The organism is Maricaulis virginensis (genome assembly GCF_027922185.1).
Classification (GTDB): domain Bacteria; phylum Pseudomonadota; class Alphaproteobacteria; order Caulobacterales; family Maricaulaceae; genus Maricaulis; species Maricaulis virginensis.
Window position 1 is genome coordinate 57672 of the sequence record NZ_BSFE01000005.1, and the last position, 223107, is coordinate 280778.

A 223107-nucleotide genomic window follows, 5' to 3' on the forward strand; every position below is an offset into this window, starting at 1 on the left:
GATATTGTCCGGCCGGGCGCGTTGGCTGCGAACGTGGACGGGGGGCGCTACAATCTCTCCATGTCCACTTCGCTGTCCGGCATGCGCAATGCTGCCAAGGCCGACGAGCCGGATGCGCCGGGCGTGCGCTCCTGGGAGCGCGAACCGGATGACCGGCTGGATGTCTGGATGTCTGCGGAAATGTCCGGTGTGTCCGATGATCGTGCCGGTGAACGGGCCGAAAGCGATTTCGGCGTGTTCCAGCTCGGTGCCGACTGGGCCGTGTCCGAGGACATGCTGATCGGCGCCATGCTCCAGTATGACTGGATGGACGAGGAAGCGCGCGAGGTCTTTGTCGAGGCGGGCGCCGTTGCCGGTGCCGTGGTCGGCGGTGAAGGCTGGATGGCCGGGCCCTACCTGGTCTGGCGCTTTGCCGACGGCATCACCTTCGACGGCCTGGCGCTCTACGGCACCAGCGCGAACACGGTCAATCCGCTCGGCCTTTACGAGGACGATTTCGACACCGATCGCTGGATGCTGCGCGCCAATCTGACCGGCGAGTACAGCGATGGCGGGCCGTGGACCCTGCGCCCGCAGGCAACGCTGACCCATTTCGAGGAAAGCCAGGACGCCTATACCGACGCTCTCGGCATCGCCATTCCCGGGCAGAGCATCACGCTGGGCCGGTTTGCGGCGGGACCGGAGGTGATCTGGCGCCGTCCGCGGCCCAATGGCGGTCATTTCGAGCTGAGCACGCGGATGCGGGCCGTCTGGGACTACCATCCTGCCGAGCTGCTCGGCGAGGCGGGGCTGCTGACTGGCGGTGAGAGCGATCTGCGCGCCGATGGCCGCTTCGGCGCCGGCGCGGTCTTCGCCAATGGCGCCATGCTCGGCCTGGAAGTCAGCCTCGCCGGCATCGGAGACGGAGACTTCGAAGCCAGTTCGGCGCGGATCAATTTCCGCGTCCCGCTGTCCCTGGGCCGCTAATCCGGCAAGACGGCGAAGAAAAAGGAGCGGGCCCTGCCGGGTCCGCTCCTTGCTGTTTCGGGGCGTCTTTGCACCTGTGCTAGTGGATGTCGAACCGGTCGAGGTCCATCACCTTGGTCCAAGCCGCCACAAAGTCCTTCACGAACTTCTCCTGGGCGTCGTCCTGGGCATAGACCTCGGCATAGGCCCGCAGGACGGAATTGGATCCGAACACCAGGTCGAGCCGGGTCGCCGTCCATTTCGTCTGGCCGGACTTGCGGTCGCGGACCTCGTAGATCCCGTCGCCTGCCGGTTTCCAGGCATTTGCCATATCGGTGAGGTTGACGAAGAAGTCGGTTGTCAGCGCGCCTTCGCGGTCGGTGAAGACGCCATGCTTGGTACCGCCGTGATTGGTACCGAGCACCCGCATCCCGCCGACCAGCACCGTCATCTCCGGCGCCGTCAGTGTCATCAGCTGGGTCCGGTCAAGCATCAGCTCTTCCGGGCTGACCGCATAGTCCTTCTTCAGCCAGTTCCGGTAGCCGTCATGAATGGGCTCGAGAACGTCAAAGCTGTCGGCGTCGGTCATTTCATCGGTGGCGTCGCCGCGGCCCGGTGCGAAGGGCACGGTTATGCCGACACCCGCGGCAGCGGCCGCACGCTCGACACCGACATTGCCGCCCAGCACGATCACGTCGGCCAGGCTGGCTCCGTATTCCTTGGCGATGGGTTCGAGAACACCCAGCACCTTGGCGAGGCGCTGCGGCTCATTGCCTTCCCAGTCCTTCTGGGGTGCCAGACGGATGCGGGCGCCGTTTGCGCCGCCGCGCATGTCCGACCCGCGATAGGTGCGGGCGCTGTCCCAGGCCGTGGCGACGAGTTCGGCCGTCGACAGGCCGCTCGCGGCGATCTTCGACTTGATGGCGCCGATATCGTAATTCGTCGGGCCGGCCGGAACCGGGTCCTGCCAGATCAGATCCTCCGCCGGCACGTCCGGGCCGACATAGCGGGCCTTGGGCCCCATGTCCCGGTGCGTCAGCTTGAACCAGGCCCGGGCGAAGGTGTCGCGGAAATAGGCCGGATCGGCCATGAATTTCTCGCAGATCGCCCGGTAGGCCGGGTCCATTTTCATCGCCATGTCGGCATCGGTCATCATGGGGTTGTGACGGATGGACGGGTCGCTCGCATCGACCGGCTTGTCCTCTTCCTTGATGTCGACCGGTTCCCATTGCCAGGCACCGGCAGGGCTCTTCTTCAGTTCCCACTCATAGCCGAACAGCAGGTCGAAATAGCCCATGTCGAACGTGGTCGGATGGGTCGTCCAGGCACCTTCCAGGCCCGAGGTGACAGCATTGGCCGCCTTGCCGCCCATATTGGGATTGCTCCAGCCGAAACCCTGTTCCTCTACACCGGCGGATTCCGGATCGGGGCCGAGCGCGCCGGCATCGCCATTGCCATGGGTCTTGCCGACGGTGTGACCACCGGCGGTCAGGGCGGCGGTCTCCTCGTCGTCCATCGCCATGCGGGCGAAAGTCTCGCGTACCTGCGCAGCCGTTTTCAGCGGGTCCGGCTGTCCGTTTACGCCTTCCGGATTGACGTAGATCAGGCCCATCTGCACGGCAGCGAGCGGGTTTTCCATCGTCGACGGGTCGTCGACATTTTCATATCGGCCATCGCTCGGGGCGAGCCATTCCTTTTCGGCGCCCCAATAGGTGTCCTTTTCCGGATGCCAGATGTCTTCCCGGCCGAAGGCGAAGCCGAATGTCTTCAGGCCCATGGATTCATAGGCGATATTGCCGGCGAGGATGATCAGGTCGGCCCAGGAGACGGCATTGCCGTACTTCTTCTTGATCGGCCAGAGCAGGCGGCGGGCCTTGTCGAGGCTGACATTGTCCGGCCAGGAGTTCAGCGGAGCGAAGCGCTGATTGCCGGTGCCGCCGCCGCCGCGGCCGTCAGCCAGCCGGTAGGAGCCGGCTGCGTGCCATGCCATGCGGATCATCAGGCCGCCATAATGACCCCAGTCGGCCGGCCACCAGTCCTGGCTGTCGGTCATGAGGTCCGTGACGTCCTTCTTGAGGGCCTCGACGTCGAGGGTTTTCAGGGCTTCGCGATAGTTGAAGTCCTTGCCCAGCGGATTTGTCTTGGTGTCGTGCTGGTGAAGGATGTCGAGGTTCAGCGCGTTGGGCCACCAATCCATCACCGATGCGCGGCCAGATGTCATTCCTCCGTGCATCACCGGGCATTTGCCGAGTGATTGCGTATCATTGCCGTCCATGATGTCTCCGATCATGTCTTGAATGCGTGGATGCCGATTTACTCATCAATACTGCGGCAAGGATGACGGGCGGGGCCTTATGAATCAAATCGATTTTATCAGGCGGAGCCATAGATTGTTTCACTGTCATGGCCGCTCGCGACCTTGTGACGGTCATTTGCGCCTGCTGCGGCGTCCGGGTTTGCCAGGCCACTTGTGCTGGTGGCAGAACAGGCCCACTTCGATGGTGATGGAACAAGGGAGCGGGTGAATGGGTGTCATTCCGGACCAGGTCGGTTTTGCCGTCATGACAGTGTCCGATACGCGCGATGCGGCAACGGACAAGACGGGTCCCTGGTTGCGCGAGGCCATCTCGGCCGATGGTCACCGCGTCGTGGACCATGCCATCGTGCCGGACGATGTGACGGCGATCCGCACGCAGCTGGACGTCTGGATCGCCAACCCCGACATTCACGCTGTGATTGCTACGGGCGGAACCGGTCTGACCGGGCGTGACGTCACGCCGGAGGCCTTTCGCGGTGTCTATGACAAGGAGATGGACGGGTTCGCGGCGGTCTTTCACCAGGTCAGCTATGCCTCGGTCGGCGTTTCGACCATCCAGTCGCGGGCAACGGCCGGCATCGCCGGCGGCACCTATCTGTTTGCCGTGCCGGGCTCGAGCGGCGGCTGCCGGGACGCCTGGGAGAAAGTGCTGCGGATCGAATTCGACCGGACGCACCGGCCCTGCAACCTGGTCGAGCTCATCCCCCGGCTGACAGAGCGTTGAGATGCCAGACACCGCCATGCTGACCGTCGATGCAGCCCTGGACGCGATGCTGTCCGCTCTGTCGCCGCTGGCTCCGGTAAGGCGACCGCTCGCGGACTGCGGGGGCGCTATTCTGGCCGAGCCGCTGGTCGCGCAATGGACACAGCCGCCTTTCGCCGCGTCAGCCATGGACGGTTATGCCGTCCGCTCGGCGGATCTCGCTTCAGGATCCGAAGCGCTGCGCCTGGTTGGCGAGGCGGCTGCCGGACATGCCTTCGACGGCCTGGTCGGGCCGGGAAAGGCCGTGCGGATCTCCACCGGAGCGCCGGTGCCGGACGGGGCCGACCAGGTCGTGATGCAGGAAAAGGCGTCGCGCGAGGGTGACGCCGTCCGTCTCACCGACACAGCGCGCCCGATGGCGAACATCCGGCCGGCTGGTACGGACTTTTCCCACGGAGATCGTCTGCTAGAGGCCGGGCGGTGCCTGTCGCCGGAAGCTGTCGCGCTGGCAGCCGCAGCCCGCGTTGCGGCCCTCCATATTCACCCGCGCCCCCGCGTGGCGATCGTGGCGACGGGTGACGAGCTGGTCGAGCCCGGTGAACCCGCCGGCCCTTCGCAGATCGTCAACTCGGTCGCGCCCGGGCTCGTGGAACTGGTCCGTATCTGGGGCGGGGAACCGGTCTATCTGGGTATCGCCCGAGACCGGCCCGGTGCGGTACGGGACGCGCTTCGCCCCGGGCGTGACTGCGACCTGACGGTGACGGTCGGCGGCGCGTCGGTCGGCGGGCATGATCATCTGCGCGCGGTCTTCCAGGCCGATGGCGGCCGCTTTGCATTCGAGCGGATTGCGGCGAGGCCGGGCAAGCCGACCTGGTTCGGTACGTTGGAGGGGCATCCGCTGCTCGGCTTGCCGGGCAATCCGGTTTCGGCCCTGGTCATGGCGCGCCTTTTTCTCCGTCCGGCTCTGGCGCGACTGGGCGGCAGCGTTGCCAATGCCGTCTTCGCACAGGCCCCCCTTGCCGTCGCGCTTGAAGCCAATGACTGGCGGGAAACCTATCTGCGTGCCACGCGCGACGAAGCCGGCCGTGCCGCGCCATTGTCCAACCAGGATTCCTCGGCACTTTCGGCGCTCGTGCAGGCCGATTGCCTGATCCGGCGGCCGGCGGGCGCTTCCGCGCTAGCCGCCGGCGAGCCGGTCGAGATACTTCCGCTCCTCGACCGCATTTGAACGCACCTCTGTCGCATTTGTAATGCCCTGTGGGCCTTGTCAAAGGCTGCTTGTGCCGCTATTTACATTAACGTCAATGTAAATAGCGGCACAAGAGAGACACCCATGGCATCCAATTCCGGAACTCCCAGCGATCTGGTTATCCAGCGGCGCGACATGCGGTTTGGCCGCGACACGCCCAACCCGCGCTGGTGGCACGGGGGGGATCCGGGACGTACGGCCTTTTTCAATGCGCTGTCCTCGACCTTCCCGCTTGGCGAGAAGTTCTTCATGCAGTCGATCAAGCGCTATCGCGATCGCACCGAGGAGCCGCTGCGCAGCCAGATCGACGACTTCATGTACCAGGAATCCATGCATTCGCGGGAACATGCCGTCTTCAACCGGCAGGCCGAGGATGCCGGTTACGACATCCGGCCGCTGGAAGAGCGCACGCGGGTCACAGTGAGTTGGGCCAAGTCGCGACCGCACCAGATTCAGCTGGCCGCGACGTGCGCGCTTGAGCACTTCACGGCCGTGCTGGCCCATGGCGTGCTGGCCGACCCGAAATATCTCGACGGGGTCAGCCCGGAGGCGCTGCGTCTGTGGCGCTGGCATGCAATAGAGGAGATCGAGCACAAGGCTGTGGCTTTCGATACGTGGAACAGCGTAACCCGCAACCTGCCCGGCATTCGCCGCTGGGCCCGGCGCTGTGTCGTGATGGCGACGGCGACCGTCCGGTTCCACTGGGTTATCTTTCGCAACACCGCCGATCTGCTCAAGCAGGACGGGCTCAACAATTTTGGAACCTGGATGCGTCTGCTCGGTTTCCTGTATGGTCGTCCCGGTCCGATGCGGGTGCTGGTGCAGGGTGCTTTCGGATATATGCGCCCCGGCTTTCACCCCTGGCACACGGACGATCGCGAACTGGTCGAAGGCGCCCTGGAGTCACTGAACATGTTCAATGAGCAGGAGAGTCCTGCATGATATCCGGATACCTGTCTCTGCTGGCCGGTCTGCTGATGGCTGCACCGGCCGCCGATGCTGACAACATGCCGGACATCACCGGCGTCTGGGCCACCGGCTCGGAAGGCGGCAAGGTTGAAATCTATCGCTGCGACGAGGCGTTGTGCGGCCGGCTTGTCGATGCCGACGCGCTGCGGGACAATCCTGACCAGCGGGATGTGCGCAACTCCGATCGCAGCCTGCGCGACCGGCCTCTGGACGGGCTGGTCGTGCTGCAGGACTTCTCCGGTGGGCCGCGCGAGTGGGAAGGCGGTCCTGTCTACGATCCCCAGTCCGGCGACGGTGCCCGCAATGGCGAGCTGCGCCTGCGCGAAGACGGAAGTCTGGAAGTAAAGGGCTGTGTTGCCTTCTTCTGCCGGACCCGGGTCTGGACAAGGGTCGACTGAGGGTCAGCCCGTACCTTTCGGGCGCTCCAGGAAGGCCGGCAGCAAGTCGGCCATGATCCGGCGGCTGGCCTTGTCATCCTGGCCAAGAATGTCGCGCAGCGGTGGACCGATCAGGGCATCGCCGAAGGCGGTCAGCGCAATGAAGAGAACCGCTGCCTTGATCCGCTCGCGGGGCAGCTGCGGATCGTGTCCGGCCATCTCGTCGACCGCATCGACCACGCCCAGTACAGCCTGCCGGACTGGCTCGAGCCGGGATGTGTCACCGGTCATCACGATCCAGGACGCAAGCCGGCCTGCGCCGCCTTCGCCGAAGGCGTCGAATACGGCATCGACAAGTTCGCGGGGCGCGCTCTGGTCCGTGCGAAGCCGTGCGACGGCTGCGTCGAGCGCATCGCGCAGATCGTCCACCATCGACCCCATCAGAGCGGCCTGCAGGTCGGAAGCCGATCCGAAATGGTGGATCAGGTTGGCGTGGGTCACGCCGATCTTCTTGGCCACAGCCGACAGTGTGACGGCATCCGGTCCGGCCTGGAGCAGCAGGGAGCGCGCCGCGGCGAGGGCTTCGCTTCGTGCCTCGTCCGGCGTTCGCCGCCGGCGTTTCTGAACGGTCTTTTCTTTTGGCATGTCGGTTGGTTACTTCGATGTAGATAGCGGCTGTCTCCTAGACTGAACACCGGGTTAACACAAGCGGCGAGGGGCTGAAGCCTTGCCAGGAAGCCTTGCGCGCAGCGGAACCTTTTCGCGAGGTGTGGTCTTGAGCACGTAGCGATAGAAAAAATCTTACTGACATTGGTATCAATAGTATTGACACTGCCGTGAATAACTGCACCGATATGCACGCGAGGCAGAGCCGCCGCTGTCTGCGAGGAAAAGAACCGGCGGATCGCCGTGTACCCGCCAAGGCCGCCTGAAGAGTGGCTGCCGGGAATCGGCAAGAGGGAGGAAGATAAATGCGAGCTATCGCAACCGGGCGCGCCTGTCTGAAGGCCGGCGTATCGACTGCTGTTCTTGTTCTGGCGGGGGGTGCTGCCTTCGCGCAGTCCGCGGACGAGACGGAAACCGAGAATGAGCGCCGCTTTTCCGGTGACGTCATCACCGTAACGGCGCAGAAGCGCGAGGAAGTGATCCAGGATGTACCGATTGCGGTGTCGGCCTTCACGGCCGAGGATCTCAACCTGCGCGGCATCGAGGGCGGGTCGGAACTGCTTCGGGCCATCCCGAACGTCGCCTTCTCGAAGAACAACTTTTCGATGTTCAACTTCTCGATCCGCGGGATCGGGACCAAGGCCATTTCCGCGGCCAGCGATCCGGCCGTCGCGATCAGCTTCAACAATACGCCGCTGATCCGTAACCGGCTGTTCGAGCAGGAGTATTTCGACGTGCAGCGCGTTGAGGTGCTGCGCGGGCCGCAAGGCACGCTCTACGGCCGCAACGCGACGGGCGGTGTGGTCAACATGCTCCCCAACCTGCCAGAAACCGGTGTGTTCGGTGGCTCGATCGAGGCAGAGGTCGGCGGGTATGACAGCCGCCGCCTGCGCGGATACATCAACATTCCGGTCGGCGACACGTTCGCGATCCGGGTGGCCGGCGCCTCAACCCAGCGCGAGGGTTTCGACTACAACAGTTTCACGGACCGGCATGTGAATGACCGCGACCTGTGGTCCACGCGGTTTTCTGCCCTGTGGGAGCCGACGGAACGCTTCAGCGCCAGCCTGATCTGGGAGCATTTCGAGGAGGACGACAACCGGTCGCGCACGGGCAAACAGTTGTGCACGACCGATCCGGGTCCGACCCAGGTGGGTAGCACGACGGTACCCAGTGGGCTTCTCGGCGGGGCCGACATGGGCGACCTGTTCCAGAACCAGTTGAGCCAGGGCTGCTTGCCAGGTTCCTTGTTCGATGATGCCTCATACGACGCACCGAACGGTGGTTCTCTGACAATCGTGCGGGCCTCCAGCCTCCTGAATGGTCAGGGGGTTACGGCTGACGGAACGCGTCTCGATATTCCTCAAGTCGGAACGGATCCATTCGCGGGAGCGGTCGTGTCTCGTGACTTGCGCGAGATCGAGGCTGCAATCGACCCGCGCTTCCGGGCGGAAAATGATGTGTTCCAGCTGAATCTCGCTTTCGAACTGAACGACGGGCTGACGCTGTACTCGCAAACCGCGTATGCAAAAGATGACTTCTGGTCGACCCAGGATTATGGGCGGTTCCTCTCCGACCCCGTTTTTCCCGACACAAGCTTGCGCGTTGACGCCGGGGGCAACCCGGCACCGACCCCGATGTCGCCGGGGGGAATCTATACCGATCCGCAACTCGGGGCCTCGTCCCGAATGCTGTCAGCCGATCTGAGCCGGTCGGACAATTCTCAATGGTACCAGGAATTCCGGCTGCAGTCCGACTTTGATGGAGGCTTCAATTTTAGCGTCGGTGCCAACTATCTGGAATTCGAATCGCAAGACGATTACTTCGTTTTCAACAACCTTTTCACGTCATTGGCAGAGTACTACTACAATCAGGAAGGCGGTATCGGCTTTTCGAGTCCCTGTGACGAAAACTACAAGGCCGGGTCTCCTCCAAGTGCGACGGAATGTGTTTATATCGACCCGACACCGATAGATAATCTGGCTGGCGACGGTCACAATTATTTCCGCAGCCGGAATGTTGTGGAGACCCGGTCCTGGGCCGTGTTCGGCGAGGGGTATTGGGAACTCAGCCCCGAGCTGCGCCTGACGCTCGGTCTGCGCTACACGGACGACCAGAAAATCTCGACCCCCTATCCCAGCCAGCTTCTGCTGGGTGCACAGTCGGATGGCGGTCCGGGGCTGTCGTCCGGCGGTTATACCCGTCGCGGCTATCAGGCCGACCCCGATGTCGAACTGGGCTGGGAGGCCCTGACCGGCCGGGCCGTGATCGACTGGATGCCGGACCTGTCCTTCACCGAGGATACGCTGATCTACGCATCGTATTCGCGGGGCTATAAGGGCGGCGGCACCAATCCGCCGCGGGCCGAGATCAACCCCGAGGTCATCCAGTACCAGCCGCTCGAAGGCACGTTCGAGCCGGAATATGTCAATGCCTTCGAAATCGGCACCAAAAACACCTTCGCCAACGGGCGCGGCATGCTGAACCTCACGGGATTCTGGTACGACTACGAAGATTACCAGGTGTCGCAGATCGTCGACCGTATTTCGCTCAACGAAAACTTCGACGCCCGGATCTGGGGGCTGGAGCTGGAGGCGATGTACCGTCCGACGCCCGATTTCCAGATCGACGGCAATCTCGGTTACCTCAACACCCGCATTGCCGATGGCGAAGGGTCTATCGACGTCATGAACCGGACGGCCGGGAATGAGGACTGGACCCTCGTCAGGCCGTGGGTTCAGGTCCCGTCGAACTGTATTGCGCCGACCGACCATGTCGAGACTGTGCTGCAGATGGCGCCCGCGTTCGGCATTCTGTCATCCTGGGCGCTGTCGGCTCTGTGTGGCGGTGCGTCGCGGTTCGGTGCGTTTGATCCGGACTTCGACACGTCCTTTCCGTACTGGCAGTTCTTTGGCTTCACCTACAATCCGCTGGAAGATGCACCGAATGGTGGGCGTGGTTTCGAAACCGACCTGAGCGGCAATGAGCTGCCCAATGCGCCCAACTGGACGCTGAATGTCGGTGCCCAGTACACCTTCCATCTCGGTGAATGGGAGCTGACCCCGCGGGCCGACTACTACTGGCAGGGTGAAAGCTACTTCCGGGTCTACAACACCGAATACGACCAGCTGGAGTCTTGGGAGAATCTCAACGTCTCGGTGACCTTGATGCGGCCGCGCGACGGTTTTGTCATCGAGGGCTATATCAAGAACGTGTTCGACGATGCGCCGATCGTCGACGCCTTTACCAACAGCGACGATACGGGTCTTTCGACCAATGTGTTCACGCTCGATCCCCAGATCTGGGGTGTCAGCGTACGGGCTGCCTTTTAGCCGTCAGGTGAGGGGCGGGCACCTCGGGTGCCCGCCCTGCACTGTGTCCGGCCCAGCTTCCTTCAAACGATGCCGGGCCTGAGTCCGCCAGACGGTCCGCGACGAAAGCGGGAGAGGGACGCTCCTGCGGCCTTGCGGTCGCCATGCAAGAGCAGCGGACCCGTTCCGGGGCCCGCAGACAGTTAGCCGATAGGGGGGCGAGCCTGCCGCAAGGCATGGGCTCGCGTAGTGGTGATGCCCGGATCCGACGGATCTGGCGTGTGAACCAGTGCTGCTCCGGCCGCCATCTGCGGTGCGGGCCTTCACTTCCTTCGGGGCGTCTCCGTGGGGCAGGAATCTATATACAAATTTACATAAGAGTTTGTTTTCAAATAATAATTTGACTCCGGCGCGCTGTGTTGGCATGCTACCCAAAGTTTCGCCAACGGGCAGATGAAGGCTAGCCGGACGGGTGCATTCGTCCTGCGTCATCAGCGACTGAGGTCGCGAACCCCATCTGCGTGAATTGCTCCGGAGCGTGTGTCTGGAGCTGTCCGTATCGCCCGTGCCGTGAGGCGCGTGCGACCGTGAGAGGCAGGTCTGCCTCTCCTCCTGCACCTCGTGCCGGGCGCGCCCCTCTGCGCCCGGCGCCTTTCCCGGGCCCGGAAGGCGCGGTGCCGGATCTGTTCAAGCGTTCAGTGAAATCAATCGTCAGACGGGCCCGCGCTGACCGCATCTCAAATGGAGGAAATACGATGAAAATCAAGACCACGCTCATGGCAGCCGTATTCGGCATGGCCGCCACCGCCGCTCCGGCTCTGGCTGCTTGGCCGCCGAATACCAACCAGACGATTTCCGGCACGCTCAGCCTGGAGCAGAGCATTCAGATCGACTGCGTTGTCACCGTCAATCTGAGCATCGATGGATCCGGCGACCCGACGATTACCGGCCGCAGCTTTGCGCCGGGCAGCTTCCTGTGCGGCGGCGTGGTTTCGCCGTCTGGTACCTGGACGGCCGCTTGGGGCCCCGGAGCCAATGAAGTGACGCTCTCGATCGGTGCGTCCTCTGTCCTTGGCTCCTGCTTCGATACGGTGGTGGCCGACTTCAACCACACCACCAATACGCTCACCTTCAACAATGTGACCGTGTCGGGAACGCCGAGCGATTGCTACGTTGATGGCTCGCTGAGCTGAATTCGGCCTCCGCTACTGGTGGAACACGACGGGAGCCGGGCACGTATCGCGTGCCCGGCTCCTTCGTCGTTCGTACTTGGGCTTGATGTGGAGCACAGTGGAGGTAGCATCTGTGATGGAGGACACGGTTTGCTGGCGTTGACAGGTGTCACGAAAACTTATGGCGACGGCGCAGGCCGTGTGACCGCGCTCGACGATGTGTCGCTCCATGTGGAAGCCGGTGGATTCGTGGCCGTGCGCGGACCGTCCGGGTCCGGCAAGAGTACTTTGCTCAACATCATCGGCTTGCTGGACAAGCCGGATGCCGGGGATGTGTCGCTCGGTGGCGAGCGGGTCGTGCTTGCCGGCCGGGCAGAGGCCGCCCGCCTTCGCAACCGGCTCATCGGCTTCGTCTTCCAGTCCTTCCAGCTTCTGCCCCGCCTGACAGCCTGGGAGAATGTCGCGCTGCCGCTGTTTCATCGCGGCGTCGGGAGGGACGAGCGCCGGGCAAAGGCACTCGCTGCGCTCGACAAGGTCGGTTTGTCGGACCGGGCCGCGCATCGGCCGGATGCCCTGTCCGGCGGGCAGCGTCAGCGCGTTGCGCTGGCGCGCGCGCTGGTCGGCGAGCCCGCACTGGTACTGGCAGACGAGCCGACCGGCAGCCTGGACAGTGTCAGTGCCGCCGCCGCGCTCAATCTCCTGCGCGATGTGAATGTGCGTCTGGGTGTCACTATCGTCATGGTCACGCATGACCGTGAAGCGGCCGCCCGCTGCGACCGCACGATCAACATCCGGGACGGCCGGGTGGCCGGGGAGGCGGCATGAGGGCGGGGCCGCCACCGGCAGCGCTTGCCCTCGAAGCGCTGACCAATCTGCGGGGTCAGGGTGCGCGCTCGCTGCTGGCGCTGCTCGGCATCGTCATCGGTGCCGCTGCGATCGTGGCGCTGACCAATCTCGGACATGTCGCCCAGGCCGAGACGCTGAAGCGGTTCGAGCAGATGGGGGTCGACATGCTGGTCCTGCGCGGCATTCCGGCCGGCGAAGGCCCGGTCCGTCTCGATCGTGAAACGATCGAGCGGCTTCCTGCGAGCGATCCCGATGTGGTTGAAGCCACACCGCTGGCCATCGGGCGGGACGGGGTGCGGCCGTTGAACAGGCGGCAGGTCGCGGAAGAAGACGCCATGATCGTTGCCGTTACCCCGGCCATCTTCCAGGTTGCCGGGCTGGACGTCGCGCGCGGCCGCGCGCTGGGTCCGTTCGATGCCTGTGTCCCTGTCGCCGTTGCCGGCTCAGTCGTCGCACGTGATCTGACGGCCGGTCAGGCCGTCCTCGAACCGGGCGAACGGCTCAGCCTGGCGAGTTATGTCTTCACGCTTGTCGGCGTGCTTGAACCGGCGCCGCTGGAGGCGCTCAGCCCCGTCGATTATGACCGGTCGATCCTGATCCCCCTCTCCTGCGCCCGGCGCGCCCTGGCTGCCGGGGACCCCACCGTGGCACTCGTCAGGTTGCAGCCAGAAGCCGATCCTGACCGGTCAGGGCCGCGTCTCGCGGCGGCGCTGGGCAATGCCACCGCGACGGTGACCGTGCGCAGTGCGCGCGAGATGATCGCGGCCATGAAGCGCCAAACGGGCCTCATTGCGCGCTTGCTGGCGGGGATCGGAGGGATATCGCTGGTTGTCGGCGGGATTGGAGTACTGAACGTCATGCTGATGAGTGTGATGGAACGCCGCCGCGAAATCGGTCTGCGGGCAGCGCTTGGCGCCACCCCGGCCGATATACGCACCCTGTTCGCGATCGAGGCCGCGATCCTGTCACTCGGTGGCGGGATGTTGGGGGCGGCACTGGGAATGAGCGTTACAGTATTGTTTTCCTTGCTGTCCGGTTGGGACTATGTGGCGGCGTGGTGGATACCCGTGCTCGGCCCTGCGGTGGCCGTTCTGGTCGGTGGTGCCTTTGGTCTTTATCCCGCCTTCGCTGCTGCCCGGGTCGATCCGATCGAGGCCTTGCGTGCGGAATAGTCTTGCCCTTCTCCTTGCGGTAGCCGCCCTGGCGGTGCACTGGGTTCCGGCGGAGGCCCGGCAAGGATTGCCTCAACCGGACCCGCTCGCCGGTGTGCCGTCGCCGCCGGACAATCCCGTTCCGGGCGGACAGGTCATCGAGATCACGCTCGACGAGGCTGTCGCGCTGGGGCTTCGCCGGAACCGGACGGTGCAGGCTGCCCATCTGCAGCGCGCGGCCGAACGGTTCGATCTCTATGTCGCCGAGCGGGCCTTTGCGCCGCGCGGTGAATTGCGTGCGGAAGTCGTTCGCCGGGTTTCCAGGGGTGTAACCCGGTCCGAGGCATCGGTCTCGCCGGGGATAGGCCTTGTGACGCCACTGGGCACGCAGATCGATTTTACCTGGCAGCTCACCGAACGGCTCGGCGGTGCCGGTGGCGGTCTGTCCCAATCGGCGACCGTGAGTGTCAGCCAGCCGCTGGTCCGCGGTGCCGGGCCCGAAGTCAATCTTGCCCCGGTCCGGATTGCGCGGCTGCAGGAGCGGATCAACCGTCTCCGGCTGGAGGGCACGGTTTCGGATACGATTACCGCTATCGTTTTTGCTTATCGCAGCTTGATGCAGGCGCAGGAACAGGTACGGCTGGCCGACATATCGCTGGAGCGTGCGCGGGCCCTGCTGGAGACCAATCGCCGCCTCGTCGAGGCGGGCCGGATGGCGGCTGCCGATATCGTGCAGACCGAGTCAGCCGTCGCAGCCCAGGATGTTGCCCGCCTGCAGGCCGAGCAGACCCTCAACAGTGCCCAGCTTGCATTGACCCGCCTTCTTGCACTCGATCCGCGAACGAACATCCAGGCCGCCGGACCTGTCGATGCGGAATATGTCGCCGTCGACACTGTTCGCGCGATCCAACTGGCCCTGGATAATCGCGTGGATGTGCTGGCGCAGGACATTGCCGTCCAGCAGGCCCGCCAATCCCTTGTGCTGGCGCGGGATCGCCGGCGCTGGGATGTCTCGCTGTTCGGTGCGGTTACGCAGCGGGGCGCCGAACAGGGACTGGCGGAAGTCTATGAGGATGAGACGGATGTAACGGCTGGCCTGCGCGTCGAGATTCCCTTGGGCGACGTGTCGGCCGAACAGGGCGTGGTGCGTGCCCGCACCAGTCTCGATCTGGCGGAATTGCGATCGGCGGATCTGGCCCAGGCCGTCGAGGTCCAGGTGCGCGACGCGGTGCAGCAGGTCGAGGCGCGATGGCGTCAGGTGGAGACCGCACGCCGGGCACGGGATCTCGCCGAACGTGCCCTGGAACTGGAGCAGGAAAAGCTGCAGGCCGGCCGGACCTCGAACTTCGAGATCCTCTCGCTGCAGGCCGGGCTGCGCACGGCCGACATCCAGGCGCTTGCAGCCGAGATCGCCTACCTCAACGCGCTGACCGCGCTGGACCAGCAAATCGGGAGTACGCTTGAAACATGGCGCATCACGCTCGAACCCTGATTGCAGCTGCGGCGCTGCTCATGCTGTCCCCCGGGTGCGGCCCGGGAGCGGGTGCACCTGTGACCGGTGCGACGCAAAGCCTGGTCCTGGAACCCCGTCCCGTCGAGATCGTGCTGGGTTTCACCGGCCGCATCAGTCCCGGTGACCGTGCAGATCTGCTCGCACCCTATGAAGGCGTGATCGAGACCTTGCACGTGCATGTCGGCGACCGCGTTGCTGCGGGAGACCCGCTTGTCACGCTCAATCCGGCAGACCTGCAGCGCGAACGTGCCCAGGCCGAAGCGGCGCTTCTCCGCGCCGAGGCCGACGCCGCGGAGCTGGAGGATTGGGAGAACGGTCCGGAAATGTCCCGGGCTCGCCGTGATGTGGCAGGCGCCCGGGCAGACCTGTCGGATCTTGAGCGGCGTCTCGAGGAAACCGCGGCCTTGCTGGAGCGTGGGCTGGTCCCCCGCGGGGAGTATGACGGGCTGGTTCAGCAGCGCCGCGATCTGGGCATGCAGCTGGACCAGGCGCTTGAGCAGCTGGACGCGACGCGTGAGCGAGGTACGGGAAACCAGCGCCGGATCGCGTTGCTCGAGCGCGATCTGGCTCGAGAGCGTCTTGAGCGGATCGAGGCCGAGCTGGCCAATTCAACCCTTCGCGCGCCGGTCGCCGGTCTTGTGGTGCGGCCGCCTGATGCCGACGGTGAGCTGGGCGAGCCGCTGCGTGCCGGGAGCCGGGTCAGCCGCGGCCGGCCATTGCTGATTATTGCGCGTCCGGATGCGCTTGATGTGAGTTTCCGGCTCGACGAGGGCGATGTGACGGCGCTCCGCCCCGGTGCTCCCGTGCGGGTCGCGGGGCCCGGCTTTCCGGGGGTGGAGCTCACCGGCACGCTCACGGCGGTTGCCGGTCAGGCGGAGGTGTCGGCCGCGGGGCAGCTGGCCGAGTTCACGGCTACGGCCCGTCTGGATCCCCTGCCGGACTCAGCCGCTGAGTCGGTAAGGATCGGCATGACGGCCGACATTGATGTGGTGGTGTTTGCCGATGATGCGGCTCTCCTGGTGCCGGCACAGGCCGTCGAGGGCACGCCGGGGGATGCCTGGGTTCATGTCAGGGACGCGCCCGGCGCGCCGCCGCGCCGCGTACAGGTGGAGATCCGGGCAACCGGTCCGGCCGGTGTCGTATTGGGGGAGGGTGTTGCGCCGGGAGACACGATCGTCTGGCAGAACTGACCCGGCGCCTGCTGGCGGCCCGCATTAAACCCGTTCGACCACCATGGCGCTGCCAACGCCCGAACCGCCGTGCACCACAACCAGTCCAAGACTGCCCCCCTGGCGCTCCATACCGTCAACAATGGTGCCCAGCAGGATGGCACCTGATGCCCCCATCGGGTGACCCATTGCCAGGTGTCCGCCATCGGGATTGACCCTGTCGGGATCGGGTGCGTATTCGCGCTCGAAGCGGACCGGCGTGGCGGCGAAGGCTTCCATGAATTCGATCCGGTCGAAATCGCCGATCGCCAGTCCGGTCTGTGCGAGAACGCTGTCCATCGCGGCGAAACCGGCGGTGAGTTGCAGGACGGGGTCGGCGGTGGCTTCGGCAAAGCCGCGGATCCGTGCGCGCGGGGTGAGGCCGGCCGCCTCGCCGGCCGCCCGCGACCCGATCAGCACCAGTCCGGCGCCGTCGCAGGTGGGCGGGCAGTTGGCCACGGAATGCACGTGCCGGATGGCATCAAGTTCCGGACGCGCCGCGAGCATGATGGCGTCGAACCCTTTGGCGCCCAGCCCGGCGAAGGCCGGTTCCATCGCGGCGAGGCTTTCCGCCGTCGTGTCGGGGCGTATGCCTTCATCATGGGCGAGGGCGACCGATCCATCCGCGCGGACAATCGGCACAACCCCGTCCATCTCGCCGCGTGCCCAGGCGGCAGCGGCGCGCTGGTGCGAGCGCAGCGTCACGGCGTCGAGGGCCGCCTTGTCATAGCCGTTCATCGTGGCCATCAGATCGGCGGACAGGACGACCGGTACATAGCGCAGGCGTGCGGCGGTTTCCGGGTCGTCGTAATAGAAGGCGTGATCGCCCATGAAGGGCACGCGCGACATCATCTCGATGCCGCCGGCGATGCGCAGCCGGTCGTCGCCAAGCGCAAGGGCGTCGCTGGCGGCGAGGCCGACGGCCGTCAGGCCGGAAACGCAGAAATTGTTAAGCGAAAGCGCCCGCATCTGCGGCGGCAGATTGGCGTGCAGCCGGCTGACCAGCGCGATATGTCCGCCCTGGGCGCCGATCTGGCCAACACAGCCCAGCGTCAGCCCGGCCGCCCGTTCGATCGCGTCTTCGCCACTCCGGGTCTTGAGTGCACCGATCAGCTGGCCGACCAGTTCCTGCGGTGTGAATTCGGCAAGCCCGCCGCTCGCCTTCGACTTGCCGCGCGGTGTCCGCACCGCGTCGTAAACATAGACTTCCATGCCCGATCAGACCCCGATCACCAGACTGACACTGGCGGTCGTCGATCCGCCGACATTATAGGTCGCCGCTGTCCGGGCGCCCTCGACCTGGCAGTCGCCGGCCTTGCCCGAGGTCTGGCGGGCCGCGTCCAGCGCCATGCGCACCCCGGTTGCGCCGACGGGGTGACCGAGGCCGATCAGGCCGCCCGACGGGTTGAAGGGAAGCTTGCCGCCCGGCGCAATGACGCCGTCCTCGACCGGTTTCCAGGCCTCGCCCGGAGCCGACAGGCCGAAATGCTCGATCGCCATGTATTCGGTGACCGAGAAGCAGTCATGGGTCTCCACCAGGTCCAGATCGTCCGGCCCTGACAGGCCGGCCCGGGCGTAGGCGTCGGTGATCGCCTTGCGCACCCAGGGGAAGATATAGCCGTCGCTGCCGGCGCTCTCCGCCAGCTTTGACTCAAGCAGAAGCGGCGCCGTGGTGTGGCCCCAGCCTTTAAGTCGCGGAATGTCTTCCAGATCGAGGCCGCGGGCGTCGGCATACTCGCGGGCAACCGCCTCGGAGGCGAGGAAGATCACGGCCGCACCGTCGGTAACCTGACCGCAATCGCTCTTGCGCATCCAGCCCTCGATAACCGGATTGGCTTCATCGTCCTGGGCAAAGCTGCGCTCGGTGAACTCCCAGTTCCGGGTCTGGGCATTCGGATTGCGGCGTCCGTTGGCAAAGTTGATCTTCGAAATTTCCGCGAGATGTTCCGGGTTCAGCCCGTAGCGGCGGTCATATTCGGCGGCGAGGCTGGAGAACATGGCCGGCCAGAGATAACGGGCGCCGACAGCCTCGCGTCCTGCCCAGGCCGCGGCGCCGAGATTCTCCGCTGCGGTTTGCCCCGGCACATTGCGCATCATCTCGACGCCGATGACGCCGGCCAGGCCGTAGCGGCCGGCTTCGATATCCGCCATGGCCGCCAGGATCGCCATCGAACCGGACGCGCAGGCCGCTTCGTGCCGGCTGGTCGGCAGACCGGCAAAGGCGGGATTGGCGTGGACGGCCATCCCGCCCAGCAGCCCCTGGCCGCAGAAGAGTTCCGCCGCGAAATTGCCGACATGGAGCACTTCGACATCGCCGGCATCGATCCGCGCATCCTCGAGTGCGGCAGCCGTGGTCTCGGCGATCATGTCGAACAGGCCCTTGTTCTCGCGCGTCCAGTTGCGCGCAAAATCGCTCTGGGCGCCGCCGAGAATGAAGACGGGCGGGGCGCTGGTCCGGGCGGTCGATCGATAGGTCATGGCGTCCCCTTTTCGGTGTTCGGCGGCTTTTGGCACTCTGGCCGTCAGGCGATGATGATCTCGACGGGCAATCTGACAATGAATTAACTTGCGTAGTCAAACCCACTTTATCGATGCTACGATCATGGAGCAAGTGGAGAGCTGTGAGCCTGCTGCTGGTGGCCTGTGCAAGTCTGTCTGCAGGCGCGATAAAGGCGAAGCCGTGCGGCCTGTTGCGGCGTCTGCGCAGGACCACCCCGGTTTGGATTCGCAAGTTCGTTCCGGGTGCGGGACGTCCAGCGTGCACGGTCAGACAGCCGATCTTCTGGTTTCAGTGCGCAAGTGCATATTCGCCGAACAATGGCGGCAAGTCCCTTATATATCGCGATTTATCGCCCCGTTAGAAGAATCCGTACTAACTTGCATTGACGAACCTAACTCGCTGCGTGTAGCGTTCCCTCCGGTGCGGCCCTCAAACCAATAGCGCTGGCAAGGCAGCTTCGGGTGCACCGAAGGGGAGGAATACCGTGAATAAGTTCAAACAAATGACGGCGCTGGCTCTGATACTCGGAATGACCGGGGCGGCCGGAGCCTATGCCCAGACCCCCGAGCCGGAAGACACCGGTTCGGGCCCGCAGCTCGACGTGATCCAGATCACGGCGCAACGCCGTGCGGCAAGCGTCCAGGATTCCGCGATCGCAGTTTCGGCGATCAGCGGGGAAAATCTCGAAAAGGACCGGATCCTCAGCTTCGAGGACCTGGCGGGCAGCGTGACATCGCTGTCCTTCACCGCATTGTCGCCGCTGGATCAGGAATTCAACGTCCGCGGCATCACCAATACCCGCCTCGACTCACCGTCGGCCGACCAGTCGATCGGCATCTTCCTGGACGACGTCTATGTCGGCCGGTCAGGGCTGTTCAATGCCGACATGTACGACATCGAACGGGTCGAGGTTGTGCGCGGCCCCCAGGGTGTGCTTCTGGGGCGCAATGTGGTTGGCGGTGCCATCAGCATCGTGACGGCCAGCCCGGAGTTCGAAACCGGCGGTGCCCTGTCGGTGTCCCTGGGCAATTACAATGAAACGCTCGTGCGGGGCCATGTGACCGGCCCGATCAACGAGGTGCTCGCAGGCCGGATTTCCTTCTCGTCCCGCGATCGGGGCGGTTTCAACCACGATCTGCTGCATGACCGCGAGCTGGACGATCTGCGCTCCTTGCAGGCCCGGGCACAGCTGCTGTTCCAGCCGATCGACGGCAATGTCTCGGCCCGCCTCGTCATCGACTATATGGACGACGAGTCGAACGGCTTCCATTCCGTGGCGATCGACGGCCCCGATCCGGCGACGCAAGGGCCGTGGAGCGCCATGCGCGAGCTGATCGGTACCGCCCGTGGCCGGCCGCTGGACATCCGCGAGAGCTTCCCGGAACACCCGATCTATGCGGGCGACACGGTGGAGTCCCCGCAGGCACTGCGGCGTGAAGCCTGGGGTGTCTCGCTCGACATCGACCGGGATATCGGCGATCTCGCCACCCTGACCAGCATCACCGGCTATCGCCAGGGGCACGCCTACAATCTCTATGACCAGACCGGCATGGGGCCGAACAGCGGCTATGGCATCGTTTCGCCGCTCCTGTTCCGTTTCCCGGTCAACGAACGCGAAGAGATCAGCCAGTTCACCCAGGAATTCCGGCTTGTCTCCGATCTGGGCGACAGCAATTTCGACTGGATCGTCGGTGCCTATTACCAGCATGACGAAGTCGAGAAGTACGACCGGTTCTGGGCGGAAGTTCCCTTCCCGGCCTTGGCGACCCTCTCCGGTGAATCGCACTGGGACAACTTCGCGGAAACCACATCTGCCGCGGTCTTCGGTCAGCTGGGCTACCAGTTCACCGAGAATTTCCGGGTCGTGGCGGGTATCCGTTACACGCGGGATGAAAAGTCCGGCACCGTGTTTGCGCGGGCTGTGGAAGGTGGCGACGCCTTCAACCCGACCGACCAGGTGGCCCTGACGCCGCTCGCCGGCACCTATGTGGAAGGCGACACCTTCTCGGCGAATTACGGCATGGAATGGGAAGAAGTAACGCCGCAGGTGACGGCGGAATACGAGCCCAATGACAATGCCCTGTTCTACCTGACCTGGTCGCGCGGCTACAAGGGTGGCGGTTTCGAGGACGATCCCGCCAATCCGGCGGCCGCCCAGGCCGGCTATGATCCGGAGACGGTCGAGAACATCGAGTTCGGCGCCAAGCTGGACTTCTTCGACCGGCGCGCCCGGCTCAATATCGCCGCCTTCATGATGGACTATCAGGACCTGCAGGTGACGCAGACCGATGACGGTTGCCTGTGCAACATCACCGACAATGCGGCCGACGCCGAGATCATGGGTATCGAGGCCGAGTTCCAGTTTGCCGCCACCGACCGCCTCATGATGTGGGCGGGCGCCACGGTGCTGGAAACCGAATATGTCGACTTTGTCGACAGCAACGGTCTGGACACGTCCGGCAACACGCTTCAGCGGACCCCGGAGACCCAGTTCAATGTCGGTGCCGAGCTGACGCTCGATGTCGGTGCCTGGCGGGACGCGCTCTCCATCCGTGGCAATTACAGCTATCAGGGCGAGATGTTCTGGGCACCGGACAACGCCCAGACGGAAGACGCATACGGCCTGCTTGACGGCCGTGTCACTCTGACGCCGCCGGATCGGGACTGGACCGTCTCGGTGTGGGGCAAGAATCTGACCGACGAGATCTATCGCACCAATATCATCGCCTTCTTCGGCGATGAGGTGTCCCGCCTGGGCGCGCCGCGCACCTACGGGATCGAGCTCTCGACGACCTTCTAGACATGCAAAAGCCCCGGCGCCATGGCGCCGGGGCTGCACTCCCGCCTGAGCCGGCCGTCAATGACGGGCCGGCTCGTTTTTTGCCCGGCTCAGGTCTTCGGCGCCATCCGGTCGGCCATCGACTTGGCCAGGCCATGGGGATCGCGCGCCAGATGCGCGCGCACGGCGATGGAATGCGGATCGGTGTCGTGCTCGGCGACGCCGTTCGCGATGGCCCAGAGACCGGCCTTGCCGATATCGCGCGGCTGCGACTTCTTCACCTTCACATGCGCGGCCATGCGTGTGTCGACCGAGCCGACGATCAGGGCCGTCACGCCCACGCCCAGCGGCGCCAGTTCCGCGCGCAAACAGTCTGACGCTGCGCGGGCGGCAAACTTGGACGGGCTGTAGCCGCCCATGTCGGGAACGGCGACGATACCGCCGGCGGAGAGCACATTGATGATGCCGCCACCGCCGTTCGCGGCGATGACCGGCGCGAAGGCCCGGCTCATCGACAGGACGCCGAAATAATTGACCTCCATCTCGCGCCGGGCCGCATCGGGGTCGTCAGTGCCGTAGAGGCGCTGCATCTCGAACGCGCCGGCATTGTTGACCACGAGCGTGACATCGCGCGCCTTGTCCGCGGCAGCGGCAACTTGGTCGGGACGGGTGACGTCGAGCTCGACGGGCACAATCCGGGCGGGATCCGTCTTCGCGACGTCTTCAGCATCGGCGAGCTTGCGGGCGCCGACATAGACGCGTGCCGCGCCATGGTCGAGCAATTCCTCGACAAAGCCGAGGCCGATGCCCCGGTTGCCGCCGGTAACGATCGCTGTGCAGCCTTCGATCTTCATGTCAGCTCCAGTCCTGGCTGTAGAGAATGTCGTCGGGTTTCTTGGCGCCGCGAACGAGAGCCGCCGGGTCTGGCGCGATGGCGCCGCGGCCCCAGCTCTCATGCAGCGGCATTTCGTGGTTCCACTCCCAGGCGAGGCGGCGATGGGCGATCGCCCAGCGGCCGTCGCGGCGCTCGAACCGGTCGATGACGCGCGCCATGGTAAGGCTGTCGAACGGATCGTCGACGCCGGTGTCGCGGCGGGAGAAGGTCATGATGTAGCACTCGGTCAGGGCGCGATCGCCGTCGAGCTCGATCATGATGTTGGTAATTGCGTGAGTCATGCGCGGCGCCTTGGGCAGGACTTTGCGCATGGTGGCCACATAGTCCGCGGCCGGGCCCTTGAACGTGCCGCCATGATCCTCGATGGCGTCGTCGTGATAGGCCGCAGCGATCAGGTCGGCATCGCCCCGGTCGGCTCCGCGGCAATAGCTGACAAGGACCTCGTAGATGGCCTGCTTGTCCAGCAGGGCGCGGAGCTCGGTCATCAGGGTACTGTCGTCATCGGGCATCGTGTCGGACATGGTCAATTCCTTGTCTTGCGGGACGGTTCGAGTACTGCCGGACGAGCCGTCAGCGCTCTGGTGTAGTCAGGCAGCGGCATTCCGGCCGCACTGCGATCGGCAGAGCCGCGGTCGAAATAGTCGCGCCAGCCGGTGATCAGATCGCCGTCGAATTCCAGGATGCCCATATAGGGAACGACCGCATGGTGACCGTCTGCCGTGTCGAAGGCATCGACACCTTCGACGAACAGGGCGTCCTCGGTCTCGGCGATCCTGAAGATGCGCCAGTGCGGATTGCGGACCTTCGCCTTGTAGGCCTCCAGGAATTCCCGGGCGCCGGCCTTGCCATGCTTGGGTGGCTGCGAGATCGCGGAGTAGTGCCACACCAGGTCATCGCTGAGATGGGTCAGCACGGCGTCGATATCCTGATCGCGACACCAGACATCGATGATGGACTGGAGAATCTCGGTTTTTCGGCTCATTTGCGGGCCTTCCTTTCGGCGCCCGGTGCCTGCCAGGCCAGGGTGAGCGGCGTTTGTGAAATGCCGGGTTCAGCGGCGACCGCGTGGCGAAGCGTATTGAGGACGGCGCCGGCGACGCCGAGCATTTCCGGCGTGGTGCGATCGGTCCAGCCCGCCGGCGGTTCCAGACCGAAGCTCAATGCAACGCTGGGCGTGCCGTCGACCCGGATCGACCACAGACCCGGCTCGGCTTCGGCCGGATCGGGCGGTTCCATGGTCCAGGACACGCCAAGTTCGACGCGTACGGCGCCGTCGGCTTCGGCTTGCCACAGCCAGTCGATACGCGCCGCGCGTCCCGGTTCGATCCGTCCCGCTGCGATCTCGAGGGCTACCCGCGCCGGCCGCAGGCTGTGCGCCTTGATGACGCGTTCGGCGGTCCAGCCCAGCCGCTGCGCGACGCAGGCCGTCACTTCCTCGAACAGGGCATTCATCATGCCGGCGGGTGCCCAGTCCGGTGAATTGGGATCGACGGTGTCGACCTCGGCGCCGAAGCCGATCACGTCGAAGACGTATTCCGGGCTCTTGACCGCACGGCAGTCGACAATCTCGTGGATCGAGACGCGTTTGACATCGCTGCACACACCGGTCGCCAGAACGGCCAGTTTTTCCGCGGCAAAGCCCGGATTCAGACCGGCGCCCATGAAGGTGGCATTGCCCTCACGGCCGGCGGCCTCGAACGCGTCCCGGCGGGCCTTGGGCCAGTAGTCGGGATTGGTGCCACCATTGATGCTCACGACATTCTTGCCCGAGCGCAGCAGGCGCTGGATGTCTTCGTCATGGCGCTCGAAAGGCGGGTCCAGCCGGGCCGCGTGTATGACGACATCGGCGTCCAGTTTCAGGATGTCCTCGATGTCGCGGGTGGCCACCACGCCCACCGGATCCCGGCGCGCGATATCGCCGGCATCGCGGCCGGCCTTGCGGTCGCCATAGACATAAAGTCCGACGAGTTCGGTTTCCGGACTGTCGATGACCGCCTGGAGGCAGGTCCGCCCCATGGCGCCGGTGGCCCACTGGATCACACGCAGGGTCATTTGCCCGGCTCCGAATTGTGCCGCGCCATGGTCTTGTAGAGGTCGGCAAAGGCCGGCTCCGCACCGGGGAAGCCCCGCGCGGTTTCCAGGCCGGACTGGGTCTCGGCAAAGGCGTCGAACGCGTCGAGGGTCTGTGGCATCGGCCCGCCTTCGGTTTCGACGATCCTGATCTTGCGCAGCCAGCCGGCCCCGCCAAGCCAGATCTCGCCCGTGCGGGTGAGGTCGGGCGAGACCAGCCAGGCCGCCGCGGGGGCGATATGCTCGGGCAGAAGGCGCGGATCGATCTCGTCCGGGCGGCTGACATCCGCTGTCATCTGGGTGGCCGCATAGGGGCACAGCACGTTCACAAGGATGCCCGGCTTGCGCCATTCGTCGGCCAGGGTCAGCGCGAAGGCATTCATGGCGCCCTTGGAGGCCGCATAGGCAGCACGGCCGCGCACGCCATAGAGCCCGGCCGAGGACGAGACCATCAGCACGCGCGCAGCAGACGAGGCTTCCAGAGCAGGCTGGCATGCTGCCAGGATATCGGCCGTGGCGAAGAGGTTGGTGTTCATGACCGCGCGGATCGTTGCCGGCCCTTCGGGTGAGAATTTGGCGGCCGGTCCGGTGATGCCCGCATTGCAGACGACGATGTCCAGCTGTCCGAACGCATCGAGCGCGGCCTTGGCGAGGCGTTCGCCGGCCTGGGGATCGGTGATGTCGGAGTGTTCGGCAACGGCCTCGCCGCCGGCATCGCGGATTTCCGCAGCGACGGCTGCGGCTTCGTCGGCGCGGCCGGGCTTGAGGCGGTTGTTGACGATGATGCGGGCGCCCTGGCGGGCGAGCTCGCGGGCGAATGCCGCCCCCAGCCCCTTGCCGGCGCCGGTGACGATTGCGACCCGGCCTTCGAGCGGCCGTCGAGAGGGATTTGAAGCTTGCATAAGCAAACTATAAAACGATGGTTTTATAGTGCAAGTCAGTTTCGGCGCGGTGACCGTTTTTGGTCAGGCCCTGCCGGTCGCGTCCGGGGCGCGGCCCGGACTTTCCGCGATCTCGAAGGTCACCTCTTCCGGGGCGACAGGCTGGCGGCAATGCGAGCAGACGACGACCGGGGTCAGCTCATGGCCGCAGGGTTTGTGCGTCAACAGCAACGGCGGGCCCTCCGGAGAGACGTAATAGGTGTCGCCCCATTGCAGCAGCATCAGCAGGATCGGGTAATAGTCGATCGCCTTTTCCGTGAGCCGGTATTCATAGCGGTTGGGTCGCGTTGAATAGGGGTGCATCTCCAGCATCCCGATCTGGCAGAGCCAGTTCAGGCGCTCGGACAGGATATTGGTCGCGATCGCGGTGTCTTCGCAGATCTCGTCGAACTTGCGCAGGCCGGTGAAGATCGACCGCAGGACCAGGCTCGCCCAGCGGTCGCCGGTGATCTGGGCGACATGGTCCAGCAGGATGGAGTCGGCCTCGCGGTTCGTTGCCGTGTCGCGGTGGCGGCGCCGGCGTGAATAGGTCGGCGTCATCCAGCCCAGGCCCGGGCCTTCGCTCCAGGCCATCTCGCGCGCATGGATCTCGCCGCCGCAATCGCCGCACGCGGGCACGGGCTCGAACTCGTGGCCGCAGCCTGTGTGGCGCAGGGTGATCGAGATCTTGCCCTCGCTCGGGCCCCAGCGGCGCTCCCAGCGCAGCATCATCAGTGCCGTCCAGTAGAGACCACGGCCCTTCTCGGTCAGTCGGTACTCGAACCGTTTGGGCGAGGTGCTGTAGGGCGTCTTCTCCAGCACGCCGGCCGCCATGAGGCGTTTCAGGCGGTCGGACAGGAGCGGCTTGAGCAGGCCGGTCCGGTTGCGCAGCTCCTCGAACCGGCGGGCACCGAGCCAGTTTGCCTCGAGGATCAGCAGGATCGAGGTGTCGCCGACGACTTCGAGGGCACGCCAGATCGAGCAGGTACGAATGAATTTGCGGTCGGACATGTCGTGAGGCGCGATGGGTTCCTGTTGATCTGATGCGGAGCCCGAATCCGCGCTCCGCTTGCGCAGTGATACCTGTTAAGCGCCATGGCCCGCCATCGCAAGGCTGCCGGCCGGTCTGCGACAATCAGACCGGCCGGACAGACCTCAGACGTTGACCTCCCGCCGGGCATAGCCGGCCGACAGGAAGAAGAGGCCGGTGGCAATCGCAAAGCCGATCGGCGACACGATCGCGATGGCATAACGCACCCCGTCATCGAACGGGAAGAAGGTGTCGCCCACCAGCGCGGTGGCGGTCGGTCCGGCACCCAGGCCGATCAGGTTCACCACGAAGAGGTAGATCGCCGACAGGGTGGCCCGCATCCGGTTGGGTGTGAGCTGCTGAAGTGCGCTCGCGGCGGCGCCGATGGGCACGGCTGCTGCCGAGAAGAAGACCACGAAGGCGATGGCCGACAGCGCGGGCGATCCGGCCAGCGGGAAGATCACGGCAAACACGGTCCCCGCAAGGCCCGCAAAGCCGCAGAAGGCGAGGCGCCCTGCCGCCGTCCCGCCGCCGAAACGGTCTGTCGCCCAGCCACCGCCCACCAGGCCGATCAGTCCGCCGATGATCAGCGCGCCGCCGGCGAGGTGACCGGCTGATGCCAGGTCCATGCCGTGTACGCGGATCAGGAAGACCGGGAACCAGGAAACCGCGGCAAACACGGCGAAATTCACCATGCCGACCGCGAAGCACAGTCCCAGCACGGCGCCGGCGCGTTTGCGGATAAAGCTCATCACCTCGCGCATCGGCACGGCTTCGCGCACAGTCCCGGCGGCGACGCCGTGACGGGGCGGTTCGGGCAGGATTATGAACAGGCCCGCAATCAGCAGGCCGGGCATTCCGACGATGATGAAGGTGGCCTGCCAGGCGCTGAGTTCGCCGAACAGGGGCAGGGAAATCGACCCCGCATTGGCGACCATCTCGATCACGACGGCGCCGATCAGGAAGGCCAGGCCCGCGCCGACGGCCGATCCCAGGCCGTAAACGCCCATGGCAAGGCCCAGGCGTTTCTGCGGAAAGGAATCCGAGATGATCGAATAGGCGGCCGGCGACAGGGTCGCCTCACCGACCCCCACGCCCATGCGTGCCAGGAAGAGCTGCCAGTAGTGTACGGCCAGGCCGCAGGACGCGGTCATCACGCTCCACAGCGCCACACCGGCGGCAACGATGGGCAGGCGTGTCGAGCGGTCGATCAGCCGGCCCAGCGGCAGGCCCATCACGGTATAGAAGATCGCAAAGGCGAAGCCCTGCAGCAGGCTGACCTGCGTATCCGTCAGATCCAGGTCGGCTTTGAGGGGCTCAACCAGAAGACCGATGATCATGCGGTCGATGAAGGAAAAGATGTAGGCGATGAAGAGTACGGCCACCATCGCCCAGGCCACGGCCGGCGCGGGGTAACCGTCCTCGCTGGCGGCGGCCCCGCCCGGGCCGCCGGCCGTCGCGTCACTCACCGGGCTTCTGCGTCGAAGTCGGTGTGAATGCCCATGGCTTCGAGAAGCTCGGCGCGGTCATAGTATTCCCGCCACTCCTGGATCGAGCCGTCATCATTGATCTCGATGACGCCGACCACCGGTACGGCACCCGCATGACCGTTATAGACAAACTCGTCGACCCGCTCGATGAAGACAACATCGCCGACCTGGCCGATATTCCGGACATTCAGCGTGATCTCCTCGATACCGGCGCCGATATGGCCGATCCGGGCCGCCAGGGCTTCATGGCCCACGATCGGGTCGACCATCATGGAATGCAGCGAACCGTCCTCGGCAAACATCGAGACGACGCGGTCCCAGTCCTGCGTATTCCAGGCATCGACCATGTCCAGAACGACCTGGACTTTCGGATTGTCAGAGGTCTGCTGCGTGCCGGTGTCGGCAAGCGCGGCCCCGGTAGGCATGGCTACGCTCAGCGCGAGAGCGACGACAAGATTGCGCATGAATTCCTCCCATAGGTTTTATTGTGCAAGTCATAAGAGCGGGAGAAGTCCGGCGCGTCAAGCAGAACCGGACTCGCCGGCCAGCAGGGGCTCGACCCAGGCCGGCACAGGCTCGCCCGCGCGCGCCGCAGCAATCGCGGCGCTGTCGACATAGTCCCGCCAGCGCCAGATGCGGCCGTCGCGGAATTCGAAAACGCCGGCATAGGGGGTGCGGATACGCACACCATCGGCATTCACATAATCATCGACCCCTTCGACCATCAGCAGGTCGCCGGTTTCGCTGTGCCGGGTGATCGACCAGGCGATCTCCGTCTGCCCGGCCCCGAATTTTTCGAGAAAGCGGCGGATGGCGTCGCGGCCCTCCAGCGGGCGGGAGCCGACATGATAGTGATAGACAACATCCTCGCAGACAGCGTCCAGCACGGCTTCGATATCGCCGCGCTTCCAGGCTTCGATGATGCGATGAACGGTGTCGATATGCGCCATGCCGCCGCCTTTCGGTGAGTTGCGAGCGCAGCCTAGCCATTTAAGGTAATGTAATGCAAGTCATAACACGGGACGGGATTCCGGGTTTGTCCGTTCATCGATTGACAGTGCCGCGAAGAGCGCTCTAACGTGACATGAATTGCATAATAATACCTGGATATCGTCATGCCCGCAGACTACCGCGCCGTGGAATTCCCGCCGGTTGACCTTGAAATAGACCGCCGCCCCGACGGGGCGATGGTGATGACGCCGCGCGAGCCGCTTGATGTCAGGGATGCCTCCGTCCCGGCGGGTCTGGCGCGTCAGGCGCGGCTGCAGCCGGACAAGGTGCATCTGGCGGCCCGTCCCGGGCGGGGCGAGCCCTGGGTGACGGCGAGTTTTGCCGAGGTGAAGGCACGCGCCGATGCGCTGACCCGTTTCCTGCTCGACAGGGGCGTGGACCCCACGCGGCCGCTGATGATTGTCTCGGGCAATTCGATCGATCACGCTGTCGTGCGCTACGGCGCAATGGGGGCGGGTGTGCCGGTGTGTCCGGTCAGTGCGAATTATGCCCTGCTGGGCGCAGCCGGCGGGTTCGAGCGTCTGCGCCACGTGATGGACATGGTCGATCCGGGCTTCGTTTTCGCGGAAACGGCGGCCTATGCCCCCGCAGTCGACGCGACCGCGCCGGCCGATGCGGTGGTGTTGAGCCGTGCCCCCGAAGCTTTCAGGGTGCCGGCGGTTGATCTTGCGGATGTGCTGTCCACGCCCGCGGGCGACGACATCGAAGACCGGATCGCTGCGCTCGATCCCGATGCGCCGGCCGCCTACATGCTGACGTCGGGCTCGACCGGAAAACCCAAGGCCGTGATCCACACCCAGCGCATGATCACCTCCAATCTCTACCAGGGCTGGCAGGTGCTCGGGCGTGCCGCCGGCTGGGACGATGTGCTGCTGGAATGGCTGCCCTGGAGCCATGTCTCCGGTGCGTTTTCCTCGATGGCGGCCGCGATTTTCGGCGGCACTTTCTATATCGACAACGGCAAGCCGCTGCCCGGCCTGTTTGACGAAACGATCGAGAATCTGCGCGAAGTCCCGCTGACCTACTTCACCAATGTGCCCGCAGGCTATGCAATGCTCACCGAGGCGCTCGAGAAGGATGTGGCGCTGCGCAAGACCTTCTTCGAGAAGCTTCGCCTGATGCTTTATGGCGGAGCGGGTCTGCCGCAGCCCGTCTATGACCGGCTCCAGGCGATTGCCGAAAAAGAGACCGGAAAACGCGTCTTCATGACGACCGGTTACGGCGCTACCGAGACGACATCGGGCTGTATGTCGATCTATTTCCACTCGGAAAAAGTCGGGATCGGCCTGCCGATGCCGGGCCTTGAGGTGAAGCTTGTCCCGCTGGACGAGACCCGTTTCGAGCTGCGCATGAAGGGGCCGATGGTGACGCCCGGATATCTCGGGCGGCCTGACCTGGAAAGCCAGATCCGTGACGAGGACGGCTTCTACAGGATCGGCGACACCGCCCGCTTTCACGATCCGGCCGATCCCAACCAGGGCCTCGCCTTTGCCGGCCGGCTGGCCGAGGAATTCAAGCTCGACACCGGCACATTTGTCAGCGGCGGCGAGCTGCGGGCCGAACTGGTGCGTGTCGGGGCTCCGCTGATCACCGATCTCGTACTGTGTGGTGAAAACCGGCCCTACCTGTCCGCCCTGATCTGGCCTAACGCGGGGGCCCTGGCGGCCGAGGCCGGACTGCCGGACATGCCGCCCGCCGAGCTGGTGCGCGATCCGCGTGCCCTGGCCGCCATCGAAGCGCGTCTTGCAGCACACAATGCCGCGTGTTCCGGCTCGAGCGAACGCATTCGCCGGTTTGCGCTGCTGTCGGACCCGCCGAATGCCGAGCGGCACGAAGTATCTGACAAGGGAACGATCAATCAGGAGGCGGCCCGGCGGCATCGCGCCGCCGATGTGGAGCGTCTTTATGCCGACACGCCCGATGCGGGCGTGGTGGAAGTCGCACGCTGACGACCTGCCTGACCAACGGAGCAAGACATGCCTGAATTTGTGTTTGTGATCGGCGTCAATTTCGCCGTCCTGATCGGTACCATGCTGGCCCTCTGGCTGATCAGCGTCGCCATCGGCGATGTCAGCTTCATCGACTCATTCTGGGCAGCAGGCTTTGTGCTGGTCGCCTTTGTGACCCATTTCCTGACGCCGGACGGCGACGCCCAGCGCAAGCTCCTGCTGCTGGCGATCACGACGGTCTGGGGGCTGCGGCTGGCCGGCTACCTCCTCTGGCGCTGGCGCAAGGAGGGGCCGGACAAGCGCTATGTCGCACTGCTCGGCAAGGCCAAGGGCAATCCGCACATCACCAGCCTGACCAAGGTCTTCCTGCTGCAGGGCGTCCTCTTGTGGATCGTCTCCCTGCCGGTCCAGCTGGGCCAGGTGCCGGCGCAGCCGGCCGGCGTCAGCTGGCTGGCCTGGGCCGGCGCTGCGCTGGCGATCATCGGTATCTTCTTCGAGAGCGTCGGCGACTGGCAGATGGCGCGGTTCAAGGGCAATCCGGACAATGCCGGCAAGGTGATGGACCAGGGCCTGTGGCGCTATACGCGGCATCCCAACTATTTCGGCGATGCCTGTGTGTGGTGGGGCCTGTTCCTGATCGCGGCGGAGACCACGCTGGGCCTGTTCGCGATCGCCGGTCCGATCCTGCTGACCTTCCTGCTCGTCCAGTGGAGCGGTGCCGCGCTTCTGGAGCGCCGCCTCAAGCGGTCGCGCCCCGAATACGAGGCCTATATCCGCCGCACCAGTTCCTTCATTCCGATGCCGCCGCGCCGCGATACCGGCGAAACGGCCTGATCACAGGAGTCCCCGATGTCTGTTGTGAAGCTCGGCACGGTCCCGCACCGAGATCCCGATCCGACCCATCCCTATACGTCCGGTGCCTGGACGCCGGTGTTCGACGAGTATGACGCCGACGGTCTCGAAGTGATCGGCGAGATCCCGAAGGATATCGACGGGATCTACGTGCGGAACAGCGAGAACCCGGCCTTCGGATCGATCGGTCTCTATCACCCGTTCGACGGCGACGGCATGATCCACACCATGTCCTTCCGCGACGGCAAGGCGAGCTACAAGAACCGCTTTGTGCGCACCAAGGGCCTGATGGCCGAGATCGAGGCGGGCAAGCCGCTCTGGGCGGGCATCGCCGAGGATCCGCGCCTGTCGACCCGGCCGGGCTGGGGCGCGCATGGTGGCATCAAGGACTCCTCATCGACCGATGTCGTGGTGCATGCCGGCAAGATCCTGTCGACCTTCTACCAATGCGGGGAGGGCTACCGGCTTGATCCTTACACGATGGAACAGTTCGGGACCGAAGGCTGGGTGCCGCTCGACGGCATTTCGGCGCACCCCAAGCTGGACGAGAACACGGGCGAGCTGCTCTTCTTCAACTACTCCACCCATGCGCCCTACATGCACTATGGCGTGGTCGGGCCGGACAACAAGCTGAAGCACTATATCCCGATCCCCGTGCCGGGCCCGCGCCTGCCGCACGACATGGCCTTCACCAAGAACTATTCCATCATCGCGGATCTGCCGCTGTTCTGGGACGCCGACATCCTGGCCAAGGGGCGGCACGCGGCGCGTTTCCACCGCGACATCCCGACCCGTTTCGCCATCGTGCCGCGCTATGGTCAGCCGGAAGACATCCGCTGGTTCGAGGCCGAGCCGACCTATGTGCTGCACTGGATGAATGCCTGGGAAGAGGGCGACGAGATCGTGCTCGACGGCTATTTCCAGGAGGATCCGGCGCCCAAGCCGCTCGAGGCGCCCGGTGGCGATCCGCGGCTGGGCCAGCTGATGGCCTATCTGGACGAGAACTCGTTCAAGCCGAAGCTTCACCGCTGGCGCTTCAACCTGAAGACCGGCGCCGTCAGCGAAAGCCATCTCGACGACCGGCTGCTCGAATTCGGCAGTTTCAACCAGATGTATGGCGGCGAGAAGTCGCGCTATCTCTACTCCACCTTCACCAAGCCGGGCTGGTTCCTGTTCGAGGGTCTCGTGAAGCACGACTTCGAGACCGGCAAGAGCGAGACCCTGAATTTCGGCGAGGGCCGCTTCGGCAGCGAGGCGCCGTTTGCACCGCGCGTCGGCGCCAGGTCGGAGGATGACGGCTATATCGTCTCCTTCATCACGGACATGGTCGAAAACCGCTCGGAATGCGTGCTGATCGACGCGCAGAACATCGCCGACGGCCCGGTGTGCCGGATCATCCTGCCCCACCGGATTTCCAGCGGTACGCACGCATGCTGGGCCGACGGCCCGACCGTGCGTGCAGCCCAGTCAGCAGCCTGAACGGAGATTGGACATGAGCTATCCGCCGAACACGCTTGAGACCCTGATCGCAAAGCAGGACATCCAGGACGTCCTCGCGCGCTATGCCCGGGGTGTGGACCGGGCCGACGCCGACCTGCTCCTGTCCTGCTATCACGCCGATGCGATCGAGGAGCATGGCAGCACCTACAAGGGACCCGCGCACGAATACGTGCTGGGCGCGGTCGAGCGTCTGGCAAAGCTGAGCCATCCGATGGCGCACTATGTCAGCAATGTCCATGTCGAGTTCTCGGACGATGGCGAGACGGCCTGGGTCGAAAGCTATGTGCTGACCTTTGCGCGTTTCGACGACAAGTCGGGCCAGGCGCACGATACACTGACCGGTGGCCGGCTGGCCGACCGCTTCGAGCGCCGCGGCGGGATCTGGCGGATCGCCCACCGCAAGATGGCCTTCGACTGGAACCGCGACGCCCCCGCCAACGAGACCTGGTGCCTGGGCCTGTTCAATCCCGACGACCCCAAAATGGTGATGGGCAAGCGCGGCAGGGAAGACCTGTCTTACAGCCGGTTCTAGCGACGGGAGCGCGGAGCTTGAGGTCTCCGCGCTATCCACGCCTTACCCTCCGAATACGACCGGCGAGAGCCAGAGGGCGGCCATGGCCAGGACGGCGATGGCGACGATGTTCAGCAGGAAGCCGGCCCGGGCCATGTGCGGGATCGAGACCAGGCCCGAGCTGAACACGATGGCATTCGGCGGTGTTGCGACCGGCAGCATGAAGGCGCAGCTGGCCGCCAGCGTCACCGGAATGACGAAGACCAGCGGGTCCTGACCGGTTTCAACGGCGATCGCGGCAATGACCGGCAGGAAGGTCGCGGTGGTCGCGAGATTGCTGGTCAGCTCGGTCAGGAAGATGACGAGCGCCGTCGCGGCGATCACCAGCAGGGCGAGGTTGAGGGCGCCGAGCGGGGCCAGCTGTTCACCCAGCCAGAGCGCAAGGCCCGAGCTGGCGACGGCAGAAGCCAGCGCCAGGCCGCCGCCGAACAGGATCAGCACGCCCCAGGGCAGCTTGCCCATATCCTCCCAGACCATGAGCGCCTGCCCGTCCTTGCCGGAGGGAATGAGGAAGGCTGCAACCGCGGCGATCATGGCGATGCCCGTATCCGAGATCGAGCCGATCACCGGCACGCCCGACAGGACGCCGCGTCCGACCCAGCCGATCACCAGAAAGGCGAACAGCATGGCCGTGCGGGCCTCGGCCGTGCTCATCGGGCCAAGGGCCGTGCGCATCTGGCCGATATGCTTCATGGCGTCTGCGGAGGCGGTGAAGCTGACAGGGAAGATGATACGGGTCAGCGTCAACCAGGCGATCGGAAGAAGCACGGCGCTTACCGGAACACCGACCAGCATCCAGCGCGCGAAATCGACCTCGACGCCATAGCTGTCGGACATGAAGCCGACCATGAACGCATTCGGCGGCGTGCCGACGAGGGTGGCGACACCGCCCAGCGTGGCCCCGTAGGCGAGGCCCAGCAGCAGCGCGATCGAGAAATTGCTCCGCTGGCGAACGTCGAGATCGGGCATGGTCTCGCCGATCACGGTCACTACGGAAACCGCGATGGGCAGCAGCATCAGCGTCGTCGAAGTGTTGGAAATCCACATGCTGACGATTGCCGCGGCGAGCATGAATCCGCCGACGAGTGCGCGCGCATTCGTGCCCACCATGCGGAAGACGCCGAGGGCGATGCGCCGGTGCAGGCCGCACCGCTCGATGGCCAGCGCCACGACGAAGCCGCCAAAGAAGAGATAGATGATCGGGTGGGCGTAGGGTGACGAGATCTCGCCGATCGTCGAGACGCCCAGGATGGGAAAGAGGACCAGCGGCAGGAAGGCGGTGATGGCAACCGGAATCGCTTCCGTTGCCCACCAGATCGCCATCCAGGCACCGATTGCGGCGACGAACACGCCTTCGTTCGACAGGCCTTCCGGGCGCAGGAAGAGCCCGATCAGGATTGCAGCCAGCGGGCCGGCGGCCAGTCCGATGCGCTGATAGAGGGCGGGCGCGTCGTCATGCGTCGCGTCAGTCATGTCAGTCTCCGTTCGTGGCAAGCTGGCAGGCGGCTGTATTGTAGATGTGTTCGGGAACAAGATGGCGGACGGCGGCGGGCGCCATCCGGGTGTTGTCGTGGGCTATGCCGGGCACGGTCGCGACGGCCCAGCCGTGTTCCAGTCCGGCATCGGCGGCCAATCGATCCACCAGGGCGGCAGTATTCAGGCCGCGCTCGAACCGGTGTGCGCCCTGGGCCCGGGCCTCGGGGGTCTGGCGCAGATTGGATGCATTCGGATCATTGTCGGCTTCGCCCAGAAGCAATGTGACCGGCAGGGCGGCAATAACGCCCGGATCGAGCGGCGTGCGCGGCGCGCCGGCAAAGCCGTACGGCCATTCGACCGAGGTATCGGGCCAGGTGTACCAGCCGGCATTGGCGACGACCGCGGCCTCGACATGCGTGTCCGGCGTCAGCATCAGGAAACGATGGACGAACTGCGCGCCGGCCGAATGCCCGAATATCGAGTAGCCGCTGCGCGTCGAGCCCAGTCCGGCGCGCATGGTGGCGAACAGGGGCTCGATGGCGTCGAACGCGGACACCGCATCCGTGCCCGGCAGCGGCTCGCCCAGATTATACCCGGAAGATCCCGGAAAGCCGTTCCGGTCGAAACCGGGAGCGATGATTGCCAGCCCGCAGGCGTCGGCCAGTTCGATCCAGGCGTCGCGATAATCGTCGGGATTTCGGTTCACGCCGTGCATGACAAAGATGACGGGAGCGTCTGCGGGCAGGTTCTCCGGACGATAGGTCTCGACCGTGAGGTCGGGTCCGCCCCATCCGGAATAGATCAGCGAGGCGCGGCCCGAAGGGATGGCAAAACTCGCGTCCGTGCCTTGCGCAAGGGCGGTGCCTGTCATCATGGACAGGGCGGCGAGCGTGACAATGTGGGTAAATCGCATGTGAGACGGTCCGGATTCGGGCCGGGAGGGCAGGCTGGATGGACGGTGTGCTAGATCGCCCGGTTGCTGTGCATGCGGGCGAACTGGTCACACTTCGAGCGTGCCCTGGAATTCATGCTACCCTCCCCGCATTTTGCGTTTCCGTGACAGTGACGGGGAAGTTCCGACGGTGTCAATAAAAAACGTACACGCTGTTCAAATTGCCTTCCTTCGGGCTTGTCAGCGATGCCGGGCTGGGCTTGTATGGGGAGGAGCAAGGCGGGCTGCCGGTACGGTGGCGTGTCGCAAATGCCCGCGGGATCGATCTTTTCCGGTCCCGTACTCAAAGGAAAGAGGCACGATCTATGAGCGTACTCCGTCCGGACTTCCCCGATCATTCTTCGCCATTTTCGCGCGAACAGGAGCGTCAGCGCAAGGAGGCGGCCATCCTGTCCGCGGCCGCGCGGCGTTTCGACGCTGAAGGCGTCCACGCGACGCGGCTTGAGGATATCGCCGCGGATCTGGGCCTGACGAAAACCGGGATCAGCTATTATTTTGCGTCCAAGGAAGACCTGGCCGGTGAGGTCTACCGCGCATCGGCGCGGGCCCTGGCCGAGGCGGTCGAGATTGCCCGTACGGCGGACGGTGCCGCCGCCCAGCTGCGCAGATTGTTCGAGGTTTTCGCCGATCACATGCGGGCTGTGTCGGAAGGCCGGCGGCACAATCTTGCGGCGATCAATGATCTTGACGCGCTGGGGGACGAACTTCACGCCAGTATAGCGGCGGAGTTGTCGCGCTGCGTTTCGGACGTCAACGGCATGATCGCCCGCTGGGCCCGCGAAAGCGGTGCGCCGCTCGGACGGCCCGAACCGGCGACCTTCCTCGTTTTCGAGCTTCTCGACTGGATGGGATCCTGGCCGCGGCGCAAGCGCGACTGGAATATCGACACGGCGGCAGACACGCTCCTCGATATCCTCGCAGGAGGGCTCACGGCGGGTGGCGACTGGCAGCCGGCGCCTCTTCAGCCGGGAATACCGGATGTCGGCGTGCCGCAGGTCTTTGACCGCGAAGCGCGCAACCGCATGAAGCGGGAAGCCTTCCTCAAGGCAGGCACGCGCTTCTTCAACAAGAAGGGTTTCGGCGGTGTCGCCCTGTCGGAAGTGGCTGCCTCGCTCGGGGTCACCCGCGGCGCTTTCTACTACCACATCCCTGACAAGGAGCAGCTGCTGGAGCAATGTCTTGAGCGGTCCTTCACCACGGTCGAGCAGGCGCTGGACCGGGCCGAGGGCGGTGGCCGTTCCGGTCTGGGCGTGATCGAGCACGCCATTCGCGACCTGATCTACCAGCAGGCCAGTGGCGTCACGCCGCTGTTGCGGCCTTCGCTGGCCGCAGCCCTGCCGGAGGCGCGGCAGCGCCGGCACGCGGCCAGACTGCGCAACATCGCCCGCCGCTTCGGTGATGCGCTCGAGCATGCCGTCGAGGCCGGTGAGGCGCGGCCGGTGGACATCCAGGCGGCCGAGCGCATTCTTACGCATGCCGTGTTCCTGAACGGCGGCTACACGATCGCGGCGGCGAACAGTTTCACCGACTGGCGGATATCCGAAGATCCGCTCACCGCGACCATCGACTATGTCTACATTCTCATGCGTGGTCTGGGAGCCGGGCAGTGAGCCGTCTGCGGCAGGCGGTTTGCGCAGCCGTCATCCTGTTTGCGGGACTGGCCCCCGGCGCCGCGGGCGCACAGTCCGAGAGTATCGAGGACGTCTTCTCGGATGCACGACTGAACGCCTATGTGCTGGAGATCGAGGCCGCCCTGGCGCGCGCCCAGGCGGCGGAAGGCGTGATCCCGCAATCGGCGGCCGACGCGATCACGGCTGCAGCGCGGCCGGAAGCGGTTCCGGCAGACGCGCTGGCGGCGGAATACGCGATTGTCCGGCACCGCATGGTCGCTTTCCTCAATGTGTTTTCGCGCTCGCTCGACGCCGACGCGGCCAACTATCTCCACTACGGTGCGACCACGGTCGACATCTACGATACGGCGGCGATCCTGCAGGTGCGCCGGTCGATCCTGCTTCTGATCGAGGATTTGCGGGCGATCGAGCTGCAATTGATCGATCTTGCCGAGACGCACCGTGACACGCCGATGATCGGCCGCACGCTGGGCCAGCACGCCCTGCCGATCACGTTCGGCAAGAAGGTATCCGGCTGGATTGGCGAAAACCGACGCCATATCGAGCGCCTGACAGACCTGCTCGACCGGGTCGAACGGTCGGCCATCATGAAAGGCGCGGTCGGCAGCTATGTCGGTCTGGGCGACCGGGCGCAGGCGGTCGAGCGCCGGTTCGGGCAAGAGCTGGGCCTGTCCGAGCCTTATGCCGATGACTGGCACGCCTCGCGCGACGTGTTTGCCGAATATGCGGTCAACCTCGGTCTGCTCGCGCGCTTTTACGGTCGGGTCGGGCAGGAGGTCTTCCTGTTGCAGATGACGGATGTCGCGGAGGTTATCGAACAGCGCAGCAGCACGGCTGTCGGGTCGAGCACCATGCCGCACAAGAATAATCCATCCCTGTCCGAGGCGCTGATCCACTATTCCCGGACCATTCCCGCCCTGTCGGATATCGTCGCCGACGACATGATCAATTTCTTCGAGCGCGACAACACTTCGCGGCCCAATGACGCCATCGGCGAACTGTCGATCGAGGCCGGGGACATGCTGTCTGCGGCAAACCGCCTTGTGGGGCGGCTGCATGTCGATGCCGAGGCGATGCGCCGCAATCTCGACCGGTCGGGCGGCTGGATCCTGTCACAGCGTTTCGTGTTCGCACTGGCACCCCATATCGGCCGGACCGAGGCGGAGGAGCTGATCCGCGACCTGGCCGCCGAGGCGCATGAAAGCGGTGCCGGCCTTCGGGAAGCGGTGATGGAAAATGCCGTTATCCGCGAAGCGCTTGGCGAGGCGGAAATCGATGCCCTGCTGGACCCGGAAACCTATCTCGGCCTGGCGGGCGAGCAGGTCGATGCCGTGGTCGCCGCAGCGCGGGCAGCGCGCGAGACGGACCCGTCCGTCGACTGACAGACTCCACCGCATTCGATATGAGACACTTGAAGCTCCGGATCGGGTACCTTGCGCCTTCATCGGCTCTGGGAGAGCATGCCGGACTGTCCTGGGACAGGGCGCCAGAGGGGGCGGCCGGCTGCGGGGAAGCGTAAGAATGGTGGCGGCCGTCAGTGATGCCGTAGATGTGGAAGAGTTGTATCGCGTGCACGGGCGGCGCGTGCGCTGGATCGTGTGGCGCATTGTCGGCAATGCCCAGGACGCGGACGATATCACCCACGCTGCATTCGAGCGGCTGCTCCAGGTTGATGGCGATTCCGGTCCGGTGCGGAACGAGGGTGCCTTCGTCACGACGATCGCGACCAATCTTGCGCGAAATCATCTGCGGCACTGCAATACGGTGCGGCGCCATTCTGCTGCGGTGGCGCATCATTACAGTGACGTTGTTGCCCCATTTGCCTCACCTGCGGACACCATAACGGATGAAGAGCGTGACACAGCCCGGCGCGCGGCCCTGTCCGAGGCGATCGGGCAGCTGCCGCCGAAATGCCGGCACGCCTTCGTGCTTTGCAAGCTGAAGGGGATGACCTATCAGCAGGCCGCAGAGCGGATGGGTATTTCGATCCACATGGTCAAGAAACACGTTCAGCGCGGCATGGCGCGTCTGGCCGAGCATCTGCACGGGATGCCGGACGGGAACGGGGATACAGCAAGGGCGGCGAACGATGCCGGCTGATCGCGACATGAACATCTTCGACACCGCCTCTGTCTGGGCCGAACGCCTGCTCGCCGAGCGCGCGCTGGATGCGGCCGCGGAAGCCGAGCTTGAGGCCTGGCTGCAGGCCGATCCGCAGCACCAGGCGGCACTCAATGCCTGTCTCGAGCTCGAGGGCATGATCGATGCCGCGCATGGCAGCGACTGGGCCGACGGTCTGATCGCCGCCACCGAGGCGGAACTGGCAGCAGAAGAGGCGCCCGGCCGGCCGGCCTGGATCGTGCCGGCCGTGATCGGCATGGCGGCGATGCTCGCCCTGGCGATCGCCCTGCCTGTGTGGACAGGCATGCTGGGCGGGGACCGGGCGACGGACAGCGATGCGCCGGTGCAGCTGGCGGCTCTGGAGACCTTTTCCACGGCGCGGGGTGACCGCCAGGAGATCGCCCTGCCGGACGGGTCGGTGATGACGCTGAACACCGGCTCCCGGGTGACCACCGCTTTCGCCGCCGATGAGCGCCGGGTCGTGCTGGAAGCGGGCGAAGCCCTGTTCGAGGTTTCCCACGATCCCTCGCGGCCCTTCATCGTCGAGGCGGGCGGGCATGAGGTGCGGGCCGTGGGGACTGCGTTCAATGTCTATTCGCGCGATGATGGCCGCACCGTTGTGACGGTGGTCGAGGGTCTGGTGCAGACGCGGGTCGAAAGCGGCCCGGCCTCGGCGGCGCTGCTGCGCGCCGGCGACCAGGTAGAGCTGGTGCCGGGTGAGCCGGCGCCCGAACCGGCGCGGGTCGATGTTGTTGCTGCGACGGCGTGGCGTCAGGGGCGGCTTGTGTTCGACGGACGCCGTCTGAGCGAAGTGGTCAGCGAATTCCGGCGCTACAACGATCTCGACATCGCCTTCGCCGACGGGCAGCTGGGCGAATTGCAGATCTCAGGCTCCTTCGACCCGTCCGACAGCGAGGCTTTCCTGGCGGCCCTGTCGGCGACCGAGTCGGTGCGGATCGAGCGGGTCGGCGACGGCATCCGGATCCACGCGTCCGAGGGAAATATACAACCCTGACTGGCCTGCGCGTGCATCTTCCGGCAGCAATGCGACATTTCGGTAACAGCGATGTCACACGGCTTCTGGCAAGTTGTCACATGAGGGGGATCGGGCGTCCCCGTATCGAGGTGCGGGGATGCGTTTCAGCGGCAGGACATCGGTCAGGATGAAAGGCGTCCGGGCAGCCCTCCTCGGTGCGCTGCTTCCGGTGATGACGCCGCACGCCTGCGCTGTGGCCCAGGAGACGCAAACCGCCGCGCCTGACGCTTTCAGCTTCGATATTCCGTCCGGACCGCTGGGGCCGGCCCTGTCGCGTTTTGCGCTGGTGACGGACCATCAATTGCTGGCGGAGTCGCATCTGGTCGCCGGCGTGCGGACCCGCGGCGTCGAGGGCCGTTATGCGGCGGAAGAGGGGCTGCGTTTGCTGCTGGCCGGCACGGGGCTGGAATTCAGCACGGTCGATACCCGGACCCATGTCCTCGCACGGCGGGCCGATGCGGCCGGGCCGGATGCGGCAAGCGAGGCGCGCCCCGGCGTCATCCGCCTGTCCGGGCATCGCGTGGGCGATGAACCCGCCGAAACGCCGGTGGCGTCGGCCTATATCGATCCGCAGGAAGTCATCCTGGTAACCGGTTCGCGCTTCGAGCGGGCCGGGCGGGCGGCGGTGCTGCCGGTACAGGTGATCGGCCGCGCGGCGCTGGAAACCTCGGGCGCCATCGAGATCGGCGAGATGATCGCCAGCCAGTCGCCGGCAACCCTGGAATTCTCCAACGCCTCGACGCATCTCAGCGCCCAGAATGCCGGCCTGTCCTCGATCGGGCTGCGTGGTCTGGGCACGACGCGCACGCTGGTGCTGATCGACGGGCGGCGCACGGTGGCAAACAGCGGCAATGCCAGCCGCTTCGGCTCGGACACGATCCCGGCGGAGTTTGTCGAGCGGGTGGAAATCTCCACCGGCGGTGCCTCCGCGGTCTATGGCTCGGATGCGATTGCGGGCGTGGTCAATTTCGTCCTGATCGATGATCTGGAAGGCGGCCGCCTGCTTGCCCAGGCCGGCATGACCCAGGATGGCGGCGGCCAGTATCACGTGCTCGGCGCCACGCAGGGCTGGCGCTTCGGCGAGGGCCGGGGGCACCTCCTGTTCAACGTCACCCGTGACCACACGCGCCGTATCGGTGCCGGGGATCGCGACTGGGCGCAGGTTCCGGTCAGCCTGTCCAGCGATGGCGAGACGCTGGAAGCGGACCTGTCGAGCTACACGCCGGGCGGCCGCTTCATCGGCTATGACTTCTGGTATGACGAGGCCGGGCTGCAGACGGATTTCGATATCGCCGTCGATGGTTATGACACCCGCTCCTTCGCCACGATCTCGGTGCCGCGCGAGCGCGACCTGTTCGCGCTGAAGCTCGATTATGATTTCGACGGCGGCGTGTCGGCCTATTTCACGGGCCTGCTTTCGCACAGCGAGAGCCTGTCCTCGCGGGAAGCCCAGACCGCCTATTACAATGAGCGTTTCGGACTGGAGAACGAGCGGATCGGCGCGATTCCGGTGGACCATCCGTTCGTGCCGGAACCGATCCGGCAGGCCGCGCTGGCCGAGGGCCTGACCGGCATCACCTGGCGCCGCCGCTTCAGCGAGCTGGGTGAGGAATACCGTCGGAACGACCGGACGACGCAGCGCTTCTGGGCCGGGCTGCAGGGCGAGGCCGGGATCTGGAGCTGGGATGTCGCCCTGGGCCATGGCCGCTACGACCAGGACCAGCTGCGCAGCGGCGAGGTGAATTACGCCCGCATCCGCAACGCCCTGGACATCGAGGCCGACCCGGCGACCCCCGGCGGATATCGCTGTGTCAGCGCCGCTGCGCGCGCGGCCGGGTGCGCGCCCCTGGACATGTTCGGCGTGAATGCGATCTCGGCAGAGGCCGCTGACTATATCCGCGCCACCGACCGGCTGGAGGTGGAGGTCGAGCAATGGACGCTGGGCGGTTCGGCGGTGGGCGATCTGGCACTGCCGGACGGACGTGCGATGTCGCTCGCCTGGGGGCTTGAGCACCGTGTCGACAGCCAGCGCACGCGTGGCGATGCGGCGGCTCTCAACCGCGAGACCGGCTATGTCGGGGTGCCCGATCTGGACGCAGTCGGCCATGCCAGCGAAGTCTTTGCAGAGGCGCTGGTGCCGGTCGTCCCGGATCGGTTCGATGTGACCGCAGCGCTGCGTCTGGCCCATTACGATATCGACCGGGTGGGCCTTGTCGGCAGCTATCGTCTCGGCGGTGTCTGGTCGCCCAGCGATGCGCTGGCCTTCCGTGGGCAGGTCTCCCGGGCCCAGCGCGCGCCCAGCCTGACCGAGCTCTATTCCGGTCCGCGCGGCGATTACGACACCGTCAGCGATCCCTGTCACGGCGTCACCGGCACGAGCGTCGGCCAGCTTGCCGAGAACTGCCGGTCCGAGCCGGGTATCGCCCGGGCGATCGCGGAAGACGGCGTCTACGAGCAGACGATCACCAGCGTCTATGCGCCCAATTCGGGCAATCCGGATCTCGAGGAAGAGCGCTCCGATGCCGTGACGCTGGGGCTGGTCTACACGCCTGTGCGGGCCGAAGGGCTCAGCCTGTCGGTCGATCTTTACGACATCCGGGTGTCCGGTGCGATCTCGTCCCTGTCCAGCCGGGCCCTGTTGTCCGAATGTTATGGCGCGCCGGTCGCGATATCCGCCAACCGCTACTGTGATGACATCCAGCGTGGCGAGACCGGCCAGCTGCTCGAGATGCGGAACCGGGTCGCCAATCTCAACGAGATCCGGTCTGCCGGGGCGGACGTGACGCTGGACTATGCCTGGCAGGTGTCACCGGCCTCGATCTGGGCCGGTGACTGGGACTTGCGGATTCTCTACGCCTATACCGACCGTCTCGAGCAGGTGTTCGAAGGCTCGGACGGCGAGGTCAGCCGATCGGTCTGGGATGGCGAGGTCGGCGCGCCGCACCATCGCTGGACAGCCCGGCTGGGTGTGACGCGGGGCCCTTGGCTGGTGCAGTGGCGGGTGCGCTATGAAGGCGCCGCGATCGACGGGCATGACCGCGCCGCAAAGGCCAATGCCGAAGACATGCTCTTTCTGGAGATCGACCCGTGGATGCAGCACGACCTGCATGTGCGTTATCTCGCCGGTGCCGAGGGCCGGCTGCAGATTTTCGGCGGCATCAACAATGTCTTCCACGATTACGGCCCCTTCCTTCCAAGCGGCACGGAAAGCGGCGGGCGGCGCAATTTCAGCCCGGGTTATGACGCCGCCGGGCGGCGTGTCTATGCCGGTATCCGGGCGCGCTGGTAGGCCGCCGGCATCTTTTTCTCAAAATTTGTGACAGCCCGGGTACCCGATGCGGTCCCTTGCGTGTCTCCCCTCTACCAACGCTACGCGCGGTCGAGGGGACGGTGCGAAAAACAAGGGGACTTCGAATGAGTTTGGGTAATCGAACCGCATGGACCACGGGCCGGGCCATGCTGATGGGCGGTGTGTCCGCCGCCGCCATGCTGCTCGGCGGCGCCGCTGTCGCGCAGGACGCCCCGGCCGATCCGCAAGCGTCCAGCGAAGACACGATCGTGGTCACCGGCTCGCGCATCCGCCGCTCCAACGCGACCACGGCGATCCCGACACAGATCTTCACGACCGACGATATCGACGAGTCCGGCACGGTGGATGTCGGTGAAATCCTGGTTGATATTCCGGGCGTCGATTCCAGCCTGTCGCCGGAAAGCACCGATCTGAGCATCCAGAATTCCGGTCTCTCGACCATCAACCTGCGTGGCCTCGGCTCCGAGCGGACGCTGGTCCTGATCGATGGCCGCCGCGCCGTGTCGAACTCCGGCAATGGCGAACGCGTCAGCCTGCAGACCATTCCGGCCGGCTTCGTCGACAGTATCGAAGTGACCACCGGCGGCGCCTCGGCGATCTACGGTTCCGACGCCATTGCCGGCGTCGCCAACATCATCCTCGAACGCAACATGGAAGGCGTCGAGGTCGATGCCCGCTATGGCTGGGCCGATGCGAGCGGTGAACGGGAAACCACGCTCGAGCTGACCATGGGCCGCAATTTTGACAATGACCGCGGCAACATCATGGTGGCACTGAGCTATGACCATGAGACAGCGGTCTATGCCGACGAGACCCGTCCGGACTCGCTGCGCACCGACGACTGGTCGGGCAATGGCGAGTACAATGACTACTCGCTGACCTCCTACATTCCGGGCGGCCGTTTCGAGAGCGACGATGCCTGGAACGTGGATGGCGTCTGGTACAATGACAAATCCTTGGCGCCGGACGATGGCCGCAATCCATCGGTCGGCTTCGAAACCGCGCTGGATGGCTGGAATTACCGTCCCGGCCGGACCCTGTCCCCGGAAGTCACGGCCTACACCGCCGCTGCCCGTGGCCGTTACGAGCTGACGCCGCGGATCGAGGTGTTCGCCGATCTGCTCTGGTCGCGCGTGGACAGCCTGTATGAAGGCTCCTACGAGTCCGCCATCTACTCGACGGACATCGGCCCGATCGGCAATACGTTCGATATCGGCCAGATCTCCAGCAGCAACCCCTTTATCCCGGCAGCCGTCGAAGAGACGCGTTCCGGTTCGGTCAGCTGGTATCGCCGTTTTGTCGAAGTGGGTCAGGAAACCCGTGACAACGAGCGCGAGACGATGCGCCTTGCCACCGGTCTGACGGGCGAGCTGGGTGAAACCTGGCAGTGGAACGCCTTTGCCACCTATGGCCGGTTCGAGCAGAACCAGATCCAGGGCAACAACCTGAATTATCTCAACATCCACTACGCGCTGGATGTCGAGTCCGATGGCGCCGGCGGCTATCAATGTGCCGATGCCGGTGCCCGTGCGGATGGCTGTATCCCGCTGAATATTTTCGGTGAGGGCTCGATCACGCCGGAAATGGCCGACTACATCCGCATCGACGGTCACGTGCAGCAGATCCGCGAGCAGACCGTGATCGGCGGCTCGATGGATGGCGAGCTGTTCGATGCGCCGGCCGGTGCGGTTTCAGCCGCCTTCGGTCTGGAATGGCGGGAAGAAACCCAGGACACGAATGTTGACGCCATCATCCTGGAAGAGACCACCAGCCTGTCGGTGATCCCGGAAATCGAAGCCAGTTTCGATGTGGTGGAAGCGTTTGCCGAGGTCGAGATCCCGCTGCTGGAAACCGTCACCGCACAGCTTGCCGCGCGGGTGGCCGACTATTCCACGATCGGCACGATCTCGTCCTACAATGTGGGCGGCTACTGGGAGCCGACCGACACGCTGCGTTTCCGTACGCAGTATTCGCGCTCGCAACGCGCCCCCACGATCACCGAATTCTACTCGGCGCCGCGTCAGGACGCCGACGATCTGCGCGATCCGTGTGACGGCCTGAGGCCGGACGGTTCGGGTGTCACCGCCCCGCCGGGTACCGGTTTCGATCCGGCCGTGATCGCTGCCAATTGTCTCAGCAATCCTGGCATCCAGGCCTTCTTCGCCGATCCCAACAATGTCGGACAGCCCTTCGAGTTCGACGGTTCGGTGAATGCGCCGAACGCCGGCAACAACACGCTGACCGAGGAAACCGCCGACACCTTCACCATCGGTGCGGTGTGGGCGCCGTCCTTTGCCGAAGATCTCGTCTTCATCGTCGATTATTACAATATCAAGGTCGAGGACGCGATCGGCTCGGTTTCGACGCAGACCACGGTCGACCTGTGCTATGGCTCGCCGAACTTCCCGGACAACCGTTTCTGCGACGTCGTCACGCGCGACACGTCGAACGGCCGGGTGATCGAGGTGATCAACCGCCAGGAAAACCTCAACGAGCTGCTGTCCGAAGGCATCGACGTGTCGGTGCTGTGGGACTTTGAAGTGCAGTCCGTGCCGGGCGAGTTCGGCCTGGACCTGCGCTATTCGCGCTCGCTGGCCGACGAGTACGAGTTCATCGGTGAAGCCGGCACGCCGGTGCGCGAGGACTCCAACGGCTCGATGTACGATCCGACCCACGAAGCCCGGGCACGCCTGTCCTGGAGCCGCGGCGACTTCTACGCCAGCTATACACTGAAGTACGAGTCCGGCGGCATCGACGATCTCGATGTGGATCCGAGCGATCCCTACTACTTCGAGGCCGACGACCGCTTCGTGTCGAACATCTATGCCCGCTACCGTTTCGGCGACGATTACCGCACCACGGTCTATGCCGGCATCAACAATCTGTTCGACGATTACGGCACCTTCCTGCCGAGCAATTTCAACTCGGGCAGCACGGCCAACCTGAAGGGGCCGCAGAACGATCCGATCGGACGCCAGTTCTACGTCGGCCTCCGCTCACGCTTCTAAGTCTCTTCCTCCGAGACGATTGGGTCCGGCACCCTGTCCTGTCTTTATGGCAGGGCAGGGTGCCGGGCACTCTTCCAACGCTTTGACTGGACGGCGCCGGCGCGGCGCTGCGAGGATAACATGTTCCGCCAATTCGCTTTTTCCGCCGTGGCTGCGATGCTGGCCGCGAGCGCATCCCTGCACCCTGCCTTCGCCGAAGACCCGCTGCCTGCAAGGCTTGCCGCCCGGCCGGACATCCCGGCGGCCGACCGGTATATGACGCCGGTCGATATGGTCGAGCTTCGCAGTATCGGCGAAGTCTCGCTGGCCGATGACGGTCAGCGCGCCATTGTCACAATGACCCATGCCGACTGGGCCGAGGACGAACGCGCCGACCGTTACTGGGTGCTCGATATCGCCTCCGGCCAGCTGAGCTACCTGTCCGGCTTCGACGAGGCCGATACGGTGGCCTTCTCGCCCGACGGCCGGATGCTGGCGGCGGACCAGCCGCCGGAGGGGCGCAAGGAAGACGAGGTCTTCCTGGCCAATGCCGATGGCAGCGATCTGCGCCGGCTGACCCGCCACCCCACCGCTGTGCAGAGCATGTCCTGGTCGCCGGACGGGCAGTTCATCTACTACCTGGCGACCGACGATCTCAGCGACGAGCAGCGCGACCGGCGTGACCGGGTCGAGCTGATCGAGCCCTATTTCGAGACCACGCGTCACCGTCATCTCTGGCGGGTCGATGTGGACAGCGGCGCACGCCAGCGCATGACGCAGGGCGACTGGTCGGTGCGCAGCTATGATGTCGCCGCCAGCGGTGCCGTGCTGATCCGGATCGCGCCGGCCGCCGATCTGGACTCCGCCTATGACAGCGAGCTCTGGATCAGCGAGACGCCCGAGCCGGGCGGCCAGTTCCGCCGCATCACCGCCAACAACTGGATGGAAAGCAATGCCCGCCTGTCGCCCGATGGCCGGCGGATTGCCTACAAGGCCCGGGTCAGCGGTGACGGGCTCGACTATGTACAGAACAATCTCGTCGTTATCGATCTGGAGACCGATGAGAGCCGGATCCTGACCGAGGGGTTCGATTTCGAGGTCGACGGCATGGCCTGGCTGCCCGATGGCGAGACGCTGGTCGTGGCGGTGCAGGCCGGTGTGCGCTCCGGCCTGGTGCGTATCGATGCGGAAACCGGCGAGGTGACGGCGCTGTCGCTGCACGACCGGCACCTGGCCGACTGGTCACTGGATGCGGCGGGCAATGCCGTTGCCCTCTTCGAGACACCGGCGACGAATGGCGATCTCTGGCGTATCACCGCCGACGGCGCGGAAACCCGCCTGACGACGATCGGTGCGGCCACCGTCGCGCCCTATCACCTGCCCGAACAGCAGCTGATCCGCTGGAACAGCCATGACGGCCAGGTGATCGAGGGGTTCTACTTCCCGCCCCTGGTCCACACCGGCGACGGTCCGCCGCCGCTGGTGGTGCAGGCCCATGGCGGGCCGCGCTCGGCGGACGAGTTCGGCATGTGGAAATGGGGGCGCTATGTGCCGGTCATGACCGCACAGGGCTATGGCGTGCTGTGGGTGAATTATCGCGGTGGCACCGGCTATGGCGACGCCTTCATGCAGGCCATGCACGGTACTTATTTCGCCCATGCCGACCGCGATGTGATGAGCGGGGTCGACTATCTCGTGGAAACCGGCCGTGCCGATCCGGATCAGCTGATCATGTCGGGCTGGAGCGCCGGCGGCCACATGACCAACCGGCTGATCACCACGACCGACCGCTTCCGCGCGGCCTCGTCCGGGGCCGGGGCCGTCGACTGGGCGGTGCACCATCTGACCAGCGATACCCGCCAGGCGCGCCGTCTGCTGTTCGGCGCCGACGCCTGGGCCGAGGGGGCGCTGGAGTCCGTGTTCCAGCCGCAATCCCTCTTGCGGGACCTCTACCGCGTGACCACGCCGACGCTGATCTTTGCCGGCGAGGATGACGAGCGGGTGCACCCGTCACAATCCATCATGCTGTATCAGGCGCTGCGCAATCTGGGTGTCGAGACGCGGCTCTACCTGGCGCCGGGCGAGGGGCATTCCTTCTCGGACCTGTCGCACCGCCTGTTCCGCATCAATGCCGAACTGGACTGGTATGCCCGGCATCTGGGGCGGGAAGCCTATGAATGGCAGCCCCTGCCCGTCGATCCGGAGGATGAGGAGGATTGACCGGTCGCGTGTCCGGAGCATTTTCAGCAAAAGTGGGAACCGGTTTTGCGGTTCGAAAATGCGACCGCTGAAAACTAGCGCGTGCCGATCTGGCGCGGGGTGAAGGTGGGGGCCGGCAGTTCGACCGCTCCCGCCGCCCTGGCCGCGTCGAGGAAGGCCACCAGCTCCGGTACCGGCAGCGGCCTGGACAGGCCGAAGCCCTGCGCCCAGTCGCAGCCCAGCAGTTTCACGATCGCCAGGCCCGCATCGTCCTCGACACCTTCGGCGACGAGGTCGAGGCCGAGATTGTGCGCGAGGTCGACGGTCGACTTCACCACCATGCGGTCGCGTTCCGACGTCGCCACATGCTGCACGAAGGCGCGGTCGAGCTTGAGTTCGCGCGCGGGCAGTGTGCGCAGATAGGCCAGTGACGAGAGACCCGAACCATAATCGTCGATCGACAGGCGCACGCCCGCCTCGTTGATGCGGTTCAGGTTGGCGATGGCCAGTTCCGGATCGTCCATCACGGCGGTTTCCGTGATCTCGAACGTGATCCGGCCCGCGGCGGTCCTGATCAGGTCGAGGGCGATATCGACGAAATCCGTATCGCAGACGAGCGCGCCGGAGATATTGGTCGCAACGCAGATATCGTGACCGGCTTCGGCAAGCCGCCGCTGGTCGTCGATCACCCGCTGGATCGCCCATTCGGTGAGCGCGCGGATATGCCCCATCTCTTCGGCCTGATGGATAAAGGCCGCCGGCGGAATGAAGCCCTGCTGCGGGTCGAACCAGCGGCACAGCGCTTCGGCAGACTGGTAGCGGCCGGTGCGCAGGTTCAGCTTGGGCTGGTAATGCATGCTCATATCGCCCGACCGGGTCGCCTGGAGCATGCGGGTCATCAGGGTCAGATTGCGCGACGGATCGCCATACTGGCCGGCGTCGAACAGGGCTGCGGCCTCGCGATGTTGCTGCGCCTGGTGAACGGCAATCGTGGCGTGGCGGATGCACAATTCCGGATCGTCGCCGATCCCGACGCCGCCGCGGACGGAGACATCGATATCCAGATCTGCAATCCGGACGGGCTCGGCCAGCCGCTCCACGCAGGTCCGGGCCAGCGCCAGGGCGTCGTCGGCGGTGCGGCAGGTCGCCAGAATGCCCAGCATGCCGGGCGAGATGCTGTAGACCGTGTCGACCAGCTCGATCTCGCGCAGGCGGGCGGCCATGCGGGCCTGGATCTCGGCGAACTTGGTGAAGCCCAGAACGCTCTCCAGATGCTTGCGGCGATTGAGCTGCAGCGCGATCACATTGGGCGGTACGTCCGAACGCACGGCCCGCTCCTCAAGGCTGCGCTCGAGCGCGGCGCGTGACGGCAGGCCGGTCTGGGAGTCCTCATACAGCGTGCGGGCCAGGATGCGGGCACGTTCCTTGGCCGAGCGCTGGCGCACGACGGCGACGATCAGCAGCATCAACACCAGGGCCAGCGCCGCGGTCGCGACGATCACACGCTGGCTGGCCCGCGAGCTCTGCAGGGCGAGCTCGCGCTGCAGGCCCTCGATCCGCAGCCGGTCGATCTCCATTTCCTGGATGGCGAAGTCGAACTGGGCATTGATCAGGGCCGTATTGGCCGAGGCAGCGAATTCCGCGCGGTCGTCATCGAGGCGCTTGAAAGCGCGCAGATGCGCCATCGCCTGGCGCCAGTCGCCTTCGGACTCGTAGAGCTGCGCCGCCATCTCGTGATAGGTGATGTAGGCCTGCGTGGTCGTGGTCAGGTCGCGTCCTTCGAAGACGCGTTCCATATGGCTGATCGCGGTCGAGATATCGCCGCGCGCATAGGCAATCTCGGAGCGCACGCCCCAGAAGAAACGCGTCCACTCCAGATCCGGCATGTCGCTGACACGTTCGAAGGCCAGGTCGATACTGGCGGTGGCGTTGTCATAGCGTCCGGCCTCGACCTGCATGATCGCCAGGTTTTCGAGGATGCGGGCCTCCAGCGACGCGCTCTCCATGTCGCGCGCGAGGGTCAGCGCCGCCTCGAAGGCCAGTTCCGCCTCGTCATAGCGTTCCAGCTGGGTCAGCGCATTGGCGATATTGTTGTTGGCCGACAGGCCGAGCGCCGGGTCCTGATAGCGTTCCAGAGCATGACGGAAATACTCGACCGCGCGCTCGTACTGGCGTGCATCGGTATAGAGCGAGGCAATGCCCTGCAGGGTAATGGATTCGCTGCGCGGCTCGCCGATGTCGCGGTAGATGTCGTAGGCATTCTGGTAGTTTTCCAGCGCCTCGCCATGGCCGCCCAGCATCTTGTTGATGCGGCCCAGCGCGGTGAGAATATCTGCGTGAAGCTTGCTGTTCGGCGGGGTCTCGCCCAGCGCCTCGAGCGCGCGTTCGGCGACGGGCAGGGCGTCCTCGAACCGGGCCAGGCGCAGAAGGGCTTCCGCCTGCAGCCACCAGACCGTTGCCTGGGCCGTGGCCGGATCGGTGAAATCGGTGATGGTCGGGATCAGGGCTTCGGCCGTGCGGGCGCGTTCGAGCGCTTCCTGCGGCGAGGCCATCATGACCGCCTGGGCCGATTCAACGGCCTGACGATAGCTGTTTGCGGGCGGCACATCGTCCGTGCGGACATGACCGGACGCAGGTCCGCACACTGCACCGAGCAGCAGACACGCGCCTGCGATCGCCAGGATTAGCCGCTGCATTGACTTACTTGCCTCCCCAACTCGGCAGGTCCACCGCGCGGGAGGTTAGGGCATGCAAGTTAATATAAACCAAAACCCCTTCGCGATTGCGAAAGGGCCTTGATTTAGCTGGCGAATAAGGCTCGCCCGAGCGGGAGGAGCACGGGCTAGAAGCGCATGCGGAAGCTGGCACCGGCGGCCAGATCGTTTCGGGCCCGGTCGAAGGCATTGCCGGCGACCTGCTGGCGGGCGAACAGGCTGGCTTCGCCCTGGATGCCGGGCAGCGGCGTGGAATAGAGGAATTCGGTGTAGAGCGGACGTTCCCCACCCAGTTCCCAGACCTGGCTGTCAAAGCCCAGCGCTCCGGTCTCCCGGTCGGTCACACGGGCTGCCGTGTAACGCAGGGAGCCCGTCTCCACGTGCAGCGGCTGCATCAGGCTGACGCGGATGGCGTCGGCCTCACCGGCGATGCCGGAATACTGGATGCTCATTTGCGCGGCGGTCGAGACGATATTGTCGTCGAGGTCCAGAAGGCCGCTGTCGAACGCGGTCTGACGGGTCACGGCGGCCGTGGTCGAGGCGCTCAGCCGCAGGCGCGGCGTAAGCTCGGTGTCCACACCCATCGAGAAGGCGCTGGTATCGGCGCCGCCGGAGAAGTCGAGCGGTCCGGTGCCCTGGGCACCCAGCAGGCCGGTGCTCTCGTGCAGCTGTGTCACGGCGCCGTGCAGGGTGGTGGTATCCGTCAGCCGGTGTTCGATCGCCACGTTCAGCGCCATCGCCTGGTAGGCGGCGAGACCGTCATGCAGCGGCCGCTCCTCGCCCGTACCGGGGATGAGATAGGTCCGCTCTTCGTGATTCATCGTCGAGCCGACTGTCAGGCGTGCCCGCTCGGAGAGCTGGAAGCCGCTGGCGGCAAAGACGCCGCCCGATGCGAAGCCGAGGACGGGGTTCACGCCGCCGGTCTCCGGGCGGTGATCCGAGAACAGGCCGAACCCGTCATTCCCCGTCAGGGCGAGCGCCCCTTCGCCGACACCCAGCATGACATCGCGACCCGTGCTGCGGTCGGCAAAGCGAAGCCCGGTCTGGAAGCCCAGCTCGCGCGACAGGCCGCGGCCCTGCAGATCGGTGGCGCCGGCAAAGGCGGTGACTTCCAGATTGCCGCGGCGCAGGACCGGACGGTCCATCAGGCCGGCATCGGTGAAGCTCGCACCCGAGCTGCCTGTGGTGCGCTCGTAGATATAGGTCTCGGCATAGATGCTGGAAACATTGTCGGAGAGGCTGGAGCCCGCCGTCAGCGCGTCCACCGAGATCTCGAAATCGCGGAAGGTGTCGTTGACGTTCTCGAACAGCACGACCGTATCGCTGGAACCGTAGCGGAAGCGCAGGCGGCCGCCATCGATCATCACGTCGCTGGCCGAAACCTGGCGGCCGCGGCGGTCGACGACGTAGAGATCGCCGGCGTCGATGGGCGCCATGGCGCCGGCCACGTTCAGAAGCCCGTGGCCGTAGACGGCGTCCACACCCTCATCGCCCAGATCGGTGGCGGATTGCAGCAGGACATCGGCAAGATCGGCACCCTCCAGCCAGCCCCAATGACCCTTGACCAGCGCGGCGGCGCCGGAAACGAGCGGTGCGGCAAAGGACGTGCCGGACACGCGGACCACACCGCCATCGCCATCATCGACCAGGATCAGCTCGCCCGGAGCGACCAGGAAACGGTCCATCAGGCGATGGCCGGGCTGGCAGCTGCCCCGCACCGTCAGGCAGGCCTCGCCCGGACGGTTGGAGAAGCTGGAGATGTGGCCGCCCGGATCGACGGAGCCGACAATCAGGAGGTTCTCGACGGTGTTGACGCCGGTCCAGTCCACATCGACCGTCTGGGCGGCGCCGTCATTGCCGGCGGCCAGAACGAAAAGCGTGTCGTCGCCGAACAGCCGCACGAAGGGGCTCGTGAAGATACGCTCCCATTCCGGCGCCAGCGTCCAGCCGGACACGCCCATCGACAGGTTCACGATGTCCGTCTGCATCAGGGCGAGATAGCTCATCCCCAGCTCGACCGTGCCCCAGTCAGTGGTCTGGGTGTCGTCATAGGGGTCGAAGGAGACGAGGTCGGCATTCTGGGCCACCCCCATCACGCCGCTACCGTCGAGCGGTGCGTTGATCAGGCTGCGGACCGCGGCGCCGTGATGGAAGTCACGCGAACCGAAATCGCCCTGGCTGAGCTGGAAATAGCCGTCGCCGGACCGTGTGGAGAAATCCATCAGGCCGATGCGGACGCGATCGCCGCCGCCATACATCTGCGACAGGGCCGGGTACCAGTTCGCCGCGGCCATCCAGTGATCGACATGGTCGATGCCGGTATAGGACATCAGATTGTCGTAGAAGGTCAGGAAAAACTCGGAACGGTCGGCGGCATCCATGCTCGCCAGAGACGCCGGATCGGCCGGATCGATGCCGAAGTCGTCGAGGAGCGCGTTGAGGAAAGCGTCGTTCATCGACTTTCCGGTCGCGCTCTGGATGGCCTCGCCGAAGACGTTTTCCGCCTCGTCGAAGATCAGGTTGAGGCCATCGGCGATCGGCTGGTAGTCGCCGGTTTCCGGATCGATCTGGTCCCAGCCGAGATTCATCACACCCCAGACACCGCCGGCGGTTTCCCAGAACGGATTGATGTCGCCGCCGAACGGGTTGATGTCCCCGCCGAAGGGATTGATGTCGCCGCCCACGGTCGAGAGATCGCCCCAGAACGGATTGATGTCGCCACCGAACGGGTTGATGTCGCCGCCAAAGGGATTGATGTCCCCGCCGAACGGATTGATGTCGCCGCCAAAGGGATTGATGTCACCCCAATAGGGTTCGACATTGCCCCAGAACGGGCTGACGAAACCGTAGAACGGGCTCTGCGACGCCTGGAACGGATTGATGTCCCCGCCGAACGGGTTGATGTCGCCACCAAAGGGATTGATGTCCCCGCCGAACGGATTGATGTCGCCGCCAAAGGGATTGATGTCCCCGCCGAACGGATTGATGTCGCCGCCAAAGGGATTGATGTCCCCTCCGAACGGGTTGATGTCGCCGCCAAAGGGATTGATGTCCCCGCCGAACGGATTGATGTCGCCGCCAAAGGGATTGATGTCCCCGCCGAACGGATTGATGTCGCCACCAAAGGGATTGATGTCCCCGCCGAACGGATTGATGTCGCCACCCATGGCCCGGACAGGACCCTGGCTGGCCGTTTCCTGGGCCAGGGCACCCTGGCTGAAGATGGCGGAAGACATGACGAGCGCGGTTGCGGCCGCGCCGCTCAACAACTGACGTTTCATGGACATCCCGTTCGCTTGACCCTGTTAAGAGAATATTAACAGAGCTTTCAGTGGCTCGGCTAGGGGCGAGGCGCAATTTGTGCTCGATATTTTATACGTCGGGCCCGTCAGCGTGTGCCATCATCCGGTGCGAGCGGGGCTGTGCGGCGTCCGGGCGCACGTCCTGCCTGCCGCGTCGTGGTATAGAGGGCCGGTGAAGGGTGGATGGAGCCCATGCAGGACACGCGGGGCCAGAGCAGTCGAGACACGGCGTGTTTTCGCACGCGCGGCCTGACGAAAGTCTATGGCAGCGGTGCGTCTGCCGTGCATGCCTTGCGCGGGGTCGATCTGGAGATTCCCGAGGGTGATCTGGTGGTCCTGCTGGGGCCGTCCGGGTCGGGAAAGTCCACGCTGCTCAACATACTGGGCGGCCTGGACCGCCCGACCGGCGGCGAATTCCTGTTCCGCGGCGAAGATCTCACCCGGGCCTCGACCCGGGCGCTGACCCTTTATCGGCGCCGGCATGTCGGTTTCGTCTTCCAGTTCTACAATCTCATGCCCTCCCTGACGGCCCGGGAAAATGTCGAACTGGTGACGGAGATCGCGCAGAACGGTCTGTCCGCCGGCGAGGCGCTCGAACTGGTCGGGCTGGAAAAGCGCGCGGATCATTTCCCGGCCGAACTGTCCGGCGGTGAGCAGCAGCGTGTCGCGATCGCGCGGGCGATCGCCAAGCGGCCCGAGGTCATGCTGTGCGACGAGCCGACCGGCGCGCTGGACAGTGCGACCGGCATCCGCGTGCTGCAGGCGCTCAAGACGGTCAACGAGACGCTGGGGGCGACGACGATCATCATCACCCACAATGCCGGCGTCGCGGACATGGCGCATCGCGTCATCACCTTTTCCGACGGGCAGGTCGGCAATGTCCGCGTCAACACCGAACGGGCCAATCCGGAGGATCTGGCATGGTAGGCGGCGGGCGGTTCGACATGGCGCGCCTCGTGCCGCGCAAGCTCGACCGCAAACTCCTGCGTGACCTCTGGGCAACCAAGATGCAGGCCATCGCGATCGCCTTTGTCGTCGCCGCCGGCATCGCGGTTCACGTCGTGGCGGCCGGCATGCTCGACTCGCTGCAGGAAACCCGGCGCGCCTATTACGACCGCTACCGGTTTGCCGATGTCTGGGCGCCGGTGGTGCGGGCGCCCGACCGGCTCCTGGCCGATATCCGCGACATTCCCGGCGTGGCTGCGGCCGAGACGCGGGTGACCTCGCATGTCCTGTTCGACATTCCCGGCATGGACGCCCCGGCCAGCGGCCAGGCGATTTCCCTGCCGGACAGCGGCCGCCCCGCCGTCAATCACATCCATCTGTCGGAGGGCCGCCTGCCGCGCCGCGGCCAGCGGGACGAGGCCGTTCTGCTCGATGCCTTCGCCCGGGCACACGGCATTGCAGTCGGGGACACAGTCTCCCTGACGCTGCATGGCGGACGGGAGTCGCTGCGGATTGTCGGGATCGCCCTGTCGCCGGAGCATGTCTATGCCGTGGCGCCGGGGCAGCTTGTGCCGGATGCCCGCCTGTTCGGCGTTGTCTGGATGGGGCGCGAGGCCCTTGCCCAGGCCGTCGACCGCGACGGCGCCTTTACCGAGGCCGTCGTGACGCTCGAACCGGGCTATCCCGAGGCCGCAGTGACCGGCGCCCTGGACCGGCTGCTGGCGCCCTATGGTGCGCCGGGTGCCTACGGGCGGGAGCAGCAGATCTCGGACGCCTTCATCTCCAGCGAGATCACCCAATTATCGACCATGGCGCGGGTGCTGCCGCCGATCTTTCTCGCCGTGGCCGCCTTTCTGGTGAATGTCGTCCTCACCCGGCTCGTGGCGATGGAGCGCACCGAGATCGGCCTGCTCAAGGCGTTCGGCTATCACGATGGCGACGTGGTCTGGCACTATGTGAAGTTCGCCGGTGCGATCGGGGTGCTGGGCCTGGCGATCGGGCTCGGCCTGGGCACCTGGCTCGGCCGGCAGATGGCGGTGCTCTATACCGAATACTACCACTTCCCCTTCCTGATCTTCCGTCTCGAGGCGGGGGTCTACCTGTCGGCCTGCCTCGTGACGGCGCTCGCCGTGGGCGGCGGTGGCGCCCTGGCCGCCTGGCGGGCGGCCCGGCTCGATCCGGCCGTGGCGATGCGGGCCCCGCCGCCGCCGGACTATTCCAAGTCCATCGGCGCCGGCCTGACGCGCTGGCGGATGCTCGATCGCCAGACCCGGATGGTGTTCCGGCAGATCCTGCGCTGGCCGGGACGCTCGGCTTTCACCCTGGCCGGCGTGTCCGTGTCCGGCGGTCTGCTGATCGGAACACTCTTCTTCCTCGACAGTGTCGATGTGATGATCGACGTCTATTTCAACAGCGCCAACCGGCAGGACGTCTCCGTGTCCTTTGTCGAGCCGCGCTCCCGGGAGGCCTTTCATTCGCTGCGCCGCATGCCGGGCGTGATCGAGGCCGAGCCTGTGCGGCAGGTGGCGGTGCGGCTGCGGCACGGTGCCGCCGAGGAGCGCACGGCGCTGTCCGGTGTGCCGCGCGGGGCGCGCCTGTCGCGCATGGTCGATCTGGACAATCGCAGCGTCGAGGCCCCGCCGGGCGCCCTGGTCATGTCGCAGGACCTGGCCGACAAGCTGTCCATAGCCGCCGGCGACCGGATCGAGGTCGAGGTCACAGAAGGGCGGCGCCCGGTTTTCGAACTGCCGGTCTCGGCCGTCACCACCACCCTCGTCGGTTCCGGACTGCAGATGGAGATCGGCGACCTGAACCGCCTGCTGGGCGAAGGGCGCGTGCTGTCGGGCGCGTCCCTGCGGGTCGATGCCCATGAAACCCGCGCCCTCTACGCCCGGCTCAAGGATACGCCGGGCATTGCCGGCGTCTCGCTGCAGAGCGAGGCCGAGGACCGCTTCGTCGAACTGCTGGACCAGAGCCTGGGCACCTCGATCATCATCTATACGGGGTTCGCGGCCCTGATCGCGATCGGCGTGGTCTACAACAGTGTGCGGATCTCGTTTTCCGAACGCGAGCATGAACTCGCCGTGCTGCGCGTTCTGGGCTTCACGCGCGGCGAGGTCGCCTATGTGCTGCTTGGCGAGATTGCCATCCTGACGCTGCTGGCCCTGCCGGTCGGTGCACTTCTGGGAACAGGGCTGGCCTGGGGCTTTTCCCAGGCGATGAGCTCGGACCTGTTCCGCCTGCCCTTCGTGATCAGCCCGCGCACCTACGGCTATGCGGCCGGTGTCGTGCTGGTGATCGCGATATCATCTGCCCTCATGATCCGCTCCCGGCTGGACAAGCTGGACATGGTCGCCGTGCTCAAGTCCGGCGAATAGGAGATCGCTCGCATGAAACTCAGCTTCCGGACCGTGTTCTGGGGATCGGCCGCCCTGATCGTCATCGTCCTTCTGGTCCTGGCCTTCCGCCCGCGGCCGGTGCCGGTCGATATGGGCGAGGTGATGAGCGGGCCCATGTCGGTCACGGTGAGCGATGAGGGGCGGACGCGGATCCGCGATGTCTATGCCGTCGCAGCCCCGGTCGGTGGCCGCTTGCTGCGGGTGGCGGCCGAAGCCGGCGATGCCGTTGCGGCGGGCGATGTGGTCGCCCGTCTCCTGCCCAGCGAACCGGCCTTCCTGGACGCCCGCACCGAAGCCGAGGCGCGCGCTGCGGTCGATCTCGCCGAGGCCGGCCTGGCCGCATCCCGCGCCGATGCCGAGAGTACCGCCGCCACGCTGGAGCTTGCACGGTCGGAACATGCGCGTATCCGCGCGCTGTTCGACAGCGGCATCGCCTCCCAGGCACAACTCGATCGCGTGGCCAGCGAGCTGCGCGCGGCCCGGGCAGCGGACAACCGGGCGCGGGCGTCGGTCAATATGCGGCAGGCGGAAGTGGAAGCCGCGCGTGTCCGGCTGCTCGGGCCGGACGGCGCGCCGGGCGGCAATGGCAGTGTGCTGGATATCCGGGCTCCCGTCGGCGGTGTCGTGCTGCGTGTGCTGCAGGAAAGCGAGACGCCGCTCGCACCTGGGGCTGTCGTGATGGAGATCGGCGATCCGGCGGATCTGGAGGTCGTGGCGGAATTTCTCTCCACCGAAGCCGTGCAGGTTGAAGCGGGTGCCGCCGCCCGGATCACCGACTGGGGTGCGGGAGACGATCCGTTACCGGCGCGCGTGCGCCGGGTCGAGCCCTATGGCTTCCTCAAGGTCTCGGCGCTGGGGGTCGAGGAACAGCGGGTCAATGTGATCCTCGATTTCGACGCGCCGGCCGACAGCTGGCGGCGGCTGGGCCATGGCTACCGGATCGAGGCGGCGATCACGGTGTGGGAAACGGGCGAGGCGGTTCAGGTGCCCGTCGCGGCGTTGTTCCGCGAGGATGGCAGCTGGGCCGTCTACCGGGTCGAGGACGGCCGGGCCCGTCTGACGCCGGTCGAGATCGGCCACGACAATGGCGAGACCGCAGAGGTGCTGTCGGGGATCGAGCCGGGCCGCCGCATCATCCTCTATCCCGGCGCGGGCCTGTCCGACGGCGTCCGTGTTGAGCTGCGCGATCCGGAATAAAAAGAACGGCGGCCCGAAAGACCGGGCCGCCGCACAGGGATGTGGCGGCTGGTCGGGGCCTAGAAGTTGACCGTCACACCCACCGTGTAGACCCGGCCCAGCACGTCATAGAGGCTGGGGAAGGTGTTGCCGGAGTTGAACGAGGTTGTCCCCGTCGAGTTGCCGATGACCGGCGGATCCTCGTCGAAGATGTTGGTGACCGTCGCGTTGAAACGGACATTGTCGCTCAGCCGGTAGGACCCGGCGAGATCGAAATAGTCGTAGGCTTCGATCGAACGGAAGGCCGGGAACAGGTTTGCGGCCTCGCCTGTCTGCGCGTCCATGCCGGACAGGTGACGCCACAGGTAGGACAGTTCGACATCATCGAAGCGCCACGTCGTGCGCTGCACGATACGCAGTTGCGGCACCGGATCGCAGGTCGTGCCGTAATATCCGTTGCAGTCGACCACCGCCGAGAAGGGCGCCGATTGCAGCTCGTTGGTCAGGTAGTAGTTGGCGTTGACGTTGATATCGAGATTGCCCCAGTTGCCCAGGTCGTAGCCCGTATTGGCGCTGATCTCGATCCCTTCGGCCCGGCGGAAGGACAGATTGGTGTTGTAGCCGGGAAGGCCGGCCCCCGACGTTGCCAGCGATCCATTGATCCGCACGATCCCGGCACAGCCGGCCGGATCCGCCAGGACGTAGCACGCATCCATCGCCTCCTGTCCCGAGAACGTTCCGATGAAGTCGTCGATCTGGATATCGTAGTAGTCGATCGAGATCAGCGGATCGGTGAGGCGGGGCAGGTTGAGGCTGGGCGACCAGACCAGGCCCAGCGTCAGGGTCTCGGCCGTTTCCGGACCGGGCAGTGCATTCGGCTGGGTACCGCCGAACTGGTTGACCTGTCCCGACACGATATCGCCGACGACACCGACCAGCGCCGGCGGCACGCCGGTCGCTTCGCACAGCGCGCGCAGATTGGCGTCGATCGGGTTGGGATTGCCGGCCGAGCAGGGGTCGAACGTCGCGTTGGACAGGCCCGTGGTGATCGGGCTGAACAGCTCGCCGATGTTCGGGGCCCGGTTGGCCTGCTGCAGCATGGCCCGCAGACGCAGGCTTTCGACCGGAGACCAGTTGATACCGGCCTTCCAGGTCGCCGACTGGCCGGAGATGGAATAATCCGAAAGACGATAGCCCAGCTCGACATTGAGGTCCTCGAACAGGGGCCGCCCCTCGGCCAGCGGGATGAACATCTCGCCGAAGGCCTCGTAGACGTCATAGGAACCGGAGACCGGCAGCACATTGCCGCCGGCGCCGCCCTGACAGCTGGTCGGCGGGGTTTGCAGGCAGTTGTCGGGCAGGGTCGATGCCGTTTCCTGGCGGTATTCGATCCCGAACGCCGCGTCGACCGGATGGTCTGCCCAGGGCATCTGCCAGCCGGACACCGGCCCGCTTGCCGAAGCGGACAGGATGTCCTGCGTCGTCTTCTCCTGCAGCAAGGCGGTGACCGAGGCATAACCCGCCATGGCGTCGGTGATGGTCCCGAAACCGCCGGAGAACAGATCCAGCGGCACGCAGGTCGATGGGCCGACCTGTCCGTTCGGCGTGATACAGGTCGTCGCGTCGACCGTGTTCAGCGCCGTCGCGATATTGGTCACATTCGTGTAGCCGGCGCGCACCCGGGTCCGGTCGGACTCGCCGTGCTGGTAGGACAGGTCATAGCTCCAGTCGCCCCACAGATCACCGCGCAGGCCGGCAACGAGATGGAACTGGTTGGCATCGAAGGCTTCCGAGCGTGTGCCCAGTTCCAGCGTGCGGCGGCGGATCGGCACCGAAATGGAGTCGCTGAGATCGAAAACGCCGTTGGAATTATTGTCGATCGCGCCGGTCGTCGGATCGAACACGCCGACGCCCGCATTCGTTGCAAAGCTGTTGATCTGGTCCAGGATCGACTGGCGGGCCGAGGCCGACAGGAAGGGATTCATCAGCGGCACAGTGAACACATTGCCGAACACGCCGGAGGGCGCGATCTGCTGGGTCACATTCGTCGCGGTGAAATTGCCGCGGCCGTAGAGCTCGAAATGCCGGTTGATCTCGTAGCGGCCGACGAAATCGAGATTAAACCGCTCCTGGGGTGTCTGGTAGTAGTTGAACGGATTGAAGTTGAAGCGGGAACAGCGCGGTCCCAGCGTTCCGTCATTGCGGAATTGCAGGGTCTGTCCCGGCAGGTCCAGCGCGGTCGGAATGGCGGTGGTGGAGCCGGAGGCCGTGTTGTCGACCCCGTTCGGTGACTGGCAGTCCGCCTCTTCGGGCAGCAACGGGGCGCCGCCCAGACCGGAGCCGTTGGTCGACGAGACGCCGACAAGCCCGAACGGGCGATCGCCGAACTGCACGCCCATGCGCTGGGTATAGCCCAGGCTGGCCATGACATTGCCGCGACCGTTGTCGAGATTGGTGCCCAGAAGGACGGACAGATTGTGCTGTTCGCCGTCCGACTGTTCCGACGCGCGGCCCTCATAGCTCAACTCCACGCCTTCAAAATCATTCTTCAGGATGAAGTTGATCGCGCCGGACATGGCATCGGAGCCGTAGACCGCGGACGCCCCGCCGGTGACCACGTCGACCCGTTCGAGCATGTTCACGGGAATGGTCTGGGTATCGACGGTGCCGGCCAGCGAGAACGGCGTCAGGCGTTTGCCGTCGACCAGAACCAGGCTTCGATTGGTCCCGAGGCCTCGCAGGTTGATCGATGCGGCGCCGGAGGTGCCATTGTTGACGTTCTGGCCATCGCCGGGGATCGTCGATGGAAGATTGCGGAATATCCGCTCGATATTCGCCTCTTGCTGGAATTCCAGTTCGACTTCGCTGACCGATGTCACCGGGCTGCTGGAGACCACGTTGGGCGACTGGATACGCGTGCCGGTGACCACGACAATATCATTGCCGGAGTTCGGCTCGTCCTGCGCCAGTGCAGGCGCGCCGGCGGCGGCAAGGCTCAGCGCAACGCCGCCCAGCAGCGCTTTGCGCAATCTGGGCAAGTATCGGTAATGTCCGCTCATTTTTCCCTCTTAGGCATGGATTGAGACAGGCGCGTTCGCGCCCCGACGTGCGGTCCCCCCGCTCGTCTCCATCCACGCTGTCATGGGGGCGTGCGACACTTCGCCGGCAAAGCGTCGATCATCGTGTAAAACGCGATTAGCGGGCTTGGTCGCGGCGAAAAGTCCGGAATTCTTCGGTGAACGGTCTGAAAAGCGCGATCAATGACGTTGACGGGCGTTTCCAGTGTGGCCGCGGTCCTGCATATACTGGCGCGATGCAGAGGGATATCGAGACCGCGTTTGTTCCAGAGAGGCACCACAGGGCACCGAGTACGGCGCTGGGCTTCCGCGGACTGCTTGTCTTCACGGGAATCTTCTGGGGCTGTTTCAGCCTCGTGACGCTGGCCTATGGCTGGGACGCCTTTGGCGGGTCGGCCGTGACGGCCTGGCGCCCCTTGCTCAGCGATACGGTCGGGGCCGGCCTGTCGATCGGCATGGCGCTGGCTTTGTCCGAGGTGCGCCGCTGGGGGCCCGCCGCGCGCCTTGCCCTCGCCGCGGCTCTCGCCCTGGTGGGCGTGGCGATCTATTCGGCTGTGGTGCTGGTGCTTGTCGGACCGCTTATGCCGCCCCCCGAAACGCCGGACGGCGGCACCGAAGGCATGTTGCGCATTATGCTGGTGCATTACTGGGTGTTCGCGGCCTATGGCGGCTTCTACCTGCTGCTCGACCAGGGGCGTGCCGCACCCGGCGGGGTGTCGGAAGACGATGATGCACAGGAATGGCTGCGTACGCGGCTGTTCGGGCGGACCGAGGTCTGGGACGGGCTGAATGCCCGCTGGTTCTGGACGTTCCAGGGCGTGTTCTGGACCGCCATGGTCGTGTTCTCGACGGCCAATCTGATCAATGGCGGCGACAGCATCAGCACGGCCTGGCGTGTCGTTCTTGGCGAGGGGATCGGCATGACCGCCTCGTCCGTGGCGCACTTCCTCGTCCTCAAGCCGACCCGGCTCTGGCCGCTATACCGGCGCGCCGCCCTGGCGCTGGGGGTCGCGATCATTCTGACGATGATCTATGTCTGTGCCATCTGGTTTTCCTACTTCCAGGTTCTGCCGGGTGAGCCGCCGATGCGGAATGGCGAACCTGTCGATACCGGTCTGCCGCTATTGCTCTATCTGGCGCCGCGCTGGATGTTCCTGAACTTCCCGGTCTTTGTCGGCTGGATCGGCTTCTATCTGGCACTGGACGCAGCAAAGCGGCTGCGTTCGCAGGAGCGCCAGCTCTACAATTCGATCATGCTGGCCCAGGAATCACAGCTGAAAATGCTGCGCTTCCAGCTCAACCCGCATTTCCTGTTCAACACGCTCAATGCGATTTCCTCGCTCTTGCTCGATGCCCGGGCCAACGAAGCGGACAAGATGCTCACGCAATTGTCCAAATTCCTGCGCTTTACCCTGGATGCCGCGCCCGACGACCGGGTTCCGCTGCGCCGGGAGATTGATGCTCAGCGCCTGTATCTGGAGATCGAGCAGACGCGCTTTGCCGACCGTCTGAAAATCGCGGTCGATATCGATCCCGTGGTGGAGGATGCACTGGTGCCGACCATGATCCTGCAGCCCTTGCTGGAGAATGCCGTCAAATACGCGGTGTCCCAGACAACCCGTGCGGTCCGCGTGACTGTCGAGGCAAAGGCACTGTCGGACGATACCCTGGAGCTTCGGGTGACGGATACAGGGTCGGGCGGGGTCTCCACGCGCGCCTACAGCGGTGGAGGCGTGGGTCTGAGCAATATCCGCGCCCGTCTGGCCGTGTTGTACGGCGATACCGGGCGACTGGAGGCCGGGCCGCAGCCGGAGGGCGGGTTTGCAGCGGTGATCACGATGCCGCTGGAGCGATCGAGAGCGCCGAAAATCACGGAACGGGAGGAGGAGAGCGATGCGCGTACTTCTGGTCGATGACGAACCGCTGGCCCTGCGCCGGCTGGAAATCCTGCTGTCGCGGCGGCCCTGGGTCGATGTGGTGGCCGCCGTCCGGGACGGTCACGCTGCCGCGAAAGCCGCGCGGGAACTCAACCCGGATGTCGTCTTCCTCGATATCCAGATGCCGCAGCTCGACGGGTTCGAGATCGCGTCCATCCTGTCACAGACCGTGCGGCCGGAGATCATCTTCGTGACTGCCTACGAGGCTCACGCGGTAAAGGCGTTCGAGGCCGCGGCCATCGACTATCTGCTCAAGCCTGTCGAGATGGAGCGTCTGGACGAGGCGCTGGGCCGGGCCCGCACGCAACTGGCCAGCCGCGATGCGACGGCGCGGGCGGACGAGCTGGAAGCGCTGGTCCACACACTGCGCGGTCATGACGGGGAGGGGCATCCGGATCTGTGGATCCGCGATCGCAATGGCCGCATGCGTCTGGAAAAGAACCGCATCGACTGGATCGAGGCCGAGGGCGATTATGTGCGCATCCACGCCGGAGCGCGGTCCTGGCTGATGCGGGCGACGATGACGGCGATGGAGAAAAATCTCGACGATCACCAGTTCGCGCGGGTGCACCGGTCGGCGATCGTCAATCTGCGCCGGGTCGCCCGGACCGCCGCGACGCCGACGGGCAGCAAGACGCTGCGCCTGAACGATGGTACCGAAATACGGGTCGGCCGGGCGTTCGAAGGGCGTGTGAACACCCTTCTGGCCCGGCCGATCTCCTAGTTCATCGATCCCAACTGCGATGGGATTGATCTAGAAGCGTTGCGGTTCGTCGTCCACGTCTTCGGTGGCTTCGTCGACGTTCTCGCCGGCTTCCTCGAACGCGTCGGTATCCTCGCCCGTCACGTCCTCGATGGCGGAATCGACGTCCTCACCGGTGTTTTCGGCCGGCCCGTCGGAACAGGCAGCCAGGATGCCGGCGGCGGACAGCAGAACAAGCCAATGACTCGATTTCATACCCAACTCTCCTTCTGATTGGTCCACTAAACCAACGCGCGCAATGCGAAGGCGTTCCATCCGTCATCAGTCAGGTGCCGGGCGGCGCGTCAGAGCGTCTGTCCGTCGTCGATGGTGATGGCGGTTCCGGTCATGAAGCGCGACCCGTCGCCGGCGAGCATCATGAAGGTCGCGTCGAGGGATGAGGCGTCCATCAGCCGGCGGCGCGGGAAGCCCTGGATCTGGCGTTGTCCGCCCTCGGTCTTGAACCAGTCCGAATTGATCTCGGTCTCGATATAGCCCGGGCAGATCGCATTCACGCCGATGCGGTATTTCGCCCACTCGCGCGCGAGATTCTTGGTCATCGCCACGACGGCCGCCTTGGAGGCACAATAGACGGACAGGCCGGGCAGGGTCGCGAAGGCGGCCATGGAGGCGATATTGATGATCCGCGCCTCTTCGCGTTCGGCAACGCCGCTGTTGATCATGCGGCTGGCAGCCTCGCGCGCGCCATAGAAAACGCCGCGCACATTGACGTCGAACGTGTTGTCGAAGCGCTCCACCGGCATGGTCAGGGCGGCACCGTCGCCGCCGACGCCGGCATTGTTCACCATGATCGAGATCGGACCGAGTGCATCCTGGGCCTTGTCGAGAGCCGGACCGATGGCCTCGGCATCCACGACATCGAGGGGCAGCGCGATGGCCTTGCCGCCCTTTTCCTTGATGGCTTCGACTTCGCTTGCAAGGCGATCCTCGCGGCGGGCCATCAGCGCAACCGAGGCACCTGCATCGCTGAGAAGATGGGCAAACCGGCGGCCGAGGCCGCTCGATGCGCCGGTGACAACGGCCACGCGTCCGGTCAGTGAACTCATGGGAGGCTCCTGCTTTTCCTTATCAACTTTGTGAGCGATACCGGCTGCCGTCGCGCAAATCCAGCATGCGGTATCGCTGTCATGACGATTTCCGCGAAATTTCGCATCCGGCGATGGATCGAAGTCGAGACCGGTGCGTTGATGAAGTGCACGGGCCACAAGATCCCCCCGGTTCAGGCCCGCAGCACCGGTCAACAATGGAGAGACCTAGATGAAAAAGACTGTTCTGATCGCTTCCGTCGCTGCCTTTGGTCTGGCCGCTCCGGTTTTTGCCCAGGATACCACCTTTGCTGATGCCGACACGGACATGAGCGGTGGCCTGAGCCTCGCCGAAGTCCAGGCGATCGCTCCGGACGTGACGTCCGAGGGCTTCGATGCCTACGACGCCGACGCCGATGGCGAACTCAATGAGGACGAGTTCGACACCTGGAAGATGGCGAACCCGGAAGAGAGCAGCGAAGATGCGTCGACCGACGAGGACGACACGGAAACCGAGACCGAGCCGTACAACGGCTGATCCGGTTCCCGGTACGTTGCGAAGCGCCCGCCTCGAAAGAGGCGGGCGTTTTCATTTGTGCGGGGCAGGGGGTGTTGAGAAAAATCCCCGGATCGCCTGCAACACAAGGGGAATCCGAGCAGTGACGGGGAACAGAAGCCGGAGCGGCGCGTTGCTTTACTGCCTTGATAAGACAAACACTACGGAGGCAAGGATGAAGCCCGGAGAAACACCGTCACGGGTCGTGATCTATCTGACCCTGTTCAGCCTTTCGGTGATCCTGCTGCTCGTTCAGCTCAGCTGAACGCAGCAGCAGGAGGCCCGGGACGAGCCTCCCGCAAGTCGAGTTCAAATGCGCTGCGATTATTGTGCCGGCGCGGGTTCGGCCGGCTCGAAGAAGAACAGGACCTGGCCGATCGTTGCGGCAACCGTTTCCGGCATGAAGGGCTTGGTGATGAGATAGGTCGGTTCCGGCCGCTCACCCGTCAGCAGGCGCTCCGGATAGGCGGTGATGAAGATCACCGGCACGTCCGACTCGGCGAGAATGTCATTGACCGCGTCGATGCCGGAGGAGCCGTCCGCCAGCTGGATATCGGCCAGGATCAGTTCCACGTCATTGGTGCGATACAGATCGACGGCTTCCTGGCGGGTGCGGGCAATGCCGACGATTTCGTGGCCGCCCTCGGCAATGATCGCCTCGATATCCAGCGCCACAACCGGCTCGTCCTCGATGATCAGGACGCGCGTGCGCAGACCGTCCTCGATCGCGCCCTGCGCCTCGACCGTCAGCCGGTCGATATCGTCGGTGGAAACCGAAAGTATGATCGCCGCATCGCGCACGGAAAAGCCCTCGACCGCTGTCAGCAGAAGCGCCTGGCGGGCCTTGGTCGGAATGCGCGTCAGGCGTTCCTGGGCGGCGCTTCCGCCGGCCGGCGCAGCCGCGTCCTGTTTCCAGTTGTCGTGAAGCAGCTTGTAGAGCGAAACCCGCGGCGGCAGGTCCCGGTCGATCGGCGTGACGCCGGCGACCGCTGCTTCCAGAGCGGCCCGCACAATCGCGTCGCCCGACCCTTGATCACCCGTCAGCAGGCGCGCATAGCGCCGCAGATAGGGAATGTGGGGTTTTACGTTTTCCGAGAACGGCATCTGGCCCTCGTCCCTCCGATAATCAACAGTCCAGCCCTCAGCATAACGCATTCCCGCGCGAGCGGTTCCAGCGTCCCTGAAAAAAGATGGAACCCATTGCAGCTTGGGGCGTTTCATGCGCCGAGACGGTGTTTTTCCGCCGGTTCGTGTTAGGCTTGTGAAAGCGTGCGGCATAGAAAACATGGAAATCATGAGAGACGATTCTTCAGATTCCCGTCCGCCCAGGTCCGTCGACGCCGATACGGCGCGGGCGCGGCAGCAGCTCATCGGGCGCCGGTTGCGGGACATGTATGACAGCGTCCTGGACGAAGGCGTTCCGGACGATTTCGCAGCACTCCTCAGCGCGTTGGACGAGACCGGCGACGATGCGGCCGAGCCTGCCGGAAAGACGGCAGGCAAGGCGGAAGAGGGGGTGTCGGATGGCTGACGGCAGTCCGGTCGAGCAGGTGCCCGAGACCGAGTTCAAGGCCCTGCTCCACGACATGATTCCGCATATGCGTGCGTTTGCGCGCGGCCTTACCGGCGATGCGACGGCCGCTGACGATCTGGCCCAGGATGCCATGCTGCGTGCCTGGCACCGGCGGCACCAGTTCCGCGCCAACACGAATTTCAAGGCCTGGGTGCTGACCATCGTGCGCAACCAGTTCTATTCCGACAAACGCCGCTCCTGGCGCCAGGTCCAGCTGGACGAGGAAACCGCGCGCGAGACGCTGCCGGCGGCGGTCGACCAGGACAATGTGCTGGCGCTGGACGATGTGCGCCGCGCGCTCGACGAGCTGTCGGCCGAGCATCGCGAAGCGCTGCTGCTGGTCGGTGCGGGCGGGTATGCCTATCAGGAGGCGGCCGATATCTGCGGCTGCGCAGTGGGCACGATGAAGAGCCGTGTCAACCGCGCCCGGGCTCGATTGCTTGAAGTGCTCGAGAAAGGTCCGGCTTTGGCTGCGGGCGGGGACGGCGTTTCGGCGTCCGACGCGCTGGACACCATTCTCAACGAGCTTGAGCATATATCCGAATGCCCGTCGGCCGGCTGAGCGGGTCTTCCAGATCAAACGGGGGGCGGGAGCAGGGACGGGGCCTGCGGCTGCAGCTGCTGGCGATTCTGACGCTCAGCCTGAGCCCGCTCCTTGTTCTCTCCGTCGCCCAGGGTGTGATCGAATTCCGCGAGGAAAGTGCCCGCCAGCGCGACAGCCTGCATTCCGCGCTGGTCGAGGCGTCTGCCGATCTGGCCGGTGAACTGGACCGTGTGTCCGGCGTGGTCACCGCGCTGGCGAATTATCCCGATATCGGCAGTCTGAGCGGTCGCCGCTGCGTCGACACGCTGGCCGCCGTGCGGGCGGCCCAGCCGATCTATTCCAATATCAAGCTGATCGACCGGGATGGCGTCATTGTCTGCGCCGCGGTGGAAACGGTCGATTCCAACAGCGTCCAGCTGGCGGGACTCGACTGGTTCGTGCGTCTCAGAGAGGGCGAGGAAGAGGTTTTCAGCGACGTCTATCTGGACTGGTGGACGGTGCAGCGGCCGGTGATGACGGTGGCGCGCCGGCTCGTCGCCGATGGCGAATTCGCCGGCGCGGTCGCGGTCGATATCGACACCCGCCCGGCCCGCAGCCTGCTGCAGATGCAGGCCCTGCCGCCGGAGGCCAGCCTGGCGCTGAGCGATGCCGACGGCAATCTCGCCTATATTCCCGACGGTCCGCGCGAGGAGCGCATTTCCCGCCTGCCCGACGGTGTTCTCGCCCGGGTGCGCGAAACCGGTGAACCGGTCATGCTGGAGAATGTCAGCGGTCTGGCTGGCCGGGCACTCCTGGTGGCGCCGCTGGCCGGCCGCGATATCCAGCTGGTGCTGATCGCGCCGTCGCTGATACTCGGCAGCTGGGCGGGCTTCGACATTGTGGGAACGGTGCTGGTGCCGTCGCTGATGTGGCTGCTGGCGCTGCTGTGTGTCTCGCTGGCGGTCGATTTCTTCGTGCTGCGCTGGCTTTCCTATCTCGGCCGCATGGCCCGTCTCTACGGCAGCGGACGGCTGGGCCTGCAGCCTGTGCGGGCCAGCCGCGCGCCGGCGGAAATCCGCACCCTGGCGGAGACGATGGCCTCGATGGCCAATGATCTGGAAGCCCGGACGGCGGAGCTGGAAAACGAGGCCGAACAACGCGGCGCCCTGCTGCGGGAAATCCATCACCGGGTGAAGAACAATCTCCAGGTGACGATGAGCTTCCTGAATATCCAGGCCCGCCGGACCAGCGACGCCGAGGCCCGGCGCGTTCTTTCCGAGGCCGGCGGCCGGATCAATGCGCTCGCCCTCGTCCACCGGACGCTCTACGAGAATGACGATCTACGGGTCGTCGAGATGGCCCCCTTCCTCGAACAGCTGCTCTACCATCTGCGCCAGGCCAGCACGGTCTATGGCTGTGATGTCGATACCCGCGTCGAGGCCGACAATGTCGAGCTTGACCCCGACATCGCCATTCCGGCCGCCCTGTTCATCACCGAGGCCGTGACCAATGCCTACAAGCACGCCTTCGAACCGGGCATGTCCGAGCCGGGCCTGGTGACGGTCAGCCTTGAACGGATCAGCGAGGGCGAGGCGACCGTCTCGGTGAGCGATAATGGCAAGGGTTATGCGGAAGGGGCCGGCAAGGGCATGGGCTCCTCGCTGATGGAAGCGCTGGCCCAGCGCCTGGGCGGCGAGCTCGCCCGGTCGGTTTCGCCGGAGGGCGGAGCCTGCGTGACCATCCGCTTTCCCGCCTGATCGGCATTGTCATCGGAATGAAAACGGCCGGCGGATCGCTCCGCCGGCCGTTGCCGTTTGTTGGGCCCGAAGGGTCTATTCCTTGCCGGGCAGTTCGCCCTTTTTCAGGATACCGGTCATCTCGTCGAAATAATCGGTGACCTGGCTTTCCGGATCCTTCGACACCATCGAGACCACGATGATGGCGATCGTCGCGGCGATGAAGCCCGGCACGATCTCGTACATCACACCCGACAGGTTGAAGACGTAGATCCAGGCCAGCACCGTCACGGCGCCGGTCACCATGCCGGCAATCGCGCCCAGCCTGGTCATGCCGCGCCAGAACAGGCTGATCAGGACGACCGGGCCGAAGGCGGCACCGAAACCGGCCCAGGCGTTGGAGACCAGGTTGAGGATGTTGGAATCGGGGTCGAAAGCCAGGGCGATCGCCACCAGCGACACCGCCAGCACGGACAGGCGTCCGACCAGCACCAGCTCCTTCTGGCTGGCCCCCCGCCTCAGGAAGATCTTGTAGAAATCCTCCGTCAGCGAACTCGACGAGACCAGCAGCTGGGACGAGATCGTACTCATGATCGCCGCCAGGATCGCGGCCAGCAGGAAGCCGGCGATATAGGGGTGGAAGATCACCTGCGAGAGCAGGATGAAGATCGTCTCCTGGTCACCCAGAACCACATCGCCGTCCGAGAAGGCGCCGGTGGTGTCGATATTGTCCAGCTCGCTGAACGTCGTCGCATCGGTCGGTGCCTCGATCACGCGGGCGATCGGAACGCCGTCGGCAACGTCGATATTCTGGCTCTTCACATAGGCCAGGCCGGCGGCACCGGTCAGCACGGCACCCAGCACGGTGATCAGCATCCAGCTCATGCCGATGCGGCGCATGACGGCGACGTCCTTGAGCGAACGCACTGCCATGAAACGCACGATGATGTGCGGCTGGCCGAAATAGCCCAGGCCCCAGGACATGGTGGAGATGATGCCGATGGCCGCGAGGCCGAGACTCTCCTGCGGGATCATGGAGAGATAGGATTTCTCCCATCCGCCGACATCGACGCTCAGCGTGCTCAGCGCATCCACCGTCGGGCCGAACCCGCCGAGCTGCATGATCGTCACCACCGGCACCAGGACCAGCGCGACGAACATGATGCAGCCCTGCACGAAGTCGGTCAGCGACACCGCCAGGAAGCCGCCGAACAGGGTATAGGCGACGACGACCCCCGCCGTCAGGAACAGACCGAGGCGGTAGTCCAGGCCGAAGGAGGCCTCGAACAGCTTGCCGCCCGACACGACGCCGGCCGAGGTATAGAGGGTGAAGAAGATGATGATCACCACGGCGGAGATGACGCGCAGCATGCGCGAATGGTCCGCGAAACGCTTCTCGAAGAAGTCCGGAATGGTGATCGCGTCGTCGGCAATCTCGGTGTAGACGCGCAGCCGCGGCGCCACCAGGCGGTAGTTGAAATAGGCCCCGATCATCAGACCGATGGCGATCCAGGCCTCTGACATGCCGGTGGCGAAGATCGCGCCGGGCAAGCCCATGAGCATCCAGCCGCTCATGTCCGAGGCGCCCGCCGACAGCGAGGCCACGGCGGGGTTCAGCTGGCGCCCGCCGAGCATGTAGCCCGACACGTCGTCCGTTGACTTGCGATAGGCGTAGAGGCCGATCGCCATCATCAGGACGAAATAGAGCGCAAGGGAGATCAGAGCTTCAATATCCATGAGCTTGCCTTGGGTTGATGGTCAGGAAGGGGCGGCCGGACACGGGTGCGTCAGGCGCGGGTCTGGCCGTCCCCGTGAACGAGGTATTTGAAGGAGGTGAGCTGCTCCAGCCCGACCGGGCCGCGGGCATGCATCTTGCCGGTCGCGATACCGATTTCCGCACCCATGCCGAACTCGCCCCCGTCGGAGAATTGCGTCGAAGCATTGTGCATCACGACGGCGCTGTCGATGGCTGTCAGGAAGGCGGCGGCGGCATCGGGATCCTCGGTGACGATGGCATCGGTGTGGGCCGAGGAGTGATCGGACACCCAGTTCATTGCCTCTTCCAGCCCGTCGACCAGTTTCACCGACAGGCAGCTGTCGAGATATTCGGTGTCCCAGTCTTCCTCGCTGGCCGGCTTGATGCGGCTGTCGATGGCGACAGCATCGGCATCGCCGCGGAATTCGCAACCCGCCATGCTATCGACCAGGCCGGGCAGGAAATCGCCGGCGACCGCGCGGTCGACGACCAGGCTCTCGGTCGCACCGCAGATGCCGGTGCGGCGCAGCTTGGCATTCTTCACGATGGCGGCCGCCTTGGTCAGGTCGGCACGCTGGTGGACATAGGTGTGGCAATTGCCGTCCAGGTGCAGCAGCGTCGGCACCTTGGCCTGGTCGCGCACCAGCGAGACAAGGCCCTTGCCGCCGCGCGGAATCACCAGATCGACATAATCGGTGCACTGCAGCAGGTGCTGCACGGCGGCGCGATTGGTGGTGTCGACCATCTGGATCGCGTTTTCCGGAAGGTCCGCCTCGCGCAGGCCTTCCTTCATGCACTCCACGATGATGCGGGTGGAGTTGAGGCTCTCCGAACCGCCGCGCAGGATGACGGCATTGCCGGATTTCAGGCACAGGGCGCCGGCATCGGCGCCGACATTCGGGCGCGACTCATAGATCATCCCGATCACGCCCAGCGGCACGGCGACGCGTTCGATGCGCAGCCCGTTGGGGCGTTCCGTGGACATCAGCTGGCGGCCGACCGGGTCGGGCAGGGTCGCGATGGCCTCGATGGCCTGGGCGACGCCCTCGATGCGCGCCTCGTCCAGCATCAGCCGGTCGATGAAGGAGTCCGGCTTGCCGGCTTCGCGCACGCTCTCGACGTCCTTGCGATTGGCCTCGATGAGGTCGTTGGCGTGAAGGCGCAGGGAGGCGGCCGCGGCGTTCAGCGCGGCATTCTTGCGCTCGGTGGAGGCTGTCGCGAGCTGGCGCGCCGCCTCCTTGGCCTGGCGTCCCAATTGTTCGATATAGGCTTGCATACGATCTGACATGTCTCGTTCGCTCGGGGTCTGGAGTGTCGGTGAGTTTCGGAGGCGCGGCAACTAGCGCAATTCGCAGGCGCGTGCGTACGCCGCCTCCGTGGTTTCGACGAGCAATTGCTCGAGCAGCCCGTCGCGGCGCAGCGCATGGATGCCCGCCTCGGTCGTGCCCTTCTTGCTCATCACGGAATTGCGCAGATCTTCCAGGCTCGTCTCGCTCTGCGCCGCCATTTCCACCGCACCTGCCAGGGTCTCGAGGACCAGGGTGCGGGCGGTGTCCGGGGCGAAGCCCAGGCGTTCGGCGGCCGCAACATAGGCGCGGGCGATCTCGAAGACATAGCCGGTGCCGGAGCCGGCAACCGCCGTGATCCGGTCGATCTCGTCCTCGGTGTCCAGCCAGATGGCCGAGCCGGTGGCCTTCGCCAGCCGGTCGGCCAGGTCGCGATGGGCCGGAGAGCAGGACGGATCGGCATAGAGCCCGTTCACGCCGCGGCCGATCTGGGCCGGCAGGTTGGGCATGATGCGGATCGCCGGCCGGTCGCCGAGGGTGGCCTTCATCGAGGCGATCGAGAAGCCCGCAGCGATGGAGATGACGCAGCCATCATCCTTCAGGAAAGGCATGTAGGCCGGCACGATATCGGCGATCTGCTGCGGTTTGACGGCAATGACGATGGCGTCGAATGTCCGCCCTGACAGGTCGTCCGGAGACCCTGCATGACCGGCGCCGGCGGGTATCGCGGACGGTGTCCGGTTGACGGCCGTATAGCTGGCCGGAACCGCATCCACCCAGCGGCGCAGCATGGCACCGCCCATATTCCCGCAACCGATCATCAGAATGTCCATCGCCAATCCTTCTGCGCTGTCGAGGCCCGGCGCCAGAATACGCACGTGTTGACGCGATTGCGACAGGCTCACAACAAATGCGCTCGACGCGCCGGAAAGCGCATCGAGCCGCTGATGACCGGATACATAGCAAAATATATTTCGAATTCAAATTATATTTCCGAAGGCGTAGAAAACCGGGATGGCAAGCAATCGTTCAGCTTTGCGCTATAAGTTATGACGCGGACGCGGCGATATTGCATGGCCGTGTCCGGGTTTTGGGGTTGAAAAAATTTGAACGCAAAATATTTTGCGCACAGTCTTTTTGCGGAGCAGCATCGTTCCGCGCCACCGAGGAGCCTCTTGTGAGTGTTCGAAACCGCATCGTCGTGAAAATCGGGTCCAGCCTGTTGGCCAATGATGGCCGGCTGACCCTGAAATACGCCTTCATGCATGGCCTTCTGGCCGACATCGCGCAGCTGCGCGAGGAAGGATATGATGTGGTGCTGGCCTCCTCGGGCTCGGTGGCCCTGGGGCTGAACTCGATCAAGAAGTCGCCGGAAGAGGCCGGCGTGCTGGACAAGCAGGCCGCTGCCGCCTGCGGCCAGCCGCTGCTGCTCAATGCCTACAAGCAGGTCGCCCACGAGCACGGCTTCGACATCGCCCAGATTCTCGTCACGCTGGAAGATCTGGAGGAGCGCCGCCGCTTCCTCAACACCAAGAACACGATCCAGCGCCTGTTCGAGCACGGCATCATGCCGATCGTGAACGAGAACGACACGATCACGACCGAGGAAATCCGCGTCGGCGACAATGACCGCCTGGCGGCCAAGGTGGCGCAGATGATCCAGGCCGACCATCTGATCCTGCTGACCAATATCGACGGGCTCTATGACCGCAATCCGGAGGATCCGGAGGCCCGGTTCATCGAGACGGTCGAGGATGTCAGCGAGTATCTCGAGGTCACCACCGGTACCAGCTCGCTGGGCTCGGGCGGCATGCTGACCAAGATGCGCGCCGCCAACATGGCGCAGAATGCCGGCGTCAACACGCTGATCGGCGAGGGCGTCATCGATCGCCCCGTGTCCGGCATCCTCAAGGGCGAGCGCCGTCACACGCGCTGCATCGCCAAGGGCACGCCGGCCTCGTCCTGGGCGGTCTGGCTGACCAACCGCCTGCACCGTGCCGGCGGTCTGGTGATCCGCCAGGACGCCGCAGCCAAGCTGCGCGAGAGCAAGGCGGGCGTCGGCCACGAGGATATCGTCAAGATCCATGGCGACTTCCAGAAGGGCGATGTGCTGCACGTCTATGACGAGGACGGTGAGGAGCTGGCCCGCGGCCTGACGAATTTCTCGTCCGACGAGACCATGGTGCTTGCCCGCCATGCCGACCAGGATGTCGAGGAATTGCTGGGCTATCACGCGCGCCCGGAAATCATCAATCGCGACAACATGGTGATGCTCGAAGACAATCACCTGCCCTGGGATGCGCCGACCAAGTCGCTGAAGCTCGTCGCCTCCTAGACGGTCTGCCTCCTGCATTGCGGCGTACCGGAAGCTGGAAATTTGCGTCCGGACGGTCCAGACTTGCCGCAGTGCAACACGCAATCGTGAAAGAGGCCGCATGATGGACGGGGATGAACACCCGCACGGCGAAGCGAAGAAACGCCGCCGCCCGACGCCGCAGGAACTGGCCGAAGGCCTCGTCACCCTGCTCGATGTCGAGGAGATCGATGTCGACCTCTATCGCGGTCCCCGTAACCCCGGCGGTCGGGGGCGTGTCTTCGGCGGCCAGGTCATTGCCCAGGCACTGATGTCGGCGGTCGGTTCGGTCGAACCCGAACGGGTCGTCCACTCCCTGCACGCCTATTTCATGCGGCCCGGCGACGAGGATTTCCCCATCATCTATCGCGTCGAGCGCGACTATGACGGCGGCAGCTTCTCCAACCGCCGCGTCATCGCCATGCAGCGCGGCAAGCCGATCCTGAACATGACGGCCTCCTTCCAGCGCAAGGAAAAAGGGCTGGAGCACCAGGCGGAGATGCCGGATGTGCCGGCGCCGGACGACCTGCCCTCGGAAGCGGAAATCTTCCAGCGCTACAAGGACGAGATCCCGGAACCGCTCTACAAGTTTCTCACCCGTTCGCGGCCGATCGAGATCCGCCCGGTCGAGATCTGGAACCCGGTCAATCCGGACAAGCGCGCCCCGGTGCGCAATCTGTGGATCCGCGCCTCCGGCTCGATCGGCGAGAACCAGCTGATGCACCGGGCCGTGCTCGCCTTCGCGTCGGACATGGGCCTCCTGTCGACCTGCATGCAGCCGCACGGGGTCAGCTGGATGACGCGCAAGATGCAGTCCGCCAGCCTCGATCACGCCCTGTGGTTCCATGACGATGTGCGCATGGATGACTGGCTGCTCTACGCCACCGACGCCCCCTGGTCCGGCGGTGCCCGCGGCTTCAACCGCGGCCAGATCTTCACCCGCGACGGCAAGCTGGTCGCCTCGGCGGCCCAGGAAGGTCTGATAAGGGTCCGGGACTGATTTTGCCGGGGTGGTCCGGAAAAGTTAATAAAATCAAATGGGTTAAGGCATATTTGCCCGGCCTTTGATGTGCCGGACCTGTCGCATGCCTGCCCCATAGCACCATCATAACGGCCCCATCGGTGCGACATTGCGGTGCCACGGGGTGACAAGGCTGCACCAGAGCCCGGAAGGCGGGGCGCGAAAGCGGAAAACCGGCAATGAGAAACAGCCCCGCCAGTCTAACCCGGCCCGGCCGGGCGGGGATAAGTTTTCTCCAGCCCTTCCTCTCCCCTCTTGGGGAGAGGGCAGGGTGAGGGGCGGCCGCGGAGCGGCCAATCAAGACTCTTGGCGGCGCTGCCGCGCGCCCCTCATCCGCCGCTTCGCGGCACCTTCTCCCCGGAAGGGGAGAAGAACGTGCTATCTTCCATACCGCCCCCTCGACAGGTTTGCTCCCACCCGCTAACTCTTCCCGCAACACAATAATCCAAAGCGGGAGGTCCCCATGCTCGATACTCTGTTTTCCCTTGAAGGGCGCACGGCGCTGATTACCGGCGGGTCGCGCGGGATCGGCGAGATGATTGCCGAGGGCTATGTGCGGGCCGGGGCGAAGGTCTATATCTCCTCGCGCAAGGCGCCGGACTGCCTGGCGACGGCGGAACGCCTGTCGGAACTGGGCACGTGTATCGCCCTGCCGGCCGATGTGTCGGGCGCCGATGGGGCGCAGGCGCTGGCCAAACAGTATCTCGAGCATGAGAACTCGCTGGATATCCTGGTCAATAATGCCGGCGCTGCCTGGGGCGCACCCTTCGAGGAATTCCCCGAGAGCGGCTGGGACAAGGTGATGGATCTCAACGTGAAATCCCCCTTCTTCCTGACCCAGGCCCTGTTCGGCGCGCTGAAGGCCAAGGCCTCGCCGGAGCGCCCCTCCAAGGTGATCAATATCGCCTCGATCGACGGCCTGTCGGTCAACATGATGGAGACCTATTCCTACGCCGCCTCCAAGTCCGGCCTGATCCATCTGACCAAGCGCATGGCGCTGGAACTGGTGAAGTCGAACGTGGTGGTGACGGCGATCGCGCCGGGCGCCTTTGCCTCGTCGATGAACAAGGCGGCGCGCGACCATGCCGACCTCGTTTCCAACTATGTACCGTCTGGCCGGATCGGCACGCCGGAGGACATGGCGGGCGCGGCGATCTTCCTGGCGTCGCGGGCGGGCGATTATGTCGTCGGCTCGACCCTGATCGTCGATGGCGGCGTCGCCCATACGCGCGGCGGCTCGTAGGGCTCCGGGTTCCGCTCAGAGCCAGGAAAATGCCCGGCGGAGGAGGCCGGCGGCGTCTTCGGTGACGGGGGCGCCGTGGGCCATCACCAGCCGTTCGGCCGGCCAGGCCAGAAGGCGGTCGCGCGCGGCGCGGGCCGCCTTGCGGTTGGTGAAGGCGAGGCGGAATTTGCGCGGCACGGCAGGCTCGGGCCCGGTCATCCGGTCCCATTTCGCGATCAGCCTGCGCCAGCCGGAAAACCAGTCATCGGGCAGATGCTGGATCAGATCCGTCACGATCACCGTGCCGCTGGGCCGGTGAAAGAACACCGTCTCGGTGGTGATCGCATTGCCGCGCATGACGACCTGGTCGAGCGTGCCGGCCCAGGCCGGATCGGGCGTGTCGCCCAGCGTGGCGTGAAAGGTGAGGCCGGGCCGGGTTTTCGCCAGGCCCGGCGCCGCATGCACCCGGGCTTCCGGCCAGGCGGCGGCCCAGTCAGCAATGAAAAGATGGTGCAGGGAATTCGGCGCCACGATGTGCGTCACCGGGCCGAGCGCGTCCACTTCGGCCCGCAGCGTGTCGTCGAGCGCGACCGGCGACCAGACGAATAATCCGCCATCGGCCAGCCGGACCAGCGCCATGCGTGTGGGATAGCGGAACCCGCCGGCCCCGGTTACCGTCGGGCCGCCGGCAATCCAGATATCGTCCGCAAGGGTTTCAAGCACGAGAGGCGCTCCGCACAGCCTTGTCTGCAGGACAAGGTTGGCTGAAGCCTAGGCGTGTGTCCCGGTGCTGGCAACTGCGCCGGGCCGGGGTGAACGCAAAAAGAAACGGGCGCCGGAGATAGCTCCGGCGCCCGGTCCTGTTTCGCCTGTGGCCTTGCGGCCGGCGGGCCGGGGCTTACTGGCCCAGCTGGCGGATCTCGATTTCACCCATGTCGAGGGCGCGGATGCTTTCCTCGATCTGGGCGGCATCGCCCACGATCAGCCAGACCAGCTGTTCGGGGTGAACCACTTCGCGCGCCGCGGCCCGGACCTCTTCGAGGTCGAGCGAGCGATAGCGCTCGGTCAGGCTCGCCGGATAGTCCCAGTCGCGGCCGTAATTCTGGCTCGAGACGAGGCTGCCGCGGACGGCGGCGGCGGTCTCGAACTGACCGGGCAGGGAGCGGGTGGAGTTGTTGATCGAGCGCTCCAGCTCCTCGGCCGTGGCCGGGTTGGTGGAGGTGAACTCGTTGAACTCCCGCAGCAGTTCGGCAAGGCTGTCCGCCGTGCGGTCGGTCTGGACCGGCGCATAGACGATCCACGGACGCTGTCCGCGGGCGCCCCAGAGCAGGGTCTGGGCACCGTAGGACCAGCCCTTGTCTTCACGCAGGTTCATGTTGACCCGGGCGGTGAAGGAGCCGCCGATGGCGTCATTCATCGCGGAATAGACTTCCGGATTCTCCACCGTGCCTTCCGGACCGATCAGACCGGCCAGGATGAGCGATTGCGGCGAGTTCGGACGGTCCACGATGATCACGCGGGCACTGTCGGCATTTTCCGCGCGGGCCATGTTCTTCTGCGGCAGCGGGGTGCTCGGCGCATCCCAGCGGCGGAAGGCACGCTCCAGCATCGGCGTGATCTCGTCCAGCGTCGTGTCGCCGACGATGAACAGCGTCGCATTGTCCGGACGCATCCAGGTGCGGTGGTGCGCGACGAGATCGTCACGGGTGAAGCCCGTCACATTCTCCATCGTGCCCGAACCGGTGAACGGCACCGAATAGGCATGGCCTTCGCCATACATTTCCGGCGGCAGCATGCGCAGGGCGATGGCAATCGGATTGGCCATTTCCTGGCGGATGCCGTTCAGCGTCTGCTCGCGGATCCGCTCGATATCGTCATCGGCGAAAGTCGGATCGGTGATCACGGTCGCCATCAGATCGAGCGAGTCACGCAGGTTGGAGCGCAGGGCCGAAAGCGTCACCGTGGACTGGTCGAGACCGGCACCGGTGGACAGGTTGGCACCCAGGCGTTCGGCCTCGGCGGCAATCTCCAGCGCGTCCATGCGGCCGGCACCTTCGTCCAGCATGTTCATGGTGAAGCTGGCCAGACCCGTCTGGCCGCCTTCGACGCTGTCGGCGGCATAGCCGGCATCGAACACCATCTGCATTTCCACGACCGGAACGGCGTCGCGGCGCACGAAGACGATATCCATGCCGTTGGACAGCTCGGCCGTCTCGACGGCCGGCCAGACCAGTTCCGGCGTTTCCGTGACCGACGGCAGGGCCGAACGGTCGGCGTCGGTGGCGACGCTCTGGAATTCGCCGAAGGGCAGGACGGTGATCTCGTGATAGCCGGTGGACAGCCACTCGTTCGCCGTGGCGGTGATCGCCTCGGCGCTGGCCGTGTTCAGACGGTCCAGCAGGGTGCGCCAGAACGCCGGATCGCCGGCATAGAGCTGGCCTTCGGCAAGCGTGACGGCCTTGCCGCCGAACCCGCCGATCTGTTCCAGACCGCGAATGGTGGAGGCGTTGATGCGCGTGCGCGCAGCGGCCAGCTCGTCATCGGTCGGACCTTCGGCGAGCAGTTCGGCGACGATCTCGTCGATACGGGCCGAGGCGGCTTCAGGGTCTTCACCCGGATTGAGGGTCACCTCGATGTGGAACTGGCTGGCGAGCTGGTGTTCCTCGACATAGGCCACGGCGCGGGTCGCGACCTGGCGGTCGAAGACGAAGTCGCGATAGAGGCGCGAGGTGCGGCCGCCGCCCAGGACGGTGGCGAACAGTTCGAGCTGGGCGCGTTCCTCGGTGATGCGGCCCGGCACGACCCAGGTGCGGTAGATGCGCGCCTGCGGCACGTCGTCATACATGGTCTCGGTCGTGTCGCGCTCGCGCTCCGGGATCCACTGGTCCATGCGGGTGACCGGCGGGCCGACCGGCGCGTCGCCGAAATAGCGCTGCACCAGCGGGCGGGCCTCTTCGGCGTCAATGTCGCCGGCGAGCACCAGAACCGCGTTGGAGGCGCCGTAATACTGGCGGAACCAGTCCTGCACGTCTTCCAGCGAGGCGGCATCGAGGTCTTCCATCGAACCGATCGTGGAGTGGGCGTAAGGATGGCCTTCCGGGAAGAGCGCGCGCAGCTGGGAGTATTCCACCATGCCGTAAGGCTGGTTGTCGCCCTGGCGCTTCTCGTTCTGCACAACGCCGCGCTGCTCGTCGAGGCGTTCCTGGTCGATGGCGCCCAGGAGGTGGGTCATCCGGTCGGATTCCATCCACAGCGCCATTTCCAGGGCCGGTGTCGGCACGGTCTGGAAGTAGTTGGTGCGGTCGAACCAGGTCGTGCCGTTCATGCCGGTCGCGCCGACCTGTTCGAACGGACCGAAATAATCGTCATTGTAATTTTCCGACCCGTTGAACATCAGGTGTTCGAACAGGTGGGCGAAGCCCGTGCGGCCGGCCGGTTCGTCGGCCGAGCCGACGCCGTACCAGATGGACACGGCGACGATCGGCGCCTTGCGGTCCTCGTGGACAACGACCGTCAGGCCGTTCTCGAGCTCGAAGCTCTCGTAAGGAATGTCGATCTCGGGCGTCTGTGCGCTCGCGAGACCTCCAAGCGAGACGGCCGCAGCGAGCGCAGCCGTGAGTAGTCGTTTCATGGTGTACCCCTAACCTGTGATGCAGGATTTATGGTCGCAAAGTGCAACGCCGGACACCACCCGGTTAAGTAAAATTCCCGTAATGTTAGGTTTCCGGCGCCGCCGGAGGCCGTCTGGCGCTAGCTCGAAGGCTGTTTCCGGGCCGCATGACGGCGGGCTTTCGAGACATTGCCGCAGGTCGCCATGTCGCACCAGCGGCGGCGTCCGGCCTTGGAGGTGTCGAGGAAGAGCCAGCCGCAGCGTTCGCCGTCGCACTGTTTCAGCCGCACGGCATTGTCTTCGGCCAGCAACGCCACCGCATCCATCACGATGGGCGCGAGAAAGCGGGTCGCCGCATCCGCGCCGGACCAGTCCGGCTGTGTCTGGCCATTCGCCCGGGTGACGAGGGCGGCCCGCCCGGCCATCGCGCGATAGTGCGTGGCGAGGCGGTCGAGCGCCTGCGCGGCGGGCTGACCGTCATGCATGCGGGTGGTCAGGGCGGCATAGATCGCTTCGCGCAGATCATGGGCGGTTGCGTGGAAGCGTTCCCAGGCGCCGGTATCGGCCAGATGCGCGTCCAGGGCTGCAGCGTCGCCGTCGTGCCATGCGCCTGACACCGTCATCCAGCGCACGGCGTCCGCCGGTTCGGTGAGCGCGTCGACGAAGGCGGTCTCGCGGCCGTCTGCGGTGTTGCAGAAATCGACGCACAGCCGGCCGCCGATGAAGTGTTCCGGCCCGAAATCCGTCACGGCAGGGCCCGGCTAACCGGTAAAATGCATTTTACAAGTTGACTCATCGATAACCTCCAAACTAGTTTTTACCAGTTAGCCGCGTTTGCCGCCAGACCGGTGACAGTGCGGCGGGGGATGGAGACGGGAGAGGATGATGAAACTCTATGCACGTGCAGGCTGGGGATCGGTGATCGCCGAGGCACAGCTGGCCTGGTACGGGCTGGCGCACACGCTCGAGCCGGTCGGCGACCTGTTTGCCGACGACAGTGCGCGCGACGCGCTGGAGGGCATCAACCCGCTGGCCCAGATCCCGACGCTGGTGCTCGATGACGGCACGGTGATGACCGAGAGCGCGGCGATCACGCTGCACCTGGCAGACCTGGCCGCCGAGACCTCGCTCGTGCCCGGTCCCGACGCGCACGAAAGGGCGGACTTCCTCAACGCGCTCGTCTTTCTGGTGGCCAATGTCTACCCGACCTACACCTATGGCGATGTGCCGGCGCGCTTCGTGCCCGCTCCGGAAGGCCGGGCCGGCTTCCGCGAGACGGTCGATGCCCATGGCAAGCGGCTCTACCGCATCCTCGAGCAACAGGCCTCCGGCAGCCGCGCCGCCGGACCCTGGTTCCTGGGCGGACGTCTGACCGCGGTCGACATCTATCTCGGCGCGATGACGTTCTGGCGGCCTGGCCGTGACTGGTTCGACGCCGAAACACCGCGCCTCGCCGCGATCGGCCGTGCCGTGCGGGCGCATGACCGTTTCGGCGATGTCTGGACCCGCAACTTTCCGGACGAGATGGCCGGCTGATTATCCCGCCGGGGCCAGGTCGAACGTGCCGCTTGCCTCGCCATTGAACGTTACCGAGCATTCTTCGGGGGTGATGCCCGGCTCGAACGGGCAGGCGAACTGTCCCGCTTCCATGATGCGGACATGCAGCTCGCGGTTCTCCGGAACGCTGTAGATGCACTGGCCCGACAGCACGTCGCTCGCGCGGACGGTCTCGAAACTGCCGGACCGGCGCGCCCGCTGCTGCCGCCTGACTTCGCCGTCCGCCGTCTGGAAAGTGCATTCCAGCGTGCCCGAACCGATGATGCGGATGCTGACGTCCGACGGTTCGACCCCTGTCTGGACTGCAGCGGCAAGCGCCGCCGCCAGAATGCCGTTCAGTGTTGCAATGCTCATGATGACCTCCCGGTTGTGTGTCCGGGGAGTATGATCCTGTCAGCCAAATGATACAATAGTTCATGTATTATTGAATCAACAGGCACGTTCCATGCCGGGAGACAGGGCTTCGCACACTTCGGGATGGCCCTGGCAGCAGTCGGATACGAGATAGCCGATCGTGGCGGCGATCGTGTCGAGGTCGACGGCATAGATGCGGGACCGGCCTGACGGCCTCATGACGATCAGCCCACCCTGCCGCAGCACGTTGAGATGCGAGGACAGATTGTTCTTCGCTACCCCGACGCGCGCGGCCAGTTCGCCGGCGGGCATGCCGTCGGGGCCCGCCGTGATCAGCGTGCGGAAGACGCGAAGCCGGGTCGGATGACCGAGTGCGGAGAGGCGGGCGGCGGCTTCGTCATCGGCCGGGCTGTCATTCATTTCAACAGTCATTGAACAATTGAACCGTATCGTATAGGCGGAGCGGGCATCGTTTCGGAGACCTATCATGCATGCGCCGCGCTGCCATGGCCAATCCTGCCTTCCGCGTTCTGCCTCTTTCAGTGCCGCCCTTGTGTCGGCCACGATCGTCAGCGCCGGTACACTGGCCCAGGATGCACAACCGTCGCGCCTGTCCGTGTCGGGGGAAACGCGCCTGCGCTATGAAACGCTGGACGGCCAGTTCCGCGCCGGCGGTTCCGGCGGCGACCAGGCGCTGTTCATGCGCAATCTGCTGCTCGCCGAATACGAGATACAGCCGGTCACTTTCGGTCTGGAACTGCAGGACAGCCGCGCCTGGCTGGACGACAGCGGCACGCCGCTGAGCACGAGTTATGTCAATCCGCTGGACGTGCTGCAGCTCTACGCCCGCGCCGATCTGCCCTCGCTTCTCGGCGCCGACGGATCGGCAACGCTGACAGTCGGCCGGCAGACGGTGAGCATCGGCTCGAAACGGCAGATCGAGCGCATCAGCTATGCCAATGTGATCAAGAGCTATACCGGTCTTCACTATCGCGCTGACAATGCCCGCGGCGACGAGCTGCACCTGGTTGCGGTGGTCCCGGTCTCCCGGCGGCCCGGCAACCGGGCCGAGATCGCGGACAACCGCATGTCCGGCGATGAGGAGGAGTGGAACCGGCGCATCTGGGCCGTCCACTACCGGCGCAAGGATGTGGCGCCGGCACTCGCCGATGGCCTGACCGGCGAGGTCTTCGTCTACGGGCTGACGGAGCGCGATACCGCCGGCACACCCACGCCGAACCGGCAGTATGTGACCTCCGGCGTGCGGGCCTATCGTGCACCGCAGGCCGGCCGCTGGGATGTCGATGTGGAAGGCGCCTGGCGTCTCGGCCGCCGCCGGGCCAGCCGGGCGGCTACCGACACGGAAAACCTGGATGTCAGCGCCACCATGCTGTTTGCCGCCGTCGGATACACATTCGACCTGCCCTGGCAGCCCCGCCTGGCGGCGGAATACTACTGGGCGAGCGGCGACGAGAAACCCGATGACGGGCGGTTCGACCAGTATGAGCGGCTGTTCGGTTCGCGGCGCACGGATCTGAACAATACCAGCCTGCACGGACCGCTGACCCCGGCCAATCTCAGCGCGCCGGGCCTGCGTCTGGAGGTCGAGCCGGGGCCGCGCTGGGATGCGCGCATCGCCTGGTCGGCGGCGTCGCTGGCCAGTGCGACCGACAGCTGGGTGATTGCCGGACTGCGGGACCCGTCCGGCCGGTCCGGCCGCTTTCTCGGACACGCGATCGACGGGCGCGCCCGCTACCGGCCCGGCCCTGAAGGGCTGGAATTCGAGATCGGCGCGTCGGCTTTCCTGGCGGGCGAGTTTCCGGACAATGTTCCCGGCGGGCCGGGCACCGGAACGACCCTGCTCGGCTACGGGCAGGTGACGCTGAGCTTCTAGACCTTCTTCACGAACTCGCTTTTCAGGCCCATCTGGCCGACGCCGTCGATGCGGCAGTCGATATCGTGATCGCCCTCGACGAGCCGGATATTCTTCACCTTGGTGCCGACCTTCACGACCTGGGACGTGCCCTTGATCTTGAGATCCTTGATCACGGTGACCGTGTCGCCATCGGCCAGCTCGGTGCCGTTGGCGTCGCGCCAGACCGGGCCGCTTGCCGCTGCCGGTGCTGCGCCGGCCGTCCATTCATGGGCGCATTCCGGACAGACGAGCAGCGCACCGTCCTCATAGGTGAAGGCCGAGCCGCATTCGGGACAGGGCGGGAGCTCGCTCATGACAGGGTTTCCTTGTTTTTCAGCGGAGCTCAGAGCCCGCGCACAGCCTGGATGATATTGAGGATAACGGCGGCGTTGAACAGCAGGCCGAGCACGGTCATCACGGCGGCAAAGCCTGCGACGCCGGCCAGCATGAGCGCGCGCAGCGGGATCATCATCACGGCGCGGGCCCGCTCCGGACCGGCATAGCGCGGGCGGCTGAGGCGTTCGGTGAGGTCGGTGAAGCCGCCGCGCCAGAGATTGACGGTGATGAAGATCCACACCACGACAGCAACCAGCGGCGCGAGGCGCAAGGCCAGCGGCATGCCCGGGACGGACAGCAGGAACTCGATTTCCTCCACGCGCGGCGCCTTCCGCTGAACTCGATACGTCCTGTCATAGCCTTTCCCCTGCCCGTGAGCTACATGCGATGACCTGCATCTGCCGCGACGGATTATCCGCCGTGCCGCGTTGCACCGTCCGCAGGGGTGGCGGGGCCGCAAGGGCCGGATCGTGAAGGGGATACGGAATGCTCGACAACAGGCGTTGGATTGCCGGGGCGGTTGCACTTGTCGTCATCGCCGGCGGCGGCTGGTGGATGTTCGGCCGCGGCGAAGGCGGCAGCGGCGAGGTGACGATCGAGACCGAGGCTGCGGCCCCGGCCGATGTGCGCCGCATCGTGGCGGCGTCCGGGGCGGTCAGCGCGCTGGTAACGGTCGAGGTCGGCTCGCAATTGTCCGGCCAGATCGCCGAACTGCATGTCGATTTCAACGATGAGGTCGAGGAGGGCCAGGTCATCGCCCGGCTCGATCCGCAGACCTACGAGACCCGTGTCACCGAAGCCGAGGCTGCGCGTGCGACGGCGGCGGCGAGCCTGCAATTGCAGCGCGCCTCGCTGGCGCGGGCCCAGGCCACGCTGCGCGAGGCCCAGCTGGAATTCGACCGCATGGCGACGCTGCGCGAACGCGGCACGGTCGCCCAGACCTCGCTCGATACCGCCCAGACCGCGCTCGACGCGGCCCAGGCCGATGTCGAGGTGGCGCGCGCCCAGATCGCCAATGCCCAGGCCGTGCTGGCCCAGCGCGATGCCTCGCTGGCGAGTGCCCGGATCGATCTCGAGCGCACGACGATCCGTGCGCCGATCAACGGTATTGTCGTCGACCGGGCCGTCGATGTCGGCCAGACCGTCGCGGCAAGCATGACGGCGCCCGTGCTGTTCACCATCGCCCAGGATCTCGGCCAGGTGCAGATCGACGCCCAGATCGATGAGGCCGATATCGGCCAGATCCGCGCCGGCCAGCCGGTGCGCTTCACGGTGGACGCGCATCCGGACACCGAGATGGAAGGCGTGGTCGACCAGATCCGCCTGGCGCCGGAGACGCTGAACAATGTCGTCACCTACACGGTGGTCGTGCTGGCCGCGAACCCGGACGAGCTGCTGCTGCCCGGCATGACGGCGAACATGGATATCATCACCGGCGAGCGGACCGGCGTTCTCACCGTGTCCAATGCGGCCCTGCGCTTCCGGCCCTCACCGGCGCTGGAGGGGCGGACACAGCCGCTGGCCGAAGGCGGCGGTGGTCCGCAAGGCGGCGGCCGGGGCGTTCCCGGCGGGCCGGGCGGCGGCAATGATCCCATGACGCGTCTCAGCGAGGCTGTCGGTCTCGATGCCGCCCAGCAGGACCAGATTCGCGGCATTTTCCGCGCCGCCATGGGACGGGCGATGAGCCAGGCCCAGGCCGGCGGCGAGTTCGACCGCGAGGCCCTGCAGGCCGAGATCGACCGCGAGATCCGCCCGCTGCTCGACGAGGACCAGCTGGAACGCTATCGCACCTTCCAGCGCCAGATGCGCGAGACCCGCTCGGCCACGGTCTGGGTGGAGGAGGCGGACGGCACGCTGGTCGAGCGGCCGATCCGTGTCGGTATTTCCGACAGCCAGAAAAGTGAAGTGGTCGGCGGCCGACTGGAAGCCGGCGAGGCCGTGGTGACCCGCGCCCGCGAGGTGCGCGAATGAGCGCACTGATCGCCTGCCGCGACCTTGTCCGCGTCTACACGATGGGCGACCAGACCGTGCGGGCGCTGGACGGGGTCAGTGTCGATATCGCCGCAGGCGAATATGTCGCCGTCACGGGGGCATCGGGATCCGGCAAGTCGACCTTCATGAACATGCTGGGCGCGCTGGACCGGCCGGACTCCGGCTCGCTGCATATTGCGGGCGAGGATCTTCTGGCGCTGGATGCCGACCGGCTCGCCGCTTTCCGCAACCGCACGATCGGCTTCGTCTTCCAGCAGTTCAACCTGCTCTCGCGCACCTCGGCGCTGGAAAATGCCGCGCTGCCGCTGGTCTATGCCGGTGTGCCGGCTGCGGAACGGCGCAAGCGGGCCATGGCGCGGCTGGAACAGGTGGGGCTGGGCGATCGCTCGGACCACCAGCCCAACCAGCTGTCCGGCGGCCAGCAGCAGCGCGTGGCGATTGCCCGCGGCCTCGTCAACGATCCGAAAATCCTGCTGGCCGACGAACCCACGGGCGCGCTCGACTCGCGGACCTCGGCCGACATCATGGCGATCTTCGACCAGCTCAATCGCGAGGGGATCACCATCATCATCGTGACCCACGAACAGGAAGTCGCCGATCATGCGCGGCGCCAGATCGTGTTCCGGGACGGCCGGATCGTGGAGGACCGCCAATGAATCTCGCCGCCTCCCTGCGCATCGCCCTGATCGCGCTCCGCGTGAACGCCCTGCGCAGCGCGCTGGCCATGCTGGGCGTCGTGATCGGCGTCGCTTCGGTCATCGTGCTGGTCTCGATCAGCGAAGGCACCAAGCAGGCCGTCGAGGAACAGATCGCCAGTTTCGGCGCCAACCTGCTGATCATCCGGCCCGGCTCCAGCATGTTCGGCGGACGGCGCGGCGGGGCCGGTACGGCCGATCCGCTGACCGATGGCGATGTGGAAGCCCTGCGCACGCAGATTGCCGGTGTGGCCGGGGCGTCCGGCGAAGTGACGACATCCTCTGCCGTGGTGTTCGGCGGCGCCAACTGGACGACCCGCATTGTCGGCATCAATCCCGACTACCTGTCGGCCCGCGGCTGGGAGATCGATCAGGGGCGCAGCTTCTCGGCCGCCGAGGAAGCGGCCGGCCGGCGCTATGCGATCGTCGGCCAGACCATCATTTCCGAACTGTTCGACGGCGCCAGTCCGATCGGCCAGTCCCTGCGCATCGGCGGCCAGCCCTTCGAGGTGATCGGCACGGTGATGGAGCGCGGCGACAATAATTGGGGCCAGGACCAGGACGATGTGATCTTTGCGCCGCTGAACACGATCCGCCAGCGCTTCGGCGCCGGCGTGCGTGTCACCCAGCGCGACGGCGTGCAGACGGTGTTCGTCGATATCGCCCCGGGCGAGAACAATGCGCGCGTCATCGAGGACATCCAGGACCTCTTGCGGATCCGGCGGGATATCCAGCCCGGTGCGGAAGACAATTTCTTCGTCGGCAATCTGGCCGAATTCATCCGCGCCCAGAACGAGACGGAGAGCCAGCTGGGCCTGCTGCTCGCCGTGGGGGCGGGGATCGTGCTGCTGGTCGGCGGTATCGGCATCATGAACATCATGCTGGTCTCGGTGACCGAGCGCACGCGCGAGATCGGCCTGCGCCTGGCCGTCGGTGCGCGGCGGCGCGACGTGCGCAACCAGTTCCTGATCGAGAGTATCGTTCTGTGCCTGATCGGCGGTCTGGCGGGGCTCGTGGTCGGTGTCGGCGGCACGCTCGTCTATGCCGAGGTCGGCGAGCTGGAGATTGCCATCAACCCGCTGATCGTGGCGATTGCCATCGGCGCATCGGCGCTCGTCGGGGTTTTCTTCGGCTTCTACCCGGCGCACCGGGCCTCGCGTCTCGATCCGATCGAGGCGCTGCGCTTCGAATAGCGGGCCTGGCTCGCGCCATCTCTTTCTTTGTTCCCGCTCCGCCCGACCCGGGCCTGTCATCGCTTTCGGTGCCGAGGTCGATGCTCGCATGGAACGCGCTCAAGGCTGCGGGGTTTGAACCTGATCCCGCGAGGCGCGCTTTTTTCTTTGTTCCCGCTCCGCCCGACCCGGGCCTGTCATCGCTTTCGGTGCCGGGGTCGATGCTCGCATGGAACGCGCTCAGGGCTGCGGGGTTTGAACCTGATCCCGCAAGGCGCGCCATTTTTCTGATCTCACGACAGTTCGCTTCGCGAACGTCTCCGATGGGGCGGCCTGACCGGCCGGCGCGCGGTCGCGCTTGCGAACCCTTTGGGTTCGAAATGGCTCCTTCAAGGCGCGCTATTTGGCGGCGTTGTCGAGACTGACCGGTTCGGGTGCCGGCATGGACCGGTCGGCGGGCAGGGTGAAATAGAAGGTCGCGCCGCTGCCCGGCGCGCTCTTCACCCAGATCTCGCCGCCATGGCGTTCCACGGCCTGGCGCACCATGGCCAGCCCGATCCCGGTGCCCGGATAGGCTTCGTGCGAATGCAGGCGCTGGAAGGGGGCGAAGATCTTCTCCGCAAACTTGATATCGAGACCGATGCCGTTATCGCTGACGGCAATGATCCAGCGATCGCCGTCCCGCCGCGCGCTGATATCGACTTCCGGCGTGGCAAAGCTGCGGTATTTCAGCGCGTTGCCGATCAGATTCTGGAATATCTGTGTCAGGATCACGGGATCCGCGCGCACGGTCGGCATGTCGCCGATCTCGATACGGGCCTGGTTCTCCGACACCGAGGCGTCGAGGTTTTCCAGGGCTTGCGCTACAGGGCCGGCCAGGTCGACGGGCTGGTATTCGAAGGGCTGGCTGGCGAGACGGGAATAGGTCAGGAGATCGTCGATCAGGCGCTGCATCCGGTGCGCGGCATCGACCAGGAATTCCAGATTGCGGCGCCCGTCCTCGTCGAGACGCTCGCCATAGCGGCGGCGGACCAGGCTGGAAAAGGCGGCGATCTTGCGCAGCGGTTCCTGCAGGTCGTGCGAGGCGACCGTGGCGAACTGGTCAAGCTCGCGGTTGGACCGTTCCAGAAGCAGGTTGGCCTCGCGCAGCGCCGTCACATCGGTCAGCGTGGCATAGCTGCGCAGCGGCTGCCCTTCGCCGTCGCGCTCCAGGAAGGATGAGAGCAGCACGTCGATCGCACTGCCGTCAGACCGCAGGAAGCGATAGGGGATATTGGTATTGGCGCCAGTGCGGAAGAGGTTGGGCAGGTTGGTTTCCACGGCCCGTTTGCGCGACTCGGCATCCAGGAAGTCGATCGACTTGCGGCCGATCACGTCTTCCCGGCGATAGCCCAGATGGGCGAGCCAGTAATCGCTGACCTCGACGATATAGCCGTTGCTGTCGATCGTGTGCATCATCGCCGGCGTGGCGCGGAAGATGCGTTCGAACCGCGTCTGGCGTTCGGCGAGTTCCGCCTCGGCCCGCTGCGCGGCATCGATATTCCAGATCACGCCGCTGATGATTTTGGGCAGCCCGTCCTCATCGCGTTCGACGACGCTGCCGGTCGAGCGGTACCAGATCCAGTCGCCATTGCGGTCACGCACGCGGTGCTCGGCATCGACCGGACCGTGTGACGGGTCCCGGAAGGCCTGGCGGGCCATCTCGGCGGCCGGAAGATCGTCCGGGTGCAGCCGGGAGAACCAGTCCTCCAGAGCGATCGTGGTCTCGGTTCCATCGGCGATGAGTTCCGCGACGATGGTGCCCTGGAGCGAGACGGTCTGGCTCCCGGTCTCGATCCGCCACAGCCCGACCGATGCCGCGTCCACCGCTTCGGCGAGCTGCTGTTCGCGCTGGCTGAGCCGGCGCTCGGTGCGCACGCGTTCGGAAATGTCGGTGATGAAACCGTCGGCGACGCGCGGCGCGCCGCGCTCGTCATGCCGGGAGACGCGCCCGCGGATGTGGATATGGATCCAGCCGTCGGCCTCGGACCGGTAGCGCACGACCGTGTCGATGGACGTGGTCTCGCCGTCTGCCATCGAATCGACGATGCGCCGGGCATCGGCCATGTCGTCGGGGTGAATCCGGGCCGCCCAGTCGTCATAGGTGATGCGGGCATCGCGCGGCGGCAGGCCCATCATTTCCGAAATGATCCCGGTGACCTCGCCGACCCGTGTCTGGAGATCGAAATGCCAGGCGCCTTCGCGCGCGCCGGCGAGTGCCTCGCGCAGGCGGGCCTCGCTCTGGTCGAGCTCGTCGCGCAGGCGGCGCTCCTCGGTGATGTTGATCACGGTGCCGGCGATACGGGCCGGGCTGCCTTCGGCGGTCCAGCCGACGATCTGTCCGCCAGCCCGCAGCCAGAGAACCTCGCCGTCGCGGCCCCGCATCCGGAACTCCCAGATCCGCGAACTCGGCGGTCCGGACGGCGACTGCCGGCGAACCTGCAAGAGGCGGCGATAGCGTTTGCGGCCATCTTCCAGATCGTCTTCCAGAATGGCATCGGCCCAGCGCCGGGCCGGCACGGCCTCGTCGCTGCCGGTTGTGCCCAGAAGGCTCGCCAGCAGGCCGGAGGCCCTGAGCGTTCCGGCCTCGATATCGAGGCTCCAGACCCCTTCATTGGCCGAGTCGACCGCCTCGCGCAGCATGCGTTCATTGGCGGCGAGCCGGGATTGCAGGGCCTTGCGTTCGTTGATGTCGGTCAGGATGCCGGCTGCGAGGCGCCCGCCGGACTCCTCGCTGAGCCGCCGGCCGCGCGAGCGCAGCCAGGTCCAGCTGTCGGTGCGGGCGTCGCGCAGCTGGTATTCCACATCCATCCGGTCGGACTCCCCCGCCGCCAGCGCATCGATCCGGGCGATCACGCTGTCGCGCTGATCGGCATGGATCCGCTCGAGCCAGTAGGCGGTATCGATCTGCGTCTGGCCGGGCTCGAGGCCGAGCATGTCGCGAATGGGGCCGATCAGCGTGACGCGCCCCGTCTCGGTATCCAGCTCCCAGACGCCGCAGGACCCGGCATCGATGGCGTTGGCCAGCTGGCGCTCGCGTTCGGCCAGCTGTTCCTCCAGCGACTGGCGTTCGGTGACATCGGCGATCACACCGGACAGGCGCAGCGGGGACCCGTCGCGCGCGAACTCGGATACCCGGCCGCGCATCTCCAGCCAGCGGGTCTCGCCATCGGCCCGTTCGGCGCGGAAGGTGACATGCAGGGCCTCGCCCGGCGCGCGGGACAGCCGGTTGATCGCGCCGGCGACCGTGTCGCGCATGTCGGCAGCGATCACATCCAGGAGGCGCTCCAGCCGGATCGTGGCATCGGACGTCTGGATGCCCAGGAACTCGTTGATGAAGCCGCGCGACGAGCCGAGACCGGTCGCAAGATTGAGGGAAAACGCCCCCTCATTGGCCGAAGCCAGGGCAGCGCGGAGCTGGATGTCGCTGGCTTCCAGCCGCGCCTGGAGCGAACGCTCCGCTGAAACATCACGAATGATTAGCAGCGTGCCCAGCAAGGCTTCGTCATCGCCGGCGATGCGGCTGGCAACGGTCTCGCCATCGAGAACGCGCCCGCCGCGCGCCCGGTAGCGGGCGGTGAATTCGTGCGTCTCGCGGTCTGTATCCAGCCCGAAGCCGGTTTCGGCCAGGGCGTCGAAATCACGGGGCGAGGCGAACAGCACATCGCCGCGCTGGCCCAGAAGACTTGCCTCGGTCTGTCCGAAAAGGCGCGTCGCGGCGGGATTGGCGCTGTCGATCCGGCCCCTGGTATCGAGCATGATGACGGCGACCGGCGCAGCGCTGTAGAGCGCGCGCAGCATTTCCGCAGCGTTCGCAGTCATCCTGTCATCCGGTCAGATCTTCGTCCCAAATGCCCGATCGTGCCATGCATCGGTCTCAGTTTGCATCAATCGCGTATATCATGGGAAGGCTTTCCGTCGCGGGCGTCGAAAGGCAGCAAGTTCCGCCGCAGGATCGCTGCATTCGACAATGATGCGGGTACTGGTCAAGGCGAATTCCGTCGATATGCTCCCCCGTTTCGAGTGTGTGTTTGAGGAGTTGTGCTTTGTCCGACACAGGAGGCGTCCACAAGGATACTGCGCCTATACTGCAGGTTTCCGACCTGACGGTGGCCTTCGATACGCCGGATGGAACTGTGAATGCGGTCAAGGGCGTGTCGCTGAAGATCGACCCCGGCGAGTGCCTGGCGGTGGTCGGCGAGTCGGGCTCGGGCAAGAGCCAGACCTTCCTCGCCGCGATGGGGCTTCTGGCCTCGAATGGCCAGGCCAGGGGCTCGATCAAGTATCGCGACAAGGAAATCCTCGGCCTGCGGCCGCACCAGCTCAACAGTGTGCGCGGCCGTCACATGACGATGATCTTCCAGGACCCGCTCACCTCGCTCACGCCGCACATGCGTATCGGCGCCCAGATGCAGGAAGTGCTGGGCATTCACATGAAGATGAACGGCGCAGACGCCGAAAGACGCGCGCTGGAATGGCTCGACCGGGTGCGCATCCCGGAGGCGGCGCGCCGCCTGAAACAATACCCGCACGAACTCTCGGGCGGCATGCGCCAGCGCGTCATGATCGCGATGTCGATGCTGTGCGAACCGGACCTTCTGATCTGCGACGAACCGACCACCGCGCTCGACGTGACGGTCCAGGCCGAAGTGCTGGACATCATGGACGAGCTGAAGCGCGATACCGGTGCGGCGCTGGCCCTGATCACCCACGATATGGGCGTGGTGGCGCGCATGGCCGACCGCGTCCAGGTGATGAAGGACGGCGTCTATGTCGAGGAAGGCACGGCGGAGGCGATTTTCGACGCGCCGCAGAATGCCTATACGCGCATGCTGCTCGATGCGATGCCGCGTCTCGACCAGCCTAACCGGCCCGGTCACACACCGCTGGCGCCGGTCGCCGCGGGGGCCGATGCCGAGCCGCTGCTGTCGGTGTCCGACGTCAAGGTGCAGTTCCCGATCCGCGTCTCCGGCGGGCTGCAGCCGCAATACAAGACGCTGCGTGCCGTCGACGGTATCAGCTTCGACCTGAAACCCGGCGAGACGCTGGGCGTGGTGGGCGAATCCGGTTGCGGCAAGTCGACACTCGCGCGCGCCGTCCTGCGTCTGGTGCCCGCGACGGACGGCGCGGTATCGTGGATCGGCCGTGACCTGCTTGGGCTCAAGAAGAACGACATGCGCAAGGCGCGCGAAGACCTGCAGATCGTTTTCCAGGATCCGCTCGCCTCGCTCGACCCGCGCATGACCATCGGTGCCTCGATCGAGGAGCCGATGCTGATCTTCCGCAAGTCGATGAAGAAGAAGGCCCGGACCGAGGCCGTGCGCGAGATGATGAAGCGCGTCGGGCTCGACCCGAACATGATCAACCGCTATCCGCACGAACTGTCCGGCGGCCAGAACCAGCGCGTGGGTATCGCGCGGGCGATGATCCTGAAACCCAAACTGGTGATCTGCGACGAGGCGGTGTCCGCGCTCGATGTGTCCATCCAGGCCCAGATTGTCGAACTGCTGATCAAGCTGCAGCAGGAGATGGATCTGTCGATGATCTTCATCTCGCACGACCTGTCTGTCGTCCGCGAAATCTCGCACCGCGTGATGGTGCTGTATCTGGGCCGCGTGGTGGAGATGGCCGATCGCGACCAGATCTACGAGGATGCGCGCCACCCCTATACCCAGGCGCTGATCTCTGCCGTGCCGGTGCCCGATCCCAAGGTCGAGAAGAACAAGGTCCGCATCAAGCTGGACGGCGAACTGCCCTCGCCGATGGATACCCGGGCCCAGCTGCGCTTCATGAAATCGAAGCTGGTAGACGATCCGGATGCGGAGCAATACCGCCCCGAGCTGGTCGAGGTCGTGCCGGGTCACTGGGTCGCCGAACACGATCCCGTCGAGGCGTGACCGGCATCACGTGACTGCAGTCTGACGGGGCTTTCACTCGACTTGCGGCTGCAGATCGCTAGGCTCGGTCGGCTGCAAACAGGGGGAGCCTCATGTCGCAAGGTCCGGTGTCCGGAGTATTCAAGCGCGTATCGCTGATCGCGATGGCCGCATTTCTTGTGGCCTGCCAGCCGTCTGCCGAGACGCCGCAGGAGCAGGAATACACCTGGGTCCACGAGGTCTCCGACCTGCCGGCCGATCCGGATGTGCGCTACGGTCAGCTCGACAACGGGCTGCGCTATGCCATCCGCCAGAACGACACGCCGCCGAATGTCGCTTCCGTCCGTCTGGTTTTCAACGCCGGTTCGCTTGCCGAGGCGGAGGACCAGCGCGGTCTCGCCCACTTCATCGAACACATGGCCTTCAACGGCTCCGCCGAAGTGCCCGAGGGCGAGATGGTGCCGCTGCTCGAGCGCCATGGCCTGCAGTTCGGCCCCGATACCAATGCCTTCACCGGCTATGAGACGGTTGGTTATCAGCTCGACATCCCCGAGGTGGACGAGGAAACGCTGGATACGGCGCTCTTCCTGATGCGCCAGACCGCCAGCGAACTCCTGATGGACAGCGAGGCGATCGATCGCGAGCGCGGCGTCATCCTGTCCGAGGAGCGTTTCCGCAACACGCCGATCCGCCGCTGGAACACGGCGCTGTGGCGCTTCCGCCTGCCGGATTCGCTGGTGCCCGACCGCGATGCCATCGGCACGGTCGATGTGATCGAGACGGCCCAGCGCGAGCGCTTTGTCGACTATTACGAGAATTTCTACGTGCCGCAGCGCGGCATGCTGGTCGTCGTCGGCGATGTCGATCCGGACGCGATCGAGGCCAAGATCCGCGATGAATTCGCCGACTGGCAGTCCATCGAGGACCCGCGCGGCGATCCGGATATCGGATCCGTCACCGAGGGCCGCCCGCTTTCGGTGGGCTATTTCCACGACCCGGAAATCTACACCATCTTTACGGTCGACGCCGTGCGTCCCCACGAGGACGAGCTGGACACCACCCAGGCCCGTTTCGAGAACAATCTGGCCAATCTGGGCGATGCCATCCTGTCGCGCCGCTTTGCGACGCTGACCAGTTCCGGCACTTCGCCGCTGATCCAGGCCTCGGCCAATCACGGTTCCGATTTCGAGATTGCCGACCGGGCCACGGTGCTGGCCATCATGCGGCCGGACCAGTGGCAGGACGGGATTGCCGTGGTCGAGCAGGAGCTGCGGCGTGCCGTCGAGCATGGCTTCACCGAAGCCGAGCTCGCCGAGCAGATCGCCAATATGCGCACCGCGCTGCGCGATGCGGCCGACCAGGCCGGCACGCGCACCAGCGCCAATCTCGCCGACCAGACCTGGTCGATGTGGCGCCAGGAGCAGGTGCTGACCACGCCGGCCTCCATGCTGGAGCGGTTCGAGGCTTCGCTGGACGATGTCACCGTCGAGGCCGTCAATGCGGCCTTCCGCGAGCAGTGGGAGGGCGTGGAGCCGTTGCTGTTCCTCGCATCGCCGATGGAGCTGGAAAATCCCGAAGACGAGATCCGCCAGACCTGGACGGAAAGCCGCGAACAGCCGGTTGAAGCGCCTGAGGACAGCGGTGCGAGCGAGTTTGCCTATGGCGATTTCGGCCCGGCCGGCGAGGTGGTCTCGCGCGAGGAGATCGAGGATCTCGGCCTGGTGCGCTTCCAGTTCGAAAACGGCGTTGCCGTGACCTTCAAGCAGACCGATTTCGAGGATGGCTCGATCCGGTTGCGCCTGGATTTCGGCCGCGGCGAGCTCGAGCCGCGGGCCCTGGACGGTGTCGACATCGTTTCCGGTTCGGTCTTCACCTCCGCCGGTCTGGGCGCGCACAGCGAGGACGAGCTCGGCCGTGTTCTGGCCGGCCGCAATATCGGCTATGGCTTCGGCGTGGGCGATGACAGCTTCTCCTTCCAGGCCACCACAACCCCGTCGGACCTGCGGGTGCAGTTCGATCTTCTCACCGCCTTCCTGACCGATCCGGGCTGGCGCCAGGAAGGTCTGGACCAGTTCCGCGCCGTCATTCCGGAAATCCGCCGCAATCTCTATTCCTCGCCGTCCGGCGTGCTGCAGGCGGATGTCACGCGGATGATCCGGGGCGGCGATCCGCGCTATGGCCTGCCCGATCCCGAGCAGGTTGCCGCCATCGACATGGCCGCCGTCCAGGCCTTCCTGGAGCCGGCCCTGGAGGCGGCACCGATCGAGGTGACTGTCGTTGGCGATGTGTCCGAGGCGGATCTCGTCGCGGCGCTCGCCCCGACGCTGGGGGCGCTGCCCGAACGGGCGGCGAGCTGGCCGGATTATGACGAAGCCCGGACCATCCGCTTCCCGGACCCGGTCGAGGAGCCCGTCGTGCTCTATCACAACGGCCCGGATTACCAGGCGATGGCGAATGTCTACTGGCCGACCTTCGACGACAGCGATCCGCGCCGCACGCGAGCCCTGTCGCTGCTGCGGGCCGTGTTCGATCTCAAGCTGACCGAGCGCCTGCGCGAGCAGGAGGGCTTCACCTATTCGGCCTTCAACAATACCAACACGTCCGATGTCTATCCCGATTACGGCTATCTCTATGTCGGGGCCGATGTCCGCGTCGAGAATGTCGACGCGACCTATGCCGCGATCGAGGAGCTGGCGGCGGATCTCGCCGCGGGCGAGATCACCGAGGACGAAGTGCTGCGGGCCCGCCGTCCGCTGCTCGAACAGATCGAGAATGCGTTCGAGAACAACGGCGCCTGGATGAGCTGGCTGGCGCAGTCCTGGTCGCACCCGGACCGGCTGGAGCGGATCCGGGCCCTGACCGCCGACTATGAGAGCATCACGCGCGAGGATCTCGTCGCCCTGGCGGAAACCTATCTGCAACCGCAGGACAGCTGGCGCGTTACTATCCTGCCGCGTGACGGCGAGTGAGTACCCGGAGGGTTTGAGACATGAAGACATTCAGCTGGTTGACGACTGTTGCCGTTCTGGGCCTCGTTGCAGGCTGCACGGCGGCACCGCCCGCAACGGACGCGGAAGCCATTGCCCGGGCCCGCAGCTGCAACACGCCGGACGACACGGCCATCCTGACAGTGGACGCGCCGGAAAGCCGGCCGAACGCGCAGGAAAATGCCGACGCGGCGACGGCCTATCTCGACAGCGTCCGCGAGGAACGCTGCGTGTTCGAGCTCGACAATGGTCTTGTCTTCCGTATCCGCCAGTCGGCCGGTGAGGATGCCCTCTCGCCCGAGCGCGGCGATCTGGTGACGGTCCACTATCGCGGCCTGTTCCCGCACGGCGAGGAGTTCGACTCCTCCTATTCGCGCGGCCAGCCGGCAACCTTCCCGTCCGACCGCCTGATCCGCGGCTGGGTCGAGGCCCTGCCGCTGATGCGGGTCGGCGAGACCTGGGAACTCTATATTCCGCCGGATCTGGGCTATGGCGTGCGCGGCACGCCCGGCGGCCCGATCGGTCCCAACCAGGCGCTGGTCTTCCAGCTCGAGCTGGTGGGGCTGCCTGAAGCGGAAAACAGCGAGGCCGGTCCCGCGGACGATGCCGGCTAGAGCATTTTCAGCAAAAGTGGGAACCGGTTTTGCGGTTCGAAAATGCGATCGCTCAACAAAAAAGCTGGAGCAATTTCATTGGCATCGATCGCCGTGAAATTGCTTTAGCGCGACAGGCGCAGATTGGTCAGGTCGCCGGCGATCATCTCGAATGTGTCCCGCAGGGCCTGGTTCGACGGCGAGTCGAAATACAGGCTGGGATGCGAGGCACAGTCGCGCATCATGTTCCGGGTCGAGCTTGAATTGACCTGGAATGTGATGGTGTAGACGCGGATGCCCTGGGCCTTGGCATAGTCGCAGGCCGCTTCGGTGCGCTCGTCGAGTTCGTTCGACAGCACGCCGCCGCTGGATGTGCGAATCCCCAGACGGCCGTCGCGGGCATAGCCATAGGCCTCGTAGTCCGACATCAGATTGGTGTTTCGGCCCGACATGACATTGTCGCCATCGGTCAGGATCACCATGGCCTTGATGACTTCGTCGTCGTCATACCCCGTGCCTTCGGTGAAGGGTTCGCCGGGCGAGATGACGCGGATGCCCCAGCCGATGCCGTTGGGAATATTGGTATTGCCGCTGGCTTCCATGTCGCCGATGGCATTCTCGACCGTGCGCCGGTTCGAGGTCAGCGGCGTGATCGGTGTCGTGGTGCAGGACCGGTTGGGATAGCCGGACCAGACCGAGGCATTCTCATATTTGGCAATGTTCTCCAGCCGCTCCTCGACACCGCCACCGGTGCCGTCATTGAGATAGCTGTTCGAGAAATAGCCATTGTCCGGTTCGTCCGGCGCGAAATAGGGCACGAAAAGCGTTGCCGGATTGCCGGCGCTGGGCGGCGTATCCTCGATGTCGTGCGGCAGGGCGCGCGCCTCGACACAGCCCGCCCAGTCGGCATTGCGAAGTTCATCAAACAGGTCCCAGTGATTGACCTCGATGGTCTCGGTCTCGCAGCGCCGCCGCCAGCCCCAGCCGGTGCAGGTCTCGATCTCGACTTCGCCATCGGGGCCGGCCCATTCGGCGTGCTGCGGGGAGAGGGCGTCCGGATCGAGCCACCAGGCGCGTTCATACTGGGTGCCGACATTCACCGTCGCCGCGAAGGGCACGAGGCCGATCTTCACGTCGGAGGGGTCGTCGGCCGCCTCGAACAGGATCTCGGTCAGCAGTTCGGCGCTGTCGCGCAGCGAGCGGATCTTCGAGCCGCCCATCGAGCCGGTATTGTCGAGCACCATGACGAGTTCCAGCCGCTGGCGGGCCCGCTGGACCTCGCTCTCCCAGCCGACCGTGAGATGATCGATGCCGGCCAGGCCGAGCATGATCGTGTCCACCGTGGCCTCGCCGGTCACGGTCACCGTGTCGGTGTCGTCATCGATCACCACCGTGATGCTGGTCACCGTCCCGACGCGGTTGTTCGGATAGTTCGCGGCGATGAAGTCGTTCGCGATCCGCAGGGCATCGGCATCGGACAGGCTGGTATTCACACCCACGGCCAGCGCGGCGGCGTCGAGCGCCTGCGACAGGCGGGTCCGTGCAGTCATGGCTTGGTTCAGATCGACAGCCCCGCCCGCCAGCAGCGTGATCGGCATCAGCGACAGCGCGAAGATCATGGCCACATTGCCCCGCCGGTCGGCGAGCAATGCGCCCAGATTTTTCAACAGCCTGGCAAGCGGCATGACGGAATCCCGTTCGAACTCGCTAAAATGCTAGCGGTTCTGAATTAAGGGCACGTTATCCCGCAGGGTTTCCGGAGGGTTAAGCGCCTACCGGGAGAGCCGCAGATTGGTCAGATCGCCGGCAATCATCTCGAAGGCGCTGCGCAGCGCCGATTCCGACGGTGAGTCGAAATAGAGATAGGGGTTGCTGGCGCAGTCGCGCATCATGTTCCGGGTCGAGGTCGAACTGACCTGGAAAGTGATCGTATAGACCCGGATGCCCAGCGACTTGGCGTATTCGCAGGCCGCCAGCGTACGCGCGTCGAGCGCGTTGGACAGCGTGCCTGAACTTGAAGACACGACCCCGACCCGGCCGTCGCGCGCATAGCCATAGCCGGAATAGTCGGAATAGTTCTGGTTGGAGCGGCCATTGATGACGTTCTCGCCATCGGTCAGCACCACCATGGCCTTGATCGTGTCGTCCTGGTCAAAAGGCGCGCCGCCGGTAAAGGGTTCGCCGGGTGACAGCACGCGCACCCCCCAGCCGATACCGTTGGGGATGTTGGTGGTGCCGCTGGCGATCATGTCGTCGATCGCATCGTCGATCGTGCCGCGATGGCTTGTGAGCGGCGTGATCGGGCGGGCGGTGCAGCCCCAGCCCGGACCGGCACCGGAGATCCAGGCATTGGTGTATTTCGACGTGTTGCGCATGCGCGCCCGCTCGTCATATCCGCCCATATCGTCGTCGAGATAATCGTTGGAATAGGAGCCGCGGTCGGATTCGTCCGGTGCGAAATAGGGCACGAACAGGGTTTCCGGATCGCCGGCCGAGGGCGGGGTGTCCTCGATATCGTGCGGGATCGGCCGCGCTTCCACACAGCCCGTCCAGTCGCGATTGCGGATCGTGTCATAGATGTCCCAGCGATTGGCGGCCGGGCTGAAATTCTCCGAATGCACCGGCGACAGCCCGTCCGGATCCATCCACCAGGCGCGCTCGAACCGGGTGCCGACATTCACCGTCGAGGAGAAGGGCACCAGGCCGATCCGCAGCATGCCGGCATCGGCGCCGTCGAACAGGATATCGGTCAGCAGCAGGCCGGCCGAGCGCAGGCTGGAGATCTTGGAACCGCCCATCGAGCCGGTATTGTCGAGCACCATGACGAGTTCCAGCTCGCTGCGCGCCCGCTGGACCTCGGTCTCCCAGGCGACCGTGAGATAGGGGATGCCGATCAGGCCCAGCACGATGGTCTCGATCTTCGATTCCGCGCTGACCCGCACCCGGTCATTCACGGTATCGAGCGACACCACGAGATTCTGCACGCTGCCGATCTCGCGGTTCTGGTAGTTGGCGCTGAGGAAATCGCGGGCGAGCGTGGCGGCATCCGTCTCGCTGATCGAGGTCTGCACGCCAACGGCCAGTGCGGCTGCGTCCAGCGCCTGGGACAGGCGGGTGCGCGCATTGAGCGCCTGGTTGAGATCGACGGCGCCGCCCGACAGCACCGTCAGGGGCGTCAGCACCAGCGCGAAGATCATCGCGACATTGCCGCGCGTCGCCCGCGCGAACATCATCATCCGGTTTGCCAGGTTCACGATCATCGCCCACATGTCCCAGTCGAACCGGGCGACTGTGCCCAAGATCGCGCCCGGGGCGGACTCGCATTTGTCTTTGCCGTAAAAACCCGGCTAACACGTTGGCGACAATATAAATCGGATTGCTCTCATGGCCGTTGCCTCCTCCCGTCTCGACACTGCCATCGCCGAACTGCGCGACCTCGTCGCCTTCGACACCACCTCGCGCAATTCCAACCTGCCGCTGATCGATCATGTCGAGGCGAAGCTGGTGGCGCTTGGGGCGGTGTGCGAGCGCATTCCCAATGCCGACGGCACGAAGGCCAATCTGCATGCACGCTTCGGCCCGGCGGTGGATGGCGGCGTGATCCTGTCCGGCCATACCGATGTCGTGCCGGTGGACGGCCAGCCCTGGTCCACCGATCCCTGGTCGCTGACCGAAAAGGACGGGCTGCTCTACGGCCGCGGCACCTGTGACATGAAGGGGTTCTCGGCCTGCATCCTCGCCCTGGCTCCGGCCTTTGCGGCGGCGGATCTGAAAAAGCCGCTCCATATTGCGCTCTCCTATGACGAGGAGGTGGGCTGCCTGGGCGCGCCGGCCCTGATCGACCGGATCATGGAGGGTCCGGTAAAGCCCGCTATCGTGGTCGTCGGCGAGCCGACCGGCATGAAGGTCGTCACCGCCCACAAGGGCCTGTTCTCGCTGACCGTGAAACTGCGCGGCCGCGAGGCGCATTCCTCGCTGGTCAAGGACGGTGCCTGCGCCGTCACCCACGCCGTGCCGCTGATGCAATACCTGGTCGACGCGGCCGCGAAGATGGAGGCTGCGGCGCCGGCCGACAGCCCGTTCAACCCGCCCTATGGCACGCTGACCATCGGCCAGATGCACGGCGGCACCGCGCTGAACATCCTGGCGCTGGAAGCCGAGTTTGCCTCGCTGATGCGCCCCGCGCCCTGGGATGATGTGAAGGCGATCGAAAAAGGCCTGCGCGAGCGCGCGGCCGCGATCGAGGCGAAGATGCGCGAGGGCGCGCCGGAGGCAAGGATCGAGATCAAGGTGCGCTCGGACGTGCCGGCTTTTGCCCCGGAAGTCGACGGTGCCGCGGAACGCCTGGCACGCCAGCTCACCGGCGACAATTCCACCCGCGTCGTCTCCTACGGCACAGAGGCCGGCCAGTTCCAGGCCGCGGGCCTCTCCGTCGTCGTCTGCGGCCCCGGCTCGATCACCCAGGCCCACCAGCCGGACGAGTTTGTGGCGATCGACCAGCTCGACCAGTGCTGCGTCTTCATGGAAAAGCTGGTGCGGGTGCTGGAGGGATAGGGGGATGTCTCTGACGTCATCCTGACACCCGCTTTCGCGGGCGCAGGCTTCAGTCAGGACCCAGACCGGCTGCCCGACTGGGTTCCGGCGTTCGCCGGAATGACGTTGGAGTCCGGTCTGGCAAGTTCTTCCGGCTGAGCGATCACTTGTCTCAAACGGTTTTCCTCCCACAGACCGTCATCCTGACGAAAGTCAGGACCCAGAGCGACCGTTCGACTGGGTTCCGGCTTTCGCCGGAATGACGGCGAAGTTTGGTCTGTCCAATTTCTGATCAAGGCCTGCCTTCAGGCAGTTACCCACGCAAACACCGTCATCCTGCCCCCGCTTTCGCGCGCGCTGGCTTCAGTCAGGACCCAGAGCGACCGTCCGACTGGGTTCCGGCTTTCGCCGGAATGACGGTGAAGTTTGGTTTGGCAAGTTCTTCCGGCTGAGCGATCGCTTGTCTCAAACGGCTTTCCCCCCACAGACCGTCATCCTGACGAAAGTCAGGACCCAGACCTTCCGCGCGACTGGGTTCCGGCGTTCGCCGGAATGACGATCAAGTTTGGTCTGTCCAATTTCTGATCAAGGCCTGCCTTCAGGCAGTTACCCACGCAAACACCGTCATCCTGCCCCCGCTTTCGCGCGCGCTGGCTTCAGTCAGGACCTGGACCTTCCGCTCGACTGGGTTCCGGCGTTCGCCGGAATGACGTTGGAGTTCGGTCTGGCAAGTTCTTCCGGCTGAGCGATCGCTTGTCTCAAACGGCTTCAAACCCACAGACCGTCATCCTGACGAAAGTCAGGACCCAGACCGGCAGCCCGACTGGGTTCCGGCTTTCGCCGGAATGACGGCGAAGTTTGGTCTGTCCAATTTCTGGTCAAGGCCTGCCTTCAGGCAGTTCCCCACGCAAACGCCGTCATCCTGACACCCGCTTTCGCGGGCGCTGGCTTCAGTCAGGACCCAGACCGGCTGCCCGACTGGGTTCCGGCTTTCGCCGGAATGACGGTAGAGGATGGGGAGGGTTGAGAGTGTGATGGCCGGCACACGAAAAAAAGGGCGCCGCATCGGGCGCCCCTTCTGATTCCGGTAAGCGGAAACCTACTCCGCCGCCGTCTCCGCGGCCGGCTTGGCGCCTTCGGCGGCTTCCTCGCGGCCCTTGCCCCAGTAGGAGATGCAGGGGATTTTCGTGCGGTCGCAGCGGTCGGCATATTTGCGGGCGATGTCGGTGACCTCTTCCATCAGGCCGTCGGCCAGCGTGGTGGGCTTCAGGCCCATCCGCAGGAAGGTGTCGTTTTCGACGTGAAGCTCGTTCTCGTCGGCTTCGTTGCGCGGGTTCGGGACCAGCTGCATCTCGGCGCCGGCGAGATCGGCGATCATCTTCGCCAGATCGCGCACGCGGTGCGTCTCGGTCATCTGGTTCATGATGCGCACTTTCTCGCCGTGCTGGGGCGGGTTCTCGACCGCCAGCTGCACGCAGCGCACCGTGTCCTGGATGTGGATGAAGGCGCGGGTCTGGCCGCCCGTGCCGTGCACGGTCATCGGATAGCCCACGGCCGCCTGCATCAGGAAACGGTTCAGCACGGTGCCGTAATCGCCGTCATAGTCGAACCGGTTGATCAGGCGCTCGTCGCGCTTGGTCTCTTCGGTCTGGGTGCCCCAGACGATGCCCTGGTGGAGATCGGTGATCTTCACCTTGTCGTTCTTGTTGTAGAAATGGAAGAAGAGCTGATCCTGGGTCTTGGTCATGTGATAGATCGAGCCCGGATTGGCCGGATACAGGATTTCCTGGTCCTGCAGGCCGTGCTCCGTCTCCACCTTCACCTTGAGATAGCCCTCGGGGATCTTCATCCCGGCCGTGCCATAGCCATAGACGCCCATCGTGCCGAGGTGGACGAGATGGATGTCGCGGCCACTGTCGACGATCGCGGCGAGCACGTCATTGGTGGCGTTGAGATTATTGTCGACGGTGTAGCGCTTGTGACGGGCCGACTTCATCGAGTACGGCGCCGCGCGCTGTTCGGCGAAATGGATGATCGTGTCCGGCGCTTCCGCCTCGATCAGGTCCACCAGTTCCTGGTAGTCCTTGCCGACATTCATGTTCACGAACCGGATTTCACGGCCGGAGACTTCCTTCCAGGCCGCCAGACGTTCCGACATCGGACGGATCGGCGTCAGGCTGTCGACCTCCAGCTCGATGTCGATCATGCGCCGGGACAGATTGTCCACGATGACGACATCGTGACCGAGATTGGAGAGATGAAGCGCTGTCGGCCATCCGCAGAAGCCGTCTCCGCCCAGAACGATTACTTTCATGTGTTACGCGCCTGCCCTTGACGTGTTGATCAACTGTTGAAAAGGGTTCTCGCAGGGGGGCGGCAGCATTTCAAGTCCTCGCCTGCGGGAGCTGCTGCGCACCGCGGACGGGCGATGCGGGCGCCCGGCCGGAGGTCAAGCCTGCAGGCGGTAACGTTACCACGAAAAATTATTTCAGCTTTACGGGGGTTTGCCGAAGGGGCTTTTGCGGCTCACGCTGCGTCCGGCAATTGTGATTGCTCCGGGGGCAGAATGAAAAATTTCCCGTCCGGACCCATTTGCCGCACCGCATCGGTGGACGCAGGCGCGAAAGGCCGCTAAATCCGCGCCAAAATCTGGCCGGGAATCTGCCTTCCGGCGTGCTGCATGGAGAATTGTGAGCATGGCTCTTCGCGTTGCGATTACCGGCTTCGGCCGTATCGGCCGCCTGGCACTGCGTGCCGTCCTGGAAGAGAAGCGCTGGGGCGAGATCGAGGTTGTGGCGATCAATGACAGCTCGACGCCGGAAACCAATGCACACCTCCTGAAGTATGACAGCGTGCACGGCCGCTATCCCGGCGAGATCAAGGTCGGCGACGACTGGATCGATGCCGGTTTCGGCAAGATCCGGAAAGTCTCCAATCGCGATCCGGGACAATTGCCCTGGAAGGATCTGGGCATCGATATCGTCCTGGAATGCACCGGCAAGTTCAATTCGAAAGAAGCCTCGATGGCGCATATCGAGAGCTCCGGCGCGAAGAAGGTGCTGTGCTCGGCGCCGGCCAAGAATGCCGACAAGACGATCGTCTATGGCGTGAACCACGACCAGCTGTCGGCCGACGATCTCGTCGTCTCCAACGCGTCCTGCACCACGAACGGCCTGGCGCCGGTCGCCAAGGTGCTCAACGATGCCGTCGGCATCGAGCGCGGTCACATGACGACGATCCACGCCTATACCGGCGACCAGCCGACGCTGGACCGCAATCACAAGGACCTGCACCGCGCCCGCGCGGCCGCCATGTCGATGATCCCGACCACGACCGGTGCCGCCAAGGCCGTCGGTCTGGTGCTGCCGGAACTCGCCGGCAAGCTCGACGGCGCCTCGGTGCGCGTGCCGACCCCGAATGTGTCGCTGATCGACCTGGTCTTCACGCCGGGCCGCGCCACGACCGCGGAAGAACTGGCCGAAGCCGTCAAGGCTGCGGCCGATGGTCCGATGAAGGGTGTGCTGGGCTATGACAGCATCCCGCTCGTCTCCATCGACTACAATCACGACAGCCGCTCCTCCATCGTCGCGATCGACAAGATCAACGTGGTCGACGAACGCCTCGCGCGTGTCATGACCTGGTACGACAATGAGTGGGGTTTCGCCTGCCGCATGATCGACACCGCTGTCGCCATGGGCAAGTATCTCTAGATCGCGCTCGGGGCCTTTGATCATGACGCAGATCCGCCGGATCCAGGACGCGGAGGTCGCCGGCAAGCGCGTTCTCGTGCGTGTCGACTTCAACGTGCCGATGAAGGACGGGCAGGTGACCGACGCCACGCGTCTGGTCTCGGCCATCCCGACCATCGAACATCTCACCGGTGCCGGCGCGAAGGTGATCCTGCTGGCGCATTTCGGCCGCCCGAAGGGGCAGCGCGTAGCGGAGATGTCGCTGGAACCGGTGGCCCAGCCGCTGGCCGACCTGTTGGGCGTGGCGGTGGATTTCTGCACCGAGACTACCGGCGACGAGGCGCTGTCGGCCGTGGCCGACATGCAGCCGGGCGATGTTCTCCTGCTGGAAAACACCCGCTTTCACGCCGGCGAGGAAGCCAATGATCCGGCGTTTGCAAAGGATCTCGCCGATCTGGGCGACATCTATGTCAACGACGCCTTCTCTGCCGCGCACCGTGCGCATGCCTCGACCGAGGGTGTGGCGCGCCTGCTGCCGGCCTATGCGGGCCTGGCCATGCAGCGCGAGATCGACCATCTGGTCGCTGCGCTGGAAGCGCCGGAACGCCCGGTCATCGCCCTGGTGGGCGGCGCCAAGGTCTCGACCAAGCTGGATCTCCTGAAGAACCTGGTGAAGAAGGTCGACATCCTGTTTGTCGGCGGCGGCATGGCCAACACGCTGCTGCACGCCCAGGGTATCCGTGTCGGCGCCAGCCTGTGCGAAAGGGATCTGGTCGATACGGCCCGCGCCATTCTCGCAACGGCCGAGGAATCCGGCTGCCGCATCATGCTGCCCTCCGACGTCGTGGTGGCAAAGGAATTCAAGCCGAACCCGGAAACCCGTCTGGCCGCGGTCAATGATGTCGCCGATGACGAGATGATCCTCGATTGCGGTCCGGCCACCGTCGTGGCGCTCGCCATGGCGATGGAAGAGGCAAAGACGCTGATCTGGAACGGTCCGCTGGGCGCGTTCGAGACGCCGCCCTTCGAGACCGCGACCGTGGCGGCGGCACAGCAGGCGGCAACGGCCGTCAGGGAACGCGGCCTCGTGGCCGTCGCCGGCGGCGGCGACACGGTGGCGGCGCTGAACCAGGCCGGTGTGTCGAATGATTTCTCCTTCATCTCCACGGCGGGCGGGGCCTTCCTGGAGTGGATGGAGGGCAAGGCGCTGCCGGGCGTGGGCGTTCTCAAGGACGAGACCGGCGTCGCGGCCTGAGCCGCGGGACCGGCTTGCCGCGCCACGACTGGTAACGATAACATCGGGCGGCCCGCGGGGCGCCAGGCCTGTCGCCGGAGGGCGGTGGGCAAGCGGCGCCCGGCGTATTAAAAGGGCTCTGCGGTAGAAAACGGGCGGACCGCGGCGGTCCGCCAATCGGTATTTGAAGCTGGGGTAGACGCGATGGATCTCGATCAACTCAATGAAACCGCCTGTGCCATGGTGGCGCCGGGCAAGGGCATTCTCGCGGCGGACGAGTCGACGGGCACGATCGGCAAGCGCTTTGCCTCGATCGGTCTGGAGAACACGCCGGACAATCGCCGCGACTGGCGCGAAATGCTGTTCCGCACCGAAATGGCGATGAATGAGCACGTCTCCGGCGTCATCCTGTACGACGAGACCATCCGTCAGAGCGCCAGGGACGGCACCACGCTGGTCCAGCTGATCCGCAATGCCGGCGCGATCCCGGGCATCAAGGTCGATACCGGCGCCAAGGCACTGGCCGGCGCCGAGGGCGAGACCGTGACCGAGGGCCTGGACGGCCTGCGCGACCGTCTGGCCGACTATTACGAGCTCGGTGCCCGCTTCGCGAAATGGCGTGCCGTGATCAATATCGGCCAGAACGGCGATGACAGCGTGCCCAGCCAGTACTGCATCAATGTGAACATGCACGCCCTGGCCCGCTATGCAGCGCTGTGCCAGGAAGCCAATATCGTTCCGATCGTCGAGCCGGAAGTCATCATGGACGGCAACCACTCGATCGAGCGCTGCTATGAAGTCACCGAATTCGCGCTGAAAACGCTCTACCGCGAACTGTTCGACCAGGGCGTCGTGCTGGAAGGCACGGTCCTCAAGCCGAACATGGTGATCTCCGGCACCACGGCCGATGACCGTGCGGGCATCGAGGAAGTCGCCGACATGACCGTGCAGTGCCTGGCCAATTGCGTGCCGGCCGCCGTTCCGGGCATCGCCTTCCTGTCGGGCGGGCAGAGCGACGAGGAGGCCACGGCCCACCTCAACGCCATGAATGCCAGCTATGACCTGCCCTGGCCGCTCACCTTCTCCTATGGCCGCGCCCTGCAGGCCGCGCCGCTGAAGGCCTGGGCCGGAAAGCCGGAAAATGTCGCCGCCGGCCAGGCCGCCTTCAACCACCGCGCCCGCATGAACGGCCTCGCTTCGCTCGGCGAATGGGACGCGGCGATGGAGAAGGAAACGGCGTAAACCGCCGGACCTTCGACATCTGCGCAATAAAAAACGGGGCCCCGCGGGGCCCCGTTCTCGTTTCGGATATCGCCGGTGGACTAGTTGCCCAGCTCGGAGATGGTCAGCGTGGCCGAGGCCATGCCGCTGCCGGAACCATAGGTGCCGATCCAGATGTCGTACTGGCCAGACGGCGGGTTCGACCAGGACACCATCGGGTTCAGGCCATTGCTGTCGTCATTGCAGTACCAGGAGCCGTCCGGCGCGTTGACGACGATGGTCGTGTCGGCGTTCGAGCGGGCACCGATATAGAGCGGCAGGCTGCCGGCATTGTAGTGCAGGCGGTAGTCCGGTGCGTTGGCGATCATGCCGCGGCAGGAGCCGCCGAGCGAGGAGCTGGCGTCGATATTGCCGCCCGCGGTGATGGAGACCGTGTACGGGTCCGGCGCGAAGCCTGCCGTCAGCGTGGTCTGGCCGAAGGTCGGGCTTTGCGACCAGTCCTGGGCGGCGGCAACGCCGGCAACCGCAGCAGCGGCGATCGTGGCGGCGAAAATGGTCTTGATGGACATGAAATCCCCCTGCGAGAAAACAATCGGGAGGCCCACGGCCATCCCGGACGCGTGCTTCTCACATAATGCAGATGAAGGGAAGCTGAACGTAGTCCGGGCGGCGATTTGCCTCGTGCACAACAAGGGGCGCTGAAAACGGTTGTCGGCTGCAGGGCGAGCTGCCAGAAGAGCCGGCATGACGACCGCGCTCTACCTGATCACCCCGCCCCGTATCGACGAGACATTCGCTGCCCGCCTGGCCGAAGCCCTGGATGGCGGCGAGGTGGCGGCGCTGCAGATCCGCCTGAAGGATCATTCCCGCGACGAGGTCCGGGCCCTGGCGCCGGCCCTGATCGAGGCCGCCCATGCCCGCGACGTCGCCGTGATCCTCAATGACGATCCGGAACTGGCCGCCGAACTGGGCTGCGACGGGGTCCATATCGGCCAGCAGGACGGGACGGTGAAGGCCGCGCGCGCGATCATGGGCAAGGACCGCACGATCGGCGTGACCTGTCACGACAGCCGCCACCTGGCGATGGTCGCCGGCGAGGCCGGGGCGGACTATGTCGCCTTCGGTGCCTTCTACCCGACCGCGACCAAGGACGCCCCGACGCAGGCCGAGCCGGGCCTCCTGACCTGGTGGACCGAATTGTTCGAACTGCCCTGTGTCGCGATCGGCGGGATCACGGCCGGCAATGCCGCGCCGCTGGTCGAGGCGGGGGCCGACTTCCTCGCCGTGTCCGGCGGTGTCTGGAACCATCCCGACGGACCCGCCGCCGCGGTGCAGGCGTTCAACGCGCTGTGCCGCTGAGCGGGCGCTTATGAGGGCCGCATGTGACCGCTATGTCACTTGACCGGCACCCCTGCGTCACGCTGAAAGAGACGCCATGATCCGATCCGTTCTGACTGCCGCCTGCCTTGCCGTCCTCTCCGCCGCTCACGCGCAGGAGGACCCGGGTGCGGCATTTCCCGACGAGCTGATCCTGCTGCCCGAAGACGTGCAGCGTGACGCGCAGGCCGGCGATTTCGATGCCGAGACGGCCGAAGTCCCCACCGGCATGACCGCCGCCCAGGAAGCCTGGTATCGCGCGCAGATGGCCTTTGTCAGCGAGGACTGGTACCTCGCCCGCCGCTATGCCGAGACCGCTGCCGTGTCGGGCATCACCGACGCCGCAGCGCTGGCAGGCCTGATGGCCCGCGACGGACGCGGCGGTGAGGCCGACATGGCTGCTGCCGCAGGCTGGTTCCGCCGGGCAGCCGAGCAGGATCACCCCGTCGCGCTCTACCAGCTCGGCCTGCTGGCCCGGCTGGGCGATGACAGTCTCGATCTGGGCGATCCGCGCCGCTGGTTCGAGCGCGCCGCCCGGGCCGGTCATATCGACGCCATGGTCGCCTACGCGCTGGCGCTGAAAGCCTCGTCGGTGCCGCAGGACGGTCAGTCGGCCCGGCGCTGGGCGGAACGGGCAGCGCAGCAGGGATCGGCCGAAGGCATGTATCAGCTGGCCCAGATGCTCGATGCCGGCGTTGGCGGCGAGCGCGACGCCGAAGGCGCGCGTATCTGGTACGAGCGGGCGGCCGAGGCCAATCTGGCCGAAGGTGCTTTCCAGGCCGGCATGATGTGGGCCGATGGCGAGGGCGGCGAGCAGGACGATGCCGAAGCAAGGCGCTGGCTGCGCATTGCCGCGGAAAGCAATTATCCGCCGGCCCAGGGCCAGTACGGGCTGATGCTCTACCAGGGCCGCGGCGGCGAGGCCGATGCCGCGCTGGCGGCCCACTGGTTCGGCCAGGGCGCGCGCGGTGGCGACGCGGAAAGCCAGTTCCTCTATGCCTTCGTGCTGGCCCAGGGTGACGGTGTCGAGCAGGATCTCGAGGCGGCCTATCGCTGGGTCGTCGCGGCCGGTGCCGATGCGCTGGGCGCACCGGTCCACAATCGCGACCGCGACCGTTTGCAGGCTGCACTCGAACGTGCGCTGCCGCTGGAAGTCCAGGCGCGTGTCCGCGAGGCCGGCGCGGGCGACTGAGCCGATTGCGGCACCGCGCTTGCCGTTCCCTGTCCTCGCTGATAGGAGAGCGCCACCTCGCGGCCATCCGGCCGCTGTTCCGCTTATTGCCCCAAGGTGACGGCATGAAGATCAACGGCAATGAAATCCGGCCCGGCAACGTCCTGATGCACCAGGATACGCTGTGGGTTGCGGTGAAGACCGACCACGTGAAACCGGGCAAGGGCGGCGCTTTCGCCCAGGTCGAGCTGAAGAACCTGCTCGATGGCCGCAAGCTGAACGAACGCTTCCGCGCCGCCGACAAGGTCGAGCGCGTGCGTCTGGAACAGAAGGATCACACCTTCCTGTTCGATACCGGCGACATGCTCACCTTCATGGACTCCGAAAGCTATGAGCAGATCGAGCTGCAGAAGGATTTCGTCGGCGAAGACCGCGCGGCCTACCTGCAGGAAGGCATGACGGTCGTTGTGGAATTCCACGAAGATCGTCCGATCGGCATTTCCCTGCCGCAGCACGTGACGCTGGAAGTGGCCGAGACCGAGCCGGTCGTGAAGGGCCAGACGGCGGCCAACTCCTACAAGCCGGCCATCCTGTCCAACGGTGTGCGCTCCTCCGTGCCGCCCTTCGTCGGTATCGGCGAAAAGATCATCGTGGCCACCGAGGACGGTTCCTACGTCCGCCGCGCGGACTGATCCGGCATGGGTGCCCTCTCTCCTCTCCTGACCGTGATGACCGAAGTGGCCGCCCGTGCCGGGCGGTCGCTGAATCGCGATTTCCGTGATGTCGAGCACCTGCAGGTGTCCCGCAAGGGGCCGGCCGACTTCGTCTCGATTGCGGACAAGAAGGCCGAGGACATCATCTATGATCGCCTGACCCAGGCTCGGCCGGGCTATGGCTTCCTGATGGAAGAGCGCGGCGTGGTCGAGGGCACCGACCGTTCCCACCGCTGGATCGTCGATCCGCTGGACGGGACGCTGAACTTCCTGCACGGCATGCCGCACTTTGCCGTCTCCATCGCGCTGGAGCGCGAGGGCGAGCTGGTCGCCGGCGTGATCTACAATCCCGCCACCGACGAGATGTTCCACGCCGAGAAGGGCCGTGGTGCCTGGCTGTCGGACCGCCGTCTGCGCGTGGCCAGTCGCAAGCATTTCGACGAGGCCGTGATCGCCACCGGCATGCCCTTCATGGGCAAGACCGGCCATGCCCGCTTTCTCAAGGAACTGCACCAGATCATGCCCCACACGGCGGGTGTCCGGCGCATGGGCTCCGCGGCGCTCGACCTCGCCTGGGTCGCGGCCGGCCGTTATGACGGTTTCTGGGAGCGCAATCTGAAACCCTGGGACATCGCGGCCGGTATCGTGCTGGTGAAAGAGGCCGGCGGTTTCGTCTCCGAGGCCGATGGCGGCGAGGACATCCTGCGCACCGGCAATATCGCTGCCGGAAACGAGGACATGCTCGCCGAACTCACCGCACGCCTGAAGAAGGCGTCAGCCTAGGGCAGGATCGCTTCCTGCGGAACCGGTTCTGCTCCAGACTCTTGAGTGGTCGCGTGATCGAACCGGTGAACCGGTCCCCACTTCACCTGATCACGCTCTACTTGAGTGGTCGCGTGATCGAACCGGTGAACCGGTGCCCACTTCACCTGATCACGCTTCAGGCGGCCAGCGTCTCGATCCGCGCGTGCGCGGCTTCGAGCTTCTCGGCTTCCGCAAACATCAGCTGTCCGGCGTCGATGATCTCGACATCGGTGATGCCGATGAATTTCAGCACATGCTTCATGTAGTCCGTGGCGAAGTCGGTCTCGCTGCCGGCGGCCACGCCGCCGGAGACATAGACCAGGATGGCGCGCTTGCCGGTCAGCAGGCCTTCCGGCCCGGCTTCGGTATAGCGGAAGGTTTCCCGGGCCCGGGCGACCAGATCGATCCAGGCCTTCAGCGAGGCCGGAATGGTGAAATTGTAGATCGGCATCGTGATCACGATCGTGTCGGCGGCGCGCAGTTCCGCGACCAGCCGGTCGGAGAAGGCCAGTGCGGCCTTCTGGTCGTCCGAGCGCTGGGCGGGATCGGTGAAATTCGCGCCGATCCAGGTCTCGTCGACGAGGCGCATCGACCCGTCCGCAAGATCGCGGACCGTGACGCGCGTGTCCGGGCGCTGTGCGGTGAGGCGGTCGACTACACGGTCGGCCAGGCCGCGGCTGTGCGAGCCCTCCCGGCGCATGCTGGCATCGACGCGGAGGATGTGGCGGGGCGAGGTATCGGTCATCGGAAGACTCCATCGGCTTGTCAGGTCCGGCGGCGGGTCTGCCGCGCGATGACCGACAGTTAGGTTCCCTCCCGTCCGGATTTAATGCGCCTTTTGGAATTCCATTAATTCCGATCTGGAATAAGGTGCTGCAGGACGCCCGCGCACCCGGCGGAAGGCAGGCTTTGACCTCGCCTCCAAAATGTCCCAATCCGGGGTAAGGAAGGGCTGGAGCTGACACGAGGGGAAGGCATGCCTGTTCTCGACCGGAACGACCGCACGCATTCCGCACCGGCGGTGCGCTTTACCGGACCCTGGCGCTATATCGTCTGGATGGCGCTGTTCACGGCGGCCGTGGCGGCCATCTCGCTGTTCCTGATCGAGCCGCTGGGAGCGGCGTTCCGGGCCAATCCGGCAATCAATGGACTGATCCTGGCCGTGCTCGTCATCGGCGTCCTCTACACCTATGCCCAGGCGCTGGGGATCGGGCCGGCAGCCCGCTGGCTCGTGCGTTTCCGCTCGTCGGAAGACCCGTCCAGCCTGCCGCGGCCGCCTGCACTCATCGCGCCGATGGCCTCGATGATCGGCCAGGCCGATGGCCGGGTCTCGCTGTCGGCCGGCTCGGTGCGCACCGTGCTCGACTCGGTCGGGGCCCGCATGTCGGAAGCCGGCGCCTTCACCCGCTATTTCGGCCGTCTGCTGATCTTTCTCGGCTTGCTGGGCACATTCTGGGGCCTCCTGCAGGTCGTCTCCGATGTCGGCGACGCCGTGCGGGCGGTGACGGAAAGCGCGACCGGCGCGGAAGCGGACGTGCTGCGTCTGATGTCGGCCATCGAGGATCCGATCCAGGGCATGGGTACGGCCTTCGCCTCCTCCCTGTTCGGTCTGGCCGGTTCGCTGGTCATCGGCTTTCTCGATCTGCAGGCCAGCCGCGCGCAGAACCGCTTCTACAACGAGATCGAGGAATGGCTGTCCTCGATCTCGCGCCTGGCGGCCGCCGGTCCGGCATCGGCAGGCGATGGCGAGGTTTCCTCGGCCTATGTCGGCGCGCTGCTGGAGCAGACGGCCGAAACGCTCGACCGGCTGGCTCATACGCTGGAGCGCCACACCCGCCAGCTCGACACCACGCTGCAGCGCTTTGCCGAAGACAGCCGCGCGTCGAACGAGGAGGGGGTGCGGGCCCTGCGCGACGAGTTGCGGGTCTTCATCCGTGCCCTGCAATCGCGGGAGCGGGGAGGGGAATAAGCCATGGCTTCGCCCCGGTTTGCGCGTTTCCAGGAAGCCGATAACGGCGATCACTGGCCCGGCTTCGTCGATGCACTGGCGACATTGCTGCTGGTCATTGTCTTCCTGCTGTCGATCTTCGTCGCGGGCCAGTTTGCCCTGTCGCGCGCGCTGACCAGCCGGGACGACCAGCTGGCCGATCTCAATGCCCGCCTCTCGCAACTCGCCGACGAGCTCAATCTGGCCCGCGACGAAAACGCGGCGCTGGAAGTGCGCATTACCGGCCTGCGCGAAGAGCGCGATGCTCTTGAAGACGCACTGACCCTGGCGACGGGCCGGGTGGAAAGCCTGCAGTCCGATCTCGCTGCCGAAGAGGAAATGTCCGAGGAGAGCCGGCGTGCGCTCGCCCTGCTGAACCAGCAGATGCAAGTGCTGCGCGACCAGATCGCCTCGCTTAATGCTGCCCTGGAAGCCTCGGAACAACGCGCCGAGGAGGCCGAGGCCCAGGTCATCAATCTGGGTGAGCGTCTCAACGCCGCCCTCGCCGAGCGCGCGGCCGAACTGGCCGTCTACCGGTCCGATTTCTTCGGTCGCCTGCGCGAGATTCTCGGCAACCGCACCGGCGTGCGCGTCGTCGGCGACCGCTTCGTGTTCGAGACCGATGTTCTTTTCCCGTCCGGCTCGGCGGCGCTGTCGAGCGAGGGGCGCGAAAGCCTGCGGCCCATCGCCGACGCCATCATCCAGCTGACCGACGAGATCCCGGACGATATTGAATGGGTGATCCGCATCGACGGGCATACCGACCCGGTGCCGATCCGCACGACCTATCCGTCGAACTGGCATCTCTCGGCGGCGCGCGCGATCTCGGTCGTGCAATGGTTCGAGGATCTCGGCGTGCCGTCCGAGCGGCTGGTCGCCGCCGGCTTCGGAGAAAACCATCCGATCGCTGAGGGCCGGTCGGCCGAGGCCAATGCCCGCAATCGCCGCATCGAGCTGAAACTGACTTCGCGTTAGGTGATGCGGGATCAATAGCCCTGAAACAGGAAATCCATCGCGGCGGTGATGGTGTCGCGGTGTTCGGTTTCGATATTCGTGATCGGGCGTCCCAGAAGACGGTTCGGTACCATGGCGATATCGGTCGTCACGAGCAGGTAGTCCTGACCTTCGATACCGAGCACGGGCATCAGCCTGTACACGGCTTCTCCCGTTGACGGGTCGAACGCGCGAAGCGGGATGACGACACGACTGTCGAGATCGCTCAGCACATCCGATTGCACATCCACGGCCAGCCGTGCTGGCAGACCGGTCGGGCGGTAGACATCGAAGCGCGCCACCTAGTCGTCCCGGGGCTGGGCCCACCACGGTGTGCCGAGCAAGGGGCCTTCCCGCTCGATCCGGCGATTGTGTGCCTCGATCGCCTCGCGGTTTTCCTCGCGCCAGCGGCGGCCCTTCTCCTCGCGGACGGCCGCTTCGATGCCGGCTTCCGCCGCGCGGGAGGTGTTCAGGCCCAGCGCGCGTGCTTCTGCCATGATGTCTTCGCGAACCGTCAGATTGACGCGTTTGCGAGGTGCGGGTTGCTCATACTTCATCGTCGGCCAGTCCAGATGGTGTGGTTTAATGATGTGTATGATTTATGTGTATGTCAATGCGCACGGTGGCGCGCGGGTCAGCCGGCAGTCTTGCGCATATGCAGGATCGGATAGGGCCGGCCGGCATCGTCCAACGGCGAGCGTTCGAACTGTTTGAAGCCGAGGCGCTCGTAGAATCCGACCGCCTGCGGATTCTGCTCGTTCACATCGACGGTCAGCGGCAGGCCGGCCGTTTTCCGGGCATGATCCATGAGGGCGGTCCCCAGGCCTGTCCCGCGCCGCTCGGGCGCGATGAAGAGCGAGTCGACATGGCTGCCGGTCATGCCCATGAAGCCGAGCGGGCGGCCGGCCGCATCGACGGCCACCCATAGGGACGCGTTGGGGATATAGTGTTCCGCAACAAGCGTTTCGATCTCGCGGAAATCGCTTTCGCTGATAAAATCATGCGTTGCCTTCACGGCGGCGCGCCAGATATCGGTCAGGGCCTCGCTGTCGGCCGCGGCCGACCGGCGGATTGCGGACATGGTCTGTCTTCCGGTCTCGTTCATGGGCGCAGGGAGCAGGGCCGTCCGGCCACTACTCGTTCCCCTCGTTCGCCGCTTGGTCCGGCTGACCGCCCTCGATCAGATACCAGGGCGTAGCGCCATAATCGTAGGGCGGGTAAGGATAGAGCCAGCGCAGGGCATCGAGCGCGGCGCCGTGATAGATGGTCGAGTGGGTCTCGGTTTCGCGGCGGTCGACATAGCGGTATTCCGGCGCGCCTTCGACGGCGTCGAGGGCCGCAAGCAGCGTATCGAGCCCGGCCTGCATCGTGCCGCCCTCATCGCCCATCGTCAGGTAGACGCGCGTGTCCGAATGGCCGGCGGCGGCCAGACGTTCGGCGGCCCGTCCGGCAACGGCCTGATCGTCCCACCACAGGCTGGGCGAGACCGAGATATAGTCGTCGAACAGGTCCGGCTGTTCGAGCAGGGTGTCGACGATGAACAGGCCGGCCAGGCTCTCCCCGATCACGGCCCGGCGCTCGCCGACGCGATAGGTCGCCTCGATGAAGGGGATGACGTCCTGCGCGATATAGGCCCGGAAGGCTTCGGCTCCGCCGGAGGTGTCGAACTGCGTGCGATAGCGCGCGTCCTCGGGCGCGGGCGTCAGCTCGTGGATGCGCTCGGTGGTTTCGATGCCGACCACGATCAGGGGCTCGTACTGCCAGGAGATCACGCCGAGCTGGGCGAGGCCGGCGATATGGGGGAAGTCCTGCTCCACCCCGCCATCGATCAGATAGAGCACGGTGTAGGGCATTTCGGCCGTGTCGTGCTCCGGCGGCAGCCAGACATTCACCGTTCGCGTTTCGCCGAGGACGGAAGAGGTTATCTCGTGGGATGTGCCGAAATGGATGGGCGTTGCGCTGTTGCTGTCGCTGCCGGCGGTGGTGCCCCGGGCTGTGGCGGGTGCGGTCGCGGCAACCAGCAGGGCGAGGCCGCAGATCAGATTTTTCAAGCTCTTCTCCCCTCGTGGCGATGTGGCGGGAGGATCGTGTCAATCGGCCGGGCAGGCAAGCCCGGGGACCTTGTCCCGGCAACACATGGCGGTGGTTGCTCTGGCGCTGGCCTTCCTGTATAGACCCGCGCTCCTGAGTTTATATGAGCTGCGTGCCCGGCAACGTAATCGGGTGGCGCGGCGGATCAAAAGAAAGCCGGACCGATGAAAAAGGATACCCATCCCGAGTACCACCTCATCACTGTGAAGATGACGGACGGTACCGAGTTCCAGACGAAGTCGACCTGGGGCAAGGAAGGTGACGTGCTCACCCTGGACATCGATCCGACGTCCCACCCGGCCTGGACCGGCGGCAATCAGCAGCTGATGGACCGCGGCGGCCGTGTTTCGCGCTTCAAGGACAAGTTCAAGGGCTTCGTGTAAGCCGTCCTTTGACGATGCCAAGAGAAAAGGCGCGCTCCGCAAAGGAGCGCGCCTTTTTCCTTGCCTGCCGGCATGGATGGACGTGGTGTCAGCGCTCGCCGAAGGCGCCGCGCAGCATGGCGATCTGGTCGGCCACCGGATTGGTGTCCATTTCCAGCGGCCCATCGACATAAAGATTGTCGTCGATGCGCTTGAGGCGGTCATAGAGCGAGCGCGAGCGGCGCACGAGATCCATCAGGACCGCCGGAGGCGTTTCGCCCTCCGGCCACAGCCCGTCGGTCGGCCGGTCGCGGGACAGACGGTATTTGCCGTCCGTGGCATCCTGGGCCGACATCTCGCCCTCGGACACGGCGCGCTGGGCCAGCAGCCAGGAGGCGGCCTGCATCAGGCGCGTGGTCAGCTTCATGCTCTCGGTGGCGTAGGACAGGGCGCCGGCGCGGTCGAGCGACTTGGAGTCGTCGCGACCCGGCCCGTCCAGATAGGCTGCCGTCTCCTCGACCAGGTCCATGCCTTCCCGGAAGAGTTTCTGGAACATCTCCGAATTGGCGAAGTCCTGGGCCCGGGCGGCCGGCGCACCGCCGGCGGGAAAGAGGTTCGGCGTATTGTCAGTCATCACGTGTCCAGTTTCGGTCCGCAAACATCTGGTCCGATTCGTAGCAAGGCTCGGGCCAATCTGCCCGAAACTCTTGATCAAAACTTAAACACGGCGTCCGCAGCGCTGCGTCCGGCCTGTTTCTTGTCCGTGATGTCGTCGATGCGGCGCAACTCGGCCTCGAGCAGGGCGCGGCGCTCGGCAAGATCTTCCAGGGAAAGGGCACTGAGATCCTCGCCGGGGATGATGGCATTCTTTGCCCGGGCGCTTGCAGGCATATCGTCATCGTGAAACATGGGGGCCTCCACACTGCGATGCGCGAGCATAGCGCGAAGCCGGATAAAGGCCCATGACCCAGTCCACGCAAACTGCCGACACCACCCGTATCGTGATCGCCCGCGAGCCGGGCGGGCCGGATGTGCTGGACGTGGTGACACGTCCTGTGGCGCCGCCCGGACCCGGTCAGGTGCTGATCCGCAATACCGCCTGCGGCATCAACCGGCCCGACCAGATCGAGCGCCTCGGCTTCTACCCCGCACCGGCCGGCGCGCCTGAAGGACTGGGCCTGGAAGTCTCCGGCCATGTCGCGGCGCTGGGCTCCGGCGTCGAGGGGCTCGCCGTGGGCGATCCTGTCTGTGCGCTGGTCGCAGGGGGCGGCTATTCCGACTATGTCATCGCGCCGGCCGGTTCGGTCCTGCCGGCACCGGCGGGGATCGATCTCGCCGACGCTGCAGGACTGCCCGAGACCGTGCTGACCGTGTGGACGAATGTGTTCGAGATCGGGGCATTGTCGCCGGACGAGACATTGCTGGTTCATGGCGGGACGAGCGGGATTGGCACGACGGCCATCCAGATGGCCAAGGCCCATGGTGCGCGCGTGATCGCGACGGCCGGCACGGCAGAGAAGGTCGCGCTGTGCGAGCGCCTGGGGGCGGATATCGCGATCAACTACCGCGAGGCTGACTTCGAGACCGTTGTCACGGATGCCGGCGGGGCCGATGTCATTCTGGACATGGTGGGCGGCGACTACGTCCAGAAGAACATCAATTGCGCCAATGCCGGTGCCCGCATTGTCTCGATCGCCTTCCTGAAGGGCAGCCGGGTCGAGGTCGATCTGATGCGGATGATGCTGAAGCGGATCGTACTGACCGGTTCGACGCTGAGGGCCCGTCCGGATGCGGAGAAGGCGCGGTTGACCCGGGCCGTTCGCGAAACGGTGTGGCCCTGGATCGCTGCAGGCCGCCTGGCACCTGTCATCGACAGTCGCTTCGCGCTCGACGATGTGCGGGCCGCCCACACCCGGCTGGACAGTGGCGGACACGCCGGAAAAATACTGCTCTCCTGCTGACAATTGGCCGGGGCAACCGCTTTGCAGAGGCGCCCGATTGCGGTATAAATCCCCTAAATCGCTTCGTGTACGGGCTATCCTGAACCGGAGCGTCGGAAGCCCAAGCCCGGCCGCCGCGTCGGGCTTTTTTTGTTTCTCCCAGGGAGATTGAATCCATGACCGAGATCCTGATGCCGAAAGCCACGGCGGTCTGGCTCGTCGACAATACCTCGCTCACCTTCGACCAGATTGCCGGCTTCTGCGGCCTGCACCCGCTGGAAGTGAAGGGCATCGCCGATGGCGACGTGGCCGTGGGTGTGCGCGGCGCCGACCCGATCTCCAACGGGCAGCTGACCCGGGAAGAAATCGAGAAGGCGGAAAACAACAGCGATTACCGCATGACGGTGGTGAAGCCGAAATACGCCGACCTGCACACGCCGGCCAAGCGCCGCGGTCCGCGCTATACACCGCTGTCGCGCCGCCAGAACCGTCCGGACGCGATCGCCTGGCTGGTGCGCAATCACCCGGAACTGTCCGACGCCCAGATCTCCAAGCTGATCGGCACGACCAAGACGACGATCCAGGCGGTGCGCGAGCGCACGCACTGGAATTCGGCCAATATCAAGCCGACCGATCCGGTCTCGCTGGGCCTGTGCACCCAGATCGATCTCGACGATCAGGTCAAGAAAGCCTCGGCCCGCCGCCGCAAGCTGGAAGAAGAAAATCCGGAAATGCTCAGCGATACGCTCAAGGCCCAGGAAGAGCTGGAAAAGCCGAGCGACGAGTTCAATCCGGACGATGTCGACCTGGAAACCCTGTTCGGCGGTTCCAAGCAGGACTGACGGCCATCGTCAGGAAGATACAAAAGGCCGGTCCCGTCGGGGCCGGCCTTGCTGTATCAGCTCACCGTGTAGTTCAGGGCCAGGCGGCCGCCATCGACATAGAGTGTGGTGCCGGTGATATAGCTGGCATCGCGCGAAGCGAGGAATGAGGCGACCGAGGCGACTTCGTCCGGGTCGCCGATCCGCTGCAGCGGCGTGCGCGACATGATCTTCGCCATGGCTTCGGGATTGTCGTTCACGGATTTGAGCACATCGGTATTGATACTGCCCGGGCCGATCGCGTTGACGCGGATGCCGTGTTTCGCGAGCGCCAGCGCCATCGACTTGGTCAGCTGATCGATCGCGCCCTTGGTGACGCAATAGGCCAGCTGGTCGGGAATGGCCACGACGCCATTGACCGAGGACATGTTGATGATGGCATAGCGGCGGCGGGCGTCCTCGACGCGTTCGCCGCCTTCCTCGATCTGGTCGACCATCTGGCGCGCCGCTTCGCGCGCGACGAGGAAGGCGCCCCTCAGGTTGACGCCCATGACGCGGTCGAAATCGCCGTCGGACAGGTCGAGAATGTCACCCTTGGCGACGATGCCGGCATTGTTCACCAGCACGTCCAGCCGGTCGAAGGTCGCCCGCGTCTCGGACAGGAGATTGTTGACCGACAGCCGGTCCGACACGTCGCAGGAGACGAACAGGGCCTTGCCCTTCTCGGCGCCCAGCTCGTCGGCCAGCGCCTCGCCGGCCTGCTGGTCGATATCGGCGATGACGACCTGGCAGCCATCCTCGCTCAGACGGCGCGCACAGGCCTTGCCGATGCCGTTGGCTCCACCGGTTACGATGGCGACGCGGTCACCCATGATGTGATCCTCTTGTTCCAAACGGGCGCGTCGCGCCCAGACGGGGTCGCTGACCTTGCACGAGCAGCGGCATGTTGCAATGGCTCCTGGCCGGATGCCGCGGTGGCAGGACTGTCAGGGATTGTGCGTGCGCTGATAGTCCTGGGCAATCTCCGGATCGTCCGGTGCCAACTGCCAGGCCCGCCGGTAGAGCGGCAGGGCCTCGTCCATCCGGCCGAGTGCCTCCAGCGCCGAGGCGTGGGAATGCACGATCGCTCCGGACTCGGGTTCCAGGGTCACGGCCTGTTCGCACAGCGGCAGCGCCGTGCGGGCGCGGCCGTCCTGGATCAGGGTCCAGCACAGCATGTTCAGCGTCGTGCCGCTTTCCGGCTCCAGCTCGACCGCCCGGCGCGCATCGTCGACGGCCGCGCCGGTCATGCCGGCATCCAGCAGGGCGCTCGACCGGTTGATCCACGCGCCGGTCCAGGACGGTTCCAGCCGGACGACGTGATCATAGGCGACCACGGCGTCAGCGGCGCGGTCCATGTCCTGGTAGACGATCCCCAGTGTCAGCTGGGTCATCACATCGTCCGGCATCTCGGCGGCGGCACGCCGCAGATCGGACAGCGCTTCCTCGAGCTGGCCAAGTTCGGTCCGGGCGATCCCGCGATTGCGCCACAGCGTCGGCTCGATCACTTCGGCGCGCTGGGTTTCGGCAATCGCAAAGGCGAAATTATAGGCGTTCAGCGCGTCTTCGTATCGCTGCTCTGCGAGAAACGCGGCGCCCAGGCCGGCATAGACACTGACCTCGCGATCCGGGTCCAGGTCCTCGCTGGACAGGCAGGCCTCCAGATCCTCGATCGCCTGCGCGCTTTCGCCGGCATCCAGCGCCAGCCGGCCGGCCTGGCAGGGCGAAACGTCCTTTTGCGCCAGCGCTGGCGGAGCCGCGACAAGGAAGAGGGGCAGGAGGGCTGCAAAGGCACGCATGATGGTCTCCGTTTCAGGACACGCAGTCTAACCTGCAAAAAGGGCGGCTCGAAAGCCGCCCCCTGCTTCGCGTGTCAGTCGGGTTCGCATCAGTTCGTCCGGATCATCCGGCCAGAGACTGATGCGTGGTCGTTCGGAGGGACTGGATCTGCTCCTTGAGCAGAAGTTTCTCCTTCTTCAGCCGGGCGACTTCCAGCGAGTCCGCCGACGAATGCTTTTTCAGTTCGTCGATCTGAGAATCCAGACGCGTGTGACGGGCGTCGAGCTCACGAATGCGGGCTTCGATGGACATGGAGACGTCTCCTCTTCTGAAGTGGAACACTCGATTGAAACACGTCCACGCATTATGTCTATTCACGAAACGTTTCGAGGTTAGGGGATGGTGAAGCCGGACCGGATGATCGTGGGTGTCTCGGGCGCCTCCGGAGTTATCTATGGAATCAGGGCGTTGGATGCGCTCCGCACAATGGGAATCGAGAGCCATCTGGTGGCCTCGAAGGCGGCCGAAATGACTCTCGGCTACGAGACGGATTTGTCGATCCGCGATTTCCGGGCCCGGGCGGACCATGTCTACAAGATGCCCGATGTCGGCGCGCCGATCGCGTCCGGCTCCTTCCAGACGCGCGGCATGCTGATCGCGCCATGCTCGGTGCGCACCATGTCCGAGATCGCCACCGGTGTGACATCCAGCCTGCTCACACGGGCCGCCGATGTCGTTCTCAAGGAGCGGCGGCGGCTGGTGCTGATGGTGCGGGAGACGCCCTTCCACCTTGGCCATATCCGCACGATGGAGACCCTGACCGAGATGGGCGCGGTGATCTGTCCGCCGTTGCCGGCCTTCTATGCCAAGCCGGAAACCATCGACGATCTGGTCGACCAGTCGGTCGGCCGGGCCCTCGACCTGTTCGGGCTGGACTGGGACTCAACCCGCCGCTGGGGCGAGGATCTGGAGGGCGGGCGCCGTTGAGCATGTCTTCGCGTCCGCAGCGCCCTTTGCGGATTTATCTGCCGGTCGAAAGCCGCTAGTATCCCGCTTTCCCGCATCGCACCGGCGCGACACCTGCAGGTGTCGCCGGCGGTCCGGCAGATCCTGTTTCGACAAGCGGAAAGAGACGGCTCAGGAATGGACGGAGATTCCCAGGAGCAACAGGCCCTTCTTGAACAGCTCACGGCGCTGCGCGAGCAGCATGATGCGCTGAACAGGGAGGTCGACATGCTGTCCGACAATGGTGTCGTCGACCAGCTCAAGATTGCCCGTCTCAAGAAGGAAAAACTCAGGCTGAAGGACGAGATCGCCCGGCTTGAGGATCAGATCACGCCCGACATCATCGCCTGAGCCCCGTCAGGGCCTGGCGCTCAGGCCTGGCGGCGGTCCGCCCGGGATTTCTGGGCCTGCTTGCGCGCATACATGGCGGCATCGGCCTGGGCCATCGCCTCTTCGGCCTTGTGACCCGCCTGCAGCGGATGGCAGCCCCAGGCTGCGCCCACGTTCAGCTCGTGGCCCTTGTGCACGAAGGGGGTCGTTTCGATGATGTCGACGAGTTCCTGGGCCTTGGCCTGCGCGCCTTCATGACCGGTCAGGGTCAGTACGAGGCCGAACTCATCCCCGCCCAGGCGGCCGACCGCATCGGTCTCGCGCACATGGGCGGCCAGCAGGCCGGCCACATGATGCAGCGCAGCGTCGCCGGCGGCATGACCGAAGCGGTCATTGATGTCCTTGAAGCCGTTCAGGTCCATATAGACCAGCGAGGACGGCGCTTCGTGACGTTCGGCCAGGGCCAGGGCTTTCGAGACCTCGCGCAGGAAGGCGCGGCGGTTCAGCACCGGCAGCAGGACATCGTGGTCGGCCAGCGATTCCAGCTCGCGCACGCGGCCGCGCAGACGCTCGGTTTCCTTGCGCAGCTGATCGACCTCGCCCATCAGCGACAGCAGGGCGCGCTGGACGTTCGGCGTCAGTTCGCTTTCGGGCACGCCCATGATCGAGGCGGAATCCCGCGGCGCTGCAGCAGAGCTTGCCGCGTCGCCTTTCCGGGCCGGATCTGACCGCCCGCTGCGGGAGACATTGCCGGTCGTGTTCAAGGGGCCGATGCGCATGCGCCGATCCACTCCGATTCCAATCCTCCCGAAACGTGAACAAGTGTGGTTAAGAAACCCTCAAGCGCCGAAAGATTTGCCCTGTCTCGAAAGGCGCCTTGACCTTCCTCGCGCGAAGGTTAAGGTCCCGCGCTTCCTTTTCTTCGTTCAGGAAGCGTCATGAGCGATCTTTCGCCGTCCTCACCCGATATGGCTGCCACCGCCAGCCTTGCCGATGTCGCCATCGTCATGGGCTCGCGTTCCGACTGGCCGACCATGAAGAAGGCGGCCGGCCTGCTGCGCGATCTCGGCGTGAACTACGAGGCCCAGGTCGTCTCGGCGCACCGCACGCCGGACCGGCTGGTCGCGTTTGCCAGGGGCGCCCGCGAGCGCGGCATCAAGGTGATCATCGCCGGTGCCGGCGGTGCGGCCCACCTGCCCGGCATGATCGCGTCCATGACAACCCTTCCGGTGCTGGGCGTGCCGGTGAAGTCCAAGGCACTCAGTGGCCAGGACAGCCTCCTGTCCATCGTCCAGATGCCGGCCGGCGTTCCGGTGGGCACGCTCGCGATCGGCGATGCAGGGGCCACCAATGCCGGCCTGCTCGCGGCTTCCATTCTCTCCCTGTCCGATGACGGGATTGCCGGCCGGCTGGCGCACTGGCGCCAGGCCCAGACCGACAGCGTGCCGGTGACGGTCGAGGACTGATCTTCCATGACGACAGCTCCGCTCTCGCCCGGTTCGGTGATCGGTATTCTCGGCGGCGGACAGCTCGGCCGCATGCTGGCCACGGCCGGCGCAGCGCTGGGCTTCGACGTCCACGTCTACGAGCCCGAGCCGGACTGTCCGGCCTCGCGGGTGGCGGCCCGGTCCTTCTGCGCACCCTGGGACGATGAGGGCGCCGTCCAGGCCTTCGCCGAGCGCTGCGATGCGGTCACCTATGAATTCGAGAACGTGCCCGTCGCGACGGTCGGGATCGCCGCGCGCGTCTCGCATCTGCGCCCGGGCGCCCGCTCGCTGGAGCTGACCCAGGACCGGCTGGTCGAGAAGAGCTTCATCAACGAGGCCGGCGTGGCCACCGTGCCCTTCGCCGCCGTCGACGACATTCAGAGCCTCGAGGCGGCCATTGCGCAGATCGGCCTGCCGGCCGTTCTGAAGACCCGGCGTTTCGGCTATGACGGCAAGGGCCAGGCCTGGATCCGCGAGCCCGGCGATGCCGCGAAAGCCTGGCAGGCGATCGGCGAGAAGCCGGCCATCCTGGAAGGCGCTGCCGCCTTCACGCGCGAGCTGTCCGTCGTGGCGGCCCGCTCGGTCGACGGCATGGTGAAGGCCTGGCCGCTGGGCGAGAACATCCATGGCGACGGCATTCTCAAGCAGACCCTGGCGCCCGCGACCGGCGTCGATGCCGCGACCCAGGCCCGCGCGCTCGAGATCGCCCGCGCCATCGGCGGCGGGCTGCAGCATGTCGGTGTCTTCGCGGTCGAGCTGTTCGACCTCGGCTCCGGCGGGCTGGTGGTCAACGAGATCGCGCCGCGTGTCCACAATACCGGTCACTGGACCATGGATGCCTGCGGCTGCGGCCAGTTCGAACAGCATATGCGCGCTGTGGCCGGCTGGCCGCTGGGCGATCCGTCGCCGCACTCGGCCTGTGTGATGACGAATCTGATCGGCGAGGATGCCAATGACTGGGCGGCGCTGGCCGCTGATCCGCAGGCCCGCCTGCACCTTTACGGCAAGCGCGCCGTGCGCGCCGGCCGCAAGATGGGCCATGTGAACCGCCTCTCCCCGCTTTAGGGGTTCGCACACGGCTGTCCCGCGCCCCATATTGGGGGTATGGACATGATGACAAATCCCACCGCACCCGACCGCTTCATCGATGACAGCGGCCCGTTCGACCTGATCGGGGATGTGCATGGCTGCGCCGGCGAGCTGGAGCGGCTGCTGCACCGGCTGGGCTATGAGGTGCGCTATGAGGGCGTCGCCGGCTCACGCGACTATCGCATCCGCCATCCCGAGGGCCGCAAGGCGGTCCTGCTGGGCGATCTGGTCGATCGCGGACCGCGCACGCCGGACGTGATGCGCCTGGCCATGCATCTGGTGGAGACCGGGGCGGGCTACTGCGTGGTCGGCAATCATGACGACAAGTTCCGCCGCTGGCTGGCCGGGCGCGATGTGAAGGTGAGCCACGGGCTCGACGCCACGATCGCCCAGTTCCGCCGCGAGAGCGACGATTTCCGCCGTCAGGTCGCGACCTTTATCGACAGCCTGCCGCACCATCTCCTGCTGGATGGTGGTGAGCTGGTGGTCGCCCATGCCGGCGTTCATGCCGACATGCATGGCGAGGACACGACCCGCGTGCGGGCCTTTGCCATGTTCGGTGAGGTGACGGGCGAACGGGACCTGCACGGCCTGCCCGTCCGCCGCAATTGGGCGCGCAAGTATTCCGGCACGGCGACTGTCGTGCACGGCCATGTCGCGGAGCCAGAGGTGCGCGAGCACAATAATGTCGTCTGTGTGGACACTGGCTGCGTCTTCGGCGGTCATCTCACCGCTCTGCGCTGGCCGGAGCGCGACCTGGTCCAGGTGCCCGCCGAACAGGCCTGGTACGCTTCTCCGCGGTGGGAGGGTTAGCCGGAGCATTTTCAGCAAAAGTGGGCACCGGTTTTGCGGTTCGAAAATGCGACCATCAAAGACCAGCATTTTCAGCAAAAGTGGGCACCGGTTTTGCGGTTCGAAAATGCGACCATCAAAGACCTGCATTTTCAGCAAAAGTGGGCACCGGTTTTGCGGTTCGAAAATGCGACCACTCAAGAAGTCACAGTATTCTCATCGACGGCAATTGCGATGAAGATGCCCTAAACCCGCGGTCCCGGGCCGTAGCGCAGCTTGCCGAGCAGGCCGGCGAGGTCGGGCAGGTCGGCGGTCATCTTGGTCAGCTGGGCCTTGGTCTTCTCGAAATCCATCACATTCTGGATGCGGCGGTCGAGAAAGGCGCGGGCCTCGGGCTTTGCGGCATCGCTCTCATTGAGCCAGGCGGCCAGGGTCGTGCCGAAGACGCCGGAGAGAATCGTCCGCTTGGAGTAGAAATTGACGTCGGTCGAGGTGTCGCCGATGGCGCGCCAGATCGTGTCTGCCGTCGCCCACAGCAATTGCGGACCGTCTGCGGCGGCATCCGGCAGCATCAGGCGGGCGCGGGCCCGGCGGGCGGCCTCTTCATGCCCCGAGAGCGCCTCGAGGCGCGCCGTGACGCCGAAGCGCACACGCTCGCGGATCTTCATTTCGGCCAGGTTTGCCGCCTTCACCGCGTCCAGCACGGCTTCGTCCAGGCGCCTTGACCAGTGCACCAGCATGTCCAGCTCGCCACGCGGGCAGGCCAGGCGGGCCTGGCCCTCATCGATCCCGGCATCGGTACAGGCGGCGCGGAAACTGTCAGCCGTCCAGCCGTCGAAGGCCGCATGCGCCAGCATGGGCTGCAGCAGGGCCTCGCGTGTGGTAGACTTGCGGAATCGGGTGTCAGAAGCGGCATCGGTCATGCGTCATTCCTAGACCAGACGCGCCTGCGCGTCACTACGCCCGTGTGCGCTGACAGAGTGGACACGGCGTCGCAGCTCTGGTAGTAGCCCCGCCTCTGGCGAACTAGCGGCGTGAGGATGGTCCTTGCGTCCAGATAATGGAGAGAGAGCCATCGTACAGATCGTTGTGCGCGACAATAATGTGGAGCAAGCGCTCCGCGCGCTGAAAAAGAAGATGCAGCGGGAAGGTACTTTCCGCGAGATGAAGCGCCGCAATCATTATGAAAAGCCGTCGGAGAAGAAGGCTCGCCAAAAGGCTGAAGCCATTCGCCGTGCGCGCAAGCTGGCCCGCAAGCGGGCTCAGCGCGAGGGTCTCATCGCGAAGCGTGGCGGTCGCCGCTAGGGTCGCCAGACCTTATTACAGGTTTCGCGAAAACGCCGCGTCCCGGATCCGGGGCGCGGCGTTTTCCTTTTGGGCATTGCGGTCTGGGGGGCGGGCCGGGCGGCGGCGTCCTAGGACGCCGCCTTCTTCTTGCCGCCGAACTGGAACCAGCTCTTCACCGTGTCCTGGTTGGCCTGGTTGAGGGCGCCCATGCGGAACAGCACACCCGCGCCCCAGATCACGATCAGGGCGGTGACCACCATGCCCAGGGTCGAGCCGATGATCTCGATCATGCCGATATCCTGGGGCAGGCGGACCAGCATGATGAAGGGGGTCCACAACGGGATCCAGCTGGCGATCGCGACGATGGGCGAGTCGGGCGCATCGATGGCCATCATCACCAGGAAGAGCGGCATCATCATCACCAGCATCATCGGGCTCATCAGCGTCTGGGCGTCCTGGATCGTCTCGCACAGCGAACCGATCGCCAGGAAGACCGCGCCATACATCAGATAGCCGACGATGAAATAGCCGATCGCCGGGCCCAGCAGCGCCGGATCGAACAGGGCGGCCAGGATTTCCGCAGCCGGAATATCGGCCGCGGCCATCAATTGCTGGATCGCCAGACCGCCGATCGAGGCGAGACCGCCCCAGAAGATCAGCAGGGTGGCGGACACGGCCGCGACGCCGAGCAGTTTCCCGGTCAGGATTTCGTGATGCCGGGCCGAGGCCAGCATCATTTCCAGCACCTTGTTGCCCTTCTCCTCGATCATCGCGGTGAGCAGCATGTTCACCACCGAGAAGATCACGATCCACAGGCCGAAGGCGGTGGCCACGCCCATCACGATGGGCAGGCGTTCGCTTTCTGTGACTTCCGCAGCCTCGTCGGTGCGTTCCGGATTGAGCTCGCGCACCACGGGCTCAAGGTCTTCGGCGGCCTCGATCAGCGCCGGGTCGACGCCATTCTCCACCAGATGACGCAGCTGCATGTAGTCGCGCAGGGCGTCGCGGATATCGCGGCGCAGGTCGCGATCGGTCAGATTGGTGCTCCAGTAGGCCATCTCGACACGGCCCGGCACGGGCTCGCTGAGGAAGATGGCAGCAAAGAGCGGCTGCGGGCCGTCGGCGGTTTCCAGCTCGGCATCGCCGGTCAGATAGGGCCGCAGCTCATTGAGGTCGGTCGTGCCGGCCTCGACGCGGATATAGCCGTCATTGTCCAGCTGCATCGAATTGTCGATGGCCGCGCCGAGTTGGGGATTGTCGCCGAGGATTTCGCGTGGGGCCTCGCGCACCTGTTCGGCCTGGTCCTCGCGGGACCGGTCGATCTGCTCGAACACGGCCTCTTCCAGACGGCCGCCGGTCTCGTCGACCAGCACGTAGTAGCGGGTCGGCTGGGAGTTCTCGATCAGGATCGGCATGCCGAAGCCCAGCGCCATGAAGAGCGGCACGGAGAGCAGCGACAGCCAGAAGCCCCAGGTCGCGACATAGGACAGGAATTCGCGGCGGGCGATGAGATAGATATTGCGCATCAGACGGTCTCCGCTTCCGGGGCGGCGGCTTCGCGGCCGACGAGATGGACAAAGGCATCGTGCAGATGGGCGCGCACCGGTTCGAACCGGGTCAGCTTCACATCGGCATCGACACAGGCCTTGAGAATGTCCTGGGCATCGACACCGGGACCCAGATCGACGATCCAGACCTCGTGTTCGCCCCGGGTCTCGCGGTGAACCTCGCCCTTGCCGGCCAGCACCCGGGAAAGGTCATGATCGGAGACGATTTCCAGCGTCACGCGCCGCGGCACTTGGCCCAGCGCTTCGGCGACGGTACCGTCGAAGGCCTTCCGGCCCTTGGCGATCAGCACGATCTTGTCGCACAGGCGTTCGGCGTGCTCCATCACATGGGTCGAGAACAGCACGGTGCGCCCGGCCTCGGCCTGACGGCGTACCACCTGTTCCAGCGCATTCTGGTTCACCGGGTCGAGGCCCGAGAAAGGCTCGTCCAGAATGATGAATTCCGGCTCGTGCACCAGGGTCGAGATGATCTGGACTTTCTGGGCCATGCCCTTGGACAGGGTCTTCACCTTGCTTTCGGCAACTTCGGCGAGGCCGAATTCCTCGAGCATCTGCAGGCCGCGGCGGCGCGCTTCGGCCGGGGCGACGCCCTTCAGCCGGGCGAAGAAGACGATCACATCGATCACCTTCATCTTGCGATAGATGCCCCGTTCTTCCGGTAGGAAGCCGACGCGGTCGAGCGCTGCGGGCCGCGGCGGGCCGCCGAACAGCGAAACCGTGCCGCGATCGGGCGTGAGAATGCCCAGCGACATGCGCAGGCTGGTGGTCTTGCCGGCGCCGTTCGGCCCCAGGAAACCGGTGATCTGGCCGCGCTCCACGGAAAAACTGACATCGCGGACGGCAGGCTTGCCGTTGAACGTCTTTGAAACGCCGTCCAAGGCGAGAATGGTCTCTGACATGATGCCCCTCAGTGTCGTGTCCTGCGAAACTAGAGGTGCGCCGCCCGGTGATCCACCGGTATTGAACAGCAAGGCGTCCCTCCCGGCCCGGTCCGCCGCCGGGCGGGCGGCTGCAGCGCGGCCTTGGGGGTCATCGCCTGCGGGGCGATAGTGAGCGCGGCCAGACAGTCGGGGAGATCATGTCCATCGAGCCGGAAACTGCGAGATCGCGGCTTGTCGCGCTGCGCGAGGAGTTGCGGGATCTGTCCGCGGCTGCGCGCGAGGACCGGCAGCCCGTGGCGCTCGACCAGCAGTCGGGCGGCCGGCTGTCGCGCCAGGATTCCCTGCAGGTGCAGGCGATGGCCAAGGCGGCCGAGGCGCGGCGGGCGCAGGAAATTCGTCGCATCGACGCCGCGCTCGAACGGCTGGAGAATGACGAATACGGCTGGTGCGTGGAATGCGGTGAAACGATCGAGGCGCGGCGGCTGGAGATTGATCCCGCAACGCCGCGCTGCGCCGGTTGTGCTTAGAGCATTTTCAGCAAAAGTGGGGACCGGTTTTGCGGTTCGAAAATGCGACCACTCAAAAATCAGAGCTATGCCGCACGGCCCGGAACGAGGAAGACATGTCAGCACTTTCGCCCACCCTGGATATCGAAACGCCGCGCCAGGCGATGGCCGGTACCACGCGCTGCCAGGTGGAAAGCCTGCTGGACGATGACACGCTGGCGGCGGCGCGTGCGGCTATCGACACGGTGCCGCGCTGGACGCTGGTGACCAAGCTCAATGGCCGCCATCTCGACCTCGATTCCGCGGCGATGGGGCAACAGTCTCCGGCCCAGAAGGCCGAGTTCCAGCGTCATGTCGATGCCGAAGCCAGGCGCGGCTTCGGCTATCTCTACGACACCTATTCGATCTACGACAAATGGCACCGCGGCGAACTGCGCCGCGAAGTGCCGGCATTGTGCGACCTGTTCGAGCTGATCAATTCCGACCGCTTTCTCGATCCGATGCGCACCATCCTCGACGCGCCGGACATTGCCTTCGCCGATGCCCAGCTGACCCGCTATACGCGCGGCCATTTCCTGACCACGCATGATGATGGCGTGGCCGGCAAGAACCGGGTCGCGGCCTATGTGCTGACCCTGTCCGATGGCTGGAAAAAGGGCTGGGGCGGGTTGCTGGAATTCTACGGCCCCGGCGGCAGTGTCGAGACTGCCTTCGTGCCGCGCGGCAATACACTGTCGATGTTCAGGGTGCCGCAGCCGCACGCCGTGACGCGTGTCGGCGACAAGGTGCGTGGCGCGCGGGTCTCGATCACCGGCTGGCTGCGCACGGGCACCGACCCGGGACCCGGCGGCAGTTAGGACGCCGTGCCCTTCGTGGCATAGCCGGCGCCGCGGATCAGCGTTCGCAGGGCGTCGTCGCCGGGTGAGGCGAGCTTGAGGAGTTCGGCAAAGGGGTCGCCACCCAGGCCAAGCACCCGGGCAAAGGCCGGTTCGGTCTTCAGCCCGCCGGCCTTGGCGGCGCGGATATCGTCGCGAAACCGGTCTTCGGCCAGGTTCAGAAGGCGATCCTCGGCCAGCCAGTGGATATAGCTCTCATGGGTTTCCACCGGGCGGCAACGGCCGAAAATCTCCACCGGCATGCCCTCCAGCGTCAGCCGGGCGATCACCGAGGCTTCGCCGGCATGTTCATTGTCGGCAACTGCCGCACCGGGAAAGGCCTCGATCAGGGCCTTTCGGAAGACAGCGAGGTCGGGGCCGGCCGTGCAGGCGATATCGGCGTCGGCATCGGGCCCGTGCACGTCCAGCGGGATCGAGCCGACCCATCGCGGATCGAAGGGCGCAAGGCGGCCGAACACGTCCGCGCGGTCCAGTATGGCGCGCGCATCGCGCACCGGCAGAATGTCGCAAGGCATGGCACGCCTTTCTCCCGATTATGTCCTAGTGTCAACGCCATTGCTGCCGGGCGGGCGGTCCGGGGTGCGGGAGGGCTTCAAATGCGTGCTTTTCTGATTGCTGTTGTCTGGCTGGGGGCAGGGCTTGGCCTGCTTCCGGCGCCGTCGCAGGCCAGCGAGCCGGACGAGGTTCTTGCTGCGCTCGGCTGGCTGGAAGGGTGCTGGGCCGGGCCAGGCTTCGATGGCGAGATGTCGGAATGCTGGATGCGCACGGCATCGGGCGAGCTGGTCGGGGCCTTCCAGTACAGCGCCGACGGCGCGCTGCAATTCTCCGAAATGCTGATGATCGGGCACAATCCCGACGGGGCGTTCGGCTATCACGTCAAGCACTTCAATCGCGACTTCACCGGCTGGGAGGAAAACGGCGAGCAGGTGAGTTTCGAGTTTCTTGCGCTGGACGGCGATCGCGTGATCTTCTCGGGCCTGGTGCTGGAGCGCGATGGCGAGACGGGGCTGAAAGCCTTTCTCGACATGCGCCGCTCGGACGGGCGCGTGGAAACCGTGCCCTTCCATTTTCACAGGATGGAGTGATGGGGTTTTACGACGAACGGATCCTGCCCAACCTGATTGCCTGTGCCTGCGGGGCGCGGCCGATCGAGAAGCATCGCCGCGCCATCGTGCCGCAGGCCGAAGGCGTGGTGCTGGAAGTCGGGCTGGGGTCGGGCACGAACCTGCCCTTCTACGATGCCGCCCGCGTTGAACGGGTGATCGGTGTCGAGCCGTCGGCGGGCATGCGGGTGAAGGCGCGCCGGGCCATTGCGCGGCAGGCTGTGCCGGTGGAATTGCTCGACGCGTCCGGCGAGGCCCTGCCGCTGGACGATAACAGTGTCGACACCGTGCTGTTGACCTTCACCCTGTGCACCATTCCCGACGCTCCGGCCGCGCTCGCCGAGATGCGGCGTGTGCTCCGGCCGGACGGGAAGCTGGTGTTCCTGGAACACGGTCTGGCACCGGATGCCGGGGTCGCGCGCTGGCAAAGACGCGTCGAACCGGTCTGGAAGCGGATTGGCGGCGGCTGTCATCTCGCCCGTCCGATGGACCGGCTGATCGCGCAGGGCGGGTTTCACATCGATACGATGGATGCGGCCTATACGCCGCGCACGCCCCGGATATCGGGTTTTGTCTATCGCGGCGTCGCTAGTGTGGGTTAGGTGTGTTGCAGATAATATGCACATTGTGATATTTTGCACAAATGATGCAAAATAATATTATCCTTATGGGCGATGTGACGGCGAGTTCTCGGCGCGAGGCGGGGCGGGTTCGAGACTGGCTGGCCGGCGTTGTCGCCACGATCAACGACACGCAGGCCGACGATATCCGTTCTCCGCTCACGGTCACGCTGGGCGACGAATTCCAGGGCGTCGTCGCTTCGGCGGAAGCTGCCATGCGCATCGTTTTTGCTCTTGATGCGCTGTGCCTTGAGGCCGATCCGCCGATCGACCTGCATTATGTCATACTGGAGGGCGGTATCGAAACGCCGATAAACCCGGACATCGCCCATGGCATGCTCGGGCCGGGCCTGACGCGGGCACGCCAGCTACTGACCGAAAAGCCGACCCAGAAGCGCCGCAGGACACGCTGCACGATTGAGCTGGGAGATGTGACGCTCACGGCTGCCGCCGCAGACATTCTGCTGGCACTGGAAGGTCTGCGGGCGCGCTGGAACGACGTTGAGCGACCCTATGCGGCGGTTCTGCTGGAAGAGCCGGACGACAGCGTAGCCGCCGACCGGCTCGACCGCGATCGCACCAGCGTCTACCGTCGCCGCAGGACGCTGCTCGTCGAAGAGTACCGGGCGCTGCAATCGGCGCTGCTGACGATTCTGGATCGGGGACTGGCCTCCCCGTCGGAGGAGGGATGATGATCGCTGAAAGCGCAGCTGCGGCCGGCATCTTCCTGGTGATGGAGGTCGCCGGCCTTTTCCTCTTCCGCTGGCTGCGGCTGGCGTTGCCCGGCGAGCGGGAGACGGGACGCTGGTTCGATATCGAGACGGTGAAGGGGGTGCTGGAGAGGTTGATGCTCTATGCCGGTCTGCTGATGGGCTATCCGCACGTGTTGACCCTGTTCGCCGCGGTCAAGCTGGCCAACCGGATGAGCGATGAGAGCCCGGACCATGACGAGATGAAGAACTACTTCCTCGTCGGCAATCTGGTATCGGTGCTGATGGTGTTATTCGCGGTCTTCCTGGTGCGAAGCGTGGTCCCCGCACTGCTCTAGAACCAGCGTCCGACCCTATTGCCGAGGCGACAGGGCCAGCGCGGCGAAGGCGGCGCCCAGCGCCAGGATGAGCGGCGAGAAATAGACCGCGTTGAGGTGGGCGAAGGGTTCGGCAGCCCGTGAGAACGGGCCGGGCATATAGCTCACCGCGCCGCGCAGCAGGAAAATCAGGGCCAGTCCGGCCAGCGGCACCCGCAGCAGGATCAGCGAGTCCCAGGCCAGGACGCCGCGCGCGAAGGCGAAACTGCCGGCGGCAAAGATCAGGGCTGCGACGACGAGCGTCACTCCGGCTGGCGGCATGACACCGCTGTGCGTGCCGATCACGGTGCGCGACAGGGCCGCTGCATTATCGGCCGGCCAGAGGCCGCCCAGTCCCCAATAGACATGCAGACCGGCCGTGGCCGACAGGACGAGAAAGCAGAACCAGCCCAGAACCGTATGCATGACATGCCCCCTTCCGATCCGGCGCGCAGGCATCATGCGTGACGGGGGCTAAGCGGGAAGCGGTCACATCGTCGCGCCGCTCCCCGGGATCCGTCAGTCGAGCGCCTTGACGATGCTCTCGACCATTTTCTTGGCGTCGCCCAGCAGCATCATCGTGTTGTCGCGGAAGAAGAGCGGGTTCTCCACCCCGGCATAGCCGGAGCCCAGCGAGCGCTTCACGAAGAAGACCGTGCGGGCCTTCCAGACCTGCAGGACGGGCATGCCGTAGATCGGCGAGCCGGGATCGTCCTCGGCGGCCGGATTGGTGACGTCATTGGCGCCGATCACGAAGGCGACGTCGGCATTGGAGAAGGAGGAGTTGATGTCCTCCAGCTCGAACACCTCGTCATAGGGCACCTGGGCCTCGGCCAGGAGGACGTTCATATGGCCCGGCATGCGGCCGGCGACCGGGTGGATGGCGTAGGAGACCTCGACGCCCTCCTCCTTGAGCATGTCGGCCATTTCCTTCAGTGCGTGCTGCGCCTGGGCGACGGCCATGCCATAGCCCGGCACGATGATGACCTTGCCGGCATTCTTCATCACGAAGGCGGCGTCGTCGGCCGAGCCCATCTTGGCATTGCCCTGCGGACCGGCATCGCCGGCTGCGGCGCTGTCGGCGCCGAACCCGCCCAGGATCACCGAGATGAAGGAGCGGTTCATGCCCTTGCACATGATGTAGGACAGGATCGCACCGGACGAGCCGACCAGCGCACCGGTGACCAGCAGTGCCGTGTTCTCCAGCGTGAAGCCCAGCGCGGCCGCGGCCCAGCCGGAATAGGAATTCAGCATCGACACCACGACCGGCATGTCGGCGCCGCCGATCGGGATGATCAGCGTGATGCCCAGCACGAGGGCTGCGATGGTGATCAGCCAGAAGGCGAGTTTCGCATCGCCGCCCGAGGCCATCAGGAAGGCGATCATCAGGGCGATGAACACACCGATGGCGATGTTCAGTATGTGCCGGGCGGGCAGGATGATCGGCGCGCCGGACATGTTGCCGTTCAGCTTGGCAAAGGCGATCACCGAACCGGAGAAGGTGATGGCGCCGATCGCGGTGCCCAGCGACAGTTCGAACAGGGAAAGCTGTTTCAGATTGCCCAGCGCATCGGCGATGTGGAAGGCGTTCGGCGCGTAGAGCGCGGCCGCGGCGACCAGGACGGCCGCCATGCCGACCAGCGAGTGGAAGGCGGCGACCAGTTGCGGCATCGCCGTCATCGGCACGCGCCGTGCGATCACCGCACCGACACCGCCGCCGATGGCGATACCGGCCACGATCAGCACCAGCGACAGCGCGTCGAGGTCGACGGCGAGCAGGGTGGTGACGATCGCCAGCGCCATGCCGGCCATGCCGAACAGATTGCCGCGGCGGGCGGTTTCCGGGCTCGACAGGCCGCGCAGGGCCAGGATGAAGAGAATGCCGGAGACGAGATAGAGGAGGGCAGCCAGATTGACGGACATGTCTAGCGCTCCTTCTTCTTGTACATGGCCAGCATGCGCCGGGTGACCAGGAAGCCCCCGAAGATGTTCACGCTCGCCAGGATGATGGCGACGAAGCCCAGCCCGCGCGAGAAGCCCGCACCGCCGCCGGACGCGGCCTGGCCCGCGACCTCGCTGCCGGCCGTGGCTGTGGCCGCCAGAAGCGCGCCGACAATGATGACCGAGGAAATGGCATTGGTGACGGCCATCAGCGGCGTGTGCAGGGCCGGGGTCACCGACCAGACGACGTAATAGCCCACGAAGACCGCCAGGACGAAGATCGCCAGGCGGAAGATGACGGGATCAACGGCTTCCATTGAAACCTCCAATTTGGCTCCGGCCGGAGAGCAGAACAGCGCCCGTCAGAAGGGCTGCAATGCCTGCGGCATACGTAACAAGTCGGGCGTCGGCGCTGAGGCCGGCCTGGCGGCCGTATTCGTCAAGGGGTTCGGCCGCCAGCAAAGTTCCGGAGAACGCGCCCAGGAACAACAGCATCACTCCAAACACGATGACAATGGCCGCCAGCCACGCCATCACATTGCGGAAGAATGCGAAAATCACGCGCCTTCCTTCACCAGGCTGGGATGCACGACGGCACCGTCCTTGGTCAGCGCCATGCCCTGGATGACCTCGTCGTCCCAGTGCGGCGCCTTCTTGCCGTCATCGTCGACGAGCAGCGGCAGCAGGTTGGCGAGGTTCTTGGCATAGAGCGCGGAACTGTCGGCGGCGAGCCGGGCGGGCAGATTGGCGAAGCCGGCGATCTTCACGCCCTTGTGCTCGACCACCTCGTCGGCCCTGGTCAGCTCGCAATTGCCGCCCGTGGGCGCAGCCAGGTCGATGATCACCGAACCGGGCTTCATGCTCTCCACCATCGCCTTGGAGACGAGTTTCGGTGCCGGGCGTCCGGGGATCAGGGCGGTGGTGACGACCACGTCCTGCTTGGCGATATGGCTGGCGATGAGCTCGGCCTGTTTCGCCTGGTATTCCTTGGACATTTCCTTGGCATAGCCGCCGGCCGTCTCGGCCTGCTTGAATTCCTCGTCCTCGACCGCGATGAATTTCGCACCCAGCGAGGCGACCTGTTCCTTCACCGCCGGACGCACATCTGTCGCGGTGACAATGGCGCCGAGGCGGCGGGCCGTGGCGATGGCCTGCAGGCCGGCAACACCGACCCCCATGACGAAGGCCTTGGCCGGGGCGACCGTGCCGGCCGCCGTCATCATCATCGGGAAGGCGCGTCCGTAGAGCTGCGCCGCCTCGATCACCGAGCGATAGCCGGCGAGATTGGCCTGGGAGGACAGGGCATCCATCGCCTGGGCGCGGGTGATGCGCGGCACGAATTCCATCGCCAGCGCGTCGATCCCGGCCTTGGCCAGGGCCTCGGCTTTCGCGGTGTTCCCGTGTGGTTCGAGATGGCAGACGAGCAGCACGCCCTTCAGCTTGGCGAGCGTGGCCTCGTCCGGTGTGCGCACACCGAACAGCGCCTCGGCGCCCTTCAGCGTTGCCGCAGCCGTGCCGATCTTGGCACCGGCCTCGGCGAAGGCGTCGTCCGGAATGGCCGCAGCCACGCCGGCGCCTTTCTCGATGGCGACCTCATGGCCGGCACCGACGAATTTCTTGACAGTTTCGGGGGTCGCGGCCACGCGGGTCTCGCCCGCATGTCGCTCCTTCAGAATGGCAATTCGCATGGTCTCCCGCCGCTTTATGGCTTGTTTGCGGCGAGCATGGTCGAATTCTTCCCGAAGGGGAAGGCCTGCAGAAAAATTTCTTTGTGCAGTGCAGTATAGCGCTGCCGGCGGGGCAGATTTAACCGCCGAGCGCGAGGCTGAAGAGCTGCACCACGCCGCCGCAGACCAGTCCGAACACGAACAGGCCGCCCACGGTCACATACCAGCTCATCTTCATCTGCAGGACGAGGCCGGCGATGACACCGACAATGGCCACGCCGATCAGCGAGGCGAGCCAGTCCATGCCGACTGCAAAGGCGAGCGTGAGGTAGAGCACCGTCACGCCGGTGAGCAGGGAGCCCCAGGTGCTGACGGCCATGAAACCGTCGAACGTGGATTTGTGCTGGGAAATGTCCATCTCGCCGCGAACGTGATCAGCCGCCATTGCTGCAACCCCTGTCAAAAAGATGCCATGTGACCGAGCGGATAGCACGCGTTGCGCGCCCCGCCAAGATGCGGTGCTGCCGCCGGGGGCGGGTGCCATGCCCGGCGTGACACCTGTCATGTCCGATCGGTGAGACCTGTTTCTGCCGCAAGGGCGGCTGCAGCGCGAGAGTGGCTCCGGATACGAACACCGGAGCCCTCTCATGACCGACGATTTCAAAACCCAGCTGCAGAACGTCAAGGACCAGTATTATCTCGATGCCGGCGGCGGCATTTCCCTGCCCGTGGCCGGCGCCATCTACTGGATCGCCCTGGCGGCGCTCAGCCGCTACCTGCCGCCGGCAGACTGGGCCCTGACCGCCGCGGCCCTGTCCGGCATGATCTTCCCGCTGGGCCTCCTGTTGCAGAAACCCCTCGCCTCGCCCTTCATGAAGTCGAAATCGCCGATCGCCGGGGTTGGCCTCCTCTCGGTGATGTCGATCAACATGCTCTGGCCGGTCCATTTCATCGTTCTGGACATCTCGCCGGACGCCGCCCCGCTCAGCCTCGCCATCGGCATGACGCTGCACTGGCCGGTCATCGGCTGGACCTATGGCAGCCGCGTCTGCCTGATCCACGCCATCGCACGCGTCGCCGCGGTGAGCGTGCTCTGGTACGCCTTCCCGGAAGGCCGCTTCGACGTGCTGCCGCTGACCGTCGCCGCCCTCTACCTGCTGGCTGCGGGCGGGATGCGCTGGGAACTGGGCCGTTTGCGCCGTAAGAAGGGCCTTCAGGCCACGGCGATGACGGAGCAGCCCGCGTGAAGGCACGCCTGCAGAATGTGAAGACGCAAGGCCGGTGGTGGCGGCATCTCTCGCCCCACCGGCCCTGGATCTATCTGGTCTATCTGGTGCTGCCGTTTGCGCCCTGGTTTTACGGCGTTCCGGCCGGCGAGACCCTCGCCGTCACCATCGTGGCGACGGCGCTTTTCCTGTGCCTCTTCGTCTTCGCCATGATCCGGCGCGACTGGACGAGCCTGCCGGCAGCCCTGGCCGTCCAGCTGCTGGGTTTCTGGCTGCTGGGGGTCAATCCGGGTGCCGCGGTCTATCTCATCTTTGCCGTCGCCATGATGGCGCGCATCCGCGACCGGCAATGGCAGCGCATCGGCCTTGCCGCCTGGCTGGCCGCCCTGGTAGCGGGCTGTCTGGCAACCGGCGTACCCTGGCTCTACAGCCTGGCCTATCTGGTGTTCGGCGCCATCATTGCGGCGGCGACGGCCTGGTCGGCCCGCAGCGAGGAGCGCGAAGCCGTGCGCGAGGAGATGGAGGCCGATGCCGCCGCCCGCGCCGTCGAGGCCGAGCGCCAGCGCATCGCCCGCGACCTGCACGACCTGCTCGGTCACACGCTCTCGGTGGTCACGCTGAAAGCCGACCTCGCCAATCGTCTCTTCGATGCCGATCCCGGGCGGGCAAAGGCCGAGCTGGCCGCGATCCAGCAGATCGGCCGCGATGCCCTGGCCGAGGTGCGCGAGGCGGTCACGGGGTTGCGGGTACGGCCGCTGGCCGAGGTCGCCGGCGAGATCGCCGGCCGTCTGCGCGATGCCGGGCTGGAGGTCAGCCTCGATCTGCCTGCCGACGCAAACCTGTCCGACATGGCCGCAGGAGCTTTCGGCATGGTGGTGCGCGAGGGCGCGACCAATGTGCTGCGCCATGCCGGTGCGCGCCGTGTCGCCATCTCCCTGCACACGGACGCGGCAGGCCTGGTGCTGACCCTGGCCGATGATGGCCGCGGCGGTGCACGTTTCGCCGGCCGGGGGCTGGACGGGCTGCGCCAGCGGCTGGCCGAGGCAGGCATGACGCTTCACACCGCACGCGGGCTGGACGGACGCGGCAGCGCCCTGCGTGCGGTCTGGCCGGCGGGCACAGGGGACACGGCCTCATGATCGAAATCGTCATCGCCGAAGACCAGACCATGCTGCGCGATGCGCTGGCGACGCTTCTGTCGCTGGAAAGCGATATCGCCGTGGCGGGCACGGCGGCGACCGGCCGCGAGGCGCTGGACCTGGTCCGCCGCCACACGCCGGCCGTTCTCGTCAACGATATCGAAATGCCCGGTCTTACCGGTCTGGAACTGGCCGCCCAGCTGCGCCGCGACGGCGCAAGGACGCGTGTGCTGATCGTCACCACATTCGACCGGCCCGGCTATCTGCGACGGGCGCTGGAGGCCGGCGTGAGCGGTTATCTGCTCAAGGACACGCCCTCGGCCGAGCTCGCCGAGGCCGTGCGCCGCGTTGCTGCCGGCGAGCGGGTCATCGCGCCCGGGCTGGCCGAACAGGCCTGGAGCGAGGCCGATCCGCTGACCGATACCGAGCGGCGGCTTTTGCGTCTGGCCGAAGCCGGCATGGACAGCCCCGCCATCGCCGAGGCCGAGGGGCTGGCGCGGGGCACGGTGCGCAATTACCTGCACAGCGCAATTTCCAAACTGGGCGCAGCCAACCGGATCGAGGCGGCCCGGCTCGCCCGCGAGCGCGGCTGGTTGTGAGCTGGCACCCCGCTTGCTAGCTTTCCCGTCGAGGGAGGGCGCCGCCATGAAGATACCGTTTGCCGTCTGGTCAGCCGTGATTGCCCTTTGCGTCTATGGCGCGCTGGTGGCGCTGGCCTATCGCGATTTCGGCTATCTCGATCCGCTGCCGCAGCGGGCGTTGCAGATCGGCGGCGTCTGGCTGGCGCTCGTCGTTCTGGCGGCCATCTTCGGTGCCTTGAAAAAGACCTTCACCTCCCGCCCCGCCGACATCCCCACAGACGTCGCCAAAGAACTGGACTCGCATCCGGAATAGGGTGGGGCATGCACATCAGGCTTCCCCTGCGAAGCGGGGGAAGTGCCGAGCGCAGTGAGGCGATGGGGGTGAGTGAATGCGCGCTACGCGCTCTGCGCCGCTTCGCACCGCCCCCTCAGTCCGCTTCGCGGACAGCTCCCCCGCAAGCGGGGCGAGCCCTGGGGCCGGCACTTATTCTTCACACACGCTCAACCCGATTTCCCCGGACGAGTTCCGGGGTCTGTCGAACGTGCCGGTTTCGCGCTGCCAGCTCTGTCTTGCTCCTCAACCTGACCCCGGAACGGGGCCGGGGGAAACAGGAGCGGTGTCAGCTCCCCCCTCTCCCCCGCCGGGGAGAGGAATCAAAGGTGAGGGGCGGCCGCGGAGCGGCCACTCAGAGACTTTCTGCGGCGCTGGCGCGCGCCCCTCATCCGGGCTTCGCCCACCTTCTCCCCCGGAAGGGGAGAAGGGAGTTCTAAACCCCCCAGCCTGGGCCGGTCAGGACTTCCAGTGCGGCGGCCACGGCGATGGGCTGGTCGAGGATGAGGTGGTGCTGGGCGTCGGGGATGGAAATCATCGAGGTTTCCGGACCGAAGGTCTCGCGCATGAAGGCCCAGATCTCGTCGGTGACGAGACGGCTGTCCTGGCCGCGGAACAGGGCGACACGCGTGTTCAGCCGGTCGGCCAGCTGGGCCGGCGGCGGGCGGTCATAGTGCAGCTTGTCCCAGAGTTTCGGATCGAATTTCCACGTCCAGCCGGGCGAACCGTCGGGCCGCGTCGCCTCTTTCAGGCTCTGGCGCGCGATATGGTCCAGCAGGAAGGCATTGGCACAGGGCTGTTCCGGCAGCAGGCGGAAGCGCTCCATGGCGGCCTGGAAACTGGGATAGACCGTGCCGCCGCGGCTGGGCGGCGAGGAGCGGCGCTGTTCCTCGGCGGGCCGGATCGGGCTGTCCAGCACGGCCACGCCGCGCAGTTTTTCGCCATGATCGGTGGCCGTTGCCAGCGACACGAAGCCGCCGAAGGAGTGGCCCACCAGGAAGGGCTTGCCTGCGTCGAAGGCGCCACCGGTCTCACCGGCGGCAATGACCTCGCGGGCATAGGTGTCCATCGAGTAGCGCTCGCGGTGATCGCTGTCACCCATGCCGGTAAGGTCGAGCGCCACGACGCGGCGCGTGTCGGCCAGGAAGGGCGCGATACTGTCCCACCAGTCCTTGTGGGCCACGCCGCCGTGCACGAGGATCAGCCCGGGCATGCCGCGCCGGCCCCAGGCCTTCCAGCACACCGTCGCGCCCTCGACCGTCACCGTTCCCGCTTCGGTCGGCTTGGCCAGGGCATTGGCAAACCAGTCCGGGGCCGGCGGCTTTTCTCCGGCGAACTGGATCAGCGGTGCGGGCGGGCGCGGGGAGGCCGCGGTGTTCTTCTTGTTCATGACCTAGCGCTAGCCCTCCGCTCCGGGAAGGTCAATCTCATGCGGCGATCCGCTCGAGAATGGCAGGGACGGCGAAGACCGCCCAGGCATTGTTGGCGGCATGGCCCAGAAACGGTGCGGTCACCCGGCCGGTCGCCATGCGGGCAATGCCCAGCGCGATACCCAGAAGGAAGGTCGAGGTCATCACCATCAGGCCCTGCGGTGTATGCAGCAGGCCGAAGGCGAGGGCGGAAATCGCGATGGCAAACACCGCCGGCACGCCGCGGGCGACCAGCATGGGCAGCATCCATCCCCGGAACAGGATCTCCTCGGCCAGCGGCGCAGCGACCAGGGTCAGCAGGATGATCGACCAGAGCGCCGCATTCGAGTGGATGAAATTGTCGACATTGGAGACCTCGTCGCGCGTGGCACCGCCCGACAGGGTCATGCCGGGATCCAGCATGGCGAATTCGTGGAAGGCGATGGTCAGGCGGCCGGCGGCGAAGATCATGAAGAGCATGACGAGAACTGTTGCCAGAAGGTCCGAGGCCCGCAGCGGCCGGAATGCGAACGCGCCGCGATGGGCGCCGTCGCGCTGCAGCCAGCGCCACATCACGGCGGCAAAGGCGAAATAGGCCAGCGCCATGGCGGCAAAGGCGACCGTGTCGAGATGGATGATGGCCTTTGGGCCACCGGCCAGGGCCCACAGGAAGCCGCCGGCGAACTGGAAGGCAAAGGCGAGGGCCATCATCACCAGCGGCCAGACCACCATGCCGGGCAGGGAGTGGATCAGTGCCTGACGGTGATCTTCTGCACGCAGCTGCGCGAAGGCATCACCGGGGCCGAAAGGCCAGTGTACGGCGTCCGCTGCAGGACGGCCTGCAGGCGTGTTGCTGTCCGGCGGCATTCTGCCTCCCTCGCATCCCCGCAATCGGACGGGGTCCCCGCCTTATGCTTAACCGGTCGTTGCCGCGTCTTAAACGTGAAATTTAGAAGACTGTCCCATAACGGTTCGCATCAACGCCCTGTCCAGAACGGACAGCGAGGCCAGAGGCCCGGCGATAACAAGGCGACCGAAAAGGCGTGGGTGAGATGGTGAAAACAGTTCTGATCGTGGACGACGATCCGACACAGCGCCGCCTTTTGCAGGCGGTGATCGAGAAGCAGGGCTACAAGGCCGAAACCGCCGAAAGCGGCGAGGCTGCCCTGGATCGCGTGGCGTCCCCGGGGATCGATGTCATGCTGCTGGACCTGATCATGCCGGGCATGGACGGGATGGAGACCCTGGAAGCCCTGCAGCGCAAGCAGATCGACCTGCCGGTCATCGTGCTGACGGCATCCGGCGGGATCGAGACGGTGGTCGCGGCCATGCGGGCCGGGGCCTCCGACTTCTTCGTCAAGCCGGCCAGCCCGGAACGCATCGCGGTGTCGATCCGCAATGCCCTGAAGGTGCAGAACCTGTCGGGCGAGGTGCAGCGTCTGTCGCGCAAGGCGACGAACAAGCTGGGCTTTGCCGACATGATTGCCGGCGCGCCGGCGATGAAACAGGTCGTGCGTCTGGGCGAGCGTGCGGCGCAATCCGATATTCCGATCCTGATCACCGGGGAAAGCGGCGTCGGCAAGGAGCTGGTGGCCGGATCCATCATGGCCGCCTCCAAGCGCGCCAACGGTCCCTTCGTGGCCGTGAACTGCGGCGCGATCCCGGAAAACCTGGTGGAATCCACCCTGTTCGGTCACGAAAAGGGGGCCTTCACCGGCGCTGTCGGCAAGCATATGGGCAAGTTCCAGGAAGCCGATGGCGGAACGCTCTTCCTCGACGAGATCGGCGAGCTGCCGCTGGACATGCAGGTCAAGCTGCTGCGCGCCCTGCAGGAAGGCGAGGTCGATCCGGTCGGCTCCAAGCGTCCGGTCAAGGTGAATGTGCGGATTGTCTCCGCCACCAATCGCGACCTGGCCGAACAGGTCGCCGCGGGCCATTTCCGCGAGGACCTGTTCTACCGTCTCAACGTCTTCCCGATCGAGGTGCCCTCACTGCGCGCCCGCAAGGACGACATTCCCGCGCTGGTGCGCCATTTCATCGGCCGCTTCAACGCCCAGGAAAACAAGTCGATCATCGATGCCGCGCCGGAAACGCATGCGCTGCTGGCCGCCTATGACTGGCCGGGCAATGTGCGTCAGCTGGAAAATGCGGTGTTCCGCGCCGTCGTCCTGTCGGATGGCGACATGCTCAAGCCCGAGGACTTCCCGCAGATCTCCGGCCTGACACCCGATCTCGAGGCCAATGCGCCGGCCTCGACGGCCGAGACGCTGGCGGGCGATATCGTGCAGATGGCGGCGAATGCGCCGGATCTGGGCCCGGTCGAGATCATGGACGAAGGCGGTCACCTGCGTTCGCTCGAGGAGATCGAGCGCGACCTGATCGAGTTCGCCATCGAGACCTATGCCGGCCGGATGAGCGAAGTCGCCCGCCGCCTCGGCGTTGGCCGCTCGACGCTCTACCGCAAGGTTCGCGAATACGATCTCGATGTCGACGGGGTCCGCGCCGCGGGCTGAACCGGACACACGGAACTCGCCTGCCAACGGGACTTCAACGGGCAGGCCGGGTGGGGGCACAAGCGCCGGGCCGGAAGGATATGACCTTCCGGCCCGGTTTTTTGGGTCCTGGGAAAATGCCGAAACAGGACCGGGCCGGACATGGCTGCCCGGCCCGGTCCGTCGTCTGCGGGACGGAATCAGGCGCTGGCGAGCGCGTCGCCGGGGTGGCGGTCGCACCAGCCGAAATAGACGGGGATGAGGGCGGACTCGCGACTGAAGCGGACTTTCAGCTGCCGCGCCAGCCGGCTCAGCGAGGCGTCGAGCCGGGCGATTTCCCGGCTGCCGGTTTCCAGTCCCAGCTCGATGTGAGCCCGCAGGACATCGATCCGGGTTGTCAGCCCGTTCAGCTGGCCGTCGAGATGGGAGACATAGTCCCGGGTCAGCGGATCGGAAGCGAGCGGCGCGTAAAGATGCTCGGTGCGGCTTTCCACCGTCGTGTCGAGCGAGGCCATGGCCCGGCGGAAGGCGTCACGACCGGCTTCGGTGCCGAGACCGGCGGCTTCGGCCTCGTCGAGTGCGTCGAAAAGGGCGGCTTCGAGCTGGCCGAGAAGGGCGATGTTGTGGGGCATGGGCGATACCGTTTTCTTGATCGCCACACGATACCCGCGCCCCCGCGCCGGCGCGCCCGGAAACCGGTTTCAGATTTAACGGGAAGCTAAGACGCGCTACGCCGGCGCGCTATGTCTCCGGGTCCCCGGAGGTGTCGACAATCCGGAAGCGGGCGCGGCGGGTCTCCGGCGTTTCCGCCGGATCCGGTGAAGTGTCACCGCGCGTCGCACTCATGTCACCGTTATCGGGCTCCAGATCATCATGAATGTCACGGCTACGGGGCACAAATGAAGCAGTCTTGCGCCGGAAACCGTTGCCGCGTGACATCGGCTTGCGCGCCTTGCCCTTCGCCTTTTTCTCGATCTCGCGGAGCTTCAGCGCCTGGCGGGCCGACAGCGCGTCTTCGGTATTACCCTTGTCCGGATCGTTGAAGGCAGAGCCATAGGTCTCAAGCCGTTCCTCGAGCGATCCGAGGAACTCGCCTTCCCATTCAGACAGCTCGCGATCCGGCGTCCCCGCCTCTTCCGCGGCCTTGCGGGCACGGTCGAGACGGCGCAGGGCGCGCTTCGTCTTCTTCTCGTCGATCTTGCGAGACATGGGGCCTCCTTTGCAGGGAGGCGGCCAGTTTAGCCTTCCACGGCACCCAGATACAATTCCAGAAGCGCGTCGGCTTCCTGGCGCTCCCGGCGGTCGATCTTGCGCAGCGATACGACCTTGCGGAGGATCTTGGTGTCGAAGCCCATCGACTTGGCTTCGGCATAGACCTCTTTCATGTCCGCCATGACATTGGCCTTGTCTTCCTCGAGGCGCTCGATCCGGGCGACAAAGGCCTTGATCTGTTCGCGCGCGGCGCCGCCGATGGCGTCGGACTGGTCGATGGGGCCGGAGTCTTCAAGCGCGTTGTCGGTGAAAGCCATGTCGCAAACCTCTTCTCGGGACGGGCGGGGAGACTAAATCCGCGAGCGGGCAGCCTCAAGCCGCTCCGCCAGCCGAGTGCACGCTTTCGCGCAGTTGCCGGCGCACATCGTGGATGGCCTGCAGCACGGCCTGCGGGTGATGGTGGTGCAGGTTGTGGCCGGCACCGGCAATCCAGCGCATCTCGCCACGCGGCATGCGCGCCGCGACCTGTCCGCCATGCCGGTGCGACCAGACGACGGTATCGGCCTTGCCGGCGAGTATCACGGCCGGTGTCCCGATGGTGCTGTAGGCGGTTTCCTGGTCTTCCAGATGCGAATTGACCATCGCCATGTCGCGCGCATTGGCCTTCCAGACCGGCGGACGAAGCAGGAGCAGAAGCGCCGACCGGTCGAGATAGGCATCCGGGACCGGTTCGGGGCGAAAGGCCGAGATGGCTCCCGACACTGCCTGGCTGCGGCCGACAAGCGGGACGGCGATGCGGGACAGGAACGGGCCGATCACCGGCCAGAAACTGGCTGAATTGAACCAGGCGGCAGTGCCGATCCAGGCCGACAGTGCCGGCGCCAGCAGGACCAGCCCGTCCACGCGTGCCGGATGGTCGATCGCCATGCGCATCGCGATGGCCCCGCCCCAGGAATGCCCGATCACCGTGGCGGCCGGAATGTCGAGATGGTCGAGAAAGGCCGCAATCAACTCGGCCTCGCGACGGGGCGACCAGGCCCCGCCGGGACGCTGCGACCAGCCCAGGCCCGGCCGGTCGAGCCAGATCACATGTTCGCCGTCGAAGGCATCGGCCAGGGCCATGTGCGGCTCTTCCAGATTGGAGGCCGCACCGTGCAGGACCAGGATGGCCGGGCGTTCCGGATCGCCGCTGCGGCGATAGTGGAGCCGGGTTCCCGCAATCTCGGTGAAGCGGCCGCCAGGCGGGTGCGCCTGTTCGATGCGGCGGATCGTGTGACGGGCCAGAAGCGCGGCCAGACCGGCAAGCACACAGGCACCGGCAAGGATGTACAGCCAGAGGGGCATGGCCCTCAGAGAGACCGGCCGGCGAGCGCGTCGGCGAGACGGTCGCGGGCTTGCCGGGCATCCTCATGGGCCGGATAGATCTCCAGCGCCGCATCATAGGCTTCCAGTGCAGCCTGGGTTTCCTCGGCCCGCTCCAGCACACGGCCCAGCGTGAGATAGGCGTCGTAGCGGCGCGGCTCCAGCGTCAGCGCCGTGTTCAGGGTTTCCAGGGCATAGGCCCAGTCCTCGACACGGGCTGCCATGCGGCCGGCGGCCAGCCAGCCTTCGGCAAAGTCCGGATCGAGCCGTGTGACGTGGTCGTACATGCGGATGGCGATATCGACATCGCCCGCCGCTTCCGCAGCGGCACCGCGATCCATCAGCAGGGAGATCGTGTCGCTGCCGGAATGCGCCCACAGTGCGCGGATCTCGTCGACAAGCGGTGCAGCCTCGCGCGGCGTCTGCGCCTGTGCCAGCGCGTCCAGCCGCTGTTCCAGCCGGGCTTCCGGCGTGCGGAATTCCGTGCGCGGCGCGACTTCGACGTCGGCCGGCGGCGTCTCCTGCAGGACCAGGCCCACGAGCAGGACGAAAGCGGAAAGGCTCATCATGGCACAGAGGATAGCCTTTGCCCCGGCTGCGTCCAGCACCCGCAAACAGATTGTGGAGAGGATTTAAGACGAGATCCGGCTGCCATGATGCAGGGGATGCGGCAATGTCGCGACATTGAACCAGAAGGCCCCGATCGACTGGACGATCGCCTCATAGCCATCCACCTCGAAAGGCTTGGTCATGTAGGCATTGGCGTGCAGGGCGTAGCAGGTGTCGACGTCATCGGGTGAGGACGAGGTCGTCAGGATCAGGACCGGCACCTGGGCGAGATCGGCATCGCCTTTGACGGTCCGCAGCACATCCCGGCCGTCCAGCTTGGGCAGGTTGAGGTCCAGAAGGACAAGGTCGGGGACCGGCCGGCCTGTGAATTCTCCCTCGCCACGCAGGCGCTGCAGGGCAGCCTCGCCATTGCGCACGACTTCCATCTCGTAGGGGAAACTGGCCTGCTCGAACGCATCGAGGACCAGGAATTCGTCACCGGCATTGTCCTCGACGAGCAGGATGTGCGGTCTTTTCGAGGCGGACTTTTCAGCGTTGCTCATGTGTCGGATCGATGGCTTTCGGCAGTGTGAACAGGAACAGGCTTCCACCGGATGGGCTTTCTTCCACCCATAGCACACCTCCATGACTCTCAATAATTTTTCGGCAAATCGCCAGTCCCATTCCGGTGCCGGAATATTCGTCCTTGGCGTGCAGGCGCTTGAAGGGGTGGAAAATCTGCTCGCGGTATTGCGGCGCAATGCCGATGCCGTTGTCAGCCACACTGATCCGCCAGGCGTTGTCTTCTTCGTGCGCGTCGACGCTGACATGAACGGGACTGCCGGAGCGGTGATACTTGATGGCATTGCCGATCAGGTTCTGCATCAGCTGGGTGAGCTGGGCCCGGCTGCCGCGAATTGAGGGCAGGTCCGAGATTTCGATGCGGGCCTGTGCCTTGTCGATTGCGGTCTGCAGGTTCCGGATTGCGTCCTCGGCAATCTCGCCCAGCGCAACATCCACTTCACGCGGCTCGGAGTCATAGTTCAGCCGGCCATAGGCCAGCAGGTCGGCGATCAAGGCCTGCATCCGCTCTGCCGCCTTGATCGAGTGCTGGATATAGCTGCGCCCGGCATCGTCCAGAGCGCTGTCGTACCGGCGCGCCAGGAGCGCGTTGAAATTGGAGATCAGGCGCAGCGGCTCCTGCAGGTCGTGGCTGGCGGCGAAGGCGAAACGTTCCAGTTCCTCATTGGCCCTGGAAAGCTCGGTGATGAAACGCTCGCGCTCGGCCTGGGCCTGCTGGCGGTCGGTGATGTCGCGGAAAACGGTGACGACGCCCAGCAAACGGCCCTGCTCGTCCAGCATGGGTTCGCTTGAAAGCTCTGCCGTGAAACTGGATCCGTCACGCCGCCTGAACGGCTCGATGCTGTTTCGGACCGGTTCCTCGCGCGTCGACGAAACCATGGGGCAGTCTGCGCGGCTGTGTGGCCGTCCCTCGGAATCGACGGGGTGGATCACGTCGTGGATGAGCGTGCCCGTCAGTTCTTCCGGCGTATAACCAAGGAGGCGGGCGGCGGCGGGATTGACAATGGTGGCAAGACCGTCCGCGCCGATCCCCAGGATTCCGTCAGCCGCGTTCTCGAGGATCAGGGAGAGATTGCGCGACAGGCTCTCCGCCTCGGCGGTCTTGCGGTCGACCAGGCGCTGGACGAGGTCGGTCCGGGCGGTGCTGAGCAGGGTGAGCGCGTTCAGCACGGTGATAAACGCCAGCCCGGTGATCAGCGTGGCCCAGGACAGAAGGTCCTGGTTGCGGGCGAGAAACCCGGGCGTCGCCGTGTAGACGAATTCCAGCGACAGACCGCCGATGTCGAGCTGGTGGACGACACTCAGCGGGGAGATGGCAACCGGAGCGCCGAGCACGGAATGAGCGTCACCGGACGAGACATCATTGATCGCCAGCCGGTAGTCGGAAACGTGCCGGGACATCGCGTCCGCAACGAGCGCTGAAAGCGTGATCCGGCCAAGCGCCACGCCGGTCAATTGCTGAAGCCTTTCTTCGCGGCTGGCCGGCGGCGTCCGCCCTGCATAGGCTGGGGCGGCAATGAGGATGGAATGGCCGTGGGCCCCTGTCTCTACCGTTCGCGCCGGGTCGCCATGCTCGAAACGGCGGGCGACCACGGGCGCACCGTCGAGAATGGCGTCGAGTATGCCGGGCATATCGATCCCGGTCATGCTGGTTGCAATACCGTCGCCGCTTTGAGCGAGCGGAAAGGTCTGGATCTGCCGGCCGGCATCGGGGGCGAAGGCCCGGCGCTCCATCTCTGCGGCATTGCCGGAACCGGAGAGGCGGGGTGCCCACCTCACATCCTCCGCCCGGACATCGCCGGAAAAGGCGATCGATACGAAGACATCGAACTCTTCCGCCGTCACGGTTTCCGACGCCGCGAACAACCCGCCCAGCTGGGTCAGGCGATGCCGCAGCCGGTCGAGGATCTCGGTGATCGTCTGCTGGTCGCTTGCGACAAGGTTCGCGAAGGCCTCGCGCCGGTCGTTCACGCCGTCGGCCCGGCTGAAGGCAAATACCGTGACGGCGATGGCCAGGAGGATGGCCGCAGGTATCGCGACGGCCAGCTTTCGGCGGCCGCTGATCTGTTCCGGTTCTGCGAGCAGGAGTGCCAGCGGTGCCACGAGGACAATTCCGATCGCGCTCGATAGCCAGGCCTTCAGATAGATCGGCGCATTGCTGAAGGCTGGCTCGAGGCCCGCCAGGGCGACACCGAACGGAAAGGCAACAGCCATCGGGATCGCCGCCAGCGGTCCGGCCACGGCCGTGACCAGCAGGATCTCGCGGCCGGTTTCCAGCGCCCATTTCCGGTCCGGGCCGATACGGCGCAGAACACGCAGACCGACCTCGCCTTGCAGGATCGAGCCGATTGCCGCGCACAGGGCGAAGACTGCGGCTTCGCCCTGTGTCGTGTGGAACTGGCGCAAGGCCAGATCGGCGGCCACGACGAGCGTGGCAAGGCCGACCGGAAACAGCATGCGCCGGCCCCACATGGCGGTTGCGGCCACGGCGATGCCAGCAGCGGGCCAGACTGGCACGAAGAAGCCCGGTGGTACCGAGAGAAGAAGTGCCAGCTCGCCCAACACCAGACAGGCCAGGCCGACGCCGGCAGCTTTCATGTTTTCATTCATGCCCGGATCGGCCTCCCCGTCCGATCGGGAATTAGGCCGTCGATTCGGCGATTCCACAATCCTGTACACGTATAGCGGGAGCCGTGGCGCTCGGGGCGTCCGGACAAATGAAACAGGCCGCGGCGCGGGCCGCGGCCTGTCAGGCAAGGCGTTCTGCAGTCGGCTCAGGCGGCTGAGGAGATATCCGTCAGGGCCATGACCTTGCGCAGCTGGTCTTCCGTGTCGCCCAGCTGGTGGTCGATCATGATGAGCCGCTTGGCATAGTGCGAGCCGGCATACTCCCAGGTCATGCCGATGCCGCCATGCATCTGCACGGCTTCTTCGGCGACCAGCTTGCCGGCCCGTCCGATCAGGTTCTTCGCCTTGGCTACGGCGAGGGCGCGTTCTTCCGTCTCGAACTTGCCGCCGGCATGGATGACGATGGAGCGGGCCTGTTCGATCTCGATGGAGAAATCGACAAGACGGTGCTGCAACGCCTGGAACATGGCGATCGGGCGGCCGAACTGCTGGCGCTGCATCAGATAGTCGCGCGTCATCTCCTTGAGCACGTCCATCGCGCCAACCGCTTCGGCGCAAAGGGCCAGGCGGCCCGCATCGAGCGCGGCTTCGATGGCGTCCGTGGCGTCTTCCGCAACGCATTCGGCCGCGGTGCCGTCGAGCACGACCTCTGCAGCGCCACCGCCGTCGATCATCGGATAGGCGAGGACTTCGGCGTCGGACGCCTTGATCTCGTAGAGACCCAGCTTGCCGCCGGATTTTGCTGCAACCAGGATCCAGTCGGCGGCCTGGCCGCCATAGACCACGGTCTTGCGGCCGGTCAGCTTGCCGCCCTCGAACGTGGCGGAAATTTCGCCCAGATCGCCGAAGCTGTCGCTTTCATCGAAAGCAAAGGCCGCGCGTTCCGAGCCCGCGATAATGGCCTCGGTCCGCTCGGACTTGCCGAAGGCGGCGTAGAGGCGCAGCGCCATCAGATTGGCCAGGAGCGGTTCGGGGCAGATCTTGCGGCCCATTTCCTCGAACACGGTCGTGATGTCGAAGCCGGCGCCGCCGAATCCGCCATCATCCTCGGAGACCAGCGCTCCCATGATGCCCAGCTCGGCAAGCCCGGCCCAGCCTTCGGGGTCGTGGAACGCGCCGTCATAGGCGACCTTGTTGCGGTGCTCGATCGGATAGGTGTCGGAGAGGAAGCGGCGCAGGCTGTCCGCGATCATCCGGCGGTCGTCTGTCGGTGTGAAATCCATGGATCAGGCTCCGAACGTCTCTTTGGCGATGATGTTGCGCTGGATCTCGTTCGATCCGCCAAAGATCGAAAGCTTGCGATTGTTGAAGTAGTTGGCAGCGTTCGCGGCCGCTTCCGGCGGTGCGATGCCGTAATTGCCGATCACGTCCTCGGACGGGAAGGGCGAGGCGGCCGGGCCCAGTGCGCGGCGGGCGAGATCGTTGATCTGCTGACGGATGACCGTGCCCTTGATCTTGAGCATCGAGGACACCGAGCCCTGGGCGTCCGACGTGCCGAACAGCATGCGCAGATTGGTCATGCGCATGGCTTCCAGATCGATCTCGACCTCGGCAACCCTGGCCGCGAACAGCGGATCGGCCGCCAGTGGCTTGCCATAGCGCTTCACCTTGCGGCCCAGCGCCTTGAGCTGGTTCAGCGCTTCGGTCGACGCGCCCACACCGGCGATATTGGTGCGCTCGTGGCCCAGGAGATACTTGGCGATCGTCCAGCCCTGGTTCTCCTCGCCGACACGATTGGAGACCGGTACCCGGACATCGGTGAAGAAGACTTCGTTCACCTCGTAGCCGCCTTCGATCAGCTTGATCGGGCGCATCTCGATACCGGGCGTCTTCAGGTCCACCAGCACGAAGGAGATGCCCTGCTGCGGCTTGCCCTCGGTCGAGGTGCGCACGAGGCAGAAGATCTTGTCGGCGAACTGGCCCAGCGTGGTCCAGGTCTTCTGTCCGTTGATGATGTAGTCGTCGCCGTCGCGCACGGCGCGGGTCTTCAGGCTGGCCAGGTCAGAACCGGCGCCGGGCTCGGAATAGCCCTGGCACCACCAGTCCTCGCCGGACAGGATGCGCGGCAGGATCGTCTTCTTCTGTTCCTCGGTGCCGAACTTGATCAGCACCGGGCCCAGCATGCCCAGGCCGAAGGGAACGATGCGCGGCGCGTTCGCGAAGGCGCATTCCTCTTCGAAGATGTGGCGTTGAACGGCATTCCAGCCGGGGCCGCCATACTCTTCCGGCCAGGTTGCCGCCAGCCAGCTGCGGGTCTGCAGCAGAGCGTGCCAGCTCTCGATATCCTGCTTGTTCAGTTCGCGCCCATTGCGAACCTTGGTGGCCAGGTCCTCGGACAGATTGTCCTTGAGGAATGTGCGCACTTCCTCGCGGAAGGCCTCCTCCTCCGGGGTGAAATTCAGGTCCATGCTTGTCTCCTCGCGCCCTTTTCGACCGCTTTCCCGAACGAATGCGGTACCCGGTCTTACGCCGGACTTGCCGCTTTCGATGACTGGGTACGCATTAAAGGCGAAAGGATGCGAGGTGAATAGTGCGCAGATGCAGCATTTGGTGCGGCGGTGCGGCGCAGGTCTGGCCGGTCAGAGCAGTCCGCGGGCTGCAAGAGCGGCCTTCAGCGGGCCTTCACCCCGGAACACTTCGGCGTCAAAGCCGAATTCGCGCGCCGCGGTGACATTGTTCTCGCGATCGTCGAAGAACACGACCTCCTCCGGCGCGAAGGGCAAGCGCATGGCCGTGATCTCGTAGATCCGGCGGTCCGGCTTGATGACGCCTTCATGGGCCGAAACGATGACGTCCTTCATGTGCGCCATCTGCGGGTAGAGCGTGTTGACCGGTTCCACCCATTCCGCCGGCAGGTTGGTGAGCGCGTATTGCGGCACTCCGCGTTCGGCGAGTGTGTCCATGACAATATCGGTCCCCGGAACACTGCCATTCAGCATGCCGTCCAGGCCGGTTTCCCAGGCGCGGATCGCGTCTTCGTAGTGAGGATATTTCGCGATCAGGTGCTCGCGATTCTCGGCCATGGGCACGCCGCGATCATGCGCCGCGTGCCAGTCCATCGTGCAGACCTCGCCCAGGAAGTGGTCGACTTCCTCGGCTGTGCGGAAGAGTTTTTCGTAAAAGCGGCGGGGGGACCAGTCGAGAAGGACATTGCCCAGATCCCACAGGACGGCTTTGGTCGTCATGCCGGTGCCTCCAAAACGCAAAACCCGCGCACCAGGGTGCACGGGCTATGCGACAAGTCGATATGGGCGCGCTGGAACCTGCGGGCAGGTCCGGCAGCAGCCGGCTAGCCGGCGCGAGCCTTGAAGCGCGGATCGGTCTTGTTGATGACGTAGATACGGCCACGGCGCTTCACGACCTGGCAATCGCGGTGGCGGTTCTTCAGCGATTTGATCGAGCTGCGGACTTTCATCGTTCGGCCTTCACGTTGGTAAGCGTGTTAAAAAGGAGCGCGGGAGATACGGGAGCCGAAGCGTCCTGTCAACATCGACTGTGCGCTCGATCTGCGCGTGACGCGCGGCTCAGCGGAAGACCGGAGCGACCGGCGCGCCGCCATCGCGTTCCGGCTGGCTGTTCATCATCGACACGATCAGCACGGGATCGTCCTTCGGCGGCGGCTGGCAGATGCCGAAGGCGGCCTCCGGCATCGCCGTCGATATGTTCAGCCCGAAGCTGGCGGCCTCCTGCGGCAGGATCGGATAGTCGTGATTGCGCCCGCCGCCGATCAGGTCATTGGTCAGGGCACAGGTGCCGTCCTGTTTGTGGGCGTCATTGACATAGTCGCACGAGAAGCGCCGGGCTTCGTCGACGGCCTGCTGGGCCATCTTCGAGAGTATCAGCATCTCGTCGCTCACGCGGTCGGCGGACTTGTGTTCGGTCAGTGCGGCAAGGATCGGCGCGGGCATCCAGGCGTATTGCGGATCAATCGGGCCCAGCACGGCGCTGGTGCCCATGACGATCTCGTCGCAGGCCAGGGCAATCATCGTGCCCGCCGATTTTGCGCGATAGGGCACGAAAGCCGTCTTTCGTCCGGGATGGTGTTTCAGCGCATGCAGGATCTGCTGGGTTGCAGAGGCGATCCCGCCCGGCGTGTGCAGGATGATGTCGATCGGCGCATTGTCCGGTGCGTGGCGGATGAGGTCGATCGCCTCGATGGCCGTGTCGGTGTCGATATACTCGTCCACCTCGTGATGCACGATCGACAGGACGAGACTGCCGCGCGAGCGCGCGAAATCCTGCACCCGCTTGTCGATCATGGCCCTGTAGGCCTCATAAGGTGACAGGGTGTCGTCGTTGCCATTGCCGGAGGCGCTGCGCTGACTGGCGGGCAGAGGGGCCGGGCGCGGCGGTGTCTGCGTCGCGCGCGCGGTGGTTGTGGTTGCAGCGGGGCGGGGCGCGGCGCCAGTCCCCGAAGGGGCAGACCGGTTCGCGGACCCGGCCCGTTCGCGCGCATCCCGCTCGTCTTCCCGCTTGGCATGACGGTTGTTCTGCCAGGCTGCGAGGCCGACCAGCAAGGCACAGATCACGGCAATGCCGGTCCAGCCGGTCACACCGAGTCCGGTAACAATATCGAACATGAACTCCCCCGGTTTCCCCATGCATCACGGCGCTGGCGATGCACCCGTCTCCACTCTCGTTAACCAATCTATATCAGCGCGCGCGCCGGGGCGAATCGAACCGGCGCGCGGCGTGCCTCCTGGTGCAGCAGGTCTGCTGCGGGAGCATGCAGACGGGCACGTTTGTGGCGTCAGGGCCTGTCGGGACATGTACTGGCGCTGACACCTGCACTAGGTGAAACGCTCTGCCCGGCCGGAGCTCCGCATGACACCCGAACTCATCCTCGCCTTTACCGGCATGCATATCGCCATGTCGCTGAGCCCGGGGCCGGCCGTGCTGCTCGTGTCCACCCAGGGCATGGCACGCGGTTTCCGGGCGGGCGTGGCCACTGCGGCCGGCGTGCTTGCCGGCAACACCATCTATTTCGCGCTTTCGGTTTTCGGGCTCGGCGCGGTCCTCGTCAGCTCTGCGCTCCTGTTCACGATGATCAAGTGGGCGGGGGCGGCCTATCTGGTCTGGCTGGGGATCTCGACCCTGCGCAATGCCCGCAAGGTGGCGGCCCGGCCACAGCCGGCAACGGTTTCGGAGCTGGCCGGACCGGCCTTTACCCAGGGCCTGGTCAAGCAGCTGGGCAATCCCAAATCGGTGCTGTTCTTCGGCGCGCTGCTGCCGCAATTCATCATTCCGGGGCAGACCGGCGGGGCCGACTATCTTCTCATGCTGGCCATCATGCACGGCACCGAACTGCCGATTCTTGCCGGCTATGCCGCGCTGGGGGCGACGGGCGGGGCTTTCGTGCGCGGCCCGGTGGGGCTTGTCTGGCGCGAGCGCGTGTGCGGCGTGTGCCAGATCGCTGTCGGTGGCTTGCTGGCGGGCTTGCGGCGTACGGCGTGAGCGAAGCTTACCACATCGTCAGTTGTTCGCGCGGCAAAGCCTTCATAGTGTGCGCGCCATGACAGGGTTCGGGGTATGCTTCGGGGCCGCGGCAGCGGCCCTTTTCGCGGCTGGCGCCAGCGCGCAGTACGACGATTTCACCTATGATTATGACGTGGATGTCGAGCTCGTGCTCGCCGTCGACATCTCCTATTCCGTTGACGAGGAAGAGGCACGCCGCCAGCGCGAAGGCTATGTTGCCGCTCTGGCGTCGGAAGATGTGATCCGCTCGATCCAGGGCGGGCCGATGGGCCGCATCGCCGTGACCTATGTGGAATGGGCCGACAGCGGCTTCCAGCGGGCCGCGGCCGACTGGACCGTGATCGCCAGCGAGGAAGACGCGCTGGAGTTTGCCGCCCGCGTGGCGGCTGCCCCGCTGGAACGCGGCCACTACACGGCCATTGGTGCAGCGATTGCCGACAGCGTGCAGCGTATCGAGAGCAATCCGCACTCCGCTCCCCGCCGCATCATCGATATCTCCGGCGACGGGCCGCAGAACCAGGGACTGCCGCTGGAACAGGCGCGGGCCCGCGCGGATGCGGCCGGCGTGGTGGTCAACGGCCTGCCGGTGATCTCCACCGGCAATGGCCGCTGGGTGCGGCCCGTCGAGATGAATCTCGACGGCTATTTCGAGGAAAACGTCATCACCGGACCCGGCGCTTTCGTCCTGCCCGCTCGCACCGAGGCGGAGTTCCGTGAAGCGATCCTGCGCAAGCTGGTGATCGAGATCGCGGGCGCGCTGCCGTCGCCGGAAGAGCTGGGCCGTGATCCGGCCCGTCCCGCGAACGTGTCGGAAACGGGTCTGGCGCCATGAGACTTGCCGTCCGGGCCGGCCTTTCCATCCTCGCCGTCCTTTGCCTGACCGGCGGCAATCTTGCCGCCACGCCCGACTGGTATACCCGCGAGATCCAGTACGCCGAGGATGGCCGCGAGATGGTCGATCTCGAGCTCGTGCTGGCGGTCGATGTGTCGTCCTCGATCGACGAGGTCGAGGCCCGGCGTCAGCGCGAAGGTCATGTCGCGGCGCTCGCCGACCCGGAAGTGATCTCTGCGATCCAGTCCGGCGGCTATGGCCGTATCGCGGTGATGTATCTGGAATGGGCCGATGCCGACTTCCAGCGCGTCGTGGCGCCCTGGACGGTGATCGAGACGGAAGACGACGCCAGGGCCTTCGCCGCCACACTGGCGACCGCGCCCTTCATTTCCGGCCGGCGCACCGCGATCGGCGGTGCGATCGACAATTCGATCAGCCTGATTGCGGACAATCGCTATGACGGCGTACGCCGTGTGATCGACCTGTCCGGAGACGGCCCCCAGAATGCCGGGCCCAGCCTGTCGGCCGCGCGCAGCCGGGCCGAGGCCGAGATGATCACGATCAACGGCCTGCCGATAGACAATGCCCGCCAGCACCCGTTCCGGCCGTCCGTGTCGATCGATGTGGCGACCTATTTCGAGAACGAGGTGATCGCCGGACCCGGCGCCTTCATTTCGCCAACAAACGAACATCATGATTTCGTGGACGCATTGAAACGGAAGCTTATCATCGAGATCGCCAATCTCGATCCGCTGCGCTTCACGAGGAATGGATGATCCGCACGCTACTGGCCAGCCTGGCCCTTGTTACCACCGTCTCCACCGCCACTTTTGCCCAGCCCGACGGCGAAAGCTTTGCCGACTGGCTCGACGGATTCCGCGGGCGGCTGGAGGCGTCCGGTGCCACGCCGGACACCGTCGCATCCATGCTGGACGGGCTGGAGCCGGACATGCGCATCATCGAGCGCGATCGCAGCCAGCCGGAATTCGTGCGGCCGCTCTGGTCCTATCTCGATATCGCGGCGTCAGACCTGCGTATCCGCAATGGCAGGGCGGCCTATGCCGAAAATCGCGAGACCGTGGATGCCATCGCAGCGCATTTCGAGGTGCGCCCGGAAATCCTGATCGCGATCTGGGGGCTGGAAAGCTCCTATGGCGAGATCCCCGGCAATAACGACATTGTCCGCTCGCTGGCGACGCTGGCCTGGGAAGGCCGCCGCCGCAACTGGGCCGAGGGCGAGCTGATTGCGGTCGGGCACATGCTGGACAATGGCTATGCCACGCGCGACCAGCTGACGGGGTCCTGGGCCGGTGCGATGGGGCAGATGCAGTTTATCCCCTCGACCTATCTGGAACGCGCCCATGACTGGGATGGCGATGGCCGTCGCAATATCTGGACGAATGAGGCCGATGCGCTGGCGTCGGCCGCCAATCTGCTCGGCCGGGCCGGCTGGCGGGCGGGTCAGCCGGCAGTGGTCGAAGTCGATGTGCCGGAAAGCTTTGATTTCGCCGCCTGGGACCCGGGTCAGTCGCGCCTGGTGTCGCAATGGGCGGTGCTTGGCATCGAGCCGGCCCGCGGCGAGTGGTCGGCCGACCTGCTGATGCAGGCCGCACGGCTGGATCTGCCGGCCGGCGGTTCGGGGCCGGGCTTCCTGACCTTCCCGAACTTCCGTGTGATCCTGCGCTACAACAACTCCACCAGCTATGCGATCGGTGTCGCGCATCTGGCAGACCGGATCGCCGGCGGCGAGCCTTTCGAAGGGCCGTGGCCGGAAAACAATCCGCCGATCACCCGCAGCCAGACCCGCGAGCTTCAGGCCGCGCTCAACGCGCTGGGTTTCGACAGCGGTACGCCGGACGGGCTTGCCGGACCGAATACGCGCGCGGCGCTGCGCGCTTTCCAGCGGTCCAACGGCCATCTCGCCGACGGCTATGTCGGCCAGGCGATGTATGACGCGGTGATCGCTGCTGCTGCGGCCCGATAGTCCACGTGCTCTGAAGCGTTGTCACGCGGGTCCTGGTTTGTTCAGGGCTCCGGCTTCACCTCGACGATGTTCGCCACGCGCCGGATGCCGGGGTGGAACCAGGCGAGGGCGAGCGTGATCGCGGCCAGCACGAAAGCGACATAGTAGGGCACGAGGTGGCCCAGCTGGTTGTACATGAACAGGCCGCCGACCGGGCCGAGGATGAAGCCCAGCCCGGCGGTCGCTGTGGTCAGGCCTGCGACCCGGCCCTGTTCCTCCGGCTCCACGGCGATCGAGGCGCCGCCGACAAAACCCGAGCGGGCCAGTCCGAACGCGAATGAAATCAGGATGTAGGCCGTGACAATGCCGGCATAGTTCGGTGCCACGATCATCAGCGCGAACCCCGCCATGGTGATCCCTGCACCCAGCGACATCAGGATGCGCGGACTGGCATGAAGGGCCGGGATCACAACCAGCTGGGCGACGATGAGTGCACCCGCGCCTGCGGCCAGTGCGATGGACGACATCTGCAGGCCGGCGGCCTCGTCCAGCTGCAGCGAGTCCATCACGAAAAATGCGAGGGTGGAGAGGCTGAGCGACTGCACGATCCAGGCGACGCAGCCATAGGCGACGAAAGGGAAAATCCGCGGATCGGCGCCGAAGGCGAATTGCGCAAAGGGATTGATCGGCCGGCTCTGCAGCTTGGGCGGGGACTGTTCGGGCAGCCGGTACCACACCGCGAAGGCGCCCGCCGCGACCATCGCGGAAATGATCACCATGAAGACCGGCACCCCGACCAGCTCGACCAGGGTCGCTGCGAGGGTGGGACCGATCACCGCACCCAGGCCGAAAGCGGCTGTCAGCCCGGCCAGCGCCTCGGTCCGCTCGCCCGGGCTGGTCCGGTCGGCAACATAGGCCTGCGCCGACGGATTGGTTGCCGAACCGAGCCCGCCGAACAGTGTGCGGGCCAGCGCCATGGCGAAGATTGCACCCAATGGCGGGATCCAGCCGCTCTCGCCGGCCCAGGCAGCGGCGGCGAAGATCAGGGTCGAACATGCAAAGGCGCACAGGCCGAACACGATGAAGGGTTTGCGTCCCCGGCGGTCCGAAAGGGCGCCCCACACCGGTGTCATGGTCATGAACAGCACCGCCGACACCGTATAGATGGCGCCGACCCAGTATTCCGGCACGGCCAGTCCGCGCGCCAGCGGCGGCAGGATGGCGAACAGCATGTTATTGCCGATGCCGGTTGCCATCAGGCACAGGAAAAGCAGGCGGAAGGCCTGGCGTCTTTCGGCGGGACTGGTGGGGTTGGACGCAGTCTGTGGCGGGGTCATGGTGCTGATCTAGACCGCGGATTCCCGACCGTCCAATGAGTTTTTAAAGAGCCGGTATGCCGGAATGACCGGTCGCTGCGCTGCTGATCCGTAAACACCCGCATAACGCGCGTTCAACCGGACATTAAGCTTGTCCCGTCATAGTGCCGGTCAAACGGGTCGAGAAACGGCCTTCCAGAGCGGTGGACGGTACAAAATGTTCCAGATTATCGGCATCATTGTCGTGTTCGTCATGGTGTTCGGCGGCTTCTCGCTGGCCGGCGGCCATTTCGACGTCATCCTCAAAGCCATGCCCTTCGAGATGATGATGATCGGCGGCGCGGCTGTCGGCGCCTTCCTGATCGGCAACAAGCCGAAGACGGTGATGAAGACCCTCGGCGATTTCGCCAAGATCTTCACCGGCCCCAAATGGAAGGCTCAGGACTATACCGACCTGCTCTCATTGTTGTTCTTGCTAACAAAAACAATGAAGACGAAAGGGGTTATCGCGCTCGAAAGCCATATCGAGAACCCCAAGGACAGCGCGATCTTCACGCGCTATCCCCGGATCATGAAGGACCATTTCGCCGTCGACTTCATCTGCGACACGCTGCGCATGATGACGATGAACCTGGAAGACCCGCACCAGGTCGAGGACGCGATGGAAAAGCAGCTGGAAAAGCACCATCACGAAGCTGCCGATCCGGCCCACGCCATGCAGACCATGGCCGACGGTCTGCCGGCCCTGGGCATCGTGGCGGCCGTGCTCGGCGTCATCAAGACGATGGGCGCGATCGAGAGCCCGCCGGCCATTCTGGGCGGTTATATCGGCGGCGCCCTGGTCGGTACCTTCCTTGGCGTGTTCATCGCCTACGGCTTTGTCGGCCCCTTCGCGGCCTACATGCAGGCCGTCTATGACGAGGAACACAGCTTCTACAAGATCATCCAGGACGTTCTCGTAGCGCACCTGCACGGGAATGCTGCCCAGATCTCGGTCGAGATCGGCCGCGGTGGCGTTCCCTCCAAGATGCAGCCCAGCTTTGCCGAGCTGGAAACAGCCCTGGACCAGATACCCTCCGAAGTCGGCTGATCGACAAGGCCGCACGAGGACAACTGGCGCGGAACCCACCGGTTCCGCGCCATTTCATTTGGGGGGATGGCGTTTACCCTGATCGGCGCTAGAAGGGCGTCATGAAGATCAAGGACAGCGACATTCTCATCGTGCCCGGTGCGGGCAATCCGTCTCCCTTCCACTGGCTGACGCGCTGGCAGGACAATATGTCCACGGCGCGCCGCGTGGATCAGGATGACTGGAACCGGCCGCAGCGCGAGACCTGGGTCAACCGGCTGGTCGATGCGGTCGGCGAGTCGGAGAAGCCCGTGATTCTCGTCGCGCATGCGCTGGGAGTGCTCACGGTGGCTCATGCGGCTCCGGCGCTCACCGGCAAGATTGCGGGTGCCTTTCTGGTCGGCGCATCGGACTGGGAGCGTCCCGAGCTGAAGGCGACCTATGGCGACCACAGTTTCGATCCGGTGCCGCGCCAGCCGCTCGGCTTTGCCGGCCTGCTGCTGGCCAGCTCGAACGATCCCACCTGCAATATCACCAAGGCGGAAGCCTGGGCGCGCGACTGGGGCATTCATTTCGGCAATGCCGGCGAGGCCGGGCATTTCGAGCCGGAAAGCGGGCATGGCCCCTGGCCGGAGGGCCTGATGGCCTTCGCCCGCTTCACCCAGACGCTCTAGGCCGGTCATGACCGGGGAGAGCCTGGTTTGCGAACCGGCCCGGCTCGACTGGAGCGAGCCGTCCGGCCCGCGTGCGGCTGACTATGGCGATGTCTATTTTTCCGCCGAGGACGGTCTGGAGGAGACACGGGCGGTGTTCCTCACCGGGTGCGGCTTACCCGAGGCCTGGCAGGGACGTCGGCACTTTGTTGTCGGAGAGCTGGGCTTTGGCACCGGGCTGAATGCGCTGGCGCTCTGGCAGCTCTGGCGCGAGACGCGACCGGCCGGCGCCTGGCTGGATTTTGTCTCGGTCGAGAAGCATCCGCTGAGCCGTGACGAAGCCGTTCGCGCCTTTGCGGCCTGGCCGGATCTCGAACCGCTCACAACGCGTCTGCTGAAACAATGGCCCTCGCGGCAGAAGGGTGTTCATCGCCTTGTGTTTCCCGAGGATGGTTTTGCCATCACCGTCATTCACGACACGGTCGAGGCAGCACTGGCCGATATGGATTTCCGGGCGGATGCCTGGTTCCTCGACGGGTTTGCACCGGCGAAGAATGACGCCATGTGGTCCCAGGACGTGCTCGACCAGGTTGGCAGGCTGTCAGCGCCGGGGGCGCGGATCGGCACGTTCACGGTGGCCGGCCATGTTCGGCGGGGTCTTCAGGCCGCTGGCTTCGAAGTCGCCAAACGCCCCGGCTTCGGGCGCAAGCGCGAGCGTCTGGAGGCCGTGTTTCCCGGAACGTCCGCCGCAACAATGCCGCTGCCGCGGAAGGTCGCGATCATCGGTGCGGGAATTGCCGGCGCCAGTCTGGCGCGCGCTTTTGCGGGGCGGGGGAGCGAGGTCGTCGTGTTCGACGCTGCCGGGCCGGCGGGCGGTGCCTCCGGTGCACCGGCCGGGCTGCTGACACCACGCCTGGAGCGGGCCGACCGGCCCCATGTTCGCGCGACCCTGGCGGCGTTTGATTATGCGCGCCGCTGTTATGAAGGCTTCGACGGTTTCTATCCCGGCGGGGTCGTCCGGCTGGCGAAGGATGAGCGCGAAGCGCAGCGTTTCGCCGGTATCGCCGCCCTGATGGACGAGCGGGTCGAGTGGGACGGGTCGGTACTGCAGATGCACGCCGCGGCCCGGATCGAACCGGCGCGCATCGTCGCCCGGATGCTGGGCGACGTACCGGTTTGTCAGGCGCGGATTGCGTCGGTCTCCGAGACGGACAACGAAGTTCTGTTGGTAAATGCAGACGGCAAAACGCTGTGCCGCGCCGATTGCGTCGTTTTTGCCTGCGGGGCCGGTATGACGGCCTGGTATCCGGACATTTCACCGAGTGCGGGACAGGTGGCGGTCTTTGCCGGTGAAGCCCCGGCCCGGCCTGTAACCTGGGGCGGTTATGCCTGTGCGGCGCCGGGCGGTGTGCTGGTCGGAGCGACCCATGTGGCCGGCGAGGATGCCGGGCCGGACGAGCCTGCGATTGCCGGCTTCCGCGAAGCCTACGCTCGGCATTTTCCCTCATTGAAAGCCGGCGAGGTCGTGCAGACCTGGTGCGGTGTGCGGGCCTCGACGCCGGACCGGCTCCCGGTCGCCGGAGCGCTGGGGCCGCGAAGCTTTGTTCTCTCCGGTCTCGGCTCGCGTGGCTTTGCCCACGCGCCCCTGCTGGCCGAACATGTTGCAGCTCTCGCTCATGGGCATATGCCCGCACTGCCCCGATCCGCAGCCGAAGCATTCGATCCGGCCCGTTTCGAGATACGCCGCCAGAGGCGCGGCGGCTAAGGCGCTACACCGCTTCGGGCAGCGGTTCTCCCGGCGTCCGGTCGGATCTCTCGAAACGCAGCTCGGCGAGCGGGCAGGGTGTCGCGAAACAGGTCGCATCGATCCGGAAATCCGGTCCCCTGTCTCCTTCCAGAACGACGGAATATGCGCCTATCGACAGGGTGACACTTAGGCCGGTCGTGGGCGGCAGCGCAAGCGAGACGGCGGGCAGCGCCGCCATGGCTACCAGAACTCCCGTTTTCACAAGCATGCCGGGCCCTCCTCGACCTTTGCTCCTCTGGATGCCGCTGGAGGTGCGATCGGATGCACGTCATCGGGGAAAACGGCGCGCTGTTTGCAACGGTGAGAGTGAAACGGTTGCGCCTGGCGCGTAACGGGACAAAGGGTGTCAGATCATGCACGCAGCAGCCAGCGGCAGTTTCGTCGAACGGCGCAACGGTTCGCGCCATGTCTGGTTTCTGAACTCGGCCTTCGACAAGATCGGTCTGGATACCGCTCTGCGCCGTATCACCGAACGCGATCCTGCAAGCCCCTTCGCCTTTGTCGTCACGCCCAATGTCGACCATCTGGTCCGGCTCGAACACGACACCGTGCTCGCCACGCTCTACGCCCAGGCCTGGCTGACGGTCTGCGACAGCCGTATCCTGGAACTGATCGGCCGGATGTCGGGCGAGCGTATCGATATCGCACCGGGTTCGGACCTGACGGCACGCCTGTTTGACACCGCAATCGACCCGGACGAACCCCTGACGATCATTGGCGGCAATCGCGCCGTCATCGATGCCGTGACGGCACGCTACGGCTTGAAAGATGTGCGCTGGCACGAACCGCCAATGGGATTGCGGAACAATCCAGAGGCCGTCGCCGAGTGCGCTAAATTCGTTGCTGAAAATCCGTCGCGCTTCGTGCTGATCTGCGTGGGATCCCCGCAGCAGGAAATGATCGCGGAAGCCTGTCTAGACCGTGGCGATTGCACGGGTGTCGGGCTGTGCGTGGGCGCATCGCTGGATTTCCTGGGTGGAAAGGCCCGGCGGGCGCCGGTGTGGGTTCAGCGGGCACGGCTGGAATGGCTGCACCGTCTGGCGCAGGAGCCGGGTCGCATGTGGCGCCGCTATCTGGTCGAGGGGCCGAAGGTGTTCCTGCTCTGGCGGCGCTGGCGGAAAACCCAGCGCGAACTGCGCGCGCTCGAACGCGCGCTTTCGCAGCCGGACCGTGTCAAAGAGCGTGCACTTCACCAACGTATCCGCAACCTGGAAGCCCAGTTGGCGTCACGTGAGTGATACACACTGTTACATGCGGGGCACTGGCATTGCCTTTTGCCGCGGCCGGCCCTAGCGTCCGCGCCGCGATGGTTCCCTCACGGGATTAATCGGGAAGCCGGTGCGGTCACCACTTTTCAGGTGATGTCCAAGTCCGGCGCTGTGCCCGCAGCCGTAAGCGGCGAGCGGCGATGCAAGTAACCACTGGAGCTTAAGGCTCCGGGAAGGGGCATCGTCCGCATTGACCCGCAAGCCGGAAGACCTGCCATCGCCGTCGTCTGTCCGCTCGTGCGGGAAAACACGAGGCTGGCGCGGATTTTCCGTTTTCGACGACTCCTTGCAACCTGCCGGTCGCGTGCGCGGCCGGTCACCATGCTGTGGAGACGTGGTACATGCGCATATACAAATCGCTGCCGCTGGCGCTGGCGGCCAGTTCAATCCTGATTTCACCCGCTGTCCTGGCCCAGGACGCGCAGGACGACGATGTCATCCTGATCACCGCTGCCCGCGTGCCGATTCCGGCCGACGATGCGACGGCGAGTATCACCCGCCTGGACGCTGCGGATATTCAGGCCCGTGGATCGGTTTTCGCCGCCGATATCCTGCGCGCCGTTCCGGGGCTGGCGGTCTCGCATTCGGGCGCTCCCGGCGCACTGACCCAGATCCGGGCCCGTGGCGCCGAGGCCAATCACGTCCTCGTTCTGATCGATGGCGTGGAGGCCAACAATCCGTTCACCGGAGAAGCGGATTTCGCGCACTTCGCGTTCAGCGATCTCGGTTCGATCGAGGTGTCACGCGGCGAACAGTCCGCCCTGTGGGGGGCCGACGCCATTGGCGGCGTCGTCCGCCTGACGACGGCGCGGCCCACGACGGGTATGACAACGTCGCTGGGGCTTGAGGGCGGCGAGTTCGGGACCTTCAACGGCGATGGCCGGATCGCCTCGACCTTCGAAAGGGGCTGGCTGACCCTGTCCGGCAGCGCCTATCGCAGCGACGGGATCGACGTGTCGGGCACGGGCGGCGAGGAGGATGGTTACGAGAACGAGACCGTCAATCTCGCCGGTGGCTATGCGCTCAACGACATCGTCCGGTTCGAGGGCTCGGCCCGGTGGCTGTCCTATGACAGCGCGTTCGACAGCGATACCGATTTCGACGGCCTGTTGAACGATGTCGACCGGAACACGGACGGCCGGACCGTCTTTGCCCGTGCTGCGCTGCTGGCCGAGCATTCGGCGGGCGGTTTCGAGATCGAGCACGAACTGGCCGTGCAGCTGACCGACGACGAGGTCGAGAACTATGCGGATGGCGCGCCGGCCGGCCGTTCGCTGGGACAGCGGCTTCAGTCTCACTATGAAGTCACCGGCCGCTGGTCGACGGGCGAGACACAGCATCGCCTGACAGGTCTCGTCGAGCACGATCGGGACCGCCTGAAATCCTTCACGGCGCCCGGTGCCGGATCCAACCAGTCACCCTCGATCGAGGCGAGTGCCTTTGCTGCCGACTACGGCCTGGACCAGGGCGCGCTCACACTGACCGCATCCGTCCGGCGCGACATTCATGACCGGTTCGACGATGCCACGACCTGGCGCGTCGGCGCCGGCTGGGCGTTCGAGGCTGTGGATGGCCGGGCCCGGGTGAGCTTTGGCGAAGGGGTCAAGAATCCGGGGATCTATGAATTGTTCGGCTATTTCCCCGGCAGTTTTGTCGGCAATCCGAACCTGGACCCCGAGCGTTCGTCGGGCTGGGAGATCGGCTGGGACCAGACCCTGCTGGAGGGGCGCGCGACCCTTTCCGCCGTCTACTTCGAGTCCGAGCTCGAGGACGAGATCTACACAGATTACTCGACCTTCCCGTCGACCGCGCTGAACGCCGCATCGCTCTCCAACCGCTCGGGTGTCGAACTGTCCGGCAGCTGGGATATTTCCGGCAGCTGGTCGGCATTCGGCTCGCTCTCCCTGCTGGAGAGCGAGGAGAACGGCGTTGCGGAGATCCGCCGGCCGGAGCAGCTGGCATCGCTGACGCTCGACTGGCATCCGGCAAACCTCGACTGGTCCGGCGCGCTGACGGTCGATTATACCGGCGATCAGCTGGATACGGATTTCGGGTCCTTCCAGACGGTGACGCTGGACGCCTACACCCTGGTGGGCGGTCAGGTGCGCTGGAAGGCGACCGAGGCACTGGAGCTCTACGTGCGCGGCGAAAACCTGCTCGATGAGGAGTATCAGGATGTGTTCGGCTATCATACGCCGGGCCGCGGCCTGTATTTCGGCCTGCGTCTGCGCAACGGCTAGTCCGGCTTTCGCCGGCGGCGGCGTGCGCGTTCTGCGCGCCTCGGACGGGGTCGTGTCCACATCCTTGTGTGCCGATGCCTATGTCCTGGAACTGGCGGGACCGGGTCGCATTGCGGCCCTGTCCTGGCAGGTCGATCACCCGGTCTCGGCGGCGCCGGACTGGGCGCGCAGCCTCCCCAAGGCGTGGAATGATGCGGAAAGGCTCTATGCCCTGGCGCCGGGCCTGACGGTATTCGGCGCAGGGGAGGGTGCGCGTACGCGCCGCATGCTGGAACGGACCGGGTTTGAAACCTTCGAGCTGAGCTGGGCGAGCGGTTTCGATGGCGTGCGCGCCAATCTTGTTGCGCTGGGCCGGCATCTGCATCGCGACGCGGAAGCCGATGAGGCGGTCGCGGCGCTCGACCGCCGTCTGGCGGCGCTGTCTGCGCGCAGCGCGGAACGGGGCGTGCGGCCGCGTGTGCTGTATCTGAGCGCGTCCGGCGGAACGGCCGGTGACGGGACCTATATCGACGCGGCGATCGCGGCGGCCGGCGGGATCAATGTCATGGCAGAGGAAGGCGTCGCCGGCTGGCCGGCCGGCGATCCCGAGACCGTGCTCGCCGTGGACGCCGATATCGTGCTTACGAGCTTCTTCACCGATGGCTATACCGGCCTGTCGAACCGGGCGGTGCGCCATTCGGCTTACCGGCGCGTGCTGACGCAGGGGGCACGCGAAACCATCCCTGCCAGCGACTGGCCCTGCGCCGGCCCGCGCCTGATCGACGCGGCCGAGCGCATTGCCGATATCATCGACGACTGGTCCGCGCAGGTGCCGTCATGAGCGGGCGGGGCTTTCTCGTGGCAGGGCTGGCGGCCGGTCTGGTGGTGGCCGTTGGACTGTCGCTGTTTTGCGGCGGTACGGGGCTGGCAGCAATTGATGGACTGTTTTCCGCCATGCCATCGCTCGACACCCTGATCCTGCGCGAACTCAGGCTGCCGCGTGTAATGCTGGGCGTTCTGATCGGTGCCGGGCTTGGCGGCGCCGGGGCCGTGATGCAGGGCTTCTTCCGCAATCCGCTGGCCGATCCCGGTGTCGTCGGCGTGTCGGCGAGTGCCGGCCTTGGCGCCGTCACGGCGCTGTATTTCGGACTGGCCTCCCTGTTTGCGCTGGCACTGCCGCTCGCTGGTGTGTTCGGCGCGACCGCCGGCGTGACCCTGCTCTTCCTGATCGCGGGGCGCGGCGCGTCTGCAACCACGCTGATCCTGTCAGGTGTGGCCGTGAATGCGATGGCGGGCGCGCTGACGGCTTTGCTGATGAATCTGGCCCCCAATCCGTGGGCGCTGGCCGAGATTGCCTATTGGCTGATGGGGTCGCTGAAAGATGCCAGCTGGACGGAAATCGCCTTTGCCGCCCCGCTGATCCTCGCCGGCCTGGCGATCCTGTCGACGACGGGGCGCAGTCTTGATGCGCTGAGCCTGGGCGAAGAGACGGCGGTCAGCCTGGGCGTGGATCTGAAGCGGCAGCGCCTGACCGTGGTCGCCGGGACCGCCCTGGCCGTCGGCGGCGGCGTGGCGGTGGCCGGGGCGATCGGTTTCGTCGGGCTCGTGGTGCCGCATCTTCTGCGTCCGCTGGTGGCGCACCGCCCCGGAGCCCTGATCCTGCCCTCCATGCTCGGAGGCGCGCTCCTGGTGACGCTGGCCGACCTGTTCGTCCGCCTCGTGTCCGGGCCCGGCATGCCGCTTTATCTCGGTGTGGTCACGGCACTGATCGGCGCGCCCTTCTTCCTCTGGCTGGTTCGCACATCGCAAAGGGTGGCGCCATGAGCCGGCTTGATTTCCAACATGTCGATTTCGGTTATGGCGACCGGCTTCTGCTGCGCCGGACCAGCCTGACCTTCGAGGGCGGCGGTATCGTGGCGCTTGTCGGTCCGAACGGCGCGGGCAAGTCGACCTTGCTGAAACTGGCCGCCGGCCTGTTGCAGCCGGCCAGCGGCAGCGTGGCGCTGAACGGACGCCCGCTTGCAGATCTGCCGCTGCGCGAGCGGGCGCGGATGATCGGTTACCTGGCGCCCGACGGACGTTCGGCCTGGCCGATGACCGTGCGCAATCTGGTTGCGCTGGGACGCGCGCCCTGGCGCCAGCCCTTGCGTGCGCTCGGCGCAGACGATCACGCTGCGATCGATCGGGCCATGGAACAGACCGGTATTGCCGATCTGGCCGGGCGGCGGTTCGACACGCTGTCTTCGGGCGAGCGCGCGCGTGCACTGATCGCCCGGACGCTTGCCGGCCATGCACCCTTGCTGGTGCTCGACGAGCCGACCGCCGCCCTCGATATCCGGCATCAGCTGGGTGTGATGGAGATTCTGCGGGAGGCCGCAAAGGCGGGGACGCAGGTGGTTGTCGCCGTGCACGCCCTCGATCTGGCCGCCCGCTTCGCCGACCGCGTCCTGGTGATGAAACGGGGTGCCGTCCTGGCCGATGGCCCGGCCGAGACCGCCCTGTCCGAAGCGGTTGTCAGTGAGGCCTTTGACGTCCGCGCGCCGGGCGGCATCGTTCCGACCCGTCTCGTGCCGCTTCAGGTCTCGGGGTAGGAAAAACTAGTCGAAGACGATTTCCGGTGCCGGCTTGGACGCCGTTTCCGCTGCAGACATGACGGCGCGGCCGACGCGGGCGAACGCCTTGCCCACGGGGCCATCGTCCAGCGCCATCGGTTCGCCGGCGTCGGAACGGGTGCGCAGATCGGGGTGCAGCGGGATGTCGCCCAGATAGTCTACGCCCAGGGCTTCGCTTTCCGCCTTCACGCCGCCGTGACCGAAAATGTGGCTGCCCTCACCGCAATGCGGGCAGATGAAGACGGACATGTTCTCGACCATGCCGAGAATGGGCACATGGGTCTGGTCGAAGAGATTCATCGCCTTGCGGGCATCGTCCAGTGCGAGATCCTGAGGTGTCGAGACGATCACGGCGCCGTCGACGGGAATGTCCTGGGCGATGGCAAGCTGGGCGTCGCCCGTGCCCGGCGGCATGTCGAGGATCAGCACATCGGGCTGGCCCCAGTCGGTGTCGGCCAGAAATTGCCGGATGGCGCCCTGCACCATCGGTCCCCGCCAGACGACGGCGGCTCCGGGTTTCACGACAAAGCCCATCGACACGATCTTCACGCCATGGGCCATGACGGGTTGCACACCGGCATCCGTCTTCTGAAGCCCAGGCACATCCGTGAGGCCGAAAAGGCGCGGCGCGGACGGGCCGTAGATGTCGGCGTCCAGCAGACCGACCTTCAGCCCTTCACGGGCCAGGGCCACGGCGAGATTGGCGGCGATGGTCGACTTGCCCACGCCGCCCTTGCCGGAGGCAACGGCGATGATGCGCTTTGCGGGTTTGGGGGCAGAGCCGGTCCGCTCCTGCTGACGCTTTTGCTGCTTTTGACGGCCCTGGGCGCCGGCATTCTCGCGATGCGCGGTCATTACGGTGCGAACGCGCCCGATCCCGTCAAGCGCGGAAACGGCCTGTTCGATCTCGGGGCGCAGGCGGTCCAGGTCCGGTTCGCCGGCGACGGGCGGCGACAGGATGATCGTTGCTGTGTCGCCCATGACAGACGCGGCCTCGACGCGGCCCGCATCCACGAGGTTGCGGCCCGACTGGCGTTCGTGGATTCCGGATAGCGCAGTACGCAGGCGGTCGTCCATGGATCAGCCTCCTTTTGCTCAACAGCTAGGGTGTCAGCCGCCGTTCGCAAAGCGCCCGGTGCAGCGCTATGTCATCTGGACCGGGGGGTGGACGAAGGGGCGGTGCCGCGCCAGTGCGCCGAGATAGTCGGCGTCTTCCTCGCGGTAGCGCGCTTCCCACTCGTCGGCGCGTTGATGACCGACGCTTGCGATTTCGACATTTTCCGGTGTCAGCGGCGTTTCCGGCAGGCCGAGGATATTGGCGAACAGACGCACCACCCGTTCGGGCCGACGCACGATATCCTCGTAATAGAGCCGTACGGGCTCGATTCCGATCGCGCCGAACTCGCGTTCCCAGCGCATTTCCTCATCGTGCAGGAATTTGGTCCAGTTGCGGATGGCCTTGGTGTCGTAGAGCACGGCGTCCTGGACGATGCGCGCATCGTCAGTCATCTGGAAGGAGTGCAATACGCCCGACTGGTGGGCCACGTGCATGGAAATGCCCTGGCGGACGATATTGCGGCGCCTGAGGTAGAAATAGCGCATGTCGCGGCCGAGAATCTGCTTGCGGCCGGTTGCCTGGCGGCCCCATAGAAGATGGGCAAGGGCCAGTTCGATGCCGGACACCCCGTTAGGCGAAGCGTGGCGGGCGAGGACGCGCCTGAACAGCATGTCCCAATCGGTCGACCCTGTCTCCCGTGCCTGGTCCTCGGCGAGGGCTATGGCGAGCCATTCACTGGGATATCCGAAACAGCCCGTCTGCTTCAGCAAGTGCGCAAGGAAGGTGCTCCCCGAACGCGGCACCATGCAGATCGCATAGCGGTGCGAGACGTCGATTTCGTCGAGTTCGGCAAACTCGGCAGGATCGGGAGTGCCGTCGCGCCAGATATACTCGAACATTTCGCTCATGGTGCGATAGGGCGTTCCCGATGTGTCGGGGATGAAGGCCCGGTCCGGCGAAACCTGGTTGGAAATGACGTTACGGCGCGGATGCGCGCCATCTGGCGTGGGCGACTTAGTCATGAGCCTGGGGGAAGTTGGATGGTGGGCGATACTGGGATTGAACCAGTGACCCCTTCGATGTCAACGAAGTGCTCTCCCGCTGAGCTAATCGCCCATCCGTCACAAGGGAGCCGGTTATTAGCCTCCGGATGAGCGGAGTGCAAGTGCCGCATGTGCAGTCCTGCTGCCTGATTGCAGTGCTTTCGGGAACCCTGCCAGTCTATGACTTTTTTGCAACATAAATGACGGAAATGCGGCGGCGCCGGCACGAGTGCTTTGTATCCGTTTCGATGTTGGACATAGTGCGCGCTGAGTTGGGGTGACCCAACCGCGTCTGCTCACGGATAGAACAAAAGCCGGAGTGGGCGTCCAGATACACAAAGGGGTACAATCGTGAGCACTTATTGGGACCGCGAGCGCCTTCTGCGCTCGACTATCCTTGCAGGCTTTGCAGCCGCTGGCCTGGCCATTTCTCCGGCTTACGCTCAAGACCAGCAGCAGGACGAGGACGAGCAGTCCGAGGACACCGCTGCGAGCGAAGACACTATCGTCGTTACCGGTTCGCGCATCCGTCGTGATGCGTTCGCCTCCGTGGCGCCGCTGCAGGTGATCGACTCTCAGGAAATCCGCGATGCGGGCCTGATCGACACCGCACAAATTCTGCAGACGTCGTCGGTCGCCCAGGGCGTTCAACTCGACAACACGATCGGCGGCGCCTTCGTGACGGACGCCGGTCCCGGCTCCAACACGATTACGCTGCGCGGCCTGAATCCTGACCAGACGCTGCTGCTGATCAACGGCCGCCGCGTTGCACCGTCCGGTGTGGAAGGTGCTCCGTCGCTGCCGAACGTCGACATTATTCCGACCGACGCTATCCAGCGGATCGATATCCTGCTCGATGGTGCGTCCTCGGTTTACGGTTCGGACGCCGTTGCCGGCGTTGTGAACGTGATCCTGCGCGACAACTTCGAAGGCTTCCAAGTCGGCGCATACACCAACTCGCCGGAAGAGTCCGGTGGCGGCTCGCACCGCTGGAACATGATGGTCGGCGACTCATCCGAGAACGGCCGGTTCATGTTCTCGATGGAATACTTCCACCAGGACAGCCTGCAGGTTAACGACCGCGACTGGAACTACGACCCGACCGACGGCCTGTACTGCTCGCGCGACATCGAAATCGCCGATGACGGCTCGCTGCTGTCCGAGTGCGAAGGCGCGATCATCAACCGCGTTCGTACCTACAACTACTACGTCAACGGTCAGCCGGATCTGGCGTCCTATTACGCCAATCCGGGCCTGTACGGCACCGACGTCTATTCCACGCCGGGCTCGTCCGACACGGGCATCCCGGGCTGGTCCTTCGGCGACAGCACGAACGAAGCCTATCGCTCGTCCTATCTCGACCAGACGACGGACATCATTCCGGACTCCCAGCGTTACTCCTTCCTGTTCACCGGCGACTACACGATCGACCGGTTCCTGGGTCAGGAAAACGTGACGGTGTTCACGGAACTGCTGCACACCAACTCGCAGACGACCTACAAGTCCGGCTATCACGGCCAGCTCTTCCCGACGGTCCGTGCGGACAACCCGTACAACCCGTTCGGCTTCGACGTGGTGCCGATCTTCGCCTCGCCGATCGAGCGTTCGAACATCGAAGTGGAAACGCAGTACACCCGCTTCATGTCGGGTCTGCAGGGTGACTGGAGCTTCGCTCCGTCCTGGTCGTACGAAGTGTTCGGCGGCTACACCCGGTCGATGGGCTACTCGCGCCGTCCGGCTGTTGACGAAGGTCTCCTGACCGCCGTCGTCGCAACGACGCGCGTCGAGAATGGCGAAATCGTCTGCGGTTCCGACGACAACAGCACGATCGAACTGTTCGGCTTCCTGTCTCCGAACAACTGTGTTCCGGTGAACCTGTTCCACCCGAACCTCTACCCCAACGACGGCTCCACGGCGCCGTCCTTCGGCACCCAGGAAGAGTATGACTTCCTGCGCATCGACCGCACCGCGACGACGGTCGTCGACCAGCTGATCTTCGGTGGCTTCACCACGGGTCCGCTGTTCGAACTGCCGGCGGGTGAGGTTTCTGGTGTGTTCGGTATCGAATGGCGCCGCGACACGCTCGACTCCGGCACGGATACCGTGGCGGCCGACGGCCTTGCGGCCGGCTACTTCGCCGACCGTCGTTCGGAAGGTTCCGCTCAGCTGACCGAATACTACGCCGAGCTGGCGATCCCGCTCGTCTCCGGCGTCCGGTTCGCCGAGGACATCTCGCTGGAACTGGCCGGTCGTCTGACCGACCACGAGTACTACGGCCAGAACTCCACCTACTCGGCGCGTGCGTCGTGGGTGATGACCGACTTCCTGACCCTGAACGCCACGATGGGCACGTCCTTCCGGGCGCCGAACCTGCGTGAACTGTTCCTGGGCGGCCAGACGGGCTTCACCTCGGGCTTTGCCGATCCGTGCGTGGTTCCGAACGATGCTCGCGGTCCGGGCAACACCTACGACCCGACCAACGACAATCGTGATGCCGTGGTCCTGGCGAACTGTATCGCCGAAGGTGTGGATCCGACCTCGCTGGGTCTGACCGGTACGCCCTCGATCGAGAGCTTCCGGGCCGGTAACCCCTCGCTGGAGCCGGAAACCTCGGATGCGTACAGCCTCGGCTTCGTGTTCGACCAGCCGTTCACCGACCGGTTCGACGCGTCGCTGCGCGTCTCCTACTTCGCCATCGAAGTCGAAGACTCCATTGCGATCCCGGGCACGGCTTTCTCGCTGGGCCAGTGCTACAACTCGACGAACTTCCCGAACGACCCGTTCTGTGCGCGCCGCCAGCGTGACCCGAACACCGGTCTTCTGACCTTCGTCGACAATACGCCGTTCAACGTCGCGACCCAGGAAACCAATGGGTGGGACTTCAACGGCCGGTTCAACATGGACTTCGACTTCCTCGGCGGCTTCAACTACGACATGAACGCCACCTTCACGAAGTCCGACGAGATCCTGTCCCGCAACACTGCGGAATCGGACCTGAACAACTTCGTCGGCGACTGGGGTAGCCCGGAATGGCGCGGCGCGATCTCCAACCGCTTCGAACGCGGTGACTGGTCGATGCTGTGGCGTGCCCGTTACCTCGGCGAGCAGGCCTCGATCCGCAACGTGGTCGGCGTCGACTACGGCGAGCGTATCGAAGCGGCGTCCGAACTTGGCGGCGACGCCGTCGATAGCTGGGACGCGGTCTGGTACCACGACCTGTCGATCAGCTACGACCAGGACACCTGGGCTGTTACCTTCGGTGTGAACAACCTGTTCAACGAAGAGCCGGCGATCATCGATCAGGATGCATCGGGTGCCACGCTGGGCTCCGGCAACGAAGTGCTGGGTTCGGGTTACGACCTCCTGGGCCGTCGCTTCTTCGCTCGCGTCAGCAAGGCCTGGTAAGACTTCGGTCTGACCGACTTCAAGGATTGGGCCCGCTCGCAAGAGCGGGCCCTTTTCTTTGCGTTGCCTCCAAGCGGGGCTGAAGGTCGGCACCGCTCTCCGGGGCGAAAAAAAACGCCGCCCCGAAGGGCGGCGTCCTGCTGGTCCGTTCCGGTGCAGCCCGCTGTCAGGCAGCCATCACCCGCGCCACCTCGTCGACCAGTTCGCGCAGATGGAAGGGCTTGGAGAGCACCTTGGCGTTGGTCGGGGCGCCGGAGCCGGGGTTCAGGGCCACGGCGGCAAATCCGGTAATGAACATGATCTTGAGTGCCGGATCGATCTCTGCGGCACGGCGTGCCAGCTCGATCCCGTCGACGCCGGGCATCACGATGTCGGTCAGGAGAAGGTCGAACTGCGCCGGCTGTTCGCCGATCGCATCCAGTCCTTCCTCCCCGTCGGAACACACGAGAACCTCGTGCCCGGCCCGTTTCAGGGCCTTGGCGAGGAAGTCCCGCATCGAATCGTCGTCTTCTGCCAGAAGAATTTTTGCCATCTCAGGTCCCACCCTTGCGAAAACTCGAATTGACGGCAACCTACACGCGCTTGGTAAAAACCCGCTGAACGCGCTGTAGCGCTTGACCGGCGGAGTGCAGCTGCCCACTCTTTGACCCATGGACGCTGCAAACCCATCATCGCTCGCCCTGGATGTTTCGGCAAATCCAAATGCGCCGGCCGATGCGGTCCGGGTCGCGCGGCCGTCCGGCCCGGCCCGGCCGATCGTGTTCGCCTCGCCGCATTCGGGGCGGCACTACACCTCGGAAATGCAGTCCCTGACCTGCCTGACCCTTGACCAGTTGCGCCGGTCCGAGGATGCCTATGTGGACACGCTGATCGCCTCGGCGCCGGAGTTCGGCGCCCATCTCGTGACAGCCCAGTTTCCGCGCGTTTTCGTGGATCCGAACCGGGGGCCGTGGGAACTCGATCCGGGCATGTTCTCGGATCGCCTGCCGGATCAGACGGCCCCCGTCTCCCGGCGGGCCGCGTCCGGGCTCGGCGTGGTGCCGCGAATCGGCGTCGAGGGCCGCGCCCTCTATCGCCGCCGCCTGCGCTATGCGGAAGCGCGCAGCCGGATCGAGCGCTTCTACGAGCCCTATCACGCGACCCTCGAGGGTCTGCTGTCGGGCCTGCGGGGCACGCACGGCTTCGTGCTGGCGATCGATATGCACTCCATGCCGGATGCCAGTGCGCGCGGTGTGGACTTTGTCCTGGGCGACCGGTTCGGCTCGTCTTGCGATCCACGGGTTACGGACCGGGTCGAAGCCGTATTGCGTGACCAGGGCTACGTCACAGTTCGGAACATTCCCTACGCCGGCGGCTACACGACGGAGCATTATGGACGGCCTGCCGACGGGGTGCATGTGATCCAGATCGAGATCAACCGCAGCCTTTATCTCGACGAGGCACGGGTCGCGATGGCGCCGGGATTTCCCGGCTTCGAGGCCGAAATGCGCAAGATTGTCAGGGAATTGACTCACACCGACTGGTCCGCCTGCGTGCCGGCCTGACACTACCCATCCTGCGCGAAACAAAAGGCGTGCCTTCGCCCGGCACGCGCTTTGCTCCCCTGTGAGGTGTGCGTCCCAATGCGGCGCATTTCGAGACGCGAAGAACAGGCGGCGAGTAGTATGACGAACGATATCGACCTTCATGTGGGCAAGCGCCTGCGCCGCCGGCGCCGGCTCCTGGGGCTGACACAGCAGCAGCTGGCGGAATCCGTCGGTATCCGCTTCCAGCAGATCCAGAAATATGAGTGCGGCGCCAATCGCGTCAGCGCCAGCCGGCTGTTCGAGCTGGCCGAGTCGCTCGATGTGCCGGTGCAGTATTTCTACGAGGGCCTGTCCCGGCGCGATCAGGTCGACAGCGACACGCGCCTCTCGGCGGACATCCTCTCGCAGAAAGAGACGATGGATCTGATCCGCGCCTATTACCGGCTGGGCGAGCGTCCGCGCAAACGCCTGCTGGAACTGGCCAAGTCGCTCGAGCCGGACGAGCCGGCGAACGACGCTGCCTGATACGGGGTCCGGGGGGACAACGACAAGGCGTCTGGCGTGGCGGCGAGGGCCATGCTAGGCGCCTTTTCATGTCTGGCTACGACCCGTCATACGACCTGGAAACCGCGCACCGGATGGCCGACGCCGCCGGCGCGGCGATCCGGCCCTATTTCCGCTCCGGGCTGGCCGTGGAAAACAAGCTGACGGCGGGTTTCGATCCGGTGACGGCAGCAGACCGGGCCTCTGAACAGGCCATGCGCGATGTCCTCGCGGAACGCGCGCCCGATGACGGCATCCTCGGGGAGGAATTCGGCGAAACGGTGCGCGACAACGCGCGGCGCTGGATCCTCGATCCGATCGACGGGACACGGGCCTTTATCGCCGGGCTTCCGACCTGGACCGTGCTGATCTCGCTCGAGCAGGCGGGGCGGCCCGAAGTCGGTGTCATCGACCAGCCTCATATCGGTGAACGTTTTGCGGGCTGGCCGGGCGGAGCGGCCCTGTGGCATGGCGGTGCGAAGCGGCAATTGCGCACCAGCGGGCGGACCAGCCTCGACGAGGCGATCCTTGCGACAACCGATGCCTATCTGTTCAGCGGCGACGAAGCGGCGGCGTTCGAGCGGGTTCGCCGGACAGCCCGGCTGTGCCGTTTCGGATATGACGCCTATGCCTATGCCATGCTCGCCGCCGGCGGCGTCGATCTGGTGATCGAGAGCGGGCTTCAGATCTATGACGTCCAGGCATTCATGCCGGTCGTGCAGGGGGCGGGTGGCGTCGTGACCGACTGGCGCGGTGGCGATCCGAGCCTCGGCGGTCAGGTGGTGGCGGCGGCTTCTGAGGCTCTGCTTGAAAGCGTTCTGCCCCTGCTCGCCGGCGCTGCGCGCTAGAGCGTGATCAGGTGAAGTGGGAACCGGTTCACCGGTTCGATCATGCGATCACTCAGGATTCTGAAGCGTGGTCAGGTGAAGTGGGAACCGGTTCTCCGGTTCGATCACGCGACCGCTAAGGATTCTGAAGCAGGGTCGGCTCCTCAGGAAACGATCCTGATCTAGCTGTCGAGCAGGATCCTCACCGGTTCGCGGCCGAACTCGATGCGCTCGACCGAGCGGCTGCGCCGGTCGGCCGGTCTGAAAAAGGCGCGGTTCTCCTGAACCGTCAGCGGCGCGCGTTCGCCGTCCCGGTCGACGGCCCAGGCTTCCGGTGCCGCACCGTCGAACACGAAGACAACGGATTCCATCCGGGGGGCAAACAGTGCGGCGACGCCCGCAGCCGACCGGATCGCGCGGTTGGCCTGCTCGACACTCATGGCGAGCGCGTCGCGGGAAAACTCGGTCGCGCCGGGGCCGGAATACTCGAACTGCATCGACAGAGAAAACCCGCCGCCGGCCGGCTGGTTGATCCACACATCCGGTTCGGCATCCAGCGCGGACAGGCCGGGAATCTGGGTGATACGCCCCATGGCATCCAGCGCGAACTGCCGGGTCTCGCCGTCATGATCGTACCACATGCGGATATCCTCGGGCGGTATGCCCTCTGCCGAGATCACCACATAGGCCATCCGGAAATGGCTGCGTTCGGCTTGCGGAATGTCGAGATAGCTTTCCAGGTGCGGAAAGAAGCGCGGCAGGGGGCCAGCGACGCGTTCAACCTCGCTGGCCGTATCGTCCGCGGCGGCGGGCGCCACGCTCAGGAGCGCGGCGCCAACCATGGCAAGGATGCTGCGCATCATTCTTCGGTGGCTTCAGACGCTGAAGCCGGCTTGCGGAACAGAAGGGTCATGCGATCGCTTTCGCCGATCGCGTCAAAATGTTCGCGATCGAAATCCTCGTAGCCTTCATCGCCTTCCTGCGGTGAGCGGCGCACCGGCGGCAGGGTCCAGACACCCAGCGGGTGATCGGCCGTGTCGGCCGGGTTGGCGTTGATTTCCGACGTGTCGACCAGTTCGAACCCGGCTTCCTCGGCCATGGCGATCACATAGGCCTGCTGTACATAGCCATTGGCCGACATCGGATCCTGCTCGCGCGAGGAGGGCAGGCGGTGTTCCACGACACCCAGCACGCCGCCCGGGCGAAGGGCGTCGTAGAATTCCGCGAATGCGCGTTCGGCAAAGCCGTTATTCATCCAGTTGTGGACGTTGCGGAAGGTCAGCACGGCGTCCGCGCTGCCGTCTTCCATGTCCAGACCGCCATCGGCACTGAAGTTCACCAGCTGCGGCTCGCCGTACAGGGCGTTGTTCTCGATACGGGTTTCGAACGCGGCGCGCGAACGCTGCTGGTAGTTGCTGGCAGCGTCTGCCGGGAAGTGTGCGGCGACATAGGTCCCGCCATTCGCAGCGATCCACGGGCCCAGCACATCGCTGTACCAGCCGCCGCCCGGCCAGATCTCCACGACGGTGGAGCTGGGGTCGATCTGGAAGAATTCCAGCGTTTCGCGCGGGTGGCGCCATTCATCGCGTGCGGCCGCCTCACCCCGCCAGTCACCGGCCAGGACGGTCTCGATGTCGGAATAATCCGGCGCGGGTGCTGTTTCGGTTTCCGGCGCGGCAGCCGTTTCGGCGGCGGTTTCCGGTGCAGCCGCTTCGGTATCCGTGTCCGTATCGGTCTGCGAATTTCCGCAGGATACCAGCAACATCGAGCCGCCGAGAAGGGCGGCGAGGGCCTTGGTGCGCATATGGAATTCTCCCTGTCTCCGTTGTCCTGTCCTAGCCAAGCCCGCGCGGCGGCGCAATTGCTTCGCTCGGGGCTTGCGAAATCGTGATCGCCTCCCCAACTAGTCTGCGCAGGTTGCCGCAACGGGACCTGCGGACCTGCCACGGCCAGTGTGCGTGGCGGTCCCCGTCAACCGTCCGGCCCGTCCGGACCTGTTTATCGCTCTGAAGGAGGATGGACTGTTATGCGTACTGTTGATTTTACCCCGCTCTACCGTTCGATCGTCGGTTTCGACCGCCTGGCCGACATGATGGACTCGGCCACCAAGATCGAATCCCAGGGCTACCCCCCTTACAACATCCAGCACGTTGCCGATGACGAGTATCAGATCGAGCTCGCCGTTGCCGGTTTCGGTGAGGAAGACCTCACCGTGGAAGTCCAGGAAAACGTGCTGACCGTGTCCGGCCGGATTGCCGAGAAGACCGACGCCGACGAACGCCGCTTCGTGCATCGTGGTATCGCCGAGCGCGCCTTCGAGCGCCGCTTCCATCTGGCTGACCATGTCGAAGTGACCGAGGCCGGTCTGAAGAATGGCCTGCTGACGATCCGTCTGGTCCGCGAAATCCCCGAGGCCGCAAAGCCGAAGCGGATCGAGATCAAGGCCGGGTCCGGCAAGACCAAGGCGAAGCTGATCGAGGGCGGCAAGACGAAGGCTGCCTGATCGCTTCTGCACTTACGATTATCCCCCGAATGACTGGGCGGCGGACATCTGTCCGCCGCCCTTTTTATTGCCGGGATCGGGATGAAGGCGGCAGGTCAGGCCGCGTTGAGATCCACCGCACCTTCGATCGAGGCCACCTGCTCCAGGAAACGTTCGTCGAAGGATGTGCCGGTAAAACAGGATCCGCCGAACAGGGCGCGGCGCGCATCGGATCCGTCCAGATGCGCGTAGGAAAAGTCCGCGCCGGTGGCTTTCACCTGGCGCAGGTCGGCGCCGCGAAAATCGGTATAGCGTGCGCGGGTGCCCGCCAGCGAGGCCGGCAGGATGCGGTTGCCTTCCAGCAGCAGCGGTCCCAGCTGGCAGTCGCGCAGGTCGGCATTGGACAGATTGGCGCCGGTCAGGTCGGCGCCGCGCAGGTCGGCGCCGCGCAGCGAGACCATGCGCAGGTCGGCTTTTTCAAGCCGTGCGCCCTGCAGCTGCGCGCCTTCCAGGTCGAGCCCGTAAAGCGTGGCGCCGCGGGCGTGGAAGGCGGTCAGTGTCTTGCCGGCCAGCGAGGTCAGTCCGCGCAGATCGGTGCCGTCGAACAGGGACGGTTTGCCTTCGCGACCGTTCGTCTCGCACCACTTCATGTGCTCGGCGATCTGGTTGGCGACCGGGTTGTCGAGCGTGTTCGCGTCGATCCCGACCGGTGCCTCGGTCAGGGCGCCATCCGTGCGCATCCGGTCCTTCTTGGCCATCAGCGTCTTGGTGCCGATCAGGACGGAATTGGTGAAATCGGTATCAGTCAGGTCGGCGCCGGACAGGTCGGCGCCTTCCAGATTTGCGCCCTGGAAGGACGAGCCGCGCAGATTGGCGCGGATCATCCGCGTGCCCAGCAACATCGCGTCGGTGAAGTCGGATTTCTGTGCCGTGATCCCGGCCATCTTCGAGCGGGACAGGTTTGCGCCCGTGAAGTTGGCCTTGTCTGAGTCATTGCCCTGGGTCTTGTGGGTGAGAACCGCGAGACCCTTTTCCTTGTCGATCTGGGCGATCGCGCCCTCGCGCAGGTCGGCCTCGGTGAGGTCGGCGCCGGTCAGGTTCGCACCGCGCATGATCGCGCCGCGCAGATCGGCCCGGCGCAGGCAGGCGCCTTCCAGGCTGGCGCGACGCATGTCTGCGGCAAAGAAGATCGCGCTGTTCAGCGTGGCGCCGGACAGGTTGGCACCGCGCAGGACGGCGCCGGAGAAATCGGCATCGGACAGGTCGCGGTTCGACAGGTCGAGATTTTCAACGACGCAATAGGCAAAGCTCGCACGGGCGCCGCCGGCCTTGCCGGACCACAGACGCTCATGCCGTTCGCAGATCATGTCGACCTGCGCCTGGTTCAACGTCTTGAATTCGATTTTCCGCCCTTGCATTCGCAGGTCCTGTCGGTGGAGACACCAGAGAACCACGCTAGCGCGGGAGAGTTAATACACGGTGTCGCGGCTGTGTTCGGCCCGGCGGGCAAGGCCCCGGTCGACCAGGTCTCGGGCGAAATTTGTATCCGGTGCGATCCGGACACGGGAAAAGCCCTGCTCTCCCAGCTGTTTGAGCGCGGCATCCAGCTCGGCAACCGGGAGCGGGTCCAGCCCGGTTTCATAACCGGCAGTCCGGCTGTCGGCGAAGAGCAGGGGGCGGCCGGTTTCCAGGCGGTGGAAGAAGGCCTCGTAGAGGGCCTGCGCGTCGGCCTCGCCCGGGCCGGTGACAACCGCGATGCCGGCGGCTTCCAGCATGGCGGCGCCGCGTCCGGCAACTTCGTGATAGCGGTCGAGACAGGCGATGACGACGCGCGCGATACCGGCCTCGATCAGGCCGAGGGCGCAGGGGGGCGTGCGGCCGTAATGCGCGCAGGGCTCTAGCGTGACATAGGCGGTACATCCGTGCGCCATGGCAGCCGCATGGGTCAGCGCGACGCGTTCCGCATGGGGACGTCCGCCATCGGCCGTTGCTCCGGTCGCGACGATCTGGCCGTCTTTCACCAGGACACAGCCGACCGCCGGGTTCGGCGCGGTACGTCCCAGCTGACCGCGGGCCAGCGCCAGGGCCAGGCCCATGAAGCGGCGGTCGGCGACGCTGGTCATGATCAGGGCAGGGGCGGCAGGGGCTGGGCGCGGCTCTCATCGAGATAGCGCGCGCCGAGAATCGTGGTGCCGTCCTCGGCGAGATCGATCAGCAGCGGATTGCCGGTCGGGATCTCGACCTCCATGATTTCCGCATCGCCGACCCGGAACAGGAGTTTCACCAGGGCGCGCAGGCTGTTGCCGTGGGCGGCGACGGCGATGGTCTCGCCCTTCTTCAGGTGCGGCAGGATTTCCGACGTCCAGTAGGGTTCGACGCGGTCGAGGGTCAGCTTGAGGCTCTCTGCGGCCGGCAGGAGTTCACGCGGCACATCGGCATAGCGGTCGTCATTGGCCGGGTGGAATTCGTGATCCTCGGCGACGGGTGGCGGCGGTGTGTCGAAGGAGCGGCGCCAGATCTTCACCTGGTCGGCGCCGTGTTTCGCGCGCGTCTCGTCCTTGTCGAGACCGGCCAGGGCGCCATAGTGCCGCTCGTTGAGACGCCAGGATTTCTCGACCGGAATCCACAGCCGGTCCAGGCCTTCCAGGGTGAAGTTCAGCGTCCTGATCGCCCGTTTCAGCACCGAGACATAGGCGCGTTGCGGCTTGAAGCCCGCCTTCGCCAGAAGCTCGCCGGAGCGGCGGGCCTGGGCGACGCCTTCATCGGTCAGGTCGACATCGACCCAGCCGGTGAAGCGGTTCTGCAGATTCCATTCGCTCTGGCCGTGCCGGATGAGGGCGAGTTGCGGCATGTCAGTCTCCTCTTGCAGCGTCTGCGGGCGGTGCCGGCGCAGCGATAGCCCGCCCGCCGCGTGCGGGCAAGGCGCGGCGCCCGCGACAGTCGTCACCGACAAAGTCGGGCATGGGCAAGTCCTGCGCCTTGTGGTATAAAGCCTCCAGTAGTTCCGGGTTTGCGTTTCAGGGATCGTCCCTGCCGGGCCGTCACCTGTCATTGCAGTCCTGCAAGGCCTTTCTGGAAGGCTTGCCGATCCGGCAGATATCGCGGCGTCACGAATGCCTGGTCCCTCTCCGTCCCCCTTACGGACCACGCGACAACGCCGCTCTGGCCGCGCACGTCTCTTCCCCGGACGTGCGCGGTTCTGGTATGGGAGCGCACCTGACCTGTCCGCCCAGCGCTCGCCCGAGGAAATCCCATGCCCGAGTTCGACCCCGCCGCATCGGCCCGCCGTGTCATTGAAACCGAGCGGGACGGGCTGGACCTGCTGGCCGGATCGATCGGCGAGACCTTTGTCGCGACGGTAAACCGGATCGCCGAGATGAAGGGGCGGGTTATCTGCGCCGGGGTGGGCAAGTCCGGCCATGTGGCGCGCAAGATCGCCGCGACGATGGCCTCGACCGGCACGCCCGCCTACTACGTCCACCCCACCGAGGCGAGCCATGGCGATCTCGGCATGATCGGCGAGCAGGACGCCGTGCTGGCGCTGTCGAAATCGGGCGAGACGAAGGAATTGGGCGATCTGATCGCCTATTGCCGCCGCTTCGGTGTGCCGCTGGTCGCCATGACCACAAAGGCCGACAGCACGCTGGGCCGGGCGGCGGATTATCTGCTGGCGGTTCCCGATGCGCCGGAAGCGTGTGGCGAGACCCGGGCGCCGACCACCTCGACGACGCTGATGATGGCGCTGGGCGATGCCCTGGCCGTTGCCTTGCTCGAAACGCGCGGCTTCACGGCTGCCGACTTCCGCACCTTCCATCCCGGCGGCGCGCTGGGCGCGGCGCTCGCATCGGTCGCCGATGTCATGCATGCCGGCGATGCCGTGCCGCTGGCATCCCAGGTGGCACCGATGAGCGAAGTGCTGATCGAGATGACGGCAAAGAGTTTCGGCTGTGTCGGCCTGCTGGACGATACGGGCCGCCTCGCCGGCATCATCACCGATGGCGATCTGCGCCGTCACATGGGCAATGACCTGGTCAACCGCCCGGCGCATGATGTGATGACGCGCAATCCGAAAACCGGACGCAGCGAGGCGCTGGCCGCCGACGCCTTGCGGGAAATGACCGCGGGGTCGCTGAAAATCACCCAGCTCTTCATTGTCGACGATGCCCACAAGCCGGTCGGCATCCTGCACCTGCACGACCTGCTGCGTGTCGGCCTGAGCTGATACGCAGCCGGCCCCGGGGCGAGAACAGGACTGTTTCCACTCGCGAATTGCGCTAGCACAGTCGACTGACAGGCAGGGGAGAGGTTCATTGACGATCCTGGTGACCGGCGCGGCCGGCTTCATTGGATATCATGCCAGCGCGGCCTTGCTGGCGGCGGGTGAGCAGGTTGTCGGTATCGACAATCTGAACGCCTACTACGACCCGGTCCTGAAACAGGCGCGTCTTGCGCGCCTTGAACGGCATGAGGGTTTCCGCTTCGAGCGGCTCGACCTTGCCGACGATGCCGCCCTGATGGCACTGGTCGAGCGTGAGCGTCCCGATCGCATCCTGCATCTCGCGGCCCAGGCCGGGGTGCGTTATTCACTGGAAAACCCCTTCGCCTATGCCCGCTCCAACCTGCTCGGCCATCTGGCAATCCTGGAGGCGGCGCGGCGGCTGGGCGACGATCTGAGCCATCTCGTCTATGCATCCTCCAGCTCGGTCTATGGCGAAACGGCAAGAGTTCCCTTCGCTGAAGCCGATGCATCGGAAACGCCGGCCTCGCTCTACGCCGCCACCAAGCGCGCCGACGAGCTGATGAGCGCATCCTACAGCTCACTCTACGGCATTCCGGCAACGGGGCTGCGCTTCTTCACGGTCTACGGTCCCTGGGGACGGCCGGACATGGCCTACTGGCTGTTCGCCGATGCCATGCTGTCGGGCCGTGCGATCAAGGTCTTCAACAATGGCGATATGGAGCGGGACTTCACCTATATCGACGATATCGTCGAGCCGCTCTGCCGTATCCTGGCCGACGCTCCCGCGCGTGGCCGTCATGCGGTCTACAATATCGGCGGTTCGTCGCCGGTGCGGCTGATGGACATGATCGAGACTCTGGAGCGCGCGCTGGGGCTGACGGCCGAGAAGATCATGCTGCCCATGCAGCCCGGCGATGTCACCCGTACCTTTGCCGATACCACAAAGCTGGAAGCCGATTATGGCTACAAGGCGACGACCCGTCTGGAGGACGGTTTGCCGCGTTTTGCGGACTGGTACCGGAAGTGGCGCGAGGGGACGGTCTGAGCCGAGGAGCCCAGAACAGGATCGTTTCCTGCGGAATCGCCCCTGCTCCGGAATCCTGAGCGGTCGCGTGATCGAACCGGTGAACCGGTTCCCACTTTACCTGGTCACGCTTTAGCCGAAATCCTTCAGCATGGCGCGGGCGGCTTCGCCATGCTCCGGATCGGATGTGGCGTAGGCGAGATTGGCGCGGAAATAGCCCAGCTTGCTGCCGCAGTCATAGGACGTGCCGTCATATTCCAGGGCGTGGAAGTCCTGGCTGTCCATCAGGCGCACCATGGCATCGGTCAGCTGGATCTCGCCGCCGGCCCCGGCGGCCTGGTCTTCCAGCAGCGGGAAGATTTCCGGCTGCAGGATATAGCGGCCGGTGATGAAGAGGTTCGACGGCGCGCTCTCGCGCGGCGGTTTCTCGACCATGCCCTTCATCTTCATCAGCGGACCGGACCGGTCGACCGGATCGATGACGCCATAGGCGGACGGGTCTTCGCAGGGCTCGACGGCGATCACATTGCCGCCAACCCTGTCATAGGCGTCGACCATCTGCGCCAGGCAGCTCCTGGCGGACTTGACCAGCATGTCGGGCAACAGGATCGCAAACGGCTCCTGCCCGATGATGTCGCGGGCGCAGGCGATAGCGTGGCCCAGGCCCAGCGGGGCCTGCTGGCGCACGAAGCTCATCGAGCCCGGCGCCGGCCGGATGCGTTCGAGTTCCTGCAGGATGGTGGTCTTGTTCTTTTCGCGCAGCGTGTCCTCGAGCTCGTAGGCGCTGTCGAAATAATCCTCGATGGCCGACTTGTTCCGGCCTGTCACGAAGACGAAATGCTCGATTCCGGCGGCGCGGGCTTCGTCGACCACATACTGGATCGCCGGCCGGTCGAAGACGGGCAGCATTTCCTTGGGGATGGATTTGGTCGCCGGCAGGACCCGCGTTCCCAGCCCGGCCACGGGCAGAACGGCTTTGCGAATTGGCGACATGTCTTCCCCCGAACGCTGTCAGAACCCTGAGCGAGTTCCAACGCCTAGCCCATGGAAGCGGGACCGTCCAGCGCACCGATTCACTTCGCGTAAGGCACAAGTTTATATATATGAGACCGGGAACAAAGAGGGCGGCCTGATGGGCAAGAAGTATTTCGGCACGGACGGCGTCCGCGGTCTGACGAACACATTCCCGATGACGGCGGAAACGGCTCTGCGCCTGGGCATGGCAGCGGGCAAGCATTTCGTGCGCCACTCAGGGCGCCATTCGGTGGTGATCGGCAAGGATACCCGCCTGTCCGGCTATATGATCGAGTCGGCGCTGGTCGCCGGTTTCACCTCGGTCGGCATGGATGTCTTCCTGTTCGGCCCGCTGCCGACACCGGCCGTGGCGCTGATGACCCGCTCGCTGCGGGCCGATCTCGGGGTGATGATCACGGCCTCGCACAACCCCTATCATGACAATGGCATCAAGCTGTTCGGCCCGGACGGCAACAAGCTGGACGACAAGGCCGAGCTGAAGATCGAAAAGCGCATGGACGGAAGCCTGACCGACGATCTGGCCAAGCCGGCCGATCTGGGCCGGGCCAAGCGGATCGACGACGCACAGGCGCGCTATATCGAGATCGTCAAATCGACCTTCCCGCGCGCCCAGCGCCTGTCCGGTCTCCGCCTGGTGCTCGATTGCGCCAATGGGGCCGCCTACAAGGTGGCGCCGGATGTGCTGTGGGAGCTGGGTGCTGACATCATTCCCATCGGGGTCGAACCGAACGGTTTCAATGTGAACGAGGAATGCGGCTCGACGGCGCCGGCTCGCCTGTCCAAGGAAGTCGTGAAATACCGGGCCGATCTGGGTATTGCGCTGGATGGCGATGGCGACCGGCTGATCCTGTGTGACGAGAAAGGGCGCGTGATCGACGGCGACCAGATCCTCGGCCTTCTGGCGCGTCACTGGAAAGAACAGGGCGAGCTGAGTCAGAACGCGATCGTCGCCACGGTGATGTCCAATCTGGGTCTGGAACAATACCTGTCCGGAATCGGGCTTTCGCTGGAGCGCACCAAGGTCGGTGACCGCTATGTCACCGAGCGCATGAAGCAAACCGGTATCAATCTGGGCGGCGAAGCCTCCGGCCATATCGTGATGCCCGACCATGCGCCGACAGGCGACGGCCTGATCGCGGCATTGCAGGTCCTGCGTGTGCTCAACGAGAGCAAGAAGCGCGCAAGCGAGCTCCTCAAGGTCTTCGATCCTGCGCCGCAGCTGCTCGAGAATGTCCGCATCAAGAAGGGCGTTGCTCCACTGGAGACAGAGGCGGTCAAGAAGGCGATCGAGGCGGGCGAAAAGCGTCTGGGCAATGATGGCCGCGTCCTGGTGCGCGCCTCCGGTACCGAGCCGGTGATCCGGGTCATGGCCGAGGGCGATGAAGCCAAGATCCAGCTGGTCGTTGGCGATATTCGCGCCGCGATCGAGGACGCCGTGAGCTGACGGGCAGAAAATGCTGTACCTCGTCGGCCTTCGGCCTTGCGCCGCCGCATAGGCTCGGCGATACCGGGGCCGACCAGAATAGGAGTGGCGCATGCGCGTGGCGATGATCGGAACGGGCTATGTCGGACTGGTGTCGGGGGCCTGTTTCGCCGACTTCGGACATGAGGTCGTGTGTGTCGACAAGGATGCGTCCAAGGTCGAGATGCTCAAGTCCGGCGGGATCCCGATCTACGAGCCGGGCCTGGACCTTCTGGTCGAGCGCAATGTGCGCGAAGGCCGCCTGAGCTTCACCCAGGATCTCACCGACGCCGTGCGCACGGCCGATGCGGTTTTCATTGCGGTGGGCACACCGTCGCGCCGCGGCGATGGTTATGCCGATCTCAGCTATGTCTATGCGGCCGCCAAGGAAGTGGCCGAGGTGATGGACGGCTATACGGTCGTGGTCACGAAGTCGACGGTGCCGGTGGGCACGGGCGATGAGGTCGAACGGATCATCCGCGAAACCCGTCCGGATGCCGATTTCGCCGTCGTCTCCAATCCGGAATTCCTGCGCGAAGGCGCGGCGATCGACGATTTCAAGCGACCGGACCGCGTTGTCGTCGGCACCAATGACGATCGCGCCCGCACGCTGATGCGCGAGCTGTACCGCCCGCTCTTCCTCAACGAGACGCCGATCGTGTTCACGGCTCGGCGTACCTCGGAACTGATCAAGTATGCCGCCAACGCCTTTTTGGCGATGAAGATCACCTTCATCAACGAGATCGCGGACCTGTGCGAACATGTCGGAGCGAATGTCCAGGAAGTCGCCAAGGGCGTGGGGCTGGACAACCGGATCGGCGGCAAGTTCCTGCATGCCGGCCCGGGCTATGGCGGGTCGTGCTTCCCCAAGGACACGCTGGCCCTGACGCGCACGGCCCAGGATGCCGGTTCGCCGCTGCGCCTGATCGAGACGGTGGTCGAGGTCAATGATGCGCGCAAGCGGGCGATGGCCGACAAGGTGATCGCGGCCTGCGGCGGCGATGTGAAGGGCAAGACGATCGCCGTGCTCGGCGTGACCTTCAAGCCCAATACCGACGATATGCGCGAGGCGCCGAGCCTGGAAATCATCCCGGCCCTGCAGAAAGCCGGCGCGACGATCCGCGCCTTCGATCCGGCCGGCACGGTCGAGGCGGAAAAACTCCTGTCAAATGTCGAGTTCGTTTCCGGCCCCTATTTCTGCGCCGAGGGTGCCGATGCGCTGGTCATCATCACCGAATGGAACGAGTTCCGCGCACTGGACCTGCCGCGCCTGAAGGCGACCATGAAGGCGCCGGTCCTGGTCGATCTGCGCAATATCTACACGCATGACCAGGCCGGGAATGCGGGATTCGAATATACAAGCGTGGGCCGGCCGCACGGCTAGCCGCTTAAAACCTGTTCCGGGGAGATATCATGACCGCCAAGCCGCACGCCGCGCTGACGCCCAATAGCTGGGCGTTCGAGAATGAAGCCCTGATCAAGCCGACGGGCTTTCGCGAATACGATGCGCGCTGGTGGTTCGGCCATCCCGGTTCCGACCAGGCACCCGATCTAAATCTCTATGGCGTCCAGACGCTGGGGATGGGGCTGGGCACGCTGATCCACGAACTCGGTGTCACGCCGAAGATCGTTGTCGGCCATGATTTCCGCTCCTACTCGCTGAGCGTGAAACAGGCGCTGGAAGTCGGCCTGATGGCGGCCGGGGTCGAGGTGCACGATATCGGCCTCGCCCTGTCGCCGGTGGCCTATTTCGCCCAGTTCGATCTGGACATTCCGTGCGTCGCAATGGTCACGGCGAGCCATAATTCCAACGGCTGGACCGGTGTGAAGATGGGCGCCCAGCGACCGCTCACCTTCGGTCCGGACGAGATGAGCCGGCTGAAGGAAATCGTGCTCAATGGCGATGCGAAGACGCGCGCCGGAGGCGGTTATGTCCGCCAGGCGGGTGTTGCCGAACGCTATCTGGCCGATGTTGCCGAAGGCGTCTCGCTGAGCCGTCCGGTCAAGGTTGTTGCCGCCTGCGGCAATGGCACGGCCGGCGCTTTCGCGCCGCAGGCCCTGCGCGCGATGGGTGCCGAGGTAATCGAGATGGACTGCGAGCTCGACCACACCTTCCCGCGCTACAATCCCAACCCGGAAGACATGAAGATGCTGCACGCCATGCGCGATGCGGTGCTGGAACATGGCGCCGATGTCGGGCTGGGTTTCGATGGCGACGGCGATCGCTGCGGCGTGATCGACAATGAGGGCGAGGAGATCTTCGCCGACAAGATCGGCCTGATGCTGGCGCGCGACCTGGCGCCGCTGCATCCCGGCTCGACCTTTGTGGTCGATGTGAAATCGACGGGCCTCTTCACCATCGATCCGGTGCTCAAGGAACACGGCTGCAAGACCGATTACTTCAAGACCGGCCACTCCTACATCAAGCGCCGCTCTAAGGAGCTCGGCGCACTGGCCGGGTTCGAGAAGTCCGGACACTTCTTCCTGCAGCCGCCGATCGGCCGCGGGTATGACGACGGCCTGGTCGCGGCGCGCGCCGTGCTGCAGATGCTCGACCGCAATCCGGACCGGTCGATGGCCGATCTGCGCCGGGCCCTGCCCGTCAGCTATGGCTCGCCGACCATGTCGCCGGCCTGCGATGACGAGAAGAAATACGATGTCGTCGCACGCATCGTGAAGGTCTTCGAGGACAAGAAGGCCGCGGGCGAACAGGTGGCCGGCCGCGCGATTGCCGATATCAACACCGTCAATGGCGTGCGCTTCTCGCTGGCCGATGGTGCCTGGGGCCTGGTGCGCGCCTCGTCGAACACGCCGAACCTGGTGGTGGTGATCGAAAGCCCGAACTCGAAAGAGGATGTGGCGGCGATCTTCGCCGGGATCGAAGGCGTGCTGGCGCAATTCCCCGAAGTCGGCGCCTTCGACCAGACGCTCTAGCTGTAGCGCGCGTCGATCACGGCGTGCAGTCCGGCGTGCCAGTCACCCGGGCCGACATGCCAGACGCGCTGGAGACGCGAGGCGTCGAGCCTTGTGTCGAGCGGGCGCTCGGCCGGTTGCGGCCAGTCGCTGGAGGCGATTTCCGTGATATCCGCGGGGGCCGGCAGGCGGTCACCGGCCAGGGCGGCGGCGGCGCGGGCGAAGTCGGCCCAGTTGACGTGACGTCCGCCGCAATAATGGAACACGCCGGCCGTACCCTCATGCGCTGACGGGTGCGCGTGCGACAGTTTCAGAAGATCGCGCGCCAGATCGCCGGCCCAGGTGGGGGCGGAATACTGGTCGGCGACGATCTTCACCGGCTGGCCCTGTTCGAGCCGGCCGAGAATCGCCTTCAGGAAGGATCCGCCTTCTGCGTCGAACAGCCAGGCGACCCGCAGCGTCACCGCGTCGGGATGGGCCTCGGCCAGCGCGCGTTCGCCGGCCAGCTTGCTCTCGCCATAGACGTTGAGCGGCCGGGTGGTTGCCGTCTCGTCGAGCGGGGCGGGCGCCTTGCCGTCGAAGACATAGTCGGTGGAGATGTGGAAGAAGGGCAGTTCGCGTTCGGCTGCGGCGGCGCCCAGGCGGGCAACGGCCTCGCAGTTGAGCGCCATGGCGCCGTCGCGCGCGGTTTCCGCACCGTTCACATCGGTCCAGGCCGAGGCATTGATCACGGCACGCGGCGCGACATCGTCGAACAGGGCGCCGGCATCGCCGGTCAGGGCGTCGAACCGGTCGCGCCCCGCTGTCACGACATCGCCGCCGCCGGCCCCGGCCAGGGCGCGGGCCAGCTGGCCGCTGGCGCCGATCACCAGGACAGGGCGCGACGCCTGTGTCATGCCGGCAGGCCGAGGCGTTCCTGGCGGTAGACGCCCTCCTGGATCGGCCGCCACCAGGCCTCGTGGTCCAGATACCAGTCGACGGTCTGTGCCAGCCCGGTCTCGAAATCGAGCGAGGGCGACCAGCCCAGCTCGTCCTGCAGTCTGGAACTGTCGATGGCGTAGCGGGCGTCATGGCCCGGGCGGTCGGTGACGAAGCGGATCAGTTCGCGGCGCGAGACCCCGCCGGGGCGGCGGTCGTCGACGATGTCGCAGATCGCCTGCACCACATCCAGATTGGTGCGTTCGGCATTGCCGCCGATGCAATAGGTCTCGCCGGCGCGGCCACGCTCGACAATGTCGATCAGGGCGCGGGCGTGATCGTCGACGAACAGCCAGTCGCGCACATTCGATCCGTCGCCATAGACCGGCAGGTCCTTGCCGGCGAGCGCATTGAGGATCATCAGCGGGATCAGCTTTTCCGGGAATTGCCGCGGCCCGTAATTGTTCGAGCAGTTCGACACCAGGATGTTCAGCCCGTAGGTGCGGCCCCAGGCGCGGGCGAGATGGTCGGACGCGGCCTTGGACGCCGAATAGGGCGAGGACGGATCATAGGCGGTCGTCTCGCAGAACAGGCCCTCGGCGCCGAGCGAGCCGAACACCTCGTCGGTCGAGACATGCAGGAAGCGGAAGGCCCCGGCCTTGTCCGCCGGCAGGCTGTCGCGCCAGGCGCGGGCGGCTTCCAGCAGGGTGAACGTGCCCATCACATTCGTGTCGACGAAAATGCCGGCGCCGGTGATCGAACGGTCGACATGGCTTTCCGCCGCCAGGTGCATCACGGCATCCGGGCGCGCCGTCTCGAAAGCCGCCTTCACGGCCCCGGCGTCGCGGATATCGGCCTTCACCAGCGTATAGCGCTCGTGCCCGTCCAGCGCGGCCAGCGAGGCCGGCGCGGCGGCATAGGTCAGCACGTCCAGATTGGTGACCGTCCAGCCCTGATCCACCAGGCGCAGGCACAGGGCCGATCCGATGAAACCGGCGCCGCCGGTGACGAGTACGCGTTTGCTCATGTCTGCTCCCATCCCTGCGGGAAAATACGGCCATTGCGGGCCTGATGCTCGGCCAGGCGCGGTGCCTGCGCGTCCTTACCAGACAGCACCGGGTCTTGCACGCCCCAGTCGATGCCCAGATCCGGGTCGTCCCAGGCGATCGAACCGTCGTGTTCGGCCGAATAGTATCCGGTCACCTTGTAGAGCATGTGCACATCCGGCGTGCGGGTGACGAAACCGTGCAGGAAGCCCGGCGGCACCCACAGCTGAACCCCGGTCTCGCGCGAGAGTTCCACGGCAAGGTGCTGTCCGTATGTGGCCGAGCCTTCGCGGATATCGACGATGATATCGGTCACCGCGCCGGTGATCACCGAGACCAGCTTGCCCTGCGCCATCGGCGGGGCCTGGTAGTGCAGGCCGCGCAGCGTGCCGGGCCGGGCGGTGAAGGAGAGGTTGTCCTGCACGAAGCGCACATCCAGCCCGGCCTCGTCGGCCAGCCGCCGCGCATTCCAGTGCTCGCAGAACCAGCCCCGGTCGTCGCCGAAGCGGGGCGGGGTGAACAGGAGCGGGCCGTCAATGGCGAAGCGTTCGATCTGCATGGTGTTCCGGTGATTGGAGGGTGTCAGTCGGCATCGATCGGTCCATAGCCCAGCTTCTCGCGCCAGGGCTGCAGGATCGGGATGATCGGCTCGAGATGTTCGCGATACCGGCGCCAGCGCGCCCGGGACGTGGTATAGAGCGGCTGTATGACCTGTGTCGCACTCGGCGTGTTGATCCGGCCCCGGCTGCGGGCGGTCTCGATATAGTTCGTGACGCGCTCGTCCCACGGAATGCCGAGACGGTCGAGCACAGGGCGGACCTGGCTTTCATGATCCTCGATCAGGCGTTCGTACTGCACGACGACCGGGTCGATGCCCAGAATGTCCACGGCCCTGAACCACAGCCTCATGACACGATCATAGAGCCGGGCCGCCATGACGATGTCCGTGAAATGCATCATGGGCGGGTTCAGATCGAAGTCCTGCATGAAGCAGGACAGGACCGAATCCAGCGGATCGCGCTGGGCGAAGATGAATTTGCCGTTCGGGAACATGTATTTCAGGTGGTTGGCATAGGCGAGATTGAGCGGGAGCTTGTCGATATTCACCCGCTTCTCGCCGGGCGCGTATTCGGACAGGGATTCCATCTGCCTGAAATAGATGTCGCGAAGCATCGCCCGTTCAGAGCCGAAGAAACTTGCAGCCACGTCCCGGCGGTTGGTCTGTGAGGGCAGGCCGTTGCGGCGGGCCTGTTCGGGGAATACGTGGGCCAGAAGCGGCTTTTCCTCGAACACTTCGACATCGGGATGCGAGCGCAGGATTGTGTCGAGCAGGGTCGTGCCGGACCGCGGGAAGCCGACAATGAAGCCCATCACCGGGGCATCGGCGGGTTCGTCCCAGGAGCGGGCATGGATGGAATCGTCCGCGGATACCCGGTCCAGCCACTCGCTGCAGATATCGAGGCGGTGGGTATAGTCTTCGGCGCGAACGACGCCGCGGCCGCGCTCGAAATCAGCTGCCAGGCGGTTGCCGTGTGTGAAGGCGTGGAAGGCCTCGTCATGGCGGCCGAGCTTGTCGCAGACCCGGCCGAGGGTCATGGCGATGTGGCGGTTGATGTTGTCCGAGGCCTTCGGATCGTAATGCGGGATAAGACGGTCATAGGCGTCCTGGTGCCGGTTCCGGCGCGTTTCCAGTCGCGCAATCACGTGGGCACTGCGCCGCTCGGCCAGGGACACGCCGCGTGCTTCCGCTTCGGCAACGAGGCTCTCCATCGCGTCGGAATCGTTGAGCGTGTCGAAGAATGACAGGGCGGCCTGATAGGGATGCTCGCTGTCTGGCGCCAGTTCGATCGCCTTCATGAAGGCCTCGCGAGCCTCGTCGTCACGCCGGCTGGCCGACAGGGCGCCGCCCAGACCGGTGTAGACACCGGGATCGTCGGGGAAGGCCTTGACGCCGTCCCGGCCGAACTGGATGGCGTCCGCATATGCGCCGCCAAGAACGGCCATCTCGGCACCGCGACGGTAGAGGCGGGCATCGGGCCCAAGGCGGCGCAACCCGGCACGTACCGCATAGAGCGCAGCGTCGGTCTCGCCCATTGCACGATAGGTGTTGGCCTGGGTTGTCACCATGTCGACCGAGCCGGGCTCCAGCGCCATGATGTGATGCATGCACGCTTCGGCTTCGTGCAGACGCGACTGTGACATCATGACATTGTAGAGATGCAGCCAGGGGCGAGGGACGGCGGGGGCCTGCTGTGTCAGCAGGTTCGCGCGCTGCTCAAGTTCCTGCGAATTGTGTGCGGCGGCCAGCGTGTCGAGCTGTTGCATCCGGTCTCTGGGTACGGATTTGAGTGGCGCAACCGCACGGGCCGGTTCGATTTTCTCGCGCTTGAAACGGGTCAGCGCGTCATTCAGCTTGGGTGTTGCCCCCAGCAGCTGGATGCCGTCCAGCACGGCCCGGTGAGCCTCGCCCTTTCGGCCCAGCCGGTGAAGCGCCGTGATGCGGCTGATCCGGAACTGCTCATTCTTCGGCTGGAAGAGGATCGCCGTCTGGAACAATATCGCCGAGGCCTTGACGGCCTGCGGGTTATTGGTGTGCAGCAATGCGACGCCGAGATTATGCAGCGCAAACGCGTTGCGTGGCGAGAGGGCGAGTGCGGTGCGGAAGGACGAGATGGCGCCTTTCAGATTGTTGCCGCTGAGATGTTGAAGCCCGGCCCTGATGTGGCCGACAGCCTCCTCGTCGGGCGAGGTCTGCTTGAGGAAGGCAGCCTGAGACGCTTTTTGGGCCTTGCCGGGAATTTCGAACACCATTGCGTAGACTCCGCTGGAACACAGGTTCGATACCCATCCCCCGGGGAGGCGTCAAACATGCCCGGCTGCAGGAAAGCGTTTCGCGTCTCTCCTGCCGGATGTGGCTGTGCGCCACGGCTCTGCGGCAATTAACCACGCGGCATGTTTAACAGCTGCATTTCACCATTATCGGTCAAACCGTTGCAGGAAGGTGACAATGTGGCGCTTTTGGGGCGTCATCCCCGTGCGGGCGGCGTGCCGAGCCCCACTTTTTGGCTTGACCTGCGCTTGCCGACTGACTTAACTCCACCTTGTTCGGCGCTCTAGTGACTGAGGGGGCGTCTCCGCGGGTGCGTTTGGGACTGCGTTTCTAGCCTCATTCGTGTCCGCAATTCCTGGCAGCCATAGGCGCTGAACAGCCATGGCTAGAAATTTGTAGATGGGGGAACCCAGAAATGAAAATGACTAAGCTTCTTGTAGGTGCCGCTACGGCTGCTCTGCTCGCCGGCTCGGCGAGCGCCTACGACCTGGTCGCCGCGAACACCGGCGTTGCTTCGACGTCCACCTCGGGCTTCGAAGTTGAGGCCGCTGTCTCGCTCGCTGCCGAGCTGGACTTTGCAGCCGGCGCCCACAACGGCGACTTCGAGTTCTACATCGACCAGCAAACCGCCGGTACGTTCACGACGGACGACGTTCTGCTGACCGTCACCCTGACGAACGGCACGTTCGACCAGGCTGTGACCGTTGCCAACATCGACGCGGCCTGCGCTTCCGGCGCTTCCGTGTCGACGGGCGGCGCGGCTGGTTCGTCCTCGGTGGTTTTCCTCGTCTCCGGCATCGACGGTTGTGACGGCTCCGCTGCTGGTTTCCTTACCGGCGACGACTTCGGCTTCTCTCTGCCGATCGATCTGACCGGTGCTGGCGATCTGGGCATCTCCACCAACATGGTCACCGACTCCGGCTCCACCCCGGTTGACGGCGGCACGGCGACGCTCGGCTTCGTGTCCCTGGACGACGCCTATGACGTCAACATCCTGGCGTCCGGCACCGACTCGATCGCCGACCTGGATGCCAACCCGATCTACACCTCTTTCGACGGTGCAGGCGGCAACGGCATCATCGGTACGCTCGAGCTGGATTGTAACACGGCGATCGACATCGACCTGAACGGCACGGCTGTCGATTGTAACACCGACATCAACGCCATCACCGCGACCCTGTCCGGCGATGTGTCGGCCTTCACGGCTGGCGTCGACGTCGCTACCGTGATCGGCACGAACAATGTTGCTGAAGACGAGTCGACCGCTGACCTGTCTGGCCTTCTGGCTTCTGCCGGTTTCGGCCCGACCAACATCGAGCTGAACGAAGACGGCGACGTCATCAACCCGTCCGACTACACGCTCTCCGTGTCTGTCGACCTGGTTGCGGGCTTCATTGACGAGTCGGCCTTCAACGGCACGCTCGACTCCGTCGTTCGCGAAGGCACGACTGTTGTGGTTCCGTGGTTCGCTTCGGCTGCTATCGCTGCCGCGAACAACTCCACCAACGTGTTCCGCATCAGCAACATCTCCAGCGCCGACGCTCGCGTCTTCGTTGAAGTGCTGACGGCTTCGGACGGCACCTTCGTCGATCCGGGCATCGTGGAAACCGGTTCGCCGCTCTCCGCGAACGGTGAAATGGTCATGACGTCCGGCACCATCACCACGCTGCTGGCTGATGATCCGGGCCGCGCCGACCTGCGCATCACGATCGAGCAGACGGAAGACAACCTGACCTTCCGCCGCTTCGTGACGGCTCCGGACGGCTCGCTGACCGAAATGACGGTCGGTACGGTCGACCAGGACCTGGACGGCTAATCCGTCTCGGTTTCGAGAATCGGGAAAGGGCGGCTTCGGCCGCCCTTTCTTTTTGTCCGGATGCCGGCGGCTGCGGCCGTTGCCCGGACAGACCTGCCGGTCCTGCTGAAGCGGAACACTGTTTCTTTGCAACGTTCTCGTCTAGGCTCGCCGCCCTGAGGCGAGGGCGTAGCCGGCAACAAGGGCAGGACGTTCATGGACAATCGGCGTATCGGCGAGATCCTGCTTGAGGACAGCCATGTCACGGCAGAGGATGTCGAGGCCGCGGCGCGCTTCCAGGCAAAGGTCGGTGGCCTGTTCGGTCAGGCCCTGTTGCGCGTGGGTGCACTCTCCGAAGACGTGCTTCTGGCTGCGCTGTCGCGCCAGCTCGATTTCCCGGTTCTCGACATGGCGATACTGCCGGAAGAGCCGACGTCCTACCGCGCCGCTGCGGACCGGCTCGGTCTGGCAGCAGACTGGCTGCTGCAGCACGACACCGTGCTCTGGTTCGAAGCCAGGGATGAGCAAGCAGCTGAAAACGCTCCCTCTCCCTCGGGAGAGGGCCGGGGAGAGGGGGAAGACACCTCTCTGCGTTCAACGGGCCGGGACAGCCGGCATACCCCCTCATCCGTCCCTTCGGGACACCTTCTCCCCGGGGAGAAGGGGGAAGCTGGTGCTGACAACATGCTGTCGGGCAGCGCCGACCCCTATGCCGCCGAGCAGTTTCAGCCTGAAGCCGAACCGCCGCTGCTGAACGTTTTCGCCCGCGCCCCCTTGCATCCGCCGGTCCTTGAGGCACTCGAACGGGTCTGGCGCGGACCGGCTACTATGTGGCTGGGTCCGGCCCGCCTGCTCGACGGTGCGCTCGCCTCGCTCCGCTCGTCCGGACGTGTCGCCAGCGCCGACGATGCCGACGATCTTCACCGCCTGCGCGAGATGGCCGAGGAGGCCCCGGTCATCGATCTGGTCAACGGCATGTTCGAGGATGCGTTGCGCCAGGGCGCGTCGGACATCCACATCGAGCCTTTCGAAAACCATGTCCAGATCCGCTTCCGCATCGATGGCGTGCTGCGCACGGTCAATACGCTGCCGCGCAGCCGTTTCGATGCGGTGGCCTCGCGGGTGAAGCTCCTGTCCGGCATGGATATCGCCGAGCGCCGCCTGCCGCAGGACGGCCGCCAGTCGGTGCGCTTTGCCGGCCAGGACATCGATCTGCGGGTGTCCAGCCTGCCGGGTGCCTGGGGCGAGAGCATCGTGCTGCGTCTCCTGCGCAAGCAGCAGAGCCTGCCCAGCCTCGAGGGGCTGGGCCTGGAAGGCCGCTCGATGGAGGCCTTCCAGGCGCTGCTGGAAGAACGCAATGGCGTCATCCTGGTGACGGGCCCGACCGGCTCGGGCAAGTCGACCACGCTCTACCGGGGGCTGGAAGGCGTCAATGACGGCCAGCGCAAGATCATCACGATCGAGGACCCGGTCGAATACGACATGGACGGGATCACCCAGGTCCAGGCACGCGCCGATATCGGCTACACCTTTGCCCGCGGCCTGCGCGCCATCCTGCGCCAGGACCCGGACGTGATCATGATCGGCGAGATCCGCGACGGCGAGACCGCCGGCATCGCCGTGCAGGCCGCGCTGACCGGCCACCTGGTCTTCTCCACCCTGCACACCAATACCGCCCTGTCGGCGGTGGAACGTCTTGTCGATCTGGGCGTCGAACCGTTTCTGGTGTCCGCCTCGCTGCGCGGCCTCATGGGCCAGCGCCTGGTGCGCCGCCTGTGCGGCCATTGCAGCGTGCCCGCCGGTGCGGCCGCGATCGCCCACGGCGAGGCGCGGCTGGACGAGGCGCGCCGTGCCGGCGCCGACCTGCCGGACAGCGTCAAACAGCCGCACTGGCGCGAAGCGCGCGGCTGCGCGCACTGCTCCGGCACCGGCTATTCCGGCCGGGTCGCCGTGTTCGAGGTCGCCCGTTTCACCAATGCCGTGCGCCAGGCGATCAACGAGTCGCGGCCGGAAAGCGATCTCATCGCCGCGGCACGCCAGGACGGTTTCCTGACCATGTATGAGGACGCGCTGGTCAAGGCGGCGCAAGGCTATACCTCCACCGAGGAGGTGCTGCGCGTGCTCGGCCAGGCCTCGGCCGCCCATGCCTGAGACGGGCGGCAGGCACGGCATCCGCGATGACCGCCCCGTGCTGGTCGTCGGCATGCACCGCTCCGGCACGTCCTGCCTGGCGGGCTGCCTGGAAGCGGCCGGCCTCCATCTGGGCGAGGTGAATACCCAGGCGCCGCACAATCAGCGCGGCAATCGCGAGAACCTCGCCGTCATGCAGCTGCACGATGCCCTGCTGGAACGCCATGGCGCCGCCTGGGACCGGCCGCCTGCCTCGCCTGTCACCTGGACCGAAGCCGACCTGGCAGCCCTCTCCGATGCCACGGCTACGGCGGCTGCGCACACGCCCTGGGGCGGCAAGGATCCGCGCTCGCTTCTGCTGATCGAGGGCTGGTTCGCACGCTTCAGTCCGCGTTTCGTCGGCACCTACCGCCATCCCGACGCCGTGGTTTCCTCGCTGTGCACCCGGGCCAAGGCCTGGGGCCAGCCGATGGACCCCGACGCCGCACTGGACCTGTGGGCGGCCTATAACCGCGCGCTTTGCGCGCTGCGGCGGCAGCATGACTTCCCGATCGTGCGCTATGATATCGATGGCGGTCTCTATGTGGAGAAAGTCACGGCGATTGCCCGCGATCTGGGCCTGCCCCGTCCCGGGGCCGCCGGTCAGTTCTTCGACCGGGCGCTGAAGCACCAGGCGGCGTCGCGCCCGGTGCCGGCCGGGGTGGAGGACATCTGGCAGGAGCTCGAGCGCCATGCTGTCTAGGCCGCGCATCTCCGTCATCATCGTCGCCTACGACATGCCGCGCGAAGTGCCGCGCACGGTGCAGTCCTTCCTTGCGCCCTATCAGCAGGAGATGGCGCCGGGCGATATCGAGATCCTGGTGATGGAAAACGGGTCCAGCCGGCCTGTTCCCGAGGCCGTACGCGCCGGATGGCCGGCCAATGTGCGCTATTTCAATATCGAGAATGCGCCGGGATCGCCAGCGTATGCGCTCAATCTCGGCGTCGCCAGGGCACGCGGCAAATGGGTCTGCCCGGTGATCGACGGCGCCCGCATCGCCACACCCGGCATCCTGCGCAAGGCGATGCTGGCGGCGCGCCTGTCGGATTGTCCCGTGATCGCGACGATGGGCTATCACCTTGGCCATATCGTGCAGCAGGAGGCGGTGAAGCAGGGTTATGACGCGGCCACCGAGGACGCGCTGCTCGACTCTATCAGCTGGCCGCAGGACGGGCATCGCCTGTTCGAGATCGGCTGTCTGGGCCTGTCGGCGCGCAAGGGCTGGCTGGCCCCGATTGCCGAGAGCAATGCGATCATCGTCTCGAAAGCCTTCTACAAGGCGATCGGCGGCTATGACGAGCGGTTCGACATTCCCGGCGGCGGCATCGTCAATCACGACTTCTTCCGCCGCGCCGTCGAGCATCCCGACGCCCTCTACGTCCTGCTGGTCGGCGAGGGGACGTTCCACCAGCATCATGGCGGGGTGACGACTGCGAAGGGTGTCGGGAAACCGGCCGCGCCGGACGGGCGCACCACCTGGGACATCTATGCGGACCAGTACCGACAGATCCGGCAAATGGACTATGCTGTGCCCCAGCGTGCGCCATTGCTGTTCGGGGATCTGGGCCCGTCCGCCGTGGCCGACGTGCAGACTTTCGCCGGGGGAGAGCGGCCGGAATGACCCGCGAGACCGACTTCATCACGAAATACCACAATCTCGATCTCGTGCGCCGGCGCGTCGAGGTCGGCGAGCATCGCGATGTGATCGGCGGCATGTGGGACGAGCTGGGCGCGCTGCAGCATGATTTTCTCGTGGCGCAGGGACTGCAGCCGCATCACCGGCTGGTCGATATCGGCTGCGGATCGCTGCGGGCCGGCGTGCCGCTGACCCGCTATCTCGATGCCGGCCGCTATTACGGTATCGATATCAGCCGCGACCTTCTCGATGCCGGCTATGAACGCGAGATCCTGCCCGCGGGCCTCGGTTCGAAACTGCCGCCCAATCATTTGCACGCGACGGCGGACTGGGACGTCTCGCCCTTCGGCGTGCGTTTCGATTTCGGCCTGGCCCAATCGGTCTTTACCCATTTGCCGCTGGGCCAGCTGACCGATTGTCTTGCCGCCATCGCGCCGCACTTCGTGCCGGGCGGGCGGGTCTATATCACCTATTTCCACCGGCCCGACGACTGCCCGGACGGCGATCCGGTGATCCACGAGCCGGGTGGCATTGCAACCTGGCACGACCGTGACCCGTTCGATATCCGCCACGATGCGCTGGCTGCAGCGACACCGGAGGGCTGGGACCTCACCATCATCGGCGAATGGGGCCATCCGCGCGACCAGCGCATGGCCCTGTTCACGCGGCGCTAGGTCCTCAAGGAGCAGCGGTCCATGGCAACCTTCATCTACAAGGGACTGAAAGCCGGCAGCGGGGAAGTGGAGGGGCGTATCTCGGCGGCCGATGAGGTCGATGCGCTGCGCCAGCTCGAAGCCCAGTCGATCTCCGCCTTCCAGATCCGCGAGGCACGGCTGGCCGACCGGCGTTACGACCGCAACAGGGCGCGGCCGCAGGACCGGTTCCGCTTCATGCGCCAGCTCGCCATGCTGCTGCGCGCGGGCAGTCCGCTCCTGTCGGCCTTCGAGACGATCGGCGGCGACGAGCCCTGCCGCGAACTGGCCGAGACGGCGGACGAGATCCGCCGCGCCCTGCGCTCGGGTACGCGGCTTTCAGCGGCGATGAAACAGTCGTTGCGCGGCTTTCCCGACTATGTGCCGCGCCTGGTCGAGCTGGGCGAGGCGACCGGCGATCTGCCGCGTGCGCTGAACGATATTGCCGGCCAGATGGAGCAGGATCTGCGCGCGGCGGCCGAGGTGCGCAATGCGCTGGCCTATCCGTCCTTCCTGGCGGTGATGGGCGTTGTTGCCGTGCTGTTCATCTTCCTGTTCGTGGTGCCGCGCTTCGCCACGCTGCTGGGCGATGACCGCTCGCAACTGCCCGGTTTCTCGCGCGTGGTGATCGAGACCGGCGTCTGGCTGCGCGCCCACATGGTCGAGGCAGGGATCGGCCTGGCCGGGCTGATCGGCGGCGGCTACATGCTGTCGCAGAATGCCGGCTTCCGCTCCGGGTTGCGCGAGTTCCTGTTCCGCATGCCGGTGATCGGCTCCTTCCTGAAGGCCAGCGAGATTGCGCGTTGGGCGCGGATTTCCGGGACGGCGCTGTCAGGCGGTGCGCCGTTGCTGGAGGCGCTCGCGCTGGCGGAGGCGTCGCTGACGTCGGTGCGCTGGCAGCAGGCCCTGGCCGAAGTGCGCCGGGCGATCCGCTCCGGCGAGCCGATCGAGGACGCACTGCGCGCCTATACCGATTTTGACTCGATGACGATCAATCTGGTGAAGACCGGCCGGGCGGCCGCCTCGCTGGACGAGATGCTGCTCTTTGTCGCCGAGATGTACGAGACCGAGACCAAGGACCGGGCCAAGCGGCTGACCTCGCTGGCCGAGCCGCTGGCCGTCCTGTTCATTGCCTCGGTGGTCGGCGCGATCGTCGTCAGCCTGGTGATGGCGATGACCAGCCTCTACGACATCGCGCTCTAGCGGCGGTGCCTATCCGGCCCGCCAGCGCGGTGCGGCTACACCGCGATAGCCCAGCTTGTGATCGTCTAGCGGCAGCCGGCGTTCGTCACGCACGACAGCAGCCCAGGTCGCACCGGCATGGTGCCAGTCCAGCTCGTGCCAGATGAGGCCGGCATCCGTGCATGTCTGCTGCAGCCAGCTTTCTGGATAGGGCACGTTGAACGGATAGGTCCAGGGCTCTTCCGGCAGCGGCGTCCCCGCCTCGCCCTTCAGATAGGACAGCATCAGTATGCCGTCCCGCCTCATGGCACGGCCGGCACTCTCGATCAGCTTGCGGGTATTGTCGGCGCCGGCATGGGTGATGATCGACTGGGCCATGATGAAGTCGAATTCGCGGTCGAACACGGTGCAATCGAAGGCGTCGGAACCGGAGAATTGCGGCGATTTGAGCGTCTTGAGATCCTCGCCCGTCTCGTATTTGAACCCGTCATCGATCAGCCAGAGATTGGGATCGACGCCGAAATAACGGCCTTCGCGCAGGAAGGGGATGAGCGAGCGGCCCAGGCGCAGCGAGCCGCAGCCGAAGTCGAGCACATAATCGGATTCTTCCAGGCCCAGCGCTGCCAGCAGCGACATCTGCGACAGGGTGAGCAGGCCGAAACGGCGGGGCGGACCGACATAGGCGCGGTAATTGTCCGAGCCCGGCTTGAGCTCCTCGGCTTCTTCCGGCGACAGGTGACGTGGCATGGAATCTCGCTTGTCAAAAACGGTCGTGCTAGACTTGAAGGCCGAGTTTGAAAACGGAATGTGCGTTGATGTCCAGACTTAAAGCTGTCCTCAAAACGGTCGGCGAGCGGTTTTCGGTTGCCCGGCCCGGCTACTCCCTGATGGAAATCCTGGTCGCTGTGGCGATCATCGCGGTGCTTGCCACCTTGGTGGCGCCGCGCCTGTTCGGCCAGCTCGACCGTGCTCGCGTGACCTCCGCGGAGACCCAGATCGACATGCTGGAGACGGCGCTGGATTCCATGCGCCTCGATATCGGCCGGTATCCGACCAATGAAGAAGGCCTCGCCCTTCTGAGCACGCCGAACCCATCGGTCTCGGCGATGTGGCAGGGCCCGTATCTGGACGAGGAACTTCCGACCGACCCCTGGGGCAACCCCTATCGCTATCGCGCCGCCGAGGGCCAGTCCGACCGTGGCCAGGTGTACAGCCTGGGCGCTGACAATGCCGAAGGCGGCAGCGGTCTCGACGCCGATATCGGCATCTAGCGGGGGCAGGCCATGCCCGGATATCTCCGCGCAGGCTACACCATGCTCGAAGTCGTGGTGGTGGTGGCGATCGTCGCGGTTGCGCTGACCGTTTCCACCCCGGCCCTCATCCGCATGATCGAGCAGCAGCGCGTGCAAAGCGTGCTGCGCAGTATCGATATCGGTCTCACCGATCTGCGCGCCGCCAGCCAGATTGATGCCCGCGTCATCGACGCAGGTGAGGCCGAGGCGGCGCTGGCGGCCGACCTGCCGGTCGGCTGGTATATTCTCGTCGACGAGACGGTGACGTTTTCACCCGCGGGCGTCTGCAATGGCGGACGGCTGCAGGTGACCACACCGCGCGGCCGCGAATACGTATTCTCGCTCGCCCGGCGTACTTGCTCGCTCGATCAGCGGATCGCCTGAGACATGCCAGACGCAAGCCTGCGGCTGCTGCACGACGCCCGGAACCTGTTGCGTCCTTTTCTCATTGCTGCAATTGCGCGCGCCCGGCGATCCCCCTAGAAAGCCGGTCTGCATTTAAGAGGATACACTGCCCATGGGTTCCGAGGGTTCACCGTCCGACGCCGTCCGGCCAATCTTCATCATCGGTGCGCCCCGGTCCGGCACGTCGGTCATGACGTGGGCCCTGGGGCAGCATCCCAATATCCAGCCCATGCCGGAAACGGCCTGGATTGCGGCGTCGTGCGTCGGTGCCTATCAGGCCTTCAAATCCGGGTCGGACCGCGGCAAGCGCTCGCACCTGTCCAATGTCGACTACCCGGTCGAGGACTTCTTCGCGCATCATGGCCGGTTCATCGATACCGTCGTGCAGGATGCCTTCCGCCGCCGTTGTCTCGATCTTTATGGCCAGTCGGGTGTCCCCAAGGCGAGCCAGCTCGACAAGCACGCGCTGTTCATCAAGCGCCGGAAGACGGACACCAAGCAGCACTGGGTCGATGGCACGCCGCTGAACACCTTCTACGTCTGGGCCCTTGCGCCGATGTTCCCGGGTGCCCGTTTCCTGCACCATCTGCGCGCGCCGCACGCCGTCGTGGCCTCGCTGGCCAAGTTCGATCGCGTCGGTGCCGAGCCGGTTGAAGCGGCTGCCGAAGCACTGACGGTGTGGCTGCACCATACGCGTACGGCCTGGGCGGCCGAGCGGGCTCTGGGTTCGGCGCGTGTGAAACTGGTCGATTTCGCTCGCCTGGAAGCTGAACCGCAGGCTCTTCTCGACGATATAGCCGATTTTCTCGGAGAGCCGCACTGTACCGATTGCATGGCGCCGCTGGCAGACCGGCTGAATTCGTCACGCACCCATGCCGAGGCCGACACGATTCTGCCCGAGCTTGAAGGCGAGCCGCTTTATGCGGAGGCGCGGGCACTCTATGATGAGATCCAGGCTGCACAGCGGCCGCTTCCGGGAGGTGATGAGGCCGCCTGGGAAGAGCTGCACAGCATGTTCATGAGTCTCGCGGATGATCGGACGCTTATCGGGGGTTAGTCGGCTGACGGGGGGGCGTGGCAATAACCGGGACGCAGGCTACAGCCTGATGGAAGTCCTGGTCATGCTGGCCATCACCGCGATCGTGTCCGCCCTCGTTCTTCAGACCGTCCGGTCGGCCTCTGCGACGGGACTGCGCATCGAGCGCCATGTCCGCTCGACCCTGCATGACCGTCTGGACGTCAACGCGCTGCGCCATGCCGTGGCCGGAACGCTCGTGACCTACTCCGACTCCCGGGGGCGGTTTTCCGGAACCCCCTTGCAGGCAAGCGGTCTGACGGCCCGCGGTCTGGGTTTCGAGCAGGACGCCACCCTTTACTACACCCTGAGCGTCGAGGACGAGGGACGCGGATCGGTCCTCTACTACGAGGAGGCCGGAAACCGGTTCGAAATTGTCCGCCTAGCCGAAGGGCGCCTGCAGCTGAGCTATCTTGCTGGTGCCGCTGCCGGCGCTCAGGCGCGCTGGAGTCCCGACTGGCCGCCGGAAGAGGGTTTTGCGTGGATGAGACAGGGCGAGCGTCCCTATTTCAGGCCCTTGCCCCGGGTTCTGCGGGTTTCAGGCCCGGGCAGCGAACCCGAAGTCGATCTTTTGCTGGCAATGTCGCAGACTCAGAGGCCTCGTCCCCGGGTCACCGACTATATCGACGTCACACAATGACGATACGCTGCGGTTACACGACAGCCCTGCGCGACGGGTACGCTTTTCCGATGGCTCTGGCGGCGATCGTGGTCGTCAGCCTGATCATTGGCGTGGCTGCCGTACAGGTGCAGCGCGGGATGGAGAGCTATGCTCGCCAGGAGGAAGACTTCGACCGCAATGTGCTGGCGATATCGGCAGACCAGACCTTTCTCTATCATGCGCTCACAAGCCCGATGGCTTCGAGAGGGGTCGAGATCGGTGGCCTTTCCGCGACGGACCGCCTGATCGGCCGGACGGTCGCCGATCCGGAAAGTGTCACGCTGCTGCGGGCGAACGGAGAGCCACGCCTGTACGCCGGTGACATGGTCGTACGCTATCTCGACCAACAATCCTTCTTCAATGCCGCGGTGCTTGGCATTGAGGGGCGCGATGCGCGGATGACGGCCCTGGGCATTCCGGAGATCCGCCAAGCTGCGCTCGGTGCTGCGCTGGCCGACTATCAGGACGATGATGACCTTCGCCGGCCGGGCGGTGCGGAGCGAGCTGCATACGCTGATCCAGACATGCCCCCGAACCGCCCGCTCATCAGTCCGCTGGAAATCTGCCAGGTCGCCGGCTGGGCCCGCGAGGATATCTGCACCGACCACAACCGCCTGCTCTTGCTGACGATGAATCGCGGCACCCGGCAGATCAATGCGCGGCTTGCGGGAATGCCGATGCTGCGCTTGCTGACCGGTACGGTGGAGGATGCGGAGGAGGCTGCACAGGACTATCGCGACGGCTTTCTGGTCGATTTCGCCGGAATCGACTGGCCGGAACTGGATCCGATGACGGACATCCTGTCTGCCCCCACTTCGGCGACCGGCCAGTTTGCGGTGATCGTACATGACCGTCCGGCGCGGCATGCATGGATTTCAGTCTACACGCTGACACCGGAAAGTGTTCGGGCGCCCTTTTCGCTTGCCTACAGATACCGTATTGGAGGCGAGTATGTGCGTGACGTGTTGGGGATGACCGCGGATGAGTCAATCCAGCCGCTTCCTGAAGCCGGTCGATAGCCGGGTGACTGCCGCCGGTTCGATCGACCGGCGTGGTACGCCCTTGCGCCGCCTTGTCTTTGGTGAGCGCGTCGTGCTGAGCCGGCGTCACTGTCACTTCGAGTCCATTCCTGCACCGGCAGGCAAACGCGATCTACGCGCGATCCAGGCGGCCAAACTGGCGGCCCGTGCCCGCTCCCCGTTCAAGAATCCCGAAATCCGCCTGGTCTGGTCCGGCGGCCGGGTGGGAATCTGGAGCTGGCCGAAAAACATCCTGGAACCGCTCGCCGGAGCCGAAGTCGATATCGTTCCGGAATCGCTGCTGGACCCTGTCGCCGAGGGTGAAGTCCTGCGGCGTCGTGACGGCGGTTTCGAGGGGCAGGTCTGGCAGGGCGGCCAGCTCGTCGCCAGCCGCTGGTGGGATCATGAGCCGGACGAGGCGCAGTGGCGCCGGTTCGTGCGGGCCGTTCCCGCCTTCGGCGACACATCCGAGCGCACGGACGCCAAGGGCGATGTCGATATCGCCGCTCTGGTGAACCGGGCCGGCGACGCCGTTTCCCGCATTCGGGCACGCGATTACCTCGCGCTGGCCATTCTGTTGCTCCTAGTCCCGGCGTTGTATCTGGGCGGACAGTGGCTGCGCGCCACGATGACGGCGGACGCGCTTGAGCGCGAGTTGGCGACGCTGGCCGAAAGCTCGTCGGAAGTGGTTGCGGCCCGCGCCCAGTCCATGGCGCTGGCAGGTACGCTCCAGACCTATGCGGAACTGCTTGAAGCACCGCATCCTGCTGCGGCGCTGGCCGTGTTCGCGGAGGCCGCCGCCGGATTCGATGCCACGCTGGAAACCTTCGCTGTCCGCGATGGCAGGATGGAGATCGAGCTCGCCGGTAATTCCGACCTGCCGCTGGCGAGTCTGGTCGAAGCGCTTGAAGATACGCCTGTGCTGCGCGATGTGCGCCTCGAGCCCGGCGGCCGGCCCGATCGCTGGCGAATTTTTGCGACCTTCGAAAGCGGGGGGCGCAGCTGATGCCGGATGGTCTTCGCAAGCTGATCGACAGTCTTCGCGAGCAGGCCACACCGCGGGCTCTCGCCGGTGTCGGTATACTGGTCGTCCTGCTGGCGGCGGTCGGGCTGAGCAATCTGGCGACCTCGGTCGCGGCACGGCAGCAGGATGTGCGCGAACTCGATCGCTCGCTTGCGATCCAGCGCAGCCTGGCGAATGGCCAGCAATGGCTGGACGCGGCGGGGGAATTGGCTGCCCAGAAAGAACGGGTCGAGGCGCGTTTCTGGCGCGGCGCGACGACGGGCATCGTCTCGGCGCGGCTGCAAAGCGCTATCGAGAGCGCCGCCACACAGGCCGGTCTCGACCGGGTTCGGGTCGAGGTGCAGGCGCGGCCGGACGCGCTCGCGGCGGGCGGGCGGCTGGAGTTCGAGATCACACTGACGGCCCGGGACCGGGACGGCCAGTTCCTGAATTTCTTCCAGCGCCTGCAAACCCTGGACGGCGCCGTCGTGCCATCGGACTTCCAGTGGGTGCGCGGCAACACGATCGTTCAGGCGACGCTGCGGGCGCCGGCCATTGTCGAGACGGCAACCGGGGAGGCGTCATGACCTCGGGCTTCCGCTTGCTTCTGGCGCTGTTTCTGGCAGCCGGCGCACTGGCGCTCGGACTGACAGGCAGCGAGCGCCGTCAAACCGCGTCGGTCGACCGCGATGCGCGCATCGCCCAGCCGGTCGACCCGTGGACGGCAGATGAGGTGGACGCGCTTGTGGGGCGAATCGTCGCCAGCGGTCTCTATCCGGATGCCGAGCCACTGGGCGATATGGCCGTTGCCGTTGATACAGACACTGACGCGCTGGGCATTGACGCGGTTGAAGCGGCGTTTGCCGATCCGGCACTTGCGGCTTTTCTCAACCGCGGCGATGGCTGGACGATCTGCATTGCACGCGAAGACGGAAGCTGCCGGATGCTGCAGATCGGCGACGTCCTGGCCGACAATTGGCAAGTGGCTGCGATTTCGGCAACATCTGTTACGTTCGAGCGAGAGGGACGGACACGCACGCTCGATGCGTACCCCTCCAGGGAAGGCTAGTATGAAGTTGCGGTTTTTGAGCATGCCGGTGGTGCTGGCGAGCGTTCTTTCGGCCTGTGCCAGCACGGGCGGGGAAGAGCGGTTCGACTGGCTCAGCGGATCGGGTCCGCTGGGGATTGAACTGTCCGGCGGCGATGCACGCGAAGGCCGCGGCGCTCCGGGCGACGGCCCGGTCGATCTGCAGGAGCAGGGTGCCGAACCGGGCATGGAGCAAACCGATTCCCGTACCGTACCCTCTCTCGGTCGCGGCACCTCGGGAACAGGACACTATGACCCGGTAACCGAAACGCTCGACGGCCCGGCGATCAATGTCACCCTGCCGCCGCAGCCGCTGCCGAGCTTCGTCAACACGGTCTTCGGCGAAGTGCTGAACCAGCCCTTCTCCATCGGTCCGGACGTGGCGCAGCGCTCCGACATCATTTCCCTTCGCAGCGTGCACGACATGCCGCCGAGCACTTTCCTCGCCCTCGTCGAGGAAGCGCTGAAGGATTACGGGCTCGCCGTCACCTACGAGAACGGGCTGTTCCGGATCGTCGGCATGGACGAGCTGCGCGCCCAGATCCCGCAATTCGTCCGCTCGCGTGCCCGGCCCAGCGTGCCCAGCGACCTGCGTCCTATCGTGCAGTTCGTGGAGCTGACGGCAATCGATGCGGCGGACATGGAAGTCATCCTCGAACAGGCTTTCCCGGAAGACGACCAGCTGACCATCCGGTCCAACCGCGGCAGCAATTCGATGGTGCTCAGCGGACTGTCCGACACGGTCGATGCTGCGCTGGCGATTGTCGAGCAGATGGACGAGCTGCGCTTTGCCGGGACACAGGTGATCACCTTCACGCCGCGCAACTGGGCCGTCCAGGATCTCGCGCGGGACCTGCAATCCATCCTGACGGTTGAGGGCTACTACGTTGCGCTGGGCAGCAGTCAGCCGCGGGCGATCACGCTTCTGCCGCTGAATTACACCAATCAGCTGATGGTCTTTGCGCGGGAGCGCTCGCTGGCCAACCATGTCGTCGCCACGGCGCGCCGCCTGGATGCGGACGCCTATGAGGCCGAGGCGCGGATTGCGCACGTCTATAATGTGCAGAATACGAGCGCAGAGATCCTCGCCCAGGTCGTCAATGTCGCGATGGGGCATGCCGCGCCGGGCACGGCCGGCAGCGCGCCCGAGACGTCGCAGACAGCACCGACCAGCGAGGACGGCCAGCGCAATCAGCGCAGCCAGCGGGACAACTCGCCCCGCGTGATCGGCGGCGGCGACGGCCTGACCGTCGACCCGATGGGCAACCGGATCATCTTCTTTGGAACCCGCGCGGAGTATTCGGAGATCGAGTCGCTGCTGCGCCAGCTCGATACCCCGCTGCCGGAAGTGATGATCGAGGTGACCATCGCCGAGGTCACGCTGACCGACGATGTGAATTTCGGCTTGGACGCGGTTTTCGATACGGACACTGCGGCGCTGTTCTCGGCCAATATCAACACAGATGGCGGTGTGACGGCCGTCGTGGACACCGGGCAGGTGACGCTGACGGGGACTGCCGGCTCGAGCAGTAACCAGATCAATGTTCTGTCCACGCCGCGCATCATAACGCGCTCCGGCTCCGAGGGCTTCGTGCAGGTCGGTACCGATGTGCCGATCATCACCTCTCAGCGCGCTGCGGACACGCAGAACCAGGGCTCGTCCGACATTCTACAGACGGTGCAGTACCGCTCGACCGGTGTGATCCTGACCGTGTCGCCGCTGGTCTACAGCGGCAACCGCATCGATCTCGCGATCAGCCAGGAAGTTTCCTCGGCCGAGACCAATGATAACGAGGCCATCGCCAGCCCGATCATCTCCAATCGCAGTCTGACGTCCGAACTGTCGTTGCAGGACGGCCAGACCGCTGTTCTGGGCGGGCTCATAGAGAACCGGTTCACGCGCGGCAATGGCGGTGTGCCGTTGCTCAAGGACTTGCCGATAATCGGCAATGCCTTCGGCAGCGAGACCCTGTCGAGCCGCCGCACCATGCTGGTTGTGCTGGTGACGCCCTACATCCTCAACACCCGCAGCGACCGCCAGCGTATCGTGGACACCCTCGTCGGCGCGATCAACACAGGGTTCCAGAACCAGACACGTGCCTCCTCCACTCTCTGGGAACCCTCCGAGCCCATGCAGATTCGTGCCTGGCACGGGACGGACGAGGACGACGGGAACTAGGCTGGTGTGACCGACACCCTGCTCACATTTGCCGGTGTGACGGCCGCTGTCCTGGCCGGCTGGCTGGGCGGGCGAACTGCCGGCCCGCGTGAAGCTCCTGCAGGCTGGCGTGTGCGAGCCGTCCTCCTGGCCGCTGCACCGGCCGCGGCCGGGCTTGCCGTCCTCTGCGGAGCCCCGCTTCTGCTTTCGACGGCGATCGGCGTAGCGGTACCTCTCGCCCTGTCTGCAGCCTGGCTCGACTGGCAGGCCGGGCTGATCGCTGACATTCAATCAGCCGGTGTCGTGCTCGCCGGTCTGCTGGCCGCGCCGTTTCTTTACCCTTACGCCACATGGGCGATAGCGCTGGGCGGTGGCGGTGTGGCGCTGGCAGTGCTCGCCCTCGGCCAGCTGGCGGTCTGGTTAAGGTCCCGAGAACACGGACTCGGCGCCGGTGACTATGGCCTTGCGGTTGCGGGCGGCGTGTGGTGCGGATTGGGGTGGGTCGGTCCCGCTCTGCTGATCGCTGTCGCTGTAACCGTCCTGCTGGCCCTGCTCCGTGGACGCGCCGATGGGGCACGTTATGCTTTCGCCCCTGGGCTGGTGGCAGGTTTTTCCCTGGCGACACTGGCCGGGAGGCTGGCATGAGATCTGTTGCGAAACGGATCCGGCCCGGCTTCTCTGTGGTCGAGGTGCTTGCGGCGATCGCGCTGATATCCGTCGCCATGATCCCGCTGTACCAGCTCCAGCGGGCGCTGGCGGACGCGGCTTTCCGGCTCGAACAAGCCGCGATGACGCTAGAGGCAAGGGAGAATGCCCTGGCCTGGCTGGAGACGGTGAACCCGCAGCTCCAGCCTCGCGGCGAGGTGACTGTGGGCGGATGGCTGATCAGCTGGAACGCCGAGCCGGTGGCGACGGTCCCGATTGCGCGCGGCTATCTGGGCGAATCCATTCACGCGGTCGGCCTCTATGAGGTCGAGGTAGTGGTATCGCGTGACGGCCGGAGCGACCGCTTCACGGTACGCAAGATTGGCTGGGAGCAGGTTCGTGATCCACTGGGGTTCATCGAGTCGGAACCGACGGGGCCAGCCCGTCGAGACGGCTAGCCAGGCGTGCCTGCCAAGCCGCCGGACCGAGGCAGGCGTGGGCGTGCCGGCGGGCCAGATCTCCCATGTGGCTTCGCAGCTCGGGCGTATCGATCAGCCTGACGAGCCAGTCGGCGGCGTGGTCGATGTCCGGTTCTGCCCAGCTTTGACCCTCGGGATAGATACCCTGTGCGTCCTCGACCGGGACCAGGCGGTAATTGACCAGGCCGGCGCCGTCGGCGGCCAGGAATTCGGTCGGCGCCGACCAGTTCGTGGCGATCACCGCCTTGCCGCGATAGGCCGCATGGGCCGCCAGCAGGCCGAAGCCCTCCGAGCGATGCAGGCTAAGCGCGATCGGGCAGGCCTCGATCAGTCCGAGCATCTGTGCATCGGTGAGGTCCTTCACGAACAGGGTGACGTCCGGCCGGTCGCCGACCCGCGCCGCAAGCCGGGCCATCTCGCCGGGGCATTGCGCCGAGCCGGTCACTTTCAGGACAAGATGCGCCGGGCGGGCTGCCGAGGCCGACGCAGCCTCGAACGCGGCCAGGGCGCCGAGCGGATTCTTGCGGGCCGCCGAGGAGCGCAGATCGCACAGCGCCAGCACCCGGACGGCCTCTGCCCGTCCAGGAAGCCCCGCCGGGGCTTCGACTGGTCCCGCAGCGAAAATCGGCGGCGGCAGGACTTCGGCCATGCGATCGTCAGGCAGGACTCGCGTTATGGCATCGGCAGAGAACCGGGACGGGGTCCACACGGCGTCGACGAGACGGGCGGCCCGCCGCCAATGGTCCGGAGCACTGCCCAGTTCCCAGACCCAGTAGCCGGCATGGGGCATGCGTCGCTCCCCGGGACTGGCGATGCGCATGGAAAATTCCAGCAATTGATCCGGGTTGAGATGGCTCACCCGCAGGGCCGCTGCAGTGCGGTCGGCCGCGGCCGGTCCGGCGGGGCGAAGCCGCGGGTCGATAGTCCAGGGCCGCGCATCGTGTCCGGCTTGCATCAATGCGCCGGTGAATTGCCGGGCGGTCTCGCCGATGCCGAGAATTTCGCCATGAAACCCCTCGACCCGGACGGGCATGCCGGGCATGTAGGGCTGGCGGCGCGGTGTGAAGCGTGTGCCGACGTGCGTGTAGGTCTTTAGGGCCGCCCGGTAGGCGGCCGACTTCAGGCTCATAAGAGGTTTCCCGGCCGGAAGGGCTGATGTCTGTCCGTCTTCCGCCATGTGTTCAAACCGGCCTTTCCGGGAAGGGTGAAAGTGAGACGTCTGCGCCCCGTCATCGTCAGTCTGCCCGACACGCCGGTCAGTTATCAGGAATTCGACCTGTTCGTGAAGCATGCCGGCGGCGAATGGCAGGCGTCGGGCCGGCTGCGCCCGGGGACGGCGCTGGTCGGCCTTGGCGCTGGCGATATCATTGCCGAGCTGGAGAACCGCGAGACCAAAGAGCGGCAGGCGGTGCGGTTCGAACCGGCGCGGCTCCGGCATCTGGTCGCGGCATTCGGCCGGTTGATTCGCCGCTTGATCCAGCGTCCGCGTTCCACCTGGCAGGCGCTTGCCAGGTCGGCGGGCATCGCGGGCTTCAAGCCGGTGCCGGTCCGGATTGTCCATCTCGATGAGTCCGGTAACCGCCTGTCGCAGGCCGAGTTCGAGCGTATGCACAGCCTCGGCGACAGCCTGATGCCGGGCGCCCGGCGGCGTATCGCCAATGTGTTCCGGCGCACCGGCGCGGACAGCGTGTCCTGGGACTTTCTGGTGGCCGGCCGCGAGGTTCTGCGGCCGGCTGCCGCCGCGGCGCTCGACCGCTATTCCAGCGCAATGACCCGGCATATCGCCTTCCGCGCCGGTGTCGCCCAGGACATCGCCCAGTCGGACAATCATGTGCATCTCAGCGAGTGTCTGGGACGCAGCCAGGTCATCGAACCCTGGACCCGCCAGGGGGGCGTGCCGGTGGACGATGCCGGGGTGTCGGTTGTCATTCCCACACGGGATGCGCCGGCCTTGCTGGCGGCCTGCCTGGAAAGCGTCGAGGCCGGTCTTCGGCCGCAGGACGAGCTGATCCTGGTCGATCACGAGACACGCGACACCGCCGCGCTCGGCCTTATCGAGGCCGCCCGGGCACGCGGAGCCCGTGTCTGCCGCGAGGCGGGGGCGTTCAATTTCTCCCGGCTGGTCAATGCCGGCGCGGCACTGGCCTCCTGCCCCAATCTGGTGATGCTGAACAATGATGTGCGCGGTCTCGGCGCGGACTGGACAGCCGTGATGGCCGGCTGGCTTGCCCGGCCCGGCACCGGTGCCGTGGGCGTGGATCTGCGATATCCGGACGGACAGCGTCAGCATGTCGGCCTGACGCTGTCGCAGGAAGGGCTCCCGGCGCATCTGGAACCGGGGCGCCGCACCGATGGTCCTCTGGGCCTCTATACCATCCCGCGTGAGGTGTTCGCGGTGACCGGGGCCTGTCTGGGCATCCGGACCGGACTGTTCCGCGAGATCGGAGGTCTGGATGAAGGCTGGCCGGCGGATTTCAACGATATCGTTCTGTGCCTCGATGTCCGCGATCGCGGACTGTCGGTCGTCTGGACGCCGGACGTCTCGGGCATCCACGACGAGTCCGCGAGCCGCGGTCGTGAGCCCGTCAGCGACCGGCACCGCGCCGAATGGCAGCGTGTTCTTGCACGACATCCCCGTCTGGGCACTGCCGACCCCTACGCGCCGCCGCGCATGGACCGTGTCCGGATGGAATGGGCGGAGGACTGGCTTGCCTTGTAGTGCGTGCCCGCAGCAAGCGGGGATGCTATTGGAAGCATCTGATTCGTACCCGCGACTGCCGTTCGGCAGTTGGCGACAGCTCCGATCTTGTGCCAAGGAAGTCCGGCCCACGGCCGCCGCCTTGTGTCCGGCCAGAACAGGAAGACCACGCGCGTGACCGTCGCTCAACAGACCCAGCCGGAAATCAAATTGCCCGCCGTAATCCGCCTGTGGCGTTTCTGGTTGATGCTGGCCTGGCACGACTGGCGCCGCCGTTTCCGCCGCTCGCTGCTCGGCGCGGCCTGGCTGTTCGTGTCCTTTGCCCTGTTCGTAGGCGTGAAGATCGTGATCTTCGGCGTGCTGTCGGCCGAGGAAATGTCCTTCTTTGCCGTGTGGCTGTCGACCGGCTTCCTGATCTGGACCTTCATCCAGGCCAATCTGGTTGAAGGCTGTAATGTTTTCATCGCCAGTTCGCGATGGATCACCGGCACGGATCTGCCCTATGGCATCTATGTGCTGCAGAGCGTGACGCGGAGCGTGATCCAGCTGGCGCTGTCGGGGCTCGTCATCCTGATCGTCCTGGCCATCTATCCGGCTCCCGATCCGTGGATTGCGCTGACCTGCCTGCTGTCCATTCCCGTCCTGATCGTCAACGGCATCTGGACCCAGCTCCTGCTGGGCGTGATCTGTGCGCGTGTTCGCGACATGGTCCATCTGACCCAGACCGTCGTGCGCCTGCTCTTCTTCCTGACGCCGATTCTGTGGGTGCCGGCGTCGTTCGGCGAGTACGGGAAATATGCGGACTACAACCCGTTCACACACGTGATCGCGATCTTCCGCGATCCGCTGGTCTACGGCACCGTGCCGTATGTCAGCTGGATGATCGTGCTGGCGATCACCATTGCCGGCTGCGCCATCAGCGTGCTGGTTTTCCGCCTCAACAAGAACCGCATTTTCTACTGGGTTTGAACGGGCAGTGACGTGACCAAACTTTCTGCACAAGACATCACGCTCAAATATCCGCTGTTTACTGCGGTTCGCGGGCAACCGACCCACCAGCTGGCGCTGGACTCTGTCTCCTTCGACCTCGCCGAGGGCGACAAGCTGGGCGTGGTCGGCGCCAACGGTGCCGGCAAGACCTCGCTGCTGCGGGTGTTGTCCGGTGTCGTCATTCCCGATGCCGGCAAGGTCCACTCTGTCGGCGTTGTGCAATCGCTGATGGAGACCGGCCTGGGCATCAATGGCGACGCGACCGGCTACGAAAACATCCAGCTGCGACTGCTGGCGGCCGGCTACACCTGGAAACAGGCGCGCGAGCTTTCCGAGCCGATCGCGGCTTATAGCGAGCTGGACGAATATCTGGAGCGGCCGGTCGACACCTATTCGCGCGGCATGCAGCTGCGGCTGAGTTTCTCGATTGCGACCACGCTGGATGCCGACATCCTGATCATGGACGAGTGGATCGGCGCCGGTGACGCCGCCTTCCGCGAAAAGGCCGCCCAGCGCATGGAAGAACTCGTCGCTGCCGCCGGCATTGTGGTGCTGGCATCGCACAATAATCGCCTGCTGGAACGCATCTGCAACAAGGGGCTTTTCCTCGAGAAGGGCAAGGTGCGGTATTTCGGCGATATGGGTGAGGCGATCCGGCGCTACGCCGAGGCGTAGGCCGTCCGTCGCACGGATCCCGGGCCGGACGGCCCGCCGGATAATGAAAAGGCATGCAGGCGCGATATGGCAAAATCCTCCGCCCCCCAGAAGACGGCCATCCTGGTTCTCGGCATGCACCGCTCGGGCACGTCGGCCTGTACCCGGATCGCCAACCTGTTCGGAGCGGCCCTGCCCGAGGATGTGCTGCCGGCCAATGCGGGCAACGAGACCGGCTATTGGGAGCCGCGCTCGATCGTCGACTTCAACGAACGCCTGCTTGAGGCCCGGGATTTCGGCTGGGACGACCCGGTTCCCGAGAGCCGGATCACGGCGTCTTTCGGCAAGGAGGCCCGCGCGCAGGCTGCCGCGCTCGTCGGCGAGGTCTACGGGGATGCCCCGCTTATCGTCATCAAGGACCCGCGCTGTGCGCTGATCCCGGGCTTCTGGATCGAGGCCGTCACCAAGGCCGGCTACCGGCCCGTGTTGATCCATTGCCGTCGTGCGGCCGCCGACGTCGCCGCCTCGCTCGACCGGCGGGACGGGATGAGCGCCGACGAGGCCGGGCTGTTGTGGGCCCAGTCCAATATCAGCACGCTGCGGGTTGTTGGCGACGCTCCGACCCTTGCCCTCGACTATGGCGCGGATGTCGTGAACTGGCCGGACCGGATCTTCGCGCTGGCTGATACGGCCGGCTTTGCCTGGCCCCGGAGCCGGCAGGAGGTCGAGGACGACCTGCAGGCCTTTCTCAAGCCGGCCCGTTCGGGAGCAGATGCTCGCTTCTCGGCGACAGTCGCGGGAATTGTCGGCGCCGTCGATCAGGTGCTCGAGGGCGGAGGAGATCAGGCCGGACCGGAGGTGCTGGACCGGATCGATGCAGAGATCGCAGCGGCGACAAGCATTCTGCTTGCAACCCACAAGCGTTTCCGCCGCCAGCTGGGAGAGGCGAAGGCCGAACTGGCGGCCAAGACCGCAGAGGCCGAACGGGCAGAAACCGTGATCGCAGAGGCGATGGCCGATCTGGACACCGCCCGGCGGGATCAGAAGGATGCCGAAGACCGGGCGAAGGCCGCGCAGGAGACGATTACCGGTCTTGAGACGGACCTGGACACCGCCCGGCGGGATCAGAAGGATGCCGAAGACCGGGCGAAGGCCGCGCAGGAGACGATTACCGGTCTTGAGACGGACCTGGACACCGCCCG

Annotated in this window: 204 protein-coding genes, 1 tRNA gene and 1 riboswitch (1 of these 206 cut by a window edge); of the genes, 116 read left to right on the top strand and 89 right to left on the bottom strand. The window is 65.5% G+C overall.

All coding sequences use genetic code 11. The features are described from left to right. A protein-coding gene (locus PKE71_RS10155; RefSeq protein ID WP_271186858.1) for a DUF4347 domain-containing protein crosses the window boundary here: on the top strand, window positions 1–966 show its end. The gene continues 6858 nt to the left of window position 1, outside the view; only the last 966 of its 7824 coding nucleotides appear in the window; its start codon lies off the left edge, out of view; the stop codon is at window positions 964–966. Between the two features lie 79 nt (window positions 967–1045). Here PKE71_RS10155 and katG read toward each other — a convergent pair whose 3' ends face one another. Beyond that, on the bottom strand, window positions 1046–3220 hold the full coding sequence (gene katG, locus PKE71_RS10160; RefSeq protein ID WP_271187062.1) for a catalase/peroxidase HPI: 2175 nt from the start codon (window positions 3218–3220) through the stop codon (window positions 1046–1048). Window positions 3221–3470: 250 nt separating this feature from the next. On the opposite strand from katG, the gene PKE71_RS10165 reads away from it, so the two are divergent. The 4 genes from PKE71_RS10165 to PKE71_RS10180 all read left to right on the top strand — a co-directional run bounded on the left by PKE71_RS10165 (window position 3471) and on the right by PKE71_RS10180 (window position 6581). Then, on the top strand, window positions 3471–3986 hold the full coding sequence (locus PKE71_RS10165) for a molybdenum cofactor synthesis domain-containing protein (protein ID WP_271186859.1): 516 nt from the start codon (window positions 3471–3473) through the stop codon (window positions 3984–3986). A 1-nt stretch (window position 3987) separates the two neighbouring features. Beyond that, window positions 3988–5193, top strand: coding sequence for a molybdopterin molybdotransferase MoeA (locus PKE71_RS10170; RefSeq protein WP_271186860.1), 1206 nt, complete (start codon window positions 3988–3990; stop codon window positions 5191–5193). Window positions 5194–5298: 105 nt separating this feature from the next. After that, on the top strand, window positions 5299–6156 hold the full coding sequence (locus tag PKE71_RS10175) for a metal-dependent hydrolase (RefSeq protein WP_271186861.1): 858 nt from the start codon (window positions 5299–5301) through the stop codon (window positions 6154–6156). Continuing rightward, window positions 6153–6581 (top strand): DUF2147 domain-containing protein, encoded by a 429-nt coding sequence (locus PKE71_RS10180; RefSeq protein ID WP_271186862.1) that lies wholly within the window; start codon window positions 6153–6155, stop codon window positions 6579–6581. Before PKE71_RS10175 ends, PKE71_RS10180 begins: the two co-directional genes overlap by 4 nt. A gap of 3 nt (window positions 6582–6584) precedes the next feature. Here PKE71_RS10180 and PKE71_RS10185 read toward each other — a convergent pair whose 3' ends face one another. Next, entirely contained in the window at window positions 6585–7205 is a 621-nt protein-coding gene (locus tag PKE71_RS10185; protein WP_271186863.1) for a TetR/AcrR family transcriptional regulator, read from the bottom strand. A gap of 326 nt (window positions 7206–7531) precedes the next feature. Between PKE71_RS10185 and PKE71_RS10190 the strand changes: the two genes are divergently transcribed. The 6 genes from PKE71_RS10190 to PKE71_RS10215 all read left to right on the top strand — a co-directional run bounded on the left by PKE71_RS10190 (window position 7532) and on the right by PKE71_RS10215 (window position 16409). Continuing rightward, window positions 7532–10558 (top strand): TonB-dependent receptor, encoded by a 3027-nt coding sequence (locus PKE71_RS10190; RefSeq protein ID WP_271186864.1) that lies wholly within the window; start codon window positions 7532–7534, stop codon window positions 10556–10558. Between the two features lie 734 nt (window positions 10559–11292). Then, the gene (locus PKE71_RS10195; RefSeq protein ID WP_271186865.1) at window positions 11293–11730 is read left to right on the top strand and encodes a hypothetical protein; all 438 of its coding nucleotides are present in this window, start codon (window positions 11293–11295) and stop codon (window positions 11728–11730) included. Window positions 11731–11859: 129 nt separating this feature from the next. Beyond that, window positions 11860–12534, top strand: coding sequence for an ABC transporter ATP-binding protein (locus PKE71_RS10200; protein ID WP_271186866.1), 675 nt, complete (start codon window positions 11860–11862; stop codon window positions 12532–12534). Next, window positions 12531–13727 (top strand): ABC transporter permease, encoded by a 1197-nt coding sequence (locus PKE71_RS10205; protein WP_271186867.1) that lies wholly within the window; start codon window positions 12531–12533, stop codon window positions 13725–13727. Before PKE71_RS10200 ends, PKE71_RS10205 begins: the two co-directional genes overlap by 4 nt. After that, entirely contained in the window at window positions 13717–15198 is a 1482-nt protein-coding gene (locus PKE71_RS10210) for a TolC family protein (RefSeq protein WP_271186868.1), read from the top strand. Before PKE71_RS10205 ends, PKE71_RS10210 begins: the two co-directional genes overlap by 11 nt. A 59-nt stretch (window positions 15199–15257) precedes the next feature. Then, window positions 15258–16409, top strand: coding sequence for an efflux RND transporter periplasmic adaptor subunit (locus PKE71_RS10215; RefSeq protein ID WP_271186869.1), 1152 nt, complete (start codon window positions 15258–15260; stop codon window positions 16407–16409). A gap of 24 nt (window positions 16410–16433) precedes the next feature. On the opposite strand, the gene PKE71_RS10220 is transcribed toward PKE71_RS10215, so the two are convergent. Further along, window positions 16434–17639, bottom strand: coding sequence for an acetyl-CoA C-acyltransferase (locus PKE71_RS10220; protein WP_271186870.1), 1206 nt, complete (start codon window positions 17637–17639; stop codon window positions 16434–16436). Between the two features lie 6 nt (window positions 17640–17645). Continuing rightward, window positions 17646–18905 (bottom strand): acetyl-CoA acetyltransferase, encoded by a 1260-nt coding sequence (locus PKE71_RS10225; RefSeq protein WP_271186871.1) that lies wholly within the window; start codon window positions 18903–18905, stop codon window positions 17646–17648. Between the two features lie 506 nt (window positions 18906–19411). Between PKE71_RS10225 and PKE71_RS10230 the strand changes: the two genes are divergently transcribed. Next, entirely contained in the window at window positions 19412–21727 is a 2316-nt protein-coding gene (locus PKE71_RS10230; protein WP_271186872.1) for a TonB-dependent receptor, read from the top strand. Window positions 21728–21816: 89 nt separating this feature from the next. On the opposite strand, the gene PKE71_RS10235 is transcribed toward PKE71_RS10230, so the two are convergent. From PKE71_RS10235 to PKE71_RS10275, 9 genes are all read right to left on the bottom strand, one after another. Beyond that, complete coding sequence (locus PKE71_RS10235) at window positions 21817–22560, bottom strand: SDR family oxidoreductase (RefSeq protein WP_271186873.1); 744 nt, start codon at window positions 22558–22560, stop codon at window positions 21817–21819. A gap of 1 nt (window position 22561) precedes the next feature. After that, complete coding sequence (locus PKE71_RS10240) at window positions 22562–23122, bottom strand: nuclear transport factor 2 family protein (RefSeq protein ID WP_271186874.1); 561 nt, start codon at window positions 23120–23122, stop codon at window positions 22562–22564. Window positions 23123–23124: 2 nt separating this feature from the next. Further along, window positions 23125–23583: a nuclear transport factor 2 family protein gene (locus tag PKE71_RS10245; RefSeq protein WP_271186875.1), complete on the bottom strand. Its 459-nt coding sequence runs from the start codon at window positions 23581–23583 to the stop codon at window positions 23125–23127. Beyond that, window positions 23580–24653 carry an NAD(P)H-dependent amine dehydrogenase family protein gene (locus PKE71_RS10250; protein ID WP_271186876.1) on the bottom strand — a complete coding sequence of 358 codons (1074 nt, stop codon included), beginning with the start codon at window positions 24651–24653 and terminating at the stop codon, window positions 23580–23582. Before PKE71_RS10250 ends, PKE71_RS10245 begins: the two co-directional genes overlap by 4 nt. After that, window positions 24650–25573, bottom strand: coding sequence for an SDR family NAD(P)-dependent oxidoreductase (locus PKE71_RS10255; RefSeq protein ID WP_271186877.1), 924 nt, complete (start codon window positions 25571–25573; stop codon window positions 24650–24652). Before PKE71_RS10255 ends, PKE71_RS10250 begins: the two co-directional genes overlap by 4 nt. Window positions 25574–25636: 63 nt before the next feature. Beyond that, a complete protein-coding gene (locus tag PKE71_RS10260; protein WP_271186878.1) occupies window positions 25637–26602 on the bottom strand; it encodes a winged helix-turn-helix transcriptional regulator in 966 nt (321 codons plus the stop codon). 144 nt (window positions 26603–26746) lie between these two features. Next, the gene (locus PKE71_RS10265; RefSeq protein ID WP_271186879.1) at window positions 26747–28090 is read right to left on the bottom strand and encodes an MFS transporter; all 1344 of its coding nucleotides are present in this window, start codon (window positions 28088–28090) and stop codon (window positions 26747–26749) included. After that, entirely contained in the window at window positions 28087–28575 is a 489-nt protein-coding gene (locus tag PKE71_RS10270) for a nuclear transport factor 2 family protein (RefSeq protein WP_271186880.1), read from the bottom strand. Before PKE71_RS10270 ends, PKE71_RS10265 begins: the two co-directional genes overlap by 4 nt. 57 nt (window positions 28576–28632) lie before the next feature. Beyond that, the gene (locus tag PKE71_RS10275) at window positions 28633–29061 is read right to left on the bottom strand and encodes a nuclear transport factor 2 family protein (RefSeq protein WP_271186881.1); all 429 of its coding nucleotides are present in this window, start codon (window positions 29059–29061) and stop codon (window positions 28633–28635) included. Between the two features lie 165 nt (window positions 29062–29226). Here PKE71_RS10275 and PKE71_RS10280 point away from each other — a divergent pair, with 165 nt between their 5' ends. From PKE71_RS10280 to PKE71_RS10295, 4 genes are read left to right on the top strand one after another with little or no spacing between them, the layout of a single operon-like run. Continuing rightward, window positions 29227–31071, top strand: coding sequence for an AMP-binding protein (locus PKE71_RS10280; RefSeq protein WP_271186882.1), 1845 nt, complete (start codon window positions 29227–29229; stop codon window positions 31069–31071). A gap of 27 nt (window positions 31072–31098) precedes the next feature. Beyond that, on the top strand, window positions 31099–31905 hold the full coding sequence (locus tag PKE71_RS10285; protein ID WP_271186883.1) for a DUF1295 domain-containing protein: 807 nt from the start codon (window positions 31099–31101) through the stop codon (window positions 31903–31905). A gap of 15 nt (window positions 31906–31920) precedes the next feature. Beyond that, on the top strand, window positions 31921–33402 hold the full coding sequence (locus PKE71_RS10290) for a carotenoid oxygenase family protein (protein WP_271186884.1): 1482 nt from the start codon (window positions 31921–31923) through the stop codon (window positions 33400–33402). A gap of 13 nt (window positions 33403–33415) precedes the next feature. Beyond that, window positions 33416–33955 (top strand): nuclear transport factor 2 family protein, encoded by a 540-nt coding sequence (locus tag PKE71_RS10295; protein WP_271186885.1) that lies wholly within the window; start codon window positions 33416–33418, stop codon window positions 33953–33955. A gap of 42 nt (window positions 33956–33997) precedes the next feature. Here PKE71_RS10295 and PKE71_RS10300 read toward each other — a convergent pair whose 3' ends face one another. Together PKE71_RS10300 and PKE71_RS10305 are read right to left on the bottom strand one after the other, a co-directional pair. Next, a complete protein-coding gene (locus PKE71_RS10300; RefSeq protein ID WP_271186886.1) occupies window positions 33998–35467 on the bottom strand; it encodes an SLC13 family permease in 1470 nt (489 codons plus the stop codon). Between the two features lies 1 nt (window position 35468). Next, the gene (locus PKE71_RS10305; protein WP_271186887.1) at window positions 35469–36383 is read right to left on the bottom strand and encodes a hypothetical protein; all 915 of its coding nucleotides are present in this window, start codon (window positions 36381–36383) and stop codon (window positions 35469–35471) included. A 344-nt stretch (window positions 36384–36727) separates the two neighbouring features. Between PKE71_RS10305 and PKE71_RS10310 the strand changes: the two genes are divergently transcribed. The 7 genes from PKE71_RS10310 to PKE71_RS10340 all read left to right on the top strand — a co-directional run bounded on the left by PKE71_RS10310 (window position 36728) and on the right by PKE71_RS10340 (window position 49727). Continuing rightward, window positions 36728–38032, top strand: a complete 1305-nt coding sequence (locus PKE71_RS10310; RefSeq protein ID WP_271186888.1) for a TetR/AcrR family transcriptional regulator — start codon at window positions 36728–36730, stop codon at window positions 38030–38032. Then, entirely contained in the window at window positions 38029–39435 is a 1407-nt protein-coding gene (locus tag PKE71_RS10315) for a lyase family protein (RefSeq protein ID WP_271186889.1), read from the top strand. The genes PKE71_RS10310 and PKE71_RS10315 overlap by 4 nt, the downstream gene beginning before the upstream one ends. A gap of 139 nt (window positions 39436–39574) precedes the next feature. Further along, window positions 39575–40153, top strand: a complete 579-nt coding sequence (locus PKE71_RS10320) for an RNA polymerase sigma factor (protein ID WP_271186890.1) — start codon at window positions 39575–39577, stop codon at window positions 40151–40153. Beyond that, window positions 40143–41189 (top strand): FecR family protein, encoded by a 1047-nt coding sequence (locus PKE71_RS10325; RefSeq protein WP_271186891.1) that lies wholly within the window; start codon window positions 40143–40145, stop codon window positions 41187–41189. Before PKE71_RS10320 ends, PKE71_RS10325 begins: the two co-directional genes overlap by 11 nt. Before the next feature lie 148 nt (window positions 41190–41337). After that, window positions 41338–44499, top strand: a complete 3162-nt coding sequence (locus PKE71_RS10330) for a TonB-dependent receptor (protein ID WP_271186892.1) — start codon at window positions 41338–41340, stop codon at window positions 44497–44499. 125 nt (window positions 44500–44624) lie between these two features. Further along, window positions 44625–47528, top strand: coding sequence for a TonB-dependent receptor plug domain-containing protein (locus PKE71_RS10335; RefSeq protein WP_271186893.1), 2904 nt, complete (start codon window positions 44625–44627; stop codon window positions 47526–47528). Between the two features lie 120 nt (window positions 47529–47648). Beyond that, window positions 47649–49727 (top strand): S9 family peptidase, encoded by a 2079-nt coding sequence (locus PKE71_RS10340; RefSeq protein ID WP_271186894.1) that lies wholly within the window; start codon window positions 47649–47651, stop codon window positions 49725–49727. A 74-nt stretch (window positions 49728–49801) separates the two neighbouring features. On the opposite strand, the gene PKE71_RS10345 is transcribed toward PKE71_RS10340, so the two are convergent. Both PKE71_RS10345 and PKE71_RS10350 read right to left on the bottom strand, forming a co-directional pair. Next, window positions 49802–52402: an EAL domain-containing protein gene (locus PKE71_RS10345; protein WP_271186895.1), complete on the bottom strand. Its 2601-nt coding sequence runs from the start codon at window positions 52400–52402 to the stop codon at window positions 49802–49804. A 146-nt stretch (window positions 52403–52548) separates the two neighbouring features. Beyond that, window positions 52549–55701, bottom strand: a complete 3153-nt coding sequence (locus tag PKE71_RS10350; RefSeq protein ID WP_271186896.1) for a S8 family serine peptidase — start codon at window positions 55699–55701, stop codon at window positions 52549–52551. Between the two features lie 204 nt (window positions 55702–55905). Here PKE71_RS10350 and PKE71_RS10355 point away from each other — a divergent pair, with 204 nt between their 5' ends. The 3 genes from PKE71_RS10355 to PKE71_RS10365 are packed head-to-tail and all read left to right on the top strand — an operon-like array spanning window position 55906 to window position 60263. Then, on the top strand, window positions 55906–56649 hold the full coding sequence (locus tag PKE71_RS10355; protein ID WP_373878809.1) for an ABC transporter ATP-binding protein: 744 nt from the start codon (window positions 55906–55908) through the stop codon (window positions 56647–56649). After that, window positions 56643–59045, top strand: a complete 2403-nt coding sequence (locus tag PKE71_RS10360; protein ID WP_271186898.1) for an ABC transporter permease — start codon at window positions 56643–56645, stop codon at window positions 59043–59045. Before PKE71_RS10355 ends, PKE71_RS10360 begins: the two co-directional genes overlap by 7 nt. Window positions 59046–59057: 12 nt before the next feature. Then, window positions 59058–60263 (top strand): efflux RND transporter periplasmic adaptor subunit, encoded by a 1206-nt coding sequence (locus tag PKE71_RS10365; protein WP_271186899.1) that lies wholly within the window; start codon window positions 59058–59060, stop codon window positions 60261–60263. 59 nt (window positions 60264–60322) lie between these two features. On the opposite strand, the gene PKE71_RS10370 is transcribed toward PKE71_RS10365, so the two are convergent. After that, window positions 60323–63301 carry a TonB-dependent receptor plug domain-containing protein gene (locus PKE71_RS10370; RefSeq protein WP_271186900.1) on the bottom strand — a complete coding sequence of 993 codons (2979 nt, stop codon included), beginning with the start codon at window positions 63299–63301 and terminating at the stop codon, window positions 60323–60325. Window positions 63302–63477: 176 nt separating this feature from the next. Here PKE71_RS10370 and PKE71_RS10375 point away from each other — a divergent pair, with 176 nt between their 5' ends. Together PKE71_RS10375 and PKE71_RS10380 are read left to right on the top strand one after the other, a co-directional pair. Next, the gene (locus PKE71_RS10375) at window positions 63478–65235 is read left to right on the top strand and encodes a sensor histidine kinase (protein ID WP_271186901.1); all 1758 of its coding nucleotides are present in this window, start codon (window positions 63478–63480) and stop codon (window positions 65233–65235) included. Further along, the gene (locus PKE71_RS10380) at window positions 65213–65980 is read left to right on the top strand and encodes a LytR/AlgR family response regulator transcription factor (RefSeq protein WP_271186902.1); all 768 of its coding nucleotides are present in this window, start codon (window positions 65213–65215) and stop codon (window positions 65978–65980) included. Before PKE71_RS10375 ends, PKE71_RS10380 begins: the two co-directional genes overlap by 23 nt. A 30-nt stretch (window positions 65981–66010) precedes the next feature. Here PKE71_RS10380 and PKE71_RS10385 read toward each other — a convergent pair whose 3' ends face one another. Together PKE71_RS10385 and PKE71_RS10390 are read right to left on the bottom strand one after the other, a co-directional pair. Then, the gene (locus PKE71_RS10385) at window positions 66011–66214 is read right to left on the bottom strand and encodes a hypothetical protein (RefSeq protein ID WP_271186903.1); all 204 of its coding nucleotides are present in this window, start codon (window positions 66212–66214) and stop codon (window positions 66011–66013) included. Between the two features lie 89 nt (window positions 66215–66303). Then, a complete protein-coding gene (locus PKE71_RS10390) occupies window positions 66304–67065 on the bottom strand; it encodes an SDR family NAD(P)-dependent oxidoreductase (RefSeq protein ID WP_271186904.1) in 762 nt (253 codons plus the stop codon). A 211-nt stretch (window positions 67066–67276) separates the two neighbouring features. Between PKE71_RS10390 and PKE71_RS10395 the strand changes: the two genes are divergently transcribed. Further along, window positions 67277–67582 (top strand): EF-hand domain-containing protein, encoded by a 306-nt coding sequence (locus PKE71_RS10395; protein ID WP_271186905.1) that lies wholly within the window; start codon window positions 67277–67279, stop codon window positions 67580–67582. A gap of 342 nt (window positions 67583–67924) precedes the next feature. Here the strand turns inward: PKE71_RS10395 and PKE71_RS10400 are convergent, their stop codons facing one another. Continuing rightward, window positions 67925–68704, bottom strand: a complete 780-nt coding sequence (locus PKE71_RS10400) for a response regulator (RefSeq protein WP_271186906.1) — start codon at window positions 68702–68704, stop codon at window positions 67925–67927. 190 nt (window positions 68705–68894) lie between these two features. On the opposite strand from PKE71_RS10400, the gene PKE71_RS10405 reads away from it, so the two are divergent. The 3 genes from PKE71_RS10405 to PKE71_RS10415 are packed head-to-tail and all read left to right on the top strand — an operon-like array spanning window position 68895 to window position 71453. Next, the gene (locus tag PKE71_RS10405; protein WP_271186907.1) at window positions 68895–69131 is read left to right on the top strand and encodes a NepR family anti-sigma factor; all 237 of its coding nucleotides are present in this window, start codon (window positions 68895–68897) and stop codon (window positions 69129–69131) included. Further along, window positions 69124–69735: a sigma-70 family RNA polymerase sigma factor gene (locus tag PKE71_RS10410; protein WP_271186908.1), complete on the top strand. Its 612-nt coding sequence runs from the start codon at window positions 69124–69126 to the stop codon at window positions 69733–69735. Before PKE71_RS10405 ends, PKE71_RS10410 begins: the two co-directional genes overlap by 8 nt. Continuing rightward, window positions 69717–71453 (top strand): sensor histidine kinase, encoded by a 1737-nt coding sequence (locus tag PKE71_RS10415; RefSeq protein ID WP_271186909.1) that lies wholly within the window; start codon window positions 69717–69719, stop codon window positions 71451–71453. Before PKE71_RS10410 ends, PKE71_RS10415 begins: the two co-directional genes overlap by 19 nt. A 75-nt stretch (window positions 71454–71528) precedes the next feature. Here PKE71_RS10415 and PKE71_RS10420 read toward each other — a convergent pair whose 3' ends face one another. Genes PKE71_RS10420 through PKE71_RS10430 form a run of 3 tightly spaced genes read right to left on the bottom strand, consistent with a single transcriptional unit; the run spans window position 71529 to window position 75307 of the window. After that, window positions 71529–73169, bottom strand: coding sequence for a sodium:solute symporter family transporter (locus PKE71_RS10420; protein WP_271186910.1), 1641 nt, complete (start codon window positions 73167–73169; stop codon window positions 71529–71531). Window positions 73170–73219: 50 nt separating this feature from the next. Then, window positions 73220–74476, bottom strand: coding sequence for a glutamate-5-semialdehyde dehydrogenase (locus PKE71_RS10425; RefSeq protein WP_271186911.1), 1257 nt, complete (start codon window positions 74474–74476; stop codon window positions 73220–73222). Between the two features lie 51 nt (window positions 74477–74527). Next, window positions 74528–75307 (bottom strand): pyrroline-5-carboxylate reductase family protein, encoded by a 780-nt coding sequence (locus tag PKE71_RS10430; RefSeq protein ID WP_271186912.1) that lies wholly within the window; start codon window positions 75305–75307, stop codon window positions 74528–74530. 344 nt (window positions 75308–75651) lie between these two features. Between PKE71_RS10430 and proB the strand changes: the two genes are divergently transcribed. The 3 genes from proB to PKE71_RS10445 all read left to right on the top strand — a co-directional run bounded on the left by proB (window position 75652) and on the right by PKE71_RS10445 (window position 79091). Then, on the top strand, window positions 75652–76809 hold the full coding sequence (gene proB, locus PKE71_RS10435) for a glutamate 5-kinase (protein ID WP_271186913.1): 1158 nt from the start codon (window positions 75652–75654) through the stop codon (window positions 76807–76809). Between the two features lie 100 nt (window positions 76810–76909). Next, complete coding sequence (locus tag PKE71_RS10440) at window positions 76910–77827, top strand: acyl-CoA thioesterase (protein ID WP_271186914.1); 918 nt, start codon at window positions 76910–76912, stop codon at window positions 77825–77827. Window positions 77828–78311: 484 nt separating this feature from the next. Then, on the top strand, window positions 78312–79091 hold the full coding sequence (locus PKE71_RS10445; protein ID WP_271186915.1) for an SDR family oxidoreductase: 780 nt from the start codon (window positions 78312–78314) through the stop codon (window positions 79089–79091). A gap of 15 nt (window positions 79092–79106) precedes the next feature. Here the strand turns inward: PKE71_RS10445 and PKE71_RS10450 are convergent, their stop codons facing one another. The 3 genes from PKE71_RS10450 to PKE71_RS10460 form a co-directional block, all read right to left on the bottom strand. Continuing rightward, entirely contained in the window at window positions 79107–79793 is a 687-nt protein-coding gene (locus PKE71_RS10450; RefSeq protein WP_271186916.1) for a DUF4336 domain-containing protein, read from the bottom strand. Window positions 79794–79968: 175 nt separating this feature from the next. Next, window positions 79969–82701: a M16 family metallopeptidase gene (locus PKE71_RS10455; RefSeq protein WP_271186917.1), complete on the bottom strand. Its 2733-nt coding sequence runs from the start codon at window positions 82699–82701 to the stop codon at window positions 79969–79971. A gap of 119 nt (window positions 82702–82820) precedes the next feature. Then, window positions 82821–83429 carry a CGNR zinc finger domain-containing protein gene (locus PKE71_RS10460; RefSeq protein WP_271186918.1) on the bottom strand — a complete coding sequence of 203 codons (609 nt, stop codon included), beginning with the start codon at window positions 83427–83429 and terminating at the stop codon, window positions 82821–82823. A 136-nt stretch (window positions 83430–83565) separates the two neighbouring features. On the opposite strand from PKE71_RS10460, the gene PKE71_RS10465 reads away from it, so the two are divergent. Further along, on the top strand, window positions 83566–84216 hold the full coding sequence (locus tag PKE71_RS10465; RefSeq protein ID WP_271186919.1) for a glutathione S-transferase family protein: 651 nt from the start codon (window positions 83566–83568) through the stop codon (window positions 84214–84216). On the opposite strand, the gene PKE71_RS10470 is transcribed toward PKE71_RS10465, so the two are convergent. Together PKE71_RS10470 and PKE71_RS10475 are read right to left on the bottom strand one after the other, a co-directional pair. Continuing rightward, window positions 84217–84591 (bottom strand): hypothetical protein, encoded by a 375-nt coding sequence (locus PKE71_RS10470; RefSeq protein WP_271186920.1) that lies wholly within the window; start codon window positions 84589–84591, stop codon window positions 84217–84219. It lies immediately after the preceding gene. A gap of 75 nt (window positions 84592–84666) precedes the next feature. After that, complete coding sequence (locus PKE71_RS10475) at window positions 84667–85023, bottom strand: ArsR/SmtB family transcription factor (protein WP_271186921.1); 357 nt, start codon at window positions 85021–85023, stop codon at window positions 84667–84669. A gap of 55 nt (window positions 85024–85078) precedes the next feature. On the opposite strand from PKE71_RS10475, the gene PKE71_RS10480 reads away from it, so the two are divergent. Then, a complete protein-coding gene (locus tag PKE71_RS10480; protein WP_271186922.1) occupies window positions 85079–86485 on the top strand; it encodes an alginate export family protein in 1407 nt (468 codons plus the stop codon). Here the strand turns inward: PKE71_RS10480 and PKE71_RS10485 are convergent. Together PKE71_RS10485 and PKE71_RS10490 are read right to left on the bottom strand one after the other, a co-directional pair. Then, window positions 86482–86820 (bottom strand): zinc ribbon domain-containing protein YjdM, encoded by a 339-nt coding sequence (locus PKE71_RS10485; RefSeq protein WP_271186923.1) that lies wholly within the window; start codon window positions 86818–86820, stop codon window positions 86482–86484. The two genes, PKE71_RS10480 and PKE71_RS10485, sit on opposite strands and share 4 nt — an antisense overlap. 29 nt (window positions 86821–86849) lie before the next feature. Continuing rightward, window positions 86850–87161 carry a hypothetical protein gene (locus PKE71_RS10490; RefSeq protein ID WP_271186924.1) on the bottom strand — a complete coding sequence of 104 codons (312 nt, stop codon included), beginning with the start codon at window positions 87159–87161 and terminating at the stop codon, window positions 86850–86852. A 167-nt stretch (window positions 87162–87328) separates the two neighbouring features. Here PKE71_RS10490 and PKE71_RS10495 point away from each other — a divergent pair, with 167 nt between their 5' ends. Genes PKE71_RS10495 through PKE71_RS10505 form a run of 3 tightly spaced genes read left to right on the top strand, consistent with a single transcriptional unit; the run spans window position 87329 to window position 90722 of the window. Continuing rightward, window positions 87329–88813, top strand: coding sequence for an efflux RND transporter periplasmic adaptor subunit (locus PKE71_RS10495; protein WP_271186925.1), 1485 nt, complete (start codon window positions 87329–87331; stop codon window positions 88811–88813). Further along, window positions 88810–89490, top strand: coding sequence for an ABC transporter ATP-binding protein (locus PKE71_RS10500; RefSeq protein ID WP_271186926.1), 681 nt, complete (start codon window positions 88810–88812; stop codon window positions 89488–89490). The genes PKE71_RS10495 and PKE71_RS10500 overlap by 4 nt, the downstream gene beginning before the upstream one ends. Next, on the top strand, window positions 89487–90722 hold the full coding sequence (locus PKE71_RS10505) for an ABC transporter permease (protein ID WP_271186927.1): 1236 nt from the start codon (window positions 89487–89489) through the stop codon (window positions 90720–90722). Before PKE71_RS10500 ends, PKE71_RS10505 begins: the two co-directional genes overlap by 4 nt. A gap of 378 nt (window positions 90723–91100) precedes the next feature. On the opposite strand, the gene PKE71_RS10510 is transcribed toward PKE71_RS10505, so the two are convergent. Then, window positions 91101–94562: a PAS domain-containing sensor histidine kinase gene (locus tag PKE71_RS10510; protein WP_271186928.1), complete on the bottom strand. Its 3462-nt coding sequence runs from the start codon at window positions 94560–94562 to the stop codon at window positions 91101–91103. Window positions 94563–94786: 224 nt separating this feature from the next. Here PKE71_RS10510 and PKE71_RS10515 point away from each other — a divergent pair, with 224 nt between their 5' ends. The 3 genes from PKE71_RS10515 (at window position 94787) to PKE71_RS10525 (ending at window position 100217) form a co-directional block, all read left to right on the top strand. Continuing rightward, window positions 94787–96637: an ABC transporter ATP-binding protein gene (locus PKE71_RS10515; protein ID WP_271186929.1), complete on the top strand. Its 1851-nt coding sequence runs from the start codon at window positions 94787–94789 to the stop codon at window positions 96635–96637. Window positions 96638–96729: 92 nt separating this feature from the next. Then, window positions 96730–99585: a M16 family metallopeptidase gene (locus tag PKE71_RS10520; protein ID WP_271186930.1), complete on the top strand. Its 2856-nt coding sequence runs from the start codon at window positions 96730–96732 to the stop codon at window positions 99583–99585. Window positions 99586–99605: 20 nt separating this feature from the next. Further along, on the top strand, window positions 99606–100217 hold the full coding sequence (locus tag PKE71_RS10525) for an FKBP-type peptidyl-prolyl cis-trans isomerase (protein ID WP_271186931.1): 612 nt from the start codon (window positions 99606–99608) through the stop codon (window positions 100215–100217). Between the two features lie 104 nt (window positions 100218–100321). On the opposite strand, the gene PKE71_RS10530 is transcribed toward PKE71_RS10525, so the two are convergent. Beyond that, complete coding sequence (locus PKE71_RS10530) at window positions 100322–101881, bottom strand: TadE/TadG family type IV pilus assembly protein (protein ID WP_271186932.1); 1560 nt, start codon at window positions 101879–101881, stop codon at window positions 100322–100324. Between the two features lie 87 nt (window positions 101882–101968). Then, on the bottom strand, window positions 101969–103495 hold the full coding sequence (locus PKE71_RS10535) for a TadE/TadG family type IV pilus assembly protein (RefSeq protein WP_271186933.1): 1527 nt from the start codon (window positions 103493–103495) through the stop codon (window positions 101969–101971). An 85-nt stretch (window positions 103496–103580) separates the two neighbouring features. On the opposite strand from PKE71_RS10535, the gene argE reads away from it, so the two are divergent. After that, the gene (gene argE, locus PKE71_RS10540) at window positions 103581–104750 is read left to right on the top strand and encodes an acetylornithine deacetylase (protein ID WP_271186934.1); all 1170 of its coding nucleotides are present in this window, start codon (window positions 103581–103583) and stop codon (window positions 104748–104750) included. A gap of 1078 nt (window positions 104751–105828) precedes the next feature. Here argE and PKE71_RS10545 read toward each other — a convergent pair. Then, on the bottom strand, window positions 105829–107043 hold the full coding sequence (locus PKE71_RS10545) for an NAD-dependent epimerase/dehydratase family protein (protein ID WP_271186935.1): 1215 nt from the start codon (window positions 107041–107043) through the stop codon (window positions 105829–105831). 382 nt (window positions 107044–107425) lie between these two features. Between PKE71_RS10545 and gap the strand changes: the two genes are divergently transcribed. The 3 genes from gap (at window position 107426) to PKE71_RS10560 (ending at window position 110894) form a co-directional block, all read left to right on the top strand. Further along, window positions 107426–108439: a type I glyceraldehyde-3-phosphate dehydrogenase gene (gene gap, locus PKE71_RS10550; RefSeq protein ID WP_271186936.1), complete on the top strand. Its 1014-nt coding sequence runs from the start codon at window positions 107426–107428 to the stop codon at window positions 108437–108439. Between the two features lie 22 nt (window positions 108440–108461). Next, window positions 108462–109673 carry a phosphoglycerate kinase gene (locus tag PKE71_RS10555; protein WP_271186937.1) on the top strand — a complete coding sequence of 404 codons (1212 nt, stop codon included), beginning with the start codon at window positions 108462–108464 and terminating at the stop codon, window positions 109671–109673. Between the two features lie 183 nt (window positions 109674–109856). Further along, on the top strand, window positions 109857–110894 hold the full coding sequence (locus PKE71_RS10560; protein ID WP_271186938.1) for a class I fructose-bisphosphate aldolase: 1038 nt from the start codon (window positions 109857–109859) through the stop codon (window positions 110892–110894). A gap of 80 nt (window positions 110895–110974) precedes the next feature. Here PKE71_RS10560 and PKE71_RS10565 read toward each other — a convergent pair whose 3' ends face one another. Continuing rightward, window positions 110975–111442 (bottom strand): peptidase S1, encoded by a 468-nt coding sequence (locus tag PKE71_RS10565; protein WP_271186939.1) that lies wholly within the window; start codon window positions 111440–111442, stop codon window positions 110975–110977. A 175-nt stretch (window positions 111443–111617) separates the two neighbouring features. Between PKE71_RS10565 and thiE the strand changes: the two genes are divergently transcribed. The 4 genes from thiE (at window position 111618) to PKE71_RS10585 (ending at window position 114917) form a co-directional block, all read left to right on the top strand. Then, window positions 111618–112232, top strand: coding sequence for a thiamine phosphate synthase (gene thiE, locus PKE71_RS10570; RefSeq protein ID WP_271186940.1), 615 nt, complete (start codon window positions 111618–111620; stop codon window positions 112230–112232). A 76-nt stretch (window positions 112233–112308) separates the two neighbouring features. Next, complete coding sequence (locus PKE71_RS10575) at window positions 112309–113442, top strand: tetratricopeptide repeat protein (protein WP_271186941.1); 1134 nt, start codon at window positions 112309–112311, stop codon at window positions 113440–113442. Window positions 113443–113546: 104 nt separating this feature from the next. Beyond that, the gene (efp, locus tag PKE71_RS10580; protein WP_271186942.1) at window positions 113547–114113 is read left to right on the top strand and encodes an elongation factor P; all 567 of its coding nucleotides are present in this window, start codon (window positions 113547–113549) and stop codon (window positions 114111–114113) included. A gap of 6 nt (window positions 114114–114119) precedes the next feature. Then, window positions 114120–114917: an inositol monophosphatase family protein gene (locus PKE71_RS10585; protein ID WP_271186943.1), complete on the top strand. Its 798-nt coding sequence runs from the start codon at window positions 114120–114122 to the stop codon at window positions 114915–114917. Window positions 114918–115074: 157 nt separating this feature from the next. On the opposite strand, the gene PKE71_RS10590 is transcribed toward PKE71_RS10585, so the two are convergent. Beyond that, window positions 115075–115683, bottom strand: a complete 609-nt coding sequence (locus tag PKE71_RS10590; protein ID WP_271186944.1) for an FMN-dependent NADH-azoreductase — start codon at window positions 115681–115683, stop codon at window positions 115075–115077. 231 nt (window positions 115684–115914) lie between these two features. Here PKE71_RS10590 and PKE71_RS10595 point away from each other — a divergent pair, with 231 nt between their 5' ends. Continuing rightward, window positions 115915–116907, top strand: a complete 993-nt coding sequence (locus PKE71_RS10595) for a hypothetical protein (protein WP_271186945.1) — start codon at window positions 115915–115917, stop codon at window positions 116905–116907. Window positions 116908–116910: 3 nt separating this feature from the next. Beyond that, on the top strand, window positions 116911–117900 hold the full coding sequence (locus PKE71_RS10600; RefSeq protein ID WP_271186946.1) for a peptidoglycan-binding protein: 990 nt from the start codon (window positions 116911–116913) through the stop codon (window positions 117898–117900). 11 nt (window positions 117901–117911) lie between these two features. On the opposite strand, the gene PKE71_RS10605 is transcribed toward PKE71_RS10600, so the two are convergent. From PKE71_RS10605 to PKE71_RS10620, 4 genes are all read right to left on the bottom strand, one after another. Beyond that, entirely contained in the window at window positions 117912–118220 is a 309-nt protein-coding gene (locus PKE71_RS10605) for a CcdB family protein (protein WP_271186947.1), read from the bottom strand. Further along, entirely contained in the window at window positions 118221–118475 is a 255-nt protein-coding gene (locus tag PKE71_RS10610) for a type II toxin-antitoxin system CcdA family antitoxin (protein WP_271186948.1), read from the bottom strand. 77 nt (window positions 118476–118552) lie between these two features. Beyond that, on the bottom strand, window positions 118553–118999 hold the full coding sequence (locus PKE71_RS10615) for an acetyltransferase (protein ID WP_271186949.1): 447 nt from the start codon (window positions 118997–118999) through the stop codon (window positions 118553–118555). 52 nt (window positions 119000–119051) lie between these two features. Further along, window positions 119052–119969: an alpha/beta hydrolase gene (locus tag PKE71_RS10620; protein WP_271186950.1), complete on the bottom strand. Its 918-nt coding sequence runs from the start codon at window positions 119967–119969 to the stop codon at window positions 119052–119054. Between the two features lie 204 nt (window positions 119970–120173). On the opposite strand from PKE71_RS10620, the gene rpmE reads away from it, so the two are divergent. After that, window positions 120174–120392 carry a 50S ribosomal protein L31 gene (gene rpmE, locus PKE71_RS10625; RefSeq protein ID WP_271186951.1) on the top strand — a complete coding sequence of 73 codons (219 nt, stop codon included), beginning with the start codon at window positions 120174–120176 and terminating at the stop codon, window positions 120390–120392. 88 nt (window positions 120393–120480) lie between these two features. Here the strand turns inward: rpmE and rcdA are convergent, their stop codons facing one another. Further along, entirely contained in the window at window positions 120481–121005 is a 525-nt protein-coding gene (rcdA, locus tag PKE71_RS10630; protein ID WP_271186952.1) for a protease adaptor protein RcdA, read from the bottom strand. Window positions 121006–121082: 77 nt separating this feature from the next. Continuing rightward, window positions 121083–121280, bottom strand: coding sequence for a DUF1192 domain-containing protein (locus PKE71_RS10635; RefSeq protein ID WP_271186953.1), 198 nt, complete (start codon window positions 121278–121280; stop codon window positions 121083–121085). A 53-nt stretch (window positions 121281–121333) separates the two neighbouring features. Between PKE71_RS10635 and PKE71_RS10640 the strand changes: the two genes are divergently transcribed. Together PKE71_RS10640 and PKE71_RS10645 are read left to right on the top strand one after the other, a co-directional pair. After that, on the top strand, window positions 121334–122332 hold the full coding sequence (locus PKE71_RS10640; protein WP_271186954.1) for an NAD(P)H-quinone oxidoreductase: 999 nt from the start codon (window positions 121334–121336) through the stop codon (window positions 122330–122332). Between the two features lie 155 nt (window positions 122333–122487). Continuing rightward, window positions 122488–123153: a DUF1013 domain-containing protein gene (locus PKE71_RS10645; RefSeq protein ID WP_271186955.1), complete on the top strand. Its 666-nt coding sequence runs from the start codon at window positions 122488–122490 to the stop codon at window positions 123151–123153. 56 nt (window positions 123154–123209) lie between these two features. Here the strand turns inward: PKE71_RS10645 and PKE71_RS10650 are convergent, their stop codons facing one another. From PKE71_RS10650 to PKE71_RS10660, 3 genes are all read right to left on the bottom strand, one after another. Further along, the gene (locus PKE71_RS10650) at window positions 123210–124004 is read right to left on the bottom strand and encodes an SDR family NAD(P)-dependent oxidoreductase (RefSeq protein WP_271186956.1); all 795 of its coding nucleotides are present in this window, start codon (window positions 124002–124004) and stop codon (window positions 123210–123212) included. 114 nt (window positions 124005–124118) lie between these two features. Then, the gene (locus PKE71_RS10655; protein ID WP_271186957.1) at window positions 124119–124970 is read right to left on the bottom strand and encodes a tetratricopeptide repeat protein; all 852 of its coding nucleotides are present in this window, start codon (window positions 124968–124970) and stop codon (window positions 124119–124121) included. A 103-nt stretch (window positions 124971–125073) separates the two neighbouring features. After that, on the bottom strand, window positions 125074–125262 hold the full coding sequence (locus PKE71_RS10660) for a DUF465 domain-containing protein (protein ID WP_271186958.1): 189 nt from the start codon (window positions 125260–125262) through the stop codon (window positions 125074–125076). A gap of 87 nt (window positions 125263–125349) precedes the next feature. Here PKE71_RS10660 and PKE71_RS10665 point away from each other — a divergent pair, with 87 nt between their 5' ends. Both PKE71_RS10665 and PKE71_RS10670 read left to right on the top strand, forming a co-directional pair. After that, window positions 125350–125937, top strand: coding sequence for a UbiX family flavin prenyltransferase (locus PKE71_RS10665; RefSeq protein WP_373878810.1), 588 nt, complete (start codon window positions 125350–125352; stop codon window positions 125935–125937). A gap of 156 nt (window positions 125938–126093) precedes the next feature. Further along, on the top strand, window positions 126094–126306 hold the full coding sequence (locus PKE71_RS10670; protein WP_271186959.1) for a YdcH family protein: 213 nt from the start codon (window positions 126094–126096) through the stop codon (window positions 126304–126306). A 20-nt stretch (window positions 126307–126326) separates the two neighbouring features. On the opposite strand, the gene PKE71_RS10675 is transcribed toward PKE71_RS10670, so the two are convergent. After that, a complete protein-coding gene (locus PKE71_RS10675; protein ID WP_271186960.1) occupies window positions 126327–127064 on the bottom strand; it encodes a GGDEF domain-containing protein in 738 nt (245 codons plus the stop codon). Window positions 127065–127223: 159 nt separating this feature from the next. Here PKE71_RS10675 and purE point away from each other — a divergent pair, with 159 nt between their 5' ends. The 3 genes from purE to PKE71_RS10690 are packed head-to-tail and all read left to right on the top strand — an operon-like array spanning window position 127224 to window position 129674. Then, window positions 127224–127751 (top strand): 5-(carboxyamino)imidazole ribonucleotide mutase, encoded by a 528-nt coding sequence (purE, locus tag PKE71_RS10680; protein WP_373878811.1) that lies wholly within the window; start codon window positions 127224–127226, stop codon window positions 127749–127751. 6 nt (window positions 127752–127757) lie between these two features. Further along, window positions 127758–128837 (top strand): 5-(carboxyamino)imidazole ribonucleotide synthase, encoded by a 1080-nt coding sequence (locus PKE71_RS10685; protein WP_271186961.1) that lies wholly within the window; start codon window positions 127758–127760, stop codon window positions 128835–128837. A gap of 45 nt (window positions 128838–128882) precedes the next feature. Continuing rightward, on the top strand, window positions 128883–129674 hold the full coding sequence (locus PKE71_RS10690; RefSeq protein ID WP_271186962.1) for a metallophosphoesterase: 792 nt from the start codon (window positions 128883–128885) through the stop codon (window positions 129672–129674). Window positions 129675–129898: 224 nt separating this feature from the next. Here the strand turns inward: PKE71_RS10690 and PKE71_RS10695 are convergent, their stop codons facing one another. Further along, window positions 129899–130576 carry a COQ9 family protein gene (locus PKE71_RS10695; protein WP_271186963.1) on the bottom strand — a complete coding sequence of 226 codons (678 nt, stop codon included), beginning with the start codon at window positions 130574–130576 and terminating at the stop codon, window positions 129899–129901. 124 nt (window positions 130577–130700) lie between these two features. Here PKE71_RS10695 and rpsU point away from each other — a divergent pair, with 124 nt between their 5' ends. Beyond that, window positions 130701–130958 carry a 30S ribosomal protein S21 gene (gene rpsU / locus PKE71_RS10700; protein WP_366917239.1) on the top strand — a complete coding sequence of 86 codons (258 nt, stop codon included), beginning with the start codon at window positions 130701–130703 and terminating at the stop codon, window positions 130956–130958. A gap of 110 nt (window positions 130959–131068) precedes the next feature. Here rpsU and PKE71_RS10705 read toward each other — a convergent pair whose 3' ends face one another. Both PKE71_RS10705 and PKE71_RS10710 read right to left on the bottom strand, forming a co-directional pair. Further along, window positions 131069–132466, bottom strand: coding sequence for an ABC transporter permease (locus PKE71_RS10705; protein ID WP_271186964.1), 1398 nt, complete (start codon window positions 132464–132466; stop codon window positions 131069–131071). Further along, on the bottom strand, window positions 132466–133407 hold the full coding sequence (locus PKE71_RS10710) for an ABC transporter ATP-binding protein (RefSeq protein ID WP_271186965.1): 942 nt from the start codon (window positions 133405–133407) through the stop codon (window positions 132466–132468). Before PKE71_RS10710 ends, PKE71_RS10705 begins: the two co-directional genes overlap by 1 nt. A gap of 179 nt (window positions 133408–133586) precedes the next feature. Here PKE71_RS10710 and PKE71_RS10715 point away from each other — a divergent pair, with 179 nt between their 5' ends. Further along, entirely contained in the window at window positions 133587–133916 is a 330-nt protein-coding gene (locus tag PKE71_RS10715) for a TraR/DksA family transcriptional regulator (RefSeq protein ID WP_271186966.1), read from the top strand. A 95-nt stretch (window positions 133917–134011) separates the two neighbouring features. Next, entirely contained in the window at window positions 134012–134752 is a 741-nt protein-coding gene (locus tag PKE71_RS10720; RefSeq protein ID WP_271186967.1) for a 2OG-Fe(II) oxygenase, read from the top strand. Here PKE71_RS10720 and PKE71_RS10725 read toward each other — a convergent pair. Further along, window positions 134749–135306 carry a DUF4269 domain-containing protein gene (locus PKE71_RS10725; RefSeq protein WP_271186968.1) on the bottom strand — a complete coding sequence of 186 codons (558 nt, stop codon included), beginning with the start codon at window positions 135304–135306 and terminating at the stop codon, window positions 134749–134751. The genes PKE71_RS10720 and PKE71_RS10725 overlap by 4 nt on opposite strands. Before the next feature lie 81 nt (window positions 135307–135387). On the opposite strand from PKE71_RS10725, the gene PKE71_RS10730 reads away from it, so the two are divergent. The 4 genes from PKE71_RS10730 to PKE71_RS10745 all read left to right on the top strand — a co-directional run bounded on the left by PKE71_RS10730 (window position 135388) and on the right by PKE71_RS10745 (window position 137562). Continuing rightward, a complete protein-coding gene (locus PKE71_RS10730) occupies window positions 135388–135876 on the top strand; it encodes a DUF6265 family protein (protein ID WP_271186969.1) in 489 nt (162 codons plus the stop codon). Then, window positions 135876–136496: a class I SAM-dependent methyltransferase gene (locus PKE71_RS10735; RefSeq protein ID WP_271186970.1), complete on the top strand. Its 621-nt coding sequence runs from the start codon at window positions 135876–135878 to the stop codon at window positions 136494–136496. Before PKE71_RS10730 ends, PKE71_RS10735 begins: the two co-directional genes overlap by 1 nt. A gap of 65 nt (window positions 136497–136561) precedes the next feature. Next, window positions 136562–137206, top strand: coding sequence for a SatD family protein (locus PKE71_RS10740; protein WP_271186971.1), 645 nt, complete (start codon window positions 136562–136564; stop codon window positions 137204–137206). Next, window positions 137203–137562 carry a hypothetical protein gene (locus tag PKE71_RS10745; protein ID WP_271186972.1) on the top strand — a complete coding sequence of 120 codons (360 nt, stop codon included), beginning with the start codon at window positions 137203–137205 and terminating at the stop codon, window positions 137560–137562. Before PKE71_RS10740 ends, PKE71_RS10745 begins: the two co-directional genes overlap by 4 nt. A gap of 15 nt (window positions 137563–137577) precedes the next feature. Here the strand turns inward: PKE71_RS10745 and PKE71_RS10750 are convergent, their stop codons facing one another. The 6 genes from PKE71_RS10750 to PKE71_RS10775 form a co-directional block, all read right to left on the bottom strand. Then, window positions 137578–138006 (bottom strand): DUF3995 domain-containing protein, encoded by a 429-nt coding sequence (locus tag PKE71_RS10750; RefSeq protein WP_271186973.1) that lies wholly within the window; start codon window positions 138004–138006, stop codon window positions 137578–137580. Between the two features lie 93 nt (window positions 138007–138099). Continuing rightward, a complete protein-coding gene (locus tag PKE71_RS10755) occupies window positions 138100–139503 on the bottom strand; it encodes an NAD(P)(+) transhydrogenase (Re/Si-specific) subunit beta (protein WP_271186974.1) in 1404 nt (467 codons plus the stop codon). A 2-nt stretch (window positions 139504–139505) separates the two neighbouring features. After that, window positions 139506–139838: a proton-translocating transhydrogenase family protein gene (locus PKE71_RS10760; protein WP_271186975.1), complete on the bottom strand. Its 333-nt coding sequence runs from the start codon at window positions 139836–139838 to the stop codon at window positions 139506–139508. Next, the gene (locus tag PKE71_RS10765) at window positions 139825–140082 is read right to left on the bottom strand and encodes a hypothetical protein (protein WP_271186976.1); all 258 of its coding nucleotides are present in this window, start codon (window positions 140080–140082) and stop codon (window positions 139825–139827) included. The genes PKE71_RS10760 and PKE71_RS10765 overlap by 14 nt, the downstream gene beginning before the upstream one ends. Further along, window positions 140079–141209, bottom strand: a complete 1131-nt coding sequence (locus PKE71_RS10770; RefSeq protein WP_271186977.1) for a Re/Si-specific NAD(P)(+) transhydrogenase subunit alpha — start codon at window positions 141207–141209, stop codon at window positions 140079–140081. The genes PKE71_RS10765 and PKE71_RS10770 overlap by 4 nt, the downstream gene beginning before the upstream one ends. Window positions 141210–141327: 118 nt before the next feature. Continuing rightward, on the bottom strand, window positions 141328–141633 hold the full coding sequence (locus PKE71_RS10775; protein WP_271186978.1) for an aa3-type cytochrome c oxidase subunit IV: 306 nt from the start codon (window positions 141631–141633) through the stop codon (window positions 141328–141330). 202 nt (window positions 141634–141835) lie between these two features. Here PKE71_RS10775 and PKE71_RS10780 point away from each other — a divergent pair, with 202 nt between their 5' ends. Genes PKE71_RS10780 through PKE71_RS10795 form a run of 4 tightly spaced genes read left to right on the top strand, consistent with a single transcriptional unit; the run spans window position 141836 to window position 144447 of the window. After that, a complete protein-coding gene (locus PKE71_RS10780; protein WP_271186979.1) occupies window positions 141836–142435 on the top strand; it encodes a DUF7010 family protein in 600 nt (199 codons plus the stop codon). Next, complete coding sequence (locus PKE71_RS10785; RefSeq protein ID WP_271186980.1) at window positions 142432–143553, top strand: sensor histidine kinase; 1122 nt, start codon at window positions 142432–142434, stop codon at window positions 143551–143553. Before PKE71_RS10780 ends, PKE71_RS10785 begins: the two co-directional genes overlap by 4 nt. Beyond that, on the top strand, window positions 143550–144152 hold the full coding sequence (locus PKE71_RS10790) for a response regulator transcription factor (RefSeq protein WP_271186981.1): 603 nt from the start codon (window positions 143550–143552) through the stop codon (window positions 144150–144152). Before PKE71_RS10785 ends, PKE71_RS10790 begins: the two co-directional genes overlap by 4 nt. A 46-nt stretch (window positions 144153–144198) precedes the next feature. Next, window positions 144199–144447 (top strand): hypothetical protein, encoded by a 249-nt coding sequence (locus PKE71_RS10795; protein ID WP_271186982.1) that lies wholly within the window; start codon window positions 144199–144201, stop codon window positions 144445–144447. 454 nt (window positions 144448–144901) lie between these two features. On the opposite strand, the gene PKE71_RS10800 is transcribed toward PKE71_RS10795, so the two are convergent. Further along, on the bottom strand, window positions 144902–145855 hold the full coding sequence (locus PKE71_RS10800) for an alpha/beta fold hydrolase (RefSeq protein WP_271186983.1): 954 nt from the start codon (window positions 145853–145855) through the stop codon (window positions 144902–144904). 37 nt (window positions 145856–145892) lie between these two features. Further along, on the bottom strand, window positions 145893–146741 hold the full coding sequence (locus PKE71_RS10805) for a CPBP family intramembrane glutamic endopeptidase (protein WP_271186984.1): 849 nt from the start codon (window positions 146739–146741) through the stop codon (window positions 145893–145895). Window positions 146742–146926: 185 nt separating this feature from the next. Here PKE71_RS10805 and PKE71_RS10810 point away from each other — a divergent pair, with 185 nt between their 5' ends. Further along, window positions 146927–148387: a sigma-54-dependent transcriptional regulator gene (locus PKE71_RS10810; protein WP_271186985.1), complete on the top strand. Its 1461-nt coding sequence runs from the start codon at window positions 146927–146929 to the stop codon at window positions 148385–148387. Between the two features lie 179 nt (window positions 148388–148566). Here the strand turns inward: PKE71_RS10810 and PKE71_RS10815 are convergent, their stop codons facing one another. From PKE71_RS10815 to PKE71_RS10870, 12 genes are all read right to left on the bottom strand, one after another. Next, entirely contained in the window at window positions 148567–148998 is a 432-nt protein-coding gene (locus tag PKE71_RS10815) for a hypothetical protein (RefSeq protein WP_271186986.1), read from the bottom strand. Between the two features lie 109 nt (window positions 148999–149107). Continuing rightward, complete coding sequence (locus tag PKE71_RS10820) at window positions 149108–149575, bottom strand: hypothetical protein (protein WP_271186987.1); 468 nt, start codon at window positions 149573–149575, stop codon at window positions 149108–149110. Between the two features lie 29 nt (window positions 149576–149604). Beyond that, window positions 149605–149895 (bottom strand): DUF2312 domain-containing protein, encoded by a 291-nt coding sequence (locus tag PKE71_RS10825; RefSeq protein ID WP_271186988.1) that lies wholly within the window; start codon window positions 149893–149895, stop codon window positions 149605–149607. A gap of 55 nt (window positions 149896–149950) precedes the next feature. Continuing rightward, the gene (locus PKE71_RS10830) at window positions 149951–150922 is read right to left on the bottom strand and encodes an alpha/beta fold hydrolase (protein WP_271186989.1); all 972 of its coding nucleotides are present in this window, start codon (window positions 150920–150922) and stop codon (window positions 149951–149953) included. 5 nt (window positions 150923–150927) lie between these two features. Next, the gene (locus PKE71_RS10835) at window positions 150928–151509 is read right to left on the bottom strand and encodes a tetratricopeptide repeat protein (protein ID WP_271186990.1); all 582 of its coding nucleotides are present in this window, start codon (window positions 151507–151509) and stop codon (window positions 150928–150930) included. Between the two features lie 63 nt (window positions 151510–151572). Beyond that, a complete protein-coding gene (locus PKE71_RS10840; protein WP_271186991.1) occupies window positions 151573–152052 on the bottom strand; it encodes a response regulator in 480 nt (159 codons plus the stop codon). Further along, window positions 152039–154669, bottom strand: coding sequence for an ATP-binding protein (locus PKE71_RS10845; RefSeq protein ID WP_271186992.1), 2631 nt, complete (start codon window positions 154667–154669; stop codon window positions 152039–152041). Before PKE71_RS10845 ends, PKE71_RS10840 begins: the two co-directional genes overlap by 14 nt. A 176-nt stretch (window positions 154670–154845) precedes the next feature. Then, on the bottom strand, window positions 154846–155922 hold the full coding sequence (locus PKE71_RS10850) for an acyl-CoA dehydrogenase family protein (RefSeq protein WP_271186993.1): 1077 nt from the start codon (window positions 155920–155922) through the stop codon (window positions 154846–154848). A gap of 3 nt (window positions 155923–155925) precedes the next feature. Then, window positions 155926–157107: an acyl-CoA dehydrogenase family protein gene (locus tag PKE71_RS10855; protein WP_271186994.1), complete on the bottom strand. Its 1182-nt coding sequence runs from the start codon at window positions 157105–157107 to the stop codon at window positions 155926–155928. A gap of 171 nt (window positions 157108–157278) precedes the next feature. Then, the gene (locus tag PKE71_RS10860) at window positions 157279–157884 is read right to left on the bottom strand and encodes an HAD family hydrolase (protein ID WP_271186995.1); all 606 of its coding nucleotides are present in this window, start codon (window positions 157882–157884) and stop codon (window positions 157279–157281) included. 104 nt (window positions 157885–157988) lie between these two features. Continuing rightward, window positions 157989–158114 carry a type B 50S ribosomal protein L36 gene (gene ykgO, locus PKE71_RS10865; RefSeq protein WP_075188610.1) on the bottom strand — a complete coding sequence of 42 codons (126 nt, stop codon included), beginning with the start codon at window positions 158112–158114 and terminating at the stop codon, window positions 157989–157991. Window positions 158115–158223: 109 nt separating this feature from the next. After that, window positions 158224–159279 (bottom strand): SDH family Clp fold serine proteinase, encoded by a 1056-nt coding sequence (locus PKE71_RS10870; protein ID WP_271186996.1) that lies wholly within the window; start codon window positions 159277–159279, stop codon window positions 158224–158226. 244 nt (window positions 159280–159523) lie between these two features. Between PKE71_RS10870 and PKE71_RS10875 the strand changes: the two genes are divergently transcribed. The 4 genes from PKE71_RS10875 to PKE71_RS10890 are packed head-to-tail and all read left to right on the top strand — an operon-like array spanning window position 159524 to window position 162990. Beyond that, on the top strand, window positions 159524–160153 hold the full coding sequence (locus PKE71_RS10875) for a LysE family translocator (protein WP_271186997.1): 630 nt from the start codon (window positions 159524–159526) through the stop codon (window positions 160151–160153). 58 nt (window positions 160154–160211) lie between these two features. Beyond that, a complete protein-coding gene (locus tag PKE71_RS10880) occupies window positions 160212–161006 on the top strand; it encodes a DUF1194 domain-containing protein (protein WP_271186998.1) in 795 nt (264 codons plus the stop codon). Next, the gene (locus PKE71_RS10885) at window positions 161003–161782 is read left to right on the top strand and encodes a DUF1194 domain-containing protein (RefSeq protein ID WP_271186999.1); all 780 of its coding nucleotides are present in this window, start codon (window positions 161003–161005) and stop codon (window positions 161780–161782) included. The genes PKE71_RS10880 and PKE71_RS10885 overlap by 4 nt, the downstream gene beginning before the upstream one ends. Then, window positions 161779–162990 carry a lytic murein transglycosylase gene (locus PKE71_RS10890; protein WP_271187000.1) on the top strand — a complete coding sequence of 404 codons (1212 nt, stop codon included), beginning with the start codon at window positions 161779–161781 and terminating at the stop codon, window positions 162988–162990. Before PKE71_RS10885 ends, PKE71_RS10890 begins: the two co-directional genes overlap by 4 nt. Before the next feature lie 41 nt (window positions 162991–163031). Here PKE71_RS10890 and PKE71_RS10895 read toward each other — a convergent pair whose 3' ends face one another. After that, window positions 163032–164306 (bottom strand): MFS transporter, encoded by a 1275-nt coding sequence (locus PKE71_RS10895; RefSeq protein ID WP_271187001.1) that lies wholly within the window; start codon window positions 164304–164306, stop codon window positions 163032–163034. 196 nt (window positions 164307–164502) lie between these two features. On the opposite strand from PKE71_RS10895, the gene motA reads away from it, so the two are divergent. The 3 genes from motA (at window position 164503) to mnmD (ending at window position 167772) form a co-directional block, all read left to right on the top strand. Then, window positions 164503–165375 carry a flagellar motor stator protein MotA gene (gene motA, locus PKE71_RS10900; RefSeq protein ID WP_271187002.1) on the top strand — a complete coding sequence of 291 codons (873 nt, stop codon included), beginning with the start codon at window positions 164503–164505 and terminating at the stop codon, window positions 165373–165375. 101 nt (window positions 165376–165476) lie between these two features. Next, window positions 165477–166028, top strand: coding sequence for an RBBP9/YdeN family alpha/beta hydrolase (locus tag PKE71_RS10905; RefSeq protein WP_271187003.1), 552 nt, complete (start codon window positions 165477–165479; stop codon window positions 166026–166028). Window positions 166029–166035: 7 nt separating this feature from the next. Beyond that, window positions 166036–167772, top strand: a complete 1737-nt coding sequence (gene mnmD, locus PKE71_RS10910) for a tRNA (5-methylaminomethyl-2-thiouridine)(34)-methyltransferase MnmD (protein ID WP_271187004.1) — start codon at window positions 166036–166038, stop codon at window positions 167770–167772. 4 nt (window positions 167773–167776) lie between these two features. On the opposite strand, the gene PKE71_RS10915 is transcribed toward mnmD, so the two are convergent. Beyond that, on the bottom strand, window positions 167777–168022 hold the full coding sequence (locus tag PKE71_RS10915) for a hypothetical protein (protein ID WP_271187005.1): 246 nt from the start codon (window positions 168020–168022) through the stop codon (window positions 167777–167779). A 145-nt stretch (window positions 168023–168167) separates the two neighbouring features. Here PKE71_RS10915 and PKE71_RS10920 point away from each other — a divergent pair, with 145 nt between their 5' ends. The 5 genes from PKE71_RS10920 to PKE71_RS10940 all read left to right on the top strand — a co-directional run bounded on the left by PKE71_RS10920 (window position 168168) and on the right by PKE71_RS10940 (window position 173892). Further along, a complete protein-coding gene (locus tag PKE71_RS10920; protein ID WP_271187006.1) occupies window positions 168168–169052 on the top strand; it encodes a WecB/TagA/CpsF family glycosyltransferase in 885 nt (294 codons plus the stop codon). Window positions 169053–169104: 52 nt separating this feature from the next. Continuing rightward, window positions 169105–169315: riboswitch (cobalamin riboswitch) on the top strand. Between the two features lie 108 nt (window positions 169316–169423). Further along, a complete protein-coding gene (locus PKE71_RS10925; RefSeq protein WP_271187007.1) occupies window positions 169424–171322 on the top strand; it encodes a TonB-dependent receptor plug domain-containing protein in 1899 nt (632 codons plus the stop codon). 52 nt (window positions 171323–171374) lie between these two features. After that, window positions 171375–172142, top strand: a complete 768-nt coding sequence (locus tag PKE71_RS10930) for an ABC transporter substrate-binding protein (protein WP_271187008.1) — start codon at window positions 171375–171377, stop codon at window positions 172140–172142. Beyond that, a complete protein-coding gene (locus PKE71_RS10935; protein ID WP_271187009.1) occupies window positions 172139–173125 on the top strand; it encodes a FecCD family ABC transporter permease in 987 nt (328 codons plus the stop codon). Before PKE71_RS10930 ends, PKE71_RS10935 begins: the two co-directional genes overlap by 4 nt. Next, on the top strand, window positions 173122–173892 hold the full coding sequence (locus tag PKE71_RS10940) for an ABC transporter ATP-binding protein (RefSeq protein ID WP_271187010.1): 771 nt from the start codon (window positions 173122–173124) through the stop codon (window positions 173890–173892). The genes PKE71_RS10935 and PKE71_RS10940 overlap by 4 nt, the downstream gene beginning before the upstream one ends. Before the next feature lie 6 nt (window positions 173893–173898). On the opposite strand, the gene PKE71_RS10945 is transcribed toward PKE71_RS10940, so the two are convergent. The 3 genes from PKE71_RS10945 to PKE71_RS10955 form a co-directional block, all read right to left on the bottom strand. Then, the gene (locus tag PKE71_RS10945) at window positions 173899–174990 is read right to left on the bottom strand and encodes an Mrp/NBP35 family ATP-binding protein (protein WP_271187011.1); all 1092 of its coding nucleotides are present in this window, start codon (window positions 174988–174990) and stop codon (window positions 173899–173901) included. A 66-nt stretch (window positions 174991–175056) separates the two neighbouring features. Beyond that, entirely contained in the window at window positions 175057–175992 is a 936-nt protein-coding gene (locus PKE71_RS10950) for a Stf0 family sulfotransferase (RefSeq protein WP_271187012.1), read from the bottom strand. 19 nt (window positions 175993–176011) lie between these two features. After that, a tRNA-Val gene (locus PKE71_RS10955) sits at window positions 176012–176086 on the bottom strand. A gap of 278 nt (window positions 176087–176364) precedes the next feature. Here PKE71_RS10955 and PKE71_RS10960 point away from each other — a divergent pair. Continuing rightward, a complete protein-coding gene (locus tag PKE71_RS10960; protein WP_271187013.1) occupies window positions 176365–179418 on the top strand; it encodes a TonB-dependent receptor plug domain-containing protein in 3054 nt (1017 codons plus the stop codon). Window positions 179419–179584: 166 nt separating this feature from the next. Here the strand turns inward: PKE71_RS10960 and cpdR are convergent, their stop codons facing one another. Continuing rightward, a complete protein-coding gene (cpdR, locus tag PKE71_RS10965; RefSeq protein WP_075188630.1) occupies window positions 179585–179950 on the bottom strand; it encodes a cell cycle two-component system response regulator CpdR in 366 nt (121 codons plus the stop codon). 118 nt (window positions 179951–180068) lie between these two features. On the opposite strand from cpdR, the gene PKE71_RS10970 reads away from it, so the two are divergent. From PKE71_RS10970 to hisN, 3 genes are all read left to right on the top strand, one after another. Further along, on the top strand, window positions 180069–180962 hold the full coding sequence (locus PKE71_RS10970) for an N-formylglutamate amidohydrolase (RefSeq protein WP_271187014.1): 894 nt from the start codon (window positions 180069–180071) through the stop codon (window positions 180960–180962). Between the two features lie 120 nt (window positions 180963–181082). Next, window positions 181083–181469, top strand: coding sequence for a helix-turn-helix domain-containing protein (locus PKE71_RS10975; RefSeq protein ID WP_271187015.1), 387 nt, complete (start codon window positions 181083–181085; stop codon window positions 181467–181469). A gap of 68 nt (window positions 181470–181537) precedes the next feature. Next, window positions 181538–182335 (top strand): histidinol-phosphatase, encoded by a 798-nt coding sequence (gene hisN, locus PKE71_RS10980; protein WP_271187016.1) that lies wholly within the window; start codon window positions 181538–181540, stop codon window positions 182333–182335. A 161-nt stretch (window positions 182336–182496) separates the two neighbouring features. Here hisN and PKE71_RS10985 read toward each other — a convergent pair whose 3' ends face one another. Together PKE71_RS10985 and PKE71_RS10990 are read right to left on the bottom strand one after the other, a co-directional pair. Then, window positions 182497–183177, bottom strand: a complete 681-nt coding sequence (locus PKE71_RS10985; RefSeq protein ID WP_271187017.1) for a hypothetical protein — start codon at window positions 183175–183177, stop codon at window positions 182497–182499. Beyond that, window positions 183174–184118: a class I SAM-dependent methyltransferase gene (locus tag PKE71_RS10990; protein ID WP_271187018.1), complete on the bottom strand. Its 945-nt coding sequence runs from the start codon at window positions 184116–184118 to the stop codon at window positions 183174–183176. Before PKE71_RS10990 ends, PKE71_RS10985 begins: the two co-directional genes overlap by 4 nt. Before the next feature lie 222 nt (window positions 184119–184340). On the opposite strand from PKE71_RS10990, the gene PKE71_RS10995 reads away from it, so the two are divergent. Continuing rightward, window positions 184341–184817, top strand: a complete 477-nt coding sequence (locus tag PKE71_RS10995) for an Hsp20 family protein (RefSeq protein ID WP_271187019.1) — start codon at window positions 184341–184343, stop codon at window positions 184815–184817. A gap of 95 nt (window positions 184818–184912) precedes the next feature. Here the strand turns inward: PKE71_RS10995 and PKE71_RS11000 are convergent, their stop codons facing one another. From PKE71_RS11000 to gpmA, 3 genes are read right to left on the bottom strand one after another with little or no spacing between them, the layout of a single operon-like run. Next, a complete protein-coding gene (locus PKE71_RS11000; protein ID WP_271187020.1) occupies window positions 184913–186214 on the bottom strand; it encodes a pentapeptide repeat-containing protein in 1302 nt (433 codons plus the stop codon). Window positions 186215–186265: 51 nt separating this feature from the next. Next, complete coding sequence (ribD, locus tag PKE71_RS11005) at window positions 186266–186919, bottom strand: bifunctional diaminohydroxyphosphoribosylaminopyrimidine deaminase/5-amino-6-(5-phosphoribosylamino)uracil reductase RibD (RefSeq protein WP_271187021.1); 654 nt, start codon at window positions 186917–186919, stop codon at window positions 186266–186268. A 2-nt stretch (window positions 186920–186921) separates the two neighbouring features. After that, entirely contained in the window at window positions 186922–187647 is a 726-nt protein-coding gene (gpmA, locus tag PKE71_RS11010; protein ID WP_271187022.1) for a 2,3-diphosphoglycerate-dependent phosphoglycerate mutase, read from the bottom strand. 402 nt (window positions 187648–188049) lie between these two features. On the opposite strand from gpmA, the gene PKE71_RS11015 reads away from it, so the two are divergent. Together PKE71_RS11015 and PKE71_RS11020 are read left to right on the top strand one after the other, a co-directional pair. Next, window positions 188050–189018: a KpsF/GutQ family sugar-phosphate isomerase gene (locus tag PKE71_RS11015; protein ID WP_271187023.1), complete on the top strand. Its 969-nt coding sequence runs from the start codon at window positions 188050–188052 to the stop codon at window positions 189016–189018. Between the two features lie 88 nt (window positions 189019–189106). Beyond that, window positions 189107–190081: an NAD-dependent epimerase/dehydratase family protein gene (locus PKE71_RS11020; protein ID WP_271187024.1), complete on the top strand. Its 975-nt coding sequence runs from the start codon at window positions 189107–189109 to the stop codon at window positions 190079–190081. Between the two features lie 111 nt (window positions 190082–190192). On the opposite strand, the gene galU is transcribed toward PKE71_RS11020, so the two are convergent. After that, on the bottom strand, window positions 190193–191053 hold the full coding sequence (galU, locus tag PKE71_RS11025) for a UTP--glucose-1-phosphate uridylyltransferase GalU (RefSeq protein ID WP_271187025.1): 861 nt from the start codon (window positions 191051–191053) through the stop codon (window positions 190193–190195). A 139-nt stretch (window positions 191054–191192) separates the two neighbouring features. Here galU and glmM point away from each other — a divergent pair, with 139 nt between their 5' ends. From glmM to PKE71_RS11040, 3 genes are all read left to right on the top strand, one after another. Then, entirely contained in the window at window positions 191193–192539 is a 1347-nt protein-coding gene (gene glmM / locus PKE71_RS11030; protein ID WP_271187026.1) for a phosphoglucosamine mutase, read from the top strand. A 91-nt stretch (window positions 192540–192630) separates the two neighbouring features. Beyond that, window positions 192631–193941 (top strand): UDP-glucose dehydrogenase family protein, encoded by a 1311-nt coding sequence (locus PKE71_RS11035; protein WP_271187027.1) that lies wholly within the window; start codon window positions 192631–192633, stop codon window positions 193939–193941. A 29-nt stretch (window positions 193942–193970) separates the two neighbouring features. Further along, on the top strand, window positions 193971–195491 hold the full coding sequence (locus PKE71_RS11040; protein ID WP_271187028.1) for a phosphomannomutase/phosphoglucomutase: 1521 nt from the start codon (window positions 193971–193973) through the stop codon (window positions 195489–195491). Here the strand turns inward: PKE71_RS11040 and rfbD are convergent. Genes rfbD through PKE71_RS11060 form a run of 4 tightly spaced genes read right to left on the bottom strand, consistent with a single transcriptional unit; the run spans window position 195488 to window position 200245 of the window. Further along, window positions 195488–196366: a dTDP-4-dehydrorhamnose reductase gene (gene rfbD / locus PKE71_RS11045; protein WP_271187029.1), complete on the bottom strand. Its 879-nt coding sequence runs from the start codon at window positions 196364–196366 to the stop codon at window positions 195488–195490. The genes PKE71_RS11040 and rfbD overlap by 4 nt on opposite strands. Then, a complete protein-coding gene (gene rfbB / locus PKE71_RS11050) occupies window positions 196363–197415 on the bottom strand; it encodes a dTDP-glucose 4,6-dehydratase (RefSeq protein ID WP_271187030.1) in 1053 nt (350 codons plus the stop codon). The genes rfbD and rfbB overlap by 4 nt, the downstream gene beginning before the upstream one ends. Then, complete coding sequence (gene rfbC / locus PKE71_RS11055) at window positions 197412–197993, bottom strand: dTDP-4-dehydrorhamnose 3,5-epimerase (protein WP_271187031.1); 582 nt, start codon at window positions 197991–197993, stop codon at window positions 197412–197414. The genes rfbB and rfbC overlap by 4 nt, the downstream gene beginning before the upstream one ends. Window positions 197994–198016: 23 nt before the next feature. After that, window positions 198017–200245 carry a tetratricopeptide repeat-containing sulfotransferase family protein gene (locus tag PKE71_RS11060; protein WP_271187032.1) on the bottom strand — a complete coding sequence of 743 codons (2229 nt, stop codon included), beginning with the start codon at window positions 200243–200245 and terminating at the stop codon, window positions 198017–198019. Window positions 200246–200685: 440 nt separating this feature from the next. On the opposite strand from PKE71_RS11060, the gene PKE71_RS11065 reads away from it, so the two are divergent. The 6 genes from PKE71_RS11065 (at window position 200686) to PKE71_RS11090 (ending at window position 207760) form a co-directional block, all read left to right on the top strand. After that, window positions 200686–202080 (top strand): hypothetical protein, encoded by a 1395-nt coding sequence (locus PKE71_RS11065; RefSeq protein ID WP_271187033.1) that lies wholly within the window; start codon window positions 200686–200688, stop codon window positions 202078–202080. Between the two features lie 195 nt (window positions 202081–202275). Beyond that, the gene (locus PKE71_RS11070; RefSeq protein ID WP_271187034.1) at window positions 202276–204210 is read left to right on the top strand and encodes a GspE/PulE family protein; all 1935 of its coding nucleotides are present in this window, start codon (window positions 202276–202278) and stop codon (window positions 204208–204210) included. Continuing rightward, window positions 204203–204931, top strand: coding sequence for a sulfotransferase (locus PKE71_RS11075; protein ID WP_271187035.1), 729 nt, complete (start codon window positions 204203–204205; stop codon window positions 204929–204931). Before PKE71_RS11070 ends, PKE71_RS11075 begins: the two co-directional genes overlap by 8 nt. Continuing rightward, entirely contained in the window at window positions 204921–205850 is a 930-nt protein-coding gene (locus tag PKE71_RS11080; RefSeq protein WP_271187036.1) for a glycosyltransferase family 2 protein, read from the top strand. Before PKE71_RS11075 ends, PKE71_RS11080 begins: the two co-directional genes overlap by 11 nt. Beyond that, window positions 205847–206539: a class I SAM-dependent methyltransferase gene (locus tag PKE71_RS11085; RefSeq protein ID WP_271187037.1), complete on the top strand. Its 693-nt coding sequence runs from the start codon at window positions 205847–205849 to the stop codon at window positions 206537–206539. The genes PKE71_RS11080 and PKE71_RS11085 overlap by 4 nt, the downstream gene beginning before the upstream one ends. Before the next feature lie 21 nt (window positions 206540–206560). Next, window positions 206561–207760 (top strand): type II secretion system F family protein, encoded by a 1200-nt coding sequence (locus PKE71_RS11090; RefSeq protein WP_271187038.1) that lies wholly within the window; start codon window positions 206561–206563, stop codon window positions 207758–207760. A gap of 9 nt (window positions 207761–207769) precedes the next feature. Here PKE71_RS11090 and PKE71_RS11095 read toward each other — a convergent pair whose 3' ends face one another. After that, on the bottom strand, window positions 207770–208486 hold the full coding sequence (locus PKE71_RS11095) for a class I SAM-dependent methyltransferase (protein ID WP_271187039.1): 717 nt from the start codon (window positions 208484–208486) through the stop codon (window positions 207770–207772). A 68-nt stretch (window positions 208487–208554) separates the two neighbouring features. Here PKE71_RS11095 and gspG point away from each other — a divergent pair, with 68 nt between their 5' ends. The 11 genes from gspG to PKE71_RS11150 all read left to right on the top strand — a co-directional run bounded on the left by gspG (window position 208555) and on the right by PKE71_RS11150 (window position 217542). Next, window positions 208555–209010: a type II secretion system major pseudopilin GspG gene (gene gspG, locus PKE71_RS11100; protein WP_271187040.1), complete on the top strand. Its 456-nt coding sequence runs from the start codon at window positions 208555–208557 to the stop codon at window positions 209008–209010. Window positions 209011–209022: 12 nt separating this feature from the next. Beyond that, complete coding sequence (locus PKE71_RS11105) at window positions 209023–209415, top strand: prepilin-type N-terminal cleavage/methylation domain-containing protein (protein ID WP_271187041.1); 393 nt, start codon at window positions 209023–209025, stop codon at window positions 209413–209415. A gap of 133 nt (window positions 209416–209548) precedes the next feature. Beyond that, window positions 209549–210493, top strand: coding sequence for a sulfotransferase family protein (locus tag PKE71_RS11110; protein ID WP_271187042.1), 945 nt, complete (start codon window positions 209549–209551; stop codon window positions 210491–210493). Then, entirely contained in the window at window positions 210468–211151 is a 684-nt protein-coding gene (locus tag PKE71_RS11115; protein ID WP_271187043.1) for a PulJ/GspJ family protein, read from the top strand. Before PKE71_RS11110 ends, PKE71_RS11115 begins: the two co-directional genes overlap by 26 nt. A 50-nt stretch (window positions 211152–211201) precedes the next feature. Beyond that, window positions 211202–212191 carry a type II secretion system protein GspK gene (locus PKE71_RS11120; protein WP_271187044.1) on the top strand — a complete coding sequence of 330 codons (990 nt, stop codon included), beginning with the start codon at window positions 211202–211204 and terminating at the stop codon, window positions 212189–212191. Further along, a complete protein-coding gene (locus PKE71_RS11125) occupies window positions 212154–213197 on the top strand; it encodes a hypothetical protein (RefSeq protein WP_271187045.1) in 1044 nt (347 codons plus the stop codon). Before PKE71_RS11120 ends, PKE71_RS11125 begins: the two co-directional genes overlap by 38 nt. Next, complete coding sequence (locus PKE71_RS11130; RefSeq protein ID WP_271187046.1) at window positions 213197–213781, top strand: hypothetical protein; 585 nt, start codon at window positions 213197–213199, stop codon at window positions 213779–213781. The genes PKE71_RS11125 and PKE71_RS11130 overlap by 1 nt, the downstream gene beginning before the upstream one ends. Continuing rightward, a complete protein-coding gene (locus PKE71_RS11135) occupies window positions 213778–214263 on the top strand; it encodes a hypothetical protein (protein WP_271187047.1) in 486 nt (161 codons plus the stop codon). The genes PKE71_RS11130 and PKE71_RS11135 overlap by 4 nt, the downstream gene beginning before the upstream one ends. A gap of 1 nt (window position 214264) precedes the next feature. Next, window positions 214265–216460 carry a type II secretion system protein D gene (locus tag PKE71_RS11140; protein ID WP_271187048.1) on the top strand — a complete coding sequence of 732 codons (2196 nt, stop codon included), beginning with the start codon at window positions 214265–214267 and terminating at the stop codon, window positions 216458–216460. Between the two features lie 36 nt (window positions 216461–216496). Continuing rightward, window positions 216497–217084: a prepilin peptidase gene (locus PKE71_RS11145; protein WP_271187049.1), complete on the top strand. Its 588-nt coding sequence runs from the start codon at window positions 216497–216499 to the stop codon at window positions 217082–217084. Beyond that, a complete protein-coding gene (locus PKE71_RS11150; RefSeq protein WP_271187050.1) occupies window positions 217081–217542 on the top strand; it encodes a PulJ/GspJ family protein in 462 nt (153 codons plus the stop codon). Before PKE71_RS11145 ends, PKE71_RS11150 begins: the two co-directional genes overlap by 4 nt. Here the strand turns inward: PKE71_RS11150 and PKE71_RS11155 are convergent. Continuing rightward, window positions 217499–218692: a glycosyltransferase gene (locus tag PKE71_RS11155; protein ID WP_271187051.1), complete on the bottom strand. Its 1194-nt coding sequence runs from the start codon at window positions 218690–218692 to the stop codon at window positions 217499–217501. The two genes, PKE71_RS11150 and PKE71_RS11155, sit on opposite strands and share 44 nt — an antisense overlap. 81 nt (window positions 218693–218773) lie before the next feature. Between PKE71_RS11155 and PKE71_RS11160 the strand changes: the two genes are divergently transcribed. The 4 genes from PKE71_RS11160 to PKE71_RS11175 all read left to right on the top strand — a co-directional run. Beyond that, entirely contained in the window at window positions 218774–220282 is a 1509-nt protein-coding gene (locus tag PKE71_RS11160; RefSeq protein ID WP_271187052.1) for a glycosyltransferase, read from the top strand. Between the two features lie 153 nt (window positions 220283–220435). Then, the gene (locus tag PKE71_RS11165; protein WP_271187053.1) at window positions 220436–221230 is read left to right on the top strand and encodes an ABC transporter permease; all 795 of its coding nucleotides are present in this window, start codon (window positions 220436–220438) and stop codon (window positions 221228–221230) included. A 12-nt stretch (window positions 221231–221242) separates the two neighbouring features. Beyond that, window positions 221243–221926, top strand: coding sequence for an ABC transporter ATP-binding protein (locus PKE71_RS11170; protein WP_271187054.1), 684 nt, complete (start codon window positions 221243–221245; stop codon window positions 221924–221926). A gap of 66 nt (window positions 221927–221992) precedes the next feature. Beyond that, a partial coding sequence (locus PKE71_RS11175) for a hypothetical protein (protein WP_271187055.1) occupies window positions 221993–223107 on the top strand: 1115 nt, incomplete at its 3' end.

Coding starts and splice junctions, on each gene's coding strand:
- katG (WP_271187062.1), bottom strand. CDS start 3,220: ATGGACGGCAATGATACGCAATCACTCGGCAAATGCCCGGTGATGCAC.
- PKE71_RS10165 (WP_271186859.1), top strand. CDS start 3,471: ATGGGTGTCATTCCGGACCAGGTCGGTTTTGCCGTCATGACAGTGTCC.
- PKE71_RS10170 (WP_271186860.1), top strand. CDS start 3,988: ATGCCAGACACCGCCATGCTGACCGTCGATGCAGCCCTGGACGCGATG.
- PKE71_RS10175 (WP_271186861.1), top strand. CDS start 5,299: ATGGCATCCAATTCCGGAACTCCCAGCGATCTGGTTATCCAGCGGCGC.
- PKE71_RS10180 (WP_271186862.1), top strand. CDS start 6,153: ATGATATCCGGATACCTGTCTCTGCTGGCCGGTCTGCTGATGGCTGCA.
- PKE71_RS10185 (WP_271186863.1), bottom strand. CDS start 7,205: ATGCCAAAAGAAAAGACCGTTCAGAAACGCCGGCGGCGAACGCCGGAC.
- PKE71_RS10190 (WP_271186864.1), top strand. CDS start 7,532: ATGCGAGCTATCGCAACCGGGCGCGCCTGTCTGAAGGCCGGCGTATCG.
- PKE71_RS10195 (WP_271186865.1), top strand. CDS start 11,293: ATGAAAATCAAGACCACGCTCATGGCAGCCGTATTCGGCATGGCCGCC.
- PKE71_RS10205 (WP_271186867.1), top strand. CDS start 12,531: ATGAGGGCGGGGCCGCCACCGGCAGCGCTTGCCCTCGAAGCGCTGACC.
- PKE71_RS10220 (WP_271186870.1), bottom strand. CDS start 17,639: ATGGAAGTCTATGTTTACGACGCGGTGCGGACACCGCGCGGCAAGTCG.
- PKE71_RS10225 (WP_271186871.1), bottom strand. CDS start 18,905: ATGACCTATCGATCGACCGCCCGGACCAGCGCCCCGCCCGTCTTCATT.
- PKE71_RS10235 (WP_271186873.1), bottom strand. CDS start 22,560: ATGAAGATCGAAGGCTGCACAGCGATCGTTACCGGCGGCAACCGGGGC.
- PKE71_RS10240 (WP_271186874.1), bottom strand. CDS start 23,122: ATGTCCGACACGATGCCCGATGACGACAGTACCCTGATGACCGAGCTC.
- PKE71_RS10245 (WP_271186875.1), bottom strand. CDS start 23,583: ATGAGCCGAAAAACCGAGATTCTCCAGTCCATCATCGATGTCTGGTGT.
- PKE71_RS10250 (WP_271186876.1), bottom strand. CDS start 24,653: ATGACCCTGCGTGTGATCCAGTGGGCCACCGGCGCCATGGGGCGGACC.
- PKE71_RS10255 (WP_271186877.1), bottom strand. CDS start 25,573: ATGCAAGCTTCAAATCCCTCTCGACGGCCGCTCGAAGGCCGGGTCGCA.
- PKE71_RS10260 (WP_271186878.1), bottom strand. CDS start 26,602: ATGTCCGACCGCAAATTCATTCGTACCTGCTCGATCTGGCGTGCCCTC.
- PKE71_RS10270 (WP_271186880.1), bottom strand. CDS start 28,575: ATGCGCAATCTTGTCGTCGCTCTCGCGCTGAGCGTAGCCATGCCTACC.
- PKE71_RS10275 (WP_271186881.1), bottom strand. CDS start 29,061: ATGGCGCATATCGACACCGTTCATCGCATCATCGAAGCCTGGAAGCGC.
- PKE71_RS10280 (WP_271186882.1), top strand. CDS start 29,227: ATGCCCGCAGACTACCGCGCCGTGGAATTCCCGCCGGTTGACCTTGAA.
- PKE71_RS10285 (WP_271186883.1), top strand. CDS start 31,099: ATGCCTGAATTTGTGTTTGTGATCGGCGTCAATTTCGCCGTCCTGATC.
- PKE71_RS10290 (WP_271186884.1), top strand. CDS start 31,921: ATGTCTGTTGTGAAGCTCGGCACGGTCCCGCACCGAGATCCCGATCCG.
- PKE71_RS10295 (WP_271186885.1), top strand. CDS start 33,416: ATGAGCTATCCGCCGAACACGCTTGAGACCCTGATCGCAAAGCAGGAC.
- PKE71_RS10300 (WP_271186886.1), bottom strand. CDS start 35,467: ATGACTGACGCGACGCATGACGACGCGCCCGCCCTCTATCAGCGCATC.
- PKE71_RS10305 (WP_271186887.1), bottom strand. CDS start 36,383: ATGCGATTTACCCACATTGTCACGCTCGCCGCCCTGTCCATGATGACA.
- PKE71_RS10310 (WP_271186888.1), top strand. CDS start 36,728: ATGAGCGTACTCCGTCCGGACTTCCCCGATCATTCTTCGCCATTTTCG.
- PKE71_RS10320 (WP_271186890.1), top strand. CDS start 39,575: ATGGTGGCGGCCGTCAGTGATGCCGTAGATGTGGAAGAGTTGTATCGC.
- PKE71_RS10325 (WP_271186891.1), top strand. CDS start 40,143: ATGCCGGCTGATCGCGACATGAACATCTTCGACACCGCCTCTGTCTGG.
- PKE71_RS10330 (WP_271186892.1), top strand. CDS start 41,338: ATGAAAGGCGTCCGGGCAGCCCTCCTCGGTGCGCTGCTTCCGGTGATG.
- PKE71_RS10335 (WP_271186893.1), top strand. CDS start 44,625: ATGAGTTTGGGTAATCGAACCGCATGGACCACGGGCCGGGCCATGCTG.
- PKE71_RS10340 (WP_271186894.1), top strand. CDS start 47,649: ATGTTCCGCCAATTCGCTTTTTCCGCCGTGGCTGCGATGCTGGCCGCG.
- PKE71_RS10345 (WP_271186895.1), bottom strand. CDS start 52,402: ATGCAGCGGCTAATCCTGGCGATCGCAGGCGCGTGTCTGCTGCTCGGT.
- PKE71_RS10350 (WP_271186896.1), bottom strand. CDS start 55,701: ATGAAACGTCAGTTGTTGAGCGGCGCGGCCGCAACCGCGCTCGTCATG.
- PKE71_RS10355 (WP_373878809.1), top strand. CDS start 55,906: ATGGAGCCCATGCAGGACACGCGGGGCCAGAGCAGTCGAGACACGGCG.
- PKE71_RS10360 (WP_271186898.1), top strand. CDS start 56,643: ATGGTAGGCGGCGGGCGGTTCGACATGGCGCGCCTCGTGCCGCGCAAG.
- PKE71_RS10365 (WP_271186899.1), top strand. CDS start 59,058: ATGAAACTCAGCTTCCGGACCGTGTTCTGGGGATCGGCCGCCCTGATC.
- PKE71_RS10370 (WP_271186900.1), bottom strand. CDS start 63,301: ATGAGCGGACATTACCGATACTTGCCCAGATTGCGCAAAGCGCTGCTG.
- PKE71_RS10380 (WP_271186902.1), top strand. CDS start 65,213: ATGCGCGTACTTCTGGTCGATGACGAACCGCTGGCCCTGCGCCGGCTG.
- PKE71_RS10385 (WP_271186903.1), bottom strand. CDS start 66,214: ATGAAATCGAGTCATTGGCTTGTTCTGCTGTCCGCCGCCGGCATCCTG.
- PKE71_RS10390 (WP_271186904.1), bottom strand. CDS start 67,065: ATGAGTTCACTGACCGGACGCGTGGCCGTTGTCACCGGCGCATCGAGC.
- PKE71_RS10395 (WP_271186905.1), top strand. CDS start 67,277: ATGAAAAAGACTGTTCTGATCGCTTCCGTCGCTGCCTTTGGTCTGGCC.
- PKE71_RS10400 (WP_271186906.1), bottom strand. CDS start 68,704: ATGCCGTTCTCGGAAAACGTAAAACCCCACATTCCCTATCTGCGGCGC.
- PKE71_RS10405 (WP_271186907.1), top strand. CDS start 68,895: ATGAGAGACGATTCTTCAGATTCCCGTCCGCCCAGGTCCGTCGACGCC.
- PKE71_RS10410 (WP_271186908.1), top strand. CDS start 69,124: ATGGCTGACGGCAGTCCGGTCGAGCAGGTGCCCGAGACCGAGTTCAAG.
- PKE71_RS10415 (WP_271186909.1), top strand. CDS start 69,717: ATGCCCGTCGGCCGGCTGAGCGGGTCTTCCAGATCAAACGGGGGGCGG.
- PKE71_RS10420 (WP_271186910.1), bottom strand. CDS start 73,169: ATGGATATTGAAGCTCTGATCTCCCTTGCGCTCTATTTCGTCCTGATG.
- PKE71_RS10425 (WP_271186911.1), bottom strand. CDS start 74,476: ATGTCAGATCGTATGCAAGCCTATATCGAACAATTGGGACGCCAGGCC.
- PKE71_RS10430 (WP_271186912.1), bottom strand. CDS start 75,307: ATGGACATTCTGATGATCGGTTGCGGGAATATGGGCGGTGCCATGCTG.
- PKE71_RS10440 (WP_271186914.1), top strand. CDS start 76,910: ATGATGGACGGGGATGAACACCCGCACGGCGAAGCGAAGAAACGCCGC.
- PKE71_RS10445 (WP_271186915.1), top strand. CDS start 78,312: ATGCTCGATACTCTGTTTTCCCTTGAAGGGCGCACGGCGCTGATTACC.
- PKE71_RS10455 (WP_271186917.1), bottom strand. CDS start 82,701: ATGAAACGACTACTCACGGCTGCGCTCGCTGCGGCCGTCTCGCTTGGA.
- PKE71_RS10465 (WP_271186919.1), top strand. CDS start 83,566: ATGAAACTCTATGCACGTGCAGGCTGGGGATCGGTGATCGCCGAGGCA.
- PKE71_RS10470 (WP_271186920.1), bottom strand. CDS start 84,591: ATGAGCATTGCAACACTGAACGGCATTCTGGCGGCGGCGCTTGCCGCT.
- PKE71_RS10475 (WP_271186921.1), bottom strand. CDS start 85,023: ATGACTGTTGAAATGAATGACAGCCCGGCCGATGACGAAGCCGCCGCC.
- PKE71_RS10480 (WP_271186922.1), top strand. CDS start 85,079: ATGCATGCGCCGCGCTGCCATGGCCAATCCTGCCTTCCGCGTTCTGCC.
- PKE71_RS10485 (WP_271186923.1), bottom strand. CDS start 86,820: ATGAGCGAGCTCCCGCCCTGTCCCGAATGCGGCTCGGCCTTCACCTAT.
- PKE71_RS10495 (WP_271186925.1), top strand. CDS start 87,329: ATGCTCGACAACAGGCGTTGGATTGCCGGGGCGGTTGCACTTGTCGTC.
- PKE71_RS10500 (WP_271186926.1), top strand. CDS start 88,810: ATGAGCGCACTGATCGCCTGCCGCGACCTTGTCCGCGTCTACACGATG.
- PKE71_RS10505 (WP_271186927.1), top strand. CDS start 89,487: ATGAATCTCGCCGCCTCCCTGCGCATCGCCCTGATCGCGCTCCGCGTG.
- PKE71_RS10510 (WP_271186928.1), bottom strand. CDS start 94,562: ATGACTGCGAACGCTGCGGAAATGCTGCGCGCGCTCTACAGCGCTGCG.
- PKE71_RS10520 (WP_271186930.1), top strand. CDS start 96,730: ATGTCGCAAGGTCCGGTGTCCGGAGTATTCAAGCGCGTATCGCTGATC.
- PKE71_RS10525 (WP_271186931.1), top strand. CDS start 99,606: ATGAAGACATTCAGCTGGTTGACGACTGTTGCCGTTCTGGGCCTCGTT.
- PKE71_RS10530 (WP_271186932.1), bottom strand. CDS start 101,881: ATGCCGCTTGCCAGGCTGTTGAAAAATCTGGGCGCATTGCTCGCCGAC.
- argE (WP_271186934.1), top strand. CDS start 103,581: ATGGCCGTTGCCTCCTCCCGTCTCGACACTGCCATCGCCGAACTGCGC.
- PKE71_RS10545 (WP_271186935.1), bottom strand. CDS start 107,043: ATGAAAGTAATCGTTCTGGGCGGAGACGGCTTCTGCGGATGGCCGACA.
- gap (WP_271186936.1), top strand. CDS start 107,426: ATGGCTCTTCGCGTTGCGATTACCGGCTTCGGCCGTATCGGCCGCCTG.
- PKE71_RS10555 (WP_271186937.1), top strand. CDS start 108,462: ATGACGCAGATCCGCCGGATCCAGGACGCGGAGGTCGCCGGCAAGCGC.
- PKE71_RS10560 (WP_271186938.1), top strand. CDS start 109,857: ATGGATCTCGATCAACTCAATGAAACCGCCTGTGCCATGGTGGCGCCG.
- PKE71_RS10565 (WP_271186939.1), bottom strand. CDS start 111,442: ATGTCCATCAAGACCATTTTCGCCGCCACGATCGCCGCTGCTGCGGTT.
- thiE (WP_271186940.1), top strand. CDS start 111,618: ATGACGACCGCGCTCTACCTGATCACCCCGCCCCGTATCGACGAGACA.
- PKE71_RS10575 (WP_271186941.1), top strand. CDS start 112,309: ATGATCCGATCCGTTCTGACTGCCGCCTGCCTTGCCGTCCTCTCCGCC.
- efp (WP_271186942.1), top strand. CDS start 113,547: ATGAAGATCAACGGCAATGAAATCCGGCCCGGCAACGTCCTGATGCAC.
- PKE71_RS10585 (WP_271186943.1), top strand. CDS start 114,120: ATGGGTGCCCTCTCTCCTCTCCTGACCGTGATGACCGAAGTGGCCGCC.
- PKE71_RS10590 (WP_271186944.1), bottom strand. CDS start 115,683: ATGACCGATACCTCGCCCCGCCACATCCTCCGCGTCGATGCCAGCATG.
- PKE71_RS10595 (WP_271186945.1), top strand. CDS start 115,915: ATGCCTGTTCTCGACCGGAACGACCGCACGCATTCCGCACCGGCGGTG.
- PKE71_RS10600 (WP_271186946.1), top strand. CDS start 116,911: ATGGCTTCGCCCCGGTTTGCGCGTTTCCAGGAAGCCGATAACGGCGAT.
- PKE71_RS10610 (WP_271186948.1), bottom strand. CDS start 118,475: ATGAAGTATGAGCAACCCGCACCTCGCAAACGCGTCAATCTGACGGTT.
- PKE71_RS10615 (WP_271186949.1), bottom strand. CDS start 118,999: ATGTCCGCAATCCGCCGGTCGGCCGCGGCCGACAGCGAGGCCCTGACC.
- rpmE (WP_271186951.1), top strand. CDS start 120,174: ATGAAAAAGGATACCCATCCCGAGTACCACCTCATCACTGTGAAGATG.
- rcdA (WP_271186952.1), bottom strand. CDS start 121,005: ATGACTGACAATACGCCGAACCTCTTTCCCGCCGGCGGTGCGCCGGCC.
- PKE71_RS10635 (WP_271186953.1), bottom strand. CDS start 121,280: ATGTTTCACGATGACGATATGCCTGCAAGCGCCCGGGCAAAGAATGCC.
- PKE71_RS10640 (WP_271186954.1), top strand. CDS start 121,334: ATGACCCAGTCCACGCAAACTGCCGACACCACCCGTATCGTGATCGCC.
- PKE71_RS10645 (WP_271186955.1), top strand. CDS start 122,488: ATGACCGAGATCCTGATGCCGAAAGCCACGGCGGTCTGGCTCGTCGAC.
- PKE71_RS10650 (WP_271186956.1), bottom strand. CDS start 124,004: ATGGGTGACCGCGTCGCCATCGTAACCGGTGGAGCCAACGGCATCGGC.
- PKE71_RS10655 (WP_271186957.1), bottom strand. CDS start 124,970: ATGCGTGCCTTTGCAGCCCTCCTGCCCCTCTTCCTTGTCGCGGCTCCG.
- PKE71_RS10660 (WP_271186958.1), bottom strand. CDS start 125,262: ATGTCCATCGAAGCCCGCATTCGTGAGCTCGACGCCCGTCACACGCGT.
- PKE71_RS10665 (WP_373878810.1), top strand. CDS start 125,350: ATGGTGAAGCCGGACCGGATGATCGTGGGTGTCTCGGGCGCCTCCGGA.
- PKE71_RS10670 (WP_271186959.1), top strand. CDS start 126,094: ATGGACGGAGATTCCCAGGAGCAACAGGCCCTTCTTGAACAGCTCACG.
- PKE71_RS10675 (WP_271186960.1), bottom strand. CDS start 127,064: ATGCGCATCGGCCCCTTGAACACGACCGGCAATGTCTCCCGCAGCGGG.
- purE (WP_373878811.1), top strand. CDS start 127,224: ATGAGCGATCTTTCGCCGTCCTCACCCGATATGGCTGCCACCGCCAGC.
- PKE71_RS10685 (WP_271186961.1), top strand. CDS start 127,758: ATGACGACAGCTCCGCTCTCGCCCGGTTCGGTGATCGGTATTCTCGGC.
- PKE71_RS10690 (WP_271186962.1), top strand. CDS start 128,883: ATGATGACAAATCCCACCGCACCCGACCGCTTCATCGATGACAGCGGC.
- PKE71_RS10695 (WP_271186963.1), bottom strand. CDS start 130,576: ATGACCGATGCCGCTTCTGACACCCGATTCCGCAAGTCTACCACACGC.
- PKE71_RS10705 (WP_271186964.1), bottom strand. CDS start 132,466: ATGCGCAATATCTATCTCATCGCCCGCCGCGAATTCCTGTCCTATGTC.
- PKE71_RS10710 (WP_271186965.1), bottom strand. CDS start 133,407: ATGTCAGAGACCATTCTCGCCTTGGACGGCGTTTCAAAGACGTTCAAC.
- PKE71_RS10715 (WP_271186966.1), top strand. CDS start 133,587: ATGTCCATCGAGCCGGAAACTGCGAGATCGCGGCTTGTCGCGCTGCGC.
- PKE71_RS10720 (WP_271186967.1), top strand. CDS start 134,012: ATGTCAGCACTTTCGCCCACCCTGGATATCGAAACGCCGCGCCAGGCG.
- PKE71_RS10725 (WP_271186968.1), bottom strand. CDS start 135,306: ATGCCTTGCGACATTCTGCCGGTGCGCGATGCGCGCGCCATACTGGAC.
- PKE71_RS10730 (WP_271186969.1), top strand. CDS start 135,388: ATGCGTGCTTTTCTGATTGCTGTTGTCTGGCTGGGGGCAGGGCTTGGC.
- PKE71_RS10735 (WP_271186970.1), top strand. CDS start 135,876: ATGGGGTTTTACGACGAACGGATCCTGCCCAACCTGATTGCCTGTGCC.
- PKE71_RS10740 (WP_271186971.1), top strand. CDS start 136,562: ATGGGCGATGTGACGGCGAGTTCTCGGCGCGAGGCGGGGCGGGTTCGA.
- PKE71_RS10745 (WP_271186972.1), top strand. CDS start 137,203: ATGATGATCGCTGAAAGCGCAGCTGCGGCCGGCATCTTCCTGGTGATG.
- PKE71_RS10750 (WP_271186973.1), bottom strand. CDS start 138,006: ATGCATACGGTTCTGGGCTGGTTCTGCTTTCTCGTCCTGTCGGCCACG.
- PKE71_RS10755 (WP_271186974.1), bottom strand. CDS start 139,503: ATGTCCGTCAATCTGGCTGCCCTCCTCTATCTCGTCTCCGGCATTCTC.
- PKE71_RS10760 (WP_271186975.1), bottom strand. CDS start 139,838: ATGGAAGCCGTTGATCCCGTCATCTTCCGCCTGGCGATCTTCGTCCTG.
- PKE71_RS10770 (WP_271186977.1), bottom strand. CDS start 141,209: ATGCGAATTGCCATTCTGAAGGAGCGACATGCGGGCGAGACCCGCGTG.
- PKE71_RS10775 (WP_271186978.1), bottom strand. CDS start 141,633: ATGGCGGCTGATCACGTTCGCGGCGAGATGGACATTTCCCAGCACAAA.
- PKE71_RS10780 (WP_271186979.1), top strand. CDS start 141,836: ATGACCGACGATTTCAAAACCCAGCTGCAGAACGTCAAGGACCAGTAT.
- PKE71_RS10790 (WP_271186981.1), top strand. CDS start 143,550: ATGATCGAAATCGTCATCGCCGAAGACCAGACCATGCTGCGCGATGCG.
- PKE71_RS10795 (WP_271186982.1), top strand. CDS start 144,199: ATGAAGATACCGTTTGCCGTCTGGTCAGCCGTGATTGCCCTTTGCGTC.
- PKE71_RS10800 (WP_271186983.1), bottom strand. CDS start 145,855: ATGAACAAGAAGAACACCGCGGCCTCCCCGCGCCCGCCCGCACCGCTG.
- PKE71_RS10805 (WP_271186984.1), bottom strand. CDS start 146,741: ATGCCGCCGGACAGCAACACGCCTGCAGGCCGTCCTGCAGCGGACGCC.
- PKE71_RS10810 (WP_271186985.1), top strand. CDS start 146,927: ATGGTGAAAACAGTTCTGATCGTGGACGACGATCCGACACAGCGCCGC.
- PKE71_RS10815 (WP_271186986.1), bottom strand. CDS start 148,998: ATGCCCCACAACATCGCCCTTCTCGGCCAGCTCGAAGCCGCCCTTTTC.
- PKE71_RS10820 (WP_271186987.1), bottom strand. CDS start 149,575: ATGTCTCGCAAGATCGACGAGAAGAAGACGAAGCGCGCCCTGCGCCGT.
- PKE71_RS10825 (WP_271186988.1), bottom strand. CDS start 149,895: ATGGCTTTCACCGACAACGCGCTTGAAGACTCCGGCCCCATCGACCAG.
- PKE71_RS10830 (WP_271186989.1), bottom strand. CDS start 150,922: ATGCCCCTCTGGCTGTACATCCTTGCCGGTGCCTGTGTGCTTGCCGGT.
- PKE71_RS10835 (WP_271186990.1), bottom strand. CDS start 151,509: ATGATGAGCCTTTCCGCTTTCGTCCTGCTCGTGGGCCTGGTCCTGCAG.
- PKE71_RS10840 (WP_271186991.1), bottom strand. CDS start 152,052: ATGAGCAACGCTGAAAAGTCCGCCTCGAAAAGACCGCACATCCTGCTC.
- PKE71_RS10845 (WP_271186992.1), bottom strand. CDS start 154,669: ATGAAAGCTGCCGGCGTCGGCCTGGCCTGTCTGGTGTTGGGCGAGCTG.
- PKE71_RS10850 (WP_271186993.1), bottom strand. CDS start 155,922: ATGGATTTCACACCGACAGACGACCGCCGGATGATCGCGGACAGCCTG.
- PKE71_RS10855 (WP_271186994.1), bottom strand. CDS start 157,107: ATGGACCTGAATTTCACCCCGGAGGAGGAGGCCTTCCGCGAGGAAGTG.
- PKE71_RS10860 (WP_271186995.1), bottom strand. CDS start 157,884: ATGACGACCAAAGCCGTCCTGTGGGATCTGGGCAATGTCCTTCTCGAC.
- ykgO (WP_075188610.1), bottom strand. CDS start 158,114: ATGAAAGTCCGCAGCTCGATCAAATCGCTGAAGAACCGCCACCGCGAT.
- PKE71_RS10870 (WP_271186996.1), bottom strand. CDS start 159,279: ATGTTCGATATTGTTACCGGACTCGGTGTGACCGGCTGGACCGGCATT.
- PKE71_RS10875 (WP_271186997.1), top strand. CDS start 159,524: ATGACACCCGAACTCATCCTCGCCTTTACCGGCATGCATATCGCCATG.
- PKE71_RS10880 (WP_271186998.1), top strand. CDS start 160,212: ATGACAGGGTTCGGGGTATGCTTCGGGGCCGCGGCAGCGGCCCTTTTC.
- PKE71_RS10885 (WP_271186999.1), top strand. CDS start 161,003: ATGAGACTTGCCGTCCGGGCCGGCCTTTCCATCCTCGCCGTCCTTTGC.
- PKE71_RS10890 (WP_271187000.1), top strand. CDS start 161,779: ATGATCCGCACGCTACTGGCCAGCCTGGCCCTTGTTACCACCGTCTCC.
- PKE71_RS10895 (WP_271187001.1), bottom strand. CDS start 164,306: ATGACCCCGCCACAGACTGCGTCCAACCCCACCAGTCCCGCCGAAAGA.
- motA (WP_271187002.1), top strand. CDS start 164,503: ATGTTCCAGATTATCGGCATCATTGTCGTGTTCGTCATGGTGTTCGGC.
- PKE71_RS10905 (WP_271187003.1), top strand. CDS start 165,477: ATGAAGATCAAGGACAGCGACATTCTCATCGTGCCCGGTGCGGGCAAT.
- mnmD (WP_271187004.1), top strand. CDS start 166,036: ATGACCGGGGAGAGCCTGGTTTGCGAACCGGCCCGGCTCGACTGGAGC.
- PKE71_RS10915 (WP_271187005.1), bottom strand. CDS start 168,022: ATGCTTGTGAAAACGGGAGTTCTGGTAGCCATGGCGGCGCTGCCCGCC.
- PKE71_RS10920 (WP_271187006.1), top strand. CDS start 168,168: ATGCACGCAGCAGCCAGCGGCAGTTTCGTCGAACGGCGCAACGGTTCG.
- PKE71_RS10925 (WP_271187007.1), top strand. CDS start 169,424: ATGCGCATATACAAATCGCTGCCGCTGGCGCTGGCGGCCAGTTCAATC.
- PKE71_RS10935 (WP_271187009.1), top strand. CDS start 172,139: ATGAGCGGGCGGGGCTTTCTCGTGGCAGGGCTGGCGGCCGGTCTGGTG.
- PKE71_RS10940 (WP_271187010.1), top strand. CDS start 173,122: ATGAGCCGGCTTGATTTCCAACATGTCGATTTCGGTTATGGCGACCGG.
- PKE71_RS10945 (WP_271187011.1), bottom strand. CDS start 174,990: ATGGACGACCGCCTGCGTACTGCGCTATCCGGAATCCACGAACGCCAG.
- PKE71_RS10950 (WP_271187012.1), bottom strand. CDS start 175,992: ATGACTAAGTCGCCCACGCCAGATGGCGCGCATCCGCGCCGTAACGTC.
- cpdR (WP_075188630.1), bottom strand. CDS start 179,950: ATGGCAAAAATTCTTCTGGCAGAAGACGACGATTCGATGCGGGACTTC.
- PKE71_RS10970 (WP_271187014.1), top strand. CDS start 180,069: ATGGACGCTGCAAACCCATCATCGCTCGCCCTGGATGTTTCGGCAAAT.
- PKE71_RS10975 (WP_271187015.1), top strand. CDS start 181,083: ATGACGAACGATATCGACCTTCATGTGGGCAAGCGCCTGCGCCGCCGG.
- hisN (WP_271187016.1), top strand. CDS start 181,538: ATGTCTGGCTACGACCCGTCATACGACCTGGAAACCGCGCACCGGATG.
- PKE71_RS10985 (WP_271187017.1), bottom strand. CDS start 183,177: ATGATGCGCAGCATCCTTGCCATGGTTGGCGCCGCGCTCCTGAGCGTG.
- PKE71_RS10990 (WP_271187018.1), bottom strand. CDS start 184,118: ATGCGCACCAAGGCCCTCGCCGCCCTTCTCGGCGGCTCGATGTTGCTG.
- PKE71_RS10995 (WP_271187019.1), top strand. CDS start 184,341: ATGCGTACTGTTGATTTTACCCCGCTCTACCGTTCGATCGTCGGTTTC.
- PKE71_RS11000 (WP_271187020.1), bottom strand. CDS start 186,214: ATGCAAGGGCGGAAAATCGAATTCAAGACGTTGAACCAGGCGCAGGTC.
- ribD (WP_271187021.1), bottom strand. CDS start 186,919: ATGACCAGCGTCGCCGACCGCCGCTTCATGGGCCTGGCCCTGGCGCTG.
- gpmA (WP_271187022.1), bottom strand. CDS start 187,647: ATGCCGCAACTCGCCCTCATCCGGCACGGCCAGAGCGAATGGAATCTG.
- PKE71_RS11015 (WP_271187023.1), top strand. CDS start 188,050: ATGCCCGAGTTCGACCCCGCCGCATCGGCCCGCCGTGTCATTGAAACC.
- galU (WP_271187025.1), bottom strand. CDS start 191,053: ATGTCGCCAATTCGCAAAGCCGTTCTGCCCGTGGCCGGGCTGGGAACG.
- glmM (WP_271187026.1), top strand. CDS start 191,193: ATGGGCAAGAAGTATTTCGGCACGGACGGCGTCCGCGGTCTGACGAAC.
- PKE71_RS11035 (WP_271187027.1), top strand. CDS start 192,631: ATGCGCGTGGCGATGATCGGAACGGGCTATGTCGGACTGGTGTCGGGG.
- PKE71_RS11040 (WP_271187028.1), top strand. CDS start 193,971: ATGACCGCCAAGCCGCACGCCGCGCTGACGCCCAATAGCTGGGCGTTC.
- rfbD (WP_271187029.1), bottom strand. CDS start 196,366: ATGACACAGGCGTCGCGCCCTGTCCTGGTGATCGGCGCCAGCGGCCAG.
- rfbB (WP_271187030.1), bottom strand. CDS start 197,415: ATGAGCAAACGCGTACTCGTCACCGGCGGCGCCGGTTTCATCGGATCG.
- rfbC (WP_271187031.1), bottom strand. CDS start 197,993: ATGCAGATCGAACGCTTCGCCATTGACGGCCCGCTCCTGTTCACCCCG.
- PKE71_RS11060 (WP_271187032.1), bottom strand. CDS start 200,245: ATGGTGTTCGAAATTCCCGGCAAGGCCCAAAAAGCGTCTCAGGCTGCC.
- PKE71_RS11065 (WP_271187033.1), top strand. CDS start 200,686: ATGACTAAGCTTCTTGTAGGTGCCGCTACGGCTGCTCTGCTCGCCGGC.
- PKE71_RS11070 (WP_271187034.1), top strand. CDS start 202,276: ATGGACAATCGGCGTATCGGCGAGATCCTGCTTGAGGACAGCCATGTC.
- PKE71_RS11075 (WP_271187035.1), top strand. CDS start 204,203: ATGCCTGAGACGGGCGGCAGGCACGGCATCCGCGATGACCGCCCCGTG.
- PKE71_RS11080 (WP_271187036.1), top strand. CDS start 204,921: ATGCTGTCTAGGCCGCGCATCTCCGTCATCATCGTCGCCTACGACATG.
- PKE71_RS11085 (WP_271187037.1), top strand. CDS start 205,847: ATGACCCGCGAGACCGACTTCATCACGAAATACCACAATCTCGATCTC.
- PKE71_RS11090 (WP_271187038.1), top strand. CDS start 206,561: ATGGCAACCTTCATCTACAAGGGACTGAAAGCCGGCAGCGGGGAAGTG.
- PKE71_RS11095 (WP_271187039.1), bottom strand. CDS start 208,486: ATGCCACGTCACCTGTCGCCGGAAGAAGCCGAGGAGCTCAAGCCGGGC.
- gspG (WP_271187040.1), top strand. CDS start 208,555: ATGTCCAGACTTAAAGCTGTCCTCAAAACGGTCGGCGAGCGGTTTTCG.
- PKE71_RS11105 (WP_271187041.1), top strand. CDS start 209,023: ATGCCCGGATATCTCCGCGCAGGCTACACCATGCTCGAAGTCGTGGTG.
- PKE71_RS11110 (WP_271187042.1), top strand. CDS start 209,549: ATGGGTTCCGAGGGTTCACCGTCCGACGCCGTCCGGCCAATCTTCATC.
- PKE71_RS11115 (WP_271187043.1), top strand. CDS start 210,468: ATGATCGGACGCTTATCGGGGGTTAGTCGGCTGACGGGGGGGCGTGGC.
- PKE71_RS11120 (WP_271187044.1), top strand. CDS start 211,202: ATGGCTCTGGCGGCGATCGTGGTCGTCAGCCTGATCATTGGCGTGGCT.
- PKE71_RS11125 (WP_271187045.1), top strand. CDS start 212,154: ATGAGTCAATCCAGCCGCTTCCTGAAGCCGGTCGATAGCCGGGTGACT.
- PKE71_RS11130 (WP_271187046.1), top strand. CDS start 213,197: ATGCCGGATGGTCTTCGCAAGCTGATCGACAGTCTTCGCGAGCAGGCC.
- PKE71_RS11135 (WP_271187047.1), top strand. CDS start 213,778: ATGACCTCGGGCTTCCGCTTGCTTCTGGCGCTGTTTCTGGCAGCCGGC.
- PKE71_RS11140 (WP_271187048.1), top strand. CDS start 214,265: ATGAAGTTGCGGTTTTTGAGCATGCCGGTGGTGCTGGCGAGCGTTCTT.
- PKE71_RS11150 (WP_271187050.1), top strand. CDS start 217,081: ATGAGATCTGTTGCGAAACGGATCCGGCCCGGCTTCTCTGTGGTCGAG.
- PKE71_RS11155 (WP_271187051.1), bottom strand. CDS start 218,692: ATGAGCCTGAAGTCGGCCGCCTACCGGGCGGCCCTAAAGACCTACACG.